The 229,422-nt window shown below is 56.2% G+C and carries 208 protein-coding genes, 6 tRNA genes, 3 rRNA genes, 1 other RNA gene, 3 pseudogenes and 1 other annotated feature (1 of these 222 only partly in view); of the genes and pseudogenes, 96 read left to right on the top strand and 125 right to left on the bottom strand.

Going from position 1 to position 229,422, the window contains the following annotated elements:
• From lepA to rseD, 6 genes are all read right to left on the bottom strand, one after another.
• Positions 1-907: the 5' portion of a translation elongation factor 4 gene (gene lepA / locus AC1VYI_RS07385; protein ID WP_024908619.1), read on the bottom strand. It extends 893 nt beyond the left edge of the window; 907 of the gene's 1,800 nt are visible here — the first part of the coding sequence; the start codon lies at positions 905-907; its stop codon lies beyond the left edge, outside the window.
• Between the two features lie 185 nt (positions 908-1,092).
• On the bottom strand, positions 1,093-1,569 hold the full coding sequence (gene rseC, locus AC1VYI_RS07380) for a SoxR-reducing system protein RseC (protein ID WP_045399436.1): 477 nt from the start codon (positions 1,567-1,569) through the stop codon (positions 1,093-1,095).
• Complete coding sequence (rseB, locus tag AC1VYI_RS07375) at positions 1,566-2,519, bottom strand: sigma-E factor regulatory protein RseB (protein WP_023308851.1); 954 nt, start codon at positions 2,517-2,519, stop codon at positions 1,566-1,568. The genes rseC and rseB overlap by 4 nt, the downstream gene beginning before the upstream one ends.
• Positions 2,519-3,169: an anti-sigma-E factor RseA gene (gene rseA, locus AC1VYI_RS07370; RefSeq protein ID WP_008502186.1), complete on the bottom strand. Its 651-nt coding sequence runs from the start codon at positions 3,167-3,169 to the stop codon at positions 2,519-2,521. The genes rseB and rseA overlap by 1 nt, the downstream gene beginning before the upstream one ends.
• Positions 3,170-3,200: 31 nt before the next feature.
• Positions 3,201-3,776 (bottom strand): RNA polymerase sigma factor RpoE, encoded by a 576-nt coding sequence (rpoE, locus tag AC1VYI_RS07365; protein ID WP_006176728.1) that lies wholly within the window; start codon positions 3,774-3,776, stop codon positions 3,201-3,203.
• Positions 3,773-3,856, bottom strand: coding sequence for a rpoE leader peptide RseD (rseD, locus tag AC1VYI_RS07360; protein ID WP_223605340.1), 84 nt, complete (start codon positions 3,854-3,856; stop codon positions 3,773-3,775). Before rseD ends, rpoE begins: the two co-directional genes overlap by 4 nt.
• 344 nt (positions 3,857-4,200) lie before the next feature.
• Here rseD and nadB point away from each other — a divergent pair, with 344 nt between their 5' ends.
• Positions 4,201-5,820 (top strand): L-aspartate oxidase, encoded by a 1,620-nt coding sequence (gene nadB, locus AC1VYI_RS07355; protein ID WP_134867264.1) that lies wholly within the window; start codon positions 4,201-4,203, stop codon positions 5,818-5,820.
• Here nadB and trmN read toward each other — a convergent pair.
• The gene (gene trmN / locus AC1VYI_RS07350) at positions 5,805-6,542 is read right to left on the bottom strand and encodes a tRNA(1)(Val) (adenine(37)-N(6))-methyltransferase TrmN (protein ID WP_023308853.1); all 738 of its coding nucleotides are present in this window, start codon (positions 6,540-6,542) and stop codon (positions 5,805-5,807) included. The two genes, nadB and trmN, sit on opposite strands and share 16 nt — an antisense overlap.
• Positions 6,543-6,674: 132 nt before the next feature.
• Between trmN and srmB the strand changes: the two genes are divergently transcribed.
• A complete protein-coding gene (gene srmB / locus AC1VYI_RS07345) occupies positions 6,675-8,003 on the top strand; it encodes an ATP-dependent RNA helicase SrmB (RefSeq protein ID WP_047647043.1) in 1,329 nt (442 codons plus the stop codon).
• 49 nt (positions 8,004-8,052) lie between these two features.
• On the opposite strand, the gene grcA is transcribed toward srmB, so the two are convergent.
• Positions 8,053-8,436, bottom strand: a complete 384-nt coding sequence (grcA, locus tag AC1VYI_RS07340) for an autonomous glycyl radical cofactor GrcA (RefSeq protein ID WP_029741127.1) — start codon at positions 8,434-8,436, stop codon at positions 8,053-8,055.
• Positions 8,437-8,750: 314 nt separating this feature from the next.
• Between grcA and ung the strand changes: the two genes are divergently transcribed.
• Positions 8,751-9,440, top strand: a complete 690-nt coding sequence (gene ung / locus AC1VYI_RS07335; protein ID WP_134867263.1) for a uracil-DNA glycosylase — start codon at positions 8,751-8,753, stop codon at positions 9,438-9,440.
• Between the two features lie 48 nt (positions 9,441-9,488).
• On the opposite strand, the gene AC1VYI_RS07330 is transcribed toward ung, so the two are convergent.
• Positions 9,489-10,619, bottom strand: coding sequence for a tRNA/rRNA methyltransferase (locus AC1VYI_RS07330; protein ID WP_023308857.1), 1,131 nt, complete (start codon positions 10,617-10,619; stop codon positions 9,489-9,491).
• A gap of 204 nt (positions 10,620-10,823) precedes the next feature.
• On the opposite strand from AC1VYI_RS07330, the gene trxC reads away from it, so the two are divergent.
• The 5 genes from trxC to AC1VYI_RS07305 all read left to right on the top strand — a co-directional run bounded on the left by trxC (position 10,824) and on the right by AC1VYI_RS07305 (position 16,545).
• Positions 10,824-11,243, top strand: a complete 420-nt coding sequence (gene trxC / locus AC1VYI_RS07325) for a thioredoxin TrxC (RefSeq protein ID WP_134867262.1) — start codon at positions 10,824-10,826, stop codon at positions 11,241-11,243.
• A gap of 69 nt (positions 11,244-11,312) precedes the next feature.
• Positions 11,313-12,011 (top strand): tRNA-uridine aminocarboxypropyltransferase, encoded by a 699-nt coding sequence (locus tag AC1VYI_RS07320; protein WP_134867261.1) that lies wholly within the window; start codon positions 11,313-11,315, stop codon positions 12,009-12,011.
• A gap of 35 nt (positions 12,012-12,046) precedes the next feature.
• Positions 12,047-14,710 (top strand): bifunctional acetate--CoA ligase family protein/GNAT family N-acetyltransferase, encoded by a 2,664-nt coding sequence (locus AC1VYI_RS07315; RefSeq protein ID WP_226484216.1) that lies wholly within the window; start codon positions 12,047-12,049, stop codon positions 14,708-14,710.
• Between the two features lie 110 nt (positions 14,711-14,820).
• Entirely contained in the window at positions 14,821-16,176 is a 1,356-nt protein-coding gene (gene pssA / locus AC1VYI_RS07310; protein WP_023308861.1) for a CDP-diacylglycerol--serine O-phosphatidyltransferase, read from the top strand.
• A 45-nt stretch (positions 16,177-16,221) separates the two neighbouring features.
• On the top strand, positions 16,222-16,545 hold the full coding sequence (locus AC1VYI_RS07305; RefSeq protein WP_032659514.1) for a YfiM family lipoprotein: 324 nt from the start codon (positions 16,222-16,224) through the stop codon (positions 16,543-16,545).
• Here AC1VYI_RS07305 and AC1VYI_RS07300 read toward each other — a convergent pair.
• The 8 genes from AC1VYI_RS07300 to rluD all read right to left on the bottom strand — a co-directional run bounded on the left by AC1VYI_RS07300 (position 16,542) and on the right by rluD (position 27,875).
• Complete coding sequence (locus tag AC1VYI_RS07300) at positions 16,542-17,837, bottom strand: MFS transporter (RefSeq protein ID WP_134867260.1); 1,296 nt, start codon at positions 17,835-17,837, stop codon at positions 16,542-16,544. The genes AC1VYI_RS07305 and AC1VYI_RS07300 overlap by 4 nt on opposite strands.
• 209 nt (positions 17,838-18,046) lie before the next feature.
• Positions 18,047-18,162, bottom strand: a 5S ribosomal RNA gene (gene rrf / locus AC1VYI_RS07295).
• 73 nt (positions 18,163-18,235) lie between these two features.
• Positions 18,236-21,140: ribosomal RNA gene (locus tag AC1VYI_RS07290) — 23S ribosomal RNA — on the bottom strand.
• A 193-nt stretch (positions 21,141-21,333) separates the two neighbouring features.
• Positions 21,334-21,409 (bottom strand) — tRNA-Glu (locus AC1VYI_RS07285).
• Between the two features lie 84 nt (positions 21,410-21,493).
• Positions 21,494-23,035: ribosomal RNA gene (locus AC1VYI_RS07280) — 16S ribosomal RNA — on the bottom strand.
• Together the 16S, 23S and 5S rRNA genes with 1 tRNA gene alongside form the textbook arrangement of a ribosomal RNA operon.
• Before the next feature lie 428 nt (positions 23,036-23,463).
• A complete protein-coding gene (gene clpB, locus AC1VYI_RS07275) occupies positions 23,464-26,037 on the bottom strand; it encodes an ATP-dependent chaperone ClpB (RefSeq protein ID WP_134867259.1) in 2,574 nt (857 codons plus the stop codon).
• Positions 26,038-26,166: 129 nt separating this feature from the next.
• The gene (yfiH, locus tag AC1VYI_RS07270; RefSeq protein WP_134867258.1) at positions 26,167-26,898 is read right to left on the bottom strand and encodes a purine nucleoside phosphorylase YfiH; all 732 of its coding nucleotides are present in this window, start codon (positions 26,896-26,898) and stop codon (positions 26,167-26,169) included.
• A complete protein-coding gene (gene rluD / locus AC1VYI_RS07265) occupies positions 26,895-27,875 on the bottom strand; it encodes a 23S rRNA pseudouridine(1911/1915/1917) synthase RluD (RefSeq protein WP_008502468.1) in 981 nt (326 codons plus the stop codon). Before rluD ends, yfiH begins: the two co-directional genes overlap by 4 nt.
• Before the next feature lie 131 nt (positions 27,876-28,006).
• Here rluD and bamD point away from each other — a divergent pair, with 131 nt between their 5' ends.
• From bamD to pheA, 4 genes are all read left to right on the top strand, one after another.
• The gene (bamD, locus tag AC1VYI_RS07260; RefSeq protein WP_023308867.1) at positions 28,007-28,744 is read left to right on the top strand and encodes an outer membrane protein assembly factor BamD; all 738 of its coding nucleotides are present in this window, start codon (positions 28,007-28,009) and stop codon (positions 28,742-28,744) included.
• Positions 28,745-29,012: 268 nt separating this feature from the next.
• Entirely contained in the window at positions 29,013-29,354 is a 342-nt protein-coding gene (gene raiA / locus AC1VYI_RS07255; protein ID WP_003863162.1) for a ribosome-associated translation inhibitor RaiA, read from the top strand.
• Between the two features lie 110 nt (positions 29,355-29,464).
• Positions 29,465-29,590 (top strand) — a sequence feature (Phe leader region).
• On the top strand, positions 29,466-29,513 hold the full coding sequence (pheL, locus tag AC1VYI_RS07250) for a pheA operon leader peptide PheL (protein ID WP_100249759.1): 48 nt from the start codon (positions 29,466-29,468) through the stop codon (positions 29,511-29,513). (Overlaps the previous feature by 48 nt.)
• A gap of 30 nt (positions 29,591-29,620) precedes the next feature.
• Entirely contained in the window at positions 29,621-30,781 is a 1,161-nt protein-coding gene (pheA, locus tag AC1VYI_RS07245; protein WP_023308868.1) for a bifunctional chorismate mutase/prephenate dehydratase, read from the top strand.
• Here pheA and AC1VYI_RS07240 read toward each other — a convergent pair.
• Genes AC1VYI_RS07240 through aroF form a run of 3 tightly spaced genes read right to left on the bottom strand, consistent with a single transcriptional unit; the run spans position 30,778 to position 33,913 of the window.
• A complete protein-coding gene (locus tag AC1VYI_RS07240; RefSeq protein ID WP_134867257.1) occupies positions 30,778-31,650 on the bottom strand; it encodes an SMP-30/gluconolactonase/LRE family protein in 873 nt (290 codons plus the stop codon). The two genes, pheA and AC1VYI_RS07240, sit on opposite strands and share 4 nt — an antisense overlap.
• A 60-nt stretch (positions 31,651-31,710) precedes the next feature.
• Positions 31,711-32,832 (bottom strand): bifunctional chorismate mutase/prephenate dehydrogenase, encoded by a 1,122-nt coding sequence (gene tyrA / locus AC1VYI_RS07235; RefSeq protein WP_023308870.1) that lies wholly within the window; start codon positions 32,830-32,832, stop codon positions 31,711-31,713.
• Between the two features lie 10 nt (positions 32,833-32,842).
• The gene (gene aroF / locus AC1VYI_RS07230) at positions 32,843-33,913 is read right to left on the bottom strand and encodes a 3-deoxy-7-phosphoheptulonate synthase AroF (protein ID WP_023308871.1); all 1,071 of its coding nucleotides are present in this window, start codon (positions 33,911-33,913) and stop codon (positions 32,843-32,845) included.
• Between the two features lie 214 nt (positions 33,914-34,127).
• On the opposite strand from aroF, the gene AC1VYI_RS07225 reads away from it, so the two are divergent.
• The 4 genes from AC1VYI_RS07225 to AC1VYI_RS07210 all read left to right on the top strand — a co-directional run bounded on the left by AC1VYI_RS07225 (position 34,128) and on the right by AC1VYI_RS07210 (position 36,902).
• Positions 34,128-34,502: a DUF2799 domain-containing protein gene (locus AC1VYI_RS07225; protein ID WP_045357469.1), complete on the top strand. Its 375-nt coding sequence runs from the start codon at positions 34,128-34,130 to the stop codon at positions 34,500-34,502.
• Between the two features lie 137 nt (positions 34,503-34,639).
• Positions 34,640-35,191 (top strand): regulatory sequestration protein YfiR, encoded by a 552-nt coding sequence (gene yfiR / locus AC1VYI_RS07220; protein WP_198921854.1) that lies wholly within the window; start codon positions 34,640-34,642, stop codon positions 35,189-35,191.
• A complete protein-coding gene (dgcN, locus tag AC1VYI_RS07215) occupies positions 35,184-36,404 on the top strand; it encodes a diguanylate cyclase DgcN/YfiN (RefSeq protein ID WP_063408306.1) in 1,221 nt (406 codons plus the stop codon). Before yfiR ends, dgcN begins: the two co-directional genes overlap by 8 nt.
• A 12-nt stretch (positions 36,405-36,416) precedes the next feature.
• Positions 36,417-36,902, top strand: a complete 486-nt coding sequence (locus AC1VYI_RS07210) for an OmpA family protein (RefSeq protein ID WP_023308875.1) — start codon at positions 36,417-36,419, stop codon at positions 36,900-36,902.
• Between the two features lie 2 nt (positions 36,903-36,904).
• On the opposite strand, the gene AC1VYI_RS07205 is transcribed toward AC1VYI_RS07210, so the two are convergent.
• From AC1VYI_RS07205 to ffh, 7 genes are all read right to left on the bottom strand, one after another.
• Positions 36,905-38,275, bottom strand: coding sequence for a PepSY-associated TM helix domain-containing protein (locus tag AC1VYI_RS07205; RefSeq protein ID WP_134867256.1), 1,371 nt, complete (start codon positions 38,273-38,275; stop codon positions 36,905-36,907).
• Between the two features lie 39 nt (positions 38,276-38,314).
• A complete protein-coding gene (locus AC1VYI_RS07200; protein ID WP_023308877.1) occupies positions 38,315-38,719 on the bottom strand; it encodes a DUF2946 domain-containing protein in 405 nt (134 codons plus the stop codon).
• A 132-nt stretch (positions 38,720-38,851) separates the two neighbouring features.
• The gene (rplS, locus tag AC1VYI_RS07195; protein WP_002914145.1) at positions 38,852-39,199 is read right to left on the bottom strand and encodes a 50S ribosomal protein L19; all 348 of its coding nucleotides are present in this window, start codon (positions 39,197-39,199) and stop codon (positions 38,852-38,854) included.
• 43 nt (positions 39,200-39,242) lie between these two features.
• Complete coding sequence (trmD, locus tag AC1VYI_RS07190) at positions 39,243-40,010, bottom strand: tRNA (guanosine(37)-N1)-methyltransferase TrmD (RefSeq protein WP_134867255.1); 768 nt, start codon at positions 40,008-40,010, stop codon at positions 39,243-39,245.
• Positions 40,011-40,041: 31 nt separating this feature from the next.
• A complete protein-coding gene (gene rimM / locus AC1VYI_RS07185) occupies positions 40,042-40,581 on the bottom strand; it encodes a ribosome maturation factor RimM (protein WP_029741020.1) in 540 nt (179 codons plus the stop codon).
• Between the two features lie 15 nt (positions 40,582-40,596).
• Positions 40,597-40,845 (bottom strand): 30S ribosomal protein S16, encoded by a 249-nt coding sequence (gene rpsP, locus AC1VYI_RS07180; protein WP_003863133.1) that lies wholly within the window; start codon positions 40,843-40,845, stop codon positions 40,597-40,599.
• 116 nt (positions 40,846-40,961) lie between these two features.
• Entirely contained in the window at positions 40,962-42,323 is a 1,362-nt protein-coding gene (ffh, locus tag AC1VYI_RS07175; protein ID WP_014884878.1) for a signal recognition particle protein, read from the bottom strand.
• A gap of 166 nt (positions 42,324-42,489) precedes the next feature.
• On the opposite strand from ffh, the gene AC1VYI_RS07170 reads away from it, so the two are divergent.
• Positions 42,490-43,281, top strand: a complete 792-nt coding sequence (locus AC1VYI_RS07170) for a cytochrome C assembly family protein (protein WP_014884879.1) — start codon at positions 42,490-42,492, stop codon at positions 43,279-43,281.
• A 19-nt stretch (positions 43,282-43,300) separates the two neighbouring features.
• The gene (locus AC1VYI_RS07165; RefSeq protein WP_025759264.1) at positions 43,301-44,587 is read left to right on the top strand and encodes an HlyC/CorC family transporter; all 1,287 of its coding nucleotides are present in this window, start codon (positions 43,301-43,303) and stop codon (positions 44,585-44,587) included.
• Between the two features lie 51 nt (positions 44,588-44,638).
• Here the strand turns inward: AC1VYI_RS07165 and grpE are convergent, their stop codons facing one another.
• Positions 44,639-45,232: a nucleotide exchange factor GrpE gene (gene grpE, locus AC1VYI_RS07160; protein WP_023308880.1), complete on the bottom strand. Its 594-nt coding sequence runs from the start codon at positions 45,230-45,232 to the stop codon at positions 44,639-44,641.
• Between the two features lie 122 nt (positions 45,233-45,354).
• On the opposite strand from grpE, the gene nadK reads away from it, so the two are divergent.
• The 3 genes from nadK (at position 45,355) to bamE (ending at position 48,457) form a co-directional block, all read left to right on the top strand.
• Positions 45,355-46,233 carry an NAD(+) kinase gene (gene nadK / locus AC1VYI_RS07155; protein WP_008502500.1) on the top strand — a complete coding sequence of 293 codons (879 nt, stop codon included), beginning with the start codon at positions 45,355-45,357 and terminating at the stop codon, positions 46,231-46,233.
• 85 nt (positions 46,234-46,318) lie between these two features.
• Positions 46,319-47,980, top strand: coding sequence for a DNA repair protein RecN (gene recN, locus AC1VYI_RS07150; protein WP_148660540.1), 1,662 nt, complete (start codon positions 46,319-46,321; stop codon positions 47,978-47,980).
• 138 nt (positions 47,981-48,118) lie between these two features.
• Positions 48,119-48,457, top strand: coding sequence for an outer membrane protein assembly factor BamE (gene bamE, locus AC1VYI_RS07145; protein ID WP_023308883.1), 339 nt, complete (start codon positions 48,119-48,121; stop codon positions 48,455-48,457).
• A 102-nt stretch (positions 48,458-48,559) separates the two neighbouring features.
• On the opposite strand, the gene AC1VYI_RS07140 is transcribed toward bamE, so the two are convergent.
• Complete coding sequence (locus tag AC1VYI_RS07140; RefSeq protein WP_134867254.1) at positions 48,560-48,847, bottom strand: RnfH family protein; 288 nt, start codon at positions 48,845-48,847, stop codon at positions 48,560-48,562.
• Positions 48,837-49,274, bottom strand: a complete 438-nt coding sequence (locus tag AC1VYI_RS07135) for a type II toxin-antitoxin system RatA family toxin (RefSeq protein ID WP_024908332.1) — start codon at positions 49,272-49,274, stop codon at positions 48,837-48,839. Before AC1VYI_RS07135 ends, AC1VYI_RS07140 begins: the two co-directional genes overlap by 11 nt.
• A gap of 156 nt (positions 49,275-49,430) precedes the next feature.
• Between AC1VYI_RS07135 and smpB the strand changes: the two genes are divergently transcribed.
• The 3 genes from smpB to AC1VYI_RS07120 all read left to right on the top strand — a co-directional run bounded on the left by smpB (position 49,431) and on the right by AC1VYI_RS07120 (position 51,761).
• On the top strand, positions 49,431-49,913 hold the full coding sequence (smpB, locus tag AC1VYI_RS07130; RefSeq protein ID WP_008502505.1) for an SsrA-binding protein SmpB: 483 nt from the start codon (positions 49,431-49,433) through the stop codon (positions 49,911-49,913).
• Positions 49,914-50,002: 89 nt separating this feature from the next.
• Positions 50,003-50,366: a transfer-messenger RNA gene (ssrA, locus tag AC1VYI_RS07125) on the top strand.
• Between the two features lie 165 nt (positions 50,367-50,531).
• On the top strand, positions 50,532-51,761 hold the full coding sequence (locus AC1VYI_RS07120) for an integrase arm-type DNA-binding domain-containing protein (protein ID WP_169737566.1): 1,230 nt from the start codon (positions 50,532-50,534) through the stop codon (positions 51,759-51,761).
• A 429-nt stretch (positions 51,762-52,190) separates the two neighbouring features.
• On the opposite strand, the gene AC1VYI_RS07115 is transcribed toward AC1VYI_RS07120, so the two are convergent.
• Together AC1VYI_RS07115 and AC1VYI_RS07110 are read right to left on the bottom strand one after the other, a co-directional pair.
• Positions 52,191-52,385, bottom strand: coding sequence for a hypothetical protein (locus tag AC1VYI_RS07115; RefSeq protein ID WP_319003439.1), 195 nt, complete (start codon positions 52,383-52,385; stop codon positions 52,191-52,193).
• Positions 52,367-53,347 (bottom strand): IS5-like element ISKpn26 family transposase, encoded by a 981-nt coding sequence (locus AC1VYI_RS07110; RefSeq protein WP_000019450.1) that lies wholly within the window; start codon positions 53,345-53,347, stop codon positions 52,367-52,369. The genes AC1VYI_RS07115 and AC1VYI_RS07110 overlap by 19 nt, the downstream gene beginning before the upstream one ends.
• On the opposite strand from AC1VYI_RS07110, the gene AC1VYI_RS07105 reads away from it, so the two are divergent.
• The 7 genes from AC1VYI_RS07105 (at position 53,339) to AC1VYI_RS07075 (ending at position 58,337) form a co-directional block, all read left to right on the top strand.
• Entirely contained in the window at positions 53,339-53,911 is a 573-nt protein-coding gene (locus AC1VYI_RS07105) for a hypothetical protein (protein ID WP_148660539.1), read from the top strand. The genes AC1VYI_RS07110 and AC1VYI_RS07105 overlap by 9 nt on opposite strands.
• A gap of 356 nt (positions 53,912-54,267) precedes the next feature.
• Complete coding sequence (locus AC1VYI_RS07100; RefSeq protein WP_001044498.1) at positions 54,268-54,708, top strand: hypothetical protein; 441 nt, start codon at positions 54,268-54,270, stop codon at positions 54,706-54,708.
• Between the two features lie 15 nt (positions 54,709-54,723).
• A complete protein-coding gene (locus AC1VYI_RS07095; RefSeq protein ID WP_134867253.1) occupies positions 54,724-55,668 on the top strand; it encodes an ankyrin repeat domain-containing protein in 945 nt (314 codons plus the stop codon).
• A 177-nt stretch (positions 55,669-55,845) separates the two neighbouring features.
• Complete coding sequence (locus AC1VYI_RS07090; RefSeq protein WP_128321326.1) at positions 55,846-56,250, top strand: ATP-binding protein; 405 nt, start codon at positions 55,846-55,848, stop codon at positions 56,248-56,250.
• A complete protein-coding gene (locus tag AC1VYI_RS07085; protein ID WP_134867252.1) occupies positions 56,247-57,440 on the top strand; it encodes a relaxase/mobilization nuclease domain-containing protein in 1,194 nt (397 codons plus the stop codon). Before AC1VYI_RS07090 ends, AC1VYI_RS07085 begins: the two co-directional genes overlap by 4 nt.
• A gap of 188 nt (positions 57,441-57,628) precedes the next feature.
• Positions 57,629-57,901 carry a hypothetical protein gene (locus tag AC1VYI_RS07080; protein WP_045889457.1) on the top strand — a complete coding sequence of 91 codons (273 nt, stop codon included), beginning with the start codon at positions 57,629-57,631 and terminating at the stop codon, positions 57,899-57,901.
• A gap of 49 nt (positions 57,902-57,950) precedes the next feature.
• Positions 57,951-58,337 carry a hypothetical protein gene (locus AC1VYI_RS07075; RefSeq protein WP_045889458.1) on the top strand — a complete coding sequence of 129 codons (387 nt, stop codon included), beginning with the start codon at positions 57,951-57,953 and terminating at the stop codon, positions 58,335-58,337.
• An 86-nt stretch (positions 58,338-58,423) separates the two neighbouring features.
• Here AC1VYI_RS07075 and AC1VYI_RS07070 read toward each other — a convergent pair.
• A protein-coding gene (locus AC1VYI_RS07070; protein WP_087451024.1) for an IS3-like element ISSen4 family transposase occupies positions 58,424-59,544 on the bottom strand; the annotation gives its coding sequence in 2 pieces (ribosomal slippage) (positions 58,424-59,286 and positions 59,286-59,544; 1,122 coding nt in all).
• Positions 59,545-59,617: 73 nt separating this feature from the next.
• Here AC1VYI_RS07070 and AC1VYI_RS07065 point away from each other — a divergent pair.
• Entirely contained in the window at positions 59,618-60,580 is a 963-nt protein-coding gene (locus AC1VYI_RS07065; protein ID WP_482878373.1) for an AAA family ATPase, read from the top strand.
• Between the two features lie 273 nt (positions 60,581-60,853).
• Here AC1VYI_RS07065 and AC1VYI_RS07060 read toward each other — a convergent pair whose 3' ends face one another.
• The 3 genes and pseudogenes from AC1VYI_RS07060 to AC1VYI_RS07050 form a co-directional block, all read right to left on the bottom strand.
• Positions 60,854-61,981: a nucleotidyltransferase-like protein gene (locus AC1VYI_RS07060; RefSeq protein WP_045889369.1), complete on the bottom strand. Its 1,128-nt coding sequence runs from the start codon at positions 61,979-61,981 to the stop codon at positions 60,854-60,856.
• 1 nt (position 61,982) lies between these two features.
• A complete protein-coding gene (locus AC1VYI_RS07055) occupies positions 61,983-62,606 on the bottom strand; it encodes a Cap15 family cyclic dinucleotide receptor domain-containing protein (RefSeq protein WP_045889368.1) in 624 nt (207 codons plus the stop codon).
• 485 nt (positions 62,607-63,091) lie between these two features.
• Positions 63,092-63,306: pseudogene (locus AC1VYI_RS07050) on the bottom strand (DUF7661 family protein).
• A 654-nt stretch (positions 63,307-63,960) separates the two neighbouring features.
• Between AC1VYI_RS07050 and AC1VYI_RS07045 the strand changes: the two are divergent.
• The gene (locus AC1VYI_RS07045; RefSeq protein ID WP_045888796.1) at positions 63,961-64,902 is read left to right on the top strand and encodes a thymidylate synthase; all 942 of its coding nucleotides are present in this window, start codon (positions 63,961-63,963) and stop codon (positions 64,900-64,902) included.
• Positions 64,903-64,911: 9 nt separating this feature from the next.
• A complete protein-coding gene (locus AC1VYI_RS07040; protein ID WP_045888781.1) occupies positions 64,912-65,850 on the top strand; it encodes an alpha-glutamyl/putrescinyl thymine pyrophosphorylase clade 3 protein in 939 nt (312 codons plus the stop codon).
• 2 nt (positions 65,851-65,852) lie between these two features.
• Here the strand turns inward: AC1VYI_RS07040 and AC1VYI_RS07035 are convergent, their stop codons facing one another.
• Positions 65,853-66,935, bottom strand: coding sequence for an ImmA/IrrE family metallo-endopeptidase (locus AC1VYI_RS07035; protein ID WP_045888782.1), 1,083 nt, complete (start codon positions 66,933-66,935; stop codon positions 65,853-65,855).
• Between the two features lie 1,218 nt (positions 66,936-68,153).
• Between AC1VYI_RS07035 and AC1VYI_RS07030 the strand changes: the two genes are divergently transcribed.
• The 3 genes from AC1VYI_RS07030 to AC1VYI_RS07020 all read left to right on the top strand — a co-directional run bounded on the left by AC1VYI_RS07030 (position 68,154) and on the right by AC1VYI_RS07020 (position 69,568).
• A complete protein-coding gene (locus AC1VYI_RS07030; protein ID WP_023333137.1) occupies positions 68,154-68,510 on the top strand; it encodes a hypothetical protein in 357 nt (118 codons plus the stop codon).
• An 87-nt stretch (positions 68,511-68,597) separates the two neighbouring features.
• On the top strand, positions 68,598-68,942 hold the full coding sequence (locus AC1VYI_RS07025) for a cupin domain-containing protein (protein ID WP_063408815.1): 345 nt from the start codon (positions 68,598-68,600) through the stop codon (positions 68,940-68,942).
• Between the two features lie 68 nt (positions 68,943-69,010).
• Positions 69,011-69,568, top strand: coding sequence for a YceI family protein (locus AC1VYI_RS07020; RefSeq protein WP_023308895.1), 558 nt, complete (start codon positions 69,011-69,013; stop codon positions 69,566-69,568).
• On the opposite strand, the gene AC1VYI_RS07015 is transcribed toward AC1VYI_RS07020, so the two are convergent.
• From AC1VYI_RS07015 to AC1VYI_RS07005, 3 genes are read right to left on the bottom strand one after another with little or no spacing between them, the layout of a single operon-like run.
• The gene (locus AC1VYI_RS07015; protein ID WP_134867251.1) at positions 69,560-70,351 is read right to left on the bottom strand and encodes an anti-sigma factor family protein; all 792 of its coding nucleotides are present in this window, start codon (positions 70,349-70,351) and stop codon (positions 69,560-69,562) included. The two genes, AC1VYI_RS07020 and AC1VYI_RS07015, sit on opposite strands and share 9 nt — an antisense overlap.
• A complete protein-coding gene (locus AC1VYI_RS07010; protein WP_134867250.1) occupies positions 70,348-70,878 on the bottom strand; it encodes an RNA polymerase sigma factor in 531 nt (176 codons plus the stop codon). Before AC1VYI_RS07010 ends, AC1VYI_RS07015 begins: the two co-directional genes overlap by 4 nt.
• Before the next feature lie 7 nt (positions 70,879-70,885).
• The gene (locus AC1VYI_RS07005; RefSeq protein WP_023294382.1) at positions 70,886-71,413 is read right to left on the bottom strand and encodes a tetratricopeptide repeat protein; all 528 of its coding nucleotides are present in this window, start codon (positions 71,411-71,413) and stop codon (positions 70,886-70,888) included.
• Between the two features lie 760 nt (positions 71,414-72,173).
• On the opposite strand from AC1VYI_RS07005, the gene AC1VYI_RS07000 reads away from it, so the two are divergent.
• From AC1VYI_RS07000 to AC1VYI_RS06985, 4 genes and pseudogenes are all read left to right on the top strand, one after another.
• Entirely contained in the window at positions 72,174-83,144 is a 10,971-nt protein-coding gene (locus tag AC1VYI_RS07000; RefSeq protein WP_226484221.1) for a BapA/Bap/LapF family large adhesin, read from the top strand.
• A 129-nt stretch (positions 83,145-83,273) separates the two neighbouring features.
• A pseudogene (locus AC1VYI_RS06995) lies at positions 83,274-84,627 on the top strand (TolC family outer membrane protein).
• Positions 84,624-86,822 carry a type I secretion system permease/ATPase gene (locus AC1VYI_RS06990; RefSeq protein ID WP_023308901.1) on the top strand — a complete coding sequence of 733 codons (2,199 nt, stop codon included), beginning with the start codon at positions 84,624-84,626 and terminating at the stop codon, positions 86,820-86,822. The pseudogene AC1VYI_RS06995 and the gene AC1VYI_RS06990 overlap by 4 nt, the downstream one beginning before the upstream one ends.
• Positions 86,823-86,832: 10 nt before the next feature.
• Positions 86,833-88,002: a beta-barrel domain-containing protein gene (locus AC1VYI_RS06985; protein ID WP_134867432.1), complete on the top strand. Its 1,170-nt coding sequence runs from the start codon at positions 86,833-86,835 to the stop codon at positions 88,000-88,002.
• Positions 88,003-88,092: 90 nt separating this feature from the next.
• Here the strand turns inward: AC1VYI_RS06985 and AC1VYI_RS06980 are convergent, their stop codons facing one another.
• Positions 88,093-88,797: a helix-turn-helix domain-containing protein gene (locus AC1VYI_RS06980; RefSeq protein ID WP_045404685.1), complete on the bottom strand. Its 705-nt coding sequence runs from the start codon at positions 88,795-88,797 to the stop codon at positions 88,093-88,095.
• 96 nt (positions 88,798-88,893) lie between these two features.
• Here AC1VYI_RS06980 and AC1VYI_RS06975 point away from each other — a divergent pair, with 96 nt between their 5' ends.
• Positions 88,894-89,313 (top strand): nuclear transport factor 2 family protein, encoded by a 420-nt coding sequence (locus AC1VYI_RS06975; RefSeq protein ID WP_134867248.1) that lies wholly within the window; start codon positions 88,894-88,896, stop codon positions 89,311-89,313.
• Between the two features lie 2 nt (positions 89,314-89,315).
• Here AC1VYI_RS06975 and AC1VYI_RS06970 read toward each other — a convergent pair whose 3' ends face one another.
• From AC1VYI_RS06970 to AC1VYI_RS06960, 3 genes are all read right to left on the bottom strand, one after another.
• On the bottom strand, positions 89,316-89,834 hold the full coding sequence (locus AC1VYI_RS06970; RefSeq protein ID WP_045357529.1) for a DUF6622 family protein: 519 nt from the start codon (positions 89,832-89,834) through the stop codon (positions 89,316-89,318).
• A gap of 85 nt (positions 89,835-89,919) precedes the next feature.
• Positions 89,920-91,101, bottom strand: a complete 1,182-nt coding sequence (locus AC1VYI_RS06965) for an aminotransferase-like domain-containing protein (protein WP_134867247.1) — start codon at positions 91,099-91,101, stop codon at positions 89,920-89,922.
• 20 nt (positions 91,102-91,121) lie between these two features.
• Positions 91,122-92,009 (bottom strand): LysR family transcriptional regulator, encoded by an 888-nt coding sequence (locus AC1VYI_RS06960; RefSeq protein WP_134867246.1) that lies wholly within the window; start codon positions 92,007-92,009, stop codon positions 91,122-91,124.
• Between the two features lie 97 nt (positions 92,010-92,106).
• Between AC1VYI_RS06960 and AC1VYI_RS06955 the strand changes: the two genes are divergently transcribed.
• Positions 92,107-92,709 carry a short chain dehydrogenase gene (locus AC1VYI_RS06955; RefSeq protein ID WP_134867245.1) on the top strand — a complete coding sequence of 201 codons (603 nt, stop codon included), beginning with the start codon at positions 92,107-92,109 and terminating at the stop codon, positions 92,707-92,709.
• Here the strand turns inward: AC1VYI_RS06955 and AC1VYI_RS06950 are convergent.
• The 7 genes from AC1VYI_RS06950 to AC1VYI_RS06920 form a co-directional block, all read right to left on the bottom strand.
• Positions 92,703-93,437, bottom strand: coding sequence for a class I SAM-dependent methyltransferase (locus AC1VYI_RS06950; RefSeq protein ID WP_226484222.1), 735 nt, complete (start codon positions 93,435-93,437; stop codon positions 92,703-92,705). The two genes, AC1VYI_RS06955 and AC1VYI_RS06950, sit on opposite strands and share 7 nt — an antisense overlap.
• 136 nt (positions 93,438-93,573) lie before the next feature.
• Entirely contained in the window at positions 93,574-94,953 is a 1,380-nt protein-coding gene (locus AC1VYI_RS06945; RefSeq protein ID WP_134867244.1) for an amidohydrolase family protein, read from the bottom strand.
• Position 94,954: 1 nt separating this feature from the next.
• A complete protein-coding gene (locus AC1VYI_RS06940) occupies positions 94,955-95,911 on the bottom strand; it encodes a carbamate kinase family protein (RefSeq protein ID WP_482878360.1) in 957 nt (318 codons plus the stop codon).
• A gap of 117 nt (positions 95,912-96,028) precedes the next feature.
• Complete coding sequence (locus AC1VYI_RS06935) at positions 96,029-97,573, bottom strand: xanthine permease (RefSeq protein ID WP_226484224.1); 1,545 nt, start codon at positions 97,571-97,573, stop codon at positions 96,029-96,031.
• Positions 97,574-97,584: 11 nt separating this feature from the next.
• On the bottom strand, positions 97,585-99,000 hold the full coding sequence (locus tag AC1VYI_RS06930; protein ID WP_023308913.1) for a YlbE family protein: 1,416 nt from the start codon (positions 98,998-99,000) through the stop codon (positions 97,585-97,587).
• Complete coding sequence (gene fdrA, locus AC1VYI_RS06925; protein WP_482878359.1) at positions 99,000-100,541, bottom strand: acyl-CoA synthetase FdrA; 1,542 nt, start codon at positions 100,539-100,541, stop codon at positions 99,000-99,002. The genes AC1VYI_RS06930 and fdrA overlap by 1 nt, the downstream gene beginning before the upstream one ends.
• Before the next feature lie 106 nt (positions 100,542-100,647).
• Complete coding sequence (locus AC1VYI_RS06920) at positions 100,648-101,253, bottom strand: ankyrin repeat domain-containing protein (protein WP_039263421.1); 606 nt, start codon at positions 101,251-101,253, stop codon at positions 100,648-100,650.
• A 320-nt stretch (positions 101,254-101,573) separates the two neighbouring features.
• Here AC1VYI_RS06920 and AC1VYI_RS06915 point away from each other — a divergent pair, with 320 nt between their 5' ends.
• Positions 101,574-102,503, top strand: coding sequence for a LysR substrate-binding domain-containing protein (locus tag AC1VYI_RS06915; RefSeq protein ID WP_023308916.1), 930 nt, complete (start codon positions 101,574-101,576; stop codon positions 102,501-102,503).
• Here AC1VYI_RS06915 and AC1VYI_RS06910 read toward each other — a convergent pair.
• On the bottom strand, positions 102,500-102,658 hold the full coding sequence (locus tag AC1VYI_RS06910; protein ID WP_023308917.1) for a YqaE/Pmp3 family membrane protein: 159 nt from the start codon (positions 102,656-102,658) through the stop codon (positions 102,500-102,502). The genes AC1VYI_RS06915 and AC1VYI_RS06910 overlap by 4 nt on opposite strands.
• 179 nt (positions 102,659-102,837) lie before the next feature.
• Between AC1VYI_RS06910 and AC1VYI_RS06905 the strand changes: the two genes are divergently transcribed.
• The 3 genes from AC1VYI_RS06905 to AC1VYI_RS06895 all read left to right on the top strand — a co-directional run bounded on the left by AC1VYI_RS06905 (position 102,838) and on the right by AC1VYI_RS06895 (position 103,927).
• Positions 102,838-103,137: an ArsR/SmtB family transcription factor gene (locus tag AC1VYI_RS06905; protein ID WP_023308918.1), complete on the top strand. Its 300-nt coding sequence runs from the start codon at positions 102,838-102,840 to the stop codon at positions 103,135-103,137.
• A gap of 9 nt (positions 103,138-103,146) precedes the next feature.
• On the top strand, positions 103,147-103,668 hold the full coding sequence (locus AC1VYI_RS06900; protein ID WP_482878358.1) for a rhodanese family protein: 522 nt from the start codon (positions 103,147-103,149) through the stop codon (positions 103,666-103,668).
• Positions 103,669-103,747: 79 nt separating this feature from the next.
• Entirely contained in the window at positions 103,748-103,927 is a 180-nt protein-coding gene (locus AC1VYI_RS06895) for a YodC family protein (protein WP_134867241.1), read from the top strand.
• 38 nt (positions 103,928-103,965) lie between these two features.
• Here the strand turns inward: AC1VYI_RS06895 and stpA are convergent, their stop codons facing one another.
• Complete coding sequence (stpA, locus tag AC1VYI_RS06890) at positions 103,966-104,370, bottom strand: DNA-binding protein StpA (protein WP_032660403.1); 405 nt, start codon at positions 104,368-104,370, stop codon at positions 103,966-103,968.
• A 496-nt stretch (positions 104,371-104,866) separates the two neighbouring features.
• Here stpA and alaE point away from each other — a divergent pair, with 496 nt between their 5' ends.
• Complete coding sequence (gene alaE / locus AC1VYI_RS06885; RefSeq protein WP_023308922.1) at positions 104,867-105,316, top strand: L-alanine exporter AlaE; 450 nt, start codon at positions 104,867-104,869, stop codon at positions 105,314-105,316.
• Between the two features lie 32 nt (positions 105,317-105,348).
• On the opposite strand, the gene AC1VYI_RS06880 is transcribed toward alaE, so the two are convergent.
• Positions 105,349-105,693, bottom strand: a complete 345-nt coding sequence (locus AC1VYI_RS06880; protein WP_023308923.1) for a DUF2002 family protein — start codon at positions 105,691-105,693, stop codon at positions 105,349-105,351.
• Between the two features lie 160 nt (positions 105,694-105,853).
• Between AC1VYI_RS06880 and AC1VYI_RS06875 the strand changes: the two genes are divergently transcribed.
• From AC1VYI_RS06875 to leuA, 13 genes are all read left to right on the top strand, one after another.
• A complete protein-coding gene (locus AC1VYI_RS06875; RefSeq protein ID WP_045404711.1) occupies positions 105,854-106,180 on the top strand; it encodes an ElaB/YgaM/YqjD family protein in 327 nt (108 codons plus the stop codon).
• 243 nt (positions 106,181-106,423) lie between these two features.
• Entirely contained in the window at positions 106,424-106,663 is a 240-nt protein-coding gene (nrdH, locus tag AC1VYI_RS06870; protein WP_023308925.1) for a glutaredoxin-like protein NrdH, read from the top strand.
• The gene (nrdI, locus tag AC1VYI_RS06865) at positions 106,660-107,070 is read left to right on the top strand and encodes a class Ib ribonucleoside-diphosphate reductase assembly flavoprotein NrdI (protein WP_023308926.1); all 411 of its coding nucleotides are present in this window, start codon (positions 106,660-106,662) and stop codon (positions 107,068-107,070) included. Before nrdH ends, nrdI begins: the two co-directional genes overlap by 4 nt.
• Entirely contained in the window at positions 107,043-109,187 is a 2,145-nt protein-coding gene (nrdE, locus tag AC1VYI_RS06860; protein WP_134867240.1) for a class 1b ribonucleoside-diphosphate reductase subunit alpha, read from the top strand. The genes nrdI and nrdE overlap by 28 nt, the downstream gene beginning before the upstream one ends.
• A gap of 9 nt (positions 109,188-109,196) precedes the next feature.
• Positions 109,197-110,156: a class 1b ribonucleoside-diphosphate reductase subunit beta gene (gene nrdF / locus AC1VYI_RS06855; protein ID WP_023333169.1), complete on the top strand. Its 960-nt coding sequence runs from the start codon at positions 109,197-109,199 to the stop codon at positions 110,154-110,156.
• A gap of 331 nt (positions 110,157-110,487) precedes the next feature.
• The gene (gene proV / locus AC1VYI_RS06850; RefSeq protein WP_047743962.1) at positions 110,488-111,699 is read left to right on the top strand and encodes a glycine betaine/L-proline ABC transporter ATP-binding protein ProV; all 1,212 of its coding nucleotides are present in this window, start codon (positions 110,488-110,490) and stop codon (positions 111,697-111,699) included.
• Positions 111,683-112,753: a glycine betaine/L-proline ABC transporter permease ProW gene (gene proW / locus AC1VYI_RS06845; protein WP_059445657.1), complete on the top strand. Its 1,071-nt coding sequence runs from the start codon at positions 111,683-111,685 to the stop codon at positions 112,751-112,753. The genes proV and proW overlap by 17 nt, the downstream gene beginning before the upstream one ends.
• A 9-nt stretch (positions 112,754-112,762) precedes the next feature.
• Positions 112,763-113,758, top strand: a complete 996-nt coding sequence (proX, locus tag AC1VYI_RS06840; RefSeq protein WP_045404718.1) for a glycine betaine/L-proline ABC transporter substrate-binding protein ProX — start codon at positions 112,763-112,765, stop codon at positions 113,756-113,758.
• Between the two features lie 191 nt (positions 113,759-113,949).
• Positions 113,950-115,134 carry an MFS transporter gene (locus AC1VYI_RS06835; RefSeq protein WP_045357559.1) on the top strand — a complete coding sequence of 395 codons (1,185 nt, stop codon included), beginning with the start codon at positions 113,950-113,952 and terminating at the stop codon, positions 115,132-115,134.
• A 313-nt stretch (positions 115,135-115,447) separates the two neighbouring features.
• Positions 115,448-115,978 carry a transcriptional repressor MprA gene (mprA, locus tag AC1VYI_RS06830; protein ID WP_023308933.1) on the top strand — a complete coding sequence of 177 codons (531 nt, stop codon included), beginning with the start codon at positions 115,448-115,450 and terminating at the stop codon, positions 115,976-115,978.
• Positions 115,979-116,104: 126 nt separating this feature from the next.
• On the top strand, positions 116,105-117,277 hold the full coding sequence (gene emrA / locus AC1VYI_RS06825) for a multidrug efflux MFS transporter periplasmic adaptor subunit EmrA (RefSeq protein ID WP_023308934.1): 1,173 nt from the start codon (positions 116,105-116,107) through the stop codon (positions 117,275-117,277).
• A 16-nt stretch (positions 117,278-117,293) separates the two neighbouring features.
• Positions 117,294-118,841: a multidrug efflux MFS transporter permease subunit EmrB gene (emrB, locus tag AC1VYI_RS06820; protein WP_023308935.1), complete on the top strand. Its 1,548-nt coding sequence runs from the start codon at positions 117,294-117,296 to the stop codon at positions 118,839-118,841.
• 182 nt (positions 118,842-119,023) lie between these two features.
• Positions 119,024-120,679 carry a 2-isopropylmalate synthase gene (gene leuA / locus AC1VYI_RS06815; protein ID WP_226484227.1) on the top strand — a complete coding sequence of 552 codons (1,656 nt, stop codon included), beginning with the start codon at positions 119,024-119,026 and terminating at the stop codon, positions 120,677-120,679.
• On the opposite strand, the gene AC1VYI_RS06810 is transcribed toward leuA, so the two are convergent.
• The 19 genes from AC1VYI_RS06810 to mltB all read right to left on the bottom strand — a co-directional run bounded on the left by AC1VYI_RS06810 (position 120,666) and on the right by mltB (position 135,105).
• Positions 120,666-121,430: an AraC family transcriptional regulator gene (locus tag AC1VYI_RS06810; protein WP_063408783.1), complete on the bottom strand. Its 765-nt coding sequence runs from the start codon at positions 121,428-121,430 to the stop codon at positions 120,666-120,668. The genes leuA and AC1VYI_RS06810 overlap by 14 nt on opposite strands.
• Before the next feature lie 54 nt (positions 121,431-121,484).
• Positions 121,485-122,000 (bottom strand): S-ribosylhomocysteine lyase, encoded by a 516-nt coding sequence (luxS, locus tag AC1VYI_RS06805; RefSeq protein WP_008499539.1) that lies wholly within the window; start codon positions 121,998-122,000, stop codon positions 121,485-121,487.
• Positions 122,001-122,153: 153 nt separating this feature from the next.
• Positions 122,154-123,698 (bottom strand): glutamate--cysteine ligase, encoded by a 1,545-nt coding sequence (gshA, locus tag AC1VYI_RS06800; protein ID WP_023308938.1) that lies wholly within the window; start codon positions 123,696-123,698, stop codon positions 122,154-122,156.
• An 83-nt stretch (positions 123,699-123,781) separates the two neighbouring features.
• The gene (locus AC1VYI_RS06795) at positions 123,782-124,210 is read right to left on the bottom strand and encodes a YqaA family protein (protein ID WP_008499541.1); all 429 of its coding nucleotides are present in this window, start codon (positions 124,208-124,210) and stop codon (positions 123,782-123,784) included.
• The gene (gene yqaB / locus AC1VYI_RS06790) at positions 124,207-124,773 is read right to left on the bottom strand and encodes a fructose-1-phosphate/6-phosphogluconate phosphatase (RefSeq protein ID WP_023308940.1); all 567 of its coding nucleotides are present in this window, start codon (positions 124,771-124,773) and stop codon (positions 124,207-124,209) included. The genes AC1VYI_RS06795 and yqaB overlap by 4 nt, the downstream gene beginning before the upstream one ends.
• 117 nt (positions 124,774-124,890) lie before the next feature.
• A tRNA-Arg gene (locus tag AC1VYI_RS06785) sits at positions 124,891-124,967 on the bottom strand.
• A 28-nt stretch (positions 124,968-124,995) separates the two neighbouring features.
• Positions 124,996-125,072, bottom strand: a tRNA-Arg gene (locus AC1VYI_RS06780).
• 29 nt (positions 125,073-125,101) lie between these two features.
• Positions 125,102-125,178: transfer RNA gene (locus AC1VYI_RS06775), tRNA-Arg, on the bottom strand.
• A gap of 64 nt (positions 125,179-125,242) precedes the next feature.
• Positions 125,243-125,319: transfer RNA gene (locus AC1VYI_RS06770), tRNA-Arg, on the bottom strand.
• Between the two features lie 4 nt (positions 125,320-125,323).
• Positions 125,324-125,416, bottom strand: a tRNA-Ser gene (locus AC1VYI_RS06765).
• Between the two features lie 342 nt (positions 125,417-125,758).
• Positions 125,759-125,944 carry a carbon storage regulator CsrA gene (gene csrA, locus AC1VYI_RS06760; RefSeq protein WP_000906486.1) on the bottom strand — a complete coding sequence of 62 codons (186 nt, stop codon included), beginning with the start codon at positions 125,942-125,944 and terminating at the stop codon, positions 125,759-125,761.
• Positions 125,945-126,185: 241 nt separating this feature from the next.
• Positions 126,186-128,813, bottom strand: coding sequence for an alanine--tRNA ligase (alaS, locus tag AC1VYI_RS06755; protein WP_134867238.1), 2,628 nt, complete (start codon positions 128,811-128,813; stop codon positions 126,186-126,188).
• Between the two features lie 131 nt (positions 128,814-128,944).
• Positions 128,945-129,445 (bottom strand): recombination regulator RecX, encoded by a 501-nt coding sequence (gene recX / locus AC1VYI_RS06750; RefSeq protein WP_045404219.1) that lies wholly within the window; start codon positions 129,443-129,445, stop codon positions 128,945-128,947.
• Positions 129,446-129,512: 67 nt separating this feature from the next.
• Positions 129,513-130,571, bottom strand: a complete 1,059-nt coding sequence (gene recA / locus AC1VYI_RS06745; RefSeq protein ID WP_023308943.1) for a recombinase RecA — start codon at positions 130,569-130,571, stop codon at positions 129,513-129,515.
• 89 nt (positions 130,572-130,660) lie between these two features.
• Positions 130,661-131,158, bottom strand: a complete 498-nt coding sequence (gene pncC, locus AC1VYI_RS06740; RefSeq protein ID WP_023308944.1) for a nicotinamide-nucleotide amidase — start codon at positions 131,156-131,158, stop codon at positions 130,661-130,663.
• A 129-nt stretch (positions 131,159-131,287) separates the two neighbouring features.
• Positions 131,288-132,166 (bottom strand): metal ABC transporter substrate-binding protein, encoded by an 879-nt coding sequence (locus AC1VYI_RS06735; RefSeq protein ID WP_032667918.1) that lies wholly within the window; start codon positions 132,164-132,166, stop codon positions 131,288-131,290.
• Positions 132,167-132,180: 14 nt separating this feature from the next.
• Positions 132,181-133,041, bottom strand: a complete 861-nt coding sequence (locus AC1VYI_RS06730; RefSeq protein WP_023308946.1) for a metal ABC transporter permease — start codon at positions 133,039-133,041, stop codon at positions 132,181-132,183.
• Positions 133,038-133,691 carry a metal ABC transporter ATP-binding protein gene (locus AC1VYI_RS06725; RefSeq protein WP_048975963.1) on the bottom strand — a complete coding sequence of 218 codons (654 nt, stop codon included), beginning with the start codon at positions 133,689-133,691 and terminating at the stop codon, positions 133,038-133,040. The genes AC1VYI_RS06730 and AC1VYI_RS06725 overlap by 4 nt, the downstream gene beginning before the upstream one ends.
• A gap of 313 nt (positions 133,692-134,004) precedes the next feature.
• Entirely contained in the window at positions 134,005-135,105 is a 1,101-nt protein-coding gene (gene mltB / locus AC1VYI_RS06720) for a lytic murein transglycosylase B (RefSeq protein ID WP_169803006.1), read from the bottom strand.
• A 252-nt stretch (positions 135,106-135,357) separates the two neighbouring features.
• Here mltB and srlA point away from each other — a divergent pair, with 252 nt between their 5' ends.
• The 7 genes from srlA to gutQ all read left to right on the top strand — a co-directional run bounded on the left by srlA (position 135,358) and on the right by gutQ (position 140,269).
• Positions 135,358-135,921 (top strand): PTS glucitol/sorbitol transporter subunit IIC, encoded by a 564-nt coding sequence (gene srlA / locus AC1VYI_RS06715; RefSeq protein ID WP_023333189.1) that lies wholly within the window; start codon positions 135,358-135,360, stop codon positions 135,919-135,921.
• On the top strand, positions 135,918-136,877 hold the full coding sequence (gene srlE / locus AC1VYI_RS06710) for a PTS glucitol/sorbitol transporter subunit IIB (protein ID WP_023308950.1): 960 nt from the start codon (positions 135,918-135,920) through the stop codon (positions 136,875-136,877). The genes srlA and srlE overlap by 4 nt, the downstream gene beginning before the upstream one ends.
• A gap of 12 nt (positions 136,878-136,889) precedes the next feature.
• Positions 136,890-137,252: a PTS glucitol/sorbitol transporter subunit IIA gene (gene srlB, locus AC1VYI_RS06705; protein WP_023308951.1), complete on the top strand. Its 363-nt coding sequence runs from the start codon at positions 136,890-136,892 to the stop codon at positions 137,250-137,252.
• A gap of 15 nt (positions 137,253-137,267) precedes the next feature.
• Complete coding sequence (gene srlD / locus AC1VYI_RS06700) at positions 137,268-138,047, top strand: sorbitol-6-phosphate dehydrogenase (protein WP_023294411.1); 780 nt, start codon at positions 137,268-137,270, stop codon at positions 138,045-138,047.
• A gap of 67 nt (positions 138,048-138,114) precedes the next feature.
• Positions 138,115-138,474, top strand: a complete 360-nt coding sequence (gene gutM, locus AC1VYI_RS06695; RefSeq protein WP_134867237.1) for a transcriptional regulator GutM — start codon at positions 138,115-138,117, stop codon at positions 138,472-138,474.
• A 63-nt stretch (positions 138,475-138,537) separates the two neighbouring features.
• The gene (srlR, locus tag AC1VYI_RS06690) at positions 138,538-139,311 is read left to right on the top strand and encodes a glucitol operon DNA-binding transcriptional repressor SrlR (protein WP_134867236.1); all 774 of its coding nucleotides are present in this window, start codon (positions 138,538-138,540) and stop codon (positions 139,309-139,311) included.
• A complete protein-coding gene (gene gutQ, locus AC1VYI_RS06685; protein WP_134867235.1) occupies positions 139,304-140,269 on the top strand; it encodes an arabinose-5-phosphate isomerase GutQ in 966 nt (321 codons plus the stop codon). The genes srlR and gutQ overlap by 8 nt, the downstream gene beginning before the upstream one ends.
• Here the strand turns inward: gutQ and norR are convergent.
• Positions 140,266-141,780, bottom strand: coding sequence for a nitric oxide reductase transcriptional regulator NorR (gene norR, locus AC1VYI_RS06680; protein WP_134867234.1), 1,515 nt, complete (start codon positions 141,778-141,780; stop codon positions 140,266-140,268). The genes gutQ and norR overlap by 4 nt on opposite strands.
• 186 nt (positions 141,781-141,966) lie before the next feature.
• On the opposite strand from norR, the gene norV reads away from it, so the two are divergent.
• Positions 141,967-143,415 (top strand): anaerobic nitric oxide reductase flavorubredoxin, encoded by a 1,449-nt coding sequence (gene norV, locus AC1VYI_RS06675; RefSeq protein WP_134867233.1) that lies wholly within the window; start codon positions 141,967-141,969, stop codon positions 143,413-143,415.
• A complete protein-coding gene (gene norW, locus AC1VYI_RS06670) occupies positions 143,412-144,545 on the top strand; it encodes an NADH:flavorubredoxin reductase NorW (RefSeq protein WP_134867232.1) in 1,134 nt (377 codons plus the stop codon). Before norV ends, norW begins: the two co-directional genes overlap by 4 nt.
• Before the next feature lie 450 nt (positions 144,546-144,995).
• On the opposite strand, the gene AC1VYI_RS06665 is transcribed toward norW, so the two are convergent.
• The 4 genes from AC1VYI_RS06665 to AC1VYI_RS06650 all read right to left on the bottom strand — a co-directional run bounded on the left by AC1VYI_RS06665 (position 144,996) and on the right by AC1VYI_RS06650 (position 149,935).
• Positions 144,996-146,018: a HoxN/HupN/NixA family nickel/cobalt transporter gene (locus AC1VYI_RS06665; RefSeq protein WP_134867231.1), complete on the bottom strand. Its 1,023-nt coding sequence runs from the start codon at positions 146,016-146,018 to the stop codon at positions 144,996-144,998.
• A gap of 1 nt (position 146,019) precedes the next feature.
• Positions 146,020-148,236, bottom strand: coding sequence for a carbamoyltransferase HypF (gene hypF, locus AC1VYI_RS06660; RefSeq protein WP_134867230.1), 2,217 nt, complete (start codon positions 148,234-148,236; stop codon positions 146,020-146,022).
• A 5-nt stretch (positions 148,237-148,241) separates the two neighbouring features.
• Positions 148,242-148,787 (bottom strand): electron transport protein HydN, encoded by a 546-nt coding sequence (hydN, locus tag AC1VYI_RS06655; protein WP_023308960.1) that lies wholly within the window; start codon positions 148,785-148,787, stop codon positions 148,242-148,244.
• Between the two features lie 134 nt (positions 148,788-148,921).
• Positions 148,922-149,935: a LacI family DNA-binding transcriptional regulator gene (locus AC1VYI_RS06650; protein WP_023308961.1), complete on the bottom strand. Its 1,014-nt coding sequence runs from the start codon at positions 149,933-149,935 to the stop codon at positions 148,922-148,924.
• A 214-nt stretch (positions 149,936-150,149) separates the two neighbouring features.
• On the opposite strand from AC1VYI_RS06650, the gene ascF reads away from it, so the two are divergent.
• Positions 150,150-151,601 carry a PTS cellobiose/arbutin/salicin transporter subunit IIBC gene (ascF, locus tag AC1VYI_RS06645; RefSeq protein WP_045355796.1) on the top strand — a complete coding sequence of 484 codons (1,452 nt, stop codon included), beginning with the start codon at positions 150,150-150,152 and terminating at the stop codon, positions 151,599-151,601.
• A gap of 19 nt (positions 151,602-151,620) precedes the next feature.
• Positions 151,621-153,045: a 6-phospho-beta-glucosidase gene (locus AC1VYI_RS06640; protein ID WP_134867229.1), complete on the top strand. Its 1,425-nt coding sequence runs from the start codon at positions 151,621-151,623 to the stop codon at positions 153,043-153,045.
• Between the two features lie 58 nt (positions 153,046-153,103).
• Here AC1VYI_RS06640 and hycI read toward each other — a convergent pair whose 3' ends face one another.
• From hycI to hycA, 9 genes are all read right to left on the bottom strand, one after another.
• Entirely contained in the window at positions 153,104-153,559 is a 456-nt protein-coding gene (hycI, locus tag AC1VYI_RS06635; protein WP_134867228.1) for a hydrogenase maturation peptidase HycI, read from the bottom strand.
• The gene (locus AC1VYI_RS06630) at positions 153,552-153,962 is read right to left on the bottom strand and encodes a formate hydrogenlyase maturation HycH family protein (protein WP_134867227.1); all 411 of its coding nucleotides are present in this window, start codon (positions 153,960-153,962) and stop codon (positions 153,552-153,554) included. Before AC1VYI_RS06630 ends, hycI begins: the two co-directional genes overlap by 8 nt.
• A complete protein-coding gene (locus AC1VYI_RS06625) occupies positions 153,959-154,726 on the bottom strand; it encodes an NADH-quinone oxidoreductase subunit B family protein (protein WP_033146382.1) in 768 nt (255 codons plus the stop codon). The genes AC1VYI_RS06630 and AC1VYI_RS06625 overlap by 4 nt, the downstream gene beginning before the upstream one ends.
• Entirely contained in the window at positions 154,726-155,268 is a 543-nt protein-coding gene (locus AC1VYI_RS06620; RefSeq protein WP_023308967.1) for a formate hydrogenlyase complex iron-sulfur subunit, read from the bottom strand. Before AC1VYI_RS06620 ends, AC1VYI_RS06625 begins: the two co-directional genes overlap by 1 nt.
• A 9-nt stretch (positions 155,269-155,277) precedes the next feature.
• Positions 155,278-156,987: a hydrogenase large subunit gene (locus tag AC1VYI_RS06615; RefSeq protein ID WP_134867226.1), complete on the bottom strand. Its 1,710-nt coding sequence runs from the start codon at positions 156,985-156,987 to the stop codon at positions 155,278-155,280.
• Between the two features lie 15 nt (positions 156,988-157,002).
• A complete protein-coding gene (locus AC1VYI_RS06610) occupies positions 157,003-157,926 on the bottom strand; it encodes a respiratory chain complex I subunit 1 family protein (protein WP_023308969.1) in 924 nt (307 codons plus the stop codon).
• A 1-nt stretch (position 157,927) separates the two neighbouring features.
• Positions 157,928-159,742 (bottom strand): formate hydrogenlyase subunit 3, encoded by a 1,815-nt coding sequence (hycC, locus tag AC1VYI_RS06605; protein WP_134867225.1) that lies wholly within the window; start codon positions 159,740-159,742, stop codon positions 157,928-157,930.
• Positions 159,739-160,347, bottom strand: coding sequence for a 4Fe-4S dicluster domain-containing protein (locus AC1VYI_RS06600; RefSeq protein ID WP_023308971.1), 609 nt, complete (start codon positions 160,345-160,347; stop codon positions 159,739-159,741). The genes hycC and AC1VYI_RS06600 overlap by 4 nt, the downstream gene beginning before the upstream one ends.
• A 70-nt stretch (positions 160,348-160,417) precedes the next feature.
• Entirely contained in the window at positions 160,418-160,882 is a 465-nt protein-coding gene (hycA, locus tag AC1VYI_RS06595; RefSeq protein WP_045404197.1) for a formate hydrogenlyase regulator HycA, read from the bottom strand.
• Between the two features lie 211 nt (positions 160,883-161,093).
• On the opposite strand from hycA, the gene hypA reads away from it, so the two are divergent.
• The 10 genes from hypA (at position 161,094) to AC1VYI_RS06545 (ending at position 171,029) form a co-directional block, all read left to right on the top strand.
• On the top strand, positions 161,094-161,444 hold the full coding sequence (hypA, locus tag AC1VYI_RS06590; RefSeq protein ID WP_045404196.1) for a hydrogenase maturation nickel metallochaperone HypA: 351 nt from the start codon (positions 161,094-161,096) through the stop codon (positions 161,442-161,444).
• 3 nt (positions 161,445-161,447) lie between these two features.
• Complete coding sequence (gene hypB / locus AC1VYI_RS06585; RefSeq protein WP_134867224.1) at positions 161,448-162,311, top strand: hydrogenase nickel incorporation protein HypB; 864 nt, start codon at positions 161,448-161,450, stop codon at positions 162,309-162,311.
• A complete protein-coding gene (locus tag AC1VYI_RS06580; RefSeq protein WP_023308975.1) occupies positions 162,302-162,574 on the top strand; it encodes a HypC/HybG/HupF family hydrogenase formation chaperone in 273 nt (90 codons plus the stop codon). The genes hypB and AC1VYI_RS06580 overlap by 10 nt, the downstream gene beginning before the upstream one ends.
• 2 nt (positions 162,575-162,576) lie before the next feature.
• Positions 162,577-163,698: a hydrogenase formation protein HypD gene (gene hypD / locus AC1VYI_RS06575; RefSeq protein ID WP_134867223.1), complete on the top strand. Its 1,122-nt coding sequence runs from the start codon at positions 162,577-162,579 to the stop codon at positions 163,696-163,698.
• Positions 163,695-164,705 (top strand): hydrogenase expression/formation protein HypE, encoded by a 1,011-nt coding sequence (gene hypE / locus AC1VYI_RS06570; protein WP_023308977.1) that lies wholly within the window; start codon positions 163,695-163,697, stop codon positions 164,703-164,705. Before hypD ends, hypE begins: the two co-directional genes overlap by 4 nt.
• Before the next feature lie 64 nt (positions 164,706-164,769).
• A complete protein-coding gene (gene flhA / locus AC1VYI_RS06565; protein ID WP_226484229.1) occupies positions 164,770-166,842 on the top strand; it encodes a formate hydrogenlyase transcriptional activator FlhA in 2,073 nt (690 codons plus the stop codon).
• A gap of 153 nt (positions 166,843-166,995) precedes the next feature.
• On the top strand, positions 166,996-167,994 hold the full coding sequence (gene eitA, locus AC1VYI_RS06560) for a siderophore ABC transporter substrate-binding protein EitA (RefSeq protein WP_063927671.1): 999 nt from the start codon (positions 166,996-166,998) through the stop codon (positions 167,992-167,994).
• The gene (locus AC1VYI_RS06555; RefSeq protein ID WP_047743926.1) at positions 167,994-169,031 is read left to right on the top strand and encodes a FecCD family ABC transporter permease; all 1,038 of its coding nucleotides are present in this window, start codon (positions 167,994-167,996) and stop codon (positions 169,029-169,031) included. Before eitA ends, AC1VYI_RS06555 begins: the two co-directional genes overlap by 1 nt.
• Positions 169,031-169,792: a siderophore ABC transporter ATP-binding protein EitC gene (gene eitC / locus AC1VYI_RS06550; protein WP_045355783.1), complete on the top strand. Its 762-nt coding sequence runs from the start codon at positions 169,031-169,033 to the stop codon at positions 169,790-169,792. Before AC1VYI_RS06555 ends, eitC begins: the two co-directional genes overlap by 1 nt.
• A 16-nt stretch (positions 169,793-169,808) precedes the next feature.
• Positions 169,809-171,029 (top strand): MDR family MFS transporter, encoded by a 1,221-nt coding sequence (locus AC1VYI_RS06545; RefSeq protein WP_045355782.1) that lies wholly within the window; start codon positions 169,809-169,811, stop codon positions 171,027-171,029.
• A gap of 5 nt (positions 171,030-171,034) precedes the next feature.
• Here the strand turns inward: AC1VYI_RS06545 and AC1VYI_RS06540 are convergent, their stop codons facing one another.
• On the bottom strand, positions 171,035-171,379 hold the full coding sequence (locus AC1VYI_RS06540; protein ID WP_134867222.1) for a nitrous oxide-stimulated promoter family protein: 345 nt from the start codon (positions 171,377-171,379) through the stop codon (positions 171,035-171,037).
• A gap of 175 nt (positions 171,380-171,554) precedes the next feature.
• On the opposite strand from AC1VYI_RS06540, the gene AC1VYI_RS06535 reads away from it, so the two are divergent.
• On the top strand, positions 171,555-171,785 hold the full coding sequence (locus AC1VYI_RS06535; protein ID WP_023308980.1) for a SymE family type I addiction module toxin: 231 nt from the start codon (positions 171,555-171,557) through the stop codon (positions 171,783-171,785).
• Positions 171,786-171,898: 113 nt separating this feature from the next.
• Positions 171,899-174,460, top strand: coding sequence for a DNA mismatch repair protein MutS (gene mutS / locus AC1VYI_RS06530; protein WP_313149676.1), 2,562 nt, complete (start codon positions 171,899-171,901; stop codon positions 174,458-174,460).
• A 139-nt stretch (positions 174,461-174,599) separates the two neighbouring features.
• On the opposite strand, the gene AC1VYI_RS06525 is transcribed toward mutS, so the two are convergent.
• The 3 genes from AC1VYI_RS06525 to AC1VYI_RS06515 are packed head-to-tail and all read right to left on the bottom strand — an operon-like array spanning position 174,600 to position 176,851.
• Entirely contained in the window at positions 174,600-174,821 is a 222-nt protein-coding gene (locus tag AC1VYI_RS06525; RefSeq protein WP_134867221.1) for a non-oxidative hydroxyarylic acid decarboxylases subunit D, read from the bottom strand.
• Positions 174,822-174,831: 10 nt separating this feature from the next.
• Complete coding sequence (locus AC1VYI_RS06520; RefSeq protein WP_134867220.1) at positions 174,832-176,259, bottom strand: non-oxidative hydroxyarylic acid decarboxylases subunit C; 1,428 nt, start codon at positions 176,257-176,259, stop codon at positions 174,832-174,834.
• Entirely contained in the window at positions 176,249-176,851 is a 603-nt protein-coding gene (locus AC1VYI_RS06515; RefSeq protein WP_023308983.1) for a non-oxidative hydroxyarylic acid decarboxylases subunit B, read from the bottom strand. Before AC1VYI_RS06515 ends, AC1VYI_RS06520 begins: the two co-directional genes overlap by 11 nt.
• A 172-nt stretch (positions 176,852-177,023) precedes the next feature.
• On the opposite strand from AC1VYI_RS06515, the gene AC1VYI_RS06510 reads away from it, so the two are divergent.
• On the top strand, positions 177,024-177,431 hold the full coding sequence (locus tag AC1VYI_RS06510; protein ID WP_023308984.1) for a MarR family winged helix-turn-helix transcriptional regulator: 408 nt from the start codon (positions 177,024-177,026) through the stop codon (positions 177,429-177,431).
• Here the strand turns inward: AC1VYI_RS06510 and AC1VYI_RS06505 are convergent.
• The gene (locus tag AC1VYI_RS06505) at positions 177,428-178,315 is read right to left on the bottom strand and encodes a LysR family transcriptional regulator (protein ID WP_047744512.1); all 888 of its coding nucleotides are present in this window, start codon (positions 178,313-178,315) and stop codon (positions 177,428-177,430) included. The genes AC1VYI_RS06510 and AC1VYI_RS06505 overlap by 4 nt on opposite strands.
• A gap of 108 nt (positions 178,316-178,423) precedes the next feature.
• On the opposite strand from AC1VYI_RS06505, the gene AC1VYI_RS06500 reads away from it, so the two are divergent.
• Both AC1VYI_RS06500 and AC1VYI_RS06495 read left to right on the top strand, forming a co-directional pair.
• Positions 178,424-179,626 carry an MFS transporter gene (locus tag AC1VYI_RS06500; protein ID WP_134867219.1) on the top strand — a complete coding sequence of 401 codons (1,203 nt, stop codon included), beginning with the start codon at positions 178,424-178,426 and terminating at the stop codon, positions 179,624-179,626.
• On the top strand, positions 179,623-180,000 hold the full coding sequence (locus AC1VYI_RS06495; RefSeq protein WP_134867218.1) for a DUF4440 domain-containing protein: 378 nt from the start codon (positions 179,623-179,625) through the stop codon (positions 179,998-180,000). Before AC1VYI_RS06500 ends, AC1VYI_RS06495 begins: the two co-directional genes overlap by 4 nt.
• Positions 180,001-180,052: 52 nt before the next feature.
• On the opposite strand, the gene rpoS is transcribed toward AC1VYI_RS06495, so the two are convergent.
• The 13 genes from rpoS to cysG all read right to left on the bottom strand — a co-directional run bounded on the left by rpoS (position 180,053) and on the right by cysG (position 191,141).
• On the bottom strand, positions 180,053-181,045 hold the full coding sequence (rpoS, locus tag AC1VYI_RS06490) for an RNA polymerase sigma factor RpoS (protein WP_008499600.1): 993 nt from the start codon (positions 181,043-181,045) through the stop codon (positions 180,053-180,055).
• A 59-nt stretch (positions 181,046-181,104) separates the two neighbouring features.
• The gene (gene nlpD / locus AC1VYI_RS06485; protein WP_029741538.1) at positions 181,105-182,229 is read right to left on the bottom strand and encodes a murein hydrolase activator NlpD; all 1,125 of its coding nucleotides are present in this window, start codon (positions 182,227-182,229) and stop codon (positions 181,105-181,107) included.
• A gap of 116 nt (positions 182,230-182,345) precedes the next feature.
• Complete coding sequence (locus tag AC1VYI_RS06480; protein ID WP_023333224.1) at positions 182,346-182,972, bottom strand: protein-L-isoaspartate(D-aspartate) O-methyltransferase; 627 nt, start codon at positions 182,970-182,972, stop codon at positions 182,346-182,348.
• The gene (gene surE / locus AC1VYI_RS06475; protein WP_023308990.1) at positions 182,966-183,727 is read right to left on the bottom strand and encodes a 5'/3'-nucleotidase SurE; all 762 of its coding nucleotides are present in this window, start codon (positions 183,725-183,727) and stop codon (positions 182,966-182,968) included. The genes AC1VYI_RS06480 and surE overlap by 7 nt, the downstream gene beginning before the upstream one ends.
• Positions 183,708-184,757 (bottom strand): tRNA pseudouridine(13) synthase TruD, encoded by a 1,050-nt coding sequence (gene truD, locus AC1VYI_RS06470; protein ID WP_226484234.1) that lies wholly within the window; start codon positions 184,755-184,757, stop codon positions 183,708-183,710. Before truD ends, surE begins: the two co-directional genes overlap by 20 nt.
• On the bottom strand, positions 184,754-185,233 hold the full coding sequence (gene ispF, locus AC1VYI_RS06465; RefSeq protein ID WP_008499607.1) for a 2-C-methyl-D-erythritol 2,4-cyclodiphosphate synthase: 480 nt from the start codon (positions 185,231-185,233) through the stop codon (positions 184,754-184,756). Before ispF ends, truD begins: the two co-directional genes overlap by 4 nt.
• Positions 185,233-185,943, bottom strand: a complete 711-nt coding sequence (gene ispD / locus AC1VYI_RS06460) for a 2-C-methyl-D-erythritol 4-phosphate cytidylyltransferase (RefSeq protein ID WP_134867217.1) — start codon at positions 185,941-185,943, stop codon at positions 185,233-185,235. The genes ispF and ispD overlap by 1 nt, the downstream gene beginning before the upstream one ends.
• A gap of 19 nt (positions 185,944-185,962) precedes the next feature.
• Positions 185,963-186,274: a cell division protein FtsB gene (gene ftsB, locus AC1VYI_RS06455; RefSeq protein WP_008499609.1), complete on the bottom strand. Its 312-nt coding sequence runs from the start codon at positions 186,272-186,274 to the stop codon at positions 185,963-185,965.
• Positions 186,275-186,440: 166 nt separating this feature from the next.
• Positions 186,441-186,767: a DUF3561 family protein gene (locus AC1VYI_RS06450; RefSeq protein ID WP_134867216.1), complete on the bottom strand. Its 327-nt coding sequence runs from the start codon at positions 186,765-186,767 to the stop codon at positions 186,441-186,443.
• A 58-nt stretch (positions 186,768-186,825) separates the two neighbouring features.
• Positions 186,826-187,431: an adenylyl-sulfate kinase gene (gene cysC, locus AC1VYI_RS06445; protein WP_010434543.1), complete on the bottom strand. Its 606-nt coding sequence runs from the start codon at positions 187,429-187,431 to the stop codon at positions 186,826-186,828.
• Positions 187,431-188,855, bottom strand: a complete 1,425-nt coding sequence (gene cysN / locus AC1VYI_RS06440) for a sulfate adenylyltransferase subunit CysN (protein WP_134867215.1) — start codon at positions 188,853-188,855, stop codon at positions 187,431-187,433. Before cysN ends, cysC begins: the two co-directional genes overlap by 1 nt.
• A gap of 9 nt (positions 188,856-188,864) precedes the next feature.
• Positions 188,865-189,773, bottom strand: coding sequence for a sulfate adenylyltransferase subunit CysD (gene cysD, locus AC1VYI_RS06435; RefSeq protein WP_006811770.1), 909 nt, complete (start codon positions 189,771-189,773; stop codon positions 188,865-188,867).
• 9 nt (positions 189,774-189,782) lie between these two features.
• On the bottom strand, positions 189,783-191,141 hold the full coding sequence (gene cysG / locus AC1VYI_RS06430) for a siroheme synthase CysG (protein ID WP_059446891.1): 1,359 nt from the start codon (positions 191,139-191,141) through the stop codon (positions 189,783-189,785).
• A 237-nt stretch (positions 191,142-191,378) separates the two neighbouring features.
• Here cysG and AC1VYI_RS06425 point away from each other — a divergent pair, with 237 nt between their 5' ends.
• On the top strand, positions 191,379-192,422 hold the full coding sequence (locus tag AC1VYI_RS06425; protein WP_063408505.1) for an aminopeptidase: 1,044 nt from the start codon (positions 191,379-191,381) through the stop codon (positions 192,420-192,422).
• Between the two features lie 59 nt (positions 192,423-192,481).
• Here AC1VYI_RS06425 and cysH read toward each other — a convergent pair whose 3' ends face one another.
• The 3 genes from cysH to cysJ all read right to left on the bottom strand — a co-directional run bounded on the left by cysH (position 192,482) and on the right by cysJ (position 196,810).
• A complete protein-coding gene (gene cysH, locus AC1VYI_RS06420; RefSeq protein ID WP_226484244.1) occupies positions 192,482-193,216 on the bottom strand; it encodes a phosphoadenosine phosphosulfate reductase in 735 nt (244 codons plus the stop codon).
• Positions 193,217-193,292: 76 nt separating this feature from the next.
• Positions 193,293-195,005, bottom strand: a complete 1,713-nt coding sequence (cysI, locus tag AC1VYI_RS06415) for an assimilatory sulfite reductase (NADPH) hemoprotein subunit (protein WP_023309000.1) — start codon at positions 195,003-195,005, stop codon at positions 193,293-193,295.
• Positions 195,005-196,810 carry an NADPH-dependent assimilatory sulfite reductase flavoprotein subunit gene (cysJ, locus tag AC1VYI_RS06410; protein ID WP_134867213.1) on the bottom strand — a complete coding sequence of 602 codons (1,806 nt, stop codon included), beginning with the start codon at positions 196,808-196,810 and terminating at the stop codon, positions 195,005-195,007. The genes cysI and cysJ overlap by 1 nt, the downstream gene beginning before the upstream one ends.
• A 306-nt stretch (positions 196,811-197,116) precedes the next feature.
• Between cysJ and queD the strand changes: the two genes are divergently transcribed.
• Positions 197,117-197,479 carry a 6-carboxytetrahydropterin synthase QueD gene (queD, locus tag AC1VYI_RS06405; protein WP_023309002.1) on the top strand — a complete coding sequence of 121 codons (363 nt, stop codon included), beginning with the start codon at positions 197,117-197,119 and terminating at the stop codon, positions 197,477-197,479.
• On the opposite strand, the pseudogene AC1VYI_RS06400 reads toward queD, so the two are convergent.
• Positions 197,464-199,809 (bottom strand): annotated as a pseudogene (locus AC1VYI_RS06400) (helix-turn-helix transcriptional regulator). The gene queD and the pseudogene AC1VYI_RS06400 sit on opposite strands and share 16 nt — an antisense overlap.
• Positions 199,810-199,980: 171 nt before the next feature.
• Between AC1VYI_RS06400 and AC1VYI_RS06395 the strand changes: the two are divergent.
• Positions 199,981-201,150, top strand: coding sequence for a M20 aminoacylase family protein (locus tag AC1VYI_RS06395; RefSeq protein ID WP_045355771.1), 1,170 nt, complete (start codon positions 199,981-199,983; stop codon positions 201,148-201,150).
• Positions 201,151-201,177: 27 nt separating this feature from the next.
• Positions 201,178-202,575 (top strand): MFS transporter, encoded by a 1,398-nt coding sequence (locus tag AC1VYI_RS06390; RefSeq protein ID WP_134867211.1) that lies wholly within the window; start codon positions 201,178-201,180, stop codon positions 202,573-202,575.
• A gap of 17 nt (positions 202,576-202,592) precedes the next feature.
• Here AC1VYI_RS06390 and queE read toward each other — a convergent pair whose 3' ends face one another.
• Genes queE through AC1VYI_RS06375 form a run of 3 tightly spaced genes read right to left on the bottom strand, consistent with a single transcriptional unit; the run spans position 202,593 to position 205,585 of the window.
• Positions 202,593-203,264, bottom strand: coding sequence for a 7-carboxy-7-deazaguanine synthase QueE (queE, locus tag AC1VYI_RS06385; RefSeq protein WP_023333236.1), 672 nt, complete (start codon positions 203,262-203,264; stop codon positions 202,593-202,595).
• Between the two features lie 54 nt (positions 203,265-203,318).
• Entirely contained in the window at positions 203,319-204,026 is a 708-nt protein-coding gene (locus tag AC1VYI_RS06380) for an N-acetylmannosamine-6-phosphate 2-epimerase (RefSeq protein WP_023309007.1), read from the bottom strand.
• Complete coding sequence (locus tag AC1VYI_RS06375) at positions 204,026-205,585, bottom strand: PTS transporter subunit EIIC (protein WP_134867210.1); 1,560 nt, start codon at positions 205,583-205,585, stop codon at positions 204,026-204,028. The genes AC1VYI_RS06380 and AC1VYI_RS06375 overlap by 1 nt, the downstream gene beginning before the upstream one ends.
• Before the next feature lie 165 nt (positions 205,586-205,750).
• On the opposite strand from AC1VYI_RS06375, the gene AC1VYI_RS06370 reads away from it, so the two are divergent.
• Together AC1VYI_RS06370 and AC1VYI_RS06365 are read left to right on the top strand one after the other, a co-directional pair.
• The gene (locus AC1VYI_RS06370) at positions 205,751-206,575 is read left to right on the top strand and encodes a MurR/RpiR family transcriptional regulator (RefSeq protein ID WP_134867209.1); all 825 of its coding nucleotides are present in this window, start codon (positions 205,751-205,753) and stop codon (positions 206,573-206,575) included.
• 358 nt (positions 206,576-206,933) lie between these two features.
• A complete protein-coding gene (locus AC1VYI_RS06365; RefSeq protein WP_134867208.1) occupies positions 206,934-208,043 on the top strand; it encodes an SDR family oxidoreductase in 1,110 nt (369 codons plus the stop codon).
• Between the two features lie 53 nt (positions 208,044-208,096).
• On the opposite strand, the gene eno is transcribed toward AC1VYI_RS06365, so the two are convergent.
• The 5 genes from eno to rlmD form a co-directional block, all read right to left on the bottom strand.
• Positions 208,097-209,395: a phosphopyruvate hydratase gene (gene eno, locus AC1VYI_RS06360; RefSeq protein ID WP_023309012.1), complete on the bottom strand. Its 1,299-nt coding sequence runs from the start codon at positions 209,393-209,395 to the stop codon at positions 208,097-208,099.
• A gap of 82 nt (positions 209,396-209,477) precedes the next feature.
• A complete protein-coding gene (gene pyrG / locus AC1VYI_RS06355; protein WP_023309013.1) occupies positions 209,478-211,115 on the bottom strand; it encodes a glutamine hydrolyzing CTP synthase in 1,638 nt (545 codons plus the stop codon).
• 223 nt (positions 211,116-211,338) lie between these two features.
• Positions 211,339-212,130, bottom strand: coding sequence for a nucleoside triphosphate pyrophosphohydrolase (mazG, locus tag AC1VYI_RS06350; protein ID WP_023333241.1), 792 nt, complete (start codon positions 212,128-212,130; stop codon positions 211,339-211,341).
• 67 nt (positions 212,131-212,197) lie between these two features.
• The gene (gene relA / locus AC1VYI_RS06345) at positions 212,198-214,429 is read right to left on the bottom strand and encodes a GTP diphosphokinase (protein ID WP_023309015.1); all 2,232 of its coding nucleotides are present in this window, start codon (positions 214,427-214,429) and stop codon (positions 212,198-212,200) included.
• 51 nt (positions 214,430-214,480) lie between these two features.
• Positions 214,481-215,779, bottom strand: coding sequence for a 23S rRNA (uracil(1939)-C(5))-methyltransferase RlmD (gene rlmD, locus AC1VYI_RS06340; RefSeq protein WP_134867207.1), 1,299 nt, complete (start codon positions 215,777-215,779; stop codon positions 214,481-214,483).
• A 57-nt stretch (positions 215,780-215,836) separates the two neighbouring features.
• Between rlmD and barA the strand changes: the two genes are divergently transcribed.
• Complete coding sequence (gene barA, locus AC1VYI_RS06335; protein ID WP_047059997.1) at positions 215,837-218,596, top strand: two-component sensor histidine kinase BarA; 2,760 nt, start codon at positions 215,837-215,839, stop codon at positions 218,594-218,596.
• Between the two features lie 95 nt (positions 218,597-218,691).
• Here the strand turns inward: barA and AC1VYI_RS06330 are convergent, their stop codons facing one another.
• The 8 genes from AC1VYI_RS06330 to syd form a co-directional block, all read right to left on the bottom strand.
• Complete coding sequence (locus AC1VYI_RS06330; RefSeq protein ID WP_045619998.1) at positions 218,692-219,831, bottom strand: glycerate kinase; 1,140 nt, start codon at positions 219,829-219,831, stop codon at positions 218,692-218,694.
• Positions 219,832-219,908: 77 nt separating this feature from the next.
• Positions 219,909-221,246 (bottom strand): glucarate dehydratase, encoded by a 1,338-nt coding sequence (gudD, locus tag AC1VYI_RS06325; protein ID WP_134867205.1) that lies wholly within the window; start codon positions 221,244-221,246, stop codon positions 219,909-219,911.
• Between the two features lie 15 nt (positions 221,247-221,261).
• Positions 221,262-222,602, bottom strand: a complete 1,341-nt coding sequence (locus AC1VYI_RS06320) for an enolase C-terminal domain-like protein (protein ID WP_134867431.1) — start codon at positions 222,600-222,602, stop codon at positions 221,262-221,264.
• Positions 222,602-223,957: a galactarate/glucarate/glycerate transporter GudP gene (gene gudP / locus AC1VYI_RS06315; protein ID WP_023309021.1), complete on the bottom strand. Its 1,356-nt coding sequence runs from the start codon at positions 223,955-223,957 to the stop codon at positions 222,602-222,604. The genes AC1VYI_RS06320 and gudP overlap by 1 nt, the downstream gene beginning before the upstream one ends.
• A gap of 295 nt (positions 223,958-224,252) precedes the next feature.
• The gene (locus tag AC1VYI_RS06310) at positions 224,253-224,702 is read right to left on the bottom strand and encodes a flavodoxin (protein ID WP_029741558.1); all 450 of its coding nucleotides are present in this window, start codon (positions 224,700-224,702) and stop codon (positions 224,253-224,255) included.
• A 24-nt stretch (positions 224,703-224,726) separates the two neighbouring features.
• A complete protein-coding gene (truC, locus tag AC1VYI_RS06305; protein ID WP_134867203.1) occupies positions 224,727-225,503 on the bottom strand; it encodes a tRNA pseudouridine(65) synthase TruC in 777 nt (258 codons plus the stop codon).
• Complete coding sequence (locus AC1VYI_RS06300) at positions 225,500-225,829, bottom strand: YqcC family protein (protein WP_023309024.1); 330 nt, start codon at positions 225,827-225,829, stop codon at positions 225,500-225,502. The genes truC and AC1VYI_RS06300 overlap by 4 nt, the downstream gene beginning before the upstream one ends.
• Positions 225,830-226,460: 631 nt before the next feature.
• Positions 226,461-227,006, bottom strand: coding sequence for a SecY-interacting protein (syd, locus tag AC1VYI_RS06295; RefSeq protein ID WP_226484245.1), 546 nt, complete (start codon positions 227,004-227,006; stop codon positions 226,461-226,463).
• Between the two features lie 69 nt (positions 227,007-227,075).
• Between syd and queF the strand changes: the two genes are divergently transcribed.
• Entirely contained in the window at positions 227,076-227,918 is an 843-nt protein-coding gene (gene queF / locus AC1VYI_RS06290) for an NADPH-dependent 7-cyano-7-deazaguanine reductase QueF (protein ID WP_226484249.1), read from the top strand.
• 116 nt (positions 227,919-228,034) lie between these two features.
• Positions 228,035-229,399 (top strand): nucleotide 5'-monophosphate nucleosidase PpnN, encoded by a 1,365-nt coding sequence (ppnN, locus tag AC1VYI_RS06285; RefSeq protein WP_134867199.1) that lies wholly within the window; start codon positions 228,035-228,037, stop codon positions 229,397-229,399.
• Positions 229,400-229,422 lie beyond the last annotated feature (23 nt).

Here is a 229,422-nt window from a genome sequence, read left to right as displayed (position 1 = left end):
TGACCGGGAACAGACCCGCGTAAACCTGCGGTTTCACCTTTTTAAAGCCTGGCAGCGCTTTGTCCGCCGGGTTACGTGCGCCGGTCAGGGTATCGCCCACCGGCGCGCCGAGGATGTCTTTAATGGCGCAGACCAGCCAGCCTACCTCGCCGCATGTCAGCTCGGTGCGGTCAACCTGTTTTGGCGTGAAGATACCCAGACGGTCGGCGTTGTAGACCTGTCCGGTACTCATTACCTTGATTTTGTCGCCTTTGCGCATGGTGCCGTTTTTAATACGCACCAGGGAGACAACGCCCAGATAGTTATCGAACCAGGAGTCGATAATCAGCGCCTGCAGCGGGGCATCCGGATCGCCTTCCGGGGCCGGAATATCACGCACCAGACGTTCCAGCACGTCGGTGACGCCGACACCGGTTTTCGCGGAGCAGCGCACGGCATCGGTCGCGTCAATGCCGACAATATCTTCAATCTCTTCCGCTACGCGCTCAGGATCGGCGGCTGGCAGGTCGATCTTGTTCAGAACCGGCACAACTTCGAGATCCATTTCCATCGCGGTGTAGCAGTTTGCCAAGGTCTGGGCTTCAACGCCCTGCCCGGCATCCACTACCAGCAGCGCGCCTTCACAGGCCGCGAGCGAGCGTGAAACCTCATAGGAGAAGTCAACGTGGCCTGGGGTGTCGATAAAGTTCAGTTGATAGGTTTCACCATCAGCCGCTTTGTAATCAAGCGTAACGCTCTGCGCTTTAATGGTGATACCGCGTTCGCGTTCCAGGTCCATGGAGTCCAGTACCTGGGCTTCCATTTCACGATCAGACAGGCCACCGCAAATCTGGATAATACGGTCAGACAGCGTCGACTTACCGTGGTCAATGTGAGCAATGATCGAAAAGTTACGTATGTTCTTCATATAGTTAAATAATTATGCCTTACGAATTCCTGGAGGCCGCTGTTCTTAGCCTGACGTTTTTCAGTGCGAAAACGCAGCATTCTACACTACATCCTCGCTACCTGGAAATGCACTTAGAGACTGGTATAGCGTGAAGAAAGGACGTTTTCTGTTTTAGGATGTAAAAAAAGATAAAGCCCGATGGATCACCGGGCCTCAGAAGAGAGCGTTTCAACACGAAGCTGGTCTGGCGCCAGCCCAACGCTGAGAATGACAGGCTGCCACTCTTCGCGCGCGGCGAGCGTCGGTGAGAGCCCTTTGGCAAGCCAGAATCCCCCCACGCCACCCAATGCGGCACCGCACATAGCGGCCACATCGGTACCAAACAGCATCTGAAACAGGCCGCCCATGATAAACAGGCCGACCAGCGGAGAGAGATACACAAGCATAGCGGAGCCGAGCAGGCTGCCTTCCGCGATGCCCAGTTCCACCTTCTGCCCCGCCATCAGCGGCTGTTCGCTTGGCACAGAAATCGTGTGCGATGTTTGCGGCCCGAGCTTATTCAGCACGCGGCTGCCGCAGCCGGCGCGGGATGCGCAGCTATTACATGAGGCTTTTACATCGCAGCTCACCAGCGCAATGCCGTTCTGCCATGAGACAACCGTCGCCCACTCTTTGATCATTGTGCAGCCCTGAATTTAATGCTGTCGGAGATGCGCTTCGCCGTCTGCGGAGGGAGTTCTCCCACAATGGTGATTTCTGCATTATCGCGTACCGTTGTACTCACCGTACGGCGCCCGGTACGCAGCATTTGTTCAGCGCTATTTGCCGTTGCGCGATTAATATTCACCGAGAAGCTGAACAAACCATCCGAATAGAGGCGCGATTCTACCGGCGTTTCAATCGTTGGCAGCTGACGTCGGCTGCTGGACACTTCGCTAAACCCTTGCGGGATCCAGGCAGGTACCCAGTTGAAATTAACGGAATCCCCGGCAGGAACAGAAAGCAGCGGCGGCAGGCTGGCCTTAGCCAGATTCTGCATGCTGTTGCCAACCTGATTGTTCACGCTGAAGGAGATAACCCGGAACTGTTCCAGCGTTTCACCGTCACGGTCGAGCAGGTCAACACGCATGGGGAGTTTGGTTTCGGCATCAATCCAGACGATATAGCTGTAGCGCGTTCCGTCCCGGGCAACAACGCGAATTACCTCGCACAGTCTGTCCGCGATGCGGGTACGCCCTACCGAAATAAAATCGTAGTAAGGGGCAAGCCGTTTAAAGTCGGTGTAAATGAGTGACGGCAGGGAATCAACGATATAGTCGCCATTCAGCGTGAAAGGCTCCAGGCCTGGCTCGAAATAGCTGATTTCGTTACCACGCTGGACAACTTCCCGACGCGGGCCATCCATCTGTAAAAGCTGGGCGAGCGGCTGGTTATCAAGACGGGCATGGCGATAGCGTAACGACTCGACGCCCTGCTTATTGATGCTGATAAATGCCAACTCGTAATTGAGTGACTGGCTGGCCAGATTCATTTGCTGCAACAACGCCCCGGATGATACATCAGCCGAGGCGTTGGCAGAGAAGAACAGGCTACCCGCCATCAGAGACATGGCGAACCAAAGTTGCTTCATTACTGCGATTGCGTTCCTAAAGTTTGGTTTCCGGGCACCTGCACAGCAGCTTGCTGTGTCTGCGCCTGCTCAAACTGAAGCTGTTCAGAGTGCAGACGACGCTGCAACTCATAATCCTGCAACATCGCATTAATGCGACGGCGCTGCTCCTGAACCTGCTGTTGCTGGCCGCCGCTGGCGGAAGCATCAGCCGGTACGCCCAGGCTTACCGGGCTAGCTTTGCCCATCATCGGCAGTGTGTTAAACACTGGCGCTTCTGGCTGCTGATTAGTTTCAGACTGAGTATTATAGTGCTGGACGCCAACAATAACTGCAAGCGATACGCATGCAGCCACACCCATTTGGGTAAGCTGGCTGGCCCACGGGCGCACCTTTTGCCAGAATGGCATTTTCTGCCACTGGTGAGGCGCGGGTTGAGCTTCAGGAATCAGCGGAGTGGTCTGATGAACAGGCTCATTCTCGATCGCCGCCATGACGCGGGCTGAGATATCGAAATGGAGAACCTCGCCGGTGTCACCGCGAAGGGTGTCACGGATGAGATGGTAACTCTCCCAGGTCTCTTGCATTTCGGGTGAATGAGACAGCTCGTTGAGCAGCTCACTATCCACCGTTTCACCATCCATTAAAGCGGAAAGTTTTTCTTTCTGCATGCCTAATACCTTTTCCAGTATCCCGCTATCGTCAACGCCTGATAAGCGGTTGAACTTTATTATCAATAGCTTCTCGCGCACGGAAAATTCGTGAACGTACCGTGCCGACCGGACAATCCATGATAGCGGCTATCTCTTCATAGCTCAGACCATCCAGCTCCCGTAACGTAATTGCCATACGTAAATCTTCCGGGAGCGACTCGATCGTGCGAAAAACGATTTGTCTCAGTTCTTCTGACAACATTAAGTTCTCAGGGTTCGAAATTTCTTTCAATGCGCCGCCACTTTCGAAGTTTTCGGCGTCGATTGCGTCCACATCACTTGAAGGCGGACGACGGCCCTGAGCGACCAGATAATTCTTTGCCGTATTGACCGCAATACGGTACAGCCAGGTATAAAAAGCACTATCTCCCCGGAAAGAATCCAGCGCGCGATAGGCCTTAATAAAAGACTCTTGCACCACATCAGGCACATCGCCTGACGGTACATAGCGGGAAACCAGGCTCGCCACCTTATGCTGGTAGCGGACCACCAGTAGGTTAAAGGCTTTCTGATCTCCCTTCTGGACCCGTTCAACCAGGACCTGGTCCGTTAACTGCTCGCTCATCCGAGGTAATGTCTCCCCAAACCTAAATTCCACGCGTTATCGAAACGCCACTCTAAAAATACCGCACTTTGAGCAAGCACCGTATTAGAGTGTCTGATCTTCAATAAGTTCCGTAACGCCTTTGTTTTTGTTCATCGCGCCGCAGACCGTTCATTTTCTCTCATTATAAGTCTGTTCACGATACGCACCACTTTCTGACAAGAAACATCTTTTTCCCGCCAGAAGAGTAACGCAACACAGGCTTTATTTCACCACAAAATCTGACGCTAACGATCTGCTTCGCAAAATAATTTCACTCATTTACCCTCCGTTTACCTCCGCTTACGCGTTTAGCCATTGCGACAGCCTCTAAAAAAATACGTGCGATATATCGCATTCAGGTGCTATTCTGCCCCAACACTGTTTAGTAAATTAAACAACAATCATGAACACAACACCTGAACTCCATTGTGATGTACTGATTATCGGCAGCGGCGCTGCCGGTCTCTCTCTGGCGCTGCGCCTGGCCGAGCATCAAAACGTAATCGTTCTGAGTAAAGGACCGATAAGTGAAGGTTCCACGTTTTATGCCCAGGGTGGCATTGCCGCCGTATTTGATGAGACAGACAGCATTGCGTCTCACGTCGAAGATACGCTCATTGCCGGAGCAGGGATCGTGGATGCACACGCCGCAGAGTTTGTCGCCAGCAATGCCCGTCACTGCGTTCAGTGGCTCATCGACCAGGGCGTCTTGTTCGATACTCAGGTTCAACCCAACGGTGAAGAGAGCTACCACCTGACTCGCGAAGGCGGCCATAGCCACCGCCGCATCCTGCACGCAGCGGATGCCACCGGAAAAGAAGTGGAAACCACGCTGGTCAGCAAAGCGCTGAACCATCCTAATATTCGGGTTCTCGAGCGAAGCAATGCCGTTGATCTGATTATCTCTGACAAGATTGGCCTGCCCGGCACGCGTCGCGTGGTAGGCGCCTGGGTCTGGAACCGTAATAAAGAGAAGGTGGAGACCTGTCAGGCGAAGGCTGTGGTGCTGGCGACGGGCGGCGCCTCCAAGGTGTATCAGTACACAACCAACCCGGACATTGCCTCCGGAGACGGTATCGCGATGGCCTGGCGCGCTGGCTGCCGGGTGGCGAACCTCGAGTTTAATCAGTTTCACCCAACTGCCCTGTTCCATCCCCAGGCGCGCAACTTCCTGCTGACGGAAGCCCTGCGCGGTGAAGGCGCTTATCTGAAACGCCCTGACGGCTCCCGCTTTATGCCCGACTTTGACGCCCGGGGTGAACTGGCCCCGCGTGACATCGTTGCCCGCGCCATCGATCATGAAATGAAGCGTCTTGGCGTGGACTGCATGTATCTCGATATCAGCCATAAGCCAGCAGCGTTCATTCGCCAGCATTTCCCAATGATTTACGAGAAGCTGCTCAACCTTGGCATTGATTTAACGCGCGACCCGGTGCCCATTGTGCCAGCGGCCCACTATACCTGCGGTGGCGTAATGGTTGACGATCATGGACGTACTGACGTAGACGGTCTGTATGCTATCGGTGAGGTCAGCTATACCGGACTTCACGGCGCGAACCGTATGGCCTCTAACTCGCTGCTTGAGTGTCTGGTGTACGGCTGGTCGGCGGCGGAAGATATCACAAAGCGCATGCCTTACGCCCGCGAGACAGAGCACCTGCCAGCCTGGGATGAAAGCCGCGTGGATAATCCGGACGAGCTGGTCGTGATCCAGCATAACTGGCATGAGCTACGGCTATTTATGTGGGACTACGTGGGGATTGTGCGCACCACGAAACGTCTGGAACGCGCCTTGCGCCGCATCACCATGCTGCAGCAGGAAATTGATGAGTATTATGCCAACTTCCGCGTATCCAATAACCTGCTGGAGCTGCGCAATCTGGTGCAGGTGGCCGAGCTGATTGTCCGCTGCGCGATGATGCGTAAAGAGAGCCGCGGGCTGCACTATACCCTGGACTACCCGGATCAGCTTGCTGAGTCCGGCCCGTCGATACTCGCCCCGCAGGTTTACATAAACAGATAAAACGCCTGGGTCAGAGCAGTGTAATCTTCGGAATAACGCTGGTCTGGCCCACGGATCACCATCCGGTCATTAAAGCATTCACCCTCTTTTGGCGAGAGCGCCAGCAGCACGCGGTGCGGCAGTCGTCCTTCCGTATCCGAAATATCGGTACGCAGACGTAACGTCCAGCCGATCTCCTGCGCGATGCCGATAAACGTGTTGCCGGTACTCTCAGGCAGGACCACACAGAAAAAACCTTCTTCGGAGATGAGTTCTGCCGCACTGGTGAGCAGCGCTTTATGATCGAGGGAGCCGGTATAACGCGCCTGTTCACGCTCGGGTGTCCCGCACTCAACGCCGGGTTCGTAGTAGGGAGGGTTGCTGACGATCAGATCGTAACGCGCGGTTTGTTCAGGCGCCCAGGCGAGCACATCTGCGCATTCCACTTTCATTCGGGCTGCCCAGGGAGATTCGGCCATATTGTCACTCGCCTGCTCTGCGGCCTGCGCATCCAGTTCGACGGCATCAATGATGACATGTTCTTCCGTACGCTGCGCCAGCATCAGCGCCACCAGCCCGCTGCCGGTCCCGATATCAAGAATACGCTTAACACCTGCGACAGGCGCCCACGCTCCCAGTAAAATACCGTCTGTACCGACCTTCATGGCACAGCGATCGTGAGCGACAAAAAATTGTTTAAACGTAAAACCATCGCGGCGCAGCTGCGCTTTGAGTTGAGACATGTCAGGGCAACCTTCTAAGTGAAACTGGAGTAGCATAGGGGAAAGCGAAGTGGCCGAAAAGCGATATCCATACAAACAGATGAAGATTACAGCCGTAACGTCTATAATCAGCGCCCCACACAGAGGTAGAACATGACTGTAACGACTTTTTCCGAACTTGAACTCGATGAAAGCCTGCTCAATGCACTTGAGAGCAAAGGCTTTACACGCCCGACCGCCATTCAGGCAGCGGCCATTCCGCCTGCGCTTGAGGGCCGCGATGTGCTCGGTTCTGCGCCAACCGGCACGGGGAAGACAGCAGCCTATTTGCTGCCTGTGTTGCAGCATCTGCTCGACTTTCCGCGTAAAAAATCTGGCCCGCCGCGTATTTTGATCCTGACGCCTACGCGCGAACTGGCAATGCAGGTTGCCGATCACGCGCGTGAACTCGCGGCAAATACTCATCTGGATATCGCTACCATCACCGGTGGCGTTGCGTACATGAACCACGCCGAAGTGTTCAGCGAAAACCAGGACATCGTCGTTGCGACGACGGGCCGCCTGCTGCAGTACATTAAAGAAGAGAACTTCGACTGCCGCGCGGTTGAAACGCTGATCCTAGATGAAGCCGACCGCATGCTGGACATGGGCTTCGCACAGGATATCGAGCACATTGCAGGGGAAACGCGCTGGCGTAACCAGACGATGCTGTTCTCTGCCACCCTCGAAGGGGAAGCGATCAAAGACTTCGCAGAGCGTCTGCTGGAAGATCCGGTGGAAGTCTCGGCGACGCCGTCCACCCGTGAGCGTAAGAAGATCCACCAGTGGTACTACCGCGCGGATAACCTTGAGCACAAGGTCGAATTGCTGAAACACCTGCTCAAACAGGAAGATGCTCTGCGCACAATCGTATTTGTGCGCAAGCGCGAGCGCGTGCACGAGCTGGCTGAAATGCTCCGTAACGCCGGGATCAACAACTGCTATCTTGAAGGCGAGATGGCGCAGATCAAGCGTACCGAAGGGATTAAGCGTCTGACCGATGGTCGCGTTAACGTGCTGGTTGCAACTGACGTTGCCGCTCGCGGGATCGACATCCCGGACGTCAGCCACGTCATTAACTTCGATATGCCGCGCAGCGGAGATACCTACCTGCACCGTATTGGTCGTACCGGCCGCGCGGGCCGCAAAGGGATTGCGATTTCACTGGTCGAAGCGCATGACTACCTGCTGCTGCAGAAAATTGGCCGCTATGTTGATGAGCCGCTGAAAGCGCGCGTGATTGACGAACTCCGCCCGACCACGCGTGCGCCGAGTGAAAAGATGACGGGTAAACCGTCCAAGAAAGCGCTCGCAAAACGTGCTGAGAGAAAAGAGAAAGAAAAAGAGAAACCGCGTGTGAAGCAGCGCCACCGCGATACCAAAAATATTGGTAAGCGCCGTAAGCCAAGCTCTGCCACACCAGAGACGAAAACTGAAGAGTAAAAAAAGCCGGGGAAATCCCCGGCTTTTTTATTCCCCCCTGCTGAAGCCGTTACAGGCTTTCAGTAAAGGTACGGGCGATAACGTCGCGCTGCTGTTCTGGAGTCAGTGAGTTAAAGCGAACCGCATAGCCAGACACGCGGATGGTCAGCTGTGGGTATTTTTCTGGGTGCTCAACGGCATCCATCAGCGTTTCGCGGCGCAGCACGTTAACGTTCAGATGCTGACCCCCTTCCACGCGCACTTCAGGCTGCACTTCCATAGGAACTTCACGGTACTCAATTTCGCCCAGTTTGTTTACCGGTACGATTTCATCTTCAGCAAAACCCGCTTTCGCAACGACGCAGCGCGCTTCGTTCTTCTCGCTGTCCAGCAGCCAGAAAGAATTGAGCAGATCGTCATTTGCAGCTTTAGTAATCTGGATACCTGTAATCATGTGTTGCCTCCCTTAGGCTACATTAACTGGTGTCGGCCTCTTGCGGCCAATTAGTAAAACCATTGTTTCTTGTGTGTATATATAACATTCACACCCCGGTGATTTATTGATTTAAATCAACAAAAACACCAACCACATAAAGAGTGTGGTTTGAATTTATTGTTTCAGATCAATTTCACAGTTTTACCAATTCAACTTACTCTGCATCTTTTCAAAATAAATTTAACCACTTAGCACGTATTTCAGCGCGTAATTTTGCTCACCGGGGTGAAACAGGTAAGCTAGTCAGAGATTGAGATTCGCAGGAGATCGAGATGACGACACCTTTAACCTGGCATGACGTGCTGGCAGAAGAAAAGCAGCAGCCTTATTTTATCAATACGCTCAGCACCGTTGCCGCTGAGCGTCAGTCCGGACAGACGATTTACCCGCCGCAGAAAGACGTGTTCAACGCCTTTCGCTACACCGAACTGAGCGATGTGAAAGTGGTCATTCTGGGTCAGGATCCCTATCACGGCCCCAGGCAGGCGCATGGGCTGGCGTTTTCCGTTCGTCCGGGCTTGGCTATACCCCCTTCTCTGCTCAACATGTATAAAGAGCTTGAAGCAACCGTGCCCGGTTTTACCCGGCCAAACCACGGTTACCTGGAAAGCTGGGCGCGCCAGGGCGTGCTGTTGCTGAATACGGTCCTTACCGTACGGGCGGGTCAGGCGCACTCGCACGCCAGTCTGGGCTGGGAGACGTTTACCGATAAAGTCATCAGCCTTATCAACGAGCATCGTGAAGGGGTGGTGTTTTTACTCTGGGGTTCTCACGCGCAGAAGAAAGGGGCGATTATTGACCGTCAGCGTCATCACGTGCTGAAAGCACCGCACCCGTCACCGCTTTCTGCGCATCGCGGTTTCTTTGGCAGTAATCATTTTGTTCTGGCGAATGAGTGGCTGGAAAAACGTGGCGAAAAGCCAATTGACTGGATGCCTGTATTACCGGCAGAGAGCGAGTAGTTTGAGTTTGTATGCCCGGTTCACCGGGCATACAAAAAGCACAGTGGATTATGCCTTATTCTGGCGCCACCATTCGGCCAGCAGTACGCCGGTCGCAACGGATACGTTCAGGCTTTCCACATTGCCTGTTCCGTCGATAGAGACGCTCAGATCCGCACTGGAGAGCGCCGCGTCAGACAAACCATCACGTTCCTGACCCAGCACCAGCACCATTTTGCGCGGCAGCGTCGCTTTAAACAGCGGCGTACCGGCATGGCTCGAGGTGGTCACGATGGAATAACCCGCTTTACGGAACTGCTCGAGGGCGTCCAGAACGCTGTCGCCGGTGATTGGCTGTACGTGCTCGGCTCCGCCTTCCGCAGTACGGATCGCTGCGCCGGATTCCAGCAGCGCGGCATCCTGCAACAGCACGCCTTTCACGCCAAAGTGCGCGCAGCTGCGCATCATTGCGCCCAGGTTGTGCGGGTTGCCCACATCTTCCAGCGCCAGCACGCAGTCATCGGCATCCGCCTGGCTGACCCACTGCTGCACGGTCGTGCCGTTACGCTTTTTGATCAGGAAGCAGACGCCGCCGTGGTGTTCAGTGCCGGACGCTTTGGTCAGCTCGGCATCATCAACCACGTGGTAGGCTTTACGGTTCGCGGCCATCCAGCGCAGCGCTTCTTTGAAGCGCGGGGTCACGCTCTGGATAAACCAGGCGCGGACGATACATTCAGGACGGCTCTGGAACAGCGCCTGGCAGGCGTTTTCACCATACACGCGAGTCTCTTCCGCACGCTGACGGCGCAGCACTTCCGGGTCGATAAAGCTTTTACCGCTGATACCGCCGTGATCGGCTTTTTCCGGCGTCTCATCGCCAGGGGCGCGAGAAACGGTGCGCCACGGGGAGGCGTTATCACGTGAGAAGTCATCACGCGGACGATCGTCGCGTGGACGGTCACTGCGCGGGCGGTCGGAACGCGGACGGTCATCGCGTTTGCGATCGTCACGTTTGCGGTCATCACCGCGGTTATTTCTGTCATCGCGGGCGGGGCGACGGCCACCGTCTGCACGAGAAGACGCCGGACGCCCGCCACCTTTTCCGGTACGCGGATTTTGGGTGCGTTTATCAGAGTCATCATCACTGCGGACATACATCACTTTGACCTTGCCGCTTTTGTTTTTCATTTCGTCGTTCATGCTTTTCTCCACCAGCGCTGCGCGAAGCGCGCAGATTACCCGATGTGCCAGCGCATAGCCATAATTTCGTACAAAAGCCTGTGACTATTGTTCTCATTGAATAAAACGCATTGTTGTTTCAAACAGGCTCATTGATAATATGTAACATATTAGAAACATTATCGGCGTTGTGCCGCTGTCCCACGGCTCTATCAGAGGTTAGTTATGAATACCGTATGTGCCAACTGTCAGGCTCTTAATCGCATTCCGGACGATCGGATGGAAGATGGTGCGAAATGCGGACGTTGTGGCCATGAATTATTTGATGGCGATGTCATTAACGCGACGGGTGCTACGCTGGACAAACTCCTCAAGGACGATCTTCCTGTCGTGATCGATTTCTGGGCGCCATGGTGCGGCCCATGCCGTAGCTTCGCGCCGATTTTCGAAGATTTGGCCGAAGAGCGCAGCGGAAAAATGCGGTTCGTTAAGGTCAATACCGAAGCCGAACCCGAACTGAGCGCCCGTTTTCGTATTCGCAGCATACCGACCATTATGATTTTTAAAAATGGTGAAGTAATCGATATGCTCAACGGCGCGGTTCCAAAAGCGCCTTTTGAAAGCTGGTTAAACGAGTCTCTGTAACATTCTCGGGGCACGTCTTGTGCCCCGCTCCCGCCTCTGCGAAAATAGCGTTTTTCCTGCATTTCGCCCATGACTGATAACGCCGTTCTTAAATTACGCGCCGAACGCCTTGCGCGCGCCACCCGACCGTTCCTCGCCCGAGGCAACCGTATTCGCCGCTGTCAGCGCTGCCTGCTGCCGCTGAAGGTTTGTCTGTGCGAGACGCTGGCACCGAGTACGGCACAAAGCCGTTTTTGTCTGGTCATGTTCGATACCGAGCCGATGAAACCCAGCAATACGGGGCGTCTTATCGCCGATATTCTGCCGGATACCGCCGCGTTTCAGTGGTCCCGTACGGAGCCACCTCAGGCCCTGCTGGACCTGGTGGCTAGCCAGGACTATCAGCCGATAGTCGTTTTCCCCGCGTCTTATGCAGGCGTGGGGCGCCAGGTGCTTTCAGCGCCGCCGTCCGGTAAACCACCTCTGTTTATCATGCTGGACGGTACATGGACCGAAGCGCGAAAAATGTTTCGTAAAAGCCCCTATATCGACGCGCTGCCGGTTATTTCTGTCGATCTTTCCCGCGTCTCCGCCTACCGCCTGCGTGAAGCGCATGCTGACGGGCAATACTGCACCGCCGAAGTGGCAATTGCGCTTCTGGATTTAGCGGGAGATACCGCTGCGGCTGGGGCTCTGGGCAACCATTTCTCATGCTTCCGGGAGCGCTATCTGGCGGGAAAAACCGTTCATAAGGGCAGCGTCACAGCGCCCGAGCCAGAAAGCGTTTAAAATCATCAGGTCGCTTGCATTCACAGGAGGCCTGCATGAGCCAGCGAGGGTTAGAAGCGCTACTTCGTCCTAAATCCATTGCCGTTATCGGCGCATCAATGAAACCGGATCGTGCTGGCTATCTGATGATGCGCAATCTGCTGGCCGGGGGTTTTAATGGCCCCGTCATGCCCGTCACGCCATCTTATAAGGCCGTTCAGGGAGTGCTTGCATGGCCTGATGTGCAAAGCCTGCCTTTCGTGCCGGATCTTGCCGTACTCTGTACGAACGCGAAGCGCAACCCGGAACTGCTGGAATCACTCGGCAAGAAAGGGTGTAAAACCTGCATAATTCTCTCGTCTCCGCCTGAACAGAAAGCCGAGCTTCTGGCCTGCGCCAGCCGCTATCAAATGCGCATTCTCGGGCCAAACAGTCTGGGCCTGCTCGCCCCCTGGCAGGGCTTAAATGCCAGCTTCTCTCCGGTTCCGATCCGCAAAGGCAAACTGGCGTTTATCTCGCAGTCGGCTGCGGTATCGAACACCATCCTCGACTGGGCGCAGCAGCGTGAAATGGGATTCTCCTACTTCATTGCCCTGGGCGACAGCCTGGATATCGACGTTGATGAGCTACTGGATTTTCTGGCGCGTGACGGCAAAACCAGTGCGATCCTGCTTTATCTTGAGCACCTCAGCGACGCGCGTCGTTTTGTCTCGGCTTCGCGAAGCGCTTCGCGCAATAAGCCGATCCTGGTGATCAAAAGCGGACGCAGCCCTGCGGCACAGCGTCTGCTGCATTCTCATTCCGGCATGGATCCCGCCTGGGACGCCGCCATTCAGCGCGCGGGGTTGCTGCGGGTACAGGATACGCACGAGCTTTTTTCCGCCGTTGAGACGTTAAGCCATATGCGCCCGTTGCGCGGTGAGAAGCTAATGATTGTCAGTAACGGTGCGGCCCCTGCCGCGCTCGCGCTGGACGAGCTGTGGCGGCGCTTCGGCAAGCTGGCAACGCTGAGTGAAGAGACGCTGCAGCGCCTGAAAGAAGCGCTTCCGACCAGCGTGACGCCCGGCAATCCGCTTGATTTGCGCGATGACGCCAGCAGCGACCGCTATATCAGGGCGTTATCCATTTTGCTGGATAGCCAGGATTTCGATGCGCTGATGATTATCCACTCCCCCAGCGCGGTCGCGCCGGGCAGTGAAAGCGCGCGCGCGCTTATTGATGCCGTGCGCAACCATCCACGCGGTAAATACGTTACCCTGCTCACCAACTGGTGCGGTGAGTTTTCCTCTCAGGAGGCACGGCGCTTGTTCAGCGAGGCCGGACTGCCAACCTACCGCACGCCGGAAGGCACCATCACCGCATTTATGCATATGGTGGAATATCGCCGCAACCAGAAACAGCTGCGTGAGACGCCGGCTTTGCCGGGGAATCTGACGGCGAACACTGTCGACGTTCACCGGCTGTTGCAGCAGGCCATTGAAGAAGGCGCGACCTCGCTTGATACCCATGAGGTCCAGCCCATTCTGGGCAGCTACGGGATGCAAACCCTGCCGACCTGGATCGCCAGCGACAGCGCAGAGGCCGTGTATATAGCCGAACAGATTGGCTATCCGGTGGCCCTGAAGCTCCGCTCCCCGGATATCCCGCATAAGTCTGATGTTCAGGGGGTTATGTTATACCTGCGTACGGCGACTGAGGTGCAGCAGGCAGCTGATGCTATTTTCGACCGGGTAAAAATGGCCTGGCCGCAGGCAAGGATCCACGGATTGCTGGTGCAAAGCATGGCCAACCGTGCAGGAGCCCAGGAATTACGGGTGGTGGTTGAACACGATCCCGTCTTCGGACCGCTCATCATGCTGGGGGAAGGTGGCGTTGAGTGGCGCCCGGAGGAGCAGGCCGTGGTGGCGTTACCGCCGCTGAACATGAACCTGGCGCGGTATCTGATCATCCAGGCGATCAAAAGTAAAAAGATCCGTGGCCGGAGTGCGCTGCGCCCGCTTGATATTGCCGGGTTAAGCCAGTTCCTGGTGCAGGTCTCTAACCTGATTGTGGATTGTGCCGAAATCCAGCGGCTGGACATTCATCCACTGCTCGCCTCCGGCAATGAGTTCACGGCGCTGGACGTGACCCTGGATATCGCGCCATTCGAAGGAGACAGAGAGAGCCGTCTGGCAATCCGCCCGTATCCCCTGCAGCTGGAGGAGTGGGTTGAGATGAAGAATGGGGAACGCGCCTTGTTCCGCCCTATCCTGCCGGAAGATGAGCCCCAGCTGCGGGCCTTTATCTCTCAGGTCACGAAAGAGGATCTTTATTATCGCTATTTTAGCGAAATCAACGAATTTACCCACGATGATTTAGCCAATATGACCCAGATCGACTACGATCGAGAAATGGCGTTTGTTGCCGTTCGTCGCTCCGATAAGGGGGATGAGATCCTCGGCGTCACGCGTGCGATTTCTGACCCGGATAACGTCGATGCGGAGTTTGCGGTGCTGGTGCGCTCCGATCTTAAAGGCCTGGGTCTGGGAAGACGGCTGCTGGAAAAACTCATCGGTTATACGCGAGATCACGGATTGTTACGCCTCAATGGCATTACTATGCCTAACAATCGCGGTATGGTGACCCTGGCGCGAAAACTTGGGTTTGACGTTGATATTCAGCTGGACGAAGGTATTGTGGCCTTGTCCCTCAGTCTGACATCAGCAGACAAACGCGAGTAAGCTACTGGAAATGTTACCCACTTTGGACGGGACTGGTGGTATCATTGTCCGCTTATGTTGTTTGCATGGTACAGACAACCCTTCAATGAACAGAGAAGATACGCACTGTGATGTTGTCAAAATTTAAGCGTAATAAACATCAACAACACCTTGCTCAACTACCGAAGATTTCTCAGTCAGTTGATGATGTAGAGTTCTTTTACGCTCCCGCTCATTTTCGGGAGACGCTTCTGGAAAAGATTGCCAGCGCCACGCGACGCATTTGCATTGTGGCGCTCTATCTTGAACAGGATGAAGGCGGGCGCGGGATCCTGAACGCGCTCTATGAAGCCAAACGTCAGCGACCAGAACTTGATGTTCGCGTGCTGGTAGACTGGCATCGCGCTCAGCGTGGCCGTATTGGCGCTGCCGCCTCAAACACTAATGCCGACTGGTATTGCCGTACGGCGCAGGAAAATCCTGGCGTTGATGTGCCTGTTTATGGCGTCCCGGTAAATACCCGTGAAGCGCTCGGCGTCCTTCATTTCAAGGGGTTCATCATTGATGACAGCGTGCTGTACAGCGGTGCAAGTCTGAATGATGTTTACCTTCATCAGCTCGATAAATATCGCTACGACCGCTACCATCTGATCCGTAATCCGCAGATGGCCGATATCATGTTTAACTGGGTTGATAAAAATCTGGTCCATGGCCGTGGTGTTAATCGCCTTGACGATCCCGAGCGTCCTAAAAGCCCGGAAATCAAAAACGATGTTCGCGCCTTCCGTCAGGAGCTGCGTGATGCGGTCTATCATTTTCAGGGCGATGCGAACAACGAAGAGTTATCCGTTACCCCGCTGGTAGGGCTGGGCAAATCAAGCCTGCTTAACAAAACGATCTTCCATCTGATGCCGTGTGCAGAGCAGAAACTCACCATCTGTACGCCGTACTTCAACCTTCCTGCCGTGCTGGTGCGTAATATCATTCAGCTGCTGCGCGACGGTAAAAAAGTGGAAATCATCGTTGGCGATAAAACTGCAAACGACTTCTTCATTCCTGAAGATCAGCCGTTCAAAATCATCGGTGCGCTGCCTTATCTCTACGAGATTAACCTGCGCCGTTTCCTGAGCCGTTTACAGTATTACGTAAACACTGACCAGCTGGTTGTGCGTCTCTGGAAAGATGAAGACAACACTTACCATCTGAAAGGAATGTGGGTCGACGATGAGTGGATGCTGCTGACCGGTAACAACCTGAACCCACGCGCGTGGCGACTGGATCTGGAAAACGCTATCCTAATCCATGACCCGCAGCATGAGTTAGCCGCAAAACGTGAACGTGAGCTGGAGCTGATTCGCACACATACCACTGTGGTGAATCATTACCGCGAACTGCAGAGCATTGCCGATTACCCGGTGAAAGTCCGCAAGCTTATCCGCCGCTTACGTCGTATTCGTATCGACCGACTTATCAGCCGTATTCTGTAATGTCCAGGCCCTGCCACACGCAGGGCTTTTTTATGGAGCCCGTTGATGCGTATTCCTCTGTTACTGAGCGTCCTCTTTCTGAGCGGCTGTAGCCATATGGCCAACGATAGCTGGTCAGGACAGGATAAAGCCCAGCATTTCCTCGCTTCCGCGATGTTGTCTGCAGCCGGTAATGAATATGCGCAGCATCAGGGATACAGCCGGGATCGCAGTGCGGCAATTGGGTTGATGTTCTCAGTCAGTCTTGGAGCATCAAAAGAACTATGGGATAGCCGCCCCGCAGGGAGCGGCTGGAGCTGGAAAGATTTCGCCTGGGATGTCGCCGGCGCAACGACCGGCTATGCCGTGTGGCAGATGGCGCGCTATTAAAGTCGAATGCCTTTCCCTTTGCGATGCAGCATCAGGGAAACAACAAAGGCCAGTGCGCCCATTATCGTTACGTACCAGAAGAATGTCGTTTCACTTCCCCATGATTTAAGCGATAACGCAACGTACTCCGCCGATCCGCCAAACAACGCATTAGCTACCGCATAAGAGAGCCCTACCCCTAAAGCACGTACCTGCGCCGGGAACATTTCGGCTTTCAGTATTCCGCTAATAGAGGTATAGAAACTGACAATCACCATCGCCAGCATCACCAGCGCAAACGCGGCATACGGCGAAGTCACGTGCTGAAGGGCAGACAGAATAGGTACGGTACATAACGCCGACAGCCCGCCAAAAATCAGCATCGACGTTCGTCGACCGATTTTATCCGAGAGCGCACCGACAATAGGTTGTATGAGCATAAAGATAAACAGCGCCACGGTCATGACTACGCTGGCAACGTTTGCGTGCATGCCGGTGGTGTTCACAAGGTACTTTTGCATATAGGTGGTGAACGTGTAGAAACTAAGAGAGCCGCCCGCAGTAAAGCCCAGTACCATAAGGAAAGCTTTGCGGTTACGCCATAACCCTTTGAATGTTCCAGCCTCCTTCAGCGTTCTGACTTCCTTCTGAGAGGTTTCATCTAACTGACGGCGTAGCCAAAGTGCGACAACCGCCAGTACTGCGCCCATCGCGAAAGGAATTCGCCATCCCCAGGCGTGAAGTTGTTCGTCCGTCAGGATTTGCTGCAGGATCACCACCACAAGAATGGCCAGCAGTTGACCACCAATCAGCGTGACATACTGGAATGAGGCGTAAAAACCTTTACGGCCTTCCAGTGCAATCTCACTCATGTAGGTCGCACTGGTACCGTATTCTCCGCCCACCGATAATCCCTGAAATAAGCGGGCCAGTAAAAGTAGCGCCGGTGCCCAGGTACCAATCGATTCATACCCCGGTAAGCAGGCGATCACCAGAGAACCAAAGCACATCATGCACACCGAGATCAGCATAGAAGTCTTACGGCCGCGACGATCCGCAATGCGACCGAACAACCAGCCCCCGATGGGTCGCATTAAAAACCCTGCGGCAAAAACCCCCGCCGTTTGTAGCAGCTGCGTTGTGGTGTTGCCAGATGGGAAAAAAATATGTGCGAAGTAGAGTGAACAGAATGAGTAGACGTAAAAGTCGAACCATTCAACCAGATTCCCTGAAGAGGCGCTGACTATTGCCCATACCCTTCTTCGGGTATCACTGTTAGCCAGCGTCCCGTTTGATGTAATGCTTTCTGTCATTGTGATTATACTCCTGCCATAAACAGCGGCGTATTGAGCCAGGAGACTTAATTACCTCGTAAATGAAATGTTATAATTTTGTTATAAATAACATTGCGACAGGGATCACACATTCCATTAGCAGGATAAGGGATTAAGAGGAAGGCCAGAGAGGATAAGCACAAAGCAAAAAACCCCGCACCTTTCGGTACGGGGTTCTTCTAATTGATGCCTGGCAGTTCCCTACTCTCACATGGGGAGACCCCACACTACCATCGGCGCTACGGCGTTTCACTTCTGAGTTCGGCATGGGGTCAGGTGGGACCACCGCGCTAAAGCCGCCAGGCAAATTCTGTTAAATCTGTATCAGGCTGAAATTTGATTGTTCTGTCTCTTCGCCAAAACAGCTTCGGCGTTGTAAGGTTAAGCCTCACGGTTCATTAGTATCGGTTAGCTCAACGCATCGCTGCGCTTACACACCCGACCTATCAACGTCGTCGTCTTCAACGTTCCTTCAGGACCCTTAAAGGGTCAGGGAGAACTCATCTCGGGGCAAGTTTCGTGCTTAGATGCTTTCAGCACTTATCTTTTCCGCATTTAGCTACCGGGCAGTGCCATTGGCATGACAACCCGAACACCAGTGATGCGTCCACTCCGGTCCTCTCGTACTAGGAGCAGCCCCCCTCAATTCTCCAGCGCCCACGGCAGATAGGGACCGAACTGTCTCACGACGTTCTAAACCCAGCTCGCGTACCACTTTAAATGGCGAACAGCCATACCCTTGGGACCTACTTCAGCCCCAGGATGTGATGAGCCGACATCGAGGTGCCAAACACCGCCGTCGATATGAACTCTTGGGCGGTATCAGCCTGTTATCCCCGGAGTACCTTTTATCCGTTGAGCGATGGCCCTTCCATTCAGAACCACCGGATCACTATGACCTGCTTTCGCACCTGCTCGAGCCGTCACTCTCGCAGTCAAGCTAGCTTATGCCATTGCACTAACCTCCTGATGTCCGACCAGGATTAGCTAACCTTCGTGCTCCTCCGTTACTCTTTGGGAGGAGACCGCCCCAGTCAAACTACCCACCAGACACTGTCCGCAACCCGGATTACGGGTCTACGTTAGAACACCAGCCATTAAAGGGTGGTATTTCAAGGACGGCTCCACGCAGACTGGCGTCCACGCTTCAAAGCCTCCCACCTATCCTACACATCAAGGACCAGTGTTCAGTGTCAAGCTATAGTAAAGGTTCACGGGGTCTTTCCGTCTTGCCGCGGGTACACTGCATCTTCACAGCGAGTTCAATTTCACTGAGTCTCGGGTGGAGACAGCCTGGCCATCATTACGCCATTCGTGCAGGTCGGAACTTACCCGACAAGGAATTTCGCTACCTTAGGACCGTTATAGTTACGGCCGCCGTTTACCGGGGCTTCGATCAAGAGCTTCGCGTTACCGCTAACCCCATCAATTAACCTTCCGGCACCGGGCAGGCGTCACACCGTATACGTCCACTTTCGTGTTTGCACAGTGCTGTGTTTTTAATAAACAGTTGCAGCCAGCTGGTATCTTCGACTGATTTCAGCTCCACCCGCAGGGGCTTCACCTACATATCAGCGTGCCTTCTCCCGAAGTTACGGCACCATTTTGCCTAGTTCCTTCACCCGAGTTCTCTCAAGCGCCTTGGTATTCTCTACCTGACCACCTGTGTCGGTTTGGGGTACGATTTCGTGTTACCTGATGCTTAGAGGCTTTTCCTGGAAGCAGGGCATTTGTTACTTCAGCACCGTAGTGCCTCGTCGTCACACCTCAGCGTTAAAAGGTACCGGATTTACCTGGAACCTCCGCCTACATGCTTAAACCGGGACAACCGTCGCCCGGCTAACATAGCCTTCTCCGTCCCCCCTTCGCAGTAACACCAAGTACAGGAATATTAACCTGTTTCCCATCGACTACGCCTTTCGGCCTCGCCTTAGGGGTCGACTCACCCTGCCCCGATTAACGTTGGACAGGAACCCTTGGTCTTCCGGCGAGCGGGCTTTTCACCCGCTTTATCGTTACTTATGTCAGCATTCGCACTTCTGATACCTCCAGCATGCCTCACAGCACACCTTCAACGGCTTACAGAACGCTCCCCTACCCAACAACGCATACGCGTCGCTGCCGCAGCTTCGGTGCATGGTTTAGCCCCGTTACATCTTCCGCGCAGGCCGACTCGACCAGTGAGCTATTACGCTTTCTTTAAATGATGGCTGCTTCTAAGCCAACATCCTGGCTGTCTGTGCCTTCCCACATCGTTTCCCACTTAACCATGACTTTGGGACCTTAGCTGGCGGTCTGGGTTGTTTCCCTCTTCACGACGGACGTTAGCACCCGCCGTGTGTCTCCCGTGATAACATTCTTCGGTATTCGTAGTTTGCATCGGGTTGGTAAGCCGGGATGGCCCCCTAGCCGAAACAGTGCTCTACCCCCGAAGATGAGTTCACGAGGCGCTACCTAAATAGCTTTCGGGGAGAACCAGCTATCTCCCGGTTTGATTGGCCTTTCACCCCCAGCCACAAGTCATCCGCTAATTTTTCAACATTAGTCGGTTCGGTCCTCCAGTTAGTGTTACCCAACCTTCAACCTGCCCATGGCTAGATCACCGGGTTTCGGGTCTATACCCTGCAACTTAACGCCCAGTTAAGACTCGGTTTCCCTTCGGCTCCCCTATACGGTTAACCTTGCTACAGAATATAAGTCGCTGACCCATTATACAAAAGGTACGCAGTCACACCACGAAGGTGCTCCCACTGCTTGTACGTACACGGTTTCAGGTTCTTTTTCACTCCCCTCGCCGGGGTTCTTTTCGCCTTTCCCTCACGGTACTGGTTCACTATCGGTCAGTCAGGAGTATTTAGCCTTGGAGGATGGTCCCCCCATATTCAGACAGGATACCACGTGTCCCGCCCTACTCTTCGAGTTCACAGCCTGTGTGCTTTCGTGTACGGGACTGTCACCCTGTACCGTGCGACTTTCCAGACGCTTCCACTAACACACAAGCTGATTCAGACTCTGGGCTGCTCCCCGTTCGCTCGCCGCTACTGGGGGAATCTCGGTTGATTTCTTTTCCTCGGGGTACTTAGATGTTTCAGTTCCCCCGGTTCGCCTCGTTAACCTATGTATTCAGTTAACGATAGTGCAACGAATTGCACTGGGTTTCCCCATTCGGACATCGCCGGGTCAAAGGTTCATATCACCTCGCCGGCGCTTTTCGCAGATTAGCACGTCCTTCATCGCCTCTGACTGCCAGGGCATCCACCGTGTACGCTTAGTCGCTTAACCTCACAACCCGAAGATGTTTCTTTCGATTCATCATCGACTTGCGAAAATTTGAGAGACTCGAACACACCATTTAAGATGTGTCGTTTCAATTTTCAGCTTGATCCAGATTTTTAAAGAGCAAATATCTCAAACGTCACCCGAAGATGAGTTTTGAGATATGACGGCAGGTGACTTTCACTCACGAACCAGCAAGTGGCGTCCCCTAGGGGATTCGAACCCCTGTTACCGCCGTGAAAGGGCGGTGTCCTGGGCCTCTAGACGAAGGGGACGTAAAGTCTCAATCGCAAGACGCCTTGCTATTTACTTTTCATCAGACAATCTGTGTGAGCACTGCAAAGGCAGGTTCTTTAAGGTAAGGAGGTGATCCAACCGCAGGTTCCCCTACGGTTACCTTGTTACGACTTCACCCCAGTCATGAATCACAAAGTGGTAAGCGCCCTCCCGAAGGTTAAGCTACCTACTTCTTTTGCAACCCACTCCCATGGTGTGACGGGCGGTGTGTACAAGGCCCGGGAACGTATTCACCGTAGCATTCTGATCTACGATTACTAGCGATTCCGACTTCATGGAGTCGAGTTGCAGACTCCAATCCGGACTACGACGCACTTTATGAGGTCCGCTTGCTCTCGCGAGGTCGCTTCTCTTTGTATGCGCCATTGTAGCACGTGTGTAGCCCTACTCGTAAGGGCCATGATGACTTGACGTCATCCCCACCTTCCTCCAGTTTATCACTGGCAGTCTCCTTTGAGTTCCCGGCCTAACCGCTGGCAACAAAGGATAAGGGTTGCGCTCGTTGCGGGACTTAACCCAACATTTCACAACACGAGCTGACGACAGCCATGCAGCACCTGTCTCAGAGTTCCCGAAGGCACCAAAGCATCTCTGCTAAGTTCTCTGGATGTCAAGAGTAGGTAAGGTTCTTCGCGTTGCATCGAATTAAACCACATGCTCCACCGCTTGTGCGGGCCCCCGTCAATTCATTTGAGTTTTAACCTTGCGGCCGTACTCCCCAGGCGGTCGACTTAACGCGTTAGCTCCGGAAGCCACGCCTCAAGGGCACAACCTCCAAGTCGACATCGTTTACGGCGTGGACTACCAGGGTATCTAATCCTGTTTGCTCCCCACGCTTTCGCACCTGAGCGTCAGTCTTTGTCCAGGGGGCCGCCTTCGCCACCGGTATTCCTCCAGATCTCTACGCATTTCACCGCTACACCTGGAATTCCGCCCCCCTCTACAAGACTCTAGCCTGCCAGTTTCGAATGCAGTTCCCAGGTTGAGCCCGGGGATTTCACATCCGACTTGACAGACCGCCTGCGTGCGCTTTACGCCCAGTAATTCCGATTAACGCTTGCACCCTCCGTATTACCGCGGCTGCTGGCACGGAGTTAGCCGGTGCTTCTTCTGCGGGTAACGTCAATCGCTGAGGTTATTAACCTCAACGCCTTCCTCCCCGCTGAAAGTACTTTACAACCCGAAGGCCTTCTTCATACACGCGGCATGGCTGCATCAGGCTTGCGCCCATTGTGCAATATTCCCCACTGCTGCCTCCCGTAGGAGTCTGGACCGTGTCTCAGTTCCAGTGTGGCTGGTCATCCTCTCAGACCAGCTAGGGATCGTCGCCTAGGTGAGCCGTTACCCCACCTACTAGCTAATCCCATCTGGGCACATCTGATGGCAAGAGGCCCGAAGGTCCCCCTCTTTGGTCTTGCGACGTTATGCGGTATTAGCTACCGTTTCCAGTAGTTATCCCCCTCCATCAGGCAGTTTCCCAGACATTACTCACCCGTCCGCCGCTCGCCGGCAAAGTAGCAAGCTACTTTCCGCTGCCGCTCGACTTGCATGTGTTAGGCCTGCCGCCAGCGTTCAATCTGAGCCATGATCAAACTCTTCAATTTAAGTTTGATGCTCGTGAATTAAACTTCGTAATGAATTACGTATGTTCACTCAGAGACTTGGTATTCATTTTTCGTCTTGCGACGTTAAGAATCCATGTCACTTTGAGTGCCCACACAGATTGTCTGATAAATTGTTAAAGAGCAGTGCCGCTTCGCTTTTCGCTGCGGCGCGGGGTGTGCATATTACGCTTTCCCGCTTCAGAGTCAAGCGATTAATTTCGCTTTTCTCTGCTGACCCGGCGGCGTGTGTGCCGTTGTTCCGTGTCAGTGGAGGCGCATTATAGGGAGTTATTCCGAAGCCGCAAGGGTAAAGTGAAAATTATTTACTGACCGCTCACTTTTCAGGCAATATTTACTCCAGACCTCAATTTTCGCCTGGTTTTTAAACAAAAACGAGCCGCAAGCGGCTCGTTTTTGCGTTTTGTGACTTACTGCACTGCCACAATGCGATCGTCGTTGGCTTCCAGGCGGATAACTTTGCCCGGAATCAACTCTCCGGAGAGGATCTGCTGCGCCAGCGGGTTTTCGATCTGCTGCTGGATAGCACGTTTTAATGGACGCGCACCGTACACCGGATCGTAACCATTCTCACTCAGCAGCTTCAGGGCCTCGTCGGAGATGTGAATTTCATACCCACGCTCTTCCAGACGTTTGTACAGACGCTGCAGCTGGATCTGTGCAATCGACGCAATATGTTTCTCACCCAGAGGATGGAATACCACAACTTCATCAATACGGTTGATGAACTCAGGACGGAAGTTATGGCTGACGACACCGAGCACCAGATCCTTCATATGGCTATAGTCCAGTTCACCGAAACGTTCCTGAATCAAATCGGAACCCAGGTTCGAGGTCATGATGACAACCGTATTACGGAAGTCGACCGTTCTCCCCTGCCCGTCGGTCAGACGACCATCGTCCAGGACCTGAAGCAGAATGTTGAACACATCCGGGTGCGCTTTTTCCACTTCATCCAGCAGGATGACGGAATAAGGGCGACGGCGAACCGCTTCCGTCAGATAACCACCTTCTTCATAACCTACGTATCCCGGAGGCGCACCGACCAGACGTGAGACGGAGTGTTTCTCCATAAACTCAGACATGTCGATACGCACCATCGCATCGTCGCTGTCGAACATAAAGTTAGCCAGCGCTTTACACAGCTCGGTCTTACCGACGCCGGTTGGCCCCAGGAACAGGAACGAACCAATCGGGCGGTTTGGATCGGACAGCCCTGCGCGGCTACGGCGAATGGCGTTGGAAACCGCCTCAACCGCTTCGTTCTGGCCAATCACCCGATTATGGAGCTCCTGCTCCATGCGCAGCAGTTTTTCACGCTCGCCTTCCAGCATGCGCGCCACCGGAATACCGGTCCAGCGAGCAAGCACTTCCGCGATTTCTGCATCCGTCACTTTATTACGTAACAGACGCATCGTTTTCCCTTCTGACTGCGTCGCTATCTCAAGCTGTTTTTCCAGCTCAGGAATTTTGCCGTACTGCAGTTCAGACATCCGAGCCAGATCGCCGACACGGCGAGCCTGCTCGATGGCAATTTTTGCCTGTTCAAGTTCAGCTTTAATGGTCTGAGTGCCGGAAAGGGACGCTTTCTCGGCTTTCCACTCTTCTTCCAGCTCAGAGTACTGGCGCTCTTTATCGTCCAGTTCTTCATTGAGCATATCCAGGCGTTTCTTACTGGCTTCATCAGACTCTTTCTTCAGCGCCTGCTGTTCCAGCTTGAGCTGAATGATGCGTCGGTCGAGTCGGTCCAGCTCTTCCGGTTTCGAGTCAATCTGCATACGAATGCTCGAAGCCGCTTCATCAATAAGGTCGATCGCTTTATCCGGCAGCTGGCGATCGGCGATATAACGATGTGAAAGCGTCGCCGCCGCAACGATAGCCGGGTCAGTGATCTGCACGTGGTGGTGCAGTTCATAGCGCTCTTTCAGACCACGCAGGATCGCGATGGTATCTTCAACGCTTGGCTCAGCAACAAACACTTTCTGGAAGCGACGTTCCAGCGCAGCATCTTTCTCAATGTACTGACGATACTCGTCAAGCGTGGTGGCACCAACGCAGTGAAGTTCACCACGCGCCAGCGCAGGTTTCAGCATGTTCCCGGCATCCATCGCGCCGTCCGCTTTACCCGCACCGACCATAGTGTGCAGTTCGTCGATAAACAGGATAACGTTGCCTTCCTGCTTCGCCAGGTCGTTAAGCACGCCTTTCAGACGTTCTTCGAACTCACCGCGATACTTCGCACCGGCCACCAGCGCGCCCATATCCAGCGCCAGTACGCGGCGGCCTTTCAGGCCTTCCGGCACTTCGCCGTTGACGATACGCTGCGCCAGCCCTTCAACGATGGCGGTTTTACCGACACCCGGTTCACCAATCAGCACCGGGTTGTTCTTGGTACGACGTTGCAGTACCTGAATCGTACGGCGAATTTCTTCATCACGGCCGATAACCGGGTCAAGTTTGCCCTGTTCAGCACGCTCGGTCAGATCGACCGTAAATTTCTTCAAAGCCTGACGTTGGTCTTCGGCTCCCTGATCGTTCACGCTTTCACCTCCGCGCATTTTCTCAATCGCCTGAGTCACATTGGCGGTGGTCGCACCGGCAGATTTCAGCAGGTCGGTCAAGGTACCGCGTGATTCAAGCGCCGCCAGAACAAACAGCTCTGACGAAATAAAGTTGTCCCCACGTTTTTGCGCCAGCTTGTCGCAAAGGTTCAGCACGCGCACCAGATCCTGAGACGGCTGAACGTCGCCGCCGGTACCTTCTACCTGCGGTAAACGGCTCAGCGCCTGATCGATAGCGGTGCGTAACTGGCCAGCATTAATGCCAGCGGACGTTAATAAAGGACGTACCGATCCCCCTTCCTGATTCAGCAAGGCGCTCATTAAATGAAGAGGTTCGATAAACTGGTTGTCGTGCCCCAGTGCGAGGGACTGGGCATCGGCGAGAGCAAGCTGGAATTTATTAGTAAGACGATCCAGACGCATAACTCCTCCCATAACAGGTCAAATTTGCTACTGGAGATTAAATGAGGTCATCCCTCAATTATTCAAGGTTAATGACCTGAATTATGTGAAAAGAAAACGGCACGTACCGGATCGTCTTGATTCTTTAGGTTATATCAGCCAAATGAAACTTGCCATACGCCCCGTGGTCTTGTCGCGACGATAGGAGAAAAAATCACCCTTTTCGGTGAATGTGCAGCGATCGCCGCCGAAGATCTGCGTCACGCCAACGTTATTCAGACGCTGGCGGGCGAGATGGTAAATATCGGCCAGATATTTATCCCCCGAAGGCAGGAAGGCTTCAACCGATTGCGAATCTTTTTCCATAAAGGCTTCACGAACCTCTGGCCCCACTTCAAAAGCGCGAGGACCAATAGCCGGACCAAGCCAGGCCATAATATTGGCGGGCTCATCGTTAAAGCAGGCGACAGTTTCTTCGAGCACGCCTTCACACAGACCACGCCAGCCCGCGTGTGCTGCTGCCACCTCGGTACCTGCACGGTTACAGAACAGAACCGGCAGACAATCGGCGGTCATCACGGCACAAACGGTTCCCGAAGTATTACTGTAAGAGGCATCAGCGCGTTTAGAAGCATAGGGTTCCCCCGTCAACTTCAGTACCGCGTTACCATGAACCTGTTCCAGCCAGACCGGTTTCGACGGCAAGTTCCCCGCAGCAAACAGACGTCTGCGGTTCTCTTCAACGTGTTCCAGGTTGTCGCCACAGTGCGCACCGAGGTTCAAAGACTCCCACGCGCCCTGGCTAACACCGCCAATACGGGTTGAACTGCAGGCAGCCACGCCTTCAGGCAATGGCCACTCCGGGACAATCAGTTTGGTCATAACCAGTCCACTTGATCCTTATGTTCTTCGAAATCAGCACGCATGGCGTCGATAAGATCCACCATATCCTGCGGGATAGGTGCATGCCACTCCATCTGAATACCGGTGATAGGGTGATAAAGACGCAGCATGGTCGCGTGCAGCGCCTGACGATCGAATTTACGCAATACGCTGATGAACTCATCCGACGCGCCTTTAGGCGGACGCGGACGACCGCCGTAGACCTGATCCCCCACCAGCGGATGGGTAATGTGGGCCATATGCACGCGGATTTGGTGAGTACGCCCGGTTTCCAGACGCAGACGCAGGCGCGTATGAATACGGAAGTGCTCCATAATGCGATAGTGCGTCACCGCCGGTTTACCCATCGGATGCACCGACATATGGGTACGTTTAGTTGGGTGACGGCTGATTGGCTCTTCCACCGTTCCGCCAGAGGTCATATGCCCAATGGCTACCGCTTCATACTCGCGGGTGATTTCGCGCAGCTGCAGCGATTCCACCAGACGGGTCTGAGCTGGAACGGTCTTCGCCACCACCATCAAACCGGTGGTGTCTTTATCCAGACGGTGCACGATGCCCGCGCGCGGGACATCCGCGATCGGCGGATAATAATGGAGAAGTGCGTTAAGTACCGTACCGTCAGGGTTTCCCGCCCCCGGGTGAACAACCAGGTCGCGCGGCTTGTTGATCACCAGAATGTCATCATCTTCATAGACGATGTCCAGTGGGATATCCTGCGGCTCGAAGCGGATTTCCTCTTCGATTTCAGCATTGATGGCGACAGCTTCCCCACCTAACACTTTCTCTTTTGGTTTGTCCCAGATCTTGCCGTTTACCATCACGCGCTGGTCAAGGATCCATTCTTTTATGCGTGAACGCGAATAATCAGGGAACAATTCGGCCAAAGCCTGATCTAAGCGTTGACCGAGCTGATTTTCGGAGACTGTTGCGGTGAGTTCTACTCGTTGTGCCATAAACTGCTTCTTCGTTTAACGTTGGGTTTTACGGCTTTGCCGTTTAATATAGTGTGCTATTGTAGCTGGTCTTAATCGGGAGCAGGAACAGAGTTTCTCCCGGACAAACATTTGAGGAAAGTCAAAACGTCATGACGCGCATGAAATATCTGGTGGCAGCGGCCACGTTGAGCCTGGCTTTGGTGGGCTGCTCCGGTTCAAATGAACAGGTCCCTGACAATCCGCCGAATGAAATCTATGCGACTGCACAACAAAAGTTGCAGGACGGTAACTGGAAACAGGCGATAACGCAACTGGAAGCGTTGGATAATCGCTATCCATTTGGTCCGTATTCGCAGCAGGTACAGTTAGATCTCATCTACGCATACTATAAAAATGCCGATCTGCCGCTGGCTCAGGCAACCATCGATCGTTTCATGCGTCTGAACCCGACTCATCCTAACATCGACTACGTGATGTACATGCGCGGCCTCACCAACATGGCGCTGGACGACAGTGCGCTGCAGGGCTTCTTCGGCGTGGATCGTTCCGACCGTGACCCGCAGCATGCGCGTGATGCCTTCAATGACTTCTCCAAACTGGTGCGCGGCTATCCGAACAGTCAGTACGTGACTGACGCCACCAAACGTCTGGTGTTCCTGAAAGATCGTCTGGCGAAATATGAATACTCTGTAGCGGAATACTATACCCGCCGTGGCGCATGGGTTGCCGTTGTTAACCGCGTAGAAGGTATGCTGCGTGATTATCCGGATACCCAGGCAACGCGCGATGGCCTGAAGCTGATGGAAAATGCTTACCGTCAGATGCAGATGACCGCTCAGGCTGAAAAAGTGGCGAAAATCATCGCCGCGAACAGCAGCAACACCTGATATTGCCTCAATGCAAAACGGCAGCCCGAAGGCTGCCGTTTTTTTATTCATTTTAGCGCGTCGCTGAAGCGCTTAAGCCTCAACACATCCAGTCAACTATGGCCCCAATTTTTACCTTCGACAAGGTAAATCTCACTTCTTCCTGCCCAGCCTCACAAAAAAGATTCCCTGACAAAAACCGACAAAATAACGTGATCTAAATCACACATTTTGACATTAGGTCGGGTATGCTGGAATCACCAAGACGGAAAGACAAGAGGTAAAATTTATGACAATGAACATTACCAGTAAACAAATGGAAATTACTCCGGCAATCCGCCAGCACGTCGCAGACCGTCTCGCCAAACTGGATAAATGGCAAACTCATTTGATTAATCCACATATCATCCTGTCCAAGGAGCCTCAGGGTTTCATCGCTGACGCAACTATCAATACTCCAAACGGCCATCTGGTCGCCAGCGCAAAACACGAGGATATGTACACCGCTATTAACGATTTGATCAACAAGCTGGAACGGCAGCTCAATAAAGTGCAACACAAAGGTGAAGCCCGTCGCGCCGCAACATCGGTGAAAGACGCCAGCTTCGCGGAAGAAGTTGAAGAAGAGTAATCCTTTAAATTGAGTGTACCGCCAACGCGCCTTCGGGCGCGTTTTTTGTTTTTTATTGACAGGGTGAAAACAGTGCGGGTACTTTAACGGTATCAATCACAGGATGACTTTATGAAACTTACGCCGTTCTTCTTCGCATTCTTTTTTACCTTCCCCTGAACGGGAGGCATTTCGTCGTGTGATAAAGAATGCGAAGACGAACAACAAGGCCTCCCACACCGGGGGGCCTTTTTTATTGATAACGATAAAATGAGACAGACAACACTATGACACCGGAAAACCCGTTACTGGATCTGCGAGTAAAAATCAGCGCGCTGGATGAGAAACTGCTGGCGCTGCTGGCCGAACGCCGCGCGCTTGCCGTTGAAGTGGGCAAAGCCAAGCTGGACTCCCATCGCCCGGTACGAGATATCGACCGCGAGCGTGATCTGCTGGAACGTCTTATTCAGCTCGGCAAAGCGCATCACCTCGATGCCCACTACATCACCCGGTTGTTCCAGCTCATCATCGAAGACTCCGTTCTCACTCAGCAAGCGTTACTCCAGCAGCATCTGAACAAAACCAATCCGCACTCTGCGCGTATCGCCTTCCTCGGTCCGAAAGGCTCTTATTCTCACCTGGCCGCCCGTCAGTATGCCGCACGCCATTTCGAAGAATTTATTGAGAGCGGCTGCGCGAAGTTTGCCGACATATTTAATCAGGTTGAGACCGGCCAGGCGGATTACGCCGTCGTACCGATTGAAAACACCAGCTCCGGCGCTATCAACGACGTTTACGATTTGCTGCAGCACACCAGCCTGTCGCTGGTTGGCGAGCTGACGATCCCTATCGATCACTGCGTGCTGGTCGCCGGCTCAACGGACCTGAGCAAGATCGAAACGGTCTACAGTCATCCACAGCCGTTCCAGCAGTGCAGCCAGTTCCTGAACCGCTATCCGAACTGGAAAATTGAGTACACCGAAAGCACCTCGGCGGCGATGGAAAAAGTGGCGCAGGCTAACTCCCCAACCGTCGCCGCGCTCGGCAGCGAAGCAGGCGGGGCGCTGTATGGTTTACAGGTGCTGGAACGCAACCTGGCGAACCAGACGCAAAATATCACCCGTTTCGTGGTGCTGGCACGCAAGGCAATCAATGTGTCTGACCAGGTGCCGGCCAAAACCACGCTGCTGATGGCGACCGGCCAACAGGCCGGTGCGCTGGTTGAAGCCCTGCTGGTGCTGCGTAATCACAACCTGATCATGACCAGGCTGGAATCACGCCCAATCCACGGTAACCCATGGGAAGAGATGTTTTATCTTGATATCCAGGCCAACCTGGAATCTGCTTCCATGCAGAAAGCCCTGCGCGAACTGGGCGAGATCACGCGCTCCATGAAAGTGCTGGGCTGCTATCCGAGCGAGAACGTGGTCCCGGTTGACCCGGCTTAACGTTCGATGAATCGGCTTTTCTTCATCCCTGCCACGTTCACGGGCAGGGTGAAGATGCCGCCGGAGAGCGGATACTTCGCCACCTCGTCCGCATCCATATTTTCCCGCGTGGTGGTAATAAACAGCGTTTTCATGTCATCGCCGCCAAAGCAGACCATCGTCGGGCAACGCACCGGCATGCGGTATTCTTCCAGCTGCTCCCCTTGCGGAGAAAAACGCGCAATACGCCAGCCGTCAAACAGCGCGCTCCAGTAGCAGCCTTCCACATCCATGGCCGCGCCGTCCGGTATCCCTTCGCCCTCTTTAAACTGACGAAACACCTCGCGCCTGCCGGGTTCGCCCTGCTCATCAAGCGGCGTTCGGTAAATAACGCCATTTGGCGTATCAGAAGTAAACATCCATTGATTATCCGGGCTAAACGCTAAGCCGTTGTGGCCGTGAATATCGCACTGGATCACTTTCGGCGTCAGGTCGTTGTCGATGCGCATCAGCAGGGCACCGTTGTAATCTCCCGGCCCCCAAAACGTGCCCGCATAGAATCGCCCCAGAGAATCGGTGCCGCCGTCGTTAAAACGTGCGAGCTGCGGGTTAGAGGGGTTATCGCACACCTTGCGGCGCAGCAGGCCGTGTTTATCGGTCAGCCAGATACCCGTTCGCATCGCAACGATAAAACCACCCTGCTCTCGCAGCGCGAAACAGCCCACCTCCTCGTGAAAAGAAAGCACGGTGTGTTCCGCCGTTGGCAGATGGTAACGGTGGATCTCCCCTTCCAGAATATCAGCCCAGTAGAGCGCGTGCTCTTCTGCGCTCCACGTCGGGCATTCAGGCAGATGCCCGATGTAATTCAACAGCAGCTGCGGTTCGGCCATGACAGTTCCCCAAAATAAAAAAAGCCAGCAATGCTGGCTTTCAGTATATACATCATCGCATTACTGGCGACTGTCATTTGCCTGGCGCAACAGCGTCCGGCTCTCACTCTGGAAACGCTGAGCGTAATCGCCAAACCAGTGCTCGACCTTGCGGAAGCTGTCGATAAACGCCTGCTTGTCTCCGTGCTCCAGCAGCGTAATGGCTTCACCAAAGCGCTGATAGTAGCGCTTGATGAGCGCCAGGTTGTTCTCGGAGGACATAATAATGTCCGCGTAAAGCTGCGGATCCTGAGCAAACAGACGCCCGACCATCGCCAGCTCCAGACGATAGATAGGCGAAGAGAGCGCCAGAAGCTGTTCAAGCTGCACGTTCTCTTCCGCCAGATGCAGACCGTAGGCAAACGTCGCAAAGTGGCGCAGCGCCTGAATGAACGCCATGTTCTGATCGTGCTCGACCGCGCTGATGCGGTGCAGTCGCGCACCCCATACCTGAATCTGTTCCAGGAACCACTGATAGGCTTCCGGCTGACGACCGTCGCAGTAAACCACCACCTGCTTAGCCAGGCTGCCGCTGTCCGGTCCAAACATCGGGTGCAGACCCAGAACCGGGCCGGTATGCGCAGCCAGCATCGCCTGCAGCGGACCATTTTTGACGGAGGCCAGATCCACCAGGATACAGTCTTTCGGTAAAGGAGGAAGCTTTCCGACGATCTGCTCCGTCACGTGGATCGGCACGCTGACGATAACCATCCCGGCATCCTTCATGAGTTCCGGTGCCTGCGCCCAGTCCTCTTTTTCCAGAATGCGCACCTGATACCCAGAAAGCGTCAGCATTTTTTCGAACAGACGCCCCATCTGTCCCGCACCGCCGACAATCACCACCGGCCGCAGGGACGGGCAGAGGGTTTTAAAGCCTTTGTCGTTTTCGCTGGAATAGGATTCCCGCATCACGCGACGCAGAACATCTTCAATCAAGTCCGGAGAAACGCCCAGCGCCTGCGCCTCTTTACGACGGGAGGCCAGCATTGAGGCTTCGCGCTCCGGGACGTAAATCGGCAGGCCGTATTTGCTTTTCACCTCACCGACTTCGGCAACCAGCGCCATGCGGCGCGCCAGCAGGTCCAGCAGCGCCTTATCCACTTCATCAATTTGATCGCGCAGTGCGGTCAATTCAGCAACCATAACTAACCTCTTAAGCCAGACGCGTCGCCAGCTGGCCGTTCAAATCTTTGTGGATCTCACGCAGCAGCGCATCGGTGGTTTCCCAACTGATGCAGGCATCCGTCACGGAGACGCCGTGCTTCATTGCGCTACGCGGTTGTTCCGATGACTGATTGCCTTCATGAATGTTGCTCTCAATCATCAGACCAATAATCGAACGGTTGCCATCTTTGATCTGTGCGATCACGGATTCCGCAACCGCAGGCTGGCGACGGTAATCTTTATTTGAATTACCATGGCTGCAATCTACCATCAGTGCCGGGCGCAGTCCCGCCTGCTCCATCTCTTTTTCACACTGCGCCACGTCCGCCGGGCTGTAGTTAGGTGCTTTCCCGCCGCGCAGGATCACATGGCCGTCCGGGTTGCCCTGCGTTTGCAGGAGGCATACCTGGCCCGCCTGATTGATACCGACGAAACGGTGCGGCATCGCAGCAGCGCGCATGGCGTTGATTGCCGTCGCCAGGCTGCCATCGGTACCGTTTTTAAAGCCAACCGGCATCGACAGGCCAGACGCCATCTCGCGGTGGGTTTGCGATTCTGTGGTACGCGCACCAATCGCCGACCAGCTGAACAGATCGCCCAGGTACTGCGGGCTGTTCGGGTCCAGCGCTTCGGTTGCCAGCGGCAGCCCCATGCTGACCAGCTCCACCAGCAGGCGACGCGCAATCTTCAGGCCTGCTTCCACATCAAACGAGCCATCCATGTGCGGATCGTTAATCAACCCTTTCCAGCCGACGGTCGTACGTGGCTTCTCAAAATAGACGCGCATCACCAGATAGAGGCTATCGCTGACCTCCTCCGCTAACGCTTTAAATCGACGAGCATATTCTATGGCGGTTTCAGGATCATGAATGGAGCAAGGACCGCATACCACTAGCAGGCGCGGATCGCGGCCGGCGATAATGTCAGAAATGGTCTGGCGAGAGTGCTCGATCTGAGCCTCCTGCGCGACGCTCAGCGGAAATTCCGCTTTCAGTTGATCCGGAGTGATTAACACCTGTTCGTCAGTGATATGTACGTTGTTCAGCGCGTCTTTTTGCATGATGGCGATCCTGTAAAGCTCGTTTGCGATAGTTGTTTTCCTCAATGAGGTGAAACCACGATACCATAAAAAGTAAACATTTCAATCCAAAATACGTATACTTTACTTTACACATACCAATTTATTGCAAAAATAAGCCGATAAAAACGTAAACTTTAAATTACAGACAGGTTTTCTTTAGCCAGGCTATGCTGAAGAAAAAAGGAGAATGGCTATGCGTTCAATTGCTCTCGCGCTGTTGTCGCTGTTTTTAACCGGCTGTCAGATCAATCCTTATACCTTCCAGCCCGACTGGACCAGCCCATCCTGGTTTGATGCAGGCAAGGAAGACGCCATGAATGGCCTGCCGGTTAAAGATAACCAGTCCCTGGCCGATAGTTTTAACGACACACACGTTGATCGTAGCGAATATCTTCGCGGCTATGCTGACGGTCAGAAGAAAGTCTGCGAAGAAGGGTTTATTCACGCCTGGGGATTAGCCGGCAAATCTTTCCCTGCCAGTTGCGATACAGCCGAAAACGCGGCAAAACTGCGTGCGTCATGGCAGCAAGGGATGGATGAAAGTATGCGCTCCAGCAGACTGAATTAATCTAATTTCATCCACCGGAAAATAAACAACAGTAGGATTTAACTTAGGTCGGCCTCATGCTATTTCTGACATAATGACGGCCCTGATAAACAATGGTATTCTGCCCGCAACTCTTAAGGACATCTATTTCCAGAGCGATGTGGCGGATTCTGGTGAGAAATTTATTCTTGATCTCTTTTTTCCGACTCACTCTGGTGCTAACGCTGTTCCTTATGGTGGGCCCTGTGGCGGCAGGCACGCTTACGGAAACGGATAAATCGGTACGCTCGATTGTCTCAGGCATTGTGAGCTATACGCGATGGCCGTCACTTTCCGGGCAGCCTAAACTCTGCGTCTACGCCACTTCTCACTATACGCACGCCCTCAGCGGCGATGAGGGGCATAGCGAGTTACCTTATACTCCCGTTATTGTACGTAACGATCAGGAAGCCCTGGCCGCGACGTGCGATGCGATCTATTTCGGGTCTGAATCACCGGCAAAACAACTTGAATTAATAAGTCAATATCAGGGCAGAGCGTTGCTATTAATCTCAGAGCAAAATCCGGAATGTGTAATTGGCAGTGCCTTTTGCCTGATAATCGATCGCGGCCAGGTACGGTTCGCCGTCAACCTGGATGCATTGACGCGCAGTGGCGTAAGAGTCAATCCGGATGTATTAATGCTTGCACGGAATAAGCAGCATGGATAAAGATTTCACTTCAACGCCACGTCCGACGTTTAAAAGAACGTTGAGGCGAAACAGCATGATAAGCGTCATCATCACGATGACGTTAATATGGCTGCTGCTCTGTTTTGCTTCCGTCGTGACGTTAAAACAATACGCGCAAAAGAATCTCGAATTAACCGGCGCAACAATGAGCCACAGCCTGGAAGCGTCGCTGGTGTTCAACGACTCGCTGGCGGCCAACGAAACGCTGGCCGCCCTGGGCAAACAGGGCCAGTTTGCCGTGGCCGAGGTTATTAACGCGCATAAAAAGCGGTTTGCCTACTGGTCGTGGAACCCGGCGGACAACAACGATACGCTGGGCGCACTGGTCAGCCGCTGGCTTTTTCCCGTACCGGTTGCGCAGCCCATCATGCATAACGGCGCAACGATCGGCGAAATTCGCCTTACCGCGCGTGACAGCCTGATCGGCCATTTCATCTGGATGTCGTTTGCCGTACTGACCGGCTGCATTCTCTTTGCCGCCGTGGTCGCGCTCATCATTACCCAGTCTTTGCATCACGGGATGGTCACGGCCCTGCAGAACATTACCGACGTGGTGCATGACGTACGCACGAACCGCAACTTCTCCCGCCGGGTGAAAGACGGCCGTATCGAAGAGTTTCACCAGTTTGGTGAGGACTTCAACAGCCTTCTGGATGAGATGGAGGAGTGGCAACTCAAGCTCCAGGCGAAAAACGCCCAGCTGCTGCGTACCGCCATGCACGACCCGCTCACCGGTCTTGCCAACCGCGCGGCGTTTCGTAACAGCATTGCGGCCTTAATGAACGACCCTTCTGCCAAAACGAACTCGGCCCTGCTCTTCCTCGACGGTGATAATTTTAAGTTTATTAACGACACCTGGGGACATGCGGCAGGAGACTGCGTGCTGATTGAAGTCGCCAGCAGGATGATGGAGTTTGGCGACAAACGTCACCAGGCATACCGCCTTGGCGGGGACGAATTTGCCATGGTGCTGTACGGCGTGCACTCTGAGCTTGAGGTTCAACATATTTGTGCTGCGCTATCGCAGCAGTTTATCCGTCCGTTTGATCTTCATAACGGACAAAAAGCATCGATGTCACTCAGCATTGGCTTTGCTCTGGCGTGGGAAAATGCTTCCGTGGAAGCATTACTGGAGAGGGCTGACCGCAACATGTACCAGGTGAAAAACCAGCGTACGAAAACAACAAGTTAGAAGGGATACACTATGTTAAAACGTTACTTCGCGCCGATAGTTCTGGCCTCACTGGTTCTGGCAGGCTGTCAGTCGCCGCCGGAAGGTAAATTTACTCCTGAGCAAATTTCGGCGATGAAGTCTTACGGTTTTAACGAACTGAACGGTGACTGGTCGCTTGGCATGTCGGACACCATCCTGTTTGATAAAAATGACGCCAGACTGCGCCCGGAAAGTGAAACGCAGATCCAGTCCATGGCCTCTCGCCTGGCGGAAACCGGCCTGAACCACGCGCGAATGGACGGTCACACGGATAATTACGGGGAAAAAAGCTACAACGAAGCGTTGTCGTTAAAACGCGCCAATGCCGTGGCCGATGCCTGGGCGAAGGGCGCAAATATCCCGCGCAGCAACCTCACCACGCGGGGGTTAGGTCAAAAATACCCGGTTGCGAGCAACAGTACCCCGCAAGGGCGCGCTGAAAACCGCCGCGTCGCAGTGGTGATCAGCACGCCATAGGGTTATTTAGCGGAGGATTCGGCGAGCGTCACCCTGGTTGCCGCTCGCCAGCGCAGCCAGTCCACCAGAACAAACAGCGCCAGACTCACGCCCATGACCGGCAAGGCCAGCCCCAGCAGTATGCTGATTACCACCGTAACCCCTCTTCCCCATACTGACAGCGCCAGCCAGCTCTGACAAAGCGTCTGTACTGGACTCACTGCCGACCGTGCCGGACGACGCATCCACCACATCCGGTAACCCCAAATGATGAGCACGCACAGGGCGAGGCCGAACGCCACCAGCAGCAGCTGATTCACCAGCCCGAATAAGATCCCCATATGGAAATCCACGCCCCAGCGGGTCAGTTTTGCCATTAACGGGAAATCCTCGAAACGGGTTCTGTCCAGGACCTGCATCGTAGAAGGATCAACCGCAACGGCGTCCACCTGAGTCGGCCAGCTGCGATCGATTTCCGTCACGGTCCAGGCGCTATCCGCCGTTTTTGCCGGGCGGATCTCCAGCCTGTTGGCATCAATTCCTGCGTTACGGGCCGCGCTTAATACTCCGTCAAACTGCGTCAGATCCATCGCCATTTCCGGCATCATCATTCTGCCGTGATAACCCCGGTGTTCGGCATGCTCATCCACGCTCTCCTGTTGGCCGGAAAGCGTCGTGTTCACCTGCGGGGTGAGCCAGTTCATCTCTGCCCGCAGCTTATCGACGTTCCCGCCTGCCCATTGAGACCATGTCAGGCCGGTTGCAGAGAACAGCAACATTCCACCCAGCAGACTCCAGCCCAGCGTCACGTGCAGGCGACGACGATTCTGGAAGCGATTGTTGATCCGCCGTTTGGGTCGGGTATAAAACCACAGGGCAATACCGCCCAGCGCGGCAACCCACATCCAGGAGGCGGCAAGCTCGCTGTAGAGCCGGCCCACGTCGCCCAGCATCAAAGAGGTATGCAGGTAATCAATGGTCTGACGCAGCGGTAAAATCCCGCTGGTGCCGTATACCGTCATATCTCCCAGCACCGCCAGGCTTACCGGATCAATAAAAATAGCCCGGTTCTCCGATGGCCCAAGCGTCGGGTCAGCAAACATCACGCGGGTAGTTTCGCCTTCAGCCAGCCCCGGACGCACGGCGTGCAAATGTAAATCTGAGCCAACGGTTTTTTCCGCCACGGCGATTTGCTCCGCCAGCGGCTGCAGCTCGCCTACGGAATTCGTGTGGAGCGCGTGCCGGTAGAGCGCATTCTCCAGCTGTGGAGTCGCCACATATAGCGTACCGGTCAGCGCGGCAAAGAAGATAAACGGACCAACAAAAATCCCGACGTAGAAATGGAGGCGACGCAGCAGGTTTCCCCATGCCGCGCGCGGAGTGCAGGTAGTCATACTTTTCCTTTTTAAGGCAGTAAGTTATCGATTTATTTTTTAAAGGGAAAAAGCAGACTGCCGCGGCGGCGCGCGGGTATCAGGGTAAAGCCAGGGGAAAAAGTGCCAGTGACTGACCGCCTGGCGCGGCGGCTTAACGCGAAGCCTCTGCAGCACCGCGCTGAGCAGGACGATCAGCGCCAGCATCACGCCAGGGACATGCGCTAACAGCACGCAGTAGCCGCACGCTTCCGCATGGTCGACAGGCATCGTGTGCGGCATATCGCCGTGATGCTCGTCCATCGACATCATGCTCATGTCATGATGCATGCCCGGCATGGCGCTCATGGGATCTTTCTGCAAGGAAACGGAGATAAGCGGCGCTACCACGATCAGCAGGATCGCAAACAGCGCGGTCAATGCCGCTGCGCGTTTCCGGTTAGGCTGATGCAGTACGTTATCCACTTCCCCTCCATTCAAGAGGCAAGCATTGTAAATGATTTACGACAAAAGGGTTAACGTGAGAAATGCGCAGGGATAAAAAAAGGGCCAGCCTTTCGGCCAGCCCTTTCTAACAGGATGTCGCTTAAGCGAATCTTAGTTCAGACGCTCTTTAATACGAGCAGACTTACCAGTACGCTCACGCAGGTAGTACAGTTTAGCTTTACGTACAGCACCACGACGTTTAACAGCAATGCTGTCAACTACCGGAGAGTGAGTCTGGAAGACACGCTCAACGCCTTCGCCGTTGGAAATTTTACGAACAGTGAATGCAGAGTGCAGACCGCGGTTACGAATAGCGATAACCACGCCCTCGAATGCCTGCAGACGTTTTTTGGAACCTTCAACAACCCATACTTTCACTTCCACGGTGTCACCTGGACGGAAGGAAGGTACGTCCTGCTTCATCTGCTCTTGTTCAAGTTGCTTAATAATGTTGCTCATAATTTAATCTCTTATCCTGGGTAAACTGATATTCGGGAGTGTATTACGCATTCCCATCATGTTCATGCTGCTGGTGCGCGTGTTCTGTTTTGAACTCGGCCAGCAACTTTGCTTGCTCTTCAGTCAGAGCCAGGTTTTCCAGAAGTTCAGGTCTTCTAAGCCAGGTTCGGCCCAGCGACTGCTTCAAACGCCAGCGACGTATTTCGGCATGGTTTCCAGACAGTAACACCGCCGGTACTTCCATCCCTTCTAACACTTCAGGACGAGTATAGTGTGGACAGTCCAGCAACCCATCGGCAAAGGAATCTTCCGTTGCCGAAGCTTCATGGCCCAGAACCCCCGGAATGAACCGGGAGACGGAGTCAATCAGCGTCATTGCGGGTAACTCACCACCGCTGAGAACGTAATCCCCGATAGACCATTCTTCGTCAATCTCGGTTTGAATTACGCGCTCATCTATCCCTTCGTAGCGCCCACAGACCAGAATCAGCTTTTGATTCGTCGCCAGTTCGCTCACGCCCGCTTGATCAAGCTTGCGTCCCTGAGGTGAAAGATAAATCACCTTTGCGCCTTCACCTGCCGCGGCTTTTGCTGTGTGAATGGCGTCCCGTAAGGGTTGCACCATCATTAGCATCCCCGGTCCGCCGCCGTAAGGACGATCGTCCACGGTACGATGCCGGTCATGAGTAAAGTCACGAGGACTCCAGCTCTGGATGCTCAGCAGGCCATTCTTTACTGCCCGGCCAGTTACCCCGTAATCGGTAATCGCGCGGAACATTTCAGGAAACAGGCTAATTATGCCAATCCACATAGCGCCGTCTTTTACCGTTTATCCGGAGAATTTAAAAACCAGGATCCCAATCTACTTCAATGGTTTGAGTAGTGAGATCGACTTTCTTGATAACCTGTCCATCGAGGAACGGAACCAACCGCTCCTTGATGCCAAATGCATCTTTCAGGTTTGCCTTAATGACGAGAACGTCATTTGACCCGGTTTCCATCATATCGATGACTTTCCCCAGGCTGTAGCCTTCGGTAGTGACTACCTGGCAACCCATAAGGTCTTTCCAGTAGTAGTCGCCCTCTTCCAGCTGTGGCAACTGCGACGAATCCACGACAATTTCACAATTAGTCAGTGCATTCGCAGCATCACGATCGTCAACGCCTTTCAGCTTGATGATGATGTCCTGATTGTGGTGACGCCAGCTTTCCAGCTCGACCTCTTCCCACTTACCGCCTTTCTGGATAAACCAGGGCTGGTAATCAAAAATGCTATCAGCGTCTTCAGTGGAGGAAAACACTCTGAGCCAACCACGGATACCGTAGCAAGAACCCATTTTTCCCAATACGATCGGTTCAACAGGTGCTTTATTGCTCATCATGACCACCGTGACAGATTAAGCTGCTTTGTTTGCTGCTTTGATCAGCGTAGCAACGCGATCGGAAACAGTAGCGCCCTGGCCAACCCAGTGAGCGATACGATCCAGATCCAGACGAGTTTCTTCTTCTGCGCCAGCGGCCAGTGGGTTGAAGAAACCAACGCGCTCGATGAAGCGACCGTTGCGTGCATTACGGCTGTCAGTTACAACAACCTGGTAGAACGGACGCTTTTTAGCGCCGTGACGAGCTAAACGAATAGTTACCATAACATCCTCTTGTGTGAATAAAACAACCGGGCCCCATCGAGGAACGGAGCCCGGGTGTCATATTAAAAGCCCGAAAATTTTACTCATTTTCGGGCAAAAAGCAATCTCAAAAGCGATTAACGCCCTGGAAAACCGGGTGGCATCATGCCTTTCATGCCGCGCATCATCTTCGCCATGCCGCCTTTCTTCATTTTCTTCATCATGCGCTGCATGTCGTCGAACTGTTTCAGAAGGCGGTTAACGTCCTGCACCTGCATGCCGCAACCGGCTGCGATACGGCGTTTACGGGAACCTTTGATGATGTCCGGGTTAGCGCGCTCTTTGAGGGTCATCGAGTTGATGATCGCCTCCATACGCACCAGCACCTTGTCATCCATCTGCGCTTTCACGTTGTCAGGGATCTGGCCCATGCCCGGCAGTTTGCCCATCAGGCTGGCCATGCCGCCCATGTTTTTCATCTGACGCAGCTGCTCAAGGAAATCGGTGAGATCGAAACCGTCGCCTTTTTTCAGCTTGCTGGCCAGCTTCTCGGCCTGCGCGCGGTCAACCTTGCTCTCGATATCTTCGATCAGCGACAGCACGTCGCCCATGCCGAGGATACGGGAGGCAATACGATCCGGGTGGAACGGCTCGAGCGCTTCAGTTTTCTCGCCCACGCCGAGGAATTTAATCGGCTTACCGGTGATGTGACGAATGGAGAGCGCCGCACCGCCGCGGGCGTCACCGTCCACTTTGGTCAGCACCACGCCGGTTAACGGCAGCGCTTCATTAAACGCTTTTGCGGTATTCGCCGCATCCTGACCGGTCATGGCATCGACAACGAACAGGGTCTCTACCGGGTTGATAGAGGCATGCACCTGCTTGATCTCGTCCATCATCGCTTCGTCAACGTGCAGACGACCGGCGGTATCCACCAGCAGCACGTCGTAGAATTTCAGCTTAGCTTCTTTCAGCGCCGCGTTAACGATGTCGACAGGCTTCTGCGCCACGTCGGACGGGAAGAAATCTACGCCGACCTGCTCGGCCAGGGTTTCCAGCTGTTTGATCGCCGCCGGGCGATAGACGTCCGCAGAGACCACCAGCACTTTCTTCTTGTGCTTTTCACGCAGGAATTTACCCAGCTTACCGACGCTGGTCGTTTTACCCGCACCCTGCAGGCCCGCCATCAGCACCACGGCTGGCGGCTGAGCCGCCAGGTTAAGCACCTGGTTCTCTTCGCCCATCGCCGAAACCAGTTCATTACGAACGATTTTGACGAATTCCTGGCCCGGGGTCAGGCTCTTGTTAACTTCATGACCAACCGCCTTCTCTTTTACGCGGTTGATAAAATCACGAACAACCGGCAACGCGACGTCTGCTTCCAGCAGCGCCATGCGCACTTCGCGCAGCGTTTCCTTGATGTTCTCTTCAGTAAGGCGTCCGCGGCCGCTGATGTTGCGCAGCGTGCGCGACAAACGATCGGTTAAATTATCAAACATTGTCTCTCGCCTGAGTAGAAACGTTGGGCCGCCATGGGCGACACATACACAGAATTTTGCCGGAGTATAACATGAAGGCGCCTTTGTTGTTATGCAACGGTTGGAGCAGGCGTCACGTAACGTTATACTGCTTCTCTTTCTTATTAAGACAACTGTCGATGCCTATATGCCTGTTTTCGCACTGATCGCCCTTGTTGCCTACTCTGTCAGCCTCGCGCTGATCGTTCCCGGCCTGCTGCAAAAAAACAGCGGCTGGCGGCGCATGGCTATTCTTTCCGCGGTAATCGCACTGATTAGCCACGCGTTTGCGCTGGAATCACGCATCATTCCCGGCGACGGCAGCGTGCAAAACCTGAGCGTCCTCAACGTCGGCTCGCTGGTCAGCCTGATGATCTGTACGGTAATGACCATCGTCGCGTCTAAAAATCGCGGCTGGCTGCTGCTGCCGATTGTCTATACCTTCGCGCTGATCAATCTGGCCCTCGCCACCTTTATGCCTAATGAATTCATTACGCATCTGGAGGCCACCCCGGGGATGCTGGTCCATATCGGCCTGTCGCTCTTTGCCTACGCGACGCTGATCATCGCCGCGCTTTACGCCATGCAGCTCGCCTGGATTGACTACCAGCTGAAAAACAAAAAGCTGGCGTTTAATCATGAGATGCCGCCGCTGATGGTCATTGAGCGTAAGATGTTCCATATCACCCAGGTGGGCGTGGTGCTGCTGACGCTCACGCTCTGCACGGGCCTGTTTTACATGAAGAACCTGTTCAGCGTGGAGAATATCGATAAAGCGGTGCTCTCTATCATCGCGTGGTTTGTCTATATTGTCCTGTTATGGGGCCATTATCATGAAGGCTGGCGCGGTCGTCGCGTGGTCTGGTTCAACGTCGCGGGTGCGGGCATTCTCACCCTTGCCTATTTTGGCAGCCGCTTCATACAGCAATTTGCTGGCTAAGTAACAAAAGGAGTTCCCCCTGGAACACATCTCTACCACCACGCTGATCGTTATCCTGATCGTCATGGTGGTCATCTCCGCCTATTTCTCCGGCTCGGAAACCGGCATGATGACCCTAAACCGCTACCGGTTACGTCATCGTGCTAAACAGGGTAACCGTGCCGCGCGCCGCGTTGAAAAACTGCTCCGCAAGCCGGATCGCCTGATAAGCCTGGTGCTCATCGGCAACAACCTTGTCAACATTCTTGCCTCCGCCCTCGGCACTATCGTCGGAATGCGCCTGTACGGCAACGCCGGGGTGGCGATTGCCACCGGCGTGCTGACGTTCGTGGTGCTGGTATTTGCCGAAGTGCTGCCGAAAACCATCGCCGCGCTTTACCCGGAGAAGGTCGCCTACCCGAGCAGCTTCCTGCTGGCACCGCTGCAGATCCTGATGATGCCCCTGGTCTGGCTTCTGAACATGGTTACGCGCGTCCTGATGCGCATGGTGGGAATCAAAGCCGATGTCACCATCAGCAGCGCGCTCAGCAAAGAGGAGCTGCGCACCATCGTGAATGAATCCCGCTCGCAGATCTCCCGCCGCAATCAGGACATGCTCCTGTCGGTGCTGGATCTGGAAAAAGTGAGCGTGAACGACATCATGGTGCCGCGTAACGAAATCGTCGGTATCGACATCAACGACGACTGGAAAGCCATCGTCCGCCAGCTGACGCACTCCCCGCACGGGCGTATTGTGCTTTACCGCGACTCGCTGGATGACGCCATCAGCATGCTGCGCGTGCGCGAAGCCTACCGTCTGATGACCGAGAAAAAAGAGTTCACCAAAGAAGTGATGCTGCGCGCCGCCGACGAGATTTACTACGTGCCGGAAGGAACCCCGCTCAGCACGCAGCTGGTGAAATTCCAGCGCAACAAGAAGAAGGTCGGCCTGGTGGTCAATGAGTACGGCGACATTCAGGGGCTGGTGACGGTCGAAGATATTCTGGAAGAGATTGTCGGAGACTTTACCACGTCAATGTCGCCTTCCCTCGCGGAAGAGGTCACCCCGCAAAACGACGGCTCGGTGCTGATTGACGGTAGCGCGAACATTCGCGAACTCAACAAAGCCTTTAACTGGCATTTGCCGGAAGATGAGGCTCGTACGATCAACGGGATGATTCTGGAAGCGCTGGAAGAGATCCCGGCGGCGGGCACGCGGGTGCGGATTGAGCAGTATGATATTGATATCCTGGACGTGCAGGATAATATGATTAAGCAGGTGAAAGTCCTGCCCGTAAAACCCCTACGCGAAAGTATCGCTGAGTAAGGTTGTAGGCCGGGTAAGGCGAAACCGCCACCCGGCACTACGGATAGCGAATTACGCTTTCGCTTTCGCCACGGTCACCATCGCCGCGCGAATGGTTCGCCCGTTCAGGGTGTAACCTTTCTGCATCACGCCCAGCACTTTACCGGCTTCCACCTCTTCGGACTCCACCATCGCAATCGCCTGGTGAACGTTTGGATCCAGCGGGACGTCGGTGTCGGCAATCACTTCAACGCCAAACTTACGCACCACGTCGAGCATGGATTTCAGCGTCAGCTCGATACCTTCGATCATCGCCGCGTTGTCCGGATTCGCTTTATCAGCCACTTCCAGCGCGCGATCGAGGCTATCAATTACCGGCAGCAGTTCGTTGACGAATTTCTCCAGCGCAAATTTATGCGCCTTCTCAACGTCCTGCTCGGTACGGCGACGCAGGTTTTCCATTTCCGCCTTGATGCGCAGAACACCATCGCGTTCGCGATTCTGTGCTTCTACCAGCTGGGCTTCCAGATTCGCAATTTTTTCATCGCGCGGGTCCACCTGCTCAGCAGATGCGTCTGGCTCTACAGCCTCAACTTCATCATGCTGTTCCGTGATAATTTCTTCAGGGGCTTGCCCCTCAGGCGTTTTCTGTTCTTTACTACTCATGAATTTCTCCGCGTTTTTCTGCATTCATCTCGCTAACTTCGCTTATTATGGGGATCAGTTTCCGGGATTCAAGGGAACAAGACAGATTGTCATCATTCATCAGGCACAAGGACCTCCAGAAAATGAATAATCATTTCAGGTGTATTGGGATAGTCGGGCATCCGCGTCACCCTACCGCACTAACGACACATGAAATGTTGTATCGCTGGTTGTGTAGCAAAGGCTATGAAGTGATGGTCGAGCAGCAGATTGCGCAGGAGCTGCAGCTGAAGAGCGTCAAAACCGGCACGCTGGCGGAAATTGGCCAACAGGCCGATCTCGCCGTGGTGGTGGGCGGCGACGGCAACATGCTCGGCGCGGCCCGCACGCTGGCGCGTTATGACATTAAGGTCATCGGCATCAACCGTGGCAATCTCGGCTTTTTAACCGATCTCGACCCGGACAATGCGCAGCAGCAGCTGGCCGACGTGCTGGAAGGGCACTATATCAGCGAAAAACGCTTTTTACTGGAAGCGCAGGTGTGCCAGCAGGACTGCCAGAAGCGCATCAGCACCGCGATTAACGAGGTAGTTCTTCACCCCGGAAAAGTGGCGCACATGATTGAATTCGAAGTTTATATCGACGAAATCTTTGCCTTCTCCCAGCGTTCCGACGGGCTGATTATCTCCACTCCGACCGGCTCAACTGCCTACTCGCTTTCTGCCGGTGGCCCGATCCTGACGCCCTCGCTGGATGCCATTACCCTGGTGCCGATGTTCCCGCACACGCTCTCCGCCCGTCCGCTGGTCATCAACGGCGACAGCACGATACGTCTGCGCTTCTCGCACCGCCGTAATGACCTGGAGATCAGCTGCGACAGCCAGATAGCGCTACCGATCCAGGAAGGTGAAGATGTTCTCATTCGTCGGTGTGATTACCACCTTAATCTGATTCACCCGAAAGATTACAGCTATTTCAACACATTAAGCTCGAAGCTTGGCTGGTCAAAAAAATTGTTCTGATTTTGCATCCAGTACTTTACTGTATAAAAAACCAGTTTATACTGTATGAAAACACAGTTATGGTTTTTCATACAGGAAAACAATTATGCTGGCACAACTGACCATCAGCAACTTTGCCATTGTTCGTGAGCTTGAGATCGATTTCCACAGCGGCATGACGGCGATCACCGGGGAAACCGGTGCAGGTAAATCCATTGCCATTGATGCCCTCGGCTTGTGCCTTGGCGGCCGCGCAGAAGGCGACATGGTGCGCATGGGCGCAAACCGTGCCGATCTGTGCGCCCGCTTCTCCCTGAAAGACACCCCTGCAGCCCAGCGCTGGCTGGAGCAAAACCAGCTTGAAGATGGACGTGAGTGTTTACTTCGCCGCGTGATCAGCAGCGACGGGCGTTCACGTGGCTTTATCAACGGCACGGCGGTCCCGCTCTCCCAGCTTCGCGAACTCGGCCAGCTGCTTATCCAGATCCACGGTCAGCACGCGTATCAGCAACTCGTCAAACCTGAACAGCAGAAAGCGCTGCTCGATGGCTACGCGGGTGAGTACGCGCTTACTCAGCTTATGGCGGAACACTATCGCCAGTGGCATCAGAGCTGCCGTGAACTTGCCCAGCACCAGCAGCAAAGCCAGGAGCGCGCCGCACGTGCGGAGCTGCTGGCGTACCAGCTTAAAGAGCTGAACGAATTCAACCCGCAGCCGGGTGAGTTTGAGCAAATAGACGAAGAGTACAAACGTCTGGCGAACAGCGGCCACCTGCTCTCAACCAGCCAGAATGCGCTCAACCTGCTGGCGGATGGCGAAGACGTGAACCTGCAGAGCCAGCTGTATAACGTCCGCCAGCTCATTACCGAACTGGTCGGCATGGACAGCAAGCTTTCAGGCGTCCTGGATATGCTGGAAGAAGCGGCGATTCAGATCTCCGAAGCCAGTGACGAACTGCGCCACTACTGTGAACGTCTGGATCTCGATCCGAACCGTCTGTTTGAGCTGGAGCAGCGCATTTCCCGTCAAATTTCACTGGCGCGCAAGCACCACGTCACGCCGGAAGAGCTGCCAGAATTCTATCAGTCTCTGCTGGAAGAACAGCAGCAGCTTGACGATCAGGCTGACTCGCAGGAGACCCTCTCTCTCGCGGTGAACCTGCATCATGAACAGGCGCTGGCGACAGCGCAAAAATTGCATGAAATCCGTCAGCATTACGCTCAGGAGCTAAGCCAGCACATCACCGACAGCATGCACACGCTGGCGATGCCGCACGGTATCTTCACCATCGATATTCGCTTTGAAGAGAACCACCTGACGGCAGAAGGTGCGGACCGCATCGAGTTCCGCGTCACTACCAACCCGGGGCAGCCGCTGCAGGCTATCTCCAAAGTGGCATCCGGCGGTGAACTGTCGCGTATTGCACTGGCGATTCAGGTGATTACCGCGCGTAAAATGGAAACCCCGGCGCTGATTTTCGATGAAGTGGATGTCGGCATCAGCGGCCCAACGGCGGCAGTAGTGGGCAAACTGCTGCGCCAGCTAGGTGAATCAACGCAGGTGATGTGTGTCACCCACCTGCCGCAGGTCGCGGGCTGTGGTCATCATCACTTTATCGTCAGCAAAGAAACCGACGGAGAAATGACCGAAACGCATATGAAGCCGCTGGATAAACGCGCGCGTCTGCAGGAGCTGGCACGCCTGCTCGGCGGCAGCGAAGTCACCCGTAACACGCTCGCAAACGCGAAAGAACTGCTGGCAGCATAAACTTTTTCGGGATCTCAGGGTCATACAGAACAACAAAAACGCCGCCAGACCGGTTTCAAAGTGGGGCAAGGTCTATTATCATCGGCATATTACATATGAGCCGCGTTCTGCTCGGGCCCGAAAAGGAATCAAATCACTATGCGTTGTAAAATGCTGACCGCTGCCGCAGCGGTTCTTCTGATGTTGACCGCAGGCTGTTCCACTCTGGAGAAAGTGGTTTACCGTCCTGACATCAACCAGGGGAACTACCTTACCCCTAACGATGTGTCCAAAATCCGTGTGGGGATGACACAACAGCAGGTCGCTTATACACTGGGAACCCCGATGATGTCCGATCCGTTCGGCACTAACACCTGGTTCTATGTATTCCGTCAGAAGCCGGGCCACGAAGATGCGACCCAGCAGACCCTGACGCTGACCTTCAGCAGCGCCGGTGTGTTGACCAACATCGACAACAAGCCTGCCCTGACCAAGTAATCAGAAGTCAGAAATGCAAAAAGGTGCTCATTGAGCACCTTTTTGTTTTTCTTTTATCCCCTCGCCCCTGCAGGGAGAGGGTCAGGGTGAGGGGAAAACACGCTACTTAGCCGCTTTCTCCGCACGCTGACGACGCAGCTCTTTCGGGTCGGCAATCAGCGGACGATAAATCTCCACTCGGTCGCCCTCTTTCAGCACATCACCCAGCTTCACCGGACGGCTATAAATCCCGACCTTATTTTTCGCCAGGTCAATATCGCTGCGAAGTTCGAGGATGCCGGACGCGCGGATAGCCGCCTCAACGGTTGCCCCCTCTTCCAGCGTCACGCGCTGCAGATACTGCTTCTCCGGCAGCGCGTAGACCACTTCTACAGCAATCTTATGCGACACTGTAAACCTCTTTGGCGCGGGTGGTGAACGCCTGAACCATATTGGACGCCAGCTCTTTAAAGATGCGGCCAAACGCCAGCTCAATCAGCTTATTGGTAAATTCAAAGTCCAGCTGGAACTCGATGCGACAGGCGTCAGCGCTCAGCGGCGTAAACTTCCAGCCCCCCATCAGGGTTTTAAACGGACCATCCACCAGATGCATCAAAATACTCTGATTGCTGGTCAGCGTATTACGGGTGGTGAACGTCTTGCTGATCCCCGCTTTGGAGACATCCACCGCCGCGGTCATCTGCGTCGGGCCGGACTCCAGAACGCGGCTCCCGGTGCATCCCGGAATAAATTCTGGATAGGACTGAACATCGTTCACTAACTGATACATTTGTTCCGCGCTGTAAGGCACGAGCGCAGTACGGCTAATCTGAGGCATAGCATTTCCCATGGTCACACAACGGACAAATAATAACATTTATCACCTGTTAAAAAAACGCTAAGCCTCATCTCGTGCTAAGATAGCGCGTTAGACCTCACAGGACGCAATGAGGTGACTTTTTGAAATCAGATTACCGACGGCTTTACGACACTTATGACGAAGAAAAAAGCACATAAACCAGGCTCGGCGACCATTGCGCTCAACAAGCGTGCTCGCCACGAGTATTTCATTGAAGAAGAATTCGAAGCTGGCCTTGCGTTGCAGGGCTGGGAAGTAAAATCGCTGCGCGCCGGGAAAGCCAACATCGGCGATAGCTACGTGATCCTGAAAGATGGCGAAGCCTTCCTGTTCGGCGCGAACTTTACGCCGCTTACCGTCGCCTCCTCACACTACGTGTGTGACCCAACGCGCACCCGCAAGCTGCTGCTGAACAAGCGTGAGCTGGAATCCCTCTACGGACGCATCAACCGTGAAGGTTTCACCGTGGTAGCCCTGTCGCTGTACTGGAAAAACGCATGGTGCAAAGTGAAAGTTGGCGTCGCGAAAGGTAAAAAACAGCACGACAAACGTACTGACCTGAAAGAGCGCGAGTGGCAGCTTGATAAAGCGCGCATTATGAAAAACGCAGGACGTTGATTCTGCACACTTATTGTACTATTCAATAAGTTAGCGTTCCGGGCTGGTATCCAGGAAGTGAAATCTGGTATACTTAGTTCAACACTATTGGGGCTGATTCTGGATTCGACGGGATTTGCGAAACCCAAGGTGCATGCCGAGGGGCGGTTTGCCTCGTTAAAAGCCGCAAAAAAATAGTCGCAAACGACGAAAACTACGCTTTAGCAGCTTAATAACCTGCTCTGAGCCCTCTCTCCCTAGCTTCCGCTCTTAAGACGGGGATCAAAGAGAGGTCAAACCCAAAAGAGATCGCGTGGAAGCCCTGCCTGGGGTTGAAGCGTTAAAACTAATCAGGCTAGTTCGTTAGTGGCGTGTCTGTCCGCAGCTGGCGTGCGAATGTAAAGACAAACTAAGCATGTAGTACCGAGGATGTAGAAATTTCGGACGCGGGTTCAACTCCCGCCAGCTCCACCAAATATTGATGTACCGAAGTTCAGTAAAGTCTACTAAGCCCGCACAGCACAAGCTCTGCGGGCTTTTTTACGTCCATTGTCGTCTAGTGAGAATTGCTGAGAACCACGAGTTATGGCACCCTAAATGGGACCCAAGACAAAGGGTCCAAAAATCGAGGGTCCCAAAATGGCAAAGATCGCGAAGAAACTCACCGACACTGAAATCAAAAACACCAAGCCAGCAGACAAAGAAATCAACTTGTTTGACGGGGATGGCTTGATTCTACGAATCTCTCCCCTCTCAACAGGTGGGAAAAAGAATTGGTATTTCAGGTATTCAGTGCCAGTGAGCAAGAAAAGAACCAAGATGAGCCTTGGGACCTACCCTCACCTTACCCTGGCAAGAGCAAGAGCCTTACGTGATGAATACCTCTCCTTGCTTGCGAATGGCACGGACCCTCAAGTCCATAACAACGATAAAGCTAATGCATTAAAGAATGCCACAGAACACACATTACAAGCCGTGGCGAGAAAATGGTTGGATGAGAAGGTAAAGACCTCTGGCATCTCACAAGACCATGCAGAAGACATCTGGCGGAGCCTTGAACGAAATATTTTCCCCGGTCTGGGTAATGTGCCAATCAATGAGATCCGTCCCAAGCTCTTAAAACAGCATCTTGATCCAATTGAACAACGGGGAGTACTGGAAACTTTGCGGCGGCTAATTTCCAGGTTGAATGAAATCTTCCGTTGGGCGGCTACAGAAGAGCTGATTGAATTTAACCCCGCAGATAATCTAGGCCAACGTTTCAGTAAGCCTAAAAAACAGAATATGCCTGCCTTACCCCCCTCTGAACTCCCTCGTTTTCTGGCAGCACTGAACAATGCTTCTGTCCGTTTAGAAACAAGACTACTGATTGAATGGCAACTTCTCACATGGGTTCGCCCTGGTGAAGCTGTCCGCGCAAGATGGTCTGATATAGATATGGATAACAGCATGTGGAACATCCCAGCTGAATTTATGAAGATGAAAAAACCTCATAAGGTCCCATTAAGCAAAGAATCTCTTCGGATACTCAAGTCTATGGAATCAATCAGTGGGCACCGCGAGTGGGTATTTCCCAGCATAAAGGCTCCCTTAAATCATATGCATGAACAAACAGCCAATGCAGCAATTATCCGTATGGGCTTGGGAGGTGAACTTGTTGCCCACGGGATGCGATCTATTGCAAGAACGGCAGCGGAAGAGTCAGGTAAGTTCAGGACAGATGCCCTTGAAGCGGCCCTTGCCCACTCAAAAAAAGACGAAATTATCGCTGCATATAATCGTGCGGAATATATTACCGAACGAGTAGCTCTCATGCAGTGGTGGGGAGATTATGTCCTGGCGCAACAGCTTAAAATTTTTGCTGCTTAAAGGGACGAAAGGCTACTAATCAGTAGCCTTTCCAGTATCCCCATACATGGGGCAAATAACAAACTGTACATAGTACAGGATACATATCAGCAAAAACACTTGATGACATACATTATTAATAAATCATTTTTAAATAATGTCAACGTCTGTGATGTGATTTATTTCTATAATTAATGTTAGATCTGGCAATGCCATTATACTTTTAAAAAAAATAAAATCCATACTATTCCCCCGTTACTTATAATCAAATGAAAATATAACTCATCGTAATCCTGTCAAATAAAATTTATTTTTCACTTACAAATAATTAGCCTTTAAAAAAATAACTAATACAAACTCAATACACGATAATAATTTCACACCTACATATTTACCATTCACTGTTATAGCCCATTATAATCTTGAGCTGAAGAAATGTATTACCGGGTTTCACTTGCACAATCGAAGATGTATATTAGGGAAGGTGCGAATAAGCAGGTCATTTCTTCCCAAGCTGACTCGCTGATTAAAATTTCGCGGATCTGGGCCGATTTTTTTCCCGCAAACACATCGAATCAGCCTATTTAGGCTATTTTTTCCACCATTTCTGGCGTTATTTCCGGTTTTTACTGAGATCTCTCCCACTGACGTATCATTTGGTCCACCCGAAACAGGTTGGCCAGGGTGAATAACATCGCCAGTTGGTTATCGTTTTTCAGCAGCCCCTTGTATCTGGCTTTCACGAAGCCGAACTGCCGCTTGATGATGCGAAACGGGTGCTCCACCCTGGCACGGATGCTGGCTTTCATGTATTCGATGTTGATGGCCGTTTTGTTCTTGCGCGGATGCTGCTTCAAGGTTTTTACCCTGCCGGGACGCTCGGCGATCAGCCAGTCCACATCCACCTCGGCCAGCTCCTCGCGCTGTGGCGCTCCTTGGTAGCCGGCATCGGCTGAGACAAATTGCTCCTCTCCATGAAGCAGATTACCCAGCTGATTGAGGTCATGCTCGTTGGCCGCGGTGGTGACCAGGCTGTGGGTCAGGCCACTCTTGGCATCGACACCAATGTGGGCCTTCATGCCAAAGTGCCACTGATTGCCTTTCTTGGTCTGATGCATCTCCGGATCGCGTTGCTGCTCTTTGTTCTTGGTCGAGCTGGGTGCCTCAATGATGGTGGCATCCACCAAAGTGCCTTGGGTCATCATGACGCCTGCTTCGGCCAGCCAGCGATTGATGGTCTTGAACAATTGACGGGCCAGTTGATGCTGCTCGAGCAGGTGGCGGAAATTCATGATGGTGGTGCGATCCGGCAGGGCGCTATCCAGGGATAATCGGGCAAACAGGCGCATGGAGGCGATTTCGTACAGGGCATCTTCCATGGCACCGTCGCTCAGGTTGTACCAATGCTGCATGCAGTGAATACGCAGCATGGTCTCCAGCGGATAGGGCCGTCGGCCATTGCCCGCCTTGGGATAAAACGGCTCGATGACAGCGGTCATATTCTGCCATGGCAGAATCTGCTCCATGCGGGAGAGGAAAATCTCTTTTCGGGTCTGACGGCGCTTAGTGCTGAATTCACTATCGGCGAAGGTGAGTTGATGGCTCATGATGTCCCTCTGGGATGCGCTCCGGATGAATATGATGATCTCATATCAGGAACTTGTTCGCACCTTCCCTGGCAGTCAGAAAACCACAGCATAGCTGGTAAATATACTCACTGGGAATCTAAAAACGATAACTACATTCGTTTTCTTATCCGTAATATTCATCTTAAAGACAGTTCAAAAATTGTATTCACGAACATTACATTTAAAACAATTGAGCTCTTGTCGTTACTTATAAAGCAAAAAAATGAATTTGAGATAAGTGATAAGTGCATTATCACACCAACAAATGCCAACGTTAAAAAATTAATTTTACAACTAAAGAAACTGACAGACATTAGTCATGTTTGGTTTTACATAAACAGTACATATCTACTGACTCACTATGCAGGAAGACTGCTAATTAAATGGTTAATATGTCATGATATAAAAGTTGATATAGAATCACTAAAAGAACGCTACTTCTATGAAGAAATCCTCCAGGAAAAATCACAGAGAGAGCAAAAGGTTTTACGAACAACGCTTCAACCAGTTACCTGTAAAGCAATTACAAAAAAAAGATTATGAATTGAATCTGCCTGAACACTCTCCCCTTGGCTTTAACCTTTAGTTAGATAGCCAAGGGGCGCTAACATCATTAATTTAATACAAAGCCCCACATTGCACCTTAGCACTTTGATAAATTTATTTTTTAAAACACCCTCATCGCCAATTCATACAATATCAATCACTACTCTCAAACCAAATCAATCAAATAAAACACAGCACTTTTTGATAAAAATAATATAACAATGAAAAACAACACCTTATATGAAATATAATAAAAATATATCTATTTAATTAAATAAATATAAAAATATATTTGCATTTTGTTTATTTAATAATATATATTTCCTTTGTTAATTAAATAAAGGAGAGCTAAAATGAATAAAACAAACTATCCAAGCCTGACTAACTATCTCGCCAAAACAAAAAAGAACGCAGATCTTTATAGATTATATAATCCACAATTTTCTTTTTTCTGCAAAAGTGACACTCAGGAGCAAAGATTTTATTTCGATTATTTCTCAAGACATATGGTCTCGAAGAGAAATATTTTAACCGTATTCTCTATCTATACATTCACCTCTTATAACATGAACAAAAAAGAGACAATAAAAAATTTCATTCGATTTCTCAAAACGACGAATGAAAGTACATTCCATAATGCTTTTTCATTTCGCGGTGGTAACATTTTGTATGTAAGCAACAAAAACATGTTGAAAGAGATCTCATGGTTTTCACTCGCTCGAATTTACGAAGACATTAAAAAAATAAAGGAATATAAAACCAACCATGACAACTATATCAGATTAGTCGCTTAACAGAGGAGAAAAATTATGAATAACAACGCAATAAATGCATTACTCTCTTGTAAAACTCCAAAAGACATTCAGGTTTGCATTAATGCAGGCTCCGATATTAATACACTGGATTCGTTTGGAAGAAATATACTGTTTTACTGTAAAAACCCAAGAATGATTGACACTCTGGTTAAAGCAGGAATAGATTTTAACCATGCTGACAACTATGGTCACAATGTTTTGTTTAACCAGCGAAATCCTCACATACTGAAAAAATTGATTGATTCCGGCGTAGATATACACCACAAAAATGGTCTAGGCCAAACCTGTTTATGCTCGTTAGCTGATAATATATCCTGTTGCAAAACCCTGATCAATGCTGGAATTAATGTCAACAATGTGGATAAATGCGGAAGAACAATACTTTTTTACGTAAAAAATCACTCTATCTTTGATTTGATGGTACAGGCCGGTTGCGATATAAACCACAGAGATAACCAGGGTCACGGTATTTTTGAAATTTGCTATTCATTAGGCGATTTCAAAGCCAAAATGCTCATTCGTCATATTAGTATGAAGGATAGCAGTCCAGTAATTTTCAACTACCTCAACAGCGAAAGTCTGCAGATAATGGATTTGCTTCAGAAGAAAAACCTTAACTTTACTATCTCTGATAACTGCCAGGTTTATCTAAGTGCCAATGAAAATGAAATGAGCTCTTTCTTCAGTGAACTAAAGAAGAAGACAGATATCAGCAACACACATTTTCGCCATATTGTACTGCGAGGTTATGATTTACGCGGGGACATTGAAACCATTAAATGGTTTATCCGCAATGATATCAAAATAGATAAAAAACAACTGGAACAGCATATTCGACATGATGAGATTTGTAAATATATAGCAGAACATGAGAGAAATAAACTTAGCGAAATTATGAAACAAACAATCTCTTTAATGCCAGTAAAACGTAGATTGTAACCTCCGCCCCTCCTCACTGTCATAATGAATTTAATATGAACCCTATTATTACCCAGAGCAGATTACCTAATTAGCAATCTGCTCCACCTCTCTTATTTATAAATTTCGACACTGCCTTGACTTATTTTACCAATGCGCTAACTGTAGATCATGAACACATTTTAAAAAAGGTTAGATATGCATAAAAATGAAAGTAAAGAAGATCTATCAAGAAGCTCAAGAAGAGGTAAATTCCATACAGCAAAATATTCACCTAATGAAGTTAGAACTCACTGCGTCAGCGTTCGGTTAAACGAAGAAGAATTATCTATTCTCGATAGTAAAAGAGGCCCTTATAAAAAAGGGGAATGGCTAAGAATGGCATCCCTCAACAAACTCCCACCGGTATTACCTGAAATCAATCGTGAAGCATGGATTAAACTCGGCAACCTTTCACAGGATTTAAACCGCCTGCTGAATCATCTCGACAGCAAAAGCCCTGACAGCGAACTGACCCATACAGAACTCTTCGCCCTGCGCAGACAAATCAAAACTCTCAGGGATCACCTTATTCCATCAACCTTTCTGGATCCAACTCAATGAAAGGTATGCAGAAAATAAAGCGGGGTAAACAGTTCGCAGGTGTGGTTCTCTATAGCCTTAAGTCAGGATCTCACCACAAAATCACGCCTTATATTATCGGTGGTAATATGGCCGGAAGTTCGGTGGCTGCGCTTATCAGTGAGTTTGAAAGTTCTAAACAATTGCGTCCCGATGTCGCTAAACCTGTCTGGCATAATTCACTTCGCCTGCCAAGGGGAGAAACACTGTCAGCCAGACAGTGGGCGGCATTCGCCGACGATTATATGACCCGGATGGGGTTCACTGAAACGCACCTTCGCTGTTATATCCTTCACGACGATACCAACGGGCAGCATATCCATATCATTGCGAGTCGCATTAACATGGTCGGTGGAAAACTGTACCTGGGGAAAAATGAAAATCTCATCAGCACCCGCATTATCAGCGAGCTGGAGCGAATACACGGACTCACTGAAACAACACCTGCAATCAGTAGTCGCCCTCAGGCTAAAAGAAAACCCTCACGCAATGAGCTGATGATGGCAGAGCGAACAGCAGCTCCCTGCCCTAAGTCTCAGTTGCAGACCCTGATTGATAATGTCTTAACGCATCGTCCCGATTTACTGACTTTTATCGACATGCTGGAACGGAAAGGTGTGACCTGTAAACCCAATATCGCGTCGACGGGAAAAATGAATGGATTTTCATTTCAGTACCAGGGCATTGCCTTTAAAGCGTCTCAGCTTGGAAAAAAGTATGGCTGGTCTTCTCTGCAAACACAGATTGATTTTACACCAGAGCACCTGGCTTTACTGAAAAAAGAGCAACAGCAGACTGTGCCAGTACCAGTACCATCATGCGAGTCTGAAGAACAGGCTGCAAACCGGGAAACGATTCTGGAGAAAATCCTTCAGCTTGAAGAAAAAATTCGTCTGGAACGACAACAGGAAACAGTGAGTGTCATTCAACTCAGGAGCAAACTGCACAATACAGCTCGTCAGATACCCCGCCAGCGTCGTCTGTATTCGTGGCTAGTATTTCTCGGCCATATTGTGGCACTTCTCAGGCGCAGGGGCATGTCTCTGTTACATGCCACTGCACATCCTTTCCACCAAATCCTGCACCTGCATCTTCTGATACCCTGCCATTCCATGACAACAAATCCCGCTAAAGAACAATTAGTTACAAACAACCACCATCCTGCACCCTAAGTTTACTAGTCTATACTTTAGTAATAGTCAACAAAATATTGATCGTTTATATAGATCAATAATCTAGTTATGATAGTTATAACCTATTAACAGAGATCCATCGATCGGTACAAGCAATTTTACTAAAGCGGATCATTCATCGAAAATGTTCAAAAATACATCACCTTAAATCAGGCCACGGAGTCATGATGGATAATAAAACGATTAGCTGCCCCTTCTGCTTTACACAAAGCCCGCACGGCGTGCAGATTTGCAAAGGCTGCCATGCAAAAGTGGCCTATGGTGAAAGTCCGCTCAGTGTGGCATTCCTGTTTCAATTCGTGGCATTCGGTCTCGCCTGGTTAGTATTTTCATTGACTGGCAGCACTCCTGTCTCAGTCATTACGTTTTTTGCCAGCATCATTATTCTTATCTGCATTATTAAAAAGAAATATGCAGACAGAGTTGTTTTTATACGGTGATATTAATTTCATACCACTGCAAACATAAAAAATTAATATGAGAGAACTTATGAACAGATTCATGATTTCTGTGTTTTTTATTTCTGCTTTACTTATTTCTGGCTGTTCAACATCAGGCAACCAGCATCTAAAAAAAGAAACATCACAAAGTCTGCAGTCGAAAATTATCAAAAATAAAACGACGAAATCAGAAATCATTACCGCATTAGGTGAGCCCGAAACCAAAACTACACTTGATAGTGGCAATGAAGAATGGACTTATTCAATGGATAACAATCAGTTTGATGCCACCACATTCATTCCAGTGGTCGGGTTGCTGACAGGCGGTTCACAGACGCAGGCCAAAACGCTGGAAATCGAATTTAAAGGCGAAACGGTCAGCAAGTGGACGTTCTCTGAAAATAAAAGCAGGATGAATACGGGTCTGATTCAATAACTCACCTTATAGCCAGGAATCTATTTATGAAAACCTATGCCGTTATCACACTCGTTATGACCTGCCCCCACGATTAGATACAACACTCAGTTAGTAACGTCGGAATCTTCATTCTCAGAATGACCCTTTCTCCAGCCCGCTGCAAATTCAGACGGTGTCTGATAATTCAGCGTGGAGTGCGGGCGGCATTCGTTATAATCCTGCCGCCAGTCATTAATAATTTTCCTGGCATGAACGATATCGCTGAACCAGTGCTCATTCAAACATTCATCGCGAAATCGTCCGTTAAAGCTCTCAATAAATCCGTTCTGCGTTGGCTTGCCCGGCTGGATTAAGCGCAACTCAACACCATGCTCAAAGGCCCATTGATCCAGTGCACGGCAAGTGAACTCCGGCCCCTGGTCAGTTCTTATCGTCGCCGGATAGCCTCGAAACAGTGCAATGCTGTCCAGAATACGCGTGACCTGAACGCCTGAAATCCCAAAGGCAACAGTGACCGTCAGGCATTCCTTTGTGAAATCATCGACGCAGGTAAGACACTTGATCCTGCGACCGGTGGAAAGTGCGTCCATGACGAAATCCATCGACCAGGTCAGATTGGGCGCCGCCGGACGGAGCAGCGGCAGACGTTCTGTTGCCAGCCCTTTACGACGTCTTCTGCGTTTTACGCCCAGGCCACTGAGGTGATAAAGCCGGTACACGCGCTTATGATTAACATGAAGCCCTTCACGGCGCAGCAACTGCCAAATACGACGGTAGCCAAAACGCCTGCGCTCCAGTGCCAGCTCAGTAATGCGCCCTGATAAATGCGCATCAGCAGCCGGACGGTGAGCCTCATAGCGGCAAGTCGACAGGGATAAACCTGTAAGCCTGCAGGCACGACGTTGCGACAGACCGGTCGCATCACACATCAACATCACGGCTTCCCGCTTCTGGTCTGTCGTCAGTACTTTCGCCCAAGAGCCACCTGAAGCGCCTCTTTATCCAGCATGGCTTCGGCAAGCAGCTTCTTGAGTCTGGCGTTCTCTTCCTCAAGCGACTTCAGGCGCTTAACTTCAGGCACCTCCATACCGCCATACTTCTTACGCCAGGTGTAAAACGTGGCATCGGAAATGGCATGCTTGCGGCAGAGTTCACGGGCGGGTACCCCAGCTTCGGCTTCGCGGAGAATACTGATGATCTGTTCGTCGGAAAAACGCTTCTTCATGGGGATGTCCTCATGTGGCTTATGAAGACATTACTAACATCGGGGTGTACTAATCAACGGGGGGCAGGTCAATTTGCTAGATAAAGCTGTGAGACTAACGGCCAGCAATTCCTTGACAACTAAGCGTACCGAACTAGGGAGAACTGAGCTTGATGCTGGATATCAGAGCCGTTTTGATGCGGAGTTAAAGGTACTTGGTGGGCGACGTTTGCCGGTAGTGCCGCAGAGCAAAGCTCAAGGTAAAGGAGTAATAACTTTTGGGCTTACCCTTGTCGGGGCACGAGCTGGCTTCACTCCTGATGTAATACTCAGTGAAGGAGAAGCCCGCATTGTTGCATTAGCGGCATTCTTGGCCGATACGACTGGTTCGAATCAGTTAGCCCCCTTCATCTTTGATGACCCTATTTCGTCATTAGATCAAGACTTCGAAGAGCGGGTTGTAGCTAGGCTTGTCGAGTTAGCGAAGACCAGACAGGTCATAATCTTCACACACCGCCTTTCGCTTGTTTCCATCATTGATGCTGTAATTAAAAAGCACAGTGAGAATCCGGCTAATGAGAAAATTAACCATACCGTGCAGTCGCTTAGACGATTAGATAAAATTTCGGGAATCTTGGCGCAACACAGCTTGCGGGATGCCAAGCCTGAAAAGTCGCTTAATATGATTAGGGATCATGTCATCCCTAAGCTCAAAAAGCATCAAGCCGATGCAGATGCCGATGTTTATGATCTTACGGCAAAAAGTGCATGCAGTGATTTTCGGATAATCTTGGAACGAATAGTAGAATTTGTCCTTTTAAATGATGTGATTGTCCGGTTCAGACGTGATGTCAATACTAAAGGGAAGCTGCGGGGTATCACCAAGGTAATAGCAGAAGACTGTGATCTTATTGACGCGCTGATGACCAAGTATTCAGTTTACGAGCACTCTCAATCCGATGAGCTGCCTCTGGTTCCGGTTGAACTCGATGAATTCGAAAAAGATGTATTGGAGCTCATTGCATGGATAAATGAGTTTAAAACTCGAATCGGCTGAAGTTAAAATTGCGAGCGGCCTCGCAGCCATGGGCCGCTATTCGCTCACAACGGATCTTATAACTTTGCTTTGAAACCGCTACCAGGCGGTTTTCTTACCCCCTCTTCCAGGAATTCGGTAAAACGCTAATTCTGCCAAACTAAACATAAAAAAACCGTCCCTAATGAGACGGTCTAAAACGTTAAGCTGAATGCGATTTTGCAGCTGAAGATATTTAAAATTATACAACAATAATTTATAAATTTTCATTATCAATAAACAAAGGCTATGACGCTAATCAACTTTTGAATTACTCAAATATTCTCTCATTCCCTCATCGATTGAATCTTTATGAAAAATAGAATTCATTTCATTATGAACGGCTGTCAATAATGTATCGACTTGCAGAGATAACTTTAGCAGCTCACCTTTTTTTTCGTCAGTGTCAAATATCTTCCTGGTTCCATCAGGGACCTCCAGTTTCTTTGCCTCGTCAAAATTATGCCATAACCAGTCAAGCCAGCGCTGTGTTTCGCTTAGTATTGCAAGTTCATAGAAGTGACCTCTTAAGAGGTTGCCAATATCAGCATGATACATAATAGATGCAATATCAAAACTACTGAGGTTTATTTCTATGCTTTCCTCATGCGCATCTGTTTTGATATTTTTAAGTAATCTTATTGATTTCCTTAAGCCGCCTAGCGTTGTGTTGCAGCGGCTCTCAATATAATTAATATGAAGGAACGGCGTGTTATAAATCCGCTGGTTATCCTTTTTATTTAAAATTGCCACACCTCTGTCAACTTCATTGCCTGTATCTTGATATCTGGCATTATTCCACCAAACAGCCGGGACTACATCCACATCTCTGGCTAAAGAGCCGCCAGTTATTTTTACTGCTTTAGAGTTTTCAGTGTGAACCTTTGCAGCCGGGAAAGCAGCCCTGAGGCTATCTTCAATTTCTTCCCGTAGGATCTGGAGTACATCTACAGCTTGTTTCTTGGATAAAACATAACTATTTGCTTTGCTTCCTTCGTTTGAAAAAACGAATAGCTGTTCATCAATAGTAAGAATATCTACATCGCTAACGCCTTTAATATGGATGTTAAGCGGTACAGAACCCTGCAAACGAAAGGATGCTGTAATTTCCTTTTTTTCCAATCGGTTAGATAGTTGGTTTTCTATCCTTTTCCCTGTTTCGATGCTAACCCTAGTATAAACTGGATCAACTTCCTGCATGGCACCTAATGCATATTTCGTAGCTGATTTCCCGGAAGCCCTGCTTTCCCAGGTTTCTTGTTGTAGAGATTTATTCAGTAAGATCTCTCTGCTTTCAAGCCCGCTGTCCATTGCAAATATTTCATTTATCCCTCTTCTTCGCGTTCTTAAACGTTCGATTCGTGATGAAAAGTTATCGGCCATGTTATAACTTCCTTAGCTTCATTGTCCCAAAGGTATTCCGACCTCTGCCATTAAAATACTCGCCATCAGCAGTTGTCAGGCTTTTATCAAAAATTAATTCTGCAAATCCCATATGCGGACTTAACTCTTTTTCGTTTATTCTCGGATCATTCCTGTAGTTGTAAACTAACCGATAACCTATTTCTCCATCATATATAATGGAGGCAGCTATGCTGTCGGAACCTGACTGTGAGGTTTGCAACCGTATATGAACTTTATCCCATGACTGGAATATATTAATTTTAGCATGCCATGAAAAAACGTCTCCTTCCTTGTTTTCGCCGCGCCCTTCACAATCCCACTCTCCCGACAGGTCCGGGACATTTATTATTTTTGATATTAACTTCCACTTCCATAACCTTGAGTCAAAAATCCAGTAGAGAATTAGATACATTGTACCTGCACTAATAAGCGAAGAGACCGTTGGGGTCATTACAGATTTCGCCTCAATATAAGAATTATTTTCAAGGTAAGTTAAAATAACAAAAACCAAAAACCCTGATATCAGAGAAGCTAATGAACCAATTATTTTACCTACCTTACTCCTGTTAAAACCACTTATAACAATATATTCATGGCTTTTCATATGACTCCTGAAAGTATGAAAGTATGATAGTGATAGATGTACCGCTAAGTTCTTCCTGAAACTGATAACAGTATCTTATAGGAATCATCCTAACTCCACAGGATTGTAGCAATTTCTTTGAAAAGCAAGCCCTACAATCAGTTGCATTAAGTCTCCATGCCGGTTTTACCAATAGATTTGCCAATTCGGTAAAATCCTTATTTTGCAGAATGAACCCCGCTGCGGCGCTCAACACTATATCTTGTGCCTCCCTCAGTTGGACGGCATGTCAGATATAGTGATCGGCGGTGATTATCAGGACAGAACCCGCCGGTTTCCCCACTGCGCCCTTCGGTAAAAATCCGGCCGTGGCGAGGTTCAACCACAAAATGTCATTTTTGATATAAAGTCAATGTCCGCTTTTCGCTCACAGCGGACCTTCTGCTCAGTTAGTTCGGCCGCTTCGTGCCAGGAGCGGACTCAATGTAATGCTATCCATTAAATCCTTATTCGATGCGCTCCACATTTGGATAACGCTCGGTAGTGGCTTCATGGAAAATGTCACCCAGCCAGCAATCTCACCTTCTGCCATATCGTCTAGAATAGCGATGTCATAAAGTCGAGAAAACTTTCTCTCCGTCAGGTCGGCACGAAATACTAGCCACCGATCATTCTTGCGTTGAACACCAATATGCCGTCCAAAAACGTTATAAATCAACATATGCAATCTCTGATCATGCTAATGAGTCCCTGAATCTATGATACATACGTCTGGGCGGGTCTCGTACAAATATGAAAGCCCAGCATCCATCCCTCACTCACACCAGCCATTTGCTTTACTTTATATCCTCCTGACAACTCGGAAGAAAATTAAGCATCGACCTTTTGAGATTGATTAGTTTGGCTTTATTTCATCCGTTACCCATCAGACCTAATCTGTCGGGCCCGAAACGCATTACTTCGCGGTTCGGCGGAGCTTACCAGCCTGCCGGTTAGCGCAGCTGGGCTGACGACCCGGCTGGCCGTGGTGGAACCGGAGGGGGCATTTAGGTTCGTTAAGGGAGATGTGGTTCAATGCCATTAATAAAAGTAAGGGAAAGATCTGACTCGTTATGCGGGTTCGAGTACCAAAAACATAAGTTGCTGACAACAATCTGCATTCACTCTGAGCTAACGAGCTGAATGCTGTGGCCAGGATCAAATAACCAATCTCGTCATCACAGTAGACTCAGCCTACACAAGCCAGTTTTTTGCTCCAAAGCTCAAATCTGTAGACAAAATGTACAACCTGAATGTATAACGACCAATTGGGATTATTCTTACTTGCTGACTGATATCTGGCACCCTGCCCACGGCTCTCACTTGGATGACAAATATGGAAATTGAGAAAAACACGATTGATGATGTTATGCGGGCTGTGTTTGAAAATATCCTGTCAGATGGGGTTCCTGTTGAAACAACACGGGGACCGACAAAAGAGATTCTGGGTACACACATCATTTTAAACAATCCGATTTGCCGGATTAGCAGAACAGAATCCAGGGGTAAAATATTCACCTGTCTGGGGGAGTTAATGTGGTACCTATCGGGCAGTGACGATGTCGAATCTATTCGCTATTACATCTCAAAATACCGGGATTCTGCAGAAAGTGATGGCACGATTAATGGCGCTTACGGGCCTCGTCTCTTTGGTACCAAGAATGGAATCAACCAGATTGAGAATGTCATCCGGCTTTTAAAAAAACGCAACACATCCAGGCGAGCAGCCATACAACTGTTTGACGCAAATGATATAGCCCATCCCTTCGTTGATGTCCCCTGTACTGTCGGGCTCCAGTTTGCGATTAGGAATGATTCCCTCGATATGTTTACATTCATGCGCTCTAACGATGCACGGGCAGGACTGGTTCACGACATATTTGCATTCACGATGCTTCAGGAAATGATTGCAAAAACCCTCGGTTTAAATTTGGGTGTTTATCGCCACTATGCGGCAAGTCTGCACATCTACATCGAGGATATTCCCCTCATCGAAGCTGCGCTCAAAGAGGGTTATGCGCCATCTGTACCAGTTATGGTAGCAATGCCCACAGAGGATATAACTAACTACTTATGCAACATTGTTGATGCAGAGAAACGCATCCGTGAGGGCGATATTCCAGATATTGATGCGCTAAGGCTGAGTGAATACTGGAAAGATGTCCTTCGTATGCTGGCGATATTCAGATGCAAAAAAGATAAGAACCTGCCAGCTGCTCAGGCCATTGCAGGGAAATTGCAAAATCAGTCCTACAAAATTTATCTTGAGTGGTTGTGAGGGAGAAAAATGAAACGACAGGACCTAATTGATGAAATTTCAGAACAGCTCAAATCATTCAGTACACATGAAACCCCGCTTGAGGGATTAGATACCCCCGACAAAATCACAACGCTCGCCGCACAGATACTCGACAGCAAGCGTCGCATTGAGTACGTCGGAGCCATTGGCAGAAATAAGATATCCCCGCTACGGGGAAATCCCCACTGTGATATCTTTGATCCGCTACGGGCTGCGTGGTTGCATGTTTATGAAGGGAATGTAGATGAGGCGTGCTGGCTTATTTTCCTGTCTACCCACTTTGGCAAACATCTTAAGTACGGTTGGCAGTTGTGCGCCGACATTTACGGTGGCCTCGGTGGCGATGTATGGACCTGGGAGAAAGTGGTTGCGGAAGTGGACACCTTTCACGCCTGGTATGAGGGCTGCTATCGCCAGATGCTGGCAGACGGTCAGAAAAGAAGGTTTGGGAACCACAGAAAGTACGAATCCCTCAGACCGGACTGCAAGCGCCCCCTTCCACGCGTCATCAGCTCATATGTCGCGTGGGTAGGAAACGCAGGTAGTCATGAAGCGCGGTTTGCTGAAGCCAAAGCCGCATCCAGTAGTCAGGAAGAGTACTTTGATATTCTTTACCGGAGCATGAAGGCGGTTTTGTCATTTGGGCGGGCTGGAAGGTTCGACTTTCTGACGATGCTCATCAAGTTCGGCATTATTGATGCCAAGCCGGGGACGCTGTATCTGAACGGGGCAACAGGACCTCTGGATGGCGCAAACCTTCTGTTTTACGGTGAAGCGAGAAATGCGGCCAATTATAAAGTATTGGACGATCTTCTGGCGAGGCTCAGCGCCTTCATGGACATGGGGCAGCTTGAAATGCAAATTCTTGAAGATGCTCTTTGCAACTGGCAGAAATCACCCTCTCGCCACGTTTACTTTGGAGGATGACTTCAGGACAGATCTTCACGGTTATATTTGACTTTGAATTTGGCAAAATGATCAAAGGGGATTCTTTGGGCGTGCTGTAACTGCCCCAGCACTATCCCTTTTGATACACCAATTTTCCGGGCAAATTTAATAATATTTTTCCAGTTCCGCCCAGTCAGCGTGTCAAACTCTGCACGGTATGCTGGGGGAATCAGGACGCTGCTGGAAAACTCGTTTGCTTCCTGTTCTTCTTTTTCAGAAAGGCCACTCATTCCTTCTATGCGGTGCTGTTCACAGTTGTGCAGAACCAGATGGCCAACCTCATGAAACAACGTAAACCAGAAATGATCGTCTCTCAGATACCGAAAACTCATTATCAGTGTCGCTTTGCCGTGTTCAAAAAAACAGGTAGCGCCGCTTGCTGGACATCCTTTTGGCGTTGGCAGGATCACAAGCGCTACACCAGCGTCAGCGAGTATGCTGCGTATCGCAGGAAGAAATACTTTGGGATCAGGCTCAAGAGAATGTTTTCTTAAATCTTCCAGACTGCCTTTAAGTATTTCCTTATCCCATGCATAAGTTCTCTGTTTCCGCGAAATATATTCAGCTTTCTTGAGCCAAGTAATTACGGCCATTTCTTCCGTTCTGAAAGCTTCGGATTTTCTGAAAGCTATAGCAGTCTGTTTATTTTTATAATAATTAAACCATTCGGGTACGGATGAAACGCCGAAAAAGCTCAGGCAACACTCGACTTTTTTATTACCGCTCAGGCCCTTCGGAATCCAACCCAGTTTACTCATATCTGACGTAGGCAGAGACTGAACCCATTCATTATTTTGGCGAATGATCGCATCTTTATGTTGGCGATATTTGTCTTCACGACTGAGCCAGAAAGTCGTGCTGACATCGAAGAGAGATTCAAGCTTGTTGGCAATCTTCTCAGTGAGAATAAGCTCACCAGAAATCAACTCACGACCTTTAATCAGGGAAAGGCCAACTCTTTTACTGAGCTCTTCTTCGTTGAAACCATGTTCGTCCATGAGGTCTATTATGGTATCTCCGGGGGCTGACACCCAGTCCGGGTTAAATCCGTTATCAGAAACCATAATCTTCGCCTATATGAACCAGTTTCAACCGGGTTACCCGCCCCCAGTCAAGTGAGTTGTCTGCCTGCCGGGGGGGGGCTAGATGCCCATTTACAAAGTACATTTTAACCCCTTCTGTGAGGTTAATTGTAATGTAATCGCATCCATTTTCGCATAAAAATTCTGTTTTAAGAAAACCCGGAAGCTTAGCTACCGATGCTGAAGACCAGATATCAGCACACCGCACGCGCAGTTTTGCAGCTACTGCATCACCGAACAAATTTATCCCTGCTTCTTTGAACTCAACTGAATCTCTGAGTTCGGAACTGTCACAAAAAATCTGCAATGGGTTACCAACGCTGAGCGATTTATCAGAGAATATTATATTCTAATGTATAAAAAATCCACGATTTCACGGGTGGTTATGACCAGCTCCCCGTTGATTCACACAGAAGGCTGTTAGCAATGTCCGCAGATCGCTCATAGCAGACATGAATACTCTGCTGATTGGCCACTCCGTGCCTGAACGGGCGAGGTACACCATCTACTCAAACGGACAAGTTTATGGATCACTACAGTATTTGAGATAGAGCAGTTTTTATTGACCCCCTCAGTAATCAGACGCTAAATATCCCGCCACACTTACATTTAGTATGCCATAGAGGGTGTTATTTTGAAGTCGCTAGGCATGTTGGAACCATGCGAGGTACTGTGGTTCTACTTTATGGTTCCTTTTTGGAACCCATAACGAAATTAATTTAAACAGAAACATTAAATATCAATACACTATGATTAAAAGTACAGGGACGCCAGCCAAAATTCTCCATCGGTGATTACCAGAGTCATCCGATGAAGTCCTAAGAGCCCGCACGGCGCAAGCCCCGCGGGCTTTTTTGTGCCCCATTCCTACAGTTCCATCCATCCCTTTGACAAACATCAACCCCCTTCCCCCTTCCCCCTTCTCCTGTGCAAAATTACCCACACCACCCAGCGCTACGGAATAGCCGCCCAACCCGGAAGGAACCCCGACATGTACAGACCCATAACCGTCATAATATTCATTCTCCTGACCCTCGCCGCCCTCGCTGAAATAGGTGTTTTATCCTTTGGATAATCCTCAGGCGAAATACCCCTTATCAGGGCATGTTGATCTCATTACAGTTTTTTCCTAAAGCCATCCCGTTTCGCCTGTGCCATGCTGAATCACGCTCATAACCGATAACGTTAAATGAGGATATTATGAAAAAAACAATTATCGCATTATCTGCCGTTCTGCTGGCTTCCCCAGTATTTGCTGCGACCACACATGCAACTGACGATACCGTCGCGGCGGCGAACGCAAACGCCAACGAGGCTAAGCAAAAACTGCACGAAGAGCAGAACAAAGGTGAAGAGCTGAAGCTGAAACAGAAGCATGCTGCGGAAGGCAAAAGCGAGAGCCTGGGCAGCAAGGTCAGCGAAGATTCCCAGAAAGCCTGGCATAAAACCAAAGAAGGCACCGAGAAAGGGTGGGATGCCACCAAAGAAGGCGCAGAGAAAGGCTGGAACAAAACCAAAGAAGGTGCCAGCGAGCTGGAAAAGAAAGTCACTGAGTAATCCCTTCGAAAGGCCGCAGACGCGGCCTTTTTTATTCCCTCCCGCCCTGCTCCCTGAAGGCTAAACTTGTCTCAGGAGGGCACCGTCATGAGCCACAAAGACACCGCACCAGAAACCCAGGGCGTTACCGTTGAAATACTCTCCATTGTCGATCTGGGCCCGGAGATCGCAGGCATGGACGGGCGTCAGCTTCGCATGCGCAGGGTGACGCTCGCCCCCGGTGCGGTCTTTGGTCCGGTGCACGATCATATCGATCGCCCCGGTACTGTTTTTATCCTTGAGGGGACCATCACCGATCATCGTAACGGTATCGCCACCGATTACGGTCCCGGCGTCGGCTGGCCGGAAGACCATAATACGGTCCACTGGCTGGAAAACCGGGGCCCGGTTACCGCCGTCGAAATCTCGGTGGATATCGTTAAAACAGCCTGACGCATAAAAGCCGAATAGATCCCTGGTGTGACGCGTTTACTCCCAGCGCCCCCTAAAGAGATCCTGAGATGCTACGACGCCTGCTTATATTGCTTATTTTGGTCTGCCCGTGGGCGTTAGCCGTCCCGCAGAGCTACATCATCGACACCAACAACACCACCATTCGGCTATCCTGGCATGCCTTCGGCGGCATCCTCTCCTGGGCGACGTTCAGCGGCGTGACGGGCGCCGTGACGCTCAATCCGGAAAATGACGTCGACGACCATATCCACGTCACCATTCCCGTAGCGACTCTCGTAGCCTCAAACAAGCTGCTCACCTGGCAGCTGAAAAGCGACATGTTTTTTGAATCCGAGCGCTACCCGACTATCGAGTTCATCAGCTCTCGCGTGGTCGCCCAGGGCGATGGGCGGTTCAGGGTGTTCGGCACGCTGACCGTGCGAAACATTGCCCGCCCGGTGATCCTGGAGGCCGTCGTGAAAGACCCGCACGCGCAGGCCCTTACGCTGGATGCCACGACGGCGATCTCGCGCGCGTCCTACGGGATGGATAAGTTTGCGCTGGTCGTGGACGATCGTATTGCCATCGCCATTGCGATTAAGACAAACGACGTGCCGTCATCCTGAGATGAGCCGCTGTAGCTGCTCCGCGTTTCCCCGCAGGTGAGACGGCGGGTTTCGGCCAATCAGGACAAACTGGTAGCCCGCCTCCTGCCACCACGCCAGGTTCATGCCGTGCCGCTGCTCCTGGCGCAGAGAGGCCATCGTCTTCTCATCTACAGGAGAGATACAGAGCGCCATCGGGCCGTAGTCGGCGTTGATCCAGGCAATCTGCGCGATCGAGGTGGTTTCATAGCGCAGCATTCGCACCATTTTCAGCTCTGCTCCCTGCAGGACAAGCTGCGACATGCGCAGCTTGATGCCGATGTCCTGCGCGGCCCGTTCCAGCCCGCGCAGCAGGACCGGCGTTGCGCTGTCCATATCCAGCAGCGTCTCGACGCTGTACAGGGACATATATTGCGCTTCGAGGTCGCGAATATGGGCATTCTCATCCGCTGGCGCGGAAGCGGGCCGAAGCAGATAGCCCAGCCCGGATCCGACCATCAAAAAGCTGACCGATGCGGCAATCAGCGCCCGCCTGCTGACGCCAGCCGGCGTGGAGGATTGCGAATCGGGAAGCGCCGCCAGACGCGCCTGCATTGTCTCCAGAGGTGCCTCATCCAGCAGGGGGGCAAACGCCCCGGCGAAATCCTGGCTGCTTTTCATCAGTTCGGCGGTTCGCCCGGAGAGGCGTTCGTCCCTTTTCAACTGTTCTTCAAATTGCTGCGCGTCGGCGCGGCACATCTCGCCATCTATCCATGCCACGATAGCGTCGTCGTTATAGGGCGGTGCAAAACGGTGCGAGTTCAAGAGCGTTTCTCCTTTACCGGAGGCAGTGCGTCAGCGGACCTGGCAAGCCGAACCCGCGCCGTCGCCAGCCGGCTCATCACGGTACCGATAGGCACCGCCAGGGTCTCCGCCGCCTCCTGGTAGGTAAAGCCTTCGACATAAACCAAAAATACCGCGTTGCGCTGGGCTTCAGGCAGCGCGTTAACGCGCTGCATCACCTTCATGTAATGCAGGCGCGTCTCATCCTGTTCGCGGGTATCCGGCGCCAGAAGCTCGTCGCTGGCCACAAATCCCTGCCCCTGACGCACGTGTCGGGCCCGAAGCTCAGAGATCCAGATAGAGTGAAGTATCGAGAACAGCCACCTGTCGATGCGCGTGCCCGGCGTATACTGGCTGCTCCGTTCAAGTGCACGCACGCAGGTGGATTGAACCAGCTCTTCGGCGATATCCCTGTTTCGCGACAGCACCAGCCCATAGCGCCAGAGACGCGGCAGGTGTGCGGCTAACTGTTGACGAACCTCACTGGTAGCGATGTCTTTTCCCTCCACGAGAAAATCAGGATTCCGGATGTCCGTTGATAGCGGCCTGCAGGTCACGGTACTCCTCGCAGGACTGGCCACAAATACCGGCAATCACCTTCAGCTGTTCTTTCGCGAGGTCAGGACGTCCTTTTACCATCCACGCTTCACCGAGATATTCCCGGGCTTTGGCATAATCCGGTGCGATAGCCAGCGCGCGCTGGTAGTAACCAATCCCTTCGTCCGTGCGGCCAAGCTTGCGCGTGGCGAACCCGCGATAGTTCCACGCTTCAGCCGTATTGCCATTTTTCAGCGAATCAAGCAGGTTGAGCGCCGCCTGGTACTCGCCTTTCTTCGCGAGATGGTACGCATAGTTGGTTTTGTCCTGGTCGCTGAGGCTGCTGCTCTTGTCCGGCACGCATTTCTGGGTGGCGCTGTCATACACCTGACCGGAAGGACAATCGGGCGTTTTGCTCTCGGTACTATTATTGCCCATTGCCAGCGCCAGGGGGGACAGCAGGGAAAAAATCAGCACCGGGATCAAACGAAACGAGGTCGTGTTCATATAAAGCTCCAGGGTAAGAAGTGAGTGACGTCAGTAAACGCCCGACTGACGCTTTTTATTCATTCTCCCCATAATTTTATTGTTGTCGCAAAATCATGCTGTTGTCGTAGCCCCAATGGAAATTACTCAGGTTATTTTATCCTTTCCTTAACGCTATTATTTTCGCGTGATAGCAGAATTTTAACCCCGCATAAGAATATATTTTATTGTGCAAGTGATATAATATATCTTATATCAAAAACGTTACCCTAACTTAAATGCATATTAAGCGCGCTTAAACAATAACGTTTTACAGTATATTAAAAATGTCTCCTACCAATTATCATACTGAGTAAATAATAATTAAAATCAACATCGCAAGGCAAGATCAAAATCATTAAAAACAAACAGTTAAACTAGTTAAATTATTAACAAGCTCAATGTATTAATGCCCTCTTCATTGTTTTGGCACTTATTTACGAAAGCTAAATTTGCACAACCATCGTTTTCTGTCTATATCATTTTTATATTCTTGAAAACAATTCATCTATTAATTACAGGGTTTTATAAGACACAAAACACCCATAAAAACTGTTCTCTTTATAAGTCATTAGATTCGCTCTGATGTTGCCACTCTGAATTCTGGCGGGCATCGTGCGCGCTAAAAACAACGGTCAGTGCTGCTTGATAACAGCGACTGCGCCGGGGGCGCCCTTTACCTTCTGCAGAGATGGCTCGTCTTGCTCGCCATTCATGATACATCTGCTGGAGTAATGCCTAAATGAGCCAAATCTCTGTTATATCAAAACTTACTGGCGTGGAAACGACCACGGAAGGCACACAGGTTACGCTGAGCCATTCCTCTATCGTTGAGCTTCATGTCGAGCGAGCGAGCGTCTCCCACTTCGCGCGAAATGGTAACGATCTGCTGGTTACGCTGCACTCCGGCGAGGTGATCACCCTTAAAAACTTCTACGTCACGGACGCGCAGGGCGTGAGCCAGCTGGTACTGCAGGACAGCCAGGGCGCATTATGGTGGATTGAAGATCCGACCGGAGCCGCCACGTACGAATCTATCGCCTCAACGGATGTGCTGCTTGCCTCTTCCGGGAGTGATGCCGGTGGTGCCGCCATCTGGCCATGGGCTCTGGGCGGCATTGTCGCAGCGGGCGGCATCGCGGCGGCGGCAAGCACCGGTGGCGGCGGCGGTGGAGATGACGGCAATAATAATAGCCCCAACCCCAACACACCCGTCGATCCTGCCGATCCGGATACAACGCCGCCGAACGCGCCTTCTGGCCTTAAGTTCTCTTCAGACGGTAAAACCGTCACCGGTACCGCCGAACCCGGCAGTACCATCACGCTGAAAGACGCGAACGGGAATGTTATTGGATCAGGAAAAACGGGCAGCGACGGCAGCTTTACCGTCTCTCTCGGCACACCGTTGACCAACGGCGAGCAGGTGACTGCCACCGCGACGGATAACGCCGGGAATACCAGCCCGGGCACAACGCTCAACGCACCGGACACCACCGCGCCCGATGCGCCAGCAATCACCAGCGTAACGGACGATGTTGCTCCGCAGACGGGGGCCGTCAGCAGCGGCGGCAGTACCAACGATCAGCGTCCGCAGCTTACCGGTACCGGCGAAGCGGGCTCGACCGTGACGATTTATGACGGCGGAGTCGCTATTGGTACGGCGGTCGTCGCCAGCAACGGCACCTGGACCTTTACCCCGTCGGTTGACCTGAGTGAAAGCACTCATCAGATTACCGTGCGGGCAACCGACGCCGCGGGCAACACCGGGCCTGCCTCACCGGTGTTTACCCTGACGGTGGATCTTACTCCGCCGGACGCGCCGACCGCGATTGTGCTGACTGACGATACGGGCGTTATCAGGGGAACCATCACGTCGGGCGCGCTTACCGATGCTTCACTGCCGCTCCTGGCGGGAACCGGCGAGCCCGGCGGAACCATCACCATTTACGATAACGGCGTGGTGGTTGGCACCACAACGGTTCAGCCCAACGGCACCTGGAGCATCACGCCGAACGGCCCGCTCCCGGACGGGACACACTCCATAACCGTCACTGAAACTGATGCCGCCGGAAACCTGAGTACGGCCTCAGTGCCTGTCATTTTCACCGTGGACACCACGCCGCCGTCTGCCCCGGGTAATCTCGTGGTGTCGAATGATGGCGGCACCATCAGCGGCATCGCGGAAGCTGGCAGCACGGTGACCATCCGTGAAGGCGATATCACCCTTGGCACGGTGGTTGCCGACAGCCAGGGTAACTTCAGCCTGACGCTGACCCCACCAAAAGTTAACGGTGAGATCCTGACCGCTGACGCCACAGACGCGGCGGGCAACACGGGACCAACAGCCTCCGCGGCGTCGCCGGATATTACCTCGCCGCAGATGCCAGTTATCGTGTCGGTGATTGATGACGTGCAGGCCACCACCGGCCCCGTGGACCAGAATGGCCTCACTAACGACACGACGCCGACGCTCACCGGCACAGCTGAACCGGGTTCAACCGTTACTATCCGTCTGGACGGAACTGATATTGGCACAGTGCTAACCGACAGCAACGGTCAGTGGTCTTATACGCCCACCACGCCGCTTGTCGAGGGCACTCACACTTTTACCGCCGTAGCTACCGATACGGCGGGTAACACCAGCCTTCCGTCGGAGGGCTTCACCTTGACCGTCGATATTACTCCGCCACCGGCAGCGACTATCGCTACCGTGACCGATGATGCCGGCGGCGTTCAGGGTCCGCTTAGCAGCGGCGATACCACGGATGACACCAAACCGCTGCTGCAGGGCACCGCCCCGGCTGATGCGGTAATCACCGTCTATGACGGCGCAACCCTGCTCGGCACCGCCACCCTTGACGGCAGCGGCGGCTGGAACTTTACGCCAACGACTCCACTCACCGACGGCCTGCATTCGCTGACGGTTCACGCCACGGATGCCGCAGGCAATACCAGTATCTCCAGCCCGTTCGTACTGGTAGTGGACACCACGCCACCGCTTGCTCCGGGTAATCTCGTGGTGTCGAATGATGGCGGCACCATCAGCGGCATCGCAGAAGCTGGCAGCACGGTGACCATTCGTGAAGGCAACGTCATCCTTGGCACAGCTGTTGCCGACAGCCAGGGTAACTTCAGCCTGACGCTGACCCCACCAAAAATTAACAGTGAAATCCTGACCGCTGACGCTACCGACACGGCCGGCAACACCAGTCCAACCACCTCCGCGGCGGCACCGGATATTACCCCACCGCAGACGCCAGTTATCGTGTCGGTGATTGATGACGTGCAGGCCACCACCGGTTCCGTGGCCCAGAACGGCCTCACCAACGACCGGGCCCCGACCGTGAACGGAACGGGCGAAGCGGGCTCGACCATCACGATTTATAACGGCAGCGATGTCCTCGGTACGGTGGTTGTATCCTCCTCCGGCCAGTGGAGCTTTACGCCGCCCTCACCGCTGACCGATGGCACGTACGTGCTGACGGCAACGGCGACGGATCCCGCCGGTAACCCGAGCGGGTTATCAGACTCGTGGACAATTAACGTCGACGGGACGGCGCCTGGCGCCCCGGTGATTTCACAAGTCGTGGACGATGTTCCCGGGCGTACCGGCTCGCTCGATATTAATGAGACCACCAACGATGCCACCCCGACGCTCAGCGGTACCGCCGAACCAAACGCGACGGTCACCCTCCGCGTGGACGGTGTTGCTATTGGTACGACCGTCGCCAATGGCCTTGGCGTGTGGATCTTTACCCCAGACACCCCGATCGCTGAAGGTCCACATACCCTGACCGCCGTCGCAACTGACGCGGCGGGCAACACCAGCCCCGTCTCCAACACCTGGACTCTGACGATTGACAGCGTCGCGCCTGACGCCCCGGTTATTACCCAGGTGCTGGACGATGTGCCGGAGCGCCTCGGCGCGCTCACTTCTGGCGACAGTACCAACGACACCACGCCGACGCTCAACGGCACCGCGGAGCCGGGCTCAACCGTCACCATTCGCCAGGACGGCGTCGATGTCGCAACGATTGTGATCGACAGCAGCGGCACGTGGACCTATACCCCGACCACGCAGCTTGTTAACGGCACCTATACCTTTACCGCCGTCACCACCGATGGCGCGGGTAACACCAGCCAGCCGTCAAGCGGATTCACCCTGACCGTCGATACCACGCCGCCAGCGGCGGCAACCATCGCCACCGTGACCGATGACGTCGGCGGCGTTCAGGGCACGCTTAGCAGCGGGGATACCACGGATGACACCACGCCGCTGCTGCAGGGCACCACCCCGGCAGATACGGTAATCACCGTCTATGACGGCACCACCCTGCTCGGCACCGCGACCCTCGACGGCAGCGGCGGCTGGAGCTTTACCCCCGTTATCCCGCTCACCGACGGCTCACATACGCTGACGGTGCATGCCACGGATGCCGCGGGCAATACCACCATCTCAACGCCGTTTGAACTGACGGTAGATACCGTTCCGCCAGCCACGCCGGATATCCCGGCAATCACCGTCAATCCTGACGGCACAGAAACGCCGCTGAACCCGGGAGAAACCACCCGCGACACCACGCCGACCCTGAGCGGCACCGGCAATCCGGGCGATACCGTGACGATCTACAACAACGGCGTCAAAATCGGCGACGCCGTCGTGGACAACACCGGCAACTGGACATGGACGCCATCAACCCCGCTGCCTGGCGGCACCTATGACATTACCCTGACCGTTACCAACGTGGACGGCACGGGCAACGAAAGCGCCCCGTCGCAGCCGGTCACCATCACCATTGATACCGAAGCGCCGGCTACGCCTGCGGCACCGACCGTCACCGACAGCGTTACACAGATCACCGGCCCCGTTCCCGATGGCGGAACCACCAACGATCCGCGCCCGGTCCTGAGCGGCACCGGCACGCCGAACGACGTCATCAACATCACTGATACCGTTAACGGCACACCGACCGTCGTGGGCACCGCCACGGTAGACAGCAGCGGCAACTGGAGCTGGCGTCCTGACAGTAATATTGGGGAGGGCAGCCACGTCTATACCGCCACCGCCACCGATGAGGCGGGCAACGTCTCTGACCCGTCTACAGCGATTACGATCATCGTGGACACCCTGGCGCCGGATACGCCGGTGATTAGTGCAGTGGGCGGTGAGCCTAACGGTGGCTACATCACGGATACCACACCGACAGTGGGCGGAACCGGCGTCAACGGTGAGACGGTGATCGTCTACAACAACGGCGTCGAAGTGGGCCGTGTCGTGGTGGCTAACGGGGAATGGAGCCTGACGCTTCCAACGCAAACGGACGGTCCGCTGAATATCACCGTTGCGGGTGTGGATGCGGCTGGCAACCTTAGCGCGCTGAGTTCGGTCTTTACCGTCACCCTCGATACCGTTGCGCCAGAGATCCCCGTCATTAGTACTGTAGCTGACAGCCAGCTGTCTAATAACGTGCTCTACACGAAGGACGGCACGCCAACCCTTACCGGGACCGGTGAACCCGGCACCACCGTTATCGTTTCCGTAGACGGCACGCCATCTACAGTGCTGGTGACGGTCCAGCCGGGCGGCACCTGGAGCTGGACTGCCGACGCGACGCTGCCGGATGGTCCTCATACGTTCACAGTCTCTTCCAGCGATCCAGCGGGTAACTCCTCCGGTGATTCAGCACCGCTGAGCGTGACGGTGGATACCGCCGCGCCTGCCGACCCGATCAACATGGCACTGGCTCAGGAAGGAACGCCGCTGACCGGTAACGCCGAGGCAGGAAGTACCATTACCGTGAAAGACAGCGGTGGGACCGTCATTGGTAGCGGCGTTGCCGCCAGCGACGGCAGCTTCTCGATTGCGCTGAGTCCGGCGCAGCTGGATCCGACCACGCTGACCGTGACCGCCACCGATGCCGCAGGAAATGCCAGCCCTGGCGCATCCTTTATCGTTACCGATTCACCGCTCGACCTGCCACAGGTGCCCGTCATCACGGCTATTGTCGATGACGTGGACCCGGTCACCGGCGATGTGAAAGGCAAAACCACCAACGACACCACGCCAACGCTTACCGGTACGGCCGAAGCGGGCAGCCTGATAACAATCTATCAGGACGGTAGCGCGACGCCATTAACAACGGTGACTGCCGACGGCAGCGGCAACTGGAGCTATACGCCAGCCGCGCTTGGCGAGGGGCTGCACACCTTTGAGGTGACTGCGACCCTCAACGGTGCCACCAGCGGCCGCTCTCCGGCGGCCAGCGTCACCGTCGATCTGACCGCGCCGGGCACGCCAACCATTGGCTCGGTCATTGACGACGTGGGTCCTGTCACCGGCCCGCTGACCAGCGGCCAGATCACCAACGACAGCCAGCCGACCCTCACCGGCACCGGCGCGGTGGGCGATACCATCTCCATCTACAACAACGGCGTGCTGCTGGGCAGCGTGGAGGTCGGCAACACCGGCACCTGGAGCTACACCACGCCCGTTCTTGCAGAGGGTAATAACGTCCTGACCATCCGCGAGACCGATCCGGCGGGGAACCAGAGCGGTCCTTCGGCGGGCTTCACCGTCGTGGTGGACTCCGTTTCCGCCACGCCGGTTATCACCAACGTCACGGATAACGTCGGTAACACCGTCACCACGGTAGTTAGCGGCAGCGAAACGAACGACGCCACGCCAACCCTTTCGGGGACAGCGGATGCAAACAGCGTGGTGACCATTTTCGACGGCGGCACCCAGATTGCCGTGGTGACGGCTGACGGCACCGGCGCATGGACGTTTACCCCTGATACCGCGCTCGGCGAAGGCTCGCACAGCTTCACCGTCCGGGCGACCGACCCGCTGGGCAACGTCAGCGCAATCTCAGCCCCATGGAGCGTGGTGGTTGACCTGACGGCGCCGACGGTTCCAACGCTGGATACGGTGAGTGATAACGTCCCTGGCGGCGTCACGGGCAACCTGACCAGCGGGCAGGCGACCAACGACAACACCCCGACGATTAGCGGCACCGGACAGGCAGGCAGCACCATCTACATCATGAATAACGGTACGCAGTTGGGTACGGCGATTGTCGACGGAACCGGCAACTGGTCCTTCACCCCGACCACGCCGCTGGACGACGGCAGCTACTCCCTGCGCGCGTACGCAACGGATGCCGCGGGCAACGCCTCGGCGAACTCGTCGGTCTTCGCCTTCACCGTCGATACCGCAGGCCCCGGCGTGCCGGTGGTGACCAGCGTGATTGACGATGTCGGCCCGGTCACCGGGACGCTCACGTCGGGTAACAGCACTAACGACGCGCGTCCGACCTTCAACGGTACGGGCGACGTGGGTTCTACGGTGCACGTGATTGTTGATGGCAACGAAATTGGCACTGCGGTGGTCAATGCCCAGGGCAGCTGGACCTTCACGCCGGGTACCGATCTGCCCGACGGACCGCATGCCATTACCTTCAACGCCACCGACGCGGCGGGCAACGTGGGTACTGCAACGGCACCGTTTAACCTGACGGTGGATACGGGCGTGCCGTCTGCGCCGGTCATTTCGACCGCGGGTGACAATGTGGGCAGCATTCAAACCCCGCTCTCTTCCGGGCAGAGCACCGACGACACCACGCCGACGCTGAACGGCACCGCCACCGCAAACGCCACTGTCACCGTGTATGAGAACGGCCAGCCGGTCGGCACCGTTCAGGCGGACGGTACCGGCGCATGGAGCTTTACTCCGTCAACGCCGCTGGCCAGCGGCAGCCATACCTGGACCGCCACGGTCACCGATGCAGCGGGCAACGTCAGCCCGACCTCGCTGGGCTTTACCCTGATTGTTGATACCGCGGCACCGAACGCGCCGGTTATCAGCCAGGCGATAGACGACGTGGGCAGCATCACCGGCCCGCTCACGTCCGGGCAAACAACCGACGATACCGTTCCGCGCCTTGTCGGGACCAGCGAACCGTTTGCCACCGTGAACATCTATGAGGGAACAACCCTTGTCGGAACAGGCACCGCGGATGGCAACGGAAGCTGGAGTATCTTGCTCAACACCACGCTGACAGCAGGCGCGCACAGCTTCACCGCGCAGGCGACGGATGCGGCAGGCAACACCAGCGTGTCCTCCACCAGCTTCAGCCTCACCGTCGACACCACGCCGCCTGCGCTGCCGGTGCTGACCAGCATTCTGGATGACGTGGGCAATGCGGCGACGCCGGTGGCGAACGGCGGGTTCACCAACGACGCGCAGCCAACCCTTAGCGGCACGGCGGAAGCCGGGTCAACGGTGAAAATCTTCGATAACGGCGTACAAATCGGCAGCGTGACGGCGACCGGCGGGGCGTGGAGCTTTACGCCATCCCCGGCGCTTAGCAACGGTCCGCACAATTTAACCTTTACCGCCACCGATGCGGTGGGCAACGCGAGCGCGCCTACCGCCGGGTATGTAATTAACGTCGATACCCTCGCGCCGGGCGCACCGGTCATCAGCTCGGTCATTGATGATGTCGGCAGCGTCACCGGGCCGGTGACCGGTACAAATCCGACCAACGACACGCGCCCAACGCTGAGCGGAACCGCCGAAGCGAATGCCACGGTGCGGATCTACGATGGCATCACGCTGGTGGGCACGGTGACCGCCGACGGCAGCGGAAACTGGACCCTGCCGCAAACCACCACGCTGACGCAAGGAACGCATAACTTCACCGCCACGGCCACCGATGCGGCGGGCAACACCAGCGTGGCGTCAGCCGTGACGACGATTATCGTCGATACGACCGCCCCAACGGCGCCAACCGGAACCTTCAACGCCGACGGTAGCGTCCTGACCGGAACTGCGGAAGCAGGCAGCACCGTCGCGATCCGCCTTGCGGACGGCTCGACGGTGACCGCCATTGCGGACAGCAACGGCACCTACACCTACACTTTCATTAACAAACAGACCGAAGGCCAGACGCTGCAGATCACCGCCACCGATGCCGCGGGCAACACCTCGCTGCCGGGCTCCGCCCTTGCGCCGGTAGTGCCGCTCTCCGCCAGCAATAACGTCGAAGAGCTGAACCTCAGCACCACTGCAACCGTGACCAACAGCCAGTACAGCGATTACGGCTTCCTGCTGGTCGGCGCCGTCGGCAACGTCCTGACGCTGCTGGGCAATGATACGGCCCAGGTCAACTTCACGGTGGGCAGCGGCGGCAGCGCGGATATCGTGGTGAACGCCAACGCCACGGGAGCGGTGCTCTCTCTGCTCAACACCCTTGAGCTGGTGGTTCAGCATTACGTCAACGGCGCCTGGACCACCGTGGTGGACACCGGCCAACCGCAGTTTGCCGATCTCCTGACCCTCGGCGCAACCGGCGTCTCGCTGAACCTGACCGGGCTGGCTGACGGCGACTATCGCGTGCTCAGCTACAACACCAACCTGCTGGCAACCGGCTCCTACACCAGCCTCGACGTGGCGGTGAAAGAGACCGGTCCGGGTACGGTCACGGGCGAAACCAGCCTCAACGGCAACGTGATCCTCGATACGGACCCGACCGCCGGCAGCGACAACGCGCCGGCCGGAACCACTATCTCCGCGGTCACTAACGCCCAGGGCGTCACCACCAGCGTGAACGCCGACGGCACGGTGATCCAGGGCCAGTACGGTACGCTGACCATCAACCGCGACGGCAGCTACACCTACAGCCTGACCGACACCAGCGCCGCGGTCATTGGCCGGACGGAGAGCTTCACCTACACCATTACCCATAACGGCGTCAGCGCGTCAGCAAACCTGGTGCTGTCTCTGGGTGCCGGTACGGTAATCAACGGCATTGTGGCGGTGGACGACACGGCCTCGCTGACCTTTGACACCACCGTGAGCGAGATTAATAACGGCGCCTCGTCTCAGAACGGTTTTACCCTGGTGGGCATTAATCTCGGCAGCACGCTGGGGCTTAACCTGCTGGACGACATGACCAACCCGATTATCTACAACGTCGAGGAAGGCACGACCCGCACCATGACCATCCAGGCCTCCGTGGGCGGCGTGGCGCTGGCGTCGGTATTCGATCTGTACGTCTATAAGTTCAACAACGCCACCCAGACCTTCGAGCAGGTTCGCGTCGAGTCGGGCTGGCTGCGCGCCCCGGTGCTGGGGGGCACCTCATCTCAGCTGACGCTGAATCTGCCGGCCGGGGAGTACCTGTTCTTACTCAATACCGCATCGGGGCTCGCCGTCCTGACGGGCTACACGCTGAGCGTTCTGCAGGATCATGTCTACAGCGTGGCGAGCATCAGCGAAACCACCACGGGCGACGTGCTGGCGAATGACCCTGTTCCGGCGGGCACGGTGGTCACCGAAGTGAACGGCGTGGCGGTCAACAGCAGTGGAACAACCGATATTCAGGGGGAATACGGCACGCTGACCATCAATTCGTCCGGCCAGTACACCTACACCCTGAGAAGCGGCGTGGGGGCGGACCATATCAGCACGCCTGACACCTTCGTCTACACCGTTACCGCGCCTGACGGCTCGAAGGATACGGCATCGCTCAACATCACCCCAACAGCCCAGGCGATGGATGCGGTGAACGATGTCAGCGCCACGATGGACCTCACCTCGGTGCACCACACGTCGGTCTACTCGGATACCACCGTGGGCACCGCCAGCTGGACGACGGCGCTGCTCTCGTCAACCCAGGGCTCCGGCAGCGGAACCTTCGTGGTCGACGCGAACACCGCGCTGCACAACGCGTCGCTGCACTTTAACGTGGCCTCGCTGCTGTCGCTGGGCGGACTGACGGTGAACTGGTCCATCAGCGACGGGTCGGGCGTGATCCGCAGCGGTTCCTTCAGCGGCGCCTCGCTGCTGGGCGGCAGTATCGACGTTCCGCTGACCGGGCTGGATCTCAACGCCGGGACCTATACGCTGAACTTTATCGGTAGCGTACCGGGGCTGAGCGTCGGGACCATCACCATCACCATCACCCCAAGCGTGAACGGCACCACCTACTCGCTGAGTGATTTTGACGTCACCGGCAGCCACACCGTCAACGGCAATATCTTTGACGGCACCGACTCTGGCGGCGTGCTGGATCAGCTCCACTCGGTGGATACCCGCCTGAGCGTGACCGGGTACAACGGCGTGACCACCACGCTGGATCCATATACCGGCAGCGCAACGGTGAACATCACCGGCCATTACGGCATCCTGGCGATCGGCGCTGACGGTCATTACACCTATACCCTCAACAGCGGGGTATCGCTCTCAACCATGACGTCGAAGGAGACCTTCAACTACACCCTGACCGATGCCAACGGCAACACGGATACCGCCACGCTGACCATCAATATGGCACCGCAGTTCATCAGCTCGGAGCATAACGACGCCATCACCGGTACGGCCTACGGCGATACGCTGATTTATCAGGTGCTGAACAGTACGGTGGGAAATGCCACGGCGGGCAACGTCAGCAGCACCGCGGGCGATCACTGGACCGGGTTCTCGCTGGCGCAGGGGGACAAAATCGACATCGGCGATCTGCTGGTGGGCTGGGATGGTAATACCGCCTCGTTGGGGAATTATATCCATGTCACACAAAGCGGTAGCAACACTGTGATCTCCATCGACCGTGATGGTGCAGGGTCCACCTACACTAATACTGCACTCGTTACGCTTGATAACGTTCAGACCACATACGACGAGCTTGTTAACCAGCAACACATCATTACCTGATAGCACCTGCAAGAGATGACCCGGGCGCACAGCGCCCGGGCATAAATAATAAAGACATACTCTTTTTAATAGGGACATGACATGGGAATGAAGATGCCTCACTGGTGGCTCTCGTGCTGCCTGATATCTATGCCTGCTCTCTGCGCGAACCCGGCGGCAATCATCAACACCGGGCAGCTTCGCGAAACGCAGGAACTCCCCTCGCTCAATGGCCGCGTTGCCCCTGCGGCCGGCAAAGCCGCACCCGGTTCATTGCAGCTTGGCGATGCCGTTAACCGCGCCGTCACCTGGCACCCGGCGATCAGCGAAGCCGTGGGAAAACTCTATGAACAGAGCGAAGAGGTGGACGTCGCTAAATCAAAATACTATCCGCAGATTAATGCCGGCGTGGACAATGGCTATTCCCATGACGGCGACCAGAACGGCTTTACCCCGTCGCTGGTGCTCTCTCTCACAGATGCTCTACGACTTTGGCAAAGTGGCCAGCCAGGTGCGCGCCGAGAGCGCGGGCGTTGCCCAGCAGCAGGCCAACGTGCTGGTGAGTATCGACACTATTGCCCACGATACCGCCATCGCCCTGGTGCAGGTGCAAACCTTACAGCAGATGGTCGACACCGCTAAAGAACAGCTCGACGCCCTCTCCTCGATTGGCACGCTGACCCGCCAGCGTAACGACGAAGGGGCCACGTCGCTCTCTGACGTGGTGCAGACCGATGCGCGCATTGAAGGCGCGCGCGCCCAGCTGATGCAGTACCAGGCCAGCCTGGACAGCGCCCGCTCCACGCTGATGAGCTTTCTCGGCTGGAACAGCCTGAACGCAATCAGCAATGACTTTCCGCAAAAGCTGGGCCGGAGCTGCGACATCGCCGAGCCGGATGACCGTCTGGTGCCCGCGGTACTTGCCGCCTGGGCGCAGGCTAACGTCGCCCAGGCGAACCTCGACTACGCCGACGCGCAGATGACGCCCACCGTCTCGCTGGAGCCGGAGGTGCGTCACTATATGAACGATCGCTACGCGGGGAGTGAAACCCGGGATCGCACCCAGTATTCCGCCTGGGTAAAAGTGCAGATGCCGCTCTATCAGGGCGGCGGCCTCACCGCCCGGCGTAACGCTGCCGGACACGCGGTGGAGGCGGCGCAGTCCACCATTCAGCGTACGCGTCTTGACGTCCGCCAGAAGCTGCTGGAAGCCCGCAGCCAGGTGATGAGCCTGCAAAGCACGCTGCAAATTCAGGGCCGCCAGGAAGCCCTCAGCGCCCGCACCCGCGAACTGTACCAGCAGCAGTATCTCGATCTCGGTTCGCGCCCGCTGCTCGACGTGCTCAACGCCGAGCAGGAGGTCTATCAGGCGCGCTTCACCCAGCAGCAGACCCTCGGTCAGCTGCACCAGCTGCAGCTCAACTGCCTGTATAACACCGGGCAACTGCGTCATGCGTTCGATCTTGATAACCGCACCATCCAGACCGTGGAGATCCAGCCATGAAGCAGCGCGAAATCCCGCAGGGTGAAAACATGACGGATGAGGCGCTGGCGCAGTGGGCGCAGGCCTTTGGTTTTGTCGCCACGCGCTACCGCGTCGCCTGCTCGCCCGGCTCGCTCATCGCGGGCGCGCCGTGGCTAAAAGGCAAACCGATGGTGCCCGCCCTCACCCAGCTGGCCCGCGAAGCGGGGCTGTCGTTTCAGCTCCTTACCGACGATCGGCAGGCGATCAACAGCTGGCGTCTGCCGGTAGTGGTGGCGATGAACGACGGCAGGATCGGCGTGATCGAGCATTTCGACGGGGAGGATACGCTGGAGGTCAGCTTTTTTGACAATGAGACCTATACCAACCGGCTGTCGATGACGGCGATGCTGCCCGCTATCCGCCACGTTATTGCCCTGCGTCCCCTCGCCGCGCTGAAGGACAGCCGCGTGGACGCCTATATCTCAAAATACCGTCCGGACTGGCTCTACCGGCTGGTGATGCGCGACCTGCGCCCCTACAGCTGGGTCATGCTGGCCGCCCTCTTTATCAACGTGCTGTCGCTCTCCGGGATTGTCTTTTCCATGCAGGTCTATGACCGGGTGATCCCCGCCCAGTCCTATCCGACGCTTTACGTCCTGACCATCGGGGTGCTGATTGCCACCCTGTTTGGCTTTGTGCTGCGCGTGGCGCGCGGGCACATTATGGATCTGCTCGGCAAGCGCTCGGACATGCGCGTTTCAGATCGCGTCTTCGGCCACGCGCTGCGGCTGCGCAACAGCGCGATCCCCCGCTCCACCGGCAGCTTTATCTCTCAGCTGCGCGAGCTGGAGCAGATCCGCGAGATGGTCACCTCGTCCACCATCTCGACGATTGTTGATCTGCCCTTCTTTTTACTGTTCGTGGTGGTGCTGGCGATCATCGCCCCGCAGCTGGCGTGGATCGCCCCGGTCGCGGCGGTGATCATGGTCCTGCCCGGCCTGCTGCTGCAGAAGAAGCTGGCGGAGCTGGCGAAGCAGTCGGCCCATGAATCGACCCTGCGCAACGCGGTGCTGGTGGAGAGCGTGCAGGGTCTGGAGGACATCAAGCTGATGCAGGCGGAAAACCGCTTTTTGCAGCAGTGGAACAGCTATATCCAGATCACCGCGGAATCCGGCCTGCGCACCCGCGAGCTGACGCAGAACCTGATTAGCTGGGGGATGACCATTCAGAGCCTGGTCTACGCCGGGGTGATTGTGGTCGGCGCCCCGATGGTGATCGACGGCACCCTGACTACCGGCTCGGTGGTTGCCGCGTCGATGCTGGCCTCCCGCATGATCGCCCCGATGGCGACGCTGTGCGGCGTGCTGGCGCGCTGGCAGCAGGTCAAAGCGGCAAAAGAGGGGCTGGACAGCATCATGCAGCTTCCCACCGAAAACCAGCGCGAGGAGACGCCGATCCGCCAGGACGTGCTGCGCGGACACTACCTCTTCGAGCAGGCGCAGTTCCGCTATCAGCCGGACGATCCGCGCATGGCGCTGCGCATTAACCGGCTGGAGATCCGACCGGGAGAAAAAGTGGCGATCCTCGGGCGCAACGGCGCGGGCAAATCGACCCTGCTGCAGGCCATGGCGGGCGGGATGGATCTGGCGGCCGGCGAGCTGCGGCTTGATAACTTCAGCCTGCCGCATCTCGACGTCGCCGACGTCCGGCGCAACGTCGGCTTTATGACCCAGAACGCACGGTTGTTTTACGGCACCCTGCGCGAAAACATCACCCTCGGCATGCCGCGCGCCACCGACGAAGAGATTTTCGAGGCGCTGGAGCTGACCGGCGCGGCAGGCTTCGTGCAGAAGCTGCCCAAGGGGCTGGACTACCCGATCATGGAAAACGGCGTGGGGTTATCCGGCGGGCAACGCCAGTCGATTCTGCTGGCGCGGATGCTGCTGCGCGATCCGAATATTGTGCTGATGGATGAACCCACCGCGTCGCTGGACGAGCACACCGAGCGGGAATTCATCCAGCGTCTGGGCGACTGGCTCGGGCATCGCACCCTGATTGTCGCCACGCATCGCGTACCGGTGCTGGAACTGGTGGAGCGCGTCGTGGTGTTGAAAGAGGGAATGCTGGTGATGGACGCGCCAAAGGCCCAGGCGCTGAACAACAGCCGTATGCAGCAGCAACAGCAGCAGGCAGCAACCGGACGGGAGTGGAAAAATGAAAATCAGTCAGCGTGACGTGGCGGCAATGGACGATCTGGATAACGCCCTCGACTCCGAAAGCGGCTACACCGGCGCGCGTCGGATCGTGATCTTCTCGCTGCTGATGTTTGTGGTACTGGGCGTCTGGGCGTGGTTTGGCGTGCTGGATGAGGTATCAACCGGCTCGGGTAAAGTAATCCCCAGCTCGCGCGAGCAGGTTCTACAGTCTCTCGACGGCGGGATCCTCACCGAGCTGAACGTCCACGAGGGCGATCAGGTGCAGGCCGGACAGGTGCTGGCGCGGCTCGATCCGACGCGTTCCGAATCGAACGTCGGCGAAAGCGCGGCGCGCTACCGGGCCTCACTGGCCTCCAGCGCCCGCCTGTACGCCGAGGTGAACGATCTCCCGCTGAAGTTCCCCCCTTCGCTGGCAAAATGGCCGGATCTGATTGCTGACGAAACGCGCCTCTACAACTCCCGCCGCGCGCAGCTGGAGGATACCCAGCGAGAGCTGCGCGCCGCGTTAGATCTCGCCAACAAGGAGCTGGCCATCACCCAGCGGCTGGTCAAAACCGGCGCCGCCAGCCACGTGGAGGTGCTGCGCCTGCAGCGGCAGAAAAGCGATCTGGAGCTGAAGCTCACCGACGTACGCTCGCAGTATTACGTTCAGGCCCGGGAGGCGTTATCCAAGGCCAATGCCGAGGTGGATATGGTTTCAGCGATCCTCAAAGGCCGCCAGGATTCCGTGACCCGTCTGACGGTAAAATCCCCGGTACGCGGGATCGTGAAAAACATCAAGGTCACCACCATCGGCGGCGTGATCCCGCCCAACGGCGAGCTTATGGAGATTGTGCCGGTGGACGATCACCTGCTGATCGAAACCCGCCTGTCGCCGCGCGATATCGCCTTTATCCACCCTAACCAGGAGGCGCTGGTTAAAATCACCGCCTACGATTACGCCATTTACGGCGGCCTGCACGGGGTCGTCGAAACGATCTCTCCGGACACCATCCAGGACGAGGCCAAGCCGGAAGTGTTCTATTACCGGTTGTTTATCCGCACCAGCCAGGATTACCTGGTGAATAAGGCGGGCAGGCACTTCTCGATTGTGCCGGGGATGATTGCGACGGTGGACATTAAGACCGGCGAGAAAACGGTGCTGGATTATCTGATCAAGCCGTTTAACCGTGCGAAAGAGGCGCTGCGGGAGCGGTAGTCAATCGCCGGGTGGCGGCTTCACCTTAGGACAGGGTTTTCTCCCTCTCCCCGTGGGAGAGGGTTGGGGTGAGGGCATCAGACCGCGAAATCAAACCCACTGCCCCGGCGTTTTACCGGTCCATGCTCTGAAAACCTCAATAAATGCGCTGACGCTGCTGTAGCCGCAGGACAGCGCAATCCACCCTACCGGCTTCCCCGCCGCCAGCCACTCCATTGCCCGCATGACGCGCGCCAGCTGCCGCCAGTTAACAAAGTTCATTCCGGTCTGGGCGCTAAACCGACGGTTGAACGTACGCACGCTCATCCCAGCATGAACAGCATGGCTCTCGACCGTCTGGTTATCATCGACAAACTGCAGCAAATGGCTGACCACGTTCTTCAGACGCGGATCCGTCGGCACGGGCAGAGAAAAGCGAGCCTGGGGCGTCAGGGCAAGCTCATCCAGCAGCAAAGTAAGCTTTCGCGGATCGTACTCGCTCTCTGCATCGCATAAACGGGAAAACAGTGCATGGGTGAGATCGTCGGGCTCGAACAGCGCGGGCGCATCGGGAAGCATTGCGCACCCGGCGGGGTCAAGAAAGATAGCACAGCCTTCTATCGCACTTTCGGAAAAAGCGGCGTGCTGCCGATCCGGAGGGATCCAGCCGATGTGTTTTGCCGGTACGACCGAACGCGCCTGCTGCGTCTCAATGACCAGCAGCCCCGTTGCAATGCGCCACAGCTGGCCGGTGCGATGACTGTGCCAGGGCGTTCGGTACCCGCCGGGATGAAGGAGCGTTTCAACACTGACCATATCATTTTGACCGAAAATCGTTATTCTTTGGCGTATTAGAGAAACTGCGACTTCGGCTGTCAAGGATAATGGTGATTCACCATATAAGGAGCCCGCATGAGCATTATCACGTCCCTGATAGCCCACACCGACAACGCCGCGCAGCGCGAAAAGATGGCCTGCCTGTTAACCCGCTTATTCAACGGCGATATCGATCCGGCAGAGGTATTTACGCCCGATTACCAGCAGTTTACGGACGGTCACGCGCTTGACTACCGGGGTTTTGTCCAGCATCTGAGCCACGTCAGCTCGCAGATCCGCGCGATCGCCTTTACCGTGGTGGAGATAGCCTGTCATGACGAACTTCTGGCTGACCGGCATATCGTGACGGTCACGTATCCTGATGGTCGTCAGGCAGAGATCGAGGTTTACCTGTTTGCCGCGCTGCGTGAAGGGAAAATCTGGCAGATCCATGAAGTCACGCGAGCACTCAGCGGTGATGCCTCAGATCGCACGCTGGCTCACGCGACAGAATAATCTTACTCCACCGGGCGCGGTGCGGCGCTGTTATACACGCCAATATAACGCGCAAATTTCCCGAGAAACACACCGGCAAACACGCCGCCGGAGACGATCGCCAGCGCGCTCATGGCGGGCTGCTGCATCGTCTGGGGAGAGACCGCGCTCATCACGCCCAGCACATACTTGACGCCGAACGCCAGCATCATAAACGGCAGCGCGGTGTAGTCTGCCTGACGGTAAAGGCTGCGCGGCGCATCTGCGCGGGTGATAACCGCCTGCTTAATCAGGAAATACCCCAGCGCGGCCCCGGCGAGGATCCCCGCCGTCCACAATGCGACAGTTCCGGGCGTCAGCGTGCGGTAGACCACCAGATCGTAGATATCCCAGATTAGAAATATTGCCGGAATGATGGCAAGCCTCTCCAGCGTAACGGTGGCGGGCCTGCGGGCTTTAATGCCGCGAGAGATAAGGAAGATAAACAGCACCCACACCCAGGCGGGCGTGTGCGTAACGACACCGAACAGAAATTCAAACATGGCGATTTCCATGGACGATCGCGGCCCGTGCCGCCCTGAACGCGTATTGCGCATAACGGCAGGAAAGCCATTATGCGCAGGTCTTTTACAGCGATTTTTTCAGGCGTTGAACCGCTTCCTTCAGCTCTTCATCCGTTGGCGTGACAAACGACATACGCAGCGTTGAATGGTCCGGCTCATTGCAGTAGAAAAACTCGCCCGGCACAAATACTACGCCGTTACTTAACGTTTTTTCCAGCCAGCGAGTGGTATTACTCCCATTTTTCATAGTCGCCCACAGGAACATGCCGCCCTTCGGCTTGTGGAACGACATCACATCGCCCAGCTCGGCCTCCAGCTCGGTTGCGAACGTCTGGTATTTCTGGCGATAGGCTTCGCGGATCGTTTTAATCTGATCGGGCAGACGACCGGTTTTCAGGTATTCATACGTCATCAGCTGCGACAGCGTGCTGGTGTGCAGGTCGGTGGTTTGCTTAAGGTTTACTACTGCGCGCTTCAGCCATTCCGGCACCAGCACCCAGCCCACGCGGGTTCCTGGAGCAAGAATTTTGGAGAAGGTCGAGGTATACACCACGTTCTCTTCGTTGCCGATATCTTTGGCATGGGCAATTAACGGGCGGAAAACTTCATCGGTATAATTAATTTCGCTGTACGGATCGTCTTCAATAATGACGAAGTCATAGCGCTTAGATAATTCCACCAGCTGTTTGCGACGCGCCTCAGAAAGGGTTACCCCGCCAGGGTTGCCAAACGTCGGAACAATATAGACCGCTTTGATGGTTTTATTTGCCGCCAGCGCTTCAAGCTCGTCGACCTTCATGCCGTCGCCGTCGGTGCCAACGGATTCAAAATTCGCCTGCGCCAGGCCGAAGACCTGCAGCGCGGCCAGATAGGTTGGACGCTCAACCACAACGGTATCGCCCGGGTTGATTAATGCACGCGCCAGCACGTCGAGGGACTGCTGTGAACCGGAAGTAATAACAACATCATCGGCCTTACAGGCGATACCGCGCCCCACGCAGATGCGCTGAATTTCTTCCCGCAGTCCCGGTACGCCTTCGGTCAGGCCGTACTGAAAGGCCTCGCCAAAATGCTGTGATAATACGGCATCAGCGGCAATTTTAAGCCCTTCGTGATCGAACAGATCGGGATTAGGAATACCCCCGCCCAGCGAAATGACGCCGGCCATTTTGCTATGTTTTAATAATTCACGGATGGCAGATGATTGCAGGCCCTGCGCGCTGCTGGCGAGTTTATTCACAGACATTCTTTGCATACCTTCTTTTTTTATAGTGTGCCCAATCTTAGCAGAATATGGGCGATAAATTCCGTTAGCTTAGGGAGAGGTCGTAAATCCTGACGCCACAGCAAATGCACGGGTCTCGGCGCCGGAATATACGCCTCCAGCACCCGCACCAGCCTGCCGCTTTCCAGATCTTCCGCCACCAGCACTTCCGGCTGCAGCAGCAGCCCCGCCCCGGCTCTCGCGGCCATCCGCAGCCCGTAGCCGTCGTTGCATCTCAAGACCGCATCCCGCTTCCAGCGCACCTCGCCTTCGACGCCCGGCAGCCGCCACTCGTTGCGTGCGGTCCACACGCTGTGGGATAAGCAGAGATGATCCACCAGATCGGCAGGAGTTTGCGGCGTACCGTAGCGCGCAAGGTAGTCCGGCGCGGCGCAGATCACCATCCGGTAAGGGCAGAGGTATTTCGCCACCAGATCGTCGTTGTGAATGTCGCCAATGCGAATGGCCAGATCGATGCCCTCCTCCACCAGGTCCACCATCCGGTTGGTGAGATCCAGCTCGATGCGCACCTCCGGGTAGCGTTGTAAAAAAGAGGCCGTAAGCGGCGCGATCGCGCTCCCGCCAAACGACGTGGGTGCGGTCACGCGCAGGGTGCCGGACGGCACGGCGCGCAGGCGTTCCACGGCCCTTTCGGCAATCGCCACCTGCTCCAGCACCCGCTTCGCCTCGTCGAAATAGACCCGCCCGGCGTCGGTCAGGCTCTGGCGCCGCGTGTTACGCTCCAGCAGACGGGTGCCGAGCTGTGATTCCAGCAGCGCAACGTATTTCCCCACCATTACCGCCGACATCTCCAGGCGAGCCGCCGCACCGGTAAAACTGCCGCTTTCAACCACGGCAATAAAGGTCTCCATACTGCGAAGCTTATCCATATTCCAAACCTCTGGTTAGCAATCTTCTAACTTTAGCCCAGTTTATCTGCATTTTTATTTATTAAAGAATGAAGGCTCACAACATAAGGAGTCGGCTATGAAAATCGTGATTATTGGTGCCAGCGGTACGGTCGGTCGTGCGGTAACGGAAGAGCTGAGTCGTCGCCACGAGGTCATCCGCGTCGGCCGCACGCAGGGCGACGAGCAGGTGGATATCACCTCGCAGGCGAGCGTCCAGGCGCTGTTTGAGAAAATCGGCCCGGTGGACGCGATTGTGTCCGCCAGCGGCGGCCTTTACTTTGGCCCGCTCGCGACCATGAAGGACAGCGAATTCAACCAGGGACTGCAGGACAAGCTGCTGGGACAGGTGCGCCTGGCGCTGACCGGCCAGCATTATCTGAACGAAGCCGGCTCTATTACGCTGATAAGCGGCATCGTGGCGCACGAGCCAATTGCCCAGGGCGTAAATGCCACCACGGTGAATGCGGCGCTGGAAGGGTTTGTCCGCTCAGCAGCCTGCGAGCTGCCGCGCGGGATCCGCATCAACCTGATTAGCCCGACGGTACTCACTGAATCCGTCGAAACCTACGACGGCTTCTTCCCGGGCTTTGAGAGCGTTCCCGCCGCGACCGTGGCGCAGGCCTATCGCCGCAGCGTGGAAGGCGTGCAGAGCGGGCGGGTGTATAAGGTGGGTTACTGAGCCTTACGGGCGGCGATCAGCACCAGCATCGGGCGCTCCGCCTCTTCGGCCAGCGCGGGCCAGGCGTCAATCTGCGCCTGCGCTGGCCCCCACTCGTTGACGTCGCTTATCGTTAATCCGGCCCCGATCAGCGCGTTAAGCGTGGTGCCGAGCGTGCGGTGGTATTTCACCACCCCGTCCGCCAGCCAGTTGCTGACGCGTTTGCCTTCATCCTGATAATGGTTTACGCCCCAGAACCGCTCGCCGCTATCGTCGGTCAGCCAGCCCTGACGGGTGGCGCAGGTGTATATCGGGTGCTCCATCGAAAAGACCAGGCTGCCGCCGGGCTTGAGCGAGCGCTGGACCCTGGCGAATAGCGTATCCAGTTCCGGCAGGTAGTGCAGCGCCAGCGAGCTGTAGACCAGATCGAGGCTGTTCTCGTTGAGCTTAAGAGATTCCAGATCGCTACGCTGATAGTGAATCTGTGGGTCAGCGGTAAGCTCCGCTGCGCGGGCGAGCATCTTTTCTGAGATATCGACCCCCGTGACGTCAGCAGCGCCCAGCTCGCGCGCCGCGCGGCAGAACCAGCCGTAGCCGCAGCCGAGATCGACAACCGATTTGCCGCTTAAATCCGGCAGCATGGCCTTAAGCGCGGGCCACTCCGGCGCGCCGTCCAGCCCCTGCACCGAGCGTGGAAGCTGGGCGTAGCCTTCAAAAAACGCCGGATTGTCGTAGATGTTTTGTGCCATGGCAGATCCCTCTTTAAGAATGTGCATAGCAGTATACTGCATTGTCGGGTGGCGGCTTCGCCTTACCCAACCTATGGAAGTGCGGCCTGAAGCCCTCACCCCACCCCTCTCCCACAGGGAGAGGGAGAAATGCACCTCAACCCACCGAGCCCCAGACAAGGTTGCCCTTATGGAACGTCGCGGTGCGCGGTGAAATGCGCGCCACGGCCTCGGCGGAGCAGGAGGCATCCACCAGCACAAAGCTGGCGTCGTCCTGCGCTTTCGGCCACACGCGCTCGCCCTTGTCGTTCAGCGGCAGCACGTCGCCGGTGGCAATACCGAGCGCGCGGGAGAGCGTCTGCTCGTTCGGGCGGATGTAGAGCTGAGCGTATAGATTCGCCTTCTCCAGCATGTCCCCCAGACCGTACGGCGACCAGTGGTCGATGACGCTGTCGGTCCCCGTCATCACGAACACACCCTTCTCGCGCAGCTGCTTCAGCGGCATATGCAGGGTGCCAATCGGCACGGTGGAGGCGATGGTCACCCGCTGCGCCGCCATGCGGGTCGCGATCTCATCCACCTGCTGCTCGTTGAGCGTCGCCAGCGCAAAGGCGTGGCTGATGGTCAGCTTGCCCTTCAGCTCCGGCGTTTTCTCCACGGTCTCGACCATGTAATTCACCGCCGCCACGCCCGCCGGGCTGGTTTCATGCAGGTGGATATCCACACCTTTGTCGTAGTCCAGCGCAATATGGAACATGGCGTCGAGGGATTTCTCCATTGCGCCGTCGACGTTGGTTGGGTCCAGCCCGCCCACGTAGTGCGCCCCGGCCTGCATCGCCTCGCGCATCAGCTTTTCGGAGTTCGACAGCAGCAGGCCGTGCTGCGGAAAAGCGACAATTTCGCAGTCAAAGCCGGGCTTACGGCGCGATAAAACCGCCTGCAGGTTTTCCAGATTCTTCAGGCCGGAGGTCGGCTCGATATTGCAGTGGCTGCGGGCGATGGTGGAGCCTTTCGACTGGATCAGGTCGATCAGCTTTTCCGCGCGCTCCTGGGTGTAGGGCTGCAGCTCCGGCAGCAGCTTCTGCTCGAGGCGGATCATATCCTGGATCGTGGTGCCCGCCGGGCGGTTCAGGGAGCGCCACGGACCGCCATAAAAGGTTTTATCCAGGTGAATGTGCATGTCGCGCATCGCCGGGAGCATCAGCTTGCCGCCCGCATCGTAGTGCGGCAGCGTGGCGTCGGCGTGGCGCTTGTTGTCGCGCAGGGCGACGATCTTCTCGTCTTTAATCTCCAGCGTTTTCAGCTCGGTGCGGGTGCTCGTCGCCACGCCGCCGTCAACGTTAAACCCGGCCTCCAGCAGCACGTTGTCCAGATAGTAATGTTTCGCGGTGATGCTCATCGGTTTGCCCGTCTCGCAGGTTGGCTTCGCGGAGTCAGCAGCATACGCGACGGACCCGGTGGCGCCAAACAGCGCGCAGGCGGTGACCATTTTGCCGCTCTGGCTAATAAATTCGCGGCGGCTTTTGTTTTCACTCATCTTATCTTCCCTCATTAACAATATGGGTACCGGTTTCCCCGCGCAGCGCCGCGGGCAGGCAGTCCGGCGAGGTGATAATCACGCGCCTGCCGCCGTGGTGTAAAAATTCCAGCGAGGCGACGATTTTGGGCAACATGCTGCCCGCCGGGAAGTGGCCCTCCTCCCTGTAGCGCGTCATCTGCGCCACGCTGACGGTGTCCAGCGCCTGCTGGTTCGGCTTGCCGAAGTTGATGCACACTTTCTCCACGCCGGTGGTGATCGCCAGCACGTCGGCATCGATCTCGCGTGCCAGCAGCGCGGTGGAGAGATCTTTATCAATCACCGCGTCGACGTTCTGGTAGTCGCCCTGCTCGCTGCGAATCACGGGTATTCCGCCGCCGCCCGCGCCGATCACCACAAAGCCTTTTTGCGTCAGGGCTTTGATCGCATCCGCCTCGACAATCCGAAGCGGCTGCGGTGAAGCCACCACGCGACGGTAGCCACGGCCTGAATCCTCGACAAAATGCCAGTCCGGGTGTGCCTGCTGCAGCTCGTCGCGCTGCGCCTCGGTGAAGAACGCACCGATAGGTTTGGTAGGGTGAGTAAAGCCCGGATCGTTTTTATCCACCTCCACCTGCGTAACGACCGTGACCGCTTTTTGCTCCCCGCGCGCGGCCAGGCGATTGTTGAGCGCCTGCTGGATCAGGTAGCCAATCCCGCCCTGGGTGTCCGCCACGCATTTTGCCAGCGGCGTCAGCGGCAGCCCTTCCCGCTCGTGGGCGATTTCGGCGCGGCGCAGATCCAGCCCCACCTGGGGGCCGTTGCCGTGCGTGAGCACGATGTCATAGTCGGAGGCCAGCATTTCCAGCACCGACTCTGCCACCGCTTTCACCGCCTGCGCCTGATGTTCAACCGACTGGCTGGCGTTGTCTTTGATAATGCTGTTGCCGCCGATGGCGACGACCATAAGCTCTTTCATTTTGTTTCCTTTCGAAGGTGCGTTCTGGTGCCTTCACCCCGGTCCTCTCCCACAGGGAAGGGGATTAACGTTCCCTCTCCCTGTGGGAGAGGGTTAGGGTGAGGGCATCAGGCATTATCAGGATTCAGAAACCGGTGCCGCCGCGCTCTCCGCTTCGCGACTATCCAGCACATGCTTCACCACAAACATGCCGCCCATCATCAGGTAGGCCGTAACGAACATCAGCGAACTGCCTTCGGCAAAGCCCACCACCGGGGCGTGGATCACCCCAAACAGCGCCAGCACCGCTCCACCCGCGGCCGCAACGGCTCCGCGCAGCGGCTTGTTGATGATGGCGAAGATGGCGATACAGCCCCACAGCATGCTGGCGAGCGGCGCGCCGTTACCGAGATGCACCAGGCCTTCGTAATAAATTCCTTTGCTGTGCAGCACGTCGGTGCCGATCTTCGCCGCGCTGGTGCCCGCCGCCCCCATCACGCTGTTCATCATGGTCAGCGCCCAGTTGGCGATCCACGGGAACAGGCAGATGAAGATCACCGGCACCTCCACTTTGGGCGTTTCCCTCACCACCTGGTTGGCGGTGACGACGCCGATAAACACCAGAATCGGCACGATGGCGGTCATCGGAATGATGGCGAGCATAAATGCCCCCAGCCCGAACAGCGGCACGATGAACATGGTCACGCCGGAGGCCAGCGTGTAGCCGATGCTGGCCCCCATCGCTTTCCAGCCAGGGTGGCCGACGTAAACCGTCACCGGGAAGGGGTTCCCCATCAGGCAGCCGAGCATCGACGCCAGACCGTTCGCCAGCATCACCTTACGCGTCGGGTACGCATCTCCCGCCGCGTGGGCGCTTTCGATGTTCTCCAGGTCAAAGATGTAGTTCGCCAGCCCCAGCGGCACGGCAGAGGCCAGATAAGGCAGCGCGTGCGGCAGGCCCTGCATGAAGCTGTCCACGTGCACTTCCGGCGGGTTAAAGCCGAAGGATGACATAGATGCTTTAATCGCTTCCGGGCTTTGCAGACCGGAGATCCACGCCAGTGCCGTACCGGCAATCAGCAGCAGCAGACCGGTCGGGATACGGGCGAAAATCGGCTTTTTACCGAACCAGTTGATGAAGATCAGCAGCAATACGATAAACGACACGGTCGGCGCTTCGAACGCCTGCAGCATCGGGTTCATCGCCAGCAGCAGCAGACCCAAACCGGAGAGGCACGACAGCAGCACGGTACGCGGGATCATCTTGCGGATGGTTTCCCCTAAAAACGAACCGCCCGCGAGGATCATCGCCTCCACGAAGCACCACACCAGGCCAATCTGGATCGCGAAGTCCGCATCGCCGGTCTGCTGATAAACCGGCATCAGGACCAGGAAGGTCACGGTAAAAATCGACGGCGCGCTCGGGCCGGACGGCAGCGCGGTCACGTCCGTTCGTCCGGTGGCGCGCGCCATCTGCATGCCGAACCAGGCGTAGCAAATACTCGCCACCAGCACCGCCAGCCCGAAGGCTGGCGCGATGCGTCCATAAACAATCTCCTTCGGGATGCCGACGACAAAAATGAGCAGCCCCATCATGGTCAGCAAATTGGTCAGGTTGTTGGTCATCAACCCGAAATACGCCGCCCAGTCACCTCTTTTCCACTCCAGCTTCATGTTTTTCATGGATGCATGCCTTATAAAAAGTAGCGATCGCGGAAGGTCAACAGCGCCTTTTCAAAACAGCTAAACGGCGGGTGAACGATGCCCGCCCCAATCATGCCGATGCCCGCGTCTTTGTGGGCAATGGCGGTGTTAATCACCGGCAGAATGCCGCTGCCCGCGACTTTGGTGATGTCGATGGCGGTTGGGATGCCCATAAACGAGAGCAGCGGAATGGTGACGTTCGGGTTTTCGCCGAGGGTGATTTCGCGCATCTGACGGGAGAAGTCGATAGCTTCATCCACCGTCCCGCCCACCAGCGCAACAATCGCCGGGGCCGTCGCCATCGCAAAGCCGCCGATGCCGTAGGTTTCGGTGATGGCACTGTCGCCGATGTCCAGCCCGGAGTCTTCCGGCTTATAGCCCGCGAACATCGGGCCGATCACCTGCTGCGCCGGGCCGGTGAACCACTGCCCCGGCAGGCCGGAAACGCGCAGGCCGAACTCGTATCCGTTACGCGCCATGGTGGTGACGACGGTGCTGTACTCAATGCCGTGCGCGGCGTCCAGCGCGGCCTTACACATCGCCATCCAGGTCGGGCCGGAGAAGTAGTCGCTGCTGGCGACAAACTCGAACACCTCGCGCTGCTGCGCCACCGGATAGCCCGCCTGAATCAGCCCCGGCGTCAGCGCCTGAATAAGAAGCGTGGTGCCCGCGTTGTTGCGGTTGTGGCACTCGTCGCCCATGTGCAGCGCCTGGGCCAGCATCAGGCGCAGGTCGATTTCGCCGACGATCTTCATCGCGTCGCGCAGCATCGGGCCGAGCACGTCGCGCATCCAGTTCAGACGGTCGATCACGCTCTGGTCGTTAGCGCCCATGCGCAGGATCTTCGCCATCTGCTCGCTGAGGTTGGTGAACGCGCGGTTGCCGTAGGTTTTGTTTTCAACGATGTGCATAAACATCGATGCGGAGGTGACGCCCGCCATCGAGCCCACGCAGTCATGCTCGTGGCACGGCGAGAAGGTAATTTCTCCGGAGGCAGCGAGCCTTGCCGCATCGTCCAGATCTTTCGCCAGCCCTTCAAACACCAGCGCCCCGGTGACCGCACCCTTCATCGCCCCGCACATGTTCTCCCAGGCGACAGGCGGACCGGCGTGCAGAATGGTGGTGCGGGTCATGCCCGGCACCACGTTAATGGCCTGGTCATAGCCCACCAGCACCGGATGGGACTGAATAATGCGCTCAAGAGCGATGCGGTTGGCGGCGGCAATTTTCTCCGCCAGCGGTTTTTCCGCCAGCTGGTCGAGCGCTTCAACGACCTGCATATTGCCCTGCCCCGGCGGCGTCCAGTCGAGCTGGGTCACGGGAACGTGCTGTTTTTTGAGGTCGTCGCTGAACATCGCAATGCCGACGTTAATCACGTTCAGCGGCTGGTTGAATAAGGTCGTCATTATGCTTTCTCCCCTTTGCAGACAAATTCGCGCGCCAGTAATCCGGTGTTGGTACTGCTGCTGGCCCAGATGACGCCTGCGTCGGTCAGCAGCTGGCACTGCTGCGCCAGCGACTGCGGATCCTGGTCGGTGCCGAGCACGTAGCCGAGAATTTCCAGAGGACGGTTTTCGGCCTTCGCGATCGCTTGCGCCTCTTTGATAGCGTCGATCATCACGCCGACCGGATCCTCATGCGCGCCGAAGCCCAGCACGAAGTCCATCACGATGACGCCCACCTCCGGATCGCGCGCCTCCTGCAGCAGGCGGCTGATGCGGTTGGTCGGGTCGATCATCGGGTGCGGCTTGCCGTTGGTGAAGTCATCGTCGCCAAAGTCGAGGAAGGTGTGGGCTTTACTGACATTGACGTCGCCCAGGCGCTTAGACGGATCCGGCTGGATGTTGCTGTAGACGTCGTCGAATTTCGCAAGCGACGCGAACATCGCCTCGTCGCACAGGGTGCCGCCGCAGAACAGGCCGCGAATGTACTTCTGCTGCGGCGTCAGGCGGGCGCGCACCTCTTCAATCAACGGCCAGTTGAGCGGATGCAGATCGAGGGACTCTTTTTTGATGCCGGTGAGCAGGACCGCCTTCAGGGCCGCCTCTTTGGTGCCGCGCGCAAACTGCAGGCCGTCTTCATCGGCGGGCGGTTCGCTGCGGCCGAGGAAGCAGACAACCACCGGCTTGCGGCAGGCGCGCGCGCGGGCCAGCACTTTCTCCGCCACCGCAGGGGCCGGCGGCTTGGAGATCAGCGCAATCACCTGGGTCGCGTCGTCCGCTTCCAGCATGTCGATGGCGTCGAGCATCATCAGGCCGCCGATTTTCTCGCTGAGATCGCGTCCGCCGGTGCCGATCAGCTGCGACACGCCGCCGCCGAATTCGTGAATGCGCACGCTCAGCTCCTGGCTGCCGGTGCCGGATGCGCCGACGATTCCAATCGGTCCGCGGCGCACCGCGTTGGCAAAGCACAGTCCCGCGCCGTTGATAATGGCGGTGCCGCAGTCCGGCCCCATCATCAGCAGCCCTTTCTGGTGCGCCAGCTGCTTCAGCGACAGCTCGTCGTCGAGCGACACGTTATCGGAAAACAGCATCACGTTGAGATCGTTTTCCAGCGCCTGGCGCGCTTCGCGGGCAGCGAAGGTGCCGTTGACGGAAATCACCGCGAGGTTGCTCTCCGGGCGATGAGTTTTGGCGCTGGCAATCGTGGCGTAGCGCGCTTCATGGGTGCCGCCGCTCTCTTTACGCGTGAACAGCGCTTCGATGGCCGCCAGCGTTTCATCATTCGCCGCGTCGCCTTTAATTACGATCATCAGGTCGCCGTTTTTGGCTTCCGCTAATTCCGGCGTTATTAGCCCGAGGTTTTTTAATACGCCTTTGTTCATTTCCGTCGCCATCGCGACAAACGCCTGCTCAACGCCCGGTAATTTATTGGCTTTGGTGGAAACAGACATTAATGAGACGGAGTCAAAATATGTGTTCTTTTTTATGACGATTTTTGTGGGCATTATTTTCTCCTGAACGCGGATAAAAGGGGGCCGCCGTCGTGCAAAATGCACGTCGGTAAAAATGCGTTTTAATTAGCGGCCAGCCGGAAAAAGCTGGCCGAATGCGTTATGCGCCCGCCGCCAGCAGCAGGTCAGCTATTGCATCGAAGCCTTTTTCCCGCGCCAGTTCGAGCGGGGTTTTACCGTATTTATCGGTCATGTGCGGGTTCGCGCCGTGATCCAACAGCAGCTTCACGATCTCCTGCTGCTTAGCGCCGCCGTCGTTAAGCACGATCGCTTCCAGCAGCGGCGTCCAGCCGACAAAGTTGGTGTGGTTGACGTTGATATCCGTTTTCTCCAGCAGCTCGCGAACGATCTCCACGTGCCCTTTTTCGCTGGCAGGGGTAATGCCCACGCCGCCGAAGCGGGTCAGACGGTCGAGATCGGGATTTGCCGGAAGGACAAGGCGCAGCAGGGTGATATCGTTGGTCAGGCAGCTAATCAGGAAGGGGTTAAAGCAGGTCTGATCCTGTTTATCAATATCCGCCCCGGCGGCAATTAATAACGCCACGCAGTCATAATGCTTTTTCAGGCTGGCAATAATAACGGCGGTTCTTTTCTGGCGATTGGTGGCGTTAATATCCACACCTTTCTCCAGACAGGCTTTTAGCGCATCGCTATTACCCTCTTCTGCCGCCAGCAGAAATTCAGTAACGAGTTCGTTCGCAGACATATTCAGACTCCCGATGTTTTTATTTCTGTTGACCTGAGAATAGCAACAGCCTGGTCATAAAAGAATCCGCTTAAAAATGATTCATCGACAGTCAATTCATTGTTGAGGTAAATTCAATAAACCGGTCAAAACGTGCGTCTGTGCAACCTTTTTCTTATGTTTACCCGCTTTTTATCGCTTCTGCCTGCATTATGCTTATGTCTGACGAAGCCTTACTGTATGCGGCTTTCGACAAAGAGTCAGAACTGTGATCGGCTTCAAATGCGTTGTAACAACGCTGTTAAAATATGTTCAAAACTGATGGCTGAAGGAAGTGAGATATGAATTCCATCTTTACCGAGGAAAACCTGCTGGCCTTTACTACCGCCGCACGCTTCGGCAGCTTCAGCAAAGCCGCCGCTGAACTGGGCGTGACGACCTCTGCTATCAGCTACACCATTAAGCGCATGGAGACCGGGCTGGACGTAGTGCTGTTTGTCCGCAGCACGCGCAGCATTGAGCTAACCGAGTCCGGGTTTTACTTTTACCGTAAGGCCACCGATCTGCTTAACGACTTTCACGCCATCAAGCGCGGGATTGATACCATCTCACAGGGCATCGAGGCGCGGGTGCGCATCTGTATCAACCAGCTTTTGTATACCCCACGCCATACCGCGCGGCTGCTGCAGGTGCTGAAAAAGCAGTTTCCCACCTGTCAGATCACCGTGACCACCGAGGTCTACAACGGCGTCTGGGACTCCATTATCAACAACCAGGCCAACATCGCGATTGGCGCGCCGGACACGCTGCTGGACGGTGGCGGGATTGATTACACCGAGATCGGTGCCATTCGCTGGGTGTTTGCCATCGCGCCGGAACATCCGCTGGCATTCACCCCGGAGCCGATAGCGGAAAGCCAGCTGCGCCTGTATCCCAACATCATGGTGGAAGATACCGCGCACACCATTAACAAAAAGGTCGGCTGGCTGCTGCACGGGCAGGAGGCGATTCTGGTCCCGGACTTTAACACCAAATGTCAGTGTCAGATCCTGGGCGAAGGGATTGGCTTTTTGCCGGAATACATGGCCCGCGAGGCGGTAGACGCGGGGCTGCTGGTAACCCGACGGATTAATAACCCGCGTCAGGATTCGCGCATGCTGCTCGCCACGCAGCATGCCGCAACCGGCCAGGTCACGCGGTGGATCAAGCAGCAGTTTGGTCCAGCGGGGGTACTGACCGATATCTATAGCGATTTACTATGGCGCGCCTAGCTTTTGCTCTGTACCCAAAACGCGTGAATGAGGCCGGGGAAGTAGCCCAGCAGCGTCAGAAGAATGTTGATAATAAACGCCCAGCCAAACCCTTTGCCCAACAGCACGCCCAGCGGCGGTATAAGGATCGTAAAAACAATACGCCAAAATCCCATATAAACACTCCGTTCAGTCTAATCCATTGAAAATAATAAAGAGAACGCTGTAAGCATAGCCAGTTTATTCGTCTGTACCAGTTCCGGGCCTCGCGTTTACCCTCTTTTACGCTTTTGACGCTGGTTTAATGCATCGGATTAGTTTAGCATTTACTTAATTAAGCAAATGCTAAACTATTATGACCGAACTCGAACAGCTTCAGGCCAGCGCCGGGCAGGCCGCCACACTCTTAAAAGCGATGAGCAACCCCCGTCGCCTGCTGATCCTCTGCACCCTGTGCGGAGCGCCCGGCACCAGCGCGGGGGAGCTTGCGCGAGCCACGGGGCTAAGTCCTTCCGCCACGTCGCAGCATCTGGCGCGCATGCGTGAGGAAGGGCTTATCGACAGCACTCGCGACGCGCAGCGCATTCTCTATTCCATTAAAAACAATGCGGTACATCAGCTTATCAGCACCCTGAAAACCCTTTATTGCCCGTAAGGAGTCGCCATGTCACTTCCTCTTCTTTCACCGCGCCAGGCCAATGCCCGCGTCGCTGAAGGCGCAAAACTGATTGATATTCGTGATGCCGATGAGTACGCCCGCGAGCATATTCCCGCCGCGCGGTCCGTGCCGCTGGATACCTTACCCGGCGCGCTTAACGCGCAGGCGGGCGATACGGTGATTTTTCACTGCCAGTCCGGCGCCCGGACGTCGGGGAATGCCGACCGCCTTGCTCAGGCCGCCGCGCCCACAGAGGCATTTGTGGTCGAGGGGGGCATTCAGGGCTGGAAGCAGGCCGGACTGCCGACCGTCGAAGACAAGTCCCAGCCGCTGCCGCTGATGCGTCAGGTGCAAATTGCCGCCGGGCTGTTAATACTCTGTGGCGTGGTGCTGGGCTATAGCGTCTCCAGCGGCTTTTTCCTGCTCAGCGGCTTTGTCGGAGCCGGTCTGCTGTTCGCCGGTGTGACGGGCTTTTGCGGCATGGCGCGACTGCTCAAGGTGATGCCCTGGAACCGGCGTACCTCATAAGCAGTAATCGGTGAAATACGCTGTACCCGGCGTCATGCGTGGGCTAAGGTGAAGATCGCTAAAACGATGAGGAGGTAATATGTTTTCTGTCGGTGATTATGTGCAACCGCGTAAAGGCGGCCCGAAACTGAAAGTGCTCGAAGTAAACGGTGACAGCATTGTGGCGGTCCAGGCCAGCAATGAGCAAGGCGAGAGATATACGCTGAAAGCCGCCGATGTGGCGCCTTATACCGAAGAAGGCGATTTCGGCGTTTGCTGAACAGTCAGCCGGGCGGCGTGTTCCGCCCGGCTCATTCGTTAGATCAGAAAATCATCCAGTGATTTACCGTCTGCCAGCGCGCTGGCGATAGGCTTCGGCGTGCGGCCCTGGCCGGTCCACGTTTTCTCTTCGCCGTTCTGGTCAATAAAGCGATATTTTGCTTCACGCGGCTTACGCTTTTTCGCTGGCTTACCCGTCTGCGCCAGTTCAGAACCCAGCAGGTCAGTCGGTGAAATACCATCAGCTTTCATCAGCTCCAGCAGGGCATTAATTTTTTCCTGCTGCTCAGCACGCTGCTGCTCTAATTCCGTCAGCTCGCTGCGTTTCTCTTCAGTAACGACCCTGACCTTTTCCAGCATTTCCTCAAGAACGTCCAGGGATAATTCACGCGCCATGGCGCGCAGGGTTCGGATATTATTAAGATTCTGTAACGTCAAAGACATATTATTTGAAAACCTTTTCTTTGGGGGGTAAATAGATAAATCGCCGACAGAATAATTCATTTGAGTTGAAATATCTACCCAAGGGTCCGTACGGGCATCAGTGTAAATATATTTAGAACTCACTGTTAATAATAGCGCAAGGTGCTGACAGGACACCGATGAATCCAATCACTCCATTAATATAAATGGCCAACTTTAATCCAAATTGCAGCATACTGCGCCGCGTCAGGTGGAGGATTCCTGACTTTCGCCACTAACGAATACAACTAATTGATTTTAATGCAAAAACAATCAAACAAGACAGATTATAACGATCGGAACAAAAAACGAACAACTTTAGAGAATTTTGTGGACAAAAGGCGATTAAATAAAAATTTATAACTAGTTGTTAGTTCAAACGCAGAGATATACGCTATACACGCCAAACAAACCAACCTAAAGCACTAACCGCTGAAGGAAAATCGTTTCTTTTGTGTTCTTCTCAAGGAGTTCAGACATGTTCTCGCCGCAATCTCGCCTGCGCCACGCGGTGGCGGATACTTTCGCGATGGTTGTTTACTGTTCCGTCGTGAACATGCTGATCGAAATATTCCTCTCCGGAATGTCCTTCGAGCAGTCGCTTTCTTCTCGTCTGGTGGCGATCCCGGTCAATATTATTATTGCATGGCCTTACGGTTTATACCGCGATGCGGTAATGCGTTTCGCGCGTCGTATCAGCCCAGCAGGCTGGGTGAAAAACCTGGCGGACGTTCTGGCGTATGTGACGTTCCAGTCGCCGGTTTACGTGGCCATTCTCCTGACAGTCGGTGCAGACTGGCACCAGATCGCTGCGGCGGTCAGTTCGAATATTGTCATTTCGATGTTGATGGGAGCCGTTTACGGCTATTTCCTCGACTACTGCCGCCGCCTGTTTAAGGTCAGCCAGTACAACCAGGCAAAAGCGTGATGTGAAGCGACTGGCGCACGCCAGTCGCGGATTTACTGTACGTCGCCAAACAGTCCCTTCAAAAATCGCTCCAGCGCCATACGCGAACTGAAACCGTGCGGAATACCGTAATGCTCATGCCGTTCACCGCCTAAATAGAGCGGAAATTGCTGATAATGATCGCAGGTTTTAATATCCGAGGCAGGCTCAGCAAATGACAAACTTCTGTCTTTCAGCGTCGGGTGAATAATGAGAGCGGTACGTCCCATTCTTGCTTCGCGATTAACATAAACATAATTCTCGCCGCGGCGATATCCATACGCTTTTGGCGTCACCTCATCCATGGTGAATCCCTCTTTTTCAAGAACGCGTGCCACCTCGTCAGGTCGTAAATACATATCTTTTCCTCGTTATCTTTTCCTGCCCGGCAACCTTACAGTATTCAGCAATAGCAGGGCTTTCAGAATAGTCCATAAACTGCCCGATAACGCGTGATGCGCTTCAGATATTAAATTTCTGAACTAAACTGAACGGGAACACAAAATTACGGAGGATCGTATGTTTAACAGACCGAACCGAAACGATATTAACGACGACGCTCAGGATATTCGTAATGATGTCAGCCAATTAGCGGACACGCTGGAAGAGGTGCTGAAGTCCTGGGGAAGTGACGCGAAGGACGAAGCGGAAGCCGCAAAGCGTAAGGCTCAGTCTCTGCTCCGTGAAACCCGCGCCCGTATGAACGGACGTTCACGCGCCACGCAGGCTGCCTGCGATATGGCAAGCTGTGCTACGACCTTCGTGCGTGAAAAACCGCTATGTACTCTGGGAACCGTCGCAGCGGTCGGCATCTTCGTCGGTGCCCTGCTCAGCCTGCGTAAATAATCCCGCGTATTCTGCCCCGGTAGCCTCAGGCGCCGGGGCTTTTTTATGCCCGTAAGCCTGAAAAACCTGTACAGCCTGCCCTGCCCCGCTGTGCTCATCACAGGGGCGATATTAATCTAAATTTCCCATATCTTGTATGGTTGAAACTTAAGACAACTACATCTAGTATTCCTTTTAGCAATACACACACAACCCGACGCGATGATTCGCGCCACACCCTCATTTTAAATGGAAATACGAATCATGAGCATTATTATTTACACTCGTAACGATTGTGTTCAGTGCCACGCGACCAAACGGGCAATGGAAAGCCGCGGCGTGGCGTTTGAAATGGTGAATGTTGACCAGGTCCCCGAGGCCGCAGATACCCTGCGCAAGCAGGGTTTTCGTCAGCTTCCGGTGGTGGTCGCCGGGGAGACAAGCTGGTCCGGCTTCCGCCCGGACATGATTAACCGCCTGAGCGCTCAGGCCACACGTGCATGAGCGGGCTGGTCTACTTCTCCAGCAGCTCGGAAAACACGCTCCGCTTTATTGAGCGCGTCGGGCTGCCTGCGGTGCGCATTCCGCTGAACGAGCGGGAGCGGATCCGGGTAGATGAACCGTACATTCTGGTGGTGCCCAGCTATGGCGGAGGCGGCACGGCAGGAGCCGTGCCTCGCCAGGTGATCCGCTTTCTGAACGATCCTCACAACCGCGGGCTGATTCGCGGAGTGATCGCGGCGGGGAATCGCAATTTCGGCGATGCCTTCGGCCGCGCCGGGGATGTCATTTCTCAAAAATGCGGCGTGCCGTATCTCTATCGTTTTGAGCTGATGGGGACACAGCAGGACGTCGAAAACGTGCGTAAAGGAGTGAACGAATTTTGGCAACGACAACCGCAGAACGGGTGATTCAGGCGACACCGGATTACCATGCATTAAACGCCATGCTTAACCTCTACGATCGGGAGGGACGCATTCAGTTCGAGAAAGATCGTGAGGCGGTGGACGCCTTTTTTGCCGCCCACGTGCGGCCCAACAGCGTGACGTTTGCGAGCCAGAATGAACGTCTCGACTATCTGGTGAACGAGGGCTACTACGACGCGCTTACGCTCACCCGCTACGACCGCGCCTTTGTGGTGAAGCTGTTTGAACGCGCCCACGCCAGCGGCTTTCGTTTCCAGACCTTCCTCGGCGCGTGGAAGTACTACACCAGCTACACGCTGAAGACCTTTGACGGCAAGCGCTACTTAGAGAGCTTTGAAGATCGCGTGACGATGGTGGCGCTGACGCTGGCGCAGGGCGATGAAGCGCTGGCGGAGCAGCTCGCCGACGAGATCCTCTCCGGCCGCTTCCAGCCCGCCACGCCGACCTTTCTCAACTGTGGCAAAGCCCAGCGCGGCGAGCTGGTCTCCTGTTTTCTGCTGCGTATCGAAGACAATATGGAGTCGATTGGCCGCGCGGTGAACTCGGCGCTGCAGCTTTCCAAACGCGGCGGCGGCGTGGCGTTTCTGCTCTCGAACCTGCGTGAAGCGGGTGCGCCGATCAAGCGCATCGAAAACCAGTCCTCCGGCGTGATCCCGGTGATGAAGATGCTGGAAGATGCCTTCTCCTATGCCAACCAGCTTGGAGCGCGTCAGGGTGCGGGCGCGGTTTACCTGCACGCGCACCACCCGGACATTCTGCGTTTTCTTGATACCAAACGTGAAAACGCCGACGAAAAAATTCGCATCAAAACGCTGTCGCTTGGCGTGGTGATCCCGGATATCACTTTTAAGCTCGCCAAAGAGAATGCCGAGATGGCGCTTTTCTCGCCGTATGACGTTGAGCGAATCTACGGCAAAGCCTTTGGCGACGTGGCCATCAGCGAGCTGTACGACGAGCTGCTGGCCGACGATCGCATCCGCAAAAAAACCATCAATGCCCGCGATTTCTTCCAGACGCTTGCGGAGATCCAGTTTGAGTCCGGCTATCCGTATATCATGTTTGAGGACACGGTGAACCGCGCAAACCCGATTGCCGGGCGCATCAACATGAGCAACCTGTGCTCGGAGATTTTGCAGGTCAACAGCGCGTCAACCTACGACGAAAACCTGGACTACGCGGACATCGGCAAGGATATCTCCTGCAACCTCGGGTCGCTGAATATTGCGCACACTATGGATTCCCCCGACTTTGGCCGCACGGTGGAGACCGCCATTCGCGGGCTGACGGCGGTGTCGGACATGAGCCACATCCGCAGCGTACCGTCTATTGAAGCGGGTAACGCCGCGTCGCACGCCATCGGTCTGGGGCAGATGAACCTGCACGGCTATCTGGCGCGGGAAGGCATCGCCTACGGCAGTCCGGAAGGGCTGGATTTCACCAACCTCTATTTCTACACCATTACCTGGCACGCGCTGCACACCTCGATGATGCTGGCGCGCGAACGCAGCCAGCGATTCGCAGGCTTTGAACAGTCCCGTTACGCCAGCGGAGCCTATTTCAGCCAGTATCTTGAAGGCGACTGGCAGCCGAAAACCGAAAAAGTGCGCGAACTGTTTGCCCGCGCGGGGATTACCCTGCCGACGCGCGAGATGTGGCAGCTGCTGCGTGACGACGTGATGCGCTACGGCATTTATAACCAGAACCTGCAGGCGGTGCCGCCGACCGGATCGATCTCCTACATCAACCACGCCACGTCGAGCATTCACCCGATTGTGTCGAAAATTGAAATTCGTAAGGAAGGCAAAACCGGGCGCGTTTACTACCCTGCCCCGTTTATGACCAATGAGAACCTGGCGCTGTATCAGGACGCGTATGAGATCGGCCCGGAGAAAATCATCGATACCTACGCGGAGGCAACAAAACATGTGGATCAGGGGCTGTCGCTTACGCTGTTCTTCCCGGACACCGCCACCACGCGGGATATCAACAGAGCGCAGATCTACGCCTGGAAGAAAGGCATCAAAACGCTCTACTACATTCGCCTGCGCCAGCTTGCGCTGGAAGGCACCGAAATCGAAGGCTGCGTGTCCTGCGCGCTGTAAGGAGAAAGGATGAAACTGTCACGGGTGAGTGCCGTTAACTGGAACAAGATTCAGGACGATAAAGATCTGGAGGTGTGGAACCGCCTCACCAGCAACTTCTGGCTGCCGGAAAAGGTTCCGCTCTCCAACGATATTCCGGCCTGGCAAACGCTCGGCCACGCCGAACAGCAGCTGACGATCCGCGTCTTTACCGGCCTGACGCTGCTGGACACCATTCAGAATACCGTCGGTGCACCGGCTCTGATGAGCGACGCGCTGACGCCGCACGAAGAGGCGGTGATGTCGAACATAAGCTTTATGGAGGCGGTGCATGCCCGCTCCTACAGCTCGATTTTCTCGACCCTGTGCCAGACCAAAGACGTGGACGCAGCCTACGCCTGGAGTGAAGAGAGCGAGTCACTACAGAGAAAGGCAGAGCTGGTTCTGGAATATTACCGCGCCGACGAGCCGCTGAAGAAGAAGATCGCCAGCGTGTTCCTGGAATCTTTCCTCTTCTATTCCGGCTTCTGGCTGCCCATGTACTGGTCGAGCCGGGGCAAGCTCACCAACACCGCCGATTTGATTCGGCTCATCATTCGTGATGAAGCGGTGCACGGGTATTACATTGGCTATAAGTATCAGAAAGGACTGGAGAAAGTCAGCGAGGCGAAGCGCGAGGAGCTTAAAGGCTTTGCGCTCGATTTGCTGATGGATCTGTACGACAACGAGCTGAGCTATACGGAGGAACTCTACGCCGGCACCGGCTGGGAGGACGACGTGAAGGCCTTCCTCTGCTACAACGCCAACAAGGCGCTGATGAACCTGGGCTACGACGCGCTGTTCCCGCCGGAGATGGCGGAGGTGAACCCGGCGATTCTGGCCGCGCTGTCGCCCAATGCCGACGAAAACCACGATTTCTTCTCGGGATCGGGCTCATCGTACGTGATGGGCAAAGCGGTGGAAACCGAGGATGAAGACTGGGATTTTTGATGAACGCTAACGTTCGTTAATTTAATATAAACCCAACAATTCCCACTCTAATATTTACAAAACAACTACACTGTAATTTCCACGTCATATTCGCCTGAATCATTCCGGTTCAGGCGAAATTTCACGATGCAGCAGCAAAAAATTGAGAAAAATTCAAATCGCCCTCAGCCCTTTATTCATGGGAAATTCAGCCGTTTCGCTTGCGTCAAAATTTTGCCTTCATCCCGACTCAGGGTTGTCTCAGATTCTCAGTATGTTAGGGTTATGCCCGTTAACAATTTACCATGGTAATCATATCGGCATAAACAAATAACAGGACACTCTCTATTGCATGGCAATTAAATTAGAAGTGAAAAATCTTTATAAAGTATTTGGCGAGCATCCGCAGCGCGCATTCAAATATATTGAGAAAGGCCTTACGAAAGAGCAAATTCTGGAAAAAACCGGGCTATCGCTTGGCGTTAAAGACGCCAGTCTGGCCATTGAAGAAGGCGAGATTTTTGTCATCATGGGATTATCCGGTTCGGGTAAATCCACTATGGTTCGCCTTCTCAATCGCCTGATTGAACCCACCCGCGGACAGGTGCTGATTGACGGCGTGGATATCGCCAGAATATCAGACGCAGAGCTTCGCGAGGTGCGCAGAAAGAAGATTGCAATGGTGTTCCAGTCATTCGCGCTGATGCCGCACATGACGGTGCTGGATAATACCGCTTTCGGCATGGAATTAGCCGGCACGCCGGCTCAGGAACGTCAGGAAAAAGCCCTTGATGCGCTGCGTCAGGTCGGGCTGGAAAATTATGCGCATGCGTATCCGGATGAACTTTCCGGCGGTATGCGTCAGCGCGTGGGATTAGCCCGTGCATTAGCCATTAATCCAGACATATTATTAATGGATGAAGCCTTCTCCGCCCTCGATCCGTTAATTCGTACCGAGATGCAGGACGAGCTGGTAAAATTACAGGCTAAACATCAGCGAACTATTGTCTTTATTTCCCACGATCTGGATGAAGCCATGCGTATTGGCGACCGCATTGCCATTATGCAAAACGGTGAAGTGGTGCAGGTCGGCACGCCGGATGAAATTCTCAATAATCCGGCGAACGATTATGTCCGCACCTTCTTCCGCGGCGTGGATATTAGCCAGGTCTTTAGCGCCAAAGATATTGCCCGTCGAACGCCAAACGGCATTATCCGTAAAACGCCAGGCTTCGGCCCGCGCTCGGCGCTTAAGCTGCTGCAGGACGAAGACCGTGAATACGGATATCTGGTTGAACGCGGCAATAAATTTGTTGGCATTGTCTCCATCGACTCCCTGAAAACAGCTCTCGCTGAGAACCAGGGAATCGATGCGGCGTTAATTGACGCTCCGCTTGCCGTGGACGCCGAAACGCCGCTCAGCGAGTTGCTCTCTCACGTAGGCCAGGCGCCGTGCGCCGTGCCGGTCGTCGGTGAGGAACAACAGTACGTCGGCATCATCTCAAAACGGATGCTGCTGCAGGCTTTAGATCGCGAGGGGGCAAACAATGACCGATCAATCTAACCCGTGGGGCACCACTGAGGCAGCGGACAGCGCTGCGCAATCCACCGACGCGTGGGGTTCCTCGCCCGCTCCTGCCGATGGCGGCGGCGCGGCAGACTGGCTGAACAGCGCACCCGCGCCTGCGCCAGAACATTTCAACATCATGGATCCGTTCCATAAAACGCTGATCCCGCTGGACAGCTGGGTCACAGAGGGGATCGACTGGGTGGTCACCCACTTCCGTCCGGTCTTCCAGGGGATACGCGTCCCGGTGGATTACATCCTGAACGGCTTCCAGCAGCTGATGCTGGGCATGCCGGCGCCGGTGGCGATTATCCTGTTCTCCCTGATTGCCTGGCAGTTCGGTAGTGCGGGGATGGGGATCGCCACGCTGATCTCGCTGATTGCCATTGGCGCAATTGGCGCGTGGTCGCAGGCGATGATCACCCTGGCGCTGGTGCTGACCGCCCTGCTCTTTTGCATTGTCATCGGCCTGCCGATGGGGATCTGGCTGGCGCGCAGCCCGCGGGCAGCGAAGATTATTCGTCCGCTGCTGGATGCGATGCAGACCACCCCGGCGTTCGTCTATCTGGTGCCTATCGTAATGCTGTTTGGTATCGGCAACGTGCCGGGCGTGGTGGTGACCATTATCTTCGCCCTGCCGCCGATTATTCGTCTGACCATTCTGGGGATTAACCAGGTGCCTGCGGACCTGATCGAAGCGTCACGCTCGTTCGGCGCCAGCCCGCGCCAGATGCTGTTTAAGGTTCAGCTCCCGCTGGCGATGCCAACCATCATGGCGGGCGTTAACCAGACGCTGATGCTGGCCCTGTCGATGGTGGTGATCGCCTCGATGATCGCTGTTGGCGGTCTGGGCCAGATGGTGCTGCGCGGCATTGGCCGTCTCGATATGGGGCTGGCCACCGTCGGCGGCGTCGGCATTGTGATCCTCGCCATTATCCTTGACCGCCTGACCCAGGCCGTCGGTCGTGATTCACGCAGTCGCGGCAACCGTCGCTGGTATACCACCGGCCCTGTCGGGTTACTCACCCGCCCTTTCACGAAATCAAAATAAGGAACAACGATGCGACATAACGTACTTTTTGCCACAGCGTTTGCCACCCTTGTCTCCACCAGCGCGTTTGCGGCTGACCTGCCTGGCAAAGGCATTACCGTACAGCCGGTGCAGAGCACCATTTCGGAAGAGAGCTTCCAGACCCTGATCGTCAGCCGCGCGCTGGAGAAGCTGGGCTACACGGTTAACACGCCGAGCGAAGTGGATTACAACGTGGGCTACACGTCGATTGCCTCCGGTGACGCCACCTTTACCGCGGTGAACTGGCAGCCGCTGCACGACGACATGTATGCCGCCGCCGGTGGCGACAAGAAGTTCTACCGCGAAGGCACCTTCGTGACGGGCGCAGCGCAGGGGTATCTGATCGACAAGAAAACCGCCGACCAGTACCACATCACCAACATTGAACAGCTGAAAGATCCGAAGATCGCCAAACTGTTCGACACCAACGGCGACGGCAAGGCCGACATGATGGGCTGCTCGCCGGGCTGGGGCTGTGAAGCGGTGATTAACCACCAGAACAAAGCTTTCGATCTGGCGAAAACGGTCGACGTGAGCCACGGCAACTATTCAGCGATGATGGCCGACACCATTGCCCGCTTCAAAGAGGGTAAACCGGTAATCTACTACACCTGGACGCCTTACTGGGTGAGCGACGTGCTGAAGCCGGGCAAAGACGTGGTGTGGCTGCAGGTGCCGTTCTCCTCCCTTCCGGGCGAGCAGAAGGATATCGACACCAAACTGCCGAACGGCATGAACTACGGCTTCCCGGTGAACACCATGCATATCGTGGCCAACAAAGCCTGGGCGGAGAAAAACCCGGCGGCGGCGAAGCTGTTCTCGGTAATGAAGCTGCCGCTGGCGGACATCAATGCCCAGAACGCGATGATGCATGCGGGCAAATCGTCTGAAGCGGATGTGAAAGGCCACGTCGACGGCTGGATCAAGGCCCACCAGCAGCAGTTTGACGGCTGGGTGAAAGAGGCGCTTGAAGCGCAGAAGTAAAACATTTTCCCTCACCCCGGCTCTCTGTTAGCGTTCCCTCTCCCTGTGGGAGAGGGTTAGGGTGAGGGCACCAGACCGCACCATTCACCTAAACCGCACAATACATCACCCAACAATCCCCCACTATTCACAATCATTAGCTATTATGGTTTCCGGAAAAATAATCACTCAACTAACGATTCCTGAAACTAATGACAAAAACAGCTCAAGGGCTTAGCCCCGCACTCATCCTTTTAATGTCCGTGGCAACGGGTCTGGCGGTCGCCAGCAACTATTACGCGCAGCCTCTTCTCGACACCATCGCCCGCGCGTTCAATCTCTCCGCCAGCTCCGCAGGCTTTATCGTTACCGCAGCACAGCTAGGCTATGCCGCCGGGCTGCTGTTCCTGGTACCGCTCGGCGATATGTTTGAACGCCGAATGCTGATTGTCTCCATGACCCTGCTGGCCGCCGGTGGGATGCTGATCACCGCCAGCAGCCAGTCGCTGACAATGATGATCGTCGGAACCGCGCTTACGGGGCTGTTCTCCGTGGTGGCGCAAATCCTGGTCCCGCTCGCCGCAACCCTCGCCTCCCCGGAAAAACGCGGCAAGGTGGTGGGCACCATCATGAGCGGCCTGCTGCTGGGGATTTTGCTGGCGCGTACCGTTGCAGGGCTGCTGGCAAGCCTCGGCGGCTGGCGCACCGTATACTGGGTGGCGAGCGTGCTGATGGTCATCATGGCGCTGGCGCTGTGGCGCGGGCTGCCAAAAGTGAAGCAGGAAAACCACCTGAACTATCCTCAGCTGTTGGCCTCCGTTTTCAGCCTGTTTACACAGGACAAGCTTCTGCGCACCCGCGCCCTGCTGGGCTGTTTCACCTTCGCTAACTTCAGCATTCTCTGGACGTCGATGGCGTTTCTGCTGGCCGCGCCGCCGTTCAACTATTCCGAAGGGGTGATTGGCCTGTTCGGCCTGGCCGGCGCCGCAGGCGCGCTGGGCGCGCGTCCCGCTGGCGGGCTGGCCGACAAGGGCAAATCCCACCTGACCACCTCCGCAGGGCTGGTTTTACTTCTGCTATCCTGGGCGGCGATCTGGTACGGACACATCTCGGTGCTGGCGCTGATTGTCGGTATCCTGGTGCTCGATCTCACCGTTCAGGGCGTTCACATCACCAATCAGACCGTCATCTATCGCGTGAAGCCAGAGGCGCGTAACCGTCTGACGGCCGGATACATGACCAGCTACTTCATCGGCGGCGCGGCGGGTTCGCTTATTTCAGCGTCGGCGTGGCAGCATGCGGGCTGGTCGGGGGTATGCGCGATCGGGGCCATCGTCGCTACCCTCAACCTGGTAGTATGGTGGCGCGGTTATCACCGTCAGGATGCAATTAACTAAGATTTACATTGAGTTGGCCTCTTAGGGTGTTAAGAGGCCCTTCACTCTGTTAATGTAAACGTAATCATTTATCCCAGAAATTTTAATGTGGGTGACATATTTACAATCGGCATGAATAGTTCAGACCCCCGTCCTCACATCCTCTCTTCAGCGGGTTCACACCCAACGCTTTCTGTGCTCACCGGGTCACGGACTTACCCGGCGCTTTCTGATGGTGACATAAGTTTGGCGGATATAACCGCACAAATAATTCATTTACATTATTTGTCACTATCGTTACTATATCGGCTGTAATTAATGAGGTTATGCCCAAATGGATAGTTCGTTTACGCCCATTGAACAAATGCTTAAATTCCGCGCCAGTCGCCATGAGGACTTCCCGTATCAGGAAATCCTGCTGACTCGCCTGTGCATGCACATGCAAGGTAAGCTACTGGAAAACCGTAATAAAATGCTGAAAGCTCAAGGGATTAACGAGACGTTGTTTATGGCGTTGATTACGCTGGAGTCTCAGGAAAATCACAGCATTCAGCCTTCCGAACTGAGCTGCGCGCTGGGCTCCTCCCGTACCAATGCGACCCGTATTGCCGATGAACTCGAAAAGCGCGGCTGGATTGAGCGCCGTGAAAGCGACAACGATCGCCGCTGCCTGCATCTGCAACTGACCGATAAAGGTCACCAGTTCCTGCGCGAGGTGCTGCCACCTCAGCACAATTGCCTGCACAAACTCTGGTCTGCCCTCAGCACCGCCGAGCGCGACCAGCTTGAGCACATCACTCGCAAGCTGCTCACCCGTCTGGACCAGATGGATGAAGACGGCGCCGTTCTTGAGGCGCTGCGCTAACGCGACGACACGCTCACCATTCCAGATTCATAAGAAAACCGACAGGCCAGCACGTCACAGTGCTGGCCTTTCTGACAACAGGTCGGCTCAGCCGATGTGAAAATAAGAAGATCGTGGAGAACAACAATGAGCGCAAATGCGGAGAGCACTACCCCGCAGCAACCGGCCAACAAGAAAGGCAAACGTAAGAGCGCCCTTCTTCTGTTGACCTTGCTCTTTATCATTATTGCCGTGGCATATGGGATCTATTGGTTTTTAGTACTGCGTCATGCTGAAGAGACTGACGACGCGTACGTGGCAGGGAACCAGGTACAAATTATGGCGCAGGTGTCGGGCAGCGTGACGAAAGTCTGGGCTGACAATACCGACTTTGTGCAAAAAGGCGATGTGTTGGTGACCCTCGATCCAACCGACGCCCAGCAGGCGTTTGAAAAAGCACAGACCGCGCTGGCCTCCAGCGTCCGTCAGACCCGCCAGCTGATGATCAACAGCAAACAGCTGCAGGCCAACATCGACGTGCAAAAAACGGCGCTGGCGCAGGCGCAGAGCGACCTGAACCGCCGCGTTCCGCTCGGCACCGCCAACCTGATTGGCCGTGAAGAGCTGCAGCATGCCCGCGACGCCGTTGCCAGCGCTCAGGCACAGCTGGATGTAGCCATTCAACAGTACAACGCCAACCAGGCGATGGTGCTGGGCACCAGCCTGGAAAACCAGCCTGCCGTACAGCAGGCGGCGACCGAAGTGCGCAACGCGTGGCTTGCCCTGCAGCGTACCAAAATCGTCAGCCCGATGACCGGCTATGTCTCCCGTCGTTCCGTTCAGCCTGGGGCGCAGATTAGCCCGACCACGCCGCTGATGGCGGTTGTGCCGGCGGACAACCTGTGGGTCGACGCCAACTTTAAAGAGACGCAGCTTGCCCATATGCGTATCGGCCAGAGCGCGACGGTTGTCAGTGACATCTACGGCGATGACGTGAAGTACACCGGTAAAGTGGTTGGTCTGGACATGGGGACCGGCAGCGCTTTCTCCCTGCTGCCTGCGCAAAACGCCACCGGTAACTGGATCAAAGTGGTTCAGCGTCTGCCCGTGCGTATCGAACTGGATGCTAAGCAGCTGGCGGATCACCCGCTGCGTATCGGCCTGTCAACGCTGGTGACGGTTGACACCGCCAACCGCGACGGCCAGATCCTGGCAAGCCAGGTGCGCAGCAGCCCGGCTTATGAAAGTAACGCCCGTGAAATTAGCCTCGATCCGGTCAACAAGTTGATCGATGACATCGTGAAGGCAAACGCCGGTTAATCCGAAGGTGAGCGTTATGCAACAGCAAAAGCCGCAAAAACCGCTGGAAGGCGCGCAGCTGGTCATTATGACCATCGCGCTGTCGCTGGCGACATTCATGCAGGTGCTGGACTCCACCATCGCAAACGTGGCGATCCCGACCATCGCCGGTAACCTTGGCTCGTCGCTGAGCCAGGGGACCTGGGTCATTACCTCGTTTGGGGTGGCAAACGCCATCTCCATTCCGATTACCGGCTGGCTGGCAAAGCGCGTCGGTGAGGTGAAGCTGTTCCTCTGGTCTACGGTATTGTTCGTTCTTGCCTCCTGGGCGTGCGGCATGTCCAGCAGCCTGACGATGCTGATTTTCTTCCGCGTCATTCAGGGGATTGTTGCCGGGCCGCTGATCCCGCTGTCGCAGAGCTTACTGCTGAACAACTACCCGCCCGCCAAGCGCTCCATCGCGCTGGCGCTGTGGTCAATGACCGTGATTGTCGCGCCGATTTGCGGGCCTATCTTAGGCGGCTATATCAGCGACAACTATCACTGGGGCTGGATCTTCTTCATCAACGTACCGATTGGCGCCCTCGTGGTAATGCTGACGCTCCAGTCGCTGCGCGGCAGAGAAACCCGGACGGAACAGCGGCGTATCGATGCCATTGGTCTGGCACTGCTGGTTGTCGGCATCGGTAGCCTGCAGGTCATGCTCGACCAGGGCAAAGAGCTGGACTGGTTCAACTCTCGGGAGATCATCATCCTGACGATTGTCGCGGTGGTGTCGCTGAGCTTCCTGATTGTCTGGGAGCTGACGGACGATAACCCGATAGTCGACCTGTCGCTGTTTAAGTCGCGAAACTTCACCATAGGCTGTCTGTGTATCAGCCTCGCCTACATGCTCTACTTCGGCGCGATTGTACTGCTGCCGCAGCTGTTGCAGGAGGTATACGGCTACACCGCAACCTGGGCAGGTTTAGCCTCGGCGCCGGTTGGATTGATTCCGGTTCTGCTGTCGCCGATTATTGGCCGCTTCGCCCACAAGCTCGACATGCGCCGGCTGGTGACGTTCAGCTTTATCATGTACGCCGTGTGCTTCTACTGGCGCGCGTATACGTTCGAACCGGGAATGGACTTTGGCGCGTCCGCGTGGCCGCAGTTTATTCAGGGCTTTGCCGTGGCGTGCTTCTTTATGCCATTGACCACCATCACGCTTTCCGGTTTACCGCCTGAGCGCATGGCGGCAGCATCGAGCCTGTCGAACTTTACGCGAACGCTGGCGGGCTCGATTGGTACGTCGATCACCACCACCCTGTGGACGAACCGTGAATCGATGCACCATGCCCAGCTGACCGAAGCGGTGAACCCGTTCAATCCGAACTCCCGGGAGATGTACAACCAGCTTCAGGGAATGGGTATGACGGAACAGCAGGCGTCCGGCTGGATCGCCCAGCAGATCACCAACCAGGGTCTGATTATCTCGGCCAACGAGATTTTCTGGATATCGGCGGGGATCTTTATCGTCCTGCTGGGGCTGGTGTGGTTTGCTAAACCACCGTTTGGCGCCGGTAGCGGCGGCGGTGGGGCGCACTAGTCCTTTGACAGTTGCCCGGTGGCGCTTCGCTTACCGGGCCTACGAACGTAGGCCGGATAAGGCGTAGCCGCCATCCGGCAAAAAACCGCACCCTGTCCAGAACGCGACAGCGATTGTCAGTTCCGATAAAGCAGCGCTCCTGAAATCAATTCACGATAGTGAAAAGACAACAGGAGCGCATTATGCTGAACACACCCGCCGACAAGTACCAACCCTATCCGACCCTTTCCCTGCCCGACCGCCGCTGGCCGGAGCAACGCATTACCTGCGCGCCGCGCTGGCTCTCAACCGACCTGCGCGACGGCAACCAGGCCCTTGCCGAGCCGATGGACAGCGCCCGCAAGCTGCAGCTCTGGGATCTGCTGCTGGGCTGCGGATTCAAAGAGATTGAGGTCGCCTTCCCGTCCGCCTCGCAGACGGATTTCAACTTTGTTCGCCAGCTGATTGAAGAGAACCGCATCCCGGATGACGTCACGATTCAGGTATTAACCCAGGCGCGGGAAGATCTCATCCATCGCACTTTTGAATCCCTGCGCGGCGCGAAGCAGGCTACCGTGCATCTGTATAACGCCACCGCCCCGCTGTTCCGCCGCCTGGTATTCGGCATGGAGAAAGCGCAAGTCGTCGAGCTGGCGACGCGATCTACGCGGCTTATTCGTCAGCAGTGTGAAGAGAACCCGGACACCCGCTGGCAGTATGAGTATTCCCCGGAGACCTTCTGCTTTACCGAGCCGGAGTTTGCGCTGGAGATTTGTGAAGCCGTGGCGGAGATCTGGCAGCCGTGCGACGAACGGCCCATGGTGATCAACTTACCGGCCACCGTCGAAGTGAGCACGCCAAACGTCTATGCCGACCAGATCGAGTATTTCTGTCGCCACTTCAGCCGCCGCCGGGATGTCTGCATCAGCGTACATCCGCATAACGACCGCGGTACCGGCGTCGCCAGCGCCGAGCTGGCCGTGATGGCGGGGGCAGACCGCGTGGAGGGCTGTCTGTTTGGTAACGGCGAGCGCACGGGCAACGTCTGCCTGGTGACGCTGGCGATGAACCTCTACAGCCAGGGCATCAGCCCGAATCTCGACTTTAGCGATATGAACCGGGTCGTGGAAGTGGTGGAAGCCTGCAACCAGCTGCCGGTGCATCCGCGCCACCCGTGGGCAGGCCGGCTGGCCTATACCGCCTTCTCCGGCTCGCACCAGGATGCGATCAAAAAAGGCTTTGATGCCCGCAGGCCTGGCGATCGCTGGGAGATGCCGTATCTGCCCGTCGATCCGCAGGACATCGGCTGCACCTACGAAGCGGTGATCCGCGTGAACAGCCAGTCAGGGAAAAGCGGCAGCGCGTGGCTCATCGAACAGAATCATGGCCTGAAATTACCCCGCGCCCTGCAGCAGGATTTCAGCCAGCACGTGCAGCAGGAAACCGATCGCCACGGAAAAGAGATGACGCAGAATGCGCTGTGGCAGCTGTTCCGCACCCGCTACGGCCTGGTAGCCACGCCGCAGTTTGCGCTGCAATCCTACCGCAGCGACAGCCAGCAGGACGGCCAGCTGCGTTTGACGGCAAGCATCGCTACGCAGGGGGGAACGCGTCAGCTGGAAGGTCAGGGTAACGGTCTGCTCTCCGCCGCCGCTCACGGCTTGAGCCGCTGGGTCAACGCCCCGTTCGTGATTAAGGATTATCACGAGCATACGTTAGGCGAACGCAGCGACAGCCGCTCGGTGGCCTACATCCGCTGCCTGTTCCAGGACGGGAGCAGCCGCTGGGGCGTGGGCATCGACAGCGACGTGGCGCGCGCGTCGCTTCAGGCACTTTTAAACGCCGTCAGTCGTTCTTAAAGTAATCGCTGGGAGAGACGCCCATCACCCGGCGAAACATTGCCGTAAAGGCGCTGTGGCTGCCGTAACCCAGATCCAGCGCCACGCGCAGCACTGGCTGGCCCTGCGCCAGCCGCACTAAGGCTTCCAGCAGGCGCGCCCTTCTCAACCACTCGCCGTAGCTTAATCCCGTCTGCTGCTGAAAATGGCGGTTCAGGGTGCGTTCGCTCATGTTCATCATGCTCGCGGCCTGCGCGCTGCCCCAGCTCTCCCCCGCGTTTTGCCGGATTAGCAGACACAGGTGGCGTAACGCCTCGCTTTCCGGCTCCGGCAGATGAAACGGCAGCACCGGCATGGTGCGGATTTCATCGAGAATAAGCTCATAGACGCGTTCATCCCGGCTGCCGGGCGAGTACGATTCAGGTAAAGCAAGAGAGACGAGGATCAGCTCGCGCAGCAGCGGCGCGATCTGCACGATCTGACAGGAGGCCGGGAGATCGGCCCGCGCCAGCGGATCGATGAACAGCGTTCGCGCCGCCACGTTGCCGGTGATGCGAAGCGAGTGGCGAGTCCCCGCCGGTAGCCAGACGCCGCGACCCGGAGGAACAACCCAACAGCCCGATGCGGTATCGACCCGTACCACGCCGCTCAGGGTGTGCAACAGCTGCGCGCAGTCGTGCTCATGCCACGGCTCGCTGTCACCATGAACGTAATCATGGGCGAACGGAACGAGGGGACGATGGGTAAAGGAGAAGGTTGCGGTTGTGGTCATGGGGTTAAACCACCCTCACCCTACCCTCTCCCGGAGGGAGAGGGAAAAGGTGCACTAGATGTGCAGTTCCTGCAGTTTTTCTTTTGGCAGGGCCAGCTCTTCGTTGCTGTTAACGCGAACATCACGCTCGATGATGTGACGCGCGATTTCCTGCGCTTCTTCCAGAGAGTGCATCTGGTAAGTACCGCACTGGTAAACGTTCAGCTCAGGGATCTGGTTCTGCTCTTTCACCTTCAGCACGTCTTCCATCGCCGCTTTCCACGCATCTGCGACGCGTTTCTCTTCCGGCTGGCCAATCAGGCTCATGTAGAAACCGGTACGGCAGCCCATCGGAGAGATGTCGATGATCTCAACGCCGTTGCCGTTCAGATGGTCACGCATGAAACCGGCGAACAGGTGTTCCAGGGTATGAATGCCTTTCTCTGGCATCACTTCTTTATTTGGCACGCAGAAACGCAGATCGAAGACGGTGATCGTGTCGCCGTGCGGGGTGTGCATGGTCTTCGCCACGCGTACTGCAGGTGCTTCCATACGGGTATGGTCGACAGTAAAGCTATCTAATAACGGCATACGTCACCTCCGACAGTGATTTTTTTTAAAATAAACTGAACTCTTCTACAGAATGCACGTCTGAGTATATGAAAGACGCGCATTTGTTATCATCATCCCTGAATTCAGAGATGTATATTTTGGCCACAGCGATGTGGCCTTTTTCTTTTCTGCTTAAGACTGCTTCGCCAGAAACGCCTCAAACGACTCGGTATCCGCCGCTTCAACCTCTTTCTGACGCACCACGGACGCATCGCGTTCCGCGGCAAAATCTGCTTCGCTCAGCACTTCTAACGGCTCCTGCATCAGCATCTCACGATACTCCGCTGAGAGTGAACGCCCCGTGCCGCCAATGCCCTGATCGATCATAGAACGCAGAATACGCGCTGAGAACGTCAGTTCCGGATTATCAAAACATTCCACCAGCTGGTCGCAGATCTGTTGATACGCGTCGCCGCCGTCAATGCTGTCCATTGTGCGGGCAACACGCTTCAGATCGCGGAACAGATCTTTGCCGACTTTGGTCAGCGGGAACTGTGCCGTTTCGCAGCCGATACCCAACGTCAGGCCCGGCTTACGCCCTTCCAGAATCACGCGATTCCAGTTTGTACGGGTACAGAGCAGTTCGTCTGAACTCATTTCCGGCGCATCCGCCAGCACGCACCAGACCATAAACAGATCCAGGAAGCGAATCTGCTGCTCATCAACGCCAATCGGTGAGAACGGGTTGATATCCAGCGAACGCACTTCAATGTATTCGATCCCGCCGCGCTGCAGCGCATCCGACGGGGTTTCACCGCTGCGCGTTACGCGCTTAGGACGAATAGGCGCATACAGCTCGTTTTCAATCTGCAGCACATTGCTGTTGATTTGCAGGCGCTTGCCGTCTTTTTCGAGGCCGATTTTCTCGTACTCTTCCGACGGGGTTTTGATCGCCCGCTTCAATCCTGCCACATATTCGTGCAATTCGTTAAACGTAATACCGAGATTGCTTTGCGATTTATTGGTATAACCGAGATCGCTCAGGCGCAGAGAGGTGGCGTACGGGAGATAGTACATTCCGCACTCGGTCTTCTCGAACGGCAGCGTGGTCGGTTTCCCCTGCAGGAACGAAGAACAGATCGCCGGGGAGGCCCCAAACAGATACGGGATCACCCAGCCGAAACGGTAATAGTTGCGGATCAGGCGGAAGTAGCCTTCAGAGATCGCATCTTTATCCGTTTCACCGCATTTCGCCTGCCAGAACGCCATTGGCAGCGAGAAGTTATAATGCACGCCCGAGATCGTCTGCATCAACGCGCCGTAGCGGTTTTTCAGCCCTTCGCGATAGAGCGTTTTCAGCCGGCCGATATTTGACGTGCCGTACTGCGCCAGCTCAATCTCCTGGCCCTGCTCGATATAGCACGGCATGCTGAGGGGCCACATACGTTCGTCGCCCATGTTGCGCGCGGTGTAGCGATGGATATCGCGCATAATCGTCAGCATATGATCAATATCACCCTCTACTGGCGTGATGAACTCCAGTAGTGCTTCAGCGAAATCGGTTGTGATCCATTTATGTGTCAGCGCCGAGCCTAACGCCTTCGGGTGACCCGTCGTCGCTAAGCTACCGTCCGCGTTAACGCGCAGCGTTTCACGCTCAAGACCACGCTGAATACCCTTCAATGCCTGAGGGTGGTTTTCCAGCCAGGCCAGCGCCTGAGATACGTCCGGGATCAAATTGACCTCCCGCCTGTCAAAGTAATGTTACTCAGCATAATTGTAATGGTTGACGATTGAAGGTCGCGTATTCATTCCACCAATTAGTGCCACCACGTCATACCCTGTAGTGTTGCCCACGCCACGAGAACATAGCGCAACGCCTTGCCAAGGCACAAAAAAAAGAGCACCGGTCCCCAGGAGATGCGCATCCATCCCGCCAGCAGACACAGTAAATCGCCTATTACAGGCATCCAGCTTAATAACAGCGTGGCAGCGCCATAGCGTTTTAGCCAGCCGACTGCCTTTTCCTGCCAGCGCGATTTTTCGCGCAGCGGAAAGAAACGCCCAAGAATAACGTTAGTCAGCCCTCCAAGGCTATTACCCATTGTTGCTATTAATACAAGCAGCCAGGGCTGACTCACGCCGGACAACAGCATCGCCACCAGCACCACTTCCGAATTTCCCGGTAACAGCGTGGCGCTTAAAAAACTGCTGGCGAATAATGAAGCAAGTGACAGCGCGTCACTCACAGTAAGCGCACATCCACCGCATCCATTCCGGCATCACGCGCGGCCTGAATGCCGAAATCGGCGTCTTCAAAAACGACACATTTTGCCGCCGGGACGCCCATTAATTCTGCGCAAAGCAGGAAGGTGTCCGGTGCGGGCTTGTGATGTTTAACATGATCGGCGGCGACCACCGCAGAAAAATAGTGGCGCAGGCCAAGATGATTGAGCAAAGCTTCTGCAATCGAGCTTTCACTGCCAGTTCCTACCGACATCGGGCGGCGACCGTGCCACTCTTTTACCACATCAATCAGCGGCAGAGGGCGTACGGTATCTAAAAGCATGGCTTTTACCGCATCGGTTTTTTCGCGCGCGAGCAGATGCGGGTCGAGATCGGCCTGATTCAGTTCAATCACGGCCTGCGCAATACGCCAGGTGGGGGATCCGTTGAGGGCAATCATCGCCTGAAGATCGAAACGCATTCCGTAGCGGCCCAGGACGTCAGTCCAGGCTTGACGATGCGTGGGTTCGGTATCCAGGAGAGTGCCGTCCATATCGAAGATCAAACCGTCATACTGTGCGTACATCGTGCTCTCGCTAAACGATTAACAAAGCATTACTTTATCGTAAATGGTGATTTTTGTCGCTGATTGAGAGTGTGATTGCTGACGGAACGTCGAAGGAATAAACAAAGAAGGAGAAGATGGTGCATCCGGGAGGATTCGAACCTCCGACCGCTCGGTTCGTAGCCGAGTACTCTATCCAGCTGAGCTACGGATGCATCAGGGAACTACTTTCAGAAATAATAATGGTGCATCCGGGAGGATTCGAACCTCCGACCGCTCGGTTCGTAGCCGAGTACTCTATCCAGCTGAGCTACGGATGCATCAGGGTACTGCTTTCAGAAATAGTAAATGGTGCATCCGGGAGGATTCGAACCTCCGACCGCTCGGTTCGTAGCCGAGTACTCTATCCAGCTGAGCTACGGATGCATCGGGATTTACTACTGTACTGCTCGATATTCATATCACTTCTAAAGCAATATGAAGTAATAGATGGTGCATCCGGGAGGATTCGAACCTCCGACCGCTCGGTTCGTAGCCGAGTACTCTATCCAGCTGAGCTACGGATGCAAAATGGCGGTGAGGCGGGGATTCGAACCCCGGATGCAGCTTTTGACCGCATACTCCCTTAGCAGGGGAGCGCCTTCAGCCTCTCGGCCACCTCACCACACAACGCCTCTTTCGAGTGCTTCGAGTTACTCGTTAAGAGCTTCTCGTCGCTGCGTGGCGCATATATTACTTTCTGGGACTTATAAGTCAAACAATTTTCCAAAAGCTTTTATCGTTTGCACAAATCACACGCAATTCGCATGTAAAAGCCGCAAAGAGGGTGTTTTATAAGCGGATTTTGCAGGCATCTTCACAGAAAACCTTTGCAGAAATGGCGGCGTAAGGGCGAGTTTAAGGTAACGGAGTGGTTAAAAAGAGAGCGTTTGAAATTAAACGGTAACGTTGAGCAGGAAAAATGACAGGAGGGTTGCGTCTCGCCCGACAGCGAGACGCGACAATATCAGTAACTGGACTGCTGGGATTTTTCAGCCTGGATACGCTGGTAGATCTCTTCACGGTGGACAGATACTTCTTTAGGAGCGTTAACACCAATACGTACCTGGTTACCCTTTACCCCTAAAACTGTCACGGTGACCTCATCCCCAATCATGAGGGTCTCACCAACTCGACGAGTCAGAATCAGCATTCTTTGCTCCTTGAAAGATTAAAAGAGTCGGGTCTCTTGTATCCCGGCATTATCCATCATATAACGCCAAAAAGTAAGCGATGACAAACACGTAAAGTGTAAGCAGTCACGGCATCACATTCTGTTAAACGTAAGTTTAGCCGATATACACAAACTCAACCTGACTTTATCGTTATCGATAGCACAGTGAACAAGACGCCATAACGTTACCGCTATGGCGTCTGCTTGTGCTTTGTAGTTATTACAGTTTCGCGCTTACCCAGCTTTTAACGCAGGCCAAAGCTTGCGGAAGTGCCGCCGCATCCGTACCACCGGCTTGCGCCATGTCCGGACGACCGCCACCCTTGCCACCCACCTGCTGAGCGACCATACCAATCAGTTCCCCTGCTTTTACGCGGTCGGTCACATCCTTAGAGACGCCCGCAATCAGAGAAACCTTACCTTCTGCCACTGTCGCCAGCACGATAACGGTAGAACCAAGCTGGTTCTTGAGATCGTCGACCATAGTACGCAGCATCTTAGGCTCAACGCCCGCCAGATCGCTGACCAGCAGTTTGACACCCTTAATGTCTACAGCCTTGCTGGAGAGGTTTGCACTCTCCTGCGCCGCAGCCTGCTCTTTCAGCTGCTGCAGCTCTTTTTCCAGCTGACGCGTGCGATCCAGCGCAACGCGCACTTTCTCGCCCAGGTTCTGGCTATCGCCTTTCAGCAGCTGCGCGATGTCGTGCAGCTGATCGCTCTGCGCATGCAGGCTGGCAATCGCACCTTCACCGGTCACCGCTTCAATACGACGCACACCTGCCGCCGTACCCGACTCGGAAACAATGCGGAACAGGCCGATGTCACCGGTGCGCGATGCGTGCGTACCGCCGCACAGCTCGGTAGAGAAGTCGCCCATGCTCAGCACGCGAACGCGGTCGTCATATTTCTCACCAAACAGCGCCATCGCACCTTTTTTCTTCGCGTCCTCGAGCTCCATGATGTGGGTCTCGATTGGCAGGTTACGACGGATCTGCGCGTTCACCAGATCTTCCACCGCGCGGATTTCAGACGGTTTCATCGCTTCAAAATGCGAGAAGTCGAAACGCAGCACTTTGTCGTTAACCAGAGAACCTTTCTGTGCAACGTGGGTACCGAGTACGTCGCGCAGGGCGGCGTGCATCAGGTGGGTTGCAGAGTGGTTCAGACGAATGCGCGCGCGGCGAGCTTCATCCACGTTAGCCTGTACGCCCTCGCCCACTTTCAGAGAACCGGAAACCAGTTTGCCCTGGTGACCAATCGCCTGACCGTATTTCTGGGTGTCGCTGACGCTGAAGCTGAAACCGTTGCCTTTCAGCTCGCCCTTGTCGCCAACCTGACCGCCGGACTCCGCGTAGAACGGCGTTTTGTCCAGAATGACAACCGCTTCCTGACCCGCGCTGATGCTGTCCACGGCTTTACCGTCAACAAACAGGGCGGTCACTTTGCCGGTCAGTTCCAGCGCGTCATAACCTTTGAATTCAGACGCGCTATCAACGCGGATCATCGCGTTGTAGTCTGCACCGAAACCGCTGGATTCACGCGCACGACGACGCTGCTCTTCCATCGCGGCTTCGAAGCCCGCTTCGTCAACTTTGATATTGCGCTCGCGGCAAACGTCCGCCGTCAGGTCAACCGGGAAGCCGTAGGTGTCGTACAGGCGGAAAGCTGTTTCGCCATCCAGCGTATCGCCCTTAAGTTTTGCCAGCTCTTCGTCCAGCAGCGCCAGACCGCGCTCAAGTGTACGCGCAAACTGCTCTTCTTCGGTTTTCAGAACCTGCTCTACCTGCGCCTGCTGGCGTTTCAGCTCATCACCGGCAGCACCCATCACGCCAATCAGTGGCCCAACGAGTTTATAGAAGAAGGTGTCCTTCGCGCCCAGCATGTTGCCGTGACGGATGGCACGACGAATGATACGACGCAGCACGTAGCCACGGTTTTCATTCGACGGGATAACGCCGTCGGCAATCAGGAACGCACAGGAACGAATGTGGTCCGCGATAACGCGCAGCGATTTGTTGTTCAGGTCGGTCGCGCCGGTAACTTCGGCAACGGCTTTGATCAGGGTGCTGAACAGGTCAATCTCGTAGTTGGAGTTGACGTGCTGCAGAACCGCGGCAATACGCTCCAGACCCATACCGGTATCAACGGAAGGCTTCGGCAGCGGCTCCATCGTACCGTCGGCCTGACGGTTGAACTGCATGAAGACGATGTTCCAGATCTCAATGTAGCGATCGCCGTCTTCTTCCGGGCTGCCCGGAGGGCCACCCCAGATGTGGTCGCCGTGATCGTAGAAGATCTCGGTGCACGGACCGCAAGGGCCGGTATCACCCATCTGCCAGAAGTTGTCAGACGCGTATGGCGCGCCTTTGTTATCGCCGATGCGAATAATACGCTCGCGCGGGATCCCGACTTCTTTTTCCCAGATTTCGTAGGCTTCGTCATCGGTTTCATAGACGGTAACCCACAGACGCTCTTTCGGCAGGTTGAACCAGTTTTCACCGGTCAGCAGTTCCCACGCGTATTGAATGGCATCGTGTTTGAAGTAGTCGCCGAAGCTGAAGTTACCCAGCATTTCGAAGAACGTATGGTGACGCGCGGTGTAACCGACGTTTTCCAGGTCGTTGTGTTTACCGCCCGCACGCACGCAACGCTGTGAGGTTGTGGCGCGGGAATAATTACGCTTGTCGAGACCAAGGAACACATCCTTGAACTGGTTCATCCCGGCGTTGGTAAACAGCAGAGTCGGATCGTTATTCGGTACCAGGGAGCTGCTGGCAACAACCTGGTGTCCCTTACTATGGAAAAAATCGAGAAACGCCTGACGGATCTCAGCGGTGCTCTTGCTCATAATTATCCTGAAATCAAGCTAACGAAATGTCGTAGCCAGCCTGTATCGGTAAACCGTTGGACAGACCAGCTACTGGAAAAAGTGGGAATAAGATAAGTTTTCTTTAGTGGGAAGTAAAATCCCGCATGCGTTCAATCGGCAAAATTACGCCAGATATCCTGAATATCTTCCATGAGAAAGCCGCGGTAGAGCAAAAAGCGCTGGATTTTGACTTTTTCTGAAAATTCACGCGGCAGCGGTTCGCCGTATTTACGAATCGCCTGTTCTCTGGCCAGCTCGCACCAGTCAGTATCGCATTCGCGCATCGCTTTTTCGATGGACTCCCGGGCCACCCCTTTCTGGTTCAGCTCCTGCCGGATGCGCGCGGGCCCATATCCTTTACGGCCGCGGCTGGCGAGAAACCGTGAGGCAAAGCGCTCGTCATCGAGATAATGATGCTCATAGCACCAGGCAATCACGCGGTCATAATCTTCCGCGGTGGCATCAATCTCTTCCGGCCCGTTTTTACTCATCACCGGAGCCGACAGTTTTCGCCGCAGCTCCTGTTCACTGTGGTCACGAACGGCCAGGATGCGCACCGCGCGGTCCAGTAAGCGTGCATACGCGGGTCGACGTGTTGTCGGTTCACTCATAAAAAACCTGCTGATTCAGAAATGCAAAAAGGGCCGCATCAGCAGCCCTTCATTTTAAACGAAAGAATTAAAAGTCTTCGTTGGTTTCTTCAGCATCCGCGGCATCGACCACGAAATCAGGTTTAGAGTCCTGGTTGTTCAGCAGAAGCTCACGCACCTTCTTCTCAATCTCTTTCGCCGCAGCCGGGTTCTCTTTCAGCCAGGAGATCGCGTTCGCTTTACCCTGACCAATCTTGTCACCGTTGTAGCTGTACCAGGCGCCCGCTTTTTCAATCAGCTTCTCTTTCACGCCCAGGTCAACCAACTCGCCGAGGAAGTTGATCCCTTCGCCGTAGAGGATCTGGAATTCAGCCTGTTTGAACGGCGCGGCGATTTTGTTCTTCACAACCTTCACGCGGGTTTCGCTACCGACCACGTTCTCGCCCTCTTTCACCGCGCCGATACGGCGGATATCCAGACGGACAGAGGCGTAGAATTTCAGTGCGTTACCGCCGGTAGTGGTTTCCGGGTTACCGAACATCACACCAATTTTCATACGAATCTGGTTGATGAAGATCAGCAGCGTGTTGGACTGCTTCAGGTTACCCGCCAGCTTACGCATCGCCTGGCTCATCATTCGTGCCGCGAGGCCCATATGAGAGTCACCGATTTCACCTTCGATTTCGGCTTTTGGCGTCAGTGCGGCAACGGAGTCGACCACGATAACGTCAACGGCACCAGAACGCGCCAGCGCGTCACAAATTTCCAGCGCCTGCTCACCGGTGTCCGGCTGAGAACACAGCAGGTTGTCGATATCCACGCCCAGCTTGCGAGCATAAACAGGGTCCAGCGCGTGCTCGGCATCGATAAACGCACAGGTTTTACCTTCGCGCTGTGCCGCAGCGATCACCTGCAGCGTCAGTGTGGTTTTACCGGAGGACTCTGGCCCGTAGATTTCTACGATACGACCCATAGGCAGACCGCCAGCGCCCAGCGCGATATCCAGAGAAAGCGAACCGGTGGAGATGGTTTCCACATCCATGGAACGGTCTTCACCCAGGCGCATGATGGAGCCTTTACCGAATTGCTTTTCGATCTGGCCCAGTGCTGCCGCCAACGCTTTCTGTTTGTTTTCGTCGATAGCCATTATTACTCCTGTCATGCCGGGAGAAGCGACTGTGCTTCACCGTGGATTTCTGTTCTGTTGGTGCAATTATACTGTATGGTCATACAGTATCAAGTGTTTTGTAGAAATTGTTGCCAGAGCGTTTTTAACGCATAAACGGTTGCCTGACGACGCACGCTTTCGCGATCGCCGCTGAAGCACTCCCGGCGAGTGATACCTTCCCCTTTGGAGGTGGCGAACCCAAACCAGACGGTGCCGACAGGCTTTACGTCGCTGCCGCCGTCCGGGCCCGCAATACCGCTAATGGAAATCGCGTAATCTGCCCGCGCCTCTTTGAGCGCGCCAATAGCCATCTCGATTACCACCGGTTCGCTGACCGCGCCATGCTGTTCAAGCGTGGATTCACGCACGCCAATCATCTGTGCTTTAGCTTCGTTACTGTAGGTCACAAAACCGCGTTCAAACCAGGCGGAACTGCCGGCAATATCGGTAATCGCTTTCGCCACCCAGCCGCCGGTGCAGGATTCCGCAGTGGTGATTGTCGCGCCACGCTGCTTCAGCGCAAGGCCAACGATCTCGCTAAGCTGCATCAATTCATGGTCAGTCATTCTCGCTCCAGGCATCAGAAAAACGTGCTGCACAAGATAGCACTTTATCGTCAGATGTGGGGATGGACTTCAGGTTTTACGAGGGGGCTTCAGAAAAAAGCCGGTACGGACGCACCGGCGGTGGAAAGGTTATTTCATGCTCTCAGCGAGGGTGTGCACATTGTGGCGAAACGCCTTAACGTAGGTGTCAGCCACCCCACCTTTTGCCGACAGCGCTTCGGGGTAAAGCTCGCCCCCGGGCTGTGCGCCCGTCGCCGATGCAATCTGTTTCACCAGACGCGGATCGAGCTGATTTTCCATAAACCAGGTTTTCACGCCGTCGGCTTTAATCTGATTGATAATCTCGGCGACCTGCGCCGCGCTGGCTTCGCTCTCAGACGACAGCCCCTGCGGCGCCATAAACGTCACGCCGTAGGCGCGGCTGAAATAGCCGAACGCGTCATGGCTGGTCAGCACTTTACGCTTCGCCGGCGGGATCTGGCTAAAGCGCGTTTTGGCCCAGTTATCCAGCTGGCTGAGCTGCGCGATATACGTTTTGCCAGAGGCTTCCAGCGCGGCTTTGTCCTCAGGATCGGCTTTCACCAGCCCGTTCAGAATGTTTTGCGCATAGAGCGCCCCGTTCGCCGCGCTGTTCCACGCATGGGGATCGGTCACAGTCTTTCCATCTTCCTCAAGCGTGTGGGTTTTCACTCCTGTTGAGGCGACAACCAGTTGCCCTTTGAACCCGGAGGCTTTCACCAGACGATCAAGCCAGCCTTCCAGCCCCAGGCCGTTCACCACCACCACATCAGCCTTGCTCAGGGCGGCGCTGTCTTTCGGCGACGGTTCAAAGGTATGCGGATCGCCGTCCGGCCCGACCAGCGTCGTCACGTTCACATGGTCACCGCCTACCTCCTGCGTGATATCCCCCAGAATCGAAAAGCTGGTCACCACATTCAGCGTTTTCGCCATCACGCCGTGCGACATCATACCCAGCGCGAGCGCCACTACAAATCCTGTACGTTTCATCGTTTCCCCTTGCGTTAAAAATACGCCCGCAGGCTGCCAGCGAGCCTGCTTCGCGTACCCAGTAAAATGGAAATAAAGAACAGCGCGCTGGCGGTGAGCACGATGGACGGCCCGGCAGGTAGGCTCATCGCCCAGGAGAGGCTCAGCCCCAGCCATGCGCAGAAAATACCGCTTATCCCCGCCATCAGAAGTAAGGCTGGTAGCGTGCGCACCCAGCAGCGTGCCGCCACGGCCGGAAGCATCATCAGCCCGACGGCCATCAGCGTGCCGAGCACCTGAAAACCAGCCACCAGGTTAAGCACCAGCAGCGCCAGAAACAGTCCGTGCAGCAGGCCAGGCAGCCAGCGGGCGTTCACCTGCAGCCAGGCAGTATCAAACGCTTCTGTGACCAGCCCGCGATAAAACAGCGCCAGTGTGATAAGGGTGAACATACACACGCCCGTGACAAACAGCGCGGCGTCCTTGTCCACGGCGAGGATAGAGCCAAACAGCAGATGCAGCAGATCGACATTCGACCCGCGCAGCGACACCAGCGTGACCCCCAGCGCCAGCGAGCCAAGATAAAACCCGGCAAAGCTGGCATCTTCTTTCAGCGGCGTGCGTCGACTGACCAGACCGGCCAGCAGCGCCACGGTAATTCCCGCGATAAAACCGCCAATACTCATCGCCAGCAGCGACATACCGCTGAGCAAATACCCCACGGCGACACCCGGCAAAATGGCGTGAGAAAGGGCGTCGCCCATCAGGCTCATCCGACGCAGCTGAAGAAACACGCCGAGCGCGGTGGTGCTGACGGAGAGCGCCAGGCAAACCACCAGCGCGCGACGCATAAAGCCGTACTCAATGAACGGTTGAAAAAAGAGATGCCAGATCATGCCACCCTCACCCGCTCGGTTTTCCACTGGGGAACGTCAGCATCCAGCCGCAGCGTCTGCGGAAAATGGCGCGACACGCGCTCGCTGTCGTGCAGTACCGCGAGCAGCGTTTGCCCCTGCATATACATCTCCAGCATCAAATCCATCAGCACGCTGCAGGTGGCTTCATCGACCCCGGTAAAGGGTTCATCCAGCATCACCAGCGGCGCCTGCTGCACCAGGACGCGGGCAAACAGCATGCGCTGAAACTGACCGCCGGAGAGTTCATCAATGGTGGATAGCGCCATGGACTCAAGCCCGACGCGCTCAAGCGCGCTGGCAATGCGCAGCCGCGTTTCGCGACGAAACCCGGAAAAAAGCGACATGCCCGGCCAGCAGCCCATGCTTACCACGTCCTGTACGGTCAGCGGAAACTGCGCCTCCAGGGCGTGACGCTGTGCCAGCCAGCCGATGACCGGGCGCTTACCCTGCCAGCGGAAACCGCCGCTGACGGGAGGAATAAACCCCGCCAGCGTTTTCAGCAGCGTGGATTTCCCGCAGCCGTTAGCGCCGATAATGGCGGTCATGCTGCCGCGTTCAATGGTGCCCGAGAGGGGCCGCGTAACGGGCTGGCGTTCATAACCCGCGACCAGTTCATTCATCACGATCATGGCAGTGCCACCGCCCAGCGCACGGCCAGCCCGATAAAGACAACAAGCACCAGCGCCAGCAAAAGCCGAACCAGAGCAGACAGAGAAAAAAGGGACGTTGACATGTCGACACCACATTAAATGTTATAACATAACAATAATGAAAGACGGTTAAGATGTAAATGACGGGTTTGAAAAGGGAGTGTGGCGAAATGTTTCTGAAGAATTTCCCTCTCCCGTGGGAGAGGGTCAGGGCGAGGGCATCAGGCCGCACCGTGCGTGCAGCCATGCCGGGTGGCGGCGTTGCCTTACCCGGCCTACCCGTCTGAGCAACTTACTGACTAAACGGTGACGCCGCCGGAACGCGCGCCTGAGACACCGCCAGCCCCAGCTGCCATACGGCCATCGCATAGTGAGTACTGTGGTTATAGCGGGTGATGACGTAGAAGTTCGGCAGACCGTACCAGTACTGATAGCCCGTACCGACATCCAGACGCAGCAGGCTTGCCTGTTGCGCGTTGCCCAGCGGCTGCGTTGGCGTTAGGCCTGCCGCTGCCAGCTGCGAAATGCTGTAGTTGGTTTTGAAGCCGTTTTCCAGCCCCGGCGCCTGACCGTTCGCCTGCACCGCCACCTGGCCGCCCGGCACCCAGCCGTGCGCTTTGAAGTAGTTCGCCACGCTGCCGATGGCATCCACCGGATCCCACAGGTTGATATGACCGTCCCCGTTAAAGTCGACGGCATATTGTTTATAGGAGGATGGCATAAACTGGCCGTAGCCCATCGCGCCGGCAAACGACCCTTTCAGATCGAGCGGATCGTCCTGCTCGCTGCGCGCCATCAGCAGGAAGGTTTCCAGCTCGGAAGAGAAATACTCCGCGCGGCGCGGGTAGTTAAAGGAGAGCGTCGCCAGCGCGTCGAGGATGCGGGTTTTCCCCATCACGCGGCCCCAGCGGGTTTCAACGCCGATAATCCCGACGATGATTTCCGGCGGTACGCCGTACACCTGCCACGCGCGGTTGAGCGCATCTTCATACTGATTCCAGAACACTACGCCGTTTTGCACGTTGTCCGGGGTAATAAACTGTTTGCGATAGCGCAGCCACGCGCCGTTCGGCCCGCTCGGCACCTGGGCGGTTGGTGCCTGCCTGTCCATCAGGCGCAGCACGTAGTCCAGACGCCTGGCCTGAGACAAAATTTCATGCAGCTGCTGTCTGTCAAAGCCGTGTTTGCTCACCATTTTATCGATGAACTGCTCGGCCGCCGGGTTATTCGCGAAGTCGCCGCCCATCTGCATCATATTGTGCTGCGGCTCCAGCAGGAATCCTCCGGAAGGCGCGCCCGCCGTTTGCTGAACGGCTTCAGTCTTAGGTTTGCTACTACAGGCAGACAGCAGAATAAGCGCAGGCAACAGCGCTGCATAACGACGCTTGAACATGAGACATCCATTTAACGGGTTCGATAAGAACCCAGTATGGTAAAGCATCCGCAACACCTCAAGGAAGCGGTACGCGCCTCCCCCACGCAAATCCGCGCTTTTTTCCACCGAAAATCATTCGCCCCACCAATAAACTTTCAAAATAATCCATTTTTCTTTCATTGTGAGATCCAATTAACACTTTAAAACCTTTCAAAGTGATTATTATTAGCCCAGTCAGACAAAAACAAAAAAGCCCCACAGGAGAGAAGAATGATAGAAACCATCACCCACGGCGCCGAGTGGTTCATCGGGCTGTTTCAGAAAGGCGGAGAAGTGTTCACCGGCATGGTGACCGGGATCCTGCCCCTGCTGATCAGCCTGCTGGTGATCATGAACGCGCTGATCAACTTTATCGGCCAGCAGCGCATCGAACGCTTCGCCCAGCGCTGTGCCGGGAATCCGCTGTCCCGCTACCTGGTACTGCCGTTCATCGGTACCTTCGTGTTCTGCAACCCGATGACCTTAAGCCTCGGCCGCTTCATGCCGGAAAAGTACAAGCCGAGCTACTACGCCGCCGCCTCCTACAGCTGCCATTCGATGAACGGCCTGTTCCCGCACATTAACCCCGGCGAGCTGTTTGTCTATCTTGGGATCGCCAGCGGCCTCACCACCCTTGGCCTGCCGCTCGGCCCGCTGGCGGTGAGCTACCTGCTGGTTGGCCTGGTCACCAACTTCTTCCGCGGCTGGGTGACCGACCTCACCACCGCCATTTTTGAGAAAAAAATGGGCATCCAGCTTGAACAGAAAGTCCATCTTTCAGGAGCCACAGCATGAACCGGATCCGCATTGAAAAAGGCACGGGCGGCTGGGGCGGCCCGCTGGAGTTCGACGCCACCGAAGGCAAAAAGATCGTCTACATCACCGCAGGCACGCGCCCGGCAATCGTCGACAGGCTGCGCGAGCTGACCGGCTGGGAAGCGGTCGACGGCTTCAAGGAAGGCGAGCCGCCGGAAGCGGAAATCGGCGTGGCGGTAATCGACTGCGGCGGCACGCTGCGCTGCGGTATCTATCCGAAGCGCCGGATTCCGACGGTGAATATTCACTCAACCGGAAAATCCGGCCCGCTGGCACAGTACATCCTTGAGGACATTTATGTCTCAGGCGTGAAGGAGGACAACATCACGCTGGTGAATGGCACTGCCGCGCCGCAAAAAGCGGCCCCGCGCGAGTACGACACCAGCAAGAAAATCACCGAACAGAGCGACGGCCTGCTGGCGAAGGTCGGGATGGGCATGGGTTCCGCCGTGGCGGTACTGTTCCAGTCCGGGCGCGACACCATCGACACGGTGCTGAAAACCATTCTGCCGTTTATGGCATTCGTCTCGGCGCTGATCGGCATCATCATGGCGTCCGGCCTGGGCGACTGGATTGCCCACGGCCTCGCCCCGCTCGCGAGCCACCCGCTCGGGCTGGTGACGCTGGCGCTGATCTGCTCCTTCCCGCTGCTGTCGCCGTTCCTCGGCCCTGGCGCGGTAATTGCCCAGGTCATCGGCGTGCTGATTGGCGTGCAGATTGGTCTGGGGAACATTCCCCCGCACCTCGCCCTACCCGCCCTGTTCGCCATTAACGCCCAGGCGGCGTGCGATTTCATCCCCGTAGGGCTGTCGCTGGCCGAAGCGCGCCAGGACACCGTGCGCGTGGGCGTGCCGTCGGTGCTGGTGAGCCGCTTCCTGACGGGCGCGCCGACGGTGCTGATTGCCTGGTTTGTCTCCGGCTTTATTTATCAATAAGAGGTTCCTGCGATGACCGTGATTTACCAGACCACCATTACCCGCATCGGCCAGAGCGCGGCTGACGCGCTGAGCGACCAGATGCTGATCACCTTCCGCGAAGGCGCCCCGGCGGATATCGAAGAGTTTTGCTTTATCCACTGTCACGGCGAGCTGAAGGGCGAGCTGAAGGCCGGGAGCCAGCTGGAGCTGGGCGAGGCGCGCTATGCCGTGACCGCCGTCGGCGACGTGGCCGAGCAAAACCTGCGCGAGCTGGGGCACATCACCCTGCGTTTCGACGGCCAGCCGCAGGCCGAATATCCCGGCACGGTTCACGTGGCGGGCCCGGTTCCGCAGGCTGTCACCCCAGGCTGCACGTTAAAATTTGTTGCGTAATTTAAGGAGAAACACATGAGTCAGGTTGCCGTTGTCATTGGTGGAGGACAAACCTTAGGCGAGTTCCTCTGCCGTGGGCTTGCCGCAGAGGGCTACCGCGTGGCGGTAGTGGACATTCAGAGTGAAAAAGCCGCCCGCGTGGCGGACACCATTAACACCGAGTTTGGCGAAGGGATGGCGTACGGGTTTGGTGCCGACGCCACCAGCGAGCAGAGCGTGATGGCGCTGGCCCGCGGCGTGGACGAGATTTTTGGGCGTACCGACCTGCTGGTCTACAGCGCGGGGATTGCGAAAGCGGCCTTTATCAGCGATTTCGAACTGGGGGATTTTGACCGTTCGCTGCAGGTGAATCTGGTGGGCTATTTCCTCTGCGCCCGCGAGTTTTCCCGTCTGATGATCCGCGACGGCATTCAGGGGCGCATCATTCAGATCAACTCCAAATCAGGGAAAGTGGGCAGCAAGCACAACTCCGGCTACAGCGCGGCGAAGTTTGGCGGCGTGGGGCTGACGCAGTCTCTGGCGCTGGATCTGGCCGAGTACGGCATTACCGTTCATTCGCTGATGCTGGGTAACCTGCTGAAATCGCCGATGTTCCAGTCCCTGCTGCCGCAGTATGCCACCAAGCTCGGCATCAAGGCTGAGGAAGTGGAGCAGTACTACATCGATAAAGTGCCGCTGAAGCGCGGGTGCGATTATCAGGACGTGCTGAACATGCTGCTGTTTTACGCCAGCCCCAAAGCCTCGTACTGCACCGGGCAGTCGATCAACGTGACGGGTGGGCAGGTCATGTTCTGATCGAGCGGCCTGATGCCCTCACCCTAACCCTCTCCCACCGGGAGAGGGAACAAAACAAGGAGTCGATATGGTTACCGCACTCATCACCGTCGCCGCCCTCGCCTGGATCTGCCAGATGGCGTTTGGCGGCTGGCAGATCTACCAGTTTAACCGCGCGTTTGACGCGCTGTGTCAGAAAGGTCGCGTCGGGGTCGGGCGTTCCGGCGGACGCTTCAAACCGCGCGTGGTCGTCGCCGTTGCGCTGGATGAAAACAATCACGTCTGCGATTCCCTCATCATGCGCGGCATGACCGTCTTTGCCCGTCCGGCGAAAATCCAGGCGATCAACGGCATTTCGCTGCAGGAATTACGGCCTGATGTGATCTTTCCCCATGATCCACTCTGTCAGAATGCACTATCATTAGCGCTTAATCTGAAACATGGATAATTTCGTTGTGAAAGCTATAGACTTGCGAAATTATCATTTCGCAACCTAAGGAACGAAGCGCCTATGAAACCTCGTCAGCGGCAGGCGGCCATTCTCGAGCATCTGCAAAAGCAGGGAAAATGCTCGGTAGAGGATCTGGCCCAGTACTTTGACACCACCGGCACGACAATACGCAAGGACCTGGTATTGCTCGAAAACTCTGGCGCCGTTATTCGAACCTACGGCGGCGTGGTGCTCAATAAGGACGAAGCGGACCCGCCTATCGACCACAAAACGCTGATCAATACCCACCAGAAAGCGCTGATTGCCGAAGCCGCCGTCAAATTTATCCACGATGGCGATTCCATCATTCTGGATGCAGGCAGCACCGTCCTGCAGATGATTCCGCTGCTCAGCCGCTTTAACAACATCACGGTGATGACCAACAGCCTGCACATCGTCAACGCCCTGTCGGAGAACGACTGCGAGCAGACCATCCTGATGCCCGGCGGCACCTTCCGCAAAAAATCGGCGTCGTTTCACGGCCAGCTGGCGGAGAATGCCTTCGACCACTTCAGCTTTGATAAACTCTTTATGGGCACCGACGGCATCGACCTGAACGCAGGCGTTACGACGTTCAACGAGGTTTTCAGCGTCAGTAAAGCGATGTGCAACGCCGCGCGGGAAGTGATTTTGATGGCAGACTCGTCGAAGTTTGGCCGCAAAAGCCCCAACATTGTCTGTAGCCTTGAAAGCGTTGATAAGCTGATTACCGACGCGGGTATCGACCCGGCGTTCAAGAAAGCGCTGGAAGAGAAAGGAATCGACGTGATCGTAACCGGAGAGAGAGATGAGTGATTTTCTGTTAGAAACGGGCCGCCAGACGCTGATGCTGGAACTGCAGGAAGCCAGCCGCCTGCCGGAACGTCTGGGCGAGAATTTTGTCCGCGCCGCCAACACCATTATTCACTGCGAAGGCAAAGTGATCGTGGCGGGCATCGGTAAATCCGGCCATATCGGCAAAAAGATTGCCGCGACCCTCGCGAGCACCGGCACCCCGGCTTTTTTTGTGCATCCGGCAGAGGCGCTGCACGGCGATCTGGGGATGATAGAAAGCCGCGACGTGATGCTGTTTATCTCATACTCCGGTTCGGCCAAAGAGCTGGACCTGATTATTCCGCGCCTGCAGGAAAAATCGGTCGCCCTGCTGGCGATGACCGGAAAATCCCGCTCGCCGCTGGCGCTGGCCGCCAAGGCGACGCTGGATATTTCCGTTGAGCGTGAAGCCTGTCCGATGCACCTCGCCCCGACCTCCAGCACCGTTAACACCCTGATGATGGGCGACGCGCTGGCAATGGCGGTGATGCAGGCGCGCGGCTTTAACGAAGAAGATTTCGCCCGTTCGCATCCGGCGGGCGCGCTCGGCGCACGCCTGCTCAACAAGGTTCACCACCTGATGCGCACCGACGATGCCATTCCGCAGGTCAAACTCGATACCAGCGTCATGGACGCGATGCTGGAACTCAGCCGCACCGGTCTGGGGCTGGTAGCGGTCTGCGATGACGGCGGGAGCGTTAAGGGCGTGTTCACCGACGGCGACCTGCGCCGCTGGCTGGTGGGCGGCGGCAGGCTGGAAACAAAAGTGTCGGACGCCATGACCAAAGGCGGGCTGACGCTGAACGCCGGGAGCCGCGCCATTGAAGCCAAAGAAGTGCTGATGAAGCGCAAAATCACCGCCGCACCGGTGGTGGATGATTCCGGCAGGCTGTGCGGCGCCATCAACCTGCAGGATTTCTATCAGGCCGGCATTATCTAACCCTTCAGTCCCAGACGCTTCGCCAGCCTGTGCAGGTTGGCGACGTCCATCTCCAGCGCCCGCGCGCACGCCGCCCAGCTGCGGTTATTCTGCTCCAGCGCGCGGGTAATCATCTGACGCTGAAACGCCTCAGTGGCTTCGCGCAGATTTTCATTTACCGTTTCTGGTAGAGCCTGGGCGATTGCCGGTGCGGTTTCATCCTGCAGCGCAAAATGCCGCGCGTGGATCACAACTTCGTCACCCGAACGCGTCGCCCGCGCCAGCACCACCGCGCGGTGAATCGCGTGCTCCAGCTCGCGCACGTTGCCCGGCCAGCCGTAGCTCAGCAGATGCGACCTCGCACCCGGGCTCAGCACCACGCGGGAAAGCCCCATCCTGAGGCGGCACTGCTCGCAGAAAAAGCCCGCCAGCAGCACCACGTCGTCCCCGCGCTCGCGCAGCGGCGGCACGGTAAGCGGGAACACGCTCAGGCGATGGAACAGGTCGGCTCGGAACTGCCCTGCCACCACCGCTTCACGCAGGTCGCGGTTCGTTGCCGCCAGCACGCGAACGTCCACTCTGTGGCTTCGGTCATCCCCCACGCGCTGGATGTCGCCGTACTGCAACACGCGCAGCAGCTTGGCCTGCAGCGACAGGGAGAGCTCGCCGATTTCATCCAGAAACAGCGTGCCGTTATCGGCCATTTCGAACTTGCCGCTGCGGTTGCTGATGGCCCCGGTAAACGCCCCTTTAACGTGACCAAACAGCTCGCTTTCCGCCACGCTTTCCGGCAGCGCGGCGCAGTTGAGGTACACCAGCGGGTTCACCGCGCGCGGCGAGGCTTCGTGAATGGACTTCGCCACCAGCTCCTTGCCGGTGCCGGTTTCCCCGAAGATCAGCACGTTCAAATCTGAGGCGGCGACAATCTCAATCTCTTTTTTGAGCTGCGCCATGCCCGGAGAAAGGCCGATCATCTCCGTTTGGGTCACCTGCTCAAACGCCGCCGGGCTGCCGGGAAGAATGTTCTGGCTCTCCAGCTGTTCAATCAGCAGGGCATTGTTCAGCGCCCCGGCGGCCAGGGCGGCAATCAGGCGCAGCTCTTCGTCGCTAAAGGTGTCGAACTGGTCCGGCGACAGGCCGTCGAGGGTCAGCGCGCCGATCAGGTTTTGCCCGGCAAATAAAGGCAGGCCGATACAGGCGTGAACCTTCAGGCTCTCCTGTCCGGGAATAAGCCCGTCGTACGGGTCGGGCAGATCGCTGTCCGCCGGGAAGCGCACTACGTCACCCGCGCGGGCGATGGTTTCCAGACGCGGATGGCCCTCAAGGGTAAAACGCCGCCCGAGCACGTCCTTCGCCAGCCCGTCGATAGCCAGCGGAATAAACTGCCGCCCCTCGTAGCGCAGCAGCGCCGAGGCGTCGCACGCCAGCACGTGGCGCAGCGTGGAGATCAGCCGCTGAAAGCGGTCCTGATGGCCGATACCGGTCTGCAGCTCAATGGCGATCTTCGCCAGCACGTCTACGGAAAAGCTCATAGAGACCTCGCTGTCATTTTGACAATGCATGTTGTCATATTGACACTACCTTGGATAGTCATAATGACTACCCATTACGGATCATAAAAATATTAATTAAGTAAAATCAATAAATTAAAAACTGGCACGCAACTTGATATAGGCAAATCATCTTATTTGAAAATGCTGTATTACGTAGAGGTTGCTATGTCTATTCTGGTTAAAAATAACATTCATTGGGTCGGTCAACGTGACTGGGAAGTGCGCGATTTCCACGGGACGGAATACAAAACGCTGCGCGGCAGCAGCTACAACAGCTATCTCATCCGCGAAGGAAAAAACGTGCTGATCGATACGGTCGATCACAAGTTCAGCCGCGAGTTCGTGCAGAACCTGCGCAGCGAAATTGACCTGGACGCCATCGACTACATCATCATCAACCACGCGGAAGAGGACCACGCCGGCGCGCTGACCGAGCTGATGTCTTACATCCCGAACACGCCGATCTACTGCACCACCAACGCCATCGACTCGATCAACGGCCACCACCACCATCCGGAGTGGAATTTCCACACCGTTAAAACCGGCGACGCGCTGGATATCGGCAACGGCAAGCAGCTGATCTTTGTGGAAACGCCGATGCTGCACTGGCCGGACAGCATGATGACATACATGACCGACGACGCGGTGCTGTTCAGCAATGACGCCTTCGGCCAGCACTACTGCGACGAGCGCCTGTTCAACGACGAAGTGGACCAGACCGAACTCTTCGAGCAGTGCCAGCGCTACTACGCCAACATTCTGACCCCGTTCAGCCGCCTGGTGACGCCAAAAATCACCGAGATCCTCGGCTTTAACCTGCCGGTGGACATGATTGCCACCTCCCACGGCGTGGTGTGGCGTGAAAATCCCACCCAGATTGTGGAGCTCTACCTGAAATGGGCGGCGGACTATCAGGAAGACCGCATCACTATTTTCTACGACACCATGTCCAACAACACCCGCATGATGGCGGACGCCATTGCCCAGGGCATCAACGAAGTGGACCCCAACGTGGCGGTGAAAATCTTCAACGTGGCGCGCAGCGATAAGAACGAGGTATTGACCAACGTCTTCCGCTCTAAGGGCGTGCTGGTGGGCACCTCCACCATGAACAACGTGATGATGCCGAAAATTGCCGGTCTGGTGGAAGAAATGACCGGTCTGCGTTTTCGCAACAAGCGCGCCAGCGCCTTTGGCTCCCACGGCTGGAGCGGCGGTGCGGTAGACCGTCTGTCTACCCGCCTGCAGGATGCGGGTTTTGAGATGTCCCTCAGCCTGAAGGCGAAATGGCGGCCGGATATCGACGTGCTCGAAATCTGCCGCCAGCACGGCCGTGACATTGCACGTCAGTGGGCGCTCGCTCCGCTGCCGGAAGTAGCGGCAAAACCAACCGCACAGCAGGAAACCTGCGCCGCCGCCGCCGCGGCAACCGCCGATCCCGGACCGCGCATGCAGTGCAGCGTCTGCCAGTGGATTTACGATCCTGAAATGGGCGAACCGCTGCAGGACGTTGCGCCGGGCACGCCGTGGAGTGACGTGCCGGACAATTTCCTCTGCCCGGAGTGTTCACTCGGTAAAGACGTCTTTGACGAACTGGGTACGGAGGCAAAATGAACAACGGTATCGTCATCATCGGCTCGGGCTTTGCCGCCCGCCAGCTGGTGAAAAACATCCGCAAGCAGGACGCCAGCGTGCCGCTGACGGTGATCGCCGCCGACAGCATGGACGAGTACAACAAGCCTGATCTAAGCCACGTGATTAGTCAGCATCAGCGCGCCGAAGACCTCACCCGTCAGACGGCGGGGGAGTTCGCGGAACAGTTTAACCTGCGTCTGTTCCCTTACACCTGGGTCACCGACATCGACGCTGCCGCCCACGAGGTGAAAGCAAAAGAGAAAACCTGGCAGTACGACAAACTGGTGCTGGCCACGGGTGCCTCTGCGTTTGTGCCGCCGGTTGAAGGCCGCGAGCTAACGATCACCCTCAACAGCCAGCAGGAGTATCAGGCCAGCGAAACGGAGCTTCGCGACGCGCAGCGCGTGATGATTGTCGGCGGCGGGCTGATAGGCACCGAGCTGGCGATGGATTTCTGCCGGGCGGGTAAATCCGTGACTCTGGTCGACCACGCGGCAAGCATTCTGTCGTCGCTGATGCCCGTAGAAGTTAGCAGTCGCTTACAGCATCGCCTGACCGACATGGGGGTGCATCTGATGTTGAAATCGCAGCTGCAAAGCCTGAGCAAAACCGAAGGCGGCATTCGTGCCACGCTCGACCGCAGCCGCAGCGTTGAGGTGGATGTGGTAATCGCGGCAACGGGCCTGCGCCCGGAAACCGCGCTGGCGCATCGCGCAGGCGCCGAAATACAGCGTGGCGTGAAGGTAAATAGCTACCTGCAAACCACGCAACCTGATATTTACGCGTTAGGTGACTGCGCTGAAATTAACGGTCAGGTACTGCCCTTTTTACAGCCAATTCAATTAAGCGCGATGTATCTGGCGAAAAACCTGCTCGGCGGCAGCGCGCCGCTGAAATTACCCGCCATGCTGATTAAAGTCAAAACGCCAGAATTACCGCTGCATCTTGCCGGTGAAACGCAGCGTCAGGATCTGAACTGGCAAATTACCCTCGAACCGCAGGGAATGGTCGCGCGCGGCGCGGATAACGAGGGTCAGATTCGCGCTTTTGTGGTTAGTGAAGACCGGATGAAGGAGGCTTTCGCACTGCTGAAACTGTTACCTGCTTAACCCTCTCGTTGCCGGGCGGCGCTTCGTTTACCCGTCCAACAACGAGTCTACGCAGAGTTAACCTTTGAATTTTATTATTCACCGCCCCGATATTCCGGGGCTTTTTCTTACGCATTCTATTCATTAAATAAATGCAAAGTAGATATATCATCGCCATCAATCCCTTATTTATTATTTTCGTAAATGCTTTAATATGAAACAGCTTAAAAACATCATCCAGATTTATTATTGGCAGCTGACTCAGTCTGAAAAGACATCATCAGCAGGAGGCAAATAATGGCGAATTTTTATAAATAACTCAATTATCTTTCTCGTTATTTCACACAAGCGAAGAATGCGGAATATATTTATTCCGCAAAAGTTCTACATTTTCAGCATCTTTTTTATCGGTATGCCGCTATGCGCCAGCCATTGAGGAAGTCGCGGAGGTTGCGCCGTGCAGGAGCCGGTTCAGGAACGTACCACCAGCGCGTCGTAGCCGCGCCAGCGGTAGTTGACCATGGAGATCAGCCAGCAGGCGACAAACAGCCCGACCACCGCAAACCCGGCGTTGCCCAGGTTGTCGTTTACCGCGCCAATCAGATCCCACACGCCGCCGCTGAGGGAAAATTTGTCCATCAGCAGACCCAGCGCTTCCAGCCCGCCGATAAACAGCGCCACCACCACGGAGGTGCCGGTAATGGTCATGTTGTAATAGAGCTTGCGCTGCGGCTTGTTGAACGCCCAGCCGTAGGCACCGACCATCAACAGGTTATCGAGGGTATCCACCAGCGCCATGCCGCTGGCGAAGAGCGCCGGGAAGACCATGATTGACCACACCGACATCCCGCTTGACGCGCTGGCGGCAGAGATCCCCAGCACGCCAATCTCGGTAGCCGTGTCAAAGCCGAGGCCAAACAGGAAACCGACCAGGTACATCTGCCAGCTTTTATTCACCAGGCGGAAGGTTTTACCAAACAGCCAGTTCATGACGCCGCCCTGGGCAGGCAGCGTGATGTCGCCCTGCACCGGCTGGCCTTTTTTCAGCGCCTGAAAACTGCGCCAGACTCCGCGCAGGATCACCATGTTCACCAGCGCCATCGCCAGCAGGAAGGTGGCGGAAACGGCGGTGCCGATCAGGCTGCCGGTTTCGTGGAACCATTCCATGTTTTTCTGAAACGCCGTGGCGGTGGCGGCAATAGCAATGGAGGCCAGCACCACGATGGTGGAGTGTCCCAGCGAGAACCACGCCCCCACGCCGGACGGACGTTTGCCCTGCTGCATCATCTTACGCGTCACGGTATCAATGGCGGCAATGTGGTCGGCGTCCACCGCGTGACGCAGCCCGTAGCACCACGCCAGCAGGCTGGCGGCCATCAGCGCCGTGCTGCCGCTAAAGGTCTGCCATGCCCATCCCCAGGCCAGCAGGTTTGCCATTACCAGAGCCAGCAGCAGAAGCGCGGCGCGAGGTTCATTGCGTAAGAGTCGTAACATTTTAAGTCCTTTGTGAACATGACCGGGCAGCGGCGATCGCCGCCTGCCCGAAGGAGATCGCTCCGTCACCTGCGGGCAGGCGCGAAGGAAAAAGAAGCGTAAAGTCAGAAAGATAATGACGCAGGCGCGCGCGCAGCAGACGGTTGTGCAGCACGCCGCCGCTGAGACAGATTGTCGACAGCGACAGGCGTCGGGCATGGCGCGCGGCGAGTTCCGCCAGCCCTTTTGCCAGCGCGTCGTGAAACGCCCACGCGCGCTCGCAGGGCTCCGCCTGCCAGGCCAGCCACTGCTGCCAGAAAAGCGCAAGGTTGTCGACAGACAACGTCACCGGATGGTCGACGCCCGCGCACTGCGAGGCCAGCGATTCCAGCCGGCAGGCCGCTTCACCTTCCCAGGATTGGGTTTCAATACCCAGCGCGCAGGCGACCGCATCAAACAGGCGACCACAGGACGAAGCCTGCGGCGCGTTGATGCCGCGCCGGATCGCCGTTGCCAGCAGCGGCCAGTTCTGACGCTGAACCGCGCGCGTTTCCGGGTACTGCTGCCAGTCAGGGACAAACGCCAGGCAGTGGGCGAGCAGATTGCGCCACGGCTGCCGCGCCGCCAGATCGCCCCCCGGCAGCGCAACGGCAGGCAGCCCGCCCAGACGCTCGCACGCGAGATAGTTCACCCGCAGGCACTCCCCACCCCACAGCGCGCCGTTCTCGCCCATGCCGATCCCGTCCAGCGTCAGGGCAATCGCGTCTCCGCCGTCGAGCGGCCAGCCGTTCTCCGCCAGGCACGCCGCCGCATGGGCGTGATGATGGAGCACGGTTTCAACGGGCAGCCCCTGCGCCTGTGCCCATCGTTGCGTGTGATAGCCCGGATGGGCGTCGCACACCACGCGCTTCGGCTGAAAGGCGTAAATTTTCTGCATCAGCGATAGCGCGCCGCGCCACTGCGCTTCGACGCCCTCGTCACCGAGATCGCCAAAATGCTGGCTCAGCACCGCCTGGTTCCCACGCGCCAGGCAGAAGGTATTTTTCATCTCCGCGCCGGTGCATAGCATAGCGGGAATATTCTCGAAACCCGCAGGCAGCGTGATGGCATCGGGCACAAAACCGCGCGCGCGGCGCAGCATCGCCCCGTCCCGATCCATCACCGAGTCGTCCATTCGTTGCAGGATATCGCGGTTGTGCAGCAGGAAGCCGTCCGCGATGTCGCCGAGTTCATCCAGCGCCTGCTGGTTGGTCATGGCAGGCGGTCTGCCGCTGAGGTTGCCGGAAGTCATCACCAGCGGGCGCCGGCAGTCCATCATCAGAAGGTGTTGCAGCGGGTTAGCGGGAAGCATGATGCCAATACAATCGAGCCCGGGTGCAATCCCTTCGGGAAACCCGGGAAGCGAGGCTTTTGGGGTCAGCACAATCGGCGCTGCGGATGAGCGTAACAACGTCTGGATCGCCTTCGGCACGCCGTCCGCGTTTGGGATCATCACCGCCAGCGGCTTCGCGGGACGCTGCTTGCGTACCCGAAGCGCCGCGACCGCCTGCGGATTACGCGCGTCGCAGACGAGATGAAAACCGCCCAGCCCTTTGACCGCGACTATGCCGCCGCTTTTCAGCATCGCCACCGCCGCGCTCAGCGCAGCCTCACGGGAAGCGGTGAGGTCGCCCGCACGCCATTCCAGCGCTGGCCCGCAGTCCGGGCAGGCTACCGGCTGGGCGTGAAAACGTCGATCGGCGGGATTGCGGTATTCTGCTTCGCACGGCACGCAGAGGGAAAATGCGGCCATTGACGTGGCCGGACGGTCATAGGGCATCGCGCGGATAATGGTAAACCGCGGCCCGCAGTGCGTGCAGTTGATGAACGGATAGCGATAGCGACGCTCGCCGGGGTCGCGCATTTCAGCCAGACACGCCGGACAGGTCGCGGCGTCGGGAACAATCTGGGTGTCCATCGCCCCGCCCGCGCTGTGGCGGATGGTAAAGTCCTCCGGCACCTGCGCCCACGTAAACGGCTGCGTTTCAACATGGTCAATGCGTGCCAGCGGCGGGCAGTCCTGATGCAGCCTCGCGGTAAAGGCCCCCCCATTACCCGCGAGGCGCACCAGCACGCCCTCTCCATCATTGCAGACGTCACCGGTCAACTGAAGCGCCTGCGCCAGCTGCCAGACGAAGGGACGAAACCCCACGCCCTGCACCTTGCCGCGCACGCGCAGCTGTACGCCGTTACTGCACATACGGTTCAGAACAGCAGCGATGACGACGTGTCGAATGCCGCGCGACGGCGCTTTTCGGCGCTCATCTGCTCAAGCTTGTCGCGATCCACGCAGACCAGCGCATGCGTCGGGCAGGCTTCCATGCAGGCCGGACCGGCGTCGCGGTGATAGCAAAGATCGCATTTGTTGGCTTCGGCTTTCTCCGCACGTACGCTCAGCCCCATGCCGCTGTTGCGTACCACCGGACGGACAACCACCTCCATCGCACCGTACGGGCAGGCGACCACGCAGGTTTTGCAGCCAATGCAGCGCTCCTGCATGACGTGCACAAAGCCTTTCTCGCGTTTAATCGCCCCGTTCGGGCAGACGTTCGCGCACGGTGCGTCTTCGCACTGGCGACAGATGGCGGCGGTGGAAATATTCACGCCTTTGATGACGTGGATGCGCGGCAGGAAGGTGTCAGGGGTGAGCGAGGCGCAGTCCTGCTCCGCCTGATGGGAAACCACGCACGCTACTTCACAGGTACGGCAGCCAATACACTTACTGGCATCGGCCATAATAAAACGGTTCATCTGCTTCTCCAGCATTACAGTTATGCGCGGAGATATTCATAAACCGTGCCAATAATTAACCTATTGATTTTATATGAATTTAAAAATTACGGCGGCGCTGTCATCGTCATAAATGACGATGACAGCTGTCGACATCAGCGGTACGGGCCATCAATAACCGAGTCGCGCAGGACCAGCTCGCCGGAGAAGGTTTGCTGATACTTAAACTCACCGCCGTCGAGCATGAAGATCAGGCGGCTGATGGTCTCTTTGATCATCTCCGTCACCGGAATACGCACGCTGGAAAGCGACGGCACGATGTAAGGCGCGATGGCCACATCGTCGAAACCGATCACCGACACCGCGTCCGGGGCGGCCACGCCGCTGTCGTGCAGCTGCTTCATGGCACCGATCGCCATATCGTCATTGCTTGCCACCAGCGCCGTAAAGCGCTCACCGCGAGCAAGCAGTTCCGATACCGCCGCCGCGCCGCTGGCGGGGTTCCACTTCCCCTGCGCAATCAGCCCTTCGCGCAGCGGAATACCGTGCTGCGCCAGCGCGTCCCGGTAGCCGGAGAGACGCTCAACCCCGGTGGGAGAATCCAGCGAGCCGGTGATAAACGCGATCTCCCGGTGCCCTTTCGCAATCAGCTGCGACACCGCCTCCTGGCTGGAGGCTTTATGATCTGACCAGACGCAGTGGCTGCTGTTTTTCCGCAGGCGGCGGTTGAGCACCATTATGGGCTGCTCGCACTTCTCGACGATCTCATCCATCTCTTCCACGCTCAGGAAACGCGGATAGATGATCACCGCGTCGCAGCGCATATCGAGCAGGTACTGGATCGCCTCGCGCTCTTCATCCGCGCTGTGCTTGCCGTCCGCGAGGATCAGCTGCCGCCCCTTTTCTTCCGTCATGCGCGCGGCGTGAAACAGGAGTTCGCTAAAGTAGACGCCGTGATAGAGGGTGTTAGTCACCACCAGCCCCAGCGTCTGGGTACGTTTGGTCGCCAGGTTGCGCGCCAGTAAATTCGGGCGATAGCCGCTCTCTTCAATGGCCTGAAACACCCGATCTTTGGTCTCCTGGCTGACGTAGCCATTTCCCGATAGCACCCGGGACACCGTGGCTTTCGAAACGCCTGCCCGCTTCGCCACTTCAAGCATCGTGGTCATGTTGTTATTCCGTCTGAATCTGATGGAGCGCAGTGTACTGCACTGCAGAAAAATTGTCGCAGCGGCGAAATCACGCTTTTGCTACACCATTGCGATCTACATCACGAAACGAAAAAATGGTCAAAAATCGATCTTGTTTCATTCATAGAAACTCATGATGATTATGTGGAACCGGTTTCCTACATGTCTCACAACAATAACAGGATCACATCCGATGGCCAAAAATTACGCTGCGCTGGCGAACGACGTTATCAGCGCGCTGGGCGGCAAAGAGAACATCGTCGCCGTCACCCACTGCATGACGCGTCTGCGTTTCGTACTGAAAGACGAAAGCCTGACCGACGCAGCGCGCCTGAAAAGCATCAGCGGCGTGCTCGGCGTGGTACGCAACGACAACCAGTGCCAGGTCATTATTGGCAACACGGTTTCACAGGCGTACCGCGAAGTGGTAAGCCTGCTGCCCGCTGACCTGCAGCCCGCGGTGCCGGAAGGTCCGCAGAAGTTGACCTTACGCCGCGTTGGCGCCGGGATCCTCGACGCGCTGATCGGCACCATGTCTCCGCTGATCCCGGCGATCATCGGCGGCTCGATGGTCAAGCTGCTGGCGATGATCCTCGAGATGACCGGCGTGCTGCCAAAAGGCGCGCCGACGCTCACTATTCTGACCGTCATCGGCGACGGCGCCTTCTTCTTCCTGCCGCTGATGGTGGCGGCCTCGGCGGCGGTGAAATTCAAAACCAACATGTCGCTGGCCATCGCCATCGCGGGCGTGCTGGTGCACCCGAGCTTTATCGAGCTGATGGCGAAAGCCGCGCAGGGCGAGCACGTTGAGTTCGCCTTTATTCCGGTGACGGCGGTGAAATACACCTACACGGTGATCCCGGCGCTGGTGATGACCTGGTGCCTGTCATACATCGAACGCTGGGTGGATCGCATTACCCCGGCGGTGACGAAAAACTTCCTCAAGCCGATGCTGATCGTGCTGATTGCCGCCCCGCTCGCCATCGTGCTGATTGGCCCGCTGGGGATCTGGATCGGTAGCGCCATCTCCGCGCTGGTCTACACCATTCACGGCTACCTGGGATGGCTCTCCGTCGCCATCATGGGCGCGCTCTGGCCGCTGCTGGTGATGACCGGGATGCATCGCGTGTTTACGCCGACCATCATTCAGACCATTGCCGAAACGGGCAAGGAAGGGATGGTGATGCCGTCGGAAATCGGCGCCAACCTGTCGCTCGGCGGCTCGTCGCTGGCGGTGGCGTGGAAAACCAAAAACCCGGAGCTGCGCCAGACGGCGCTGGCGGCGGCAGCCTCCGCCATTATGGCGGGGATCTCTGAACCGGCCCTGTACGGCGTGGCGGTGCGTCTGAAACGTCCGCTGATTGCGAGCCTGATCAGCGGCTTTATCTGCGGGGCGGTCGCCGGCATGGCCGGTCTTGCCAGCCACTCAATGGCGGCACCGGGGCTGTTCACCAGCGTGCAGTTCTTCGACCCGGCCAACCCGATGACCATCGTCTGGGTGTTCGGCGTGATGGGGCTGGCAGTGGTGCTGTCGTTTGTTCTGACCCTGCTTTTAGGGTTTGAGGATATCCCGGTCGAAGACGAGGCTGAAAAAGCGCGCGCCCTGCAGACCGCACCGGTACAGAACAACGCAGCAAAAGCATAAAATTGAAAGCGAGGTAAGAATGTCTGTTTTTCCACAAGGATTTTTATGGGGCGGCGCGCTTGCCGCCAACCAGAGTGAAGGTGCTTACCGTGAAGGCGGCAAAGGACTAACGACCGTCGATATGATCCCCCACGGCGCGAATCGCCTGGCGGTGAAGATCGGTAAGGAAAAGCGTTTTTCGCTGCGTGACGACGAGTTCTACCCGAGCCACGAAGCGATTGATTTTTACCATCGCTATAAAGAGGACATCGCCCTGATGGCGGAGATGGGCTTTACGGTGTTCCGCACCTCCATTGCCTGGAGCCGCCTCTACCCGAACGGCGACGAGCCGCTGCCGAACAAAGAGGGCATTGCCTTCTATCGCGCGGTGTTCGAGGAGTGCAAAAAGTACAACATCGAGCCGCTGGTTACGCTCTGCCACTTCGACGTGCCGATGCACCTGGTGACGGAATACGGCTCCTGGCGCAACCGCAGGATGGTCGATTTCTTCGCCCGCTACGCCCGCACCTGCTTTGAAGAATTTAACGGGCTGGTGAAATACTGGCTGACCTTCAACGAAATCAACATCATGCTGCACAGCCCGTTCTCCGGCGCGGGGCTGGTGTTTGAGGAAGGCGAAAACGAAGACCAGGTGAAATACCAGGCCGCGCACCACGAGCTGGTGGCGAGCGCGCTGGCGACCAAAATCGCCCACGAGGTGAACCCGGAAAACCAGGTCGGCTGCATGCTGGCGGGCGGAAATTTCTACCCCTACTCCTGCAAGCCGGAAGACGTGTGGATGGCGCTGGAGAAAGACCGCGAGAACCTGTTCTTTATCGACGTGCAGGCGCGCGGCAGCTACCCGGCCTACTCAGCCCGCGTGTTCCGCGAGAAAGGCGTGGTGATTGTGAAAGATCCCGGCGACGACGAGCTGTTAAAAAACACCGTCGACTTTGTCTCGTTCAGCTATTACGCCTCGCGCTGCGCGTCGGCGGACATGAACGCGGGCAACACCAGCGCGGCGAACATCGTGAAGTCCCTACGTAACCCGCACATTCAGGTGAGCGAATGGGGCTGGGGCATCGACCCGCTCGGCCTGCGCATCACCATGAACATGATGTACGACCGCTACCAGAAGCCGCTGTTCCTGGTGGAAAACGGCCTGGGGGCGAAAGATGTCGTTGATGAAAACGGCGAGATTAACGACGACTACCGCATCAGCTATCTGCGCGAGCATATCCGCGCGATGGGCGACGCGATTGAGGACGGCGTGCCGCTGATGGGTTACACCACCTGGGGCTGTATCGACCTGGTGGCCGCCTCAACGGGCGAGATGAGCAAGCGCTACGGGTTTGTGTACGTCGACCGGGACGACGCAGGAAACGGCACGCTGGACCGCAAGCGCAAGAAATCGTTCTGGTGGTATAAGAAGGTGATTGCGAGTAACGGGGCGGATCTCGAGTAGCCTGTTGCCCTCACCCCGGCCCTCTCCCACAGGGAGAGGGAGAGGGGTTTGGCACTGCTCAGAGCTGAGAAAAACCTCCATCCCCAACCCACCCCGCAAGCCGTGAATAGACCCGTTCCACCGCCTCCTTCACCGGCGGCGTCATCGGGTAATAAAACCCAACGATATCCGGCTGAATTCCCAAAAAGAGCACCTCGCCCACGTCGTCCCTGATCTGATCGACAAGGTAGTTCAGCGGCATATTGTGGGTGGTCATCATAAACATCTCGGCGATGTCGTTCGGGTCAATCAGGCGGATTTCGCCCGGGTTCAGCCCCATATCGGTGGCATCCACAATCAACAGCCTGTCCGGATGGAGCTCGCGAATGGCGACCACGTCGTTTTCCGGCGCGCTGCCGCCGTCAATCACCACCCAACTGCCCTGCGGATTCGCGGTGCACATCTCCGCCAGCAGCGGGCCCGCGCCGTCGTCGCCCATCATGCTGTTGCCGACACACAGTAAAACGTCAGTCACGTAATCTCCTCACCATCAGGTAGATGGCGCTCTCCTGATGAATATAGTGCAGCATGCCGAGCAGCGTTTTGCTCCACGACTGCTGCTCGGGGGTTTGCCTGCCGAGCGCAGCGTCAAAGGCGTTGGCGAGCATCGCAATGTGGTTGGCGTCGATGACGATCTCGCCGTACTTCGGCACGCCCTCCATCTTGCGCCGCGCCGTACTGCCCTCCTCCAGCGTGGCGATCCATGCCAGGTACTCGGGCCACGGGCAGCTCAGCGCCGCCTCCAGGCAGTCAATCACCCCGAGGTGATGCCCAATCGCCAGGCTGTAATAGACCACCTGCTGCGCCGCGTCCGGCGTGGCATCGTTCTCATCAATAAACTTACGGCTCAGCTGGCTGAACACCACCGTTTCACTCATCGGATACGCGCCTCATCCACGATGCTGTTCAGGTTCGCCACGATCTCATTGAGACGCGGATCGTTTTCCGCCTCCAGCCAGCGCGCCACCTGATGGTCGCCCTGGCTCAGCAGGCGCAGATAATCATCGGCAATCTGACGCCCGTAGCGATAGCCCGCCAGCCTGCGCGCCGTGCGGTCAATCTTCACCCGCAGCGGCTGGACCATGTCCGGGTGCAGGATGGCCGCAGGCCGGTTGTCCAGCTCGCCCGGCTCGCGGGCGTGGATTTTCTGCTCCAGCAGGCCCAGCGCCATCGCGAAGCCGTACAGCGTCGCGGCAGGCGTTGGCGGGCAGCCCGGAATGTAGACGTCCACCGGCACGATTTTGTCGGTGCCGCCCCAGACGCAGTAAAGGTCGTGGAAGATACCGCCGCTGTTGCCGCAGGCCCCGTAGGAGATGCAGATTTTAGGGTCCGGCGCGGACTGCCAGGCGCGCAGCGCGGGCGAGCGCATGGCGCGGGTGACGGCCCCGGTAAACAGCAGAATGTCCGCATGACGCGGGGACGGCACCACCTTGATGCCGAAGCGCTCGGCGTCAAACAGCGGCGACAGCGTAGCGAAGATCTCAATCTCGCAGCCGTTGCAACCGCCGCAGTCCACGCGGTAGACGTAGGCCGAGCGTTTGATTTTTTTCAGCAGCGACGCCTTCATGCTGGCGATGGACTCCTCCACCGTCATCGGCACCGGAATGCCGTTAGCGTCTCGCGGGCCCAGTAGGTTTTCCATCAGCTGGCCTCTCTCATATGGCGGGTGATATCAATACGGTCGGACGGCAGCAGGCACTTCTGACGCTTGCACTCCGGGCAGGTTTCAAAGCTTTCGCGGTGGTGCTCCGCGCGGGCGTCACCGTTGTGCTGCAGCAGCGCGATGGCATAGTCGATCTCTTTTTGCACGGCGAACGGGCGCCTGCACACGCGGCAGCTGCACAGGTCAAAGCGCGACTGCTGGAGGAAGTCCTCCTTCTTCCACACCGCCAGCTCGTACTCCTGCGACAGGCGAATGGCGACCGTCGGGCAGACCTCCTCGCAGCGGCCGCAGAAGATGCAGCGCCCGAGGTTAAACTGCCAGGCCAGCTCGCCGGTTTTGAGATCCGTTTCGACCGTTAAGGCGTTCGACGGGCAGGCGTTGACGCAGGCCGCGCAGCCGATGCATTGCTGCGGGTTGTGCTCCGGCTTGCCGCGAAAGTTTTTATCCACCGGCATCGGCTCCAGCGGATAGCTGCTGGTCTGCGTGCCCGTTTTGATTACTTTTTTGATAAAGGTAAACATGGCGAGTCCTTATTTCAGCGGCGAGTTTTTACGCTCGATGCTGTAGCGCTCAAGCTCTTTGTACGGCACCACCTGGCTTTTCTTCTTGCGCACGTCGACCACGGTCATGCGGTCAGTGCAGGAGTAGCACGGGTCGAGGCTGCCGATGATCAGCGGCGCATCGGAAACCGTGTTGCCGCGCAGCATATAGCGCAGGGTTGGCCAATTGGCGTAGGTGGCCGCGCGGCAGCGCCAGCGGTAGAGCTTCTGGTTGTCGCCGGTCATGCTCCAGTGGATATCGTCCCCGCGCGGCGCTTCGGCAAAGCCGAGGGCAAAGCGGTTCGGAATGTAGGTAAAGCCCTCCACCATCAGCGGGCCGCCGGGAAGGTTATCGAGACCGAAGTCGATCATGTTCAGGGCGGTGAACACCTCGTTGATACGCACCTTGAGGCGCGAGATGACGTCGCAGCCCTGCTCGCTGTGCACGGTCATCGGCAGCAGGCCGTAGCCGACGAACGGGTGATCGGCGCGCGTGTCGCGGGCGTGGCCGCTGGCGCGCACCATCGGGCCGACGTTGCTGAAGTCGCGGGCAATTTCCGGGTCAAGGCGGCCGATGCCGACGGTGCGCTGCTCGATGTTTGGCGTGCTGAGCAGCATGTCCACCAGCTCCTGCACGTCGCGGCGCATCTGCTGCGCCAGCTGACGGGTCTGGATCATGTCGTCCTTCAGCAGGTCGCGGCGGATCCCGCCGATCAGGTTCAGGCCGTAGGTTTTACGCGCCCCGGTGAGGATCTCCGCCATCTTCATTGACGCCTCGCGCACGCGGAAGAACTGCATAAACCCGGAGTCAAAGCCGACGAAGTGGCAGGCCAGGCCGAGGTTCAGCAGGTGCGAGTGCAGGCGCTCCACCTCCAGCAGAATGGCGCGGATCATCTGCGCGCGCTCCGGTACCACGATCCCCATGCCGTTCTCCACCGAGGTGGTGTAGGCGGTGCTGTGGGCGAAGCCGCAGATGCCGCACACGCGGTCAGAGAGGAACGTCACCTCGTTGTAGCCCATGCGGGTTTCCGCCAGCTTTTCCATGCCGCGGTGGACGTAGAACAGGCGGTAGTCGGCGTCGATGATGTTCTCGCCGTCGACGAACAGGCGGAAGTGGCCCGGTTCGTCAGAGGTGACGTGCAGCGGGCCGATCGGCACCACGTTGTTCTTCTTGCTGCCCAGCTCGTTGATGAATTCGTAGGTTTCGCTGTCAGTGGTCGGCGCCGGGCGCTGGCGGTAGTCCATGCTGTCTTTGCGCAGCGGATAGAGTTCGTCCGGCCAGTCGTCCGGCAGCACCAGGCGGCGCTCGTCCGGCAGGCCGACCGGCACCAGGCCGTACATGTCGCGCACCTCGCGCTCGCCCCAGACGGCAGCGGGCACGCGCGGCGTGACGGACGGGTATTCCGGCTTAGCCGGGTCGACTTCGACGCGCACGGTGAGCCAGCACTTTTCGCCCTGCTCCATCGACATCACGTAGTACACCGCATAGTTGCCGCACAGCTGGCGCTCGTCGTTGCCGAACAGCACCGACAGCCAGCCGCCCTGCTGGTAGTACAGAAACTCGACCACTTCCGGCAGATAGTTCACCTTAATGGTGACGGTTACCTGGTCTTTAGTTTGCCAGGACTCCTCCAGCACCACGCCGGGGAAAGTCTGATGCAACGCGGCGAGATACTGCTGACCTTTCTTTTCTTCAGACATAAATACTCTCTTTAATCACGCCACCAGCAAGGAGACGAACGCTAAAAATGCAAAACCAAAACCGGCCCAGGTGATGCGCGACGTTTCCACAAAACGCAGGCGCGCCATGCTGTTTTCGAACAGGGCAATCACCAGCACGCCGACCAGCAGCTTGAAGGCGGCAACCACGACGGCCAGCATCAGACCGCCCGCGGAGAAGTGCGTCATCTGCCCCCACGGGAAGAAGACGCCGACAAACATCTGCAGCACCACCAGCTGTTTGAGGCTGATGCCCCACTTCAGCACCGCGAAGCCGTAGCCGCTGTACTCGGTAAGCGGCCCTTCCTGCAGCTCCTGCTCGGCTTCCGCCAGATCGAACGGCAGTTTGCCCATCTCAATAAACGTGGCGAACGCGCAGGCGCACAGCGCCAGCACCAGCGGGATCGAGCGGGACACCGGCCAGTGGTAAACGGTGTGGGTGATAAAGCTGATGTGGGTGGAACCCGCGACCTGCGCGGCAACCCACAGCCCCAGCAGCAGAATCGGCTCGACCAGCACGCCGAGCATCGCCTCGCGGCTGGCACCGATGCCGGTAAACGGGCTCCCGGTGTCCAGGCCCGCAATCGCAAAGAAGAAGCGGGCGATGGCGAAGAGGTAAATCAGCGTGATCAGATCGCCAAGCACGGGCAGCGGCGACGCCACCGTCACCACCGGCAGCGCGGTGGCGATGGTCAGCATCACGCCCACCATCACAAACGGCGTCAGGCGGAAGACCCAGCCTGCGGCGTCCGGGGCCACACTCTGACGGGAGAGCAGTTTAAAGAGATCGCGGTACTCCTGGAGCACCCCGGGCCCGCGACGGTTGTGCATCCGGGCGCGCGCCACGCGCGTGATGCCCGAAAGCAGCGGCGCAGCGGCGAACAGCACCAGCGCCTGAAGAATTGCCAGTAACAGACTCATGTCAGGCTCCTCGTGAAATCACAATGACCACCAGCACCGCCAGCTCGATGACCGCCAGACGGCGGAACAGCGCGGGCGCGGCGGCGCTCTGCCAGCCGGGTACCCAGCCCACCGGGTTCAGCCAGTGGCGCAGCTTCAGCACGCCGGCGAAGTTCTCCTTCACCGGCATGGCAAAACCGTGGGCGGTGATGACCATCGACTGTTCGTGTTCGTAGCCGCAGGCCCACGCCGCTCCGCGCGAGCGGGAGGCGAGCCGGTCGCGCTTGAAGAACAGCATCAGGACGAGCGGCAGCAGCGGTGCGCCAATCAGCAGCAGCGCTATCATGGGCTGAGAGACGGTGGTATTCGCCACGGTCAGCGGCAGCGGAATGGCGTTGCCCAGCAGCGGCAGCAGCCACGGCGCGGCGACGCCGCCCGCGATGCAGCACAGCGCCAGCGCGACCACGCTCACGCCCATCAACAACGGTGCGCAGCAGGCGTTTTCCGCTTCGCGGGTGCGCGGCGCGCCGAGGAAGGTCACGCCGTAGACTTTCGCCATACACATCACCGCCAGCGCCCCGGTTATCGCCAGACCGACCGCCAGCAGCGGGCCGAGCAGGCGTGCAATAAATGCGTCGCTCTGGCCGAGCGCGAAGAAGGACTGGTAGATCACCCACTCCCCGGCAAAGCCGTTCAGCGGCGGCAGCGCGGCCATTGCCATCAGACCCACCAGCATGGCGAGCGAAATGACGGGCATCTTTTTGCCAATCCCGCCCAGCTTTTCGATATCCCGATGGCCGGTGCGGAAACAGATGCTTCCCGCGCCGAGGAACAGCGTGCTTTTAAACAGGCTGTGGTTGACGAGGTGATAAAGACCGCCGATAAACCCGGCGGCAATCAGCGCCGGCTGGTTGAGCGCCAGCCCGGTCACCCCCGCGCCAATGCCGAGCAGGATGATGCCGATATTTTCAAGCGTGTGGTACGCCAGAAGACGCTGGATGTTGTGCTCCATCAGCGCGTAAAGGCCGCCGACGAACGCGGTGACCATTCCCGCAATCAGCAGCACGACGCCCCACCACAGCGGCGGTTGTCCGCCGGTCAGCGTAATCACCAGAATCCCGAACAGACCCACTTTCATCACCACCACAGAAAACAGCGCGGCGGCGGGCGCGGAGGCATTCGCATGCGCCTGCGGCACCCAGCCGTGCAGCGGGATGATGCCAGCGAGCAGGCCAAAGCCGAGCGTGCCCAGCAGCCAGACGTCGTTCCCCAGCGGATGCCCGTTGAGCGCAGCGAAGTCCAGCGTGCCAAAGCGTTGCCACACCAGCCAGCAGGCCAGCGCCAGCAGCAGCGTTCCGAGGCGTCCCAGCGCAAACCACAGCTTGCCGGAGGCGCTGCAGCCCGTCAGGAACACGCCGCACAGCGCCATGATTTCCGCCATCACCACCAGCGCGCCGAGATTGCTGGCGATAACGGTGCAGACCGCAGTCGCCATCAGCAGGTTAACCAGCAGGCCGTTAGCCCTGGCGTGCGGATGGCGGTGCCAGTCGATATTGAACAGGCTGATAAACAGTCCGCACAGGCCAAACGTCACCAGCCAGATGGCGTTCAGGGGCGCGATCTCCACGTTGTGGCGAATCAGCGGCATCACGGTCTCAGCGGACTGGCCGCCGAGCAGGACAACGCCGCCTGCTGCCAGCGTCATCAGGCTAGCCACCGCCCCGCCGAGCCCGGCGATCGCGCCGCTCAGGGTTTTATGGAATGAGAAGATCAGCGCCAGAACAGCGGCGCCAGCAAAACAGGCTACCGCGCTGGTAATCATCATCGCCGCGTTCATTTCGCCCCCTCGTTAAGCGCCTGTAGCAGAGAAAGGTCGCCAAAATCACTGTTGATGGTCAGCTCGCGTTTACGCTTGCTGGTACGGGCGATGTCGCGAATGTTAACCAGAATCAACGCCTTAGTCGGGCAGGTGCGCACGCAGGCCGGACCCTGCTCATCGAAGCTGCACAGGTCGCATTTCACCGCAACGGCACGAATGCCGGGCACCCAGTCCAGCAGCGTGCTTACGCGTGCCGGAGCCGGTGGCGCGGGCGGGGCTTTTGGCGAGTTGGCGTTCGCCGGAATATGCAGCGGACGGCTGCCGGAAAATTCAATCGCGCCGAACGGGCAGGCAATGCCGCACAGCTTGCAGCTTACGCACAGGCTTTCGTTCAGCTGGACAGCGCCATCAACGCGGGTGATGGCATTCACAGGGCAGACGCCCGCGCAGGGGGCGTCTTCACAGTGATGGCAGAGCTGCGGGGCAGACTCTTTTTCATTACGCATGACGTGCAGGCGCGGCATGGACTGCAGCCCATGCAGGCGATGCGTTTCCGAGCACGCCGCCTCACAGGTTCGACAGCCAATACAGACCGTCGAGTCAGCAATTACAAAACGGTTCACCGGGTTATCCTCTGGTGATAGTCATTTTTGACGAAAAACTGTCTTGTCGACACTTCTCGACACGCAGGAGTCAGGCCACGTTCGCTGAGGTATTTCCATCCATCAGCTGCTTCAGGTTGACCGGGAGATCGTGTTCAACGGCGGCGTACAGGCCGTTATAGACCGGCGCGATTTTTTCCAGATAGTGCTCCAGCACCTGCTGGCGATCGCGGTTGCTGACGTGGCCGTCCACCATGCCGTCGGCCATCAGCTGCGCCTTCGCAATACACTGTTTTTCGCCGTCTTTTGTCTCGAGGTGGTACTCAATGGTGTGGCTGTTGAAGTTATCCGCCAGGGTAACGTTGATGATGAAATGGCCGAACAGGACGAAGCGCATGTCGCCCTGCGCCGCGCAGCTCATCGCGTGGTGAAGACGCGCTTTCGAGAGGGTTATGCCCTGAACCAGAGAGTTGCAGTAGAGGTGCCACTGGTCCTGCAGCTGCTGATGACGCTGCGCGATGTAATCCGCTTTTTCGCTGATTTCCCAAATAGTCATAGAAGGTATCCGTTTAATGGAGATAGCGGCTGTTAAGCAGATTCCATGCCAGTTTTTATCTTACTGATTTTAAATAGATTTAATTACAAAACTGCTGTCAACGCCGCGGTGTCGACGTGTCATTTCGACAGCGTTGACATCGTCACGCCTTAACAAAAATCAAGCTGGCACCGTTATTGCATTCAATGGCGCAATTCATTGAGGAGGCGTCATGCACGAAATCACCCTCTGCCAGCGGGCTCTGGAACTTATCGAACAGCAGGCAGTGCAAAACCACGCGAAGCGCGTCACCGGCGTCTGGCTGAAAGTCGGGGCGTTTTCCTGCGTTGAGCCCAGCGCCCTGAATTTCTGTTTTGAGCTGGTGTGTCGCGGCACGCTGGCGGAAGGCTGCGAGCTCCATATCGAAGAGCAGCAGGCTGAGTGCTGGTGCGAGCAGTGCCAGCAGTACGTCACCCTGCTGTCATCAAAGGTTCAGCGCTGTCCGCAGTGTCAGAGCACCGGTCTTCGCATCGTGGCGGACGACGGCATGCAGATCCAACGCCTCGAAATCGAGAAGGAGTAAAGTATGTGTAGCACCTGCGGTTGCGCCGAAGGCAACCTGTATATAGAAGGGGATGAACACCGTCCCCATTCCGCGTTTCGCTCCGCGCCCTTTTCGCCTGCCCCGCGGCCTGCTGCGGCGCTGACCGGTATCACCTTCGCCCCGCAACGCTCCGCTGCGGGCGATCTACACTACGGCCACGGCGAAGCGGGTACCCACGCGCCGGGCATCAGCCAGCGCCAGATGCTGGAGGTGGAAATCAACGTGCTGGACAAAAATAACCAGATCGCCGCCCGCAACCGCGCGCGCTTTGCCGCCCGCAAACAGCTGGTGCTGAACCTGGTCTCCAGCCCCGGCTCCGGCAAAACCACGCTGTTAACGGAAACGCTCAAACGCCTGAACGGGCGCGTCTCCTGCGCGGTGATTGAAGGCGACCAGCAAACCGTTAACGACGCGGCGCGCATTCGCGAAACCGGCACCCCGGCGATTCAGGTCAATACTGGCAAAGGCTGCCACCTGGATGCGCAGATGATTGCCGACGCCGCCCCACGTCTTCCGCTGGCGGATAACGGCATTCTGTTTATTGAAAACGTCGGCAACCTGGTCTGCCCGGCGAGCTTCGATCTGGGCGAACGCCACAAGGTGGCGGTGCTTTCGGTGACCGAAGGCGAAGACAAACCGCTGAAGTACCCGCATATGTTTGCCGCCGCGTCTATCATGCTGCTGAACAAAGTTGACCTGCTTCCGTACCTGAACTTCGACGTGGATAAGTGCCTGTCCTGCGCCCGGGAAGTGAACCCGGAGATTGAGATCCTGCTGGTCTCCGCCACGCGCGGCGACGGCATGGAAGCCTGGCTGAACTGGCTGGAGAGTGAACGATGTGCATAGGTGTACCGGGACAAATCCATTCCATTGACGGGAACCAGGCCAAAGTGGAGGTCTGCGGCATCCTGCGCGACGTGGACCTGACGCTGGTGGGCAGCAGCGATGAAACGGGCGCATCGCGTCTCGGCCAGTGGGTGCTCGTCCACGTAGGGTTTGCCATGAGCGTGATTAACGAAGCGGAAGCCCGCGACACGCTGGATGCATTGCAAAACATGTTCGACGTGGAGCCTGACGTGGGCGCGCTGCTGTACGGCGAGGAGCGTTAGCCATGCGTTACGTTGATGAATACCGCGCGCCGGAGCAGGTGCTGCAGCTTATCGGGCACCTGAAAACGCGCGCGGCGCTGCTGGAATACACGGCGGAAAACCCGTTGCGGATCATGGAGGTGTGCGGCGGACATACGCACGCCATCTTCAAATTTGGCCTCGACCAGCTGCTGCCGGAGAACATCGAGTTTATCCACGGCCCCGGCTGCCCGGTGTGCGTGCTGCCGATGGGGCGCATCGACAGCTGCATCGAAATTGCCAGCCAGCCCGACGTCATTTTCTGCACCTTTGGCGACGCGATGCGCGTGCCGGGGAAAAACGGCTCGCTGCTGCAGGCGAAAGCGCGCGGGGCCGACATCCGGATCGTCTATTCGCCGATGGATGCCCTGACGCTGGCGGAGGACAACCCCGCGCGCAGGGTGGTGTTTTTTGGCCTGGGATTTGAAACCACCATGCCCGCCACCGCCATCACGCTGCAGCAGGCGAAAGCGCGCGGCGTCGGGAATTTTTTCTTCTTCTGCCAGCACATTACGCTCATCCCCACCCTGCGCAGCCTGCTGGAAGAGCCGGGAAACGGCATTGATGCCTTTCTGGCACCGGGGCATGTCAGCATGGTGATTGGCACAGACGCCTACGGTTTTATCGCTGAACAGTACAATCGTCCGTTAGTGGTCGCTGGTTTCGAACCACTTGATCTACTGCAAGGTGTGACCATGCTGGTTGAGCAGAAAATAGCGGCCCTGAGCGCGGTGGAAAACCAGTACCGCCGCGTGGTGCCGGATGCGGGAAATGAACGGGCGCAGCAGGCGATCGCCGACGTGTTCAGCGTTGAGGGCGACAGCGAGTGGCGTGGTCTGGGGCTGATTGCCGAATCCGGCGTGCACCTGACGTCAGCCTATCGCGCGTTCGACGCCGAAGCGCATTTTCGCCCGCAGCCGCAGCAGGTTTGCGACGATCCCCGGGCCCGCTGCGGCGAAGTTCTCACCGGTAAATGCAAACCTCATCAATGCCCGTTATTTGGCAATACCTGTAACCCGCAAACGGCGTTTGGCGCGCTGATGGTCTCCTCCGAAGGGGCGTGTGCCGCGTGGTATCAGTATCGCAACCAGGAGAGTGAAGCATGAATACGGTTGAAATGGCGCACGGCAGCGGCGGACAGGCGATGCAGCAGCTGATTAACCGGCTGTTTATGGAAGCCTTCAACAACCCCTGGCTCGCCGAACAGGAAGACCAGGCGCGCATTGACCTCGCCACCCTCACCGCGCAGGGCGACAGGCTGGCCTTCTCCACCGACAGCTACGTGATTGACCCGCTGTTCTTCCCCGGCGGCGATATCGGCAAGCTCGCCGTCTGCGGCACGGCCAACGACGTGGCGGTCAGCGGTGCCGTTCCGCGCTACCTCTCCTGCGGGTTTATCCTCGAAGAGGGATTACCGATGGAGACGCTCACGACAGTGGTCAACAGCATGGCGCAGACCGCACGCGAGGCCGGGATAGCTATCGTCACCGGCGATACAAAAGTGGTGCAGCGCGGCGCGGCCGACAAGCTATTTATCAACACCGCCGGCATGGGCGCGATCCCCGCCGATATTCACTGGGCGGCGCAGCGGCTTAGCGTGGGCGACGTGCTGATCGTGACCGGAACGCTGGGCTGCCACGGGGCGACCATCCTTAACCTGCGCGAAGGTCTGGGGCTGGACGGGGAACTGCGCAGTGACTGCGCGGTGCTCACCCCACTGATCCAGACGCTGCGGGGTATTCCCGGCGTGAAAGCCCTGCGCGACGCCACGCGAGGCGGCGTGAATGCCGTGGCACACGAATTTGCGGCAAGCTGCGGGTACGGGATTGAACTCACCGAGCGCAGCCTGCCCGTTAAGCCTGCCGTTCGCGGGCTTTGCGAACTGCTGGGCCTTGACCCGCTCAACTTTGCCAACGAAGGCAAACTGGTGATTGGCGTTGAACGCTCGGCCGCGGAAGCCGTTCTTGAACAGCTGCGGGCTCATCCGTCAGGAAAAGAGGCGGCGATGATTGGTGAAGTGGTTGAGCGCAAAGGGGTGCGCCTGACCGGACTTTATGGCGTGAAGCGGACGCTTGACCTGCCGCACGCGGAACCCTTACCCCGTATTTGCTAGAACCGCGCCAAAAGCGGTCAGCACTGAATGTCTCTTTTTTTGCCAGTTTCTATTGGAAAGCAATATGCCGTATACACCGATGAGCGATCTTGGACAGCAGGGCCTGTTTGACATCACGCGCACACTTTTACAGCAGCCCGATCTCGGTGCGCTGAGCGATGCCCTGACGCGGCTGGTCAGGCAATCGGCGCTGGCGGACAGCGCCGCGATTGTGCTCTGGCATAGCGGAACGCAGCGCGCGAGCTACTACTCGACGCGTGATAATGGCAAAACGTTTGAATACGAAGACGAAACGTATCTGGCGCATGGCCCGGTGCGCCGCATACTCTCCCGGCCTGAAGTGCTGCACTGCAACTTTGCGGAGTTCCGCCAGGCGTGGCCGAAGCTGGCGGAGAGCGACCTCTATCAGCCTTTCGGGCATTACTGCATGCTGCCGCTGGCGGCTGAGGGCCAGATTTTTGGCGGCTGCGAGTTTATCCGCACGACCGACCAGCCCTGGAGCGAGGCGGAATACGAGCGTCTGCACACCTTTACCCAGATTGTGGCCGTCGTCGCGGAGCAAATCCAAAGCCGCGTCACCAATAACGTCGATTACGACCTGCTGAGCCGCGAGCGCGACAACTTCCGCATTCTGGTCGCCATCACCAACGCCGTGCTGTCGCGGCTCGACATGGACGAGCTGGTCAGCGAAGTTTCGAAAGAGATCCACCACTATTTCAAAATAGACGCCATCAGCATTGCGCTGCGCGGGCATCGCAAGGGCAAGCTGAACATCTACTCCACGCACTATCTCGATGAAGCCAACCCGGCGCACGAGCAGAGCGAGGTAGACGAAGCGGGCACCCTTTCCGAGCGGGTCTTCAAAAGCAAAGAGATCCTCCTGCTCAACCTGAACGAGCAGGACCCGGTCGCGCCGTACGAGCGGATGCTGTTTAACACCTGGGGCAATAAAATTCAGACCCTGTGCCTGCTGCCGCTGATGTCCGGCAACACCATGCTGGGCGTGCTAAAGCTGGCGCAGTGCGAGGAAGGCGTGTTCACCACCGCCAACCTGAAGCTGCTGCGCCAGATTGCCGAGCGTATTTCCATCGCGCTCGATAACGCCCTCGCCTATCAGGAAATTCATCGTCTGAAAGAGCGGCTGGTGGATGAGAACCTGGCCCTGACCGAACAGCTCAACAACGTGGACAGCGAGTTTGGTGAAATCATTGGGCGCAGCGACGCCATGTACAGCGTGCTTAAGCAGGTTGAGATGGTGGCGCAAAGCGACAGCACGGTGCTGATTCTGGGCGAAACCGGCACGGGCAAAGAGCTGATAGCCCGCGCCATCCACAACCTGAGCAACCGCAACAGCCGACGGATGGTGAAGATGAACTGCGCCGCGATGCCTGCGGGACTGCTGGAAAGCGATCTGTTCGGCCACGAGCGAGGCGCATTCACCGGGGCCAGCAGCCAGCGGCTGGGCCGTTTTGAGCTGGCGGACAAAAGCTCGCTGTTCCTCGACGAAGTGGGCGATATGCCGCTGGAGCTACAGCCGAAACTGCTGCGCGTCCTGCAGGAGCAGGAGTTTGAGCGCCTTGGCAGCAACAAGCTTATCCAGACCGACGTGCGGCTGATTGCGGCCACCAACCGGGACCTGAAAAAAATGGTCGCCGACCGCGAGTTTCGCAGCGACCTTTACTATCGTCTGAACGTCTTTCCGATCTTCCTGCCGCCGCTGCGCGAACGCCCGGATGATATCCCCCTGCTGGTTAAAGCCTTTACCGCGAAGATCGCGCGCCGTATGGGGCGAAACATCGACAGTATTCCTGCCGAGACGTTGCGTACCCTTTCATCGATGGAATGGCCCGGCAACGTGCGCGAGCTGGAAAACGTCATCGAACGCGCGGTGCTGCTGACGCGCGGAAACGTGCTGCAACTCTCCCTGCCTGAAGTTACGCTTCCTGACGTAACCGCGCCCGCCGCCGAGACAGCGAAAGAGGGAGAAGATGAATATCAGCTCATTATGCGCGTGCTGAAAGAGACCAACGGCGTGGTCGCCGGGCCAAAAGGTGCCGCCCAGCGCCTGGGGTTAAAACGCACCACCCTGCTGTCACGCATGAAGCGTCTCGGTATTGATAAAGAGAGCCTGGTTTAAGCCCCCAATCCGGCGGTGTTTTTCTGGCACCGCCTTTCGTTACCCTGCGCAATTGTCCCTCATTGACACAAAATCGTTTCCTCTGTATAAAATTCCGCCTTAATAATGAGTTTCATTTGCATCAATAATAATATTAATCAAGGGTAGCGTTTCATGAAGAAGGTCATCTGCGCGTTAGGCCTGGCGGTTGCGTCGGTCAGTTCTGCTCTGGCAACCACATATCCTCTGACCATTGAAAACTGTGGCTATAAAGAGACATTCACCAAAGCGCCGGAACGCGTCGTGGCTCTGGGTCAGAATACCGTCGAAATTCTGCTCCTGCTGGGGCTGGAAGATAAGGTGAAGGCCAGCGCCTTCTGGCCGACGAAAGTGCTGCCGCAGCTGGCGGAACAGAACGCAAAAATCAAAACCCTGACGGTCGAAATCCCTACCCTTGAATCCGTGCTTGCGCAAAATCCCGACTTTGTCCCCGCGCAGTCACCGCTGCTGCTGGGGCCGGAAAGCAAGGTCGCAAAACGCGACGATCTGATGACCCTGGGCGTGAACAGCTACGTGTCCCCGGGCATGTGTGCGACCAAAAAAGCCACCGGCGATATGTACGGCAGCCGCCAGAAACTGTGGGATATGACATATCTCTATCAGGAGATTGAGGATTTCGCCAAAATCTTTAACGTTGAAGATCGCGGTCAGGCCGTGATTGCCGATTTCAAAAAACGCGAGGCCGACCTGCGTAAGGAATTCGGCAAGAGTAAAAAAGATCTTTCGTTTGTCTTCTGGTTCTCCAGTTCATCCCCTTCTGCTGACGCCTACGTCGGCGGTAAAAATAGCCCCTCCGGGTTTATCGCCAGCCTGATGGGCGGTCATAACGCCATTACGTCCGAGACCGAATGGCCAACCGTAGGCTGGGAAAGCATTATTGCCGCCAATCCGGATGTCATTGTGGTGTCCAGCCTGGACCGCAACCGCTGGGCGCTGGATAACGCGGAAGAAAAAATCAAATTCCTGAAGAGCGATCCGGCGGTCAGCCAGCTGGACGCGGTGAAAAAAGGCCATATCGTGGTGATGGACGGCCAGGCGATGAACCCGACGATCCGCACGATTTACGGGGCTGAGCAGGTCGGCGAACAGCTCAGAAAGCTGGGGCTGAACTGATGACAACCGCCGTTCTTCAGGCCCGGCAGAGCCTGGTTCTGACGACCTCGGCTTTGCTCGCCCTGGTACTGTTATTTCTGGTGATAGCCCTGAGCGTCAGCGTCGGCGAGCTGTCCATCCCGCTGGATAACGTGTTTTACGCCATCAGCAATAAAATGGGGCTCACCGAGGTTCCGCTCACTCGCATCTATGAGAGCGTGATCTGGGACTTTCGCCTGAGCCGCGCGCTGGTTGCGGCCTGCTGCGGCGCGGGGCTGGCCATCTGCGGTGCCGTATTGCAGAGCCTGCTGAAGAACGCGCTGGCGGAACCCTACGTGCTCGGCGTGTCCGCGGGCGCGTCGACCGGGGCGGTTTCTGTCGTCGTATTGGGGATCGGCACCGGTGCGGTGTCGCTCTCTGCCGGGGCCTTTGCCGGGGCGTTCGCCGCGTTTGCGTTTGTCGCGTTTCTGACGAACGGGGCGCGCGGCGGGAATGAACGTACGATTCTGGCAGGCGTCGCCGCCTCGCAGCTTTTTAACGCCATTACCGCCTACACCATTAGCACCTCCGCCAGTGCCCAGCAGGCGCGCGACGTAATGTTCTGGCTGCTGGGCAGCTTCAGCGGCGTACGCTGGCCTGAATTCCAGCTGGCACTGGTCGTGGTGCTGATTGGGTTAGCCATTTGCCTCTACTATTCCCGGGCGCTGGATGCCTTTACGTTCGGTGACGACGCCGCCGCGTCGCTGGGCATTGCCGTTCCCTGGGTGCGCCTGGCACTTTTTACCACTACCGCGCTGATTACCGCGACCATCGTCAGCATGGCGGGCTCAATCGGCTTTGTCGGGCTGGTGGTGCCGCACGTCATGCGTTTCCTGTTCGGGCCGCTGCACCGCACGCTGCTGATTGCCAGCGCGCTGGCAGGCGCAATCCTGATGGTGCTGGCCGATATCGCCTCGCGCATGCTGATTGCGCCGCAAAGCCTGCCCGTCGGCGTGGTCACCGCGCTGGTTGGCGTTCCGTTCTTTGCCGTGATTATCTACCGCTCAAGGAATAAGTGATGAGCATCTGCGCTGAAAATATTACCTGGAAGGTCGGCAAAAAAGTCATCGTTAATGACGTCTCGCTGAAGGTTTCCCGGGGCGAAACGGTAGGACTGCTTGGCCCTAACGGCTGCGGTAAATCGTCTCTTTTACGTATCCTCGCGGGGCTGCGTCGCCCGGATGCGGGCTGTGTGACGCTGGACGGCCAGGACATCTCTCGTATTGCCAAAAAGCAGCTGGCCCGCCGGGTCGCCTTCGTGGAGCAGCACGGCATGACTGACGCCAACATGCGCGTGCGCGACGTGGTCAAACTCGGGCGGATTCCGCACCACTCCGCCTTTTCCAACTGGAGCACGCACGATGACGAAACCGTCACCGCCGCTCTGCAGCGCGTGGATATGCTGGATAAAAGCAACCAGGGGTGGCTGAGCCTCTCCGGCGGTGAGCGCCAGCGCGTCCACATTGCCCGCGCGCTGGCCCAGACCCCGACGGAAATCCTGCTGGATGAACCAACAAACCACCTGGACATTCATCATCAGATGCAGCTGATGCAGTTGATCAGCGAATTACCGGTCACCAGCATTGTCGCTATCCACGATCTCAACCACGCCTCGATGTTCTGCGACTCGCTGATTGTGATGCAGAAAGGCCAAATTGTGGCGACGGGGACACCGCAGGACATCCTGTCCGAGTCGTTGCTCTGGGATGTCTTCCGGGTCAAAACCAAAATCGAGATCTCGCCGTTCCATGGCAAAAAACACATTCACTTTATCGTTTAGGGGCGAGTGACCAACGATGCCCCTTCGCCCTGCCACCACGCTCTGGCCGCCCGTTTTACTGGGTAGCCAGTTTGTTTTTAACATCGGCTTTTACGCCGTTGTCCCCTTCCTGGCGATATTCCTGCGCGACGATATGCTGCTCTCCGGTGGGCTGATCGGGCTGATCCTCGGCCTGCGCACGTTCTCTCAGCAGGGGATGTTTATCGTCGGCGGCGCGCTCTCGGACCGGTTTGGCGCGAAAATCGTTATCCTGAGCGGGTGCATTATTCGCGTCGCGGGCTATCTGCTGCTGGCGTTCGGGCACGCACTCTGGCCCATCATTCTTGGGGCGTGCCTGACCGGTATTGGCGGCGCATTGTTCTCCCCCTCGATTGAGGCACTGCTGGCAAAAGCAGGCACGCAAAGCGAGGCGAGAGGCAAGCGTAGCCGGGCGGAGTGGTTTGCCCTCTTTGCCGTCTGCGGTGAACTCGGCGCGGTGCTGGGCCCGGTTGCCGGTGCCCTGCTGACGGGGCTTGGCTTCCGCCAGGTGGCGCTGGCGGGTGCAGGGGTTTTCATTATTGCCTTACTGGTGCTGCACTTCTGTCTTCCGGCTTCCCCCCGCCTTTCACAGACCCTAAACATACAGCCCTGGTGGACGACGTTCCGCCAGCCGCGCTTTGTCGCCTTTATCATTGCCTACAGCTCGTGGCTGTTAAGCTATAACCAGCTCTATCTGGCGCTGCCGGTAGAGATCCAGCGCTCCGGTGGTAACGAGAAAGATCTTGGCCCGCTGTTTATGCTGGCCTCGGTGCTGATCATCACTTTGCAGCTTCCGCTGGCCCGCTTCGCCCGACGCGTGGGGGCGGTGAGAATTCTGCCGGTGGGCTTTTTGCTGCTCTCCGCCGCCTTTGCGAGCGTGGCGATGTTTGCGGCGACAGAACCGCCCGAGGGCTGGCTGCGCCTGCTGCCGTCGGTCTGTTTCGTGACGCTGTTGACGCTGGGACAGATGCTGCTGGTACCCTCGGCTAAGGACCTGATTCCCCGGTTTGCCGAGGAGTCCACGCTGGGGGCGCACTACGGCGCACTCGCCACCGCCGGAGGCATTGCGGTACTGGCCGGAAATTTGCTGTTTGGCAGCCTGCTGGATCGCGCGCTGGTGCCCTCAACGCAGGCGATGCTCCCCTGGCTGCTGCTGGCCCTCTTCCCGCTCTGCAGCGCGCTGGCCCTTAACGTGATTTGCCGCCCGCTCAGAAGCTGAACCGGTCACTTTTTCGGACGATACTTTTCCGGCAGTTCCGGTACGGGACGACGGTCATCCATCAGATGGCGGACGGTCAGGATGGGATAACGCCATAACATACGCGGGCCTGCCCAGCGCATAACCTGCTTCATCTCTTCACGTCTGGCAGGCTGGTAGCAGTGTACGGGGCACTGCTTGCAGGCAGGCTTTTCCTCACCGAAAACGCATTTATCCAGGCGCTTATCGGCATACGCATTGAGCGCCTGATAGTGCCCTTCCTCCTGAGATGCCTGCGGGCAATGCTTTTCATACAGCGCGATCATTTTCGCGATGGTCTCTTTTTCTCGTGAGATGCGTTTACCGGACATAGCGGATTACCGAACAATAAAGTGCATCAATAATACACCTTTCAACACTGGATTTCAGCGGTTGCATTTCGTTTCCTGAAGCCTGATTCCAGTTTTATCCCTGCACCGGCTAGCAATCACTGGTATTTTATACAGGCATCAGAAATGACCTTTGTCCGTGTTGTCTGGAGACCCTATGCAAGAGCTCGCGATCGGCAAACCCTATCGCCATTTAAAAGTGGGATATTTTAGAAAGCGCCATGAAGACCGCAATACCAAGATACCGAAGCGCTACAGCGTGCATGCGGCGTTGAGCTTAAAAGGTGACTGGCTTGAAAAAGCGGGATTTACAACCCATTCCCGAGTCAGGGTGGGCGTGGAGCATGGAAAAATTGTCATCGAATTAATGTCGGAAGATGCCTCGTAAAGCCACGACATTTTTCTGCGCCGGACCTTTTTTTCATGCGACAATAGAAGGAACAAACGGCCATTGAGCCCATCAAAACGGTTTATTTTCAAAGAAATGGACATCATAACTCCATGAGCACAATCGACAATTTCGACGCACATACGCCGATGATGCAGCAGTATCTGAAGCTGAAAGCACAGCATCCGGAAATCCTGCTGTTTTACCGTATGGGCGATTTTTACGAGCTGTTTTATGACGATGCTAAGCGTGCATCGCAGCTGCTCGACATCTCGCTAACCAAACGTGGCGCATCGGCAGGCGAGCCCATTCCTATGGCAGGTATCCCGCACCACGCGGTAGAAAACTACCTGGCGAAGCTGGTGAATCAGGGCGAGTCCGTTGCCATCTGCGAACAGATCGGCGATCCGGCGACCTCAAAAGGCCCGGTGGAACGCAAAGTCGTGCGCATCGTCACGCCTGGCACCATCAGTGATGAAGCCCTGTTACAGGAGCGCCAGGATAACCTGCTGGCAGCGCTGTGGCAGGACGGTAAAGGGTTTGGCTACGCGACTCTGGATATTAGCTCCGGACGTTTTCGTCTGAGTGAACCGGCTGACCGTGAAACGATGGCTGCCGAACTGCAGCGCACCAACCCTGCAGAATTGCTCTATGCCGAAGATTTCGCCGAAATGTCGCTGATTGAAGGTCGTCGCGGGTTGCGCCGTCGTCCGCTGTGGGAATTCGAAATTGATACCGCGCGCCAGCAGCTGAATCTGCAGTTTGGCACCCGCGATCTGATTGGCTTTGGCGTTGAAAATGCCCCGCGCGGGCTGTGTGCGGCAGGTTGCCTCCTGCAGTACGTGAAAGATACCCAGCGCACCGCCCTGCCGCATATCCGCTCTATCACTATGGAGCGCCAGCAAGACAGCATCATCATGGATGCCGCCACGCGCCGTAACCTGGAGATCACGCAGAACCTGGCGGGTGGCGTAGAAAATACGCTCGCGTCGGTCCTCGACAGTACGGTTACGCCAATGGGCAGCCGCATGCTGAAACGCTGGCTGCATATGCCGATCCGCAATACCGAGACGCTGCTTTGCCGTCAGCAGACGATTGCCGCGCTGCAGGATCGCTATACCGATCTGCAGCCGGTCCTGCGCCAGGTAGGCGATCTGGAGCGTATCCTTGCGCGTCTGGCACTACGAACAGCGAGACCACGCGACCTCGCGCGGATGCGTCATGCTTTCCAGCAGCTGCCGGAACTGCGCGCGCAGCTGAGTGACGTTGACAGCGCGCCGGTACAGAAACTCCGCGAAACCATGGGCGAATTTACCGAGCTTCGCGAACTGCTGGAGCGCGCCATTATCGATGCGCCTCCGGTTCTGGTGCGTGATGGCGGCGTGATTGCCCCGGGCTACAACGAGGAGCTGGACGAATGGCGCGCGCTGGCCGATGGTGCGACGGATTACCTCGACAAGCTGGAAATCCGCGAGCGCGAGCGTCTTGGGCTCGACACCCTGAAAGTGGGGTATAACGCGGTACACGGTTACTACATTCAAATTAGCCGCGGGCAGAGCCACCTGGCGCCGATTCACTACGTGCGTCGCCAGACGTTGAAAAACGCCGAACGCTACATCATTCCTGAACTGAAAGAGTACGAAGACAAAGTCCTCACCTCGAAAGGCAAGGCGCTGGCGCTGGAAAAACAGCTTTATGACGAGCTGTTCGACATGCTGATGCCGCACCTGGGCGACCTGCAGCAGAGCGCCAGCGCGCTGGCGGAGCTGGACGTGCTGGTCAATCTGGCAGAACGCGCTGAAACGCTGAACTACACCTGCCCGACCTTTACCGATAAGCCTGGCATTCGCATCACTGAAGGCCGTCACCCGGTGGTAGAGCAGGTGCTCAACGAACCGTTCATCGCCAACCCGCTGAGCCTGTCACCGCAGAGAAGAATGTTGATCATTACCGGTCCGAACATGGGCGGTAAGAGTACCTATATGCGTCAGACGGCGCTTATTGCGCTGCTCGCGTATATTGGCAGCTACGTCCCGGCGCAAAACGTGGAGATTGGCCCCATCGACCGCATCTTTACCCGCGTCGGGGCTGCGGACGATCTGGCGAGCGGACGCTCAACCTTCATGGTCGAGATGACCGAAACTGCAAACATTCTGCACAACGCGACGGAACACAGCCTGGTGCTGATGGACGAAGTCGGACGCGGAACGTCAACCTATGATGGTCTGTCCCTGGCATGGGCCTGTGCGGAAAGCCTTGCGAATAAAATCAAGGCCATGACGCTTTTTGCCACCCATTATTTCGAACTCACGCAGCTGCCGGAGAAAATGGAAGGGGTTGCGAACGTTCATCTGGATGCGCTGGAGCACGGCGATACCATTGCCTTCATGCATACGGTGCAGGATGGCGCGGCGAGCAAGAGCTATGGCCTGGCCGTCGCGGCGCTGGCAGGCGTACCGAAGGACGTGATCAAGCGCGCACGTCAGAAACTGCGTGAACTGGAAAGCCTGTCACCGAATGCGGCGGCGACGCAGATTGATGGCACCCAGATGTCGCTGCTGGTGCCTGCGGAAGAGACGTCGCCTGCGGTGGAAGCGCTGGAGAACCTCGACCCGGATTCACTGACGCCGCGTCAGGCGCTGGAGTGGATTTACAGGTTGAAGAGTCTGGTTTAGTTTTCTGCGGTCTGTTTTGTCGGGTGGCGGCTTCGTCTTACCCGACCTACAAAACCGTAGGCCCGGTAAGCGCAGCGCCTCCGGGCAAAAGACCACACAATATTATCGCCCGGTAAGCGTAGCGCCATCGGGCTTTTTTTTACAGTAGCGGCGGGATTGTCGGCACCTGCGGCGCCTCATCAATATCCTTCTGCGTCATGCGGAACGCTTCCGGGTAGTGCTCGCGGCTGGTGCGGCGCAGCGGTTCGGTATCGCGCCAGGTATACAAACAATGCTGGCACTGATAAACGGTCCAGACCCCTTTTACCGGCGACGTCGCCATCACTTCAATATGCTTATCGGCACAACGTGGACAAATCATCTTTTCCTCCTTATTGACGTGCTGCCAGCATCGCGGTCAGTTTTTCAGCCCAGGCTTTGGTTTCAGGCAGATCCTGTACCGGCTGGCTATAGTGGCCCCGGGTGTCCGGCGCGACAGGCGTGGTGGCATCGATAATCAGTTTGTCGGTAATGCCCGCCGGGCTGGAACCGGGATCGAGTTCAAGGACCGACATGTTCGGCAGTTGCACCAGATCGCCTGCCGGGTTCACTTTCGACGACAGCGCCCACATCACCTGCGGAAGGTTGAACGGATCGACATCCTCATCCACCATAATTACCATCTTCACGTAGCCGAGGCCGTGCGGCGTGGTCATGGCGCGTAAACCGACCGCGCGGGCAAAACCGCCGTAGCGTTTTTTGGTGGAGATAATCGCCAGCAGACCGTGGGTATACATCGCATTCACCGCCTGCACTTCCGGGAATTCCGCTTTAAGCTGCTGGTAGAGCGGGACGCAGGTAGCCGGTCCCATCAGGTAGTCAATCTCGGTCCAGGGCATGCCGAGATAAAGGGATTCGAAAATAGGTTTGCTGCGGTAAGAGACTTTGTCGATACGGACAACCGTCATGTTACGACCACCGGAATAGTGTCCGGTAAACTCGCCAAACGGCCCCTCGATTTCACGCTTGCGGCCTTCAATCACCCCTTCCAGGATCACTTCAGAACCCCATGGCACATCGAAGCCGGTCAACGGCGCGGTGGCAATCGGGTACGGGCTTTCACGCAGCGCGCCGGCCATTTCATACTCGGACTGATCGTATTTCAGCGGCGTGGCGCCCATCAGGGTGATGATCGGGTCGTTGCCGAGGGTAATAGCAATCGGCAGATCTTCGCCGCGCTCTTCCGCTTTGTGCAGATGCAGGGCAATATCGTGCATCGGTACCGGCTGGAGGCCGAGCTTGCGCTTGCCCTTCACTTCCATACGGTAGATCCCGACGTTCTGCTTGCCGAAGTGGTCCGGGTCGAGCGGATCGCGCGAGACAACGCACGCTTTATCGAGATAAAAACCGCCGTCACCGTCGTTCAGGCGAAACAGCGGCAGGATATCGAACAGGTTAATGTCTTCACCGTCCACCGTATTCTGCGCCCAGGCCGGGTTGGCGCGGCGCTCCGGCGTGACGGGAAATTTATCCCAGCGGCGGATGAACTCGTCGATCTGTTTTTTTACCGGGGTGTTCGCAGGCAGCCCCATCGAAATCGCGTGGTTCTGCCAGGAGCCGATGGTATTCATCACCACGCGGGCATCGGTGAAGCCACGAATATTGTCGAACCACAGCGCGGGCGCGCCGTCGCCAATGCGGCCGGTCGCGTTGGCTGCCGCCGCCAGATCGGGCTCGGCGTTAACCTCTTCCTCAATTTTCAGCAGTTGCCCTTGCTCATCGAGCGCCTGCAGGAAGCTTCTCAAATCATCAAATGCCATCTTTATTCTCCTGTGCAAAATGTTTCGCCTCCCGCAGCCCGTTCCAGCGGCGCGCCTTTTTATGCTCCAGACCGAACTGGTCGAGCACGCGGGTCACGATGTGCTGGGTAATGTCATCGGCGGTTTGCGGGTGGTTGTAATACGCAGGCATGGGCGGCACCATCGCCACGCCCATGCGGGAAAGGGCAAGCATGTTCTCAAGATGAATGGTGCTGAGTGGCGTTTCACGAGGTACCAATACCAGCTTGCGCCCCTCTTTCAGCACCACGTCCGCCGCACGTCCAACCAGCCCTTCGGCGTAGCCCGCGCGGATACCCGCCAGCGTTTTCATGCTGCAGGGAATGACGATCATCCCGTCGGTACGAAACGAGCCGGAGGAGATGGTGGCGGCCTGGTCAGCCGGACTGTGGACAACGTCAGCCAAAGCAGCAACGTCCTGCGCGGTGTAAGGCGTTTCCAGCTCGATGGTGGTTTTTGCCCACTTAGACATCACCAGATGCGTCTCCACCTCCGGCATTTCCCGCAGCGCCTGCAGCAGCGCCACGCCCAGCGGTGCGCCCGTTGCCCCCGTCATTCCTACTATCAATCTCATTCATCACCTCAATATTTTGTTCGTACACGAACATTATAAATAAGCTACTCCAGGATCGTTTTCCTGACAAGATCGTTCGCATACGATCACACGAATGGCTAAAAGATGCCGCGTTAAAATTGAGAGCAATAGCGGCTATCATAGGGGAGAGATTTTTTCCGTCGGAGTGTTCATGGAACTAAGACAAGAGGCGTTCCACCTGTTACGTCAGCTTTTTCAACAGCATACCGCGCAGTGGCAACATGCCTTACCGGAACTGACCAAGCCACAGTATGCGGTGATGCGCTCTATTGCCGAGCATCCGGGTATTGAACAGGTGGCGTTGACCGAAGTGGCGGTCAGCACGAAAGCGACCCTGGCGGAGATGCTCAGCCGCATGGAGGCGCGCGGTCTGGTCAAACGCGAGCACGATCCGGCTGATAAGCGCCGCCGGTTTGTCTTCCTGACGCCAGAAGGTGAAGCCCTGCTTGCTGGCTGTAAACCGGTTGGCAACGAGGTGGATGAGGCGTTTTTAGGACGTCTTAACAAGGCCGAGCGGGAGCAGTTCTCCGCGCTCATCAAAAAGATGATGCACGATTAATTCACGCTGGCGCGCATAAAATCGATAAAGGTGCGCACTTTCGCTGACACATGCCGGGCATCGGGATAAACCGCATAGATGCCCTGCTGCGCAAAGGTATATTCCGGTAAAACCGGGACCAGTTTTCCCGCATCAAGCGCATCGCGCGCCAGCCATTCCGGCAGTAACGCCACACCTCCGCCAGCAAGTGCAAAGGCCATAAGGGCCTGAGCGCTGTCGGCAAACAGGCGCGGCGCTTTTTTTATCTCCAGCGTTTCAGGCGCACCGCTGGCATCCTTCACCTGCCAGCGCAGCGGCGAGGCCAGGCGCTCGTGAATAATCCAGTCGGCGTTGGCAAGGTGCGCAAGCGTTTCGATCGGATGGTTAACGAGCCACCCGGGCGCCGCGACGGGGAGAATGGAGAAGTGCGCAATCAGCGCGGCGTGGTTGCGCGAATCGGCAAGCGTTCCCAGACGGATGGCTACGTCAAAGCGCTCCGATATAAGGTCAGCGTGCAGGGACGACGAAACGTGCCGCACGCGAAGATCCGGGTGCTGCTGGCTAAACCTGGCCAGCAGCGGCACCACCACCTGTGAGCCATACTCGGGCGTAGTCGTGATCCGCAGTTCGCCAGTGAGCCCCGCATGATTCGCGCGGACATCATCCTGCAGCCGTTCCGCATCCTTCAGAAGCGCCACGCTGCGCTGATGAAAGAGCGCGCCCGCCTCGGTTAACGTCAGGCGGCGGGTGGAGCGCAGCAGCAGCGTAACGCCCAGCTCATCTTCAAGCTGGCGAATATTGAAGCTAACCACGGCTTTTGTCAGCCCCATTGCCTCGGCTGCAGCAGTGAAACTGCCGGTGTCGGCCACCGCGACAAACATCTGAGCCCGCTGCAGATTAATCATCATCACGCCCTTTACTGTCAAAACTTTTTTGACAGTATATCGCGCTTTGTCAGGTTTATCCGTGCTTCCCGGATCGATACGATACGCCACCTCACCGGAGGATCCACCATGACGTATCGCAGCAAAGTCGCCGTTGTTTATCTGCTGGGCTTTTTTCTTGATTTGATCAATATGTTTATTGCCAGCGTCGCCTTCCCGGCAATGGCTCACGCCTTTAACACCACGCCTTCAGCCCTCGCCTGGGTCAGTAACGGGTATATTGCCGGCCTGACGCTGGTGATCCCGTTCAGCAGCGTGCTCACGCGCCGCATCGGACCAAAGCGCGTCATCCTGCTCTCGCTTTTTCTGTTCAGCGCAGCCTCCGCAGCGGCGGGCCTGTCTGCAACGCTTGAAAGTCTGATCGCCTGGCGAGTACTCCAGGGCGTGGGTGGAGGTTTACTGATCCCCGTCGGACAGGCGCTGACCTGGCAACAGTTTAAGCCTCACGAGCGTGCCCGACTCTCCTCGGCGGTGATGCTGGTGGCATTGCTTGCCCCGGCCTGCTCCCCTGCTATCGGAGGCCTGCTGGTGCAGACGCTAAGCTGGCGATGGATATTTTTCGCCACGCTACCGGTCGCTGTCGTGACCTTTGTTTTGGCCTGCCTGTGGCTTAAACACGAAATGCCCGCGATGAAAGAGGCCAGACTGCTAAACCTGCCGTTACTCGCGGACCCGCTTTTGCGTTTTTCCATGCTTGTCTATATCTGCGTACCTGGCATGTTTATTGGGGTGAACGTCACGGGCATGTTTTATCTTCAGCACGTGGCGAACATGAGCCCAGCCGCAACGGGGATGCTCATGCTGCCGTGGTCCGTGGCATCGTTTATCGCCATCACGGCAACGGGACGCTATTTTAACCGTATCGGCCCCCGACCGCTGATCGTCATCGGCTGCCTGCTGCAGGCGACGGGTATCCTGCTTTTGATTAACGTCAGTTCGGCTACGCTGCTGCCTGCCGTTGCGTTTACCTTAATGGGCGCTGGGGGAAGCCTGTGCAGCAGTACGGCTCAGAGCAGCGCTTTTCTGACGACGCGCCGGGAAGAGATGCCGGATGCCAGCGCGCTGTGGAATCTTAATCGTCAGCTGAGCTTTTTTGCCGGAGCCCTGCTGCTGGCGCAGGCGCTGAGCCTGGCGCAGGCCTGGCTGCCACCGCTCGCCGCCTGGCACGGGATGTTTATTTTTGCCGCAGGCATGACCCTGCTGCCTGTACCGTACATTTTTCGTCTTAACAATACGCAGGTGCTCACCCAGCTGCGACAGGAGAATTCATGACGCCTTTCGAACACGACATTATCGACCTCCACATTGCGCTTGAAGACTGGTTAGGCAAAGGTGAAGGTGATTCCGACGCCCTGCTCGCCCGCTTCAGCCCGGATTTTTTGATGATCCCACCGGGCGGCGTTCAGATCGACTATATCGGTCTTGCCAGTTTTCTGGAAAATCAGCGCGGAAGCCGTCCAGGACTGAAGATCGTCATTGACGAATTATCCACGATCCAGCGCTGGGATCGTGGCGCGGTGCTCCACTACCGGGAGACGCAAACCCGGCCGGACCTGCCTGTCAACGTGCGCTGGTCAACCGCGGTGCTCAATCAGGAAGGCGATCGGATAGTGTGGCGTCTGCTGCACGAAACAACTAAGCCGTAGCGCAAAAGAAAAAGGCCCGTCTCACGACGGGCCTTTTTTGACGAAAGGTTGCTTATTCGCGGAACAGCGCTTCGATATTCAGACCTTGCCCCTGCAGGATTTCACGCAGGCGGCGCAGACCTTCAACCTGAATCTGACGAACACGTTCACGGGTCAGGCCAATTTCACGGCCGACGTCTTCCAGTGTCGCAGCTTCATACCCCAGTAAACCGAAACGACGTGCCAGCACTTCACGCTGTTTGGCGTTCAGCTCGAACAGCCATTTGACGATGCTCTGCTTCATGTCATCGTCCTGCGTGGTGTCTTCCGGACCGTTGTCTTTTTCATCGGCCAGGATGTCCAGCAGCGCTTTTTCGGAGTCGCCACCCAGCGGGGTGTCAACGGAGGTAATGCGCTCGTTGAGACGCAGCATACGGCTAACGTCATCAACCGGTTTATCGAGTTGCTCGGCAATCTCTTCTGCGCTTGGCTCGTGGTCCAGTTTATGGGACAACTCGCGTGCGGTACGCAGATAAACGTTCAACTCTTTGACGATGTGAATCGGCAGGCGGATCGTACGGGTCTGGTTCATAATAGCCCGTTCGATGGTCTGACGAATCCACCAGGTCGCGTAGGTTGAGAAACGGAACCCGCGTTCCGGGTCAAACTTCTCAACTGCGCGGATGAGACCTAAGTTGCCCTCTTCAATCAGATCCAGCAGAGCCAGACCACGATTGCCGTAACGGCGGGCAATTTTCACGACCAGTCGCAGGTTACTTTCAATCATGCGACGACGCGAGGCTACATCACCACGCAAAGCACGACGTGCGAAATAGACTTCTTCTTCGGCCGTTAGCAGTGGGGAGTAACCAATCTCCCCAAGGTAAAGCTGAGTCGCGTCCAGTACACGCTGTGTGGCACCCTGCGATAACAGCTCTTCTTCAGCCAAATCGTTATCACTGGGTTCCTCTTCTACTAAGGCTTTTTCGTCAAAAGCCTCTACTCCGTTCTCATCAAATTCCGCGTCTTCATTTAAATCATGAACTTTCAGCGTATTCTGACTCATAAGGTGGCTCCTACCCGTGATCCCTGAACGAGACACCCTGGCTGGCATGCCCCGTCAAATTATCGCTGCGGCAAATACTGCAGCGGGTTTACGGATTTCCCCTTGTAACGAATTTCAAAATGCAAGCGTGTAGAACTGGTTCCGGTGCTACCCATGGTAGCGATTTTTTGCCCCGCCTTAACTTCTTGTTGTTCCCGGACCAGCATTGTGTCGTTATGGGCGTAGGCACTCAGGTAATCATCGTTATGTTTGATGATAATAAGATTACCGTAACCGCGCAGAGCGTTACCGGCATACACAACGCGCCCGTCAGCGGTCGCGATGATAGCCTGTCCCTTACTCCCTGCGATATCGATCCCTTTATTTCCCCCCTCGGAGGAAGAGAAGTTCTCGATAACCTTGCCGTCAGTTGGCCAGCGCCATGCAGAGATTGGCGAACTGGAGGTCATACTGCTGGCAGTCGGTTCAGTAGAGCTAACCACAGGTGCCGTCACCGGTGCTGTGACAACAGTCGCAGTCCCTTTATTATTCGGCAACATTTTGTTAGCAGTCTGATCACCTGAATCCTCAGAATACGTAATTACAGGTTGTGAAGCAACCACCGTGGTGGATTTTTGTGCAGGCTTAACGCTGTTATTTTGAGCCGTCACATCGGCCGCTGAAACGGTGTTGCCAGGCGTAAGCGGCGTGCCCGTCGCGTTGCCAACCTGGAGCGTTTGCCCCACTTCCAGACCATACGGGGCCTGGACGTTATTGCGCTGCGCGAGGTCACGGAAATCGTTCCCGGTGATCCACGCAATGTAGAACAGCGTATCGCCGCGTTTCACGGTATAGGTGCTGCCACCGGTATAGCTGCCTTTCGGAATGTTCCCATACTGGCGGTTATAGACTATGCGGCCATTTTGGGTCTGAACAGGCTGTTCCACTGGCTGAATCTGTGTCGGCTGCGTCATTGGACGCTGAACCGGCTGGATTGGCGGATTTTGTTGCGCCGTAGAGGTACCCATTTTAGGCGGAGGAGTGATCAACATTCCGCTGGACGTGTTACCCGAGCCGCTGTTTCCGCCGACAGAACTGACGGGCGCAGGCGCGTTGTTAGAACTTGTACAGCCTGCCAGCCAGAGCGAAACCAGTGATAATGCCGCAACACGGCTGATGGTGAATTTAGGGCTTCCCGCGCTCATTTATCCCCCAGGAATGTGTTAACTACCAGTGACTTAAAATTTACCGTGATGACACGAATCTTTCGCGCCACACCATACGCTGAATTTGCCTTAATAACCCTGGATAATTCCGAGTCTCAGGCCAACTCCCCCTTTACCAGAGGCACAAAGCGCACGGCTTCCACGGTGTCGATAATAAACTCGCCGCCGCGCCGACGAACGCGCTTCAAAAGCTGCTGCTCGTCCCCGACGGGCAGAACAAGAATTCCCCCCTCATCCAGCTGCGACAACAGGGCCGCAGGAATTTCAGGCGGGGCCGCCGTCACGATGATCGCGTCAAACGGCGCGCGCGCCTTCCAACCCTGCCATCCATCACCGTGTCGTGTCGAAACATTGTGTAAATCAAGTTGTTTCAGGCGACGACGCGCCTGCCACTGTAAACCTTTAATTCGCTCAACGGAGCATACATGATGAACCAGATGCGCCAGGATCGCGGTTTGATACCCCGACCCGGTGCCAATCTCCAGCACGCGGGAGTCGGGCGTCAGCTCCAGCAGCTCCGTCATGCGCGCCACCATGTAAGGCTGCGAAATCGTCTGGCCCTGTCCGATGGGCAGCGCCACGTTTTCCCACGCTTTGTGTTCAAACGCCTCGTCTACAAATTTCTCACGCGGAACCTGAGCAAGCGCTTCAAGCACGTGCTCGTCGCGGATCCCCTGCGCGCGGAGTTGTTCCAGAAGAGTTTGTACACGTTTGTTTACCATTGCGCGTTCACTCCTGCGCGATCCAGCCAGCCCGACACCACATCATGCGCGCTATACGCGGTTAAATCTACGTGCAGGGGGGTAACCGAAACATAGCCTTCATCAACGGCGGCAAAGTCGGTATCCGGACCCGCATCGCACTTATCGCCGGGAGGGCCAATCCAGTAAAGCGTGTTGCCGCGAGGATCCTGCTGCGGGATGACCTGATCGGCAGGGTGTCGACTCCCGCAACGGGTGACGCGAATGCCTTTAATTTCGTCGAGGGGAAGATCCGGCACGTTGATGTTGAGGATGCGCCCGGTACGCAACGGCTCGCGGCCGAGCGCCCGCAGGATCGAACAGGTCACCGCGGCGGCGGTATCGTAGTGCGTATGGCCGTTCAACGAGACCGCCAGCGCCGGGAATCCCAGATGGCGCCCTTCCATTGCGGCCGCCACGGTGCCGGAGTAAATCACGTCATCGCCGAGGTTAGGACCGGCGTTAATGCCGGAAACAACGATATCCGGACGCGGCCGCATCAGCGCGTTCACGCCCAGAAAAACACAGTCGGTTGGCGTGCCCATCTGCACGGCAATATCGCCATTTTCAAAGGTAAAGGTGCGAAGCGACGACTCCAGCGTCAGAGAGTTAGACGCTCCACTGCGGTTACGATCGGGCGCCACGACCTGCACATCCGCAAATTCACGGAGGTGTTTCGCCAGGGTCTGAATGCCTGGCGCGTGGATCCCGTCATCGTTACTCAGCAATATTCGCATAATCACCCGAGGTGTTGATTAGTTCCCTGACAACACTGGTGGCAAAGCTACCTGCCGGTAGCCAGAAGCGTAACTCGACGGTTACGTCATCCCACCAGTTCCAGCTTAACTGCTGCGGATAGAGCAGCATCGCGCGGCGTGCCGCTTCAACTTTTTCCCGCACCAGCAGTGATTGCAATTCTGGCGCATCCGCTACGGCTGACTGCTCGGCGGCCAGCGCGTCGCCCTGCGTTCCCCAGTCGCCCGTACCGGGCAGCGCGGCGGTAATCATCAGCGCTTTTGCGTCCACGCGCGACTGCAAATCGGCCATTTCTTCGGCCGTTGCCACAAACCAGCTTCCGCGTCCCGCTAATTGTAGCGCATCGCCAACAACAACTTGATTCGCGTCCGTTTTTTTCAGCCTTTCGCTCACAATCTGATTAAACAACGCGCTGCGGGCCGCAGACAACCAAAAACTGCGTTTATTCCTGTCGCGCACCGGTGCATCGCTTTGCGCCCAGCGCAGCGCGCCCTGCAGGTTGCTGCCGCCAATGCCAAAGCGCTGCGCGCCAAAGTAGTTCGGTACGCCGCGTTCACTGATAGCGTTCAGTCGTTTTTCAACATCTTCGCGGTGCGACACTTCACGCAACACCAGCGTAAAGTCGTTCCCCTTCAACGCCCCCAGACGCAGTTTGCGCTTGTGCCGGGCGAATTCCAGTACCTTACAGCCTTCAAGCTCAAATTTGCTTAAATCAGGCATCGTATTGCCGGGAACGCGCGCACACAGCCACTGTTCCGTGACGGCGTGTTTATCTTTCTGCCCGGCAAAGCTTACTTCGCGGGCATGAATTTTGAGGAATTTTGCCAGCGCGTCGGCCACGAAGCGGGTATTGCAGCCATTTTTCAGAATACGCACCAGGATATGTTCGCCTTCGCCATCCGGCTCAAAGCCCAGATCCTCCACCACGAGGAAATCTTCCGGGCTGGCTTTCAGCACCCCGTTCCCCTGCGGTTTACCGTGCAGGTATGTCAGGTTGTCGAAGTCCGTCATTTGCTCGCCTTCACCAGCAGCGCCACAGCCTCACAGGCAATCCCTTCGCCACGCCCGGTAAAGCCCAGCTTCTCGGTCGTCGTCGCTTTGACGTTCACGTCGTCCATATGGCAGCCCAGATCTTCTGCAATAAACACACGCATCTGCGGAATGTGCGGCAGCATTTTCGGGGCCTGGGCAATAATCGTCACGTCGACGTTGCCGAGGGTGTAGCCTTTCGCCTGAATGCGGCGCCACGCTTCGCGCAGCAGTTCGCGGCTGTCCGCGCCTTTAAATGCCGGGTCGGTGTCCGGGAACAGCTTGCCGATATCACCCAGCGCGGCAGCGCCCAACAGCGCGTCGGTCAGCGCATGCAGTGCCACGTCGCCATCAGAATGCGCCAGCAGTCCTTTTTCATAGGGAATGCGCACGCCGCCAATGATAATTGGGCCTTCTCCGCCAAAGGCGTGTACATCAAAACCGTGTCCAATTCGCATTATGCCTTCTCCTGATGGGTCGAACGGGTAAGATAAAATTCCGCGAGCTGTAAATCTTCCGGACGCGTCACTTTTATATTATCAGCGCGTCCTTCAACAAGCTCAGGGTGGAAACCGCAATATTCCAGCGCAGAGGCTTCGTCCGTGATGGTCGCGCCTTCTTTAAGCGCTCGCGTTAGGCAGTCGTGGAGTAATTCGCGGGGGAAAAATTGTGGCGTCAGCGCGTGCCATAAATCGACGCGATCGACGGTGTGGGCGATAGCCTGTTTTCCCGGCTCGGCGCGCTTCATGGTGTCGCGCACCGGTGCGGCCAGAATCCCGCCAACCTCGCTTGTTCCGCTCAGCGCCAGCAGGCGCGCAAGATCGTCCTGATGCAGGCAAGGACGCGCCGCGTCATGCACCAGCACCCACGGAGCGTTTCCGGCGGCCTGAATGCCCGCCAGCACGGAATCGGCGCGCTCGGCGCCACCGTCAACGACGGTAATCTGTGGATGATTTGCCAGCGGCAGCTGCGCGAAGCGCGCATCGCCAGGGCTGATAGCGATGATCACACGCGTCACCCGCGGGTGCGCCAGCAGCGCCGCCACGGCGTGCTCGAGGATCGTTTTATCGCCAATAGAGAGGTACTGCTTGGGACATTCTGTCTGCATGCGCCGGCCAAAACCTGCGGCCGGCACCACGGCGCATACGTCCGAAAAAGTTACTGCCATGTCGTAATCCTGGGCCTGATTATCGATTGTTTTGTGCTGAGCCCTGATTGCGTTTAGACGCATCCGGAACCAGACGATAAAAGGTTTCGCCCGGCTTAGTCATACTGAGTTCATTGCGTGCGCGTTCCTCAATCGCCTCCTGCCCGCCATTGAGGTCATCAATTTCAGCGAAGAGTTGATCGTTTCGCGCCTTAAGTTTGGCGTTTGTTGCCTGCTGAGCCGCGACGTCATCGCTCACCCGGCTATAGTCGTGCAGTCCGTTCTTACCGAACCACAGCGAATATTGCAGCCAGATTAGCAAAGCCAGCAACAGCAGCGTTAGTTTACCCATCCTGCCCCCTGAAAAACGGCATCATCATCCCAAGACTTCCCCAGAGCACTACGCCGGGGTAACAGAGATGCCGCAACATCGCGGGCAAATGTACCACATTTTTTCCGCAGAATCGTCCTGCACAATATCGTTACACAGTTGGTTACGGTTTGAATTATGGCTGAAGTTAGCCCATGAGCCACAAAAATAACAGACCAAACATCAGAACCACCGTCACAATCGTGACCACGGTGCTGTAGAGGAGCTTGCCGTTGAGCAGAGAGTGCAGCGCAATGCCGACAACAACCGCCACGGGCATCAACGCCAGAAAGAAAGGCCAGGTGTAGAGAAAGAAGAACAGCGTGTTGCCGCCGTAGATAAGAAACGGAATGCCAAGCGCCAGCAGCCATGAGACGAAGCCAATGATGGCCCCAGGAAATGACCTGGTCGTTTCGTCGTCGGTCGCTAGCGGCTCCGACCCGGTGGTGGTGATGTAATGTTCACTGTTGCGCATAGCTAATCCTGTGACCGTGACTCATCGTTCGGGAAGACAGCTCCCGAACGATACCGCCTCAGGATCTGATAATATCGTCCCGCCTGAGCAGGTCTAATAATTGGCTTACTAAATTTGTTACCAATTGTTGACCTTCCAGGTGAATTTCAGGCGATTCAGGCGCTTCGTATACCGCGTCAATTCCGGTGAAGTTGCGCAGCTCTCCGGCACGCGCTTTCTTGTACAGCCCTTTCGGGTCGCGCGCTTCGCAAATCTCCAGCGGCGTATCGACAAACACCTCGATAAAGCGATCCTGGCCCACGCGTTCGCGCACCATCTGGCGCTCGGCGCGGTGCGGGGAGATAAACGCGGTCAGCACCACCAGCCCGGCGTCAGCCATCAGGCTGGCGACTTCGCCCACCCGGCGGATGTTCTCTTTGCGGTCATCGTCGCTAAACCCTAAATCGCTGCACAGGCCGTGACGCACGTTATCGCCATCCAGCAGGTACGTGCTTACGCCCTGCTGATGCAACGCCTCTTCCAGCGCGCCTGCCACCGTCGATTTACCCGAGCCGGACAGCCCGGTAAACCACAGCACAACCCCACGGTGACCGTGGAGCTGTTCGCGCTGGGCGACGGTCACCGGATGAGGATGCCAGACGACGTTCTCATCATGGGCGGCCATTACTTGCCTCCCAGCAGATCGCGTGCGCCCCAGTGCGGGAAGTGTTTACGCACCAGCGCGTTCAGTTCCAGCTCGAAGGCGCTGAATTCAGACGTCGCGGCAGCCTGTTTAATCGGTTCGCGAACCATACCGGCCCCGACGGTAACGTTGGTCAGCCTGTCGATAAAGATCAGCCCTCCCGTGACCGGGTTCTGCTGATACGGATCCAGCACCAGCGGTTCGTCGAAGGTCAGATCGACCAGACCAATGCCGTTCAGCGGCAGCTCGGTGACGTCACGCTGGGTCAGGTTGTTGATATCCACCTGGAACTGAATACCGTCCACGCGGGCGCGGGTTTTCTTGCCGGCAATTTTGATGTCATAGCTCTGGCCAGCGGTCAGCGGCTGTTCTGCCATCCACACCACGTCCACGGAAGCCCCCTGCACTGCCGCCAGCGTTTCCTGCGCATCGACCAGCAGGTCGCCGCGGCTGATATCAATTTCGTCTTTCAGCACCAGCGTTACGGCTTCACCGGCGCCCGCTTCCTGCAGGTCACCGTCGAAGGTGACGATGCGGGCGATAGTCGATTCCACGCCGGATGGCAGCACCTTGACGCGCTGACCTAGCTTCACGGAGCCTGACGCCAGGGTGCCTGAGAAACCGCGGAAATCGAGGTTTGGACGGTTCACGTACTGCACCGGGAAGCGCATCGGCTGGGTATCGACCACGCGCTGAATTTCAACGGTTTCCAGCACTTCCAGCAGCGTCGGACCGCTGTACCACGGCATGTTCGCGCTCTGGGAGGCGACGTTATCCCCTTCCAGCGCCGAGAGCGGCACAAAGCGAATATCCAGGTTGCCCGGCAGCTGTTCGGCAAAGGTCAGGTAGCTCTGGCGGATCTCCTCGAACTTCTCTTCGCTGAAGTTGACCAGATCCATCTTGTTGACCGCCACCACCAGGTGTTTGATCCCCAGCAGCGTCGAGATAAAGCTGTGACGACGGGTCTGATCCAGCACGCCTTTACGCGCGTCCATCAGCAGGATCGCCAGGTCGCAGGTGGACGCGCCGGTCGCCATGTTGCGTGTGTACTGCTCGTGCCCCGGGGTGTCAGCGATAATAAATTTGCGCTTCTCGGTAGAGAAGTAGCGGTAGGCCACGTCGATGGTGATGCCCTGCTCGCGCTCCGCCTGCAGGCCGTCCACCAGCAGGGCCAGGTCGAGTTTTTCACCCTGGGTGCCGTGACGTTTACTGTCGTTATGCAGGGAAGAGAGCTGATCTTCATAAATCTGGCGCGTGTCGTGCAGCAGGCGGCCAATCAGGGTACTTTTCCCGTCATCCACGCTGCCGCAGGTCAGAAAACGCAGCAGGCTTTTGTGTTGTTGCGCGTGCAGATACGCTTCCACGCCGCCTTCGTTGGCAATTTGTTGAGCAATAGTGGTGTTCATGGCGGCTCCTTAGAAATAACCCTGACGTTTCTTCAGCTCCATGGAGCCTGCCTGGTCGCGGTCAATCACGCGCCCCTGTCGCTCGCTGGTGGTGGACACCAGCATCTCTTCGATGATCTCCGGCAGCGTCTGCGCGCTGGATTCCACCGCGCCGGTCAGCGGCCAGCAGCCGAGGGTACGGAAACGGACCATCTGTTTTTTGATCACTTCACCCGGCTGCAGGTCGATGCGATCGTCATCGATCATCATCAGCATGCCGTCGCGCTCCAGCACCGGGCGCTCGGCGGCCAGGTACAGCGGAACGATTTCGATGTTTTCCAGATAGATGTACTGCCAGATGTCCAGCTCGGTCCAGTTGGAGAGCGGGAAGACGCGAATGCTTTCGCCTTTGTTGATCTGACCGTTGTAGTTGTGCCACAGCTCCGGACGCTGGTTTTTCGGATCCCAGCGGTGGAAGCGGTCGCGGAAGGAGTAGATACGCTCTTTGGCGCGGGATTTCTCCTCGTCACGGCGCGCGCCGCCGAAGGCCGCGTCAAAACCGTATTTATTCAGCGCCTGCTTCAGCCCTTCAGTTTTCATGATATCGGTGTGCTTGGCGCTGCCGTGCACGAACGGGTTAATGCCCATCGCCACCCCTTCCGGGTTTTTATGCACAAGCAGCTCGCAGCCGTAGGCTTTCGCGGTACGGTCACGGAACTCGTACATTTCACGGAACTTCCAGCCGGTATCCACGTGCAGCAGCGGGAACGGCAGCGTGCCCGGATAAAACGCTTTACGCGCCAGATGCAGCATGACGCTGGAATCTTTACCGATGGAGTACATCATCACCGGGTTAGAAAACTCGGCGGCCACTTCGCGGATAATATGGATACTCTCCGCTTCGAGCTGCCGCAGGTGTGTAAGACGTTTTTGGTCCATAACCGTTCCTTAAGCCAAATTTACAACAGAAGAACCAAAGCCTTCTGTATCGGTTGTGTGTTGGAACCAGGCGAGCGTGCTGTGCAGCTGCACCACTTCACCCACCACGATCAGGGCGGGCATCGGGGCGTCTTTCGCCAGGGTTGCAAGATGTTCAAGCGTGCCCGTCGCAACGTGCTGATCGACGCGCGTGCCGCGAGAAATGACGGCAACGGGCGTCGTCGCCTCGCGACCGTGCTGAATAAGCTGTTCGCTGATGTCCGCGGCCTTCATCGTGCCCATGTAGATCGCCAGCGTCTGGCGGCTCTGGGCGAGATGCGACCAGTCGAACGGCGTGCTGTCGGCCTTGTAGTGGCCGGTCACAAAGGTGACGCTCTGGGCGTAATCGCGGTGGGTCAGCGGAATACCGGCGTAGGCCGTCACCGCAGAGGCCGCCGTGATGCCGGGCACCACCTGAAACGGTACGCCCGCTTCGGCTGCCGCCTGCAGCTCTTCGCCGCCGCGGCCGAAGATAAACGGATCGCCCCCTTTCAGGCGCACCACGGTTTTACCCGCTTTGGCGGCGTCAACCAGCATCTGGTTGGTGTCGTGCTGCGGCACCGAGTGCTCGCCAGCCCGTTTGCCGACGCAGATTTGCTCCGCGTCGCGACGGATCAGCTCGCGCACGCCGTCGGTGACCAGATGGTCGTAGAACACCACGTCCGCGTCCTGCAGCACCTGCAGGCCGCGCAGCGTCAGAAGTCCGGCATCGCCCGGCCCTGCCCCCACCAGAATGATCTCCCCGCCCGTGCTGCCGGGGTTATCCAGTTCGTCCTCGAGGATTTTCTGCGCCGCCGTCTCATTACCGGCATGCATCAGGCTGGCAAAGCGGCCGCGGAACACGCGTTCCCAGAAGCGACGGCGTTCCGTTACGCTGGTCAGGCGCGTTTTAAGGTGGTTGCGCCAGAAGCTGGCTTTTTCCGCCATGCGCCCGAGGCTGGTCGGCAGCAGCGCTTCGATTTTTTCACGCAGCACGCGCGCCAGCACCGGTGCGGTACCGCCGGAGGAGATCGCCACCAGCAGCGGAGAACGGTCAACGATCGACGGGAAGATAAACGAGCATAACGGCTGGTCGTCCACCACGTTCACCAGGCGGTAACGGGCCTGAGCGGCGTCGGAAATCCGCCGGTTCAGGTCGCGATCTTCGGTCGCCGCAATCACCAGCACTACGGTATCGATTTGTGATTCGTCAAAATCCGCTTCTGCCACTACCCGCACCTGCGCCCCTGCGCGCTGCAAAAACGCGATTTTGCGATCGGCAATTTCACCCGTGCCTACAACCAGCACCGGCTTCTCTTTTATCGCGGCAAATAAGGGCAGATAGTCCACAAGCAACAACTCACTAACAACGAGGAATAAAGGGACTATAGGGGGCGGCTTAGACCGAATGAAATTACGAATTGGAATGAGTAGTTACTCAATGGAATAACGCCGTGAAAAAGCTAATACCAAAAAGTGCTTAACATGCGAAATATCGGGCATTTAAGAACAATTCAAATTGTGTATGGGCGATCACAGTTTCATACTAGGCGGGTTAATATTTTGCTCTGTTTTTAAGGACTCACTATGTTTTCCGCAACGCGCCACCGTATTGCTGCCCTGGCGCTCGGCGTTTGCTTTATTCTTCCTGCCCAGGCAAAAAACCAACCTTATGGTGAAATCGCCACTATGCAGGCGCGTCATATTGCCACCGTCTTTCCTGGCCGCATGACCGGCTCGCCTGCGGAGATGCTCTCCGCGGACTATCTTCGCCAGCAGTTTGCCGGGATGGGCTATCAGAGCGATATCAGGTCGTTTCACAGCCGCTACGTCTATACCTCACGAAATAAAACGAAAAACTGGCATAACGTGACCGGCAGTACGGTTATCGCGGCGCATGAAGGTAGCGCGGCTGAACAGATTATTATTATGGCGCACCTTGATACCTACGCCCCGATGAGCGATGCCGATACGGATAACAACCTCGGCGGGCTGACGCTGCAGGGCATGGACGACAACGCGGCGGGCCTGGGCGTGATGCTCGAACTGGCCGAGCGGATGAAAGATATTCCAACCCAGTATGGCATTCGTTTCGTGGCTACCAGCGGTGAAGAAGAGGGCAAACTCGGCGCTGAGAATCTCCTTAAACGCATGAGCGCTGAGGAGAAGAAAAATACGCTGCTGGTGATCAACCTCGATAACCTGATCGTCGGCGATAAACTTTATTTCAACAGCGGGCAGAGTACGCCGGGACCCGTGCGGAAACTGACGCGCGACCGGGCGCTGGCGATTGCCCGCAGCCATGGCGTTTTTGCCACCAGCAACCCTGGCGGTAACCCCGATTATCCGCGAGGAACGGGCTGCTGCAACGACGGGGAAGTGTTCGATAAGGCGGGCATCCCGGTGCTGTACGTGGAAGCGACAAACTGGGCATTGGGCAAGAAAGATGGCTATCAGCAACGCGCTAAATCGAAAGCCTTCCCGGACGGGACAAGCTGGCACAACGTGATGCTGGATAATCAGCAGCACATTGACAGCGCGCTGCCGCAGCGGATTGAGCACCGCAGTCGTGATGTGGTGAAGGTCATGCTGCCGCTGGTGAAGGAGCTGGCGAAAGCGGGGAAAGCCTAGTGCTTATCCACCCCCTCACCCTCTCCCAAAGGGGAGAGGGTGAGGGGGTGGATAAGGAATTACCCTTCGTGCAGCCCGCACTCGCGCTTCAGCCCAAAGAATCGCGTCTCTTCTTCCGCCATTCCCGGTTCCCATTTGCGCGTGGTGTGGGTGTCGCCCACCGACAGATAGCCCTGGTCCCACAGGGGATGGTACTTCAGCCCGTGTTTTTGCAGATACTGATACACCGTCCGGTTATCCCAGTCGATAATCGGCAGCACTTTAAACACCCCGCGCTGGACCACCAGCACCGGTAAGGTTGCACGACTGCCGGACTGCTCGCGACGCAGGCCCGCAAACCACGTCTGCGCATTGAGCTCTTTCAGCGCCCGGTTCATCGGCTCGACTTTGTTGATCTCATTGTATTTCTCAATGCCCTCAACGCCCTGCTCCCACAGCTTACCGTAGCGCGCCTCCTGCCAGGCCGCGCTTTCCGTCGCGCGGTAAACTTTGAGGTTCAGCTTGAGCTTGTCCTTCAGCTCGTCAATAAACTGGTAGGTTTCCGGGAACAGGTAGCCGGTATCGGTGAGGATCACCGGAATGTCCGGACGGATCTGATTCACCAGATGCAGGCTGACCGCCGCCTGAATACCAAAGCTCGACGAGAGCACATAGTCTCCCGGCAGGTTTTCCAGCGCCCACGCCACGCGCCCTTCGGCGTCCAGCTTTTCAAGGTGGGCATTGGTTTCTGCCAGCGCCAGAATGCGTTCGACTTTAGGCAGATCGTTAAGGGCGTTTAGATCGAGTACGGACATAAGAACCTCGTTTGCCTGTTTTGCCGGGCGGCACTGCGTTTGCCCGGCCTACAACACCTGTAAAACCATCGGGATGTTACTCCCAGAAATCCCTTGCGGGATCGAGCACCGGGCGAATGATGCCCGCACGCACCGTAAAGTCGCCGAAGCCTTCACCCGCTTCGCGCTCTTTCGCCCAGCGCCCGACGAGCTCGTCGATGGAATCAAGGATTTCCGGCTCGGTAATGTTCTCGCGGAACATACGCGGAATGCGCGTGCCGATACGGTTACCGCCCAGGTGCAGGTTATAGCGCCCCGGCGCTTTCCCCACCAGACCCAGCTCGGCCAGCATCGCGCGACCGCAGCCGTTCGGGCAGCCGGTGACGCGCATAACAATATGCTCGTCCGGAATACCGTGTTTTTCCAGAATCGCTTCTACCTTGTCAGTGAATGACGGCAGGAAACGTTCCGCTTCGGCCATCGCCAGCGGGCAGGTCGGGAACGACACGCAGGCCATCGAGTTTTCACGCTGCGGCTTAACCGCATCCATTAACCCGTGGTCGCGCGCCAGCTTCTCGATCTTCGCCTTCTGGCTCTCCGGCACGCCGGCAATAATGAGATTCTGGTTAGCGGTAATGCGGAATTCGCCTTTATGGATCTTAGCAATTTCCAGCAGACCGGTTTTGAGCGGACGGCCCGGATAATCCAGAATACGGCCGTTTTCAATAAACAGCGTCAGGTGCCATTTATTATCGATACCCTTCACCCAGCCAATGCGATCGCCGCGACCGGTGAATTCGTAAGGGCGGATCGGCTCAAACTTGATGCCTGCGCGACGCTCCACTTCCTCTTTGAACGTCTCAACGCCCACGCGCTCCAGGGTGTATTTGGTTTTCGCGTTTTTACGGTCGGTACGGTTGCCCCAGTCGCGTTGGGTGGTTACTACCGCTTCCGCCACGGCCAGCGTGTGCTCCAGCGGCAGGAAGCCGAACTCGCTCGCGGTACGGGCGTAGGTTTTCTTATTGCCGTGCTCAATGGACAGGCCGCCGCCCACCAGCAGGTTAAAGCCAATCAGCTTGCCGTTTTCGGCAATCGCCACGAAGTTCATGTCGTTGGCGTGCAGGTCGATATCGTTCTGCGGTGGGATCACGACCGTAGTTTTGAACTTACGCGGCAGATAGGTCTGGCCGAGAATCGGTTCTTCGTCCGTTGTCGCGACTTTTTCCTGATCGAGCCAAATCTCCGCATAGGCGCGGGTGCGCGGCAGCAGATGCTCAGAGATCTTCTTCGCCCACTCATAGGCTTCGGCGTGCAGCTCGGACTCATACGGGTTCGAGGTGCAAAGCACGTTACGGTTCATGTCGTTGGCGGTCGCCAGCGCGTCCAGCCCGACCGAGTGCAGCATCTGATGCACCGGCTTCACGTTCTTCTTCAGAATGCCGTGGAACTGGAAGGTCTGACGGTTGGTCAGGCGGATGCTGCCATAAATCGTATTTTCACCGGCAAACTTGTCGATGGCCTGCCACTGCTTGGTGGTGATCACCCCGCCCGGCAGACGGCAGCGCAGCAGCATCGCATGACGCGGCTCCAGCTTCTGCTCGGCACGCTCGGCGCGGATGTCGCGATCGTCCTGCTGGTACATACCGTGGAAGCGGATCAGCAGGAAGTTGTCGCCTTTGAAGCCGCCGGTGAGACCGTCATTCAGATCTTCAGCAATGGTGCCGCGCAGATAGTTGCTTTCCAGCTTCATGCGCTCGGCGTCTGTCAGTTTACCTTCGACCACCAGTGGCCCTGGATGTTTTTCGCTCATTAGTAGACATCTCGCTGATAACGGCGCTCAACGCGCAGCTCACTTAAAAATTCATCCGCCGTTTCGGCATCCATACCGCCGAATTCGGCAATCACTTCCAGCAGTGCCTGCTCAACGTCTTTCGCCATGCGATTGGCGTCGCCGCAGACATAAATGTGGGCACCGTCATTGATCCAGCGCCACAGCTCTGCGCCCTGTTCGCGCAGTTTGTCTTGTACGTATACTTTTTCTTTCTGGTCGCGGGACCAGGCCAGATCGATGCGGGTCAGTACGCCTTCTTTCACATAGCGCTGCCACTCAACCTGGTAGAGGAAATCCTCGGTAAAGTGCGGGTTGCCGAAGAACAGCCAGTTTTTACCCGGCGCTTCATCTGCCGCGCGCTGCTGCATGAAGGCGCGGAACGGCGCAATGCCGGTGCCTGGGCCAATCATGATGACCGGCGTTTCCGGGTTCGCCGGGAGGCGGAAGTTGTCGTTGTGCTCGATAAAGACGCGCACTTCGCCCTCTTCTTCCACGCGATCCGCCAGGAAACTTGATGCCCCACCCGCGCGGGCGCGGCCTTCGATGTCGTAGCGCACCACGCCGACGGTAATATGCACTTCACTCTCCACTTCGGCCTGCGAAGAGGCGATGGAGTACAGGCGCGGCGTCAGCGGTCGCAGCAGGCCGATTAGCGCATCGGCATCCAGCTGAGCCGGAGAGAAACGGACCATATCGACAATTGGCGTCGTCGCGGCGTAATGCTGCAGCTTCGCCTTGTCGCCCACCAGCGGCAGCAGGGATTCGCTGCGCGTTAAGGTGGCATAATTTTCGACGATATTCGGGGTATTCACCGTCAGTTCGAAATGCCACTGCAGCGCCTCTGAAAGCGACTGGGTTTTGCCGTCAACGGTGACGGGCTCGTCACCCTTCAGCCACAGCAGCTCAACCAGCTCTTTCACCAGAGCCGGATCGTTCTGATACCAGATACCCAGCGCGTCGCCCGGCTGATAGCGCAGGCCCGAGTCGCCGAGATCGATTTCGATATGGCGCACGTCTTTTTCCGAATCGCGGCCGGTAATTTTCTGGTTCACCGACAGGCTCGCCGTCAGCGGCGCCTCTTTGGTGTACGGGCTGGTGTGGATATCGTTTACAGCTCCCGTCGCGGTGAACGCGGCCTGCGCCGACGTCTCTTTCGGCACGCGCGCTTTCAGCACCTCAACAATGCGGGCACGCCATTCGGCGGCGGCGGTCTGGTATTCGACATCCGCGTCAACGCGGTCCAGCAGGCGCTCCGCGCCCAGCTCCGCCAGCCTGCTGTCGAAGTCTTTACCGGACTGGCAGAAGAATTCATACGAGGTATCGCCAAGGCCAAATACGGCAAACGCCGTGCCATCCAGCTTCGGCGCTTTTTTCGAGAACAGGAACTTGTGCAGCGCCACCGCTTCTTCAGCGGGTTCACCTTCGCCCTGCGTAGAAGCGACCACCACCAGCAGTTTTTCTGACGCGATTTGCTTAAATTTATAATCGCCGGCGTTGACCAGGTTCACATTCAGTTTGGCGGCCAGCAGGTCGTCACGCAGCGCTTCGGCCACGCGGCGCGCATTGCCCGTCTGCGAGGCGGAAATCAGCGTAATGGCCGGAATTTCAACGGCCGTTACTGGTGCACCCGCCACAGCGCCAGGCTGCTGATTGAGCATTCCCCAGAAATAACCGGAGACCCAGGCAAGCTGAGTGGGAGAAAAATCAGAGGTGGCAGCCTGAAGGCGCGCCAGTTGCTCCGGGTTCAGGGGAAGCAAATTTGAAGGTGGGGCCTGTGTTGTCATGCGTCGTTATGTTCCAGTAGCCAAGCGGACTTTAAGCGAATAAATCCAAACTGAAGATAAGGTTAACGGCGAGGATAATAACAATTAAAGAAGGGATGGAAATAATAAATAACCAAATGGACTAACCTGTTTTAGTTGTCATACTTAACTATAAAACCGATTAATTAACCCACTGAAAATTATCGATAAAACCCACAAAAAAAGCCCGTTAACGAGACGCATGGCTTCAGAGCCGTTTTAGTTAATGCTAAAAATTGTGCTTTCCGGTACTATGCGGCGGTTTTTTCCGCATTACTGAGAGCGATCATGTCCACCACACTGTTTAAAGATTTCACCTTCGAAGCCGCCCACCACCTTCCGCATGTCCCTGAAGGGCATAAATGCGGCCGTCTGCACGGGCATTCGTTCATGGTGCGTCTTGAGATCACCGGTGAAGTTGATCCGCATACCGGTTGGATCATGGATTTTGCCGAGCTGAAGGCGGCGTTTAAGCCGACCTACGATCGTCTGGATCATTACTACCTGAATGATATCCCGGGCCTTGAAAACCCGACCAGCGAAGTGCTGGCGAAATGGATTTGGGATCAGATGAAGCCGCTGGTGCCGCTGCTGAGCGCAGTGATGATCAAAGAGACCTGCACCGCTGGCTGTATCTATCGAGGGGAGTGATCCTCTTCATCACGCCCGTTTAGCGGCATGAACTCATAGAGCACGAGCGCGTTACTTTCCAGTGATTCTGTCATTTGCCAGCCGTCATTAAGCCGTTCATCGCGTAAGGAAAGCGTTGGACGCGCTTTGTGCGCAATCCAGCGCCACATCTCTTCATCAGGCCCGCTGTCGCTGCGTACCCCTTCCAGCAACGGGTAGAGCGCACCATTGTGCCGATCGAACAGATGGCGCCTGATGCGCCACTCGCCGCGCATCCCCTGTAGCTGCAGGTGATATTGCTGTTGAAAACGTTGGATAAAAGCTTCCTCGCTGGAGAGCAGCGGATTGAACACCACCACGTTACGCAGCAGCAGCTGATAGCCCCCCTGATGGCGGAGCAGCAGCACGCTCTTGTCGTTGACGAGCACCTCACCCCGCAGGCGTTGCCACAGCCAGAGCACCCAGTAGATGGGCCGCGGAAGGCCGTGATTATACTGAAGCGCAAGGCTCGATGTATCGAGGGTGTTGTTCGTCCTGGCTTCCCCCTGCAAACCGGAATTCAGCCAGAATCCCGCCAGCCAGACCTGTTCTGAAAGCCCGAGTAAATTTTGCATAAGCAGCGCGCCGCGAAAAAACCAGCCGTTGGTTGCCCGCGTATTCCCGGTAAGGGTATTCCACGAGAGTAACCATACCGGCAGCGTGCGCTGCCGCTGGCGAAGGGCGGCGAGTATTTGGCGGATCTTCAGCACGGGATAGTTTTCAGACGAGGAGAGAAGCGCAGGATCCAGCCGCGCCAGATCGAGCAGCTCGTTGGCATCCGCCTGACAGGCGAGGAAATCGGCCTGGTCCAGAATGCCAGAATGGAACAGCGCGTCGTCGCCGAGTTCAGTACCCACGGGAGAGAAGCGATGCCACACCCCAAACTTTGCCTGTGGAAGGTAGGCCCCGACCGTCGCCCGCTGAGCCTGCCAGGCGTGCTCCTGGGTTTCCGCGCTTGCCTGAGGAGACCAGTGCATCACGACATGCCAGCCTGCGGTAATATCGGGTAAAAATCGGTTAACCGACAGCTGCAAAAAGCGCTTCAGAAGATCGCATCGGGTGGTGACCCCCGTGTGCAGCAGGATCGTCCAGCCTTTTTTTGCTACCCAGGTAAACAGCTGCTGCAGATTGTACCAGCAGGCGTAACCCGCCATATGGGGATCGTCCCATCCCGTGGCGAACAGACGGCTGCTGAGAAAAGGTTCAGCGATATCAATCCCCTCAATTGGGATCGCCTCGTGAAGCGCCTCCAGATGCTGGCGAACATCCTCCCGCAGTAAATCGTCGAGCTCGCGCAGGGTGACGACCAGCCTCGCGCGGCGCAGCGCGGACGAGAGCGGATAAAGCTGCTGCAGATCAACTATTCGCTCCTGACGCGGAGAGTGGGTTAGCGGAGCGGGTTCCCAGCCGCGGTTCTCAGCGCCTCTAAGCAAGCTAAACAGCCTATCCACCGCGATGGGAAAGCGCTGCTCGCCCGTGCCTGCCCGCAGCGGAGACGCATCGGAGCGATGCCGCCTGGCCTTACGAAACTCGCCCGGAGACATATTGTGATAGCGCCGGAACCGATCGGTCATCATACGCGTGCTGGCAAACCCGTGCTCCAGCGCAATCTGATGCAAAGGACGGCTGGTGAGGCGCAGGGCGTCAGCCGCTTTTTCCAGCCGCAGGGCGGTGATGTACTGCATAAAACTGACACCCATCTCTTTTCGAAAGAGGCGGGAGAGCCACGCTTCGGAGACGAACTCACTCGCTGCAATTTCGGCCAGCGTAATGCGCCGGGTATAGCTGGCGTTGATCCGCTCCAGCACGCGGGCAATGCGCTTGCTGACGTCGGCGTGCTGGTCCCGGGGTTTCTGGCGGGCAGGCTGCTGAAAGCGGCCAATCAGCAGCAGCAGGATCTCGCTCAGCCAGCGATTTGCCTCCAGCCTGAAGCGGTGCGGATCGTTCACCAGCGTCACCACCAGAAGCTGACGCAGCAGGTGCCGAAGTTCGTCACACTGCGGCCAGTTTCCACCGGACTCTGTCGGAACCGCGTAGTCATGGGCAAAAAAGTCATTGTACAGCTTGATTACCCACCGCCCGGAGAGAACGACACGAAGCGTCACGTTCGCGCTCTGGCTACTGAACCGCCAGCGCTGATAGCGGTTTATCACCGCAAGACCGTTATTTGACACCGTCTCGCGTCCTGCGGTGGTTTGCAGTTCGGCTTACCCTTCCAGAACCCACAGTATCGTCAGCGAATCACCTTCATCCTGCGTGAGCAGGCGAATGTCTTCAACGACTACCGCAAACTCGTTCCCATGCTGCTCCATTCGGCTCCCCCGCATGGACAAAAAATGATGCGCCATTTTTTGTCATAACTGAATCGTATGAAAAACAATCAGAAAAAAGGCGTCGCTTTACAACAAAAAAGGGCATTTTCCGGCAATGCGATCGACATAAACTCGAAACTAACACCGTTTGGCAGGAAAAGGATAACAAAAATGACACATCCAATTGTTGACGCTCTGCGGGACACCGAAGATCGGTTCACTGAACTTCGTCGCGAATTCCACCGACACCCCGAAATTGGCTTCGAGGAGCACAAAACCAGCGACCGCGTCGCGTCACTCCTTCAACAATGGGGCTATGAGGTCCACCGGGGAATGGCAAAAACAGGGGTGGTTGGCACCCTGAAGGTGGGCAACAGCAGCAAAAGCCTGGGCCTGCGCGCCGACATGGATGCACTGCCAATGCAGGAAAACAGCGGTAAGGCGTGGAGTAGCACCGTCGAGGGAAAATTCCACGGCTGCGGGCACGATGGCCACACCACCACGCTGCTCTATGCCGCAGAATATTTGGCGCGCACCCGCAACTTTAGCGGTACGTTACATCTCATTTTTCAACCTGCGGAAGAGCTGCTGTATGGCGGACGCGTCATGCTGGAGGATGGCCTGTTTGAGCAGTTCCCCTGCGACCATATTTTCGGCTTGCACAATATGCCCTCCCAGCCGCTCGGGAAAATCGGCCTTCGCGATGGCGCCATGATGGCCTCTTCGGATACCGTTCATATTGAAGTCAACGGGGTGGGAGGACACGGCGCCGTTCCGGAACACACCGTCGATGCCACGCTGGTTGCCTGCCACATCACCCTCGCCCTGCAGTCGATTGTGTCGAGGAATATTACCCCGTTCCAGCCGGTCGTCGTGACCGTGGGCAGCATCCAGGCGGGTCATGCTCCGAATATCATCAACGACAAGGTGTTAATGAAGCTGACCGTTCGCACGCTGGATGAAACGGTGCGTCAAACCGTGCTGCAGCGGATCCATGATATCGCCGTGGCGCAGGCTGAGAGCTTCAACGCCACGGCCACGATCCGTCACGTGAACGGGAGTCCGGTGCTAAGGAATAACCCGCAGGCCAATGAAATGGTGCGTACGGTAGCGACCGACCTGTTCGGTCAGGATGCCGTCTCGTCGGTGAATGCCTTTATGGGAAGCGAAGATTTTGCGTTCATGCTCGAGAAAAATCCCAACGGCTGCTACTTCACCCTCGGTGCGGGAGATGAGCCTGAGCGCTGCATGGTGCATAACCCAGGCTATGACTTTAACGACAAGCTTCTCCTCACCGGCGCGGCACTCTGGAGCGCGTTGACAGAACATTATCTGCGTTAATTCTCGCCCACCCCGGAGGCTTGCACGATGAGTACCGTTCCCCTGACAGGCACACCGACCTACGCCGGTAACGATCGGCTGCTGGCCGGTATTGTGATGAGCGTTCTGACGTTCTGGTTATTTGCGCAGTCGGTGATTAACGTTGTCCCGGCAATGAAAAATAGCCTGACTATCTCCCTCGAAACCCTCACGCTGGCGGTCAGCCTCAGCGCCTTGTTCAGCGGCTGTTTTGTCGTTGCCTGCGGGGGATTCGCCGACAAGTTTGGGCGTATGCGCATGACCTATATCGGCCTGATGCTGAGCATCGTCGGAAGCGCCCTGCTTTTCATCTCGTGGGAGCCGGTTCTGTTTCTGCTGGGAAGAGCGATACAGGGGCTGTCAGCGGCCTGCATCATGCCCGCCACGCTGGCGCTGATTAAAACCTGGTATGAAGGAAACGCGCGGCAGCGGGCCATCAGCTTTTGGGTCATTGGTTCATGGGGCGGCAGCGGCCTGAGCGCGTTTGTCGGCGGGACTATTGCCACCACGCTCGGCTGGCGCTGGATTTTTGTTTTTTCCATGCTGGTCGCGGTGGCGGCGCTGCTGCTGATCCGCGGTACGCCGGAAAGCCGAAGCGACGCCGCGAGCTGCCATAAGCTGGATATCAGCGGCCTGGTGAGCTTTGTCTGCATGCTGGTGCTGCTGAACCTATTTATCAGTAAGGGGCACAGCTGGGGCTGGAGCAGCGTTTTATCGCTACTTGTGCTGGGTAGCGCCGCGCTGGCAGCGGTCTTCTTTGTGCTTACCGGGCGACGTAAAGGTGATGTGGCGCTGATTGATTTTGCCCTGTTTAAAAACCGGGCCTACAGCGCGTCGGTATTCTCAAATTTTTTGCTCAACGGCTGCATTGGCACCATGATGATCGCCAGTATCTGGCTGCAGCAAGGACACCATCTTTCGCCGCTACAAACCGGCATCATGACGCTGGGATATCTGGTCACCGTGCTGGCGATGATTCGGGTCGGGGAAAAGCTGCTCCAGCGTTACGGGGCGCGCCTGCCGATGATGACCGGGCCGCTGCTGACCGCAACGGGTATCACGCTGATCTCCTGCACTTTCTTAAGCAAAGAAATCTATATTGTCACCGTTTTTCTCAGCAACATTTTATTTGGCCTGGGGCTGGGGTGTTACGCCACGCCGTCAACGGATACTGCGGTAATGAATGCGCCTGAAAACAAAGTTGGCGTGGCCTCAGGGGTTTACAAGATGGGCAGTTCACTGGGCGGAGCAATGGGGATCGCCGTTACCGCGTCGCTGTATGCGCTGCTGCTGCCGCTGGGAATGGCCAGCGCCGCACAGTATGCGCTACTCTTCAACAGCGCAATTTGTCTAGCTTCGGCGGGAGTCACCTGGGCATTGCTTCCTTCAGAACGGGCCCCGCGATAGGCGGGGCCGCGCAACGATCAGGCGATATTCAGATATTTGTGCGTCTGCATCGACAGGCGCCAGTTGCGCGCAATACATGTTTCAATGCACAGGCGCGTCGCGTCGTCTTTCTGGCTGATAGGCTGCAGGGCAATCACCCGCTGCTTTTCATCCGTCAGCGTGGCCAGCAGTTCATCCAGCGCTTCGATATCACGCACGCGCCCTACCGGGTGCTTAATCTCATCCGCGCGTTCCAGCGCCTGAGACAGCACGTCATACCCGCCGCGCATATTCACTTTTGGCGATACCGTCACCCAGGTCGTGTGTGAACAGCGCACTTCATGGGTGCCGCTGGTCTCAATCTGGCAGCTGTAGCCGTTCTTTTCGAGCAGCTCGGTCAGCGGCGTCAGATCGTGGATGCAGGGTTCACCGCCGGTGATCACCACGTGGCGCGCCGTCCAGCCCTGACGACCAATAATGGCCAGCAGATCTTCTGAACTGCCCGCGCCCCACTTATCGCTCTCTTTGGTTTTCGCCAGAATGCTAAACAGCGACACTTCCCGATCTGCGAGCTTATCCCACGTATGTTTGGTATCACACCAGGCACAGCCAACCGGGCATCCCTGTAAACGAATGAAAATAGCGGGAACGCCGGTAAAGTAACCCTCGCCTTGCAGGGTCTGGAACATCTCGTTAATCGGGTACTGCATAGTCATCTCAGTAAAGGGGATAAACGATAAGTATCGCAGATCCCCGCCGGATGGTCATGCTCCATCGGTGCTTTGCGCGCCAATCGCCGCCATAAAACGCTCGGTAATTTGCTGTGGACGGGTGATCGCGCCGCCGACGACGACCGTATGCGCGCCCAGCGCCAGGCATCTGGCCGCGCGTTCAGGCGTATCCACGTTGCCTTCGGCAATCACGGGAACCGTAACGGCGGCCAGCACGGCCTTCAGGAACGCGCAGTCATTTTCCGGAAGCGAATGGCCCGCCGTTTCCGCCGTATAGCCGTAAAGCGTGGTGCCGACGCAGTCAAAGCCAAGCGCCTGCGCCGTCACGGCTTCGCCCAAGGTGGAAATATCGGCCATCAGCAGTACCGAGGGATAGCGTGAGCGGATGCGCGTGACCAGCGTTTCCAGGGATTCTCCACCGGGACGCTCACGCGCCGTCGCATCAAGCGCAATGATTTCCGGAGAAACGGTCATGAGCTCATCCACCTCTTTCATCGTGGCGGTGATAAACACCTCGCTTTCCGGGTAATCCCGTTTGATGATGCCGATAACAGGCAAAGACACCTGCTGCTTAATGGCCTCGATATCCACTACGCTGTTGGCACGAATGGCTGCGGCTCCGCCCTGCGCCGCCGCCAGCGCCATCCGCGACATAATAAACGGGCTGTGAAGCGGTTCATTTTCCAGCGCCTGACAGGAGACGACCAGTTTTCCCTTCAGGTTATCCAGTACAGTTTTCATTACGATAAGATCTCTTCCACTTCGTTTTTGATAATCGTGACGTGCGGGCCATAAATGACCTGAACACCGTTACCGCGCATGATAACGCCGCGTGCGCCGGTGGCTCTCAGCGCCGCGTCATTCACTTTGCTGCCGTCCTTCACCGTGACGCGAAGCCGCGTGGCGCAGCAGTCCACCTCTTCCAGATTCTCTTTTCCGCCTAATCCCGCGATCACCGCAACGGCGCGCTCGCTCTGCGAGAAGGTCACCTCATTGGCCATCGCCTCCTTTTCCCGACCCGGCGTGGCAAAATCAAAGCGGTTAATCAGGTAGCGGAAGGTGAAGTAGTAAAGGAAGAACCACGGCACGCCCACCAGCGGAACGAACATCCAGTTGGTTTTGGCCTCCCCCTGCAAAATGCCGAACAGCACGAAGTCAATAAAACCGCCGGAGAAGGTTTGCCCGATGGTGATATGCAGCATGTGCGCGAGCATGAACGCCAGCCCGTCAAACAGCGCATGAATGACGTAAAGCACCGGCGCAATAAACAGGAAGGAAAACTCGATAGGCTCGGTAATCCCCGTCAGGAACGAGGTTAGCGCCGCAGAGAGCAGCAGTCCGGCAACGCGCTTTTTGTTCTCCGGTTTTGCCGTGTGGTACATCGCCAGACACGCGCCGAGCAGGCCAAACATCATTGTAATAAAGCGCCCGGACATGAAGCGCGACGTGCCTTCATAGAAATGCTGCGTGTTCGGGTCGGCCAACTGGGCGAAGAAGATCCGCTGTGTGCCCTCAACGAGGTGACCGTTAACAATCTCACTGCCGCCGAGCGCGGTAGTCCAGAACGGCAGATAGAAGATGTGGTGCAAACCAAACGGGCCCAGCATGCGTAAAATAAAGCCGTACAGCAGGGTGCCCAGATAGCCGGTGGCATCAACCAGCCCGCCGAGACCAAAAATCAGCTTCTGGAAATGCGGCCAGACCACGGTCATGAGCGCGCCGACGAGTATCGCCGCCAGCGAGCTGATGATGGGAACAAAGCGCGAGCCGCCAAAAAAGCCCAGGAACTGCGGAAGCGCAATTTTATTAAACCGATGATGGAGCGTGCAGGTCACCAGTCCAATCACCACGCCGCCAAACACGCCGGTTTCCAGCGTCTGGATCCCCAGCGTCATGCCCTGCCCTACAGCGCCCGGATTCTCATGCGCCAGTTTACCGGTGATGATCAGCAGCGCGTTGATGGTGGCATTCATCACCAGAAACGCGAGCAGCGCCGCCAGCCCAGCCGTGCCCTTATCGCTTTTTGCCAGCCCGACGGCGACCCCAACCGCAAACAGCACCGAGAGGTTCGCAAACACGATTGAACCGGCGCTGCTCATGATGGTGAAAATGGCTTGCAGCCAGCCCACATCTAAAAACGGATAAGCCGCCAGCGTATTGGGATTCGATAGCGCGCCGCCTATTCCCAGCAGCAGGCCCGCCGCGGGCAGCACGGCGATAGGCAACATAAAGGATTTACCAAAGCGCTGCGCTTTTTCAAACCATCCCCCCGAAGAAGCACCACTGAACATTTGCATCATGTTTTCATCTCCCCACTAAATGATGAAAATTTTTACCACATAAATATATATAAGTGAAAATTATCATCAATAACCAGGAAGCCGATCATACTTTTTCAAAATGACTGGCATCTTTCCCCTCCTTTCCGCCACACTAGTCGCAGCGAAACACATTAAGGACGTGGCATGTCGGACCATGAAAATCTGCTGCTGAAGCTCCGCCAGGAGGCTTCCGGGTACAGCCCAACGCAACAAAAACTCGGCGAGTTTATCCTCAGCGATCCTGCCCGGGTGCTCTACCTGACGATCACTGAACTGGCGCGCGAGAGCCACACCAGCGAAGCCAGCGTCACGCGCCTTTGCCGGACGCTGGGCTGCAAGGGCTATAACGAATTTAAAATGGCGCTTGCGCTGGATATTCAGCAGGGCCAGCCCGCGCGTCAGGCGGGGGATGAGATTGATAACGTTGTGGATGAGTCGGTGCAGGCCTTGCAGGATACCGCCAGACTCCTCGACCGCGCGCTGCTTGAAAAGGCGGCGCTGGCGCTGCACCAGGCGCAATCCGTGCAGATTTATGGCGTCGCGGCCAGCGCGATCCTCGGAGAGTATCTGCATTACAAGCTGTTGCGGCTGGGCAAACCCGCACAGCTGTTTAGCGATATGCATCGCGCGGCCATGAATGCGACAACGCTTTCGAAAGATACGCTGGTTGTGGCCATCTCCAGTTCGGGTTCAACGCGGGATTTACTCCACGTGGTGAAGCTTGCCCGCAAGCGCGGCGTTAAGGTTCTGGCGCTAAGCAATACGCCCCGCAGCCCGCTGGCGTCCCTGAGCGACATGCAGCTGGTGGCCGCCAAGCCAGAGGGGCCGCTTAGCGCGGGCGCGCTCAATGCTAAGGTCGGGGTCATGCTGCTGGTCGAGCTGCTGACCACGTCCATGATTGCGCTGGATGGTCATTACGGCGACGTTAGTCAACAAACAGCCAGCGCCACGCTTCCCCTTTTGCTCTGAAAATCATTCGCAGGCTAAATAAATCGGCCTGCGACTTATGTTGTCTGATTTGAGTTAAGTGGTATTTAAAACATTTATTCGGTAAATGTTTGGTGTAACAAATTATTATATTTATTACATTTTGAATTACGTTCACCATTCGGCGCAGACCTCATAAAAACATTTAAATTCAGATGTTTAAAATTTAAATTTTAATAGAGTGAATTTTTACCCTTGCGATAGTGTCCAATATCTCCACCTGATTCCCTTTCCTTAAAATAAGCTTAAGACGCCATTGATTTCGGCGTTTTATTATTTAAATGCCGTTTACTTTTGCACGCCTACAATCCGCCTCATCAATCATAATGAGACGGTATTAATGAAGATGTTATTGATTACAGGCGTGACCGGATTTCTGGGCGGTGCAGTTCTTGAAAAAATCCTGACCAGCGATCAACCTGCAAAACTCCTTTTGCTTGCGCGCGCCAGCGATCCGCAGAGCGGGCTGGAGCGCGTGCTGGAGAACATGCGCAAGTTCAACGTTCCCGAGGACAAACTGGCCTCCCTGAAGGTGGATAATATCCTGATTGGCGACCTCAGCCAGCCTGAAGCCTTTCTCAACGATCCCCGTCTGGATCGGGTCACGCACGTGGTTAACTGTGCGGCCGTGGCCTCATTTGGTAATAACCCGCTGATCTGGAAGGTCAACGTTGAAGGTACGCTCGCGCTGGCGCGCCGTATGGAGCAGGTTACAGGACTGCAGCGTTTCCTCCACGTCGGCACCGCAATGTCATGCACGCCGGAGCAGGATTCACTGGTCGCCGAAAGTGCGGAATTCAGAGAGAATGCTGAACACCTGGTGGAATACACGTTTTCGAAGTCAACCATCGAACAGCTGATGCGCCAGGAGTGCCCTGACCTGCCGCTGCTCATCGCCCGTCCGTCCATCGTCGTCGGCCATACCCGTCACGGCTGCACGCCGTCGAGCAGCATTTTCTGGGTCTTTAGCATGGGCCTGATGCTGCAGAAATTTATGTGCTCAATGGAAGACAGGATCGACGTTGTTCCGGTGGATTATTGCGCCGACGCGATGTTAATGCTGCTCAACAGCAACGCTCGTCCGGGAGAAGTGGTACACATTTCTGCGGGAGAAGAGAACAGCGTTCGCTTTGCGGATATCGATCAGGCAATGGCGCAGGCGCTGAAGAAAGCCCCCGTCGGGGATAGATATGCGCAGGTCAGCTACGAAACGCTGGTCAGAATGCGCCGCGAGCTGAAACATATTTTTGGGCCGTGTAACGAACGTCTGATGCTGAAAGCCATGCGTTTATACGGTGCGTTTGCCACGCTTAACGTGCGCTTCAGCAACGATAAGCTGCTGAGCATGGGGATGCCGAAGCCCCCCCGGTTTACGGATTACATCGCCCGCTGCGTGCAAACCACCCAGGGGCTGACCATTCCGGAGCAAATGGCGGTCGATTTTAAATAGCCAAAAAAAATGCCAGTCTTTCGACTGGCATTTTCATTTTAAGGCTTAAGCAATTATGCCTGGCCTTTGATCTCTTTCAGACCGTTGTATGGTGCTTTTTCGCCCAGCGCTTCTTCGATACGAATCAGCTGGTTGTATTTAGCAACACGGTCAGAACGGCTCATAGAACCGGTTTTGATCTGGCCTGCAGCGGTACCCACAGCCAGGTCGGCAATGGTAGCGTCTTCAGTTTCGCCAGAACGGTGAGAGATAACAGCGGTGTAGCCAGCGTCTTTCGCCATTTTGATCGCAGCCAGAGTTTCGGTCAGAGAACCGATCTGGTTGAATTTGATCAGGATGGAGTTAACGATGCCTTTCTCGATGCCTTCTTTCAGGATCTTGGTGTTGGTTACGAACAGGTCGTCACCAACCAGCTGGATTTTGTCGCCCAGTACTTTAGTCTGGTATGCGAAGCCAGCCCAGTCAGACTCGTCCAGACCGTCTTCGATAGATACGATTGGGTACTGTTTGGTCAGGTCTTCCAGGAAGTGAGTGAACTCTTCGGAGGTGAACGCTTTGTTGCCTTCGCCAGCCAGAACGTATTTACCGTCTTTGTAGAATTCAGATGCTGCACAGTCCATCGCCAGGGTGATGTCTTTGCCCAGCTCGTAGCCAGCAGCTTTTACTGCTTCTGCGATAACGGCCAGCGCTTCTGCGTTAGAACCCAGGTTTGGCGCATAGCCACCTTCGTCACCAACAGCAGTGTTCATACCTTTAGCTTTCAGAACTTTAGCCAGGTTGTGGAACACTTCAGAACCCATACGTACCGCTTCTTTCAGGGATTTCGCGCCAACTGGCTGAATCATGAATTCCTGAATATCAACGTTGTTGTCTGCGTGCTCACCACCGTTGATGATGTTCATCATTGGTACAGGCATGGAGTATTTGCCTGGGGTGCCGTTCAGTTCAGCGATGTGCTCGAACAGTGGCATACCTTTCGCAGCAGCAGCCGCTTTGGCGTTTGCCAGAGAAACTGCCAGGATTGCGTTCGCACCGAAGTTAGATTTGTTTTCAGTACCGTCCAGATCGATCATGATCTTGTCGATGCCAGCCTGGTCTTTGGCGTCTTTGCCAAGGATTGCCTGAGCAATAGGACCGTTTACAGCGCCAACCGCTTTCAGTACGCCTTTGCCCAGGAAGCGGGATTTGTCGCCATCGCGCAGTTCCAGCGCTTCGCGAGAACCAGTAGAAGCACCTGATGGAGCAGCAGCCATACCAACGAAACCACCTTCCAGGTGAACTTCGGCTTCAACGGTCGGGTTACCACGGGAGTCGATGATTTCACGACCGATGACTTTAACGATTTTGGACATTAGATTTTCCTCAGTACAAGTTAAACTAAAACTCCAGACAAACAACGCGTACCAAAGGTACGCGTTGCCGTTCTAACTTTTTTTACTTCGCCTGACGCTTCTGGTAGTCGCTGGCGGCCTTCACGAAGCCTGCAAACAGCGGATGCCCGTCACGTGGCGTTGAAGTAAATTCCGGGTGGAACTGGCAGGCGACAAACCACGGATGGTTTGGCACTTCAATGATCTCGACTAACTGATCATCCCCGGAGCGGCCCGCAACACGCAGGCCCGCGGCTTCAATAGGTTTCAACAACATGTTGTTGACTTCATAGCGGTGACGATGGCGCTCGGTGATGACCGGCTCGCCGTACAGCTTGCGAACCACGCTATCGTCAGACAGCTGGCAGGCCTGTGCGCCAAGACGCATGGTGCCACCCAGATCGCTCTTCTCGGTACGGACTTCGACGTTACCTTCTTCGTCACGCCATTCAGTGATAAGCGCCACAACAGGGTACTTACAGTCTGGCACAAATTCCGTAGAGTTCGCGTTTTCCATTCCCGCTACGTTGCGCGCAAATTCGATCAGCGCAACCTGCATACCCAGACAGATGCCGAGGTATGGAATATTGTTTTCACGCGCATAGCGCGCGGTGGCGATCTTGCCTTCAACACCACGGTAGCCGAAGCCGCCAGGGATGAGGATAGCATCCAGATCTTTCAGGATTTCAACGCCACGCGTTTCAACATCCTGCGAATCAATCAGCTTGATGTTCACGGAAACACGGTTCTTCAGACCACCGTGTTTCAGCGCTTCGATCACTGACTTATAGGCATCCGGCAGTTCAATGTACTTGCCGACCATACCGATAGTCACTTCGCCTGCCGGGTTGGCTTCTTCATAAATAACCTGTTCCCATTCAGACAGGTTCGCTTCCGGACAGTTCAAGCTGAATCGTTTACAAATATAATCGTCCAGGCCCTGAGATTTCAACAGGCCCGGGATTTTATAAATGGAATCGACATCTTTCATTGAAATAACGGCTTTTTCAGGCACGTTACAGAACAATGCAATTTTCGCACGTTCGTTCGCCGGAACCGCGCGATCGGAGCGGCAAACCAGGATATCTGGCTGAATACCAATAGAGAGCAGCTCTTTCACAGAGTGCTGAGTCGGCTTGGTTTTCACTTCACCTGCGGCGGCCATGTACGGCACCAGAGTCAGGTGCATGAACAGCGCGTGCTCACGGCCGATATCTACCGCCAGCTGACGAATCGCTTCCAGGAATGGCAGGGATTCGATATCACCCACGGTACCGCCGATTTCAACCAGCACCACGTCGTGGCCTTCGCCACCCGCAACAATGCGTTCTTTGATTGCGTTAGTGATGTGCGGGATAACCTGAACGGTTGCACCCAGGTAGTCACCACGGCGCTCTTTACGCAGAACGTCGGAGTAGATGCGGCCAGTCGTGAAGTTGTTACGACGGGTCATTTTGGTGCGGATGAAACGCTCGTAGTGGCCAAGATCCAGATCGGTTTCAGCGCCGTCTTCAGTAACGAACACTTCCCCGTGTTGGATTGGGCTCATGGTGCCAGGATCGACGTTGATGTACGGATCCAGTTTCATCATGGTCACATTGAGGCCACGGGCTTCAAGAATGGCTGCGAGGGAGGCTGCGGCAATGCCTTTACCCAGAGAGGATACGACCCCGCCGGTCACAAAAATATAGTTCGTTGTCATGCTGAACCTGAGAAGTTAGGGTGAAACGATGGAATAACCAGGACGGGAAAGTAGTATACCCGAACACGGCGAGCGCCACAAACTTTCATTCTCCGTCTCCATTCCAGGCCATGACAAACATAAGGAGTGAGAAAATAGCCCCTTTTGGGTAAATGTTTTTGACGCAAATCAAGCGCTTGTCATTTAAAAAACCACACAAATTGCGCTTGATCGCAAAATCTCGTTAGAGATCAGATTCCTGGCGCTTTACTTCCTGCCAGACTTCTTCCATCGCTTCGAGGTCAATTCCGCTCATTTCCAGGCCTCGCGAGGCGACAATCCGCTCAACTTCGCGAAAGCGTCGTTCGAATTTTAGGTTGGCTTTTTGCAGGGCGGTTTCCGCTTTTACACCCAGGTGGCGAGAAAGGTTGACGGTCGCGAACAACAGGTCGCCCATCTCTTCCTCAAGCTTTGCTTCATCCACCACCGCCTGCTGCGCTTCGTGCATGACTTCGTCAATCTCTTCGTGCACTTTATCCAGCACAGGGCCGAGGGAGGTCCAGTCAAAACCGACGGCGGAGCAGCGCTTCTGGATTTTATGCGCGCGCATCAGCGCGGGCAGGCTCAGTGGAATATCATCCAGCGCCGAGTGCTGGGATTTTTCCGCTCGCTCGGCGCTTTTGATCTGCTCCCAGCGGGCCAGCACCTCAGCGCTGTTCCCTGCGGTGGCATCGCCGAAGATATGGGGATGACGGCGCTCAAGCTTGTCGCTGATGGCAGCGCAGATATCGTCAAAGTTAAAGCGCCCTTCTTCCTGCGCCATTTGCGCATAGAACACCACCTGGAACAGCAGATCGCCCAGCTCGCCGCGCAGGTCGTCAAAATCTTCGCGGGAAATGGCGTCCAGCACCTCATAGGTCTCTTCAAGGGTATAAGGCGCGATGGTGGCGAAAGTCTGCTCTTTGTCCCACGGGCAGCCGTTTTCCGGGTCGCGCAGGCGTTTCATGATGCCGAGCAGGCGGTCGATTTGAGTCATAGTGTTTTCCATTAAAAAAACAAGCCGGGCGGCGGCAAAGCCTTACCCGGCCTACAGAAGAGTGTGTTTAACCGCCGTGCAGACGACGCGCGTCTATCACATCCGGCACCTGGTTCAGTTTGCCAAGCACGCGGCCCAGCACCTGCAGGTTGTAGATTTCGATGGTCATATCGATGGTGGCAAGCTGCTCGCGGGTATCGCTGCGGCTGGCGACGCCCAGCACGTTGACCTTCTCGTTGGCGAGAATGGTCGTGATGTCGCGCAATAGCCCGCTGCGGTCATTGGCAGTGACGCGCACCACCAGCGAGTAGCCAGCGGAATAGCTCTCACCCCAAACCGCTTCCACGATGCGCTCCGGCGCATGCGACTGCAGCTCGGCAAGCTGGTCACAGTCGGAACGGTGAATCGAAATCCCGCGTCCCTGGGTGATAAAGCCGACGATATCGTCGCCCGGAATAGGCTGGCAGCAGCGGGCAATGTGGTGCATCAGGTTACCTACGCCTTCAACCACCACGCGGCCGTTGTCTTTGCTGCGCTGCTGCGGGGCGTAGGTTTTCTGCTGCAGCTGCTTCAGCGCCGCCGCGTCCTGCTCTGCCGCGCTTGGCTTATTGAACTGCGCCTGCAGGAAGTTCACCATCTGATTCAGACGGATATCACCGCCGCCAATGGCCGCTAACAGCTCGTCAAGCTCGTTAAAGTTGTAGCGCGGCAGCAGGAATTTCTCCGCCTCTTTCAGGCTTATCCCGATATGCTCCAGCTCGTCGTCGAGGATCTGGCGGCCGGCAAGAATGTTCTTGTCACGATCCTGTTTACGGAACCAGGCGTGAATTTTCGATCGCCCGCGGCTGGTGGTGACGTAGCCCAGGTTCGGGTTAAGCCAGTCACGGCTCGGGTTGGGCTGCTTCTGGGTAATGATTTCAATCTGGTCACCCATCTGCAGTTGATAGGTGAACGGTACGATACGTCCGCCGATTTTCGCCCCGATGCAGCGGTGTCCCACATCGCTGTGGATGTGGTAGGCAAAATCGAGCGGCGTAGAGCCCGCCGGCAGGTCGACAACGTCCCCTTTTGGGGTAAAGACGTACACGCGATCGTCAAAGACCTGGCTACGCACTTCGTCGAGCATCTCGCCGGAGTCGGCCATCTCTTCCTGCCACGCAATCAGCTTGCGCAGCCAGGCAATGCGGTCTTCGTGGCCAGAACGCGCTCCGCCGGACGTGCCTTCTTTGTATTTCCAGTGCGCGGCCACGCCCAGCTCGGCGTCTTCGTGCATCTGTTTGGTGCGGATCTGAATCTCGACCGTTTTGCCGCCAGGGCCAAGCACAACGGTATGGATAGACTGATAGCCGTTCGGTTTGGGGTTGGCGACATAGTCATCGAACTCATCGGGAAGATGACGGAAGTGAGTGTGTACTATCCCCAGCGCGGCATAGCAGTCCTGCAGACGCTCCGCCACGATACGCACGGCGCGCACGTCAAACAGCTCGTCAAAGGCGAGGTGTTTCTTCTGCATTTTGCGCCAGATGCTGTAGATATGCTTAGGCCGGCCGTAGACTTCGGCGCGCACGTTCTCTTCTTTCATCGCCTGGCGCAGCCCGCCGACAAATTCCTCGATATAGTGCTCGCGGTCGATACGGCGCTCGTGCAGGAGTTTGGCAATACGTTTATATTCCGCCGGGTGCAGATAGCGGAAGCAGTAATCTTCCAGCTCCCATTTCAGCTGACCAATCCCTAAGCGGTTCGCCAGCGGCGCGTAGATATTTGTACACTCTTTGGCCGCCAGCACGCGCTCGTCTTCCGGCGCATCCTTCACCTCACGCAGGTGGGCAATACGCTCGGCAAGCTTGATGACTACGCAGCGGAAATCATCCACCATGGCCAGCAGCATCCGGCGAACGTTATCGACCTGCTCAGAGGAGACGGAATCGGTATGCGCGGCTTTGAGCTGGCGAATAGCCGCCATATCGCGCACGCCGTGGATCAGCGCGACGACGGATTTCCCGACGCTGTCGCGCAGTACGTCTTCGCTGACCACGTCCGCATCCGCGAGAGGGAAGAGAAGCGCGGCCTGCAGCGTTTCAATATCCATGTTCAGCATGGATAAGATTTCCACCATCTCCACGCCGCGCCACAGGAGAAGATCGGCATCCGGATGCCCCTGCGTGGTGCGCAGACAATAGGCCCAGGTTTCGGTTAAGCGTTCACACGACTGCTGGCTGGAAATTCCCAGACTTGCGATCCATTTTTGTGGGTCAAATTCCCCAGCTTTATTGAGATGTGCACTTCTTACCGCAACCATTGTCCTCTCCTTTAGGGACCTGGGCCTGTCGAAGTCGACAAGCCAAACAAATTAGATGTGCTCGAACAACACCATCGATTCCAGATGTCCAGTGTGCGGGAACATGTCCAGCATTGCCAGACGCTGAATCTGGTAACCCGCGCTGATTAATGCCTCGCTGTCCCGGGCAAGCGTTGCCGGGTTACAGGAAACATAGACCACACGCTTCGGCGCGAGTTTAATAATATGTGCCATCACACCCGGGGCACCGGCACGCGCCGGGTCGAGCAAAATTTTATCAAAGCCCTGCTTTGCCCACGGCTGTTGGGTGACATCTTCCTCAAGATTTTGATGAAAGAATGTCACATTTTGCAAGCCGTTCTGCTGCGCGTTCTCCTGCCCTTTAACCACCAGCGCCTCAACGCCTTCCACGCCGACGACGCTGGCCGCTTCTCGCGCCAGCGGCAGCGTGAAGTTGCCCATTCCGCAGAACAGGTCGAGCACCCGATCGCTTTTCTGAACGTCCAGCCACGTCAGCGCTTTCTCAACCATCTGCTGGTTAACGCCATCATTCACCTGAATGAAATCCCGCGGGCTGAACGTTAAGCGTAGCCCGTTTGACGCATACCAGGGCGCCTCACCGGTAACCTGCTCAAGTATCTCGCTTTGTGGTGCAAGGAAAAGCGCCAGGTCGTGGGAATGCGAAAAGCGTTCCAGTTTTTCGCGATCTTTTTTCGACAACGGCGCGGTATGGCGCAGGACCATCAGCGGTCCATTGTTTGCCATGACCAGTTCGACATGCCCGAGATGGCGAACGCCGTCCAGCCCGGAAAGACAGGTGCGCACTTCCGGAAGCAACGCCTCAAGATGGGGCACCAAAATGGGGCACTGCTGCACATCGACAATGTCGCTGGAACCGGCCTTGCGAAACCCCATCTCCAGCCGAGCCGTTTTTGGCTGATAGCTGAGGCTCAGGCGCGCGCGTCGACGATAGCCCCAGGGCACATCGGCGAGAATTTCGTTAACGTCATGTTTAAGCTGACGCGCCAGCGCGCGGCTTTTGCTTTTTTGCTGTAATTCTGTGCTCGCATGCTGTTGCTGGCAGCCCCCGCAAACGCCAAAATGTGGGCAGCGGGGCTTCACGCGCTCCGGGCTATCGTTGAGGCGACGCTTAACCTGTCCGCGCGCGAACTGGCGTTTATCTTCCGTCAGCGTAATTTCTGCTCGTTCTGTTGGCAGTAAACCTGTTATAAACAGAGCCTTACCATTATGACGTGCCACTCCCTGACCAAACGGATCGAGGTCCGTGGCTTCAACAGTAATGATTTGACGCGTCGTCACGCGTCGCTTTGCAGAGTAGAATTGCGCCATCGCCGAGATTTTTCTCACATAAACATAATTATCTTAATTGTCCCATAACGGAACGCCATGACCAACTACAGCCTGCGCGCGCGCATGATGATTTTGATCCTCGCCCCCACCGTTCTCATCGGTTTGCTGCTGAGTATCTTCTTTGTGGTGCACCGCTATAACGATTTGCAGCGGCAGCTGGAGGATGCAGGTGCCAGCATTATCGAACCGCTTGCCGTGTCCAGCGAGTACGGCATGAACCTGCAAAACCGCGAATCCATTGGTCAGTTAATCAGCGTGCTCCACCGCCGCCACTCGGACATCGTACGCGCCATTTCCGTTTACGACGAACATAACCGCCTGTTTGTCACCTCGAATTTTCATCTCGATCCGGCGGCTCTGAAGATCCCGGACGGTACGCCATTCCCGCGCCACCTCACCGTACTGCGGCGCGGCGATATCATGATCCTGCGCACGCCGATCGTATCGGAAAGCTATTCCCCCGATGAGTCTGCGCAATCCGATGCCAAATCCAGCAACAATATGCTGGGATATGTGGCGCTGGAGCTGGATCTCAAGTCGGTACGGCTACAGCAGTACAAAGAAATTTTTATCTCTGGCGTGATGATGCTGTTCTGCATTGGCATTGCGCTGATCTTCGGCTGGCGCCTGATGCGCGACGTGACGGGCCCCATCCGCAACATGGTTAACACGGTTGACCGCATCCGCCGCGGCCAGCTCGACAGCCGGGTGGAAGGGTTTATGCTGGGTGAGCTGGACATGCTGAAGAACGGCATCAACTCGATGGCCATGTCGCTGGCGGCGTATCACGAAGAGATGCAGCACAACGTTGACCAGGCCACGTCCGACCTGCGCGAAACGCTGGAGCAGATGGAGATCCAGAACGTTGAGCTGGATCTGGCGAAAAAGCGCGCCCAGGAAGCGGCACGTATTAAGTCGGAATTCCTTGCCAATATGTCTCACGAGCTGCGTACGCCGCTCAATGGCGTGATCGGCTTTACCCGCCTGACGCTGAAAAGCGAGCTTAACCCGACTCAGCGCGATCACCTGCACACCATTGAACGTTCGGCCAACAACCTGCTGGCGATCATCAACGACGTGCTCGACTTCTCCAAGCTGGAAGCGGGCAAGCTGATCCTGGAGAGTATTCCGTTCCCGCTGCGCAGTACGCTCGATGAGGTGGTGACGCTGCTCGCGCACTCGTCGCACGACAAAGGCCTTGAGCTGACGCTTAATATTAAAAACGACGTGCCGGATAACGTCATTGGCGATCCGCTGCGCCTGCAGCAGGTCATTACCAACCTTGTCGGGAATGCAATTAAATTCACCGAAAGCGGTAACATCGACATTCTGGTAGAAAAACGCTCCATCAGCAGCAATAAGGTGCAGATTGAAGTCCAGATCCGCGATACCGGCATCGGTATTCCTGAGCGGGATCAGTCGCGTCTGTTCCAGGCGTTCCGACAGGCGGACGCCAGTATCTCCCGCCGTCATGGCGGTACCGGCCTGGGGCTGGTGATCACCCAGCGCCTGGTGAACGAGATGGGCGGCGATATCTCATTCCACAGCCAGCCGAACCGTGGTTCAACCTTCTGGTTCCACATTAATCTGGACCTCAATCCGAATGTCCTGACCGATGGCCCGGTGACGGACTGCCTGAAAGGCAAGCGTCTGGCCTACGTCGAACCTAACGCGGCGGCCGCGCAGTGCGCGCTCGATATTTTAAGCACCACGCCGCTGGAGGTGGTCTACAGCCCAACCTTCTCAGCGCTTGCCGTTGAGCACTACGATATTCTGCTGATGGGGATCCCGGTTACCTTCACCGGCGAGCTGACCATGCAGCAGGAGCGGCTGGCGAAAGCCGCCTCAATGACCGACTATCTGCTGCTGGCGCTGCCCTGCCACGCCCAGATTAATGCAGAGGAGTTGAAAAACGACGGAGCCGCCGCGTGTCTGCTGAAGCCGCTCACCTCGACCCGCCTCCTGCCCGCGCTCACGGAGTATTGCCGTCTTAGCCAGCATGCTCTCCCGCTGATTAACGATGAGCAAAAATTGCCCATGAGCGTGATGGCAGTGGATGATAATCAAGCCAACCTGAAGCTGATTGGCGCATTGCTTGAGGACCAGGTTCAGCACGTTGAGCTGTGCACCAGCGGCGCGCAGGCGGTTGAACAGGCGAAGCAGATGCAGTTCGATTTAATCCTGATGGATATTCAGATGCCGGGCATGGATGGCATTCGGGCCTGCGAGCTGATCCACCAGCTGCCGCACCAGCAGCAAACCCCGGTCATTGCGGTCACCGCGCACGCGATGGCCGGCCAGAAAGAGAAGCTGCTGAGCGCCGGAATGAATGACTATCTGGCGAAGCCCATCGATGAAGAGAAACTTCATAATCTGCTGTTACGCTATAAGCCGGGTCACATTGGCGGGACGTACACGGTTTCCAGCGAGCCGGTTGAAATCAGCGTTAACCAGAACGCCACCTTTGACTGGCAGCTTGCCCTGCGCCAGGCGGCGGGTAAACCCGATTTAGCCCGCGAAATGCTGCAAATGCTGGTCGCGTTTCTGCCGGAAATTCGCAATAAGGTGGAAGAGCAGCTGGTGGGTGAAAATCCGGAAGCGCTGCTGGAAGCGATCCACAAGCTGCACGGCAGCTGCGGGTACAGCGGCGTACCGCGGCTGAAAAACCTTTGCCAGCTGCTGGAGCAGCAGCTGCGTGCCGGCACGCCGGAATCGGAGCTTGAACCGGAGTTCCTGGAGCTGCTGGATGAAATGGATAACGTAACGCGCGAAGCGACGAAGTTGCTGGGAAGCTGAGATAAAAGCCCGGTGGCGCTTCGCTTACCGGGCCTGCAATTGCGGGTGCGGCCTGATGCCCTCACCCCGATCCTCTCCCACAGGGAGAGGGAGAACTACATTCCCTGCCCTACTTTCAGCACCGCCGCGATATTCCTGGCGGCCATCCTGACGTTCTCGCTGGCATTTTCCAGCGCATCCTCCAGCGAGCAGATGGTGTAGATCACGCTAAACACCGCATCAATGCCGTGATCGTGTACCACGCCAACGTCCGCCGTCAGGCTGCCTGCAATGCCGATGACGGGTTTGTTAAAGCGTTTCGCCACTTTCGCCACGCCCACCGGGACTTTGCCGTGGATCGTCTGGCTGTCGATGCGGCCTTCTCCCGTGATCACCAGATCCGCATCGGCCACCTGGTCGGCCAGGTGTAGCGCATCGGTCACGATCTCAATGCCCTGGCGAAGCTGCGCGCCGCAAAAAGCGTACAGCGCGGCCCCCATGCCACCCGCCGCGCCGCCGCCAGCAAGGTTTAGCACGTCGATATCCAGATCCCGGGCAATGACTCTCGCATACTGCGCCAGCGCGTTGTCCAGGGTGACGATCATCTCGGGCGTGGCCCCCTTTTGCGGGCCAAATACGGCTGACGCGCCATCCTTACCGGTGAGCGGATTCGTCACATCACAGGCGACCTCTATCCGGCACTCCGCCAGACGTCTGTCCAGCCCGCTCAGGTCGATACGCGCGAGTTTTCCCAGCTCGCCCCCGCCCTGCCCAAGGGGCTGCCCGCTGTCGTCCAGCAGCTTTGCCCCCAACGCCTGCACCATCCCTGCTCCGCCGTCATTGGTGGCGCTGCCGCCAATGCCGATGATGATATGCTTAACGCCCGCGTCCAGCGCGTGACGAATAAGTTCGCCCGTGCCCCACGAGGTGGTTTTCAGGGGATTACGCTGCGAAGGGACGACCAGCTCCAGGCCGCTAGCCGCCGCCATTTCAATAAAGGCACTCTGCTCGTCACCGGATAAGCCATAAAATCCTTCCACGCGCTCACCCAGCGGGTCGGTCACCGGAACATGTACAATGCGTCCCTGCGTTGCCGCGATCATCGCCTCAACCGTTCCTTCGCCACCGTCCGCGACCGGAAGTTTGACGTAAACCGCCTCGGGAAAGATCTCGCGAAAACCACGCTCTATCGCTGTCGCAACCTCAAGCGCACTCAAACTTTCCTTATACGAGTCCGGTGCGATAACAATTTTCATAAGCCATCCTTACGCATAGTCATTACGTTAAGCATACACCACGTAAAAGACCGCTCGTGGGAGCGGTCCCAATGCGTTTATCGTACCATGCACGGGCGTTTATTGTCGAATGTCCAGTCGGGGATCAGATACTGCATCGCCATCGCATCGTCGCGCGCGCCCAGACCGTGTTTTTGATACAGCTCATGGGCTTTCATAACCTGGTCCATATCCAGCTCAACCCCTAGCCCCGGCGTGGAAGGCACCTGCACCATGCCACCTATGATCTCAAACGGCCGCTTAGTCAGACGCTGATTACCTTCCTGCCAGATCCAGTGCGTGTCGATAGCGGTAATCGTGCCCGGCGCGGCGGCGGCAACGTGCGTGAACATCGCCAGCGACACGTCGAAGTGGTTATTAGAGTGCGAGCCCCAGGTCAGGCCAAACTCGTGGCACATTTGCGCCACGCGCACCGACCCCTGCATCGTCCAGAAGTGCGGGTCTGCCAGCGGAATATCGACGGACTGCAATGACAGGGTGTGTCCCATCTGACGCCAGTCGGTGGCAATCATATTGGTCGCGGTCGGCAGCCCCGTGGCGCGACGGAATTCCGCCATGACTTCACGGCCCGAGAAGCCCTGTTCAGCCCCACACGGATCTTCCGCATACGCCAGCACGCCTTTCAGCTGCTTACCAATTTTGATCGCTTCATCAAGCGACCACGCGCCGTTCGGATCCAGCGTCACGCGCGCCTGCGGGAAACGTTTTGCCAGCGCGGTGACGGCTTCCGCCTCTTCCTCACCGGCCAGCACGCCGCCCTTCAGTTTGAAATCATTAAAGCCATATTTTTCGTACGCGGCTTCCGCCAGGCGCACCACCGCATCCGGGGTCATCGCCTCGTCGTGGCGAAGTCGATACCAGTCGCATTGTTCATCCTGCTGGCTCTGATAAGGCAATGGCGTCAGCCTGCGGTCGCCGACAAAGAACAGATAGCCCAGCATTTCCACTTCGCTGCGCTGCTGCCCCTCGCCCAACAGCGAGGCAACGTTAACGCCCAGATGCTGACCCAGCAGATCCAGCATCGCGGATTCAATCCCGGTCACTACGTGAATGGTGGTGCGCAGATCGAAGGTCTGCAGGCCACGCCCTCCGGCATCGCGATCGGCAAAGGTATTGCGCACGGTGTTGAGGACATTTTTGTACTCGCCCAGCGTTTTGCCCACCACCAGCGGAATGGCATCTTCCAGCGTCTGGCGGATCTTCTCCCCGCCCGGAATTTCGCCCACGCCCGTATGGCCGGAATTGTCTTTGATAATGACAATATTGCGGGTGAAGAATGGCGCATGCGCGCCGCTCAGGTTCATCAGCATGCTGTCATGGCCCGCAACCGGAACGATCTGCATGGCGGTGACTACAGGGGTAGAAAAAGTACTCATCGTGTAATCCTTTTATCAGTGACGTCCAAAAACAGGGCGCTTACGGTCAAATGTCCAGCCGGGGATCAGGTACTGCATCGGGCCCGCGTCGTTACGCGCGCCGCCCGGTAGCTTTTTATACGCCTCATGGGCTTTATGGATCTGATCCCAGTCAATCTCCACGCCCAACCCCGGCGCATCCGGTACGGCAATCTTGCCGTTGATGATTTCCAGCGGATTTTTCGTCAGGCGGGCTTCCCCTTCCTGCCAAATCCAGTGGGTGTCGATGGCGGTCGGGTTACCCGGCGCCGCCGCGCCAACGTGGGTAAACATCGCCAGCGAAATATCAAAGTGGTTGTTCGAGTGACAGCCCCAGGTCAGCCCCCAGTCATCGCACAGCTGCGCCACGCGCACTGCACCTGAAAGCGTCCAGAAGTGAGGGTCCGCCAGCGGAATATCGACGGCGTTCAGCATCACCGCATGACCCATTTCACGCCAGTTGGTGGCTATCATATTGGTCGCAACAGGCAGCCCGGTGGCGCGACGGAACTCGGCCATAACTTCACGGCCCGAGAAGCCCTGCTCCGCACCGCAGGGATCTTCTGCATAGGTCAGGACATCCCCCAGCCCTTTGCACAGGCTAATGGCTTCATCCAGCAGCCATGCGCCGTTGGGATCGACGGTGATCCGCGCATCCGCAAAGCGTTTTTTCAGCACCCGGACCGTTTCAATCTCCTGCTCGCCGGGCAGCACGCCGCCCTTCAGCTTGAAATCCTTGAAGCCGTAGCGATCCTGCGCCGCCTCGGCCAGCCGCACCACCGCGTCGCTGGAGAGCGCTTCCTGGTGGCGCAGGCGATACCATTCGTGATCGCCCGTGGATCGAGCCAGATAAGGGAGATCGGTCTTATTGCGATCGCCAACGTAGAACAGATAGCCCAGCACGGTAACCGCATCGCGCTGTTTGCCGGGCCCCAGCAGTTCGCAGACCGGGACATTGAGCGCCTTACCCAGCAAGTCGAGCAGGGCGGCCTCCAGCGCGGCGACCGCGTTGACGCGCAGTTCAAACGTCCAGGCACCTTTACCGAACGTATCAAAGTCCGCCGACTGATTGCCCTTATGGACCCGCTGAACGACCTTGTTCAGACGGGCGACCTCCTGGCCCACCACCTGCGGAATGGCATCGACCAGCGTCTGGTAGATCACCTCTCCGCCCGGGGCTTCGCCCACGCCGGTATTCCCTGAGCTGTCTTTCAGCACGACGATATTACGGGTAAACCAGGCGCTATGCGCACCGCCAATGTTGAGCAGCATGCTGTCCTGTCCGGCTACCGGAATGACCTTCATCTCCGTAACGGTTGGGCTCGATTGCGTTGTCATCATCCACGCTCCGCAACAGGTTTAAGTTCGACGCGTTTGATATCCCCAACCAGCACCAGGTAACTCAGCACCGCCACCAGCGCATGCACACCCACGTAGATCAGCGCACCGTTGAAAGAGCCGGTGGTACCGACGATGTAGCCGATAGCGATAGGCGTAACAATCCCGGAGATATTGCCGAACATGTTGAACAGTCCGCCGCTCAGGCCGCTGATCTCCTTCGGCGCCGTATCCGCCATCACCGCCCAGCCCAGCGCGCCAATGCCTTTGCCGAAGAAGGCCATCGCCATAAAGCCGATAATCATCCATTCGGCGTTGACGTAGTTACAGAACACCATGGTCATGGAGAGCAGCATGCCGAGCACAATCGGGGTTTTACGCGCAATGTTCAGCGAGCCGGTCCGGCGCATCAGCCAGTCGGAAATCACTCCGCCGAGCACGCCACCGACGAAGCCGCAGATTGCCGGAACCGACGCGACAAATCCCGCTTTCAGAATCGACATGCCGCGTGCCTGCACCAGGTATACCGGGAACCAGGTGATGAAGAAGTAGGTTAAGGCGTTAATACAGTACTGGCCCAGATAGATGCCGATCATCATTCGCGAGCCGACGAGCTGCTTGATCTGCGCCCATTTCTGGCTGAACGGGACTTTTGCTTTTGCGGATTTCTGATCCATATTGATCAGCGCGCCACCTTCCGCGATGTACTCCAGCTCTTTTTTGTTCACGCCAGGGTGCTGGTTGGGTTCGTGGATCACTTTCAGCCAGACGAAGCTGATGACGATCCCAAGCCCGCCCATGAAGAAGAAGACGTGCGACCAGCCCACCTCATGCGTCAGCCAGCCCATGATTGGCGCGAAGATCACCGTTGCGAAGTACTGTGCGGAGTTGAAAATCGCCACCGCCGTTCCCCTCTCCTGCGCCGGGAACCAGGCAGCGACAATGCGGCTGTTCCCCGGGAAGGAAGGTGCTTCCGCTAAGCCTACCAGGAAGCGCAGCGTGAAGAGCGCCACGATAATGCCGAAGCCGCTGAAGATATCGACGAACCCCTGTAACAGGGTAAACATCGACCAGATAAAGATGGACCAGAAATAGACGCGTTTAGATCCAAAACGGTCCAGCAGCCAGCCGCCAGGAATTTGCCCGATGACGTAGGCCCATGAGAATGCGGAGAAAACGTAACCCATGCCCACCGGATCAAGGCCGATATCTTTTGCCATTTCCGAACCGGCAATCGACAGCGTGGCGCGGTCACCATAGTTAAAGGATGTGACGATAAACAGCATCACCACTATCCAGTAGCGGGCGTTGGTGCGCTTTTCAGCGCTGCTCGCTGCGTGGCTTAATGTACTCATTGTTGCACTCCTGAAACATAGCTTTCGCCTGGTTCATTCTGTACAGCACCGGTAGGGTAATCAGAATGAGATTGGTGTTTTGTCGTTTTGGTACGGCCTGACGCCGTTTTATAGTGACCGGAAAAGTATATGAAGGAGTGCCTCATCACCTCACCGTGCAGAAACACAGTATTAAAGGGTGTATGAGAGGTTGTTTATGGCATAAGCCCAGGGGAATGGAAGGTGGTTCACGGAATTGGCGTTTGGAGCGGGATGTATCGCCGGGCGGCGGCTACGCCTGACCCGGCCTACAAAACTATTTAAGGAGAGTTGCCCAGTGCTCGACCCACGGGTTCGATTCGCTTTCGGGTTCAGGATGCTCCCCGGCATCAATCAGCAGCATCTCGCCGACGCGCTGGGCGCTCTGTTCCTGCAGGAGCGCATCGAACTGCTTGCCGCCGCCGCAGAAGTTAGCGTAAGAGCTGTCGCCCAGAGCAATGATGCCGTAGTGCACGTCCGGCTGATAGCCAAGCTGGTCTTTAATTCCCTGGAAAAGCGGCACGATGCTGTCCGGCAGATCGCCCTGCCCGGTGGTGGAGGTCACCACCAGAATGTATTTATCTTTATACTTTTCCCAGTCTGCCAGTTCCGGATCTTCATAGACCGTGGCTTTATGGCCCTGGCTGGCGAGTATTGCCTCAGCCTCTTCCGCTACCAGCAGCGAGTTGCCGTACATTGTCCCGACAAAAATGCCTACTTCAGCCATGCTATTTTCCCATAATGAATGCGCTTACTCTTCATCCTGAACGTTGCCCGGTACAAACTCAACCCTTTCATTTTCGGGGAGTTGTCCCAGCCAGCCAAACTGTGACAGCGCCTGCATCCAGACGTCGTCCAGCCCAGCACGGATAGTCAGCGGCTCGCCGGTAAACGGGTGCGTCAGGCTCAGCTCGCTGGCGTGCAGCATCAGACGATGGCAGCCAAAGTGTTCGGCCGCGCTGCGGTTCTGGCGCAAATCACCGTGTTTGCTGTCGCCAATAATCGGATGGCGCAGGTGCGCAAGATGGCGTCGCAGCTGGTGCTTACGCCCGGTTTTAGGCAGAAGCTCAACCAGGCTGTAGCGTGTGGTCGGGAATTTGCTGGTTGCCACCGGCATTTCGGTCGTCGCCATGCCGCGATAGTCCGTCACCGCGGGCTGAGGACCTTTGTCATCGCGGGCAAATTTATCGGCGATTTTGTCCAGTTCCTCCACCAGCGGATAGTCCAGCGTGGCGGCTTCCGTCAGCCAGCCGCGCACGATCGCGTGATAGCGCTTTTGCATCTGATGCTGTTCAAACTGCTGTGACAGCAGACGCCCCGCCTCGCTGGAAAGCCCCATCAGCAGCACGCCGGAGGTCGGCCTGTCGAGACGATGGGCGGTAAAAACCTGCTGGCCAATCTGGTCACGAACGGTCTGCATCACCACCACCTTCTCATCGCGATCGAGCCAGCTGCGGTGTACCAGCCAGCCTGACGGTTTATTTACCGCCACCAGCCACTCGTCCTGATAGAGGATCTCAAGCGTCATGCATCTTCACCGGCGAACAGGGCATCCAGTTTTTCCAGTTCGACCAGCATCACGTCGCGCGCAGGGTGCGTCGCCTCGAGCGCCATTTCATAGTAGGGAGAGACAGCAAACGCCTGCGGAAGCGGGTGACCGCCCTCAAGCAGGGCGTGCATGCGCGGAATTAACACCCACTGCAGCCATTCAAACGGGGCCAGCGTATCCAGGCAGAAGGGCTGAGTGCTCGCGAACGCTTCTGGCTGCGGCGCGGTCTCCTGCCACAGCTGATGTTGGCGCAAAAGGGCTTCGATGGCGTGCAACTGAGCACGAACGCTATCGTGTTGCGTCATTGTAACCTCAACTGAAAAAGTGAACGGCGCGCAGCATAGCATTGCGGAAGGCAGAAATAAAAAAAGGGAGCACTGTAAAAACAGTGCTCCCGGTTCGTTTCGCAGCATTCCAGCTACAATTCGTGCTCCCTGCTCATCCGTGACAACTTTTCCTGAAGCCCGAAGGCCTGGTCATCCGTAAGCCGATGCATCCTGCACACATCTTCCTGACGCGTTTGTTTCATCCTGAAACGTCCTGGCCTTCCTGACCCACCGACCATCCTGACCGGCTCTCATTCTCCTTCCTGGAGGTGTCCCTTACGCATCCTGCGTTATCCACTTCGCTTCATCCTGAAGCCTTCCTGCAGCGCCATCCTGACGAGTCCTGCGTGAGAAACGCCATCATCCTGATGTTCGTTTCTCGTGTCGGCGTCCTGTCGACGGAGATAGAATCCGCTATTCCGCTTCGTCTTACAACCCACTCAGCCGGAGTTGTAAGACGCACAGGCTCCCTAAAAATAATAGGACGAACAACTAATCTGTTGAAAAATAGAGTGTTATTAATCTGAATTTAATGAGGTAATACTGAATGTTCCAGCGATCTCTCACAAACCTTGTAAGAGATCTCTCACACGCGCTGTAGCAGCATGGATTACAGAAGTGGCTCAAGTCGGGTGAGGAAATCCGCAAGAGAGGGGGCGAGAGTCTCGCGATTGCGGGTGCCGATAGTCTCTTTAACCACTTCACCTGACAGGTTACAGACGGATAACACATCCAGTTCGCTGTCCAGCGTGGCAATAAAAAGCGTCGGAGAAAGCTTAAGGCGTTTTTGCGTAACCAGATGACCAATCAGGTTTTCCTGAACACGCTGCAGATCGTCTTCGCTCCAGGTCTGCAACAGCGTCAGCGTGATATCAGCAAAGCGCGCGGGCATATCCCCTGCGAACTGCGTGGTATAAAACGCGTGAACCGCTGGTTGTACCACAATGTCCATTGCACGCTCAACCGCATTTACATTTTGCTCGCCATCGGAAGGTTTTGGCTGCCAGATAACGTAATCGTCGACTGAAGAGATAATGCACGGCGAGGGTACGCCATACAAATCAGTGCTTTGTGGCCATGTTCCGTGCTTTTCATGCCATGCATCGCAGTAGCGGGTCGTGAAGGTAGTGAGGGCATTTGCAGTTTCGATGTCCACCGATTTCTCTCTTCTTGTCAGACAGGATAAACTCAGGCCATAAGTGTACCTGTAAAGTGGTTATGAAACATGTCTTACGAAAATCATCAGGCGTTAACCGGCTTAACGCTGGGTAAATCGACCGATTACCGCGATACCTACGATGCAAGCCTGCTGCAGGGCGTGCCGCGCAGCCTGAATCGCGATCCTCTGGGCCTGCATGCGAATGCCTTGCCGTTTGTCGGCGGTGACATCTGGACGCTGTACGAACTCTCGTGGCTTAACGCGCGCGGTCTGCCGCAGGTGGCAGTGGGCCACGTTGAGCTGGATTACGCCAGCGTTAATCTCGTCGAGTCCAAAAGCTTTAAGCTCTATCTCAACAGCTTTAACCAGACAAAATTCAACAGCTGGGACGACGTTCAGCACACCCTGGAACGTGATTTGAGCGCCTGCGCGCAGGGAAAGGTGAGCGTTTCACTGTATCGCCTGCACGAGCTGGAAGGGCAGCCAGTCGCCCACTTCAACGGGACCTGCATCGACGATCAGGATATCGAGGTGGAGAATTATGAATTCAGCGCGGACTACCTCGAAAACGCGGCGAGCGGCAAAGTGGTTGAAGAGACGCTGGTCAGCCACCTGCTGAAATCCAACTGCCTGATCACCCACCAGCCGGACTGGGGCTCGGTGCAGATCCAGTACCGCGGCCCGAAAATTGACCGGGAAAAATTGCTGCGCTACCTGGTCTCGTTCCGCCATCACAACGAATTTCACGAGCAGTGCGTGGAGCGCATCTTTAGCGATATTCAGCGTTTCTGCCAGCCAGAAAAACTGAGCGTTTATGCGCGCTATACCCGCCGGGGCGGTCTGGACATCAACCCGTGGCGCACCAACACCGATTTTGTGCCGGCAACGGGACGGCTGGTGCGTCAGTAATATAAATATTTTCACAATATGCGCGGTATCTTCCGCGCTTTAGGTTGTGAAACGTCACGCGCCAGGGCTATTGTAATCAACAGGGAAAGACGATAATCGTCCCGTAAGGAGCTCACTTGATTACACATATTAGCCCGCTTGGCTCAATGGATATGTTGTCGCAGCTGGAAGTGGACATGCTTAAGCGCACGGCCAGCAGCGATCTTTATCAACTGTTTCGTAACTGTTCACTTGCCGTTCTGAACTCCGGAAGCCTGACAGATAACAGTAAAGAACTGCTGTCCCGCTTCGAAAGCTTTGATATCAACGTGCTGCGCCGCGAGCGTGGCGTGAAGCTTGAAGTCATCAACCCGCCGGAAGAGGCCTTTGTCGACGGGCGCATCATCCGTTCACTTCAGGCTAACCTGTTTGCCGTGCTGCGTGACATTCTGTTTGTTAACGGGCAGATCCACAACGCAGGCCGTTTCCAGCATCTAGACCTGGAAAGCTCGGTCCATATCACCAACCTGGTGTTCTCCATTTTGCGTAACGCCCGGGCCCTGCACGTTGGCGAAGCGCCGAACATGGTCGTCTGCTGGGGCGGCCACTCCATTAACGAAACTGAATACCTTTATGCGCGTCGGGTGGGCACCCAGCTCGGCCTGCGCGAGCTGAATATCTGTACCGGCTGCGGTCCGGGTGCGATGGAAGCGCCAATGAAAGGTGCCGCAGTAGGTCACGCGCAGCAGCGTTACAAAGAGGGACGGTTTATTGGCATGACCGAGCCGTCAATCATTGCCGCTGAGCCGCCTAACCCGCTGGTTAACGAGCTGATTATCATGCCGGATATCGAGAAACGTCTTGAAGCGTTTGTCCGTATCGCCCACGGCATTATCATCTTCCCGGGCGGCGTAGGGACAGCGGAAGAGCTGCTCTACCTGCTGGGTATTCTGATGAACCCGGCCAACAAAGATCAGGTTCTGCCGCTGATCCTGACCGGGCCAAAAGAGAGCGCCGACTACTTCCGCGTGCTGGACGAGTTTATCGTGCACACGCTGGGCGAAGCCGCGCGTCGTCACTATCGCATCATCATTGACGATGCCGCAGAAGTGGCGCGCCAGATGAAAAAAGCGATGCCGCTGGTAAAAGAAAACCGTCGTGATACCGGCGATGCGTACAGCTTTAACTGGTCAATCCGTATCGCGCCGGACCTGCAGATCCCGTTCGAGCCAACGCACGAAAATATGGCGAACCTAAAACTCTACCCGGACCAGCCGGTGGAAGTCCTGGCTGCCGATCTGCGTCGTGCCTTCTCCGGGATTGTTGCGGGCAACGTGAAAGAGATGGGCATCCGCGCCATTGAACAGTACGGTCCATACAAGATCCACGGCGACCAGGAGATGATGCGCCGCATGGACGACATGCTGCAGGGCTTTGTCGCCCAGCACCGCATGAAGCTGCCGGGCTCAGCCTATATTCCTTGCTACGAAATCTGCACATAACGCTCAGCAGCATCTGATCAAAG

Source organism: Enterobacter sp. QK-SA4 (assembly GCF_056856775.1).
This window is presented reverse-complemented; position numbering and strand designations above follow the sequence as displayed.

Excerpts from the sequence above, each read along its gene's own strand:
- rseA (WP_008502186.1), bottom strand. The coding sequence starts at position 3,169 with ATGCAGAAAGAAAAACTTTCCGCTTTAATGGATGGTGAAACGGTGGAT.
- hypD (WP_134867223.1), top strand. The coding sequence starts at position 162,577 with ATGCGTTACGTTGATGAATACCGCGCGCCGGAGCAGGTGCTGCAGCTT.
- AC1VYI_RS06910 (WP_023308917.1), bottom strand. The coding sequence starts at position 102,658 with ATGGGATTTTGGCGTATTGTTTTTACGATCCTTATACCGCCGCTGGGC.
- AC1VYI_RS07000 (WP_226484221.1), top strand. The coding sequence starts at position 72,174 with ATGAGCCAAATCTCTGTTATATCAAAACTTACTGGCGTGGAAACGACC.
- srlD (WP_023294411.1), top strand. The coding sequence starts at position 137,268 with ATGAGTCAGGTTGCCGTTGTCATTGGTGGAGGACAAACCTTAGGCGAG.
- AC1VYI_RS06915 (WP_023308916.1), top strand. The coding sequence starts at position 101,574 with ATGAATTCCATCTTTACCGAGGAAAACCTGCTGGCCTTTACTACCGCC.
- luxS (WP_008499539.1), bottom strand. The coding sequence starts at position 122,000 with ATGCCGTTATTAGATAGCTTTACTGTCGACCATACCCGTATGGAAGCA.
- AC1VYI_RS07170 (WP_014884879.1), top strand. The coding sequence starts at position 42,490 with ATGCCTGTTTTCGCACTGATCGCCCTTGTTGCCTACTCTGTCAGCCTC.
- recX (WP_045404219.1), bottom strand. The coding sequence starts at position 129,445 with ATGAGTGAACCGACAACACGTCGACCCGCGTATGCACGCTTACTGGAC.
- hypB (WP_134867224.1), top strand. The coding sequence starts at position 161,448 with ATGTGTAGCACCTGCGGTTGCGCCGAAGGCAACCTGTATATAGAAGGG.
- AC1VYI_RS06610 (WP_023308969.1), bottom strand. The coding sequence starts at position 157,926 with ATGAGTCTGTTACTGGCAATTCTTCAGGCGCTGGTGCTGTTCGCCGCT.
- AC1VYI_RS06875 (WP_045404711.1), top strand. The coding sequence starts at position 105,854 with ATGTTTAACAGACCGAACCGAAACGATATTAACGACGACGCTCAGGAT.
- cysH (WP_226484244.1), bottom strand. The coding sequence starts at position 193,216 with ATGTCCGTACTCGATCTAAACGCCCTTAACGATCTGCCTAAAGTCGAA.
- AC1VYI_RS07305 (WP_032659514.1), top strand. The coding sequence starts at position 16,222 with ATGCGTATTCCTCTGTTACTGAGCGTCCTCTTTCTGAGCGGCTGTAGC.
- AC1VYI_RS06990 (WP_023308901.1), top strand. The coding sequence starts at position 84,624 with ATGAAGCAGCGCGAAATCCCGCAGGGTGAAAACATGACGGATGAGGCG.
- rimM (WP_029741020.1), bottom strand. The coding sequence starts at position 40,581 with ATGATGAGCAATAAAGCACCTGTTGAACCGATCGTATTGGGAAAAATG.
- proV (WP_047743962.1), top strand. The coding sequence starts at position 110,488 with ATGGCAATTAAATTAGAAGTGAAAAATCTTTATAAAGTATTTGGCGAG.
- AC1VYI_RS07060 (WP_045889369.1), bottom strand. The coding sequence starts at position 61,981 with ATGGCCGATAACTTTTCATCACGAATCGAACGTTTAAGAACGCGAAGA.
- AC1VYI_RS07205 (WP_134867256.1), bottom strand. The coding sequence starts at position 38,275 with ATGACTACCTGCACTCCGCGCGCGGCATGGGGAAACCTGCTGCGTCGC.
- AC1VYI_RS07040 (WP_045888781.1), top strand. The coding sequence starts at position 64,912 with ATGAAACGACAGGACCTAATTGATGAAATTTCAGAACAGCTCAAATCA.
- AC1VYI_RS06960 (WP_134867246.1), bottom strand. The coding sequence starts at position 92,009 with ATGGATAAGCTTCGCAGTATGGAGACCTTTATTGCCGTGGTTGAAAGC.
- AC1VYI_RS06375 (WP_134867210.1), bottom strand. The coding sequence starts at position 205,585 with ATGATGCAAATGTTCAGTGGTGCTTCTTCGGGGGGATGGTTTGAAAAA.
- gudD (WP_134867205.1), bottom strand. The coding sequence starts at position 221,246 with ATGAGTACTTTTTCTACCCCTGTAGTCACCGCCATGCAGATCGTTCCG.
- srlR (WP_134867236.1), top strand. The coding sequence starts at position 138,538 with ATGAAACCTCGTCAGCGGCAGGCGGCCATTCTCGAGCATCTGCAAAAG.
- AC1VYI_RS06480 (WP_023333224.1), bottom strand. The coding sequence starts at position 182,972 with ATGGTAAACAAACGTGTACAAACTCTTCTGGAACAACTCCGCGCGCAG.
- ispD (WP_134867217.1), bottom strand. The coding sequence starts at position 185,943 with ATGGCAGTAACTTTTTCGGACGTATGCGCCGTGGTGCCGGCCGCAGGT.
- AC1VYI_RS06505 (WP_047744512.1), bottom strand. The coding sequence starts at position 178,315 with ATGATTAATCTGCAGCGGGCTCAGATGTTTGTCGCGGTGGCCGACACC.
- AC1VYI_RS07045 (WP_045888796.1), top strand. The coding sequence starts at position 63,961 with ATGGAAATTGAGAAAAACACGATTGATGATGTTATGCGGGCTGTGTTT.
- surE (WP_023308990.1), bottom strand. The coding sequence starts at position 183,727 with ATGCGAATATTGCTGAGTAACGATGACGGGATCCACGCGCCAGGCATT.
- cysD (WP_006811770.1), bottom strand. The coding sequence starts at position 189,773 with ATGGACCAAAAACGTCTTACACACCTGCGGCAGCTCGAAGCGGAGAGT.
- AC1VYI_RS06510 (WP_023308984.1), top strand. The coding sequence starts at position 177,024 with ATGGAACTAAGACAAGAGGCGTTCCACCTGTTACGTCAGCTTTTTCAA.
- trmN (WP_023308853.1), bottom strand. The coding sequence starts at position 6,542 with ATGTCTCAACTCAAAGCGCAGCTGCGCCGCGATGGTTTTACGTTTAAA.
- AC1VYI_RS06835 (WP_045357559.1), top strand. The coding sequence starts at position 113,950 with ATGACAAAAACAGCTCAAGGGCTTAGCCCCGCACTCATCCTTTTAATG.
- leuA (WP_226484227.1), top strand. The coding sequence starts at position 119,024 with ATGCTGAACACACCCGCCGACAAGTACCAACCCTATCCGACCCTTTCC.
- AC1VYI_RS06425 (WP_063408505.1), top strand. The coding sequence starts at position 191,379 with ATGTTTTCCGCAACGCGCCACCGTATTGCTGCCCTGGCGCTCGGCGTT.
- AC1VYI_RS07030 (WP_023333137.1), top strand. The coding sequence starts at position 68,154 with ATGAAAAAAACAATTATCGCATTATCTGCCGTTCTGCTGGCTTCCCCA.
- rluD (WP_008502468.1), bottom strand. The coding sequence starts at position 27,875 with ATGGCACAACGAGTAGAACTCACCGCAACAGTCTCCGAAAATCAGCTC.
- smpB (WP_008502505.1), top strand. The coding sequence starts at position 49,431 with ATGACGAAGAAAAAAGCACATAAACCAGGCTCGGCGACCATTGCGCTC.
- AC1VYI_RS06580 (WP_023308975.1), top strand. The coding sequence starts at position 162,302 with ATGTGCATAGGTGTACCGGGACAAATCCATTCCATTGACGGGAACCAG.
- AC1VYI_RS07315 (WP_226484216.1), top strand. The coding sequence starts at position 12,047 with ATGAGCCAGCGAGGGTTAGAAGCGCTACTTCGTCCTAAATCCATTGCC.
- norV (WP_134867233.1), top strand. The coding sequence starts at position 141,967 with ATGTCTATTCTGGTTAAAAATAACATTCATTGGGTCGGTCAACGTGAC.
- AC1VYI_RS07320 (WP_134867261.1), top strand. The coding sequence starts at position 11,313 with ATGACTGATAACGCCGTTCTTAAATTACGCGCCGAACGCCTTGCGCGC.
- mprA (WP_023308933.1), top strand. The coding sequence starts at position 115,448 with ATGGATAGTTCGTTTACGCCCATTGAACAAATGCTTAAATTCCGCGCC.
- yfiR (WP_198921854.1), top strand. The coding sequence starts at position 34,640 with ATGTGGCGGATTCTGGTGAGAAATTTATTCTTGATCTCTTTTTTCCGA.
- bamE (WP_023308883.1), top strand. The coding sequence starts at position 48,119 with ATGCGTTGTAAAATGCTGACCGCTGCCGCAGCGGTTCTTCTGATGTTG.
- AC1VYI_RS06955 (WP_134867245.1), top strand. The coding sequence starts at position 92,107 with ATGAAAATCGTGATTATTGGTGCCAGCGGTACGGTCGGTCGTGCGGTA.
- aroF (WP_023308871.1), bottom strand. The coding sequence starts at position 33,913 with ATGCAAAAAGACGCGCTGAACAACGTACATATCACTGACGAACAGGTG.
- emrA (WP_023308934.1), top strand. The coding sequence starts at position 116,105 with ATGAGCGCAAATGCGGAGAGCACTACCCCGCAGCAACCGGCCAACAAG.
- AC1VYI_RS06950 (WP_226484222.1), bottom strand. The coding sequence starts at position 93,437 with ATGGCACAAAACATCTACGACAATCCGGCGTTTTTTGAAGGCTACGCC.
- csrA (WP_000906486.1), bottom strand. The coding sequence starts at position 125,944 with ATGCTGATTCTGACTCGTCGAGTTGGTGAGACCCTCATGATTGGGGAT.
- AC1VYI_RS07225 (WP_045357469.1), top strand. The coding sequence starts at position 34,128 with ATGCGTTCAATTGCTCTCGCGCTGTTGTCGCTGTTTTTAACCGGCTGT.
- AC1VYI_RS06735 (WP_032667918.1), bottom strand. The coding sequence starts at position 132,166 with ATGAAACGTACAGGATTTGTAGTGGCGCTCGCGCTGGGTATGATGTCG.
- eitC (WP_045355783.1), top strand. The coding sequence starts at position 169,031 with ATGAGCATCTGCGCTGAAAATATTACCTGGAAGGTCGGCAAAAAAGTC.
- srlE (WP_023308950.1), top strand. The coding sequence starts at position 135,918 with ATGAACCGGATCCGCATTGAAAAAGGCACGGGCGGCTGGGGCGGCCCG.
- srmB (WP_047647043.1), top strand. The coding sequence starts at position 6,675 with ATGACTGTAACGACTTTTTCCGAACTTGAACTCGATGAAAGCCTGCTC.
- truD (WP_226484234.1), bottom strand. The coding sequence starts at position 184,757 with ATGACGGACTTCGACAACCTGACATACCTGCACGGTAAACCGCAGGGG.
- gutQ (WP_134867235.1), top strand. The coding sequence starts at position 139,304 with ATGAGTGATTTTCTGTTAGAAACGGGCCGCCAGACGCTGATGCTGGAA.
- AC1VYI_RS06555 (WP_047743926.1), top strand. The coding sequence starts at position 167,994 with ATGACAACCGCCGTTCTTCAGGCCCGGCAGAGCCTGGTTCTGACGACC.
- stpA (WP_032660403.1), bottom strand. The coding sequence starts at position 104,370 with ATGTCTTTGACGTTACAGAATCTTAATAATATCCGAACCCTGCGCGCC.
- recA (WP_023308943.1), bottom strand. The coding sequence starts at position 130,571 with ATGGCTATCGACGAAAACAAACAGAAAGCGTTGGCGGCAGCACTGGGC.
- recN (WP_148660540.1), top strand. The coding sequence starts at position 46,319 with ATGCTGGCACAACTGACCATCAGCAACTTTGCCATTGTTCGTGAGCTT.
- nrdI (WP_023308926.1), top strand. The coding sequence starts at position 106,660 with ATGAGCGGGCTGGTCTACTTCTCCAGCAGCTCGGAAAACACGCTCCGC.
- AC1VYI_RS06310 (WP_029741558.1), bottom strand. The coding sequence starts at position 224,702 with ATGGCTGAAGTAGGCATTTTTGTCGGGACAATGTACGGCAACTCGCTG.
- AC1VYI_RS06540 (WP_134867222.1), bottom strand. The coding sequence starts at position 171,379 with ATGTCCGGTAAACGCATCTCACGAGAAAAAGAGACCATCGCGAAAATG.
- rseC (WP_045399436.1), bottom strand. The coding sequence starts at position 1,569 with ATGATCAAAGAGTGGGCGACGGTTGTCTCATGGCAGAACGGCATTGCG.
- trxC (WP_134867262.1), top strand. The coding sequence starts at position 10,824 with ATGAATACCGTATGTGCCAACTGTCAGGCTCTTAATCGCATTCCGGAC.
- hydN (WP_023308960.1), bottom strand. The coding sequence starts at position 148,787 with ATGAACCGTTTTATTATGGCCGATGCCAGTAAGTGTATTGGCTGCCGT.
- tyrA (WP_023308870.1), bottom strand. The coding sequence starts at position 32,832 with ATGGTTGCTGAATTGACCGCACTGCGCGATCAAATTGATGAAGTGGAT.
- cysJ (WP_134867213.1), bottom strand. The coding sequence starts at position 196,810 with ATGACAACACAGGCCCCACCTTCAAATTTGCTTCCCCTGAACCCGGAG.
- grcA (WP_029741127.1), bottom strand. The coding sequence starts at position 8,436 with ATGATTACAGGTATCCAGATTACTAAAGCTGCAAATGACGATCTGCTC.
- AC1VYI_RS06620 (WP_023308967.1), bottom strand. The coding sequence starts at position 155,268 with ATGTTTACCTTTATCAAAAAAGTAATCAAAACGGGCACGCAGACCAGC.
- AC1VYI_RS06630 (WP_134867227.1), bottom strand. The coding sequence starts at position 153,962 with ATGAGTGAAACGGTGGTGTTCAGCCAGCTGAGCCGTAAGTTTATTGAT.
- AC1VYI_RS06810 (WP_063408783.1), bottom strand. The coding sequence starts at position 121,430 with ATGACCACAACCGCAACCTTCTCCTTTACCCATCGTCCCCTCGTTCCG.
- ffh (WP_014884878.1), bottom strand. The coding sequence starts at position 42,323 with ATGTTTGATAATTTAACCGATCGTTTGTCGCGCACGCTGCGCAACATC.
- norR (WP_134867234.1), bottom strand. The coding sequence starts at position 141,780 with ATGAGCTTTTCCGTAGACGTGCTGGCGAAGATCGCCATTGAGCTGCAG.
- AC1VYI_RS06985 (WP_134867432.1), top strand. The coding sequence starts at position 86,833 with ATGGACGATCTGGATAACGCCCTCGACTCCGAAAGCGGCTACACCGGC.
- hypA (WP_045404196.1), top strand. The coding sequence starts at position 161,094 with ATGCACGAAATCACCCTCTGCCAGCGGGCTCTGGAACTTATCGAACAG.
- eitA (WP_063927671.1), top strand. The coding sequence starts at position 166,996 with ATGAAGAAGGTCATCTGCGCGTTAGGCCTGGCGGTTGCGTCGGTCAGT.
- pssA (WP_023308861.1), top strand. The coding sequence starts at position 14,821 with ATGTTGTCAAAATTTAAGCGTAATAAACATCAACAACACCTTGCTCAA.
- AC1VYI_RS07110 (WP_000019450.1), bottom strand. The coding sequence starts at position 53,347 with ATGAGCCATCAACTCACCTTCGCCGATAGTGAATTCAGCACTAAGCGC.
- AC1VYI_RS06880 (WP_023308923.1), bottom strand. The coding sequence starts at position 105,693 with ATGTATTTACGACCTGACGAGGTGGCACGCGTTCTTGAAAAAGAGGGA.
- proW (WP_059445657.1), top strand. The coding sequence starts at position 111,683 with ATGACCGATCAATCTAACCCGTGGGGCACCACTGAGGCAGCGGACAGC.
- AC1VYI_RS07105 (WP_148660539.1), top strand. The coding sequence starts at position 53,339 with ATGGCTCATGATGTCCCTCTGGGATGCGCTCCGGATGAATATGATGAT.
- AC1VYI_RS07075 (WP_045889458.1), top strand. The coding sequence starts at position 57,951 with ATGAACAGATTCATGATTTCTGTGTTTTTTATTTCTGCTTTACTTATT.
- AC1VYI_RS06945 (WP_134867244.1), bottom strand. The coding sequence starts at position 94,953 with ATGAGTGAAAACAAAAGCCGCCGCGAATTTATTAGCCAGAGCGGCAAA.
- AC1VYI_RS07090 (WP_128321326.1), top strand. The coding sequence starts at position 55,846 with ATGCATAAAAATGAAAGTAAAGAAGATCTATCAAGAAGCTCAAGAAGA.
- emrB (WP_023308935.1), top strand. The coding sequence starts at position 117,294 with ATGCAACAGCAAAAGCCGCAAAAACCGCTGGAAGGCGCGCAGCTGGTC.
- trmD (WP_134867255.1), bottom strand. The coding sequence starts at position 40,010 with ATGTGGATTGGCATAATTAGCCTGTTTCCTGAAATGTTCCGCGCGATT.
- AC1VYI_RS07035 (WP_045888782.1), bottom strand. The coding sequence starts at position 66,935 with ATGGTTTCTGATAACGGATTTAACCCGGACTGGGTGTCAGCCCCCGGA.
- ftsB (WP_008499609.1), bottom strand. The coding sequence starts at position 186,274 with ATGGGTAAACTAACGCTGCTGTTGCTGGCTTTGCTAATCTGGCTGCAA.
- AC1VYI_RS06330 (WP_045619998.1), bottom strand. The coding sequence starts at position 219,831 with ATGAAAATTGTTATCGCACCGGACTCGTATAAGGAAAGTTTGAGTGCG.
- AC1VYI_RS06935 (WP_226484224.1), bottom strand. The coding sequence starts at position 97,573 with ATGAAAAACATGAAGCTGGAGTGGAAAAGAGGTGACTGGGCGGCGTAT.
- clpB (WP_134867259.1), bottom strand. The coding sequence starts at position 26,037 with ATGCGTCTGGATCGTCTTACTAATAAATTCCAGCTTGCTCTCGCCGAT.
- AC1VYI_RS06970 (WP_045357529.1), bottom strand. The coding sequence starts at position 89,834 with ATGTTTGAATTTCTGTTCGGTGTCGTTACGCACACGCCCGCCTGGGTG.
- AC1VYI_RS07005 (WP_023294382.1), bottom strand. The coding sequence starts at position 71,413 with ATGAACACGACCTCGTTTCGTTTGATCCCGGTGCTGATTTTTTCCCTG.
- mazG (WP_023333241.1), bottom strand. The coding sequence starts at position 212,130 with ATGACTCAAATCGACCGCCTGCTCGGCATCATGAAACGCCTGCGCGAC.
- AC1VYI_RS07095 (WP_134867253.1), top strand. The coding sequence starts at position 54,724 with ATGAATAACAACGCAATAAATGCATTACTCTCTTGTAAAACTCCAAAA.
- hypF (WP_134867230.1), bottom strand. The coding sequence starts at position 148,236 with ATGTGCAGTAACGGCGTACAGCTGCGCGTGCGCGGCAAGGTGCAGGGC.
- dgcN (WP_063408306.1), top strand. The coding sequence starts at position 35,184 with ATGGATAAAGATTTCACTTCAACGCCACGTCCGACGTTTAAAAGAACG.
- mutS (WP_313149676.1), top strand. The coding sequence starts at position 171,899 with ATGAGCACAATCGACAATTTCGACGCACATACGCCGATGATGCAGCAG.
- flhA (WP_226484229.1), top strand. The coding sequence starts at position 164,770 with ATGCCGTATACACCGATGAGCGATCTTGGACAGCAGGGCCTGTTTGAC.
- pyrG (WP_023309013.1), bottom strand. The coding sequence starts at position 211,115 with ATGACAACGAACTATATTTTTGTGACCGGCGGGGTCGTATCCTCTCTG.
- AC1VYI_RS06380 (WP_023309007.1), bottom strand. The coding sequence starts at position 204,026 with ATGAAAACTGTACTGGATAACCTGAAGGGAAAACTGGTCGTCTCCTGT.
- AC1VYI_RS06535 (WP_023308980.1), top strand. The coding sequence starts at position 171,555 with ATGCAAGAGCTCGCGATCGGCAAACCCTATCGCCATTTAAAAGTGGGA.
- AC1VYI_RS06895 (WP_134867241.1), top strand. The coding sequence starts at position 103,748 with ATGTTTTCTGTCGGTGATTATGTGCAACCGCGTAAAGGCGGCCCGAAA.
- nrdF (WP_023333169.1), top strand. The coding sequence starts at position 109,197 with ATGAAACTGTCACGGGTGAGTGCCGTTAACTGGAACAAGATTCAGGAC.
- AC1VYI_RS06930 (WP_023308913.1), bottom strand. The coding sequence starts at position 99,000 with ATGACGACCTTATTCAACCAGCCGCTGAACGTGATTAACGTCGGCATT.
- AC1VYI_RS06725 (WP_048975963.1), bottom strand. The coding sequence starts at position 133,691 with ATGATCGTGATGAATGAACTGGTCGCGGGTTATGAACGCCAGCCCGTT.
- AC1VYI_RS06395 (WP_045355771.1), top strand. The coding sequence starts at position 199,981 with ATGACACATCCAATTGTTGACGCTCTGCGGGACACCGAAGATCGGTTC.
- AC1VYI_RS06980 (WP_045404685.1), bottom strand. The coding sequence starts at position 88,797 with ATGGTCAGTGTTGAAACGCTCCTTCATCCCGGCGGGTACCGAACGCCC.
- AC1VYI_RS06965 (WP_134867247.1), bottom strand. The coding sequence starts at position 91,101 with ATGTCTGTGAATAAACTCGCCAGCAGCGCGCAGGGCCTGCAATCATCT.
- cysC (WP_010434543.1), bottom strand. The coding sequence starts at position 187,431 with ATGGCCGCCCATGATGAGAACGTCGTCTGGCATCCTCATCCGGTGACC.
- rpoS (WP_008499600.1), bottom strand. The coding sequence starts at position 181,045 with ATGAGTCAGAATACGCTGAAAGTTCATGATTTAAATGAAGACGCGGAA.
- hycC (WP_134867225.1), bottom strand. The coding sequence starts at position 159,742 with ATGAACGCGGCGATGATGATTACCAGCGCGGTAGCCTGTTTTGCTGGC.
- ispF (WP_008499607.1), bottom strand. The coding sequence starts at position 185,233 with ATGCGAATTGGACACGGTTTTGATGTACACGCCTTTGGCGGAGAAGGC.
- gudP (WP_023309021.1), bottom strand. The coding sequence starts at position 223,957 with ATGAGTACATTAAGCCACGCAGCGAGCAGCGCTGAAAAGCGCACCAAC.
- AC1VYI_RS07135 (WP_024908332.1), bottom strand. The coding sequence starts at position 49,274 with ATGCCTCAGATTAGCCGTACTGCGCTCGTGCCTTACAGCGCGGAACAA.
- eno (WP_023309012.1), bottom strand. The coding sequence starts at position 209,395 with ATGTCCAAAATCGTTAAAGTCATCGGTCGTGAAATCATCGACTCCCGT.
- AC1VYI_RS06320 (WP_134867431.1), bottom strand. The coding sequence starts at position 222,602 with ATGACAACGCAATCGAGCCCAACCGTTACGGAGATGAAGGTCATTCCG.
- AC1VYI_RS06500 (WP_134867219.1), top strand. The coding sequence starts at position 178,424 with ATGACGTATCGCAGCAAAGTCGCCGTTGTTTATCTGCTGGGCTTTTTT.
- AC1VYI_RS07300 (WP_134867260.1), bottom strand. The coding sequence starts at position 17,837 with ATGACAGAAAGCATTACATCAAACGGGACGCTGGCTAACAGTGATACC.
- AC1VYI_RS06495 (WP_134867218.1), top strand. The coding sequence starts at position 179,623 with ATGACGCCTTTCGAACACGACATTATCGACCTCCACATTGCGCTTGAA.
- queF (WP_226484249.1), top strand. The coding sequence starts at position 227,076 with ATGTCTTACGAAAATCATCAGGCGTTAACCGGCTTAACGCTGGGTAAA.
- relA (WP_023309015.1), bottom strand. The coding sequence starts at position 214,429 with ATGGTTGCGGTAAGAAGTGCACATCTCAATAAAGCTGGGGAATTTGAC.
- AC1VYI_RS06300 (WP_023309024.1), bottom strand. The coding sequence starts at position 225,829 with ATGACGCAACACGATAGCGTTCGTGCTCAGTTGCACGCCATCGAAGCC.
- AC1VYI_RS06520 (WP_134867220.1), bottom strand. The coding sequence starts at position 176,259 with ATGGCATTTGATGATTTGAGAAGCTTCCTGCAGGCGCTCGATGAGCAA.
- nlpD (WP_029741538.1), bottom strand. The coding sequence starts at position 182,229 with ATGAGCGCGGGAAGCCCTAAATTCACCATCAGCCGTGTTGCGGCATTA.
- pheA (WP_023308868.1), top strand. The coding sequence starts at position 29,621 with ATGACACCGGAAAACCCGTTACTGGATCTGCGAGTAAAAATCAGCGCG.
- AC1VYI_RS07025 (WP_063408815.1), top strand. The coding sequence starts at position 68,598 with ATGAGCCACAAAGACACCGCACCAGAAACCCAGGGCGTTACCGTTGAA.
- yqaB (WP_023308940.1), bottom strand. The coding sequence starts at position 124,773 with ATGTACGCACAGTATGACGGTTTGATCTTCGATATGGACGGCACTCTC.
- AC1VYI_RS06525 (WP_134867221.1), bottom strand. The coding sequence starts at position 174,821 with ATGATTTGTCCACGTTGTGCCGATAAGCATATTGAAGTGATGGCGACG.
- yfiH (WP_134867258.1), bottom strand. The coding sequence starts at position 26,898 with ATGACCAAACTGATTGTCCCGGAGTGGCCATTGCCTGAAGGCGTGGCT.
- AC1VYI_RS06365 (WP_134867208.1), top strand. The coding sequence starts at position 206,934 with ATGAAGATGTTATTGATTACAGGCGTGACCGGATTTCTGGGCGGTGCA.
- AC1VYI_RS06940 (WP_482878360.1), bottom strand. The coding sequence starts at position 95,911 with ATGAAAGAGCTTATGGTCGTCGCCATCGGCGGCAACAGCATTATCAAA.
- AC1VYI_RS06665 (WP_134867231.1), bottom strand. The coding sequence starts at position 146,018 with ATGTTACGACTCTTACGCAATGAACCTCGCGCCGCGCTTCTGCTGCTG.
- rseB (WP_023308851.1), bottom strand. The coding sequence starts at position 2,519 with ATGAAGCAACTTTGGTTCGCCATGTCTCTGATGGCGGGTAGCCTGTTC.
- gutM (WP_134867237.1), top strand. The coding sequence starts at position 138,115 with ATGGTTACCGCACTCATCACCGTCGCCGCCCTCGCCTGGATCTGCCAG.
- mltB (WP_169803006.1), bottom strand. The coding sequence starts at position 135,105 with ATGTTCAAGCGTCGTTATGCAGCGCTGTTGCCTGCGCTTATTCTGCTG.
- proX (WP_045404718.1), top strand. The coding sequence starts at position 112,763 with ATGCGACATAACGTACTTTTTGCCACAGCGTTTGCCACCCTTGTCTCC.
- ung (WP_134867263.1), top strand. The coding sequence starts at position 8,751 with ATGACGACACCTTTAACCTGGCATGACGTGCTGGCAGAAGAAAAGCAG.
- AC1VYI_RS06625 (WP_033146382.1), bottom strand. The coding sequence starts at position 154,726 with ATGGAAAACCTACTGGGCCCGCGAGACGCTAACGGCATTCCGGTGCCG.
- nadB (WP_134867264.1), top strand. The coding sequence starts at position 4,201 with ATGAACACAACACCTGAACTCCATTGTGATGTACTGATTATCGGCAGC.
- hycA (WP_045404197.1), bottom strand. The coding sequence starts at position 160,882 with ATGACTATTTGGGAAATCAGCGAAAAAGCGGATTACATCGCGCAGCGT.
- norW (WP_134867232.1), top strand. The coding sequence starts at position 143,412 with ATGAACAACGGTATCGTCATCATCGGCTCGGGCTTTGCCGCCCGCCAG.
- alaE (WP_023308922.1), top strand. The coding sequence starts at position 104,867 with ATGTTCTCGCCGCAATCTCGCCTGCGCCACGCGGTGGCGGATACTTTC.
- truC (WP_134867203.1), bottom strand. The coding sequence starts at position 225,503 with ATGACGCTTGAGATCCTCTATCAGGACGAGTGGCTGGTGGCGGTAAAT.
- AC1VYI_RS07240 (WP_134867257.1), bottom strand. The coding sequence starts at position 31,650 with ATGGCCGAACCGCAGCTGCTGTTGAATTACATCGGGCATCTGCCTGAA.
- AC1VYI_RS06450 (WP_134867216.1), bottom strand. The coding sequence starts at position 186,767 with ATGCGCAACAGTGAACATTACATCACCACCACCGGGTCGGAGCCGCTA.
- AC1VYI_RS06615 (WP_134867226.1), bottom strand. The coding sequence starts at position 156,987 with ATGTCTGAAGAAAAGAAAGGTCAGCAGTATCTCGCCGCGTTGCATCAG.
- fdrA (WP_482878359.1), bottom strand. The coding sequence starts at position 100,541 with ATGCCCACAAAAATCGTCATAAAAAAGAACACATATTTTGACTCCGTC.
- alaS (WP_134867238.1), bottom strand. The coding sequence starts at position 128,813 with ATGAGCAAGAGCACCGCTGAGATCCGTCAGGCGTTTCTCGATTTTTTC.
- hypE (WP_023308977.1), top strand. The coding sequence starts at position 163,695 with ATGAATACGGTTGAAATGGCGCACGGCAGCGGCGGACAGGCGATGCAG.
- nadK (WP_008502500.1), top strand. The coding sequence starts at position 45,355 with ATGAATAATCATTTCAGGTGTATTGGGATAGTCGGGCATCCGCGTCAC.
- AC1VYI_RS06370 (WP_134867209.1), top strand. The coding sequence starts at position 205,751 with ATGTCGGACCATGAAAATCTGCTGCTGAAGCTCCGCCAGGAGGCTTCC.
- AC1VYI_RS06640 (WP_134867229.1), top strand. The coding sequence starts at position 151,621 with ATGTCTGTTTTTCCACAAGGATTTTTATGGGGCGGCGCGCTTGCCGCC.
- rplS (WP_002914145.1), bottom strand. The coding sequence starts at position 39,199 with ATGAGCAACATTATTAAGCAACTTGAACAAGAGCAGATGAAGCAGGAC.
- AC1VYI_RS07055 (WP_045889368.1), bottom strand. The coding sequence starts at position 62,606 with ATGAAAAGCCATGAATATATTGTTATAAGTGGTTTTAACAGGAGTAAG.
- AC1VYI_RS07120 (WP_169737566.1), top strand. The coding sequence starts at position 50,532 with ATGGCAAAGATCGCGAAGAAACTCACCGACACTGAAATCAAAAACACC.
- AC1VYI_RS06905 (WP_023308918.1), top strand. The coding sequence starts at position 102,838 with ATGACCGAACTCGAACAGCTTCAGGCCAGCGCCGGGCAGGCCGCCACA.
- AC1VYI_RS06650 (WP_023308961.1), bottom strand. The coding sequence starts at position 149,935 with ATGACCACGATGCTTGAAGTGGCGAAGCGGGCAGGCGTTTCGAAAGCC.
- AC1VYI_RS06545 (WP_045355782.1), top strand. The coding sequence starts at position 169,809 with ATGCCCCTTCGCCCTGCCACCACGCTCTGGCCGCCCGTTTTACTGGGT.
- AC1VYI_RS06730 (WP_023308946.1), bottom strand. The coding sequence starts at position 133,041 with ATGATCTGGCATCTCTTTTTTCAACCGTTCATTGAGTACGGCTTTATG.
- nrdH (WP_023308925.1), top strand. The coding sequence starts at position 106,424 with ATGAGCATTATTATTTACACTCGTAACGATTGTGTTCAGTGCCACGCG.
- AC1VYI_RS07100 (WP_001044498.1), top strand. The coding sequence starts at position 54,268 with ATGAATAAAACAAACTATCCAAGCCTGACTAACTATCTCGCCAAAACA.
- grpE (WP_023308880.1), bottom strand. The coding sequence starts at position 45,232 with ATGAGTAGTAAAGAACAGAAAACGCCTGAGGGGCAAGCCCCTGAAGAA.
- cysN (WP_134867215.1), bottom strand. The coding sequence starts at position 188,855 with ATGAACACCACTATTGCTCAACAAATTGCCAACGAAGGCGGCGTGGAA.
- barA (WP_047059997.1), top strand. The coding sequence starts at position 215,837 with ATGACCAACTACAGCCTGCGCGCGCGCATGATGATTTTGATCCTCGCC.
- AC1VYI_RS07020 (WP_023308895.1), top strand. The coding sequence starts at position 69,011 with ATGCTACGACGCCTGCTTATATTGCTTATTTTGGTCTGCCCGTGGGCG.
- AC1VYI_RS06975 (WP_134867248.1), top strand. The coding sequence starts at position 88,894 with ATGAGCATTATCACGTCCCTGATAGCCCACACCGACAACGCCGCGCAG.
- srlA (WP_023333189.1), top strand. The coding sequence starts at position 135,358 with ATGATAGAAACCATCACCCACGGCGCCGAGTGGTTCATCGGGCTGTTT.
- AC1VYI_RS06515 (WP_023308983.1), bottom strand. The coding sequence starts at position 176,851 with ATGAGATTGATAGTAGGAATGACGGGGGCAACGGGCGCACCGCTGGGC.
- AC1VYI_RS06390 (WP_134867211.1), top strand. The coding sequence starts at position 201,178 with ATGAGTACCGTTCCCCTGACAGGCACACCGACCTACGCCGGTAACGAT.
- queD (WP_023309002.1), top strand. The coding sequence starts at position 197,117 with ATGTCCACCACACTGTTTAAAGATTTCACCTTCGAAGCCGCCCACCAC.
- AC1VYI_RS07210 (WP_023308875.1), top strand. The coding sequence starts at position 36,417 with ATGTTAAAACGTTACTTCGCGCCGATAGTTCTGGCCTCACTGGTTCTG.
- AC1VYI_RS07080 (WP_045889457.1), top strand. The coding sequence starts at position 57,629 with ATGGATAATAAAACGATTAGCTGCCCCTTCTGCTTTACACAAAGCCCG.
- raiA (WP_003863162.1), top strand. The coding sequence starts at position 29,013 with ATGACAATGAACATTACCAGTAAACAAATGGAAATTACTCCGGCAATC.
- AC1VYI_RS07330 (WP_023308857.1), bottom strand. The coding sequence starts at position 10,619 with ATGAACGACGAAATGAAAAACAAAAGCGGCAAGGTCAAAGTGATGTAT.
- ascF (WP_045355796.1), top strand. The coding sequence starts at position 150,150 with ATGGCCAAAAATTACGCTGCGCTGGCGAACGACGTTATCAGCGCGCTG.
- AC1VYI_RS06900 (WP_482878358.1), top strand. The coding sequence starts at position 103,147 with ATGTCACTTCCTCTTCTTTCACCGCGCCAGGCCAATGCCCGCGTCGCT.
- rpoE (WP_006176728.1), bottom strand. The coding sequence starts at position 3,776 with ATGAGCGAGCAGTTAACGGACCAGGTCCTGGTTGAACGGGTCCAGAAG.
- AC1VYI_RS07085 (WP_134867252.1), top strand. The coding sequence starts at position 56,247 with ATGAAAGGTATGCAGAAAATAAAGCGGGGTAAACAGTTCGCAGGTGTG.
- rpsP (WP_003863133.1), bottom strand. The coding sequence starts at position 40,845 with ATGGTAACTATTCGTTTAGCTCGTCACGGCGCTAAAAAGCGTCCGTTC.
- bamD (WP_023308867.1), top strand. The coding sequence starts at position 28,007 with ATGACGCGCATGAAATATCTGGTGGCAGCGGCCACGTTGAGCCTGGCT.
- AC1VYI_RS06920 (WP_039263421.1), bottom strand. The coding sequence starts at position 101,253 with ATGTCTGCGAACGAACTCGTTACTGAATTTCTGCTGGCGGCAGAAGAG.
- cysI (WP_023309000.1), bottom strand. The coding sequence starts at position 195,005 with ATGAGCGAAAAACATCCAGGGCCACTGGTGGTCGAAGGTAAACTGACA.
- queE (WP_023333236.1), bottom strand. The coding sequence starts at position 203,264 with ATGCAGTACCCGATTAACGAGATGTTCCAGACCCTGCAAGGCGAGGGT.
- pncC (WP_023308944.1), bottom strand. The coding sequence starts at position 131,158 with ATGACTGACCATGAATTGATGCAGCTTAGCGAGATCGTTGGCCTTGCG.
- rlmD (WP_134867207.1), bottom strand. The coding sequence starts at position 215,779 with ATGGCGCAATTCTACTCTGCAAAGCGACGCGTGACGACGCGTCAAATC.
- srlB (WP_023308951.1), top strand. The coding sequence starts at position 136,890 with ATGACCGTGATTTACCAGACCACCATTACCCGCATCGGCCAGAGCGCG.